This window comes from Pseudomonas soli, from assembly GCF_900110655.1.
GTDB classification, from domain to species: domain Bacteria; phylum Pseudomonadota; class Gammaproteobacteria; order Pseudomonadales; family Pseudomonadaceae; genus Aquipseudomonas; species Aquipseudomonas soli.
On the sequence record NZ_FOEQ01000009.1, the window covers coordinates 1 to 209683 of the forward strand.

At 63.0% G+C, this 209683-nt stretch carries 210 protein-coding genes, 6 pseudogenes and 2 riboswitches; of the genes and pseudogenes, 122 read left to right on the forward strand and 94 right to left on the reverse strand.

Going from position 1 to position 209683, the window contains the following annotated elements; translation table 11 throughout:
* On the forward strand, nucleotides 1–6809 hold a 6809-nt coding region (locus tag BMY03_RS18615), incomplete at its 5' end, for a non-ribosomal peptide synthetase (RefSeq protein ID WP_094011888.1).
* Between the two features lies 1 nt (nucleotide 6810).
* The gene (locus BMY03_RS18620; RefSeq protein WP_094011889.1) at nucleotides 6811–15456 is read left to right on the forward strand and encodes a non-ribosomal peptide synthetase; all 8646 of its coding nucleotides are present in this window, start codon (nucleotides 6811–6813) and stop codon (nucleotides 15454–15456) included.
* A 55-nt stretch (nucleotides 15457–15511) separates the two neighbouring features.
* Here BMY03_RS18620 and BMY03_RS18625 read toward each other — a convergent pair whose 3' ends face one another.
* The gene (locus BMY03_RS18625) at nucleotides 15512–15745 is read right to left on the reverse strand and encodes a hypothetical protein (RefSeq protein WP_028689390.1); all 234 of its coding nucleotides are present in this window, start codon (nucleotides 15743–15745) and stop codon (nucleotides 15512–15514) included.
* A 414-nt stretch (nucleotides 15746–16159) separates the two neighbouring features.
* Between BMY03_RS18625 and BMY03_RS18630 the strand changes: the two genes are divergently transcribed.
* Both BMY03_RS18630 and BMY03_RS18635 read left to right on the forward strand, forming a co-directional pair.
* Nucleotides 16160–16792 (forward strand): LysE family translocator, encoded by a 633-nt coding sequence (locus tag BMY03_RS18630; protein ID WP_046855231.1) that lies wholly within the window; start codon nucleotides 16160–16162, stop codon nucleotides 16790–16792.
* Nucleotides 16793–16879: 87 nt separating this feature from the next.
* Nucleotides 16880–19054, forward strand: coding sequence for an ATP-binding protein (locus BMY03_RS18635; RefSeq protein WP_094011890.1), 2175 nt, complete (start codon nucleotides 16880–16882; stop codon nucleotides 19052–19054).
* 30 nt (nucleotides 19055–19084) lie between these two features.
* Here the strand turns inward: BMY03_RS18635 and BMY03_RS18640 are convergent, their stop codons facing one another.
* The 10 genes from BMY03_RS18640 to BMY03_RS18685 all read right to left on the reverse strand — a co-directional run bounded on the left by BMY03_RS18640 (nucleotide 19085) and on the right by BMY03_RS18685 (nucleotide 28623).
* On the reverse strand, nucleotides 19085–21265 hold the full coding sequence (locus BMY03_RS18640) for an ATP-binding protein (protein ID WP_094011891.1): 2181 nt from the start codon (nucleotides 21263–21265) through the stop codon (nucleotides 19085–19087).
* 84 nt (nucleotides 21266–21349) lie between these two features.
* A complete protein-coding gene (locus BMY03_RS18645; protein ID WP_094011892.1) occupies nucleotides 21350–21913 on the reverse strand; it encodes an NUDIX hydrolase in 564 nt (187 codons plus the stop codon).
* Between the two features lie 2 nt (nucleotides 21914–21915).
* Nucleotides 21916–22668 carry a GntR family transcriptional regulator gene (locus BMY03_RS18650; protein ID WP_038706317.1) on the reverse strand — a complete coding sequence of 251 codons (753 nt, stop codon included), beginning with the start codon at nucleotides 22666–22668 and terminating at the stop codon, nucleotides 21916–21918.
* Nucleotides 22669–22757: 89 nt separating this feature from the next.
* Nucleotides 22758–23147, reverse strand: coding sequence for a carboxymuconolactone decarboxylase family protein (locus tag BMY03_RS18655; RefSeq protein ID WP_023632816.1), 390 nt, complete (start codon nucleotides 23145–23147; stop codon nucleotides 22758–22760).
* Nucleotides 23148–23252: 105 nt separating this feature from the next.
* Nucleotides 23253–23738 carry a flavin reductase family protein gene (locus BMY03_RS18660; protein WP_094011893.1) on the reverse strand — a complete coding sequence of 162 codons (486 nt, stop codon included), beginning with the start codon at nucleotides 23736–23738 and terminating at the stop codon, nucleotides 23253–23255.
* Nucleotides 23739–23750: 12 nt separating this feature from the next.
* A complete protein-coding gene (locus tag BMY03_RS18665) occupies nucleotides 23751–25232 on the reverse strand; it encodes an aldehyde dehydrogenase (protein ID WP_094011894.1) in 1482 nt (493 codons plus the stop codon).
* Nucleotides 25229–26062 carry an alpha/beta fold hydrolase gene (locus tag BMY03_RS18670; protein WP_094011895.1) on the reverse strand — a complete coding sequence of 278 codons (834 nt, stop codon included), beginning with the start codon at nucleotides 26060–26062 and terminating at the stop codon, nucleotides 25229–25231. The genes BMY03_RS18665 and BMY03_RS18670 overlap by 4 nt, the downstream gene beginning before the upstream one ends.
* 68 nt (nucleotides 26063–26130) lie before the next feature.
* On the reverse strand, nucleotides 26131–26727 hold the full coding sequence (locus BMY03_RS18675) for an amino acid synthesis family protein (protein WP_023632164.1): 597 nt from the start codon (nucleotides 26725–26727) through the stop codon (nucleotides 26131–26133).
* Between the two features lie 293 nt (nucleotides 26728–27020).
* The gene (locus BMY03_RS18680) at nucleotides 27021–28064 is read right to left on the reverse strand and encodes an LLM class flavin-dependent oxidoreductase (RefSeq protein ID WP_038706314.1); all 1044 of its coding nucleotides are present in this window, start codon (nucleotides 28062–28064) and stop codon (nucleotides 27021–27023) included.
* A gap of 73 nt (nucleotides 28065–28137) precedes the next feature.
* Nucleotides 28138–28623, reverse strand: a complete 486-nt coding sequence (locus BMY03_RS18685) for a flavin reductase family protein (RefSeq protein WP_023630914.1) — start codon at nucleotides 28621–28623, stop codon at nucleotides 28138–28140.
* Between the two features lie 316 nt (nucleotides 28624–28939).
* On the opposite strand from BMY03_RS18685, the gene BMY03_RS18690 reads away from it, so the two are divergent.
* Nucleotides 28940–30343, forward strand: coding sequence for a purine-cytosine permease family protein (locus BMY03_RS18690; protein WP_094011896.1), 1404 nt, complete (start codon nucleotides 28940–28942; stop codon nucleotides 30341–30343).
* Between the two features lie 85 nt (nucleotides 30344–30428).
* Here BMY03_RS18690 and BMY03_RS18695 read toward each other — a convergent pair whose 3' ends face one another.
* The 3 genes from BMY03_RS18695 to BMY03_RS18705 form a co-directional block, all read right to left on the reverse strand.
* Complete coding sequence (locus tag BMY03_RS18695) at nucleotides 30429–32051, reverse strand: methyl-accepting chemotaxis protein (RefSeq protein ID WP_094011897.1); 1623 nt, start codon at nucleotides 32049–32051, stop codon at nucleotides 30429–30431.
* A gap of 169 nt (nucleotides 32052–32220) precedes the next feature.
* On the reverse strand, nucleotides 32221–33846 hold the full coding sequence (locus tag BMY03_RS18700) for a methyl-accepting chemotaxis protein (protein ID WP_038706313.1): 1626 nt from the start codon (nucleotides 33844–33846) through the stop codon (nucleotides 32221–32223).
* 251 nt (nucleotides 33847–34097) lie between these two features.
* Nucleotides 34098–35300 (reverse strand): NAD(P)/FAD-dependent oxidoreductase, encoded by a 1203-nt coding sequence (locus BMY03_RS18705; RefSeq protein ID WP_094011898.1) that lies wholly within the window; start codon nucleotides 35298–35300, stop codon nucleotides 34098–34100.
* Nucleotides 35301–35568: 268 nt separating this feature from the next.
* Here BMY03_RS18705 and BMY03_RS18710 point away from each other — a divergent pair, with 268 nt between their 5' ends.
* The 3 genes from BMY03_RS18710 (at nucleotide 35569) to BMY03_RS18720 (ending at nucleotide 37623) form a co-directional block, all read left to right on the forward strand.
* Nucleotides 35569–36111 carry an RrF2 family transcriptional regulator gene (locus BMY03_RS18710; RefSeq protein WP_094011899.1) on the forward strand — a complete coding sequence of 181 codons (543 nt, stop codon included), beginning with the start codon at nucleotides 35569–35571 and terminating at the stop codon, nucleotides 36109–36111.
* A gap of 137 nt (nucleotides 36112–36248) precedes the next feature.
* A complete protein-coding gene (locus BMY03_RS18715; protein ID WP_031314708.1) occupies nucleotides 36249–37154 on the forward strand; it encodes a LysR family transcriptional regulator in 906 nt (301 codons plus the stop codon).
* 208 nt (nucleotides 37155–37362) lie between these two features.
* The gene (locus BMY03_RS18720) at nucleotides 37363–37623 is read left to right on the forward strand and encodes a DUF1652 domain-containing protein (protein ID WP_023629516.1); all 261 of its coding nucleotides are present in this window, start codon (nucleotides 37363–37365) and stop codon (nucleotides 37621–37623) included.
* A 2-nt stretch (nucleotides 37624–37625) separates the two neighbouring features.
* Here the strand turns inward: BMY03_RS18720 and BMY03_RS18725 are convergent, their stop codons facing one another.
* Both BMY03_RS18725 and BMY03_RS18730 read right to left on the reverse strand, forming a co-directional pair.
* The gene (locus BMY03_RS18725) at nucleotides 37626–37913 is read right to left on the reverse strand and encodes a hypothetical protein (protein ID WP_023629515.1); all 288 of its coding nucleotides are present in this window, start codon (nucleotides 37911–37913) and stop codon (nucleotides 37626–37628) included.
* A gap of 140 nt (nucleotides 37914–38053) precedes the next feature.
* Nucleotides 38054–38404: a response regulator gene (locus BMY03_RS18730; protein ID WP_023629514.1), complete on the reverse strand. Its 351-nt coding sequence runs from the start codon at nucleotides 38402–38404 to the stop codon at nucleotides 38054–38056.
* A gap of 87 nt (nucleotides 38405–38491) precedes the next feature.
* Here BMY03_RS18730 and BMY03_RS26400 point away from each other — a divergent pair, with 87 nt between their 5' ends.
* From BMY03_RS26400 to BMY03_RS18755, 6 genes are read left to right on the forward strand one after another with little or no spacing between them, the layout of a single operon-like run.
* Complete coding sequence (locus BMY03_RS26400; RefSeq protein WP_158659606.1) at nucleotides 38492–38662, forward strand: hypothetical protein; 171 nt, start codon at nucleotides 38492–38494, stop codon at nucleotides 38660–38662.
* Complete coding sequence (locus BMY03_RS18735) at nucleotides 38659–42129, forward strand: response regulator (RefSeq protein WP_038706310.1); 3471 nt, start codon at nucleotides 38659–38661, stop codon at nucleotides 42127–42129. Before BMY03_RS26400 ends, BMY03_RS18735 begins: the two co-directional genes overlap by 4 nt.
* A gap of 4 nt (nucleotides 42130–42133) precedes the next feature.
* Nucleotides 42134–42955, forward strand: a complete 822-nt coding sequence (locus BMY03_RS18740; RefSeq protein WP_094011900.1) for a CheR family methyltransferase — start codon at nucleotides 42134–42136, stop codon at nucleotides 42953–42955.
* Nucleotides 42952–43527, forward strand: a complete 576-nt coding sequence (locus BMY03_RS18745; RefSeq protein WP_023629511.1) for a chemotaxis protein CheB — start codon at nucleotides 42952–42954, stop codon at nucleotides 43525–43527. Before BMY03_RS18740 ends, BMY03_RS18745 begins: the two co-directional genes overlap by 4 nt.
* Nucleotides 43521–44747, forward strand: a complete 1227-nt coding sequence (locus BMY03_RS18750) for a hybrid sensor histidine kinase/response regulator (RefSeq protein WP_094011901.1) — start codon at nucleotides 43521–43523, stop codon at nucleotides 44745–44747. The genes BMY03_RS18745 and BMY03_RS18750 overlap by 7 nt, the downstream gene beginning before the upstream one ends.
* A 44-nt stretch (nucleotides 44748–44791) precedes the next feature.
* Nucleotides 44792–45169 (forward strand): response regulator, encoded by a 378-nt coding sequence (locus tag BMY03_RS18755; protein WP_023629509.1) that lies wholly within the window; start codon nucleotides 44792–44794, stop codon nucleotides 45167–45169.
* A 137-nt stretch (nucleotides 45170–45306) separates the two neighbouring features.
* On the opposite strand, the gene pvdN is transcribed toward BMY03_RS18755, so the two are convergent.
* Both pvdN and pvdM read right to left on the reverse strand, forming a co-directional pair.
* Nucleotides 45307–46587, reverse strand: a complete 1281-nt coding sequence (gene pvdN / locus BMY03_RS18760) for a pyoverdine-tailoring periplasmic protein PvdN (RefSeq protein WP_094011902.1) — start codon at nucleotides 46585–46587, stop codon at nucleotides 45307–45309.
* Nucleotides 46580–47953, reverse strand: a complete 1374-nt coding sequence (pvdM, locus tag BMY03_RS18765; RefSeq protein ID WP_046855255.1) for a pyoverdine-tailoring dipeptidase-like protein PvdM — start codon at nucleotides 47951–47953, stop codon at nucleotides 46580–46582. Before pvdM ends, pvdN begins: the two co-directional genes overlap by 8 nt.
* 181 nt (nucleotides 47954–48134) lie before the next feature.
* Here pvdM and BMY03_RS18770 point away from each other — a divergent pair, with 181 nt between their 5' ends.
* Nucleotides 48135–48557 carry a hypothetical protein gene (locus BMY03_RS18770; RefSeq protein WP_094011903.1) on the forward strand — a complete coding sequence of 141 codons (423 nt, stop codon included), beginning with the start codon at nucleotides 48135–48137 and terminating at the stop codon, nucleotides 48555–48557.
* 51 nt (nucleotides 48558–48608) lie between these two features.
* Here BMY03_RS18770 and pbpG read toward each other — a convergent pair whose 3' ends face one another.
* The 7 genes from pbpG to BMY03_RS18805 all read right to left on the reverse strand — a co-directional run bounded on the left by pbpG (nucleotide 48609) and on the right by BMY03_RS18805 (nucleotide 52792).
* Complete coding sequence (gene pbpG, locus BMY03_RS18775) at nucleotides 48609–49532, reverse strand: D-alanyl-D-alanine endopeptidase (RefSeq protein ID WP_046857753.1); 924 nt, start codon at nucleotides 49530–49532, stop codon at nucleotides 48609–48611.
* A 129-nt stretch (nucleotides 49533–49661) separates the two neighbouring features.
* Complete coding sequence (locus BMY03_RS18780; RefSeq protein ID WP_244891342.1) at nucleotides 49662–50813, reverse strand: tyrosine-type recombinase/integrase; 1152 nt, start codon at nucleotides 50811–50813, stop codon at nucleotides 49662–49664.
* Nucleotides 50696–51040 carry a hypothetical protein gene (locus BMY03_RS26675; RefSeq protein ID WP_244891337.1) on the reverse strand — a complete coding sequence of 115 codons (345 nt, stop codon included), beginning with the start codon at nucleotides 51038–51040 and terminating at the stop codon, nucleotides 50696–50698. Before BMY03_RS26675 ends, BMY03_RS18780 begins: the two co-directional genes overlap by 118 nt.
* Before the next feature lie 37 nt (nucleotides 51041–51077).
* Nucleotides 51078–51311: a hypothetical protein gene (locus BMY03_RS18785; RefSeq protein WP_094011906.1), complete on the reverse strand. Its 234-nt coding sequence runs from the start codon at nucleotides 51309–51311 to the stop codon at nucleotides 51078–51080.
* Between the two features lie 610 nt (nucleotides 51312–51921).
* Nucleotides 51922–52173, reverse strand: a complete 252-nt coding sequence (locus tag BMY03_RS18795; RefSeq protein ID WP_143067564.1) for a phiTE_015 family protein — start codon at nucleotides 52171–52173, stop codon at nucleotides 51922–51924.
* Nucleotides 52174–52187: 14 nt separating this feature from the next.
* Nucleotides 52188–52439 (reverse strand): hypothetical protein, encoded by a 252-nt coding sequence (locus BMY03_RS18800; RefSeq protein WP_094011909.1) that lies wholly within the window; start codon nucleotides 52437–52439, stop codon nucleotides 52188–52190.
* On the reverse strand, nucleotides 52439–52792 hold the full coding sequence (locus BMY03_RS18805; protein WP_094012031.1) for a hypothetical protein: 354 nt from the start codon (nucleotides 52790–52792) through the stop codon (nucleotides 52439–52441). The genes BMY03_RS18800 and BMY03_RS18805 overlap by 1 nt, the downstream gene beginning before the upstream one ends.
* 204 nt (nucleotides 52793–52996) lie before the next feature.
* On the opposite strand from BMY03_RS18805, the gene BMY03_RS18810 reads away from it, so the two are divergent.
* Nucleotides 52997–54007 (forward strand): ParA family protein, encoded by a 1011-nt coding sequence (locus BMY03_RS18810; protein WP_061305642.1) that lies wholly within the window; start codon nucleotides 52997–52999, stop codon nucleotides 54005–54007.
* A gap of 20 nt (nucleotides 54008–54027) precedes the next feature.
* Here BMY03_RS18810 and BMY03_RS18815 read toward each other — a convergent pair whose 3' ends face one another.
* Both BMY03_RS18815 and BMY03_RS18825 read right to left on the reverse strand, forming a co-directional pair.
* Nucleotides 54028–54873: a DNA adenine methylase gene (locus BMY03_RS18815; protein WP_094011910.1), complete on the reverse strand. Its 846-nt coding sequence runs from the start codon at nucleotides 54871–54873 to the stop codon at nucleotides 54028–54030.
* 338 nt (nucleotides 54874–55211) lie between these two features.
* Nucleotides 55212–55757 (reverse strand): phiTE_072 family protein, encoded by a 546-nt coding sequence (locus BMY03_RS18825; protein WP_094011911.1) that lies wholly within the window; start codon nucleotides 55755–55757, stop codon nucleotides 55212–55214.
* A gap of 110 nt (nucleotides 55758–55867) precedes the next feature.
* Here BMY03_RS18825 and BMY03_RS18830 point away from each other — a divergent pair, with 110 nt between their 5' ends.
* Nucleotides 55868–56188, forward strand: a complete 321-nt coding sequence (locus BMY03_RS18830; protein WP_094011912.1) for a hypothetical protein — start codon at nucleotides 55868–55870, stop codon at nucleotides 56186–56188.
* On the opposite strand, the gene BMY03_RS18835 is transcribed toward BMY03_RS18830, so the two are convergent.
* From BMY03_RS18835 to BMY03_RS18870, 9 genes are all read right to left on the reverse strand, one after another.
* Complete coding sequence (locus BMY03_RS18835) at nucleotides 56148–56684, reverse strand: hypothetical protein (protein WP_094011913.1); 537 nt, start codon at nucleotides 56682–56684, stop codon at nucleotides 56148–56150. The two genes, BMY03_RS18830 and BMY03_RS18835, sit on opposite strands and share 41 nt — an antisense overlap.
* Before the next feature lie 41 nt (nucleotides 56685–56725).
* Nucleotides 56726–56920 (reverse strand): hypothetical protein, encoded by a 195-nt coding sequence (locus BMY03_RS18840; RefSeq protein WP_094011914.1) that lies wholly within the window; start codon nucleotides 56918–56920, stop codon nucleotides 56726–56728.
* 3 nt (nucleotides 56921–56923) lie between these two features.
* Complete coding sequence (locus BMY03_RS18845) at nucleotides 56924–57436, reverse strand: hypothetical protein (RefSeq protein ID WP_094011915.1); 513 nt, start codon at nucleotides 57434–57436, stop codon at nucleotides 56924–56926.
* Nucleotides 57433–58200 carry a lambda exonuclease family protein gene (locus tag BMY03_RS18850; protein ID WP_094011916.1) on the reverse strand — a complete coding sequence of 256 codons (768 nt, stop codon included), beginning with the start codon at nucleotides 58198–58200 and terminating at the stop codon, nucleotides 57433–57435. Before BMY03_RS18850 ends, BMY03_RS18845 begins: the two co-directional genes overlap by 4 nt.
* A complete protein-coding gene (locus tag BMY03_RS18855; RefSeq protein WP_236661030.1) occupies nucleotides 58197–59012 on the reverse strand; it encodes an ERF family protein in 816 nt (271 codons plus the stop codon). Before BMY03_RS18855 ends, BMY03_RS18850 begins: the two co-directional genes overlap by 4 nt.
* Before the next feature lie 8 nt (nucleotides 59013–59020).
* Entirely contained in the window at nucleotides 59021–60145 is a 1125-nt protein-coding gene (locus tag BMY03_RS18860) for a hypothetical protein (protein ID WP_094011917.1), read from the reverse strand.
* A gap of 289 nt (nucleotides 60146–60434) precedes the next feature.
* Nucleotides 60435–60605: a hypothetical protein gene (locus tag BMY03_RS26405; protein ID WP_177182931.1), complete on the reverse strand. Its 171-nt coding sequence runs from the start codon at nucleotides 60603–60605 to the stop codon at nucleotides 60435–60437.
* Nucleotides 60602–60832 carry a hypothetical protein gene (locus tag BMY03_RS18865; RefSeq protein WP_094011918.1) on the reverse strand — a complete coding sequence of 77 codons (231 nt, stop codon included), beginning with the start codon at nucleotides 60830–60832 and terminating at the stop codon, nucleotides 60602–60604. Before BMY03_RS18865 ends, BMY03_RS26405 begins: the two co-directional genes overlap by 4 nt.
* 175 nt (nucleotides 60833–61007) lie before the next feature.
* Complete coding sequence (locus BMY03_RS18870) at nucleotides 61008–61451, reverse strand: hypothetical protein (protein ID WP_094011919.1); 444 nt, start codon at nucleotides 61449–61451, stop codon at nucleotides 61008–61010.
* Nucleotides 61452–61498: 47 nt separating this feature from the next.
* Here BMY03_RS18870 and BMY03_RS26410 point away from each other — a divergent pair, with 47 nt between their 5' ends.
* Nucleotides 61499–61645 (forward strand): hypothetical protein, encoded by a 147-nt coding sequence (locus BMY03_RS26410; protein ID WP_177182932.1) that lies wholly within the window; start codon nucleotides 61499–61501, stop codon nucleotides 61643–61645.
* Nucleotides 61646–61767: 122 nt separating this feature from the next.
* Here BMY03_RS26410 and BMY03_RS26200 read toward each other — a convergent pair whose 3' ends face one another.
* On the reverse strand, nucleotides 61768–62016 hold the full coding sequence (locus BMY03_RS26200; protein WP_143067565.1) for a hypothetical protein: 249 nt from the start codon (nucleotides 62014–62016) through the stop codon (nucleotides 61768–61770).
* Between the two features lie 856 nt (nucleotides 62017–62872).
* Between BMY03_RS26200 and BMY03_RS18875 the strand changes: the two genes are divergently transcribed.
* A complete protein-coding gene (locus tag BMY03_RS18875) occupies nucleotides 62873–63181 on the forward strand; it encodes a DUF1654 domain-containing protein (RefSeq protein ID WP_244891338.1) in 309 nt (102 codons plus the stop codon).
* A 141-nt stretch (nucleotides 63182–63322) separates the two neighbouring features.
* Here BMY03_RS18875 and BMY03_RS18880 read toward each other — a convergent pair whose 3' ends face one another.
* From BMY03_RS18880 to BMY03_RS18890, 3 genes are all read right to left on the reverse strand, one after another.
* Nucleotides 63323–64264, reverse strand: coding sequence for a hypothetical protein (locus tag BMY03_RS18880; RefSeq protein ID WP_094011920.1), 942 nt, complete (start codon nucleotides 64262–64264; stop codon nucleotides 63323–63325).
* Between the two features lie 78 nt (nucleotides 64265–64342).
* Nucleotides 64343–64579 (reverse strand): hypothetical protein, encoded by a 237-nt coding sequence (locus tag BMY03_RS26680; RefSeq protein ID WP_094011921.1) that lies wholly within the window; start codon nucleotides 64577–64579, stop codon nucleotides 64343–64345.
* A gap of 2 nt (nucleotides 64580–64581) precedes the next feature.
* On the reverse strand, nucleotides 64582–65409 hold the full coding sequence (locus tag BMY03_RS18890) for a S24 family peptidase (protein WP_094011922.1): 828 nt from the start codon (nucleotides 65407–65409) through the stop codon (nucleotides 64582–64584).
* Nucleotides 65410–65522: 113 nt separating this feature from the next.
* On the opposite strand from BMY03_RS18890, the gene BMY03_RS18895 reads away from it, so the two are divergent.
* From BMY03_RS18895 to BMY03_RS18965, 16 genes are all read left to right on the forward strand, one after another.
* On the forward strand, nucleotides 65523–65759 hold the full coding sequence (locus BMY03_RS18895; RefSeq protein WP_088851912.1) for a helix-turn-helix domain-containing protein: 237 nt from the start codon (nucleotides 65523–65525) through the stop codon (nucleotides 65757–65759).
* A 30-nt stretch (nucleotides 65760–65789) separates the two neighbouring features.
* Nucleotides 65790–65978: a hypothetical protein gene (locus tag BMY03_RS18900; RefSeq protein WP_023628611.1), complete on the forward strand. Its 189-nt coding sequence runs from the start codon at nucleotides 65790–65792 to the stop codon at nucleotides 65976–65978.
* 365 nt (nucleotides 65979–66343) lie between these two features.
* Nucleotides 66344–67072 carry a Rha family transcriptional regulator gene (locus BMY03_RS18910; protein WP_094012035.1) on the forward strand — a complete coding sequence of 243 codons (729 nt, stop codon included), beginning with the start codon at nucleotides 66344–66346 and terminating at the stop codon, nucleotides 67070–67072.
* On the forward strand, nucleotides 67072–67863 hold the full coding sequence (locus tag BMY03_RS18915; protein WP_094011923.1) for a Pyocin large subunit-like protein: 792 nt from the start codon (nucleotides 67072–67074) through the stop codon (nucleotides 67861–67863). The genes BMY03_RS18910 and BMY03_RS18915 overlap by 1 nt, the downstream gene beginning before the upstream one ends.
* Nucleotides 67853–68659 carry an ATP-binding protein gene (locus BMY03_RS18920; protein ID WP_094011924.1) on the forward strand — a complete coding sequence of 269 codons (807 nt, stop codon included), beginning with the start codon at nucleotides 67853–67855 and terminating at the stop codon, nucleotides 68657–68659. The genes BMY03_RS18915 and BMY03_RS18920 overlap by 11 nt, the downstream gene beginning before the upstream one ends.
* 169 nt (nucleotides 68660–68828) lie before the next feature.
* Entirely contained in the window at nucleotides 68829–69050 is a 222-nt protein-coding gene (locus BMY03_RS18925) for a hypothetical protein (protein WP_094011925.1), read from the forward strand.
* Complete coding sequence (locus tag BMY03_RS18930) at nucleotides 69043–69441, forward strand: recombination protein NinB (protein WP_094011926.1); 399 nt, start codon at nucleotides 69043–69045, stop codon at nucleotides 69439–69441. The genes BMY03_RS18925 and BMY03_RS18930 overlap by 8 nt, the downstream gene beginning before the upstream one ends.
* On the forward strand, nucleotides 69441–69743 hold the full coding sequence (locus BMY03_RS18935) for a nuclease domain-containing protein (protein ID WP_094011927.1): 303 nt from the start codon (nucleotides 69441–69443) through the stop codon (nucleotides 69741–69743). Before BMY03_RS18930 ends, BMY03_RS18935 begins: the two co-directional genes overlap by 1 nt.
* Nucleotides 69740–70099, forward strand: coding sequence for a RusA family crossover junction endodeoxyribonuclease (locus tag BMY03_RS18940; protein WP_094011928.1), 360 nt, complete (start codon nucleotides 69740–69742; stop codon nucleotides 70097–70099). The genes BMY03_RS18935 and BMY03_RS18940 overlap by 4 nt, the downstream gene beginning before the upstream one ends.
* Nucleotides 70096–70218, forward strand: a complete 123-nt coding sequence (locus tag BMY03_RS26780) for a hypothetical protein (RefSeq protein WP_280513814.1) — start codon at nucleotides 70096–70098, stop codon at nucleotides 70216–70218. Before BMY03_RS18940 ends, BMY03_RS26780 begins: the two co-directional genes overlap by 4 nt.
* Nucleotides 70215–70895, forward strand: a complete 681-nt coding sequence (locus BMY03_RS18945; protein WP_094011929.1) for a hypothetical protein — start codon at nucleotides 70215–70217, stop codon at nucleotides 70893–70895. Before BMY03_RS26780 ends, BMY03_RS18945 begins: the two co-directional genes overlap by 4 nt.
* Nucleotides 70896–71036: 141 nt before the next feature.
* Nucleotides 71037–71249 carry a hypothetical protein gene (locus BMY03_RS26205; protein ID WP_143067566.1) on the forward strand — a complete coding sequence of 71 codons (213 nt, stop codon included), beginning with the start codon at nucleotides 71037–71039 and terminating at the stop codon, nucleotides 71247–71249.
* A 62-nt stretch (nucleotides 71250–71311) separates the two neighbouring features.
* Nucleotides 71312–71575 (forward strand): hypothetical protein, encoded by a 264-nt coding sequence (locus tag BMY03_RS18950; protein WP_094011930.1) that lies wholly within the window; start codon nucleotides 71312–71314, stop codon nucleotides 71573–71575.
* 10 nt (nucleotides 71576–71585) lie between these two features.
* On the forward strand, nucleotides 71586–71975 hold the full coding sequence (locus BMY03_RS18955; protein ID WP_046854952.1) for a putative holin: 390 nt from the start codon (nucleotides 71586–71588) through the stop codon (nucleotides 71973–71975).
* A complete protein-coding gene (locus tag BMY03_RS18960) occupies nucleotides 71972–72274 on the forward strand; it encodes a phage holin family protein (RefSeq protein WP_094011931.1) in 303 nt (100 codons plus the stop codon). Before BMY03_RS18955 ends, BMY03_RS18960 begins: the two co-directional genes overlap by 4 nt.
* Nucleotides 72275–72321: 47 nt before the next feature.
* A complete protein-coding gene (locus BMY03_RS18965; RefSeq protein ID WP_094011932.1) occupies nucleotides 72322–72513 on the forward strand; it encodes a hypothetical protein in 192 nt (63 codons plus the stop codon).
* A 3-nt stretch (nucleotides 72514–72516) separates the two neighbouring features.
* Here BMY03_RS18965 and BMY03_RS18970 read toward each other — a convergent pair whose 3' ends face one another.
* Nucleotides 72517–73002 carry a GNAT family N-acetyltransferase gene (locus BMY03_RS18970; protein ID WP_094011933.1) on the reverse strand — a complete coding sequence of 162 codons (486 nt, stop codon included), beginning with the start codon at nucleotides 73000–73002 and terminating at the stop codon, nucleotides 72517–72519.
* An 83-nt stretch (nucleotides 73003–73085) separates the two neighbouring features.
* On the opposite strand from BMY03_RS18970, the gene BMY03_RS18975 reads away from it, so the two are divergent.
* From BMY03_RS18975 to BMY03_RS19050, 16 genes are all read left to right on the forward strand, one after another.
* Entirely contained in the window at nucleotides 73086–73682 is a 597-nt protein-coding gene (locus BMY03_RS18975) for a putative metallopeptidase (RefSeq protein WP_094011934.1), read from the forward strand.
* Between the two features lie 31 nt (nucleotides 73683–73713).
* A complete protein-coding gene (locus BMY03_RS18980; protein WP_094011935.1) occupies nucleotides 73714–74190 on the forward strand; it encodes a DUF2280 domain-containing protein in 477 nt (158 codons plus the stop codon).
* Nucleotides 74165–75484, forward strand: a complete 1320-nt coding sequence (locus BMY03_RS18985) for a phage terminase large subunit family protein (RefSeq protein WP_094011936.1) — start codon at nucleotides 74165–74167, stop codon at nucleotides 75482–75484. The genes BMY03_RS18980 and BMY03_RS18985 overlap by 26 nt, the downstream gene beginning before the upstream one ends.
* A gap of 2 nt (nucleotides 75485–75486) precedes the next feature.
* Nucleotides 75487–76893 (forward strand): DUF4055 domain-containing protein, encoded by a 1407-nt coding sequence (locus BMY03_RS18990; RefSeq protein ID WP_177182933.1) that lies wholly within the window; start codon nucleotides 75487–75489, stop codon nucleotides 76891–76893.
* Nucleotides 76893–77969: a hypothetical protein gene (locus BMY03_RS18995; protein WP_094011938.1), complete on the forward strand. Its 1077-nt coding sequence runs from the start codon at nucleotides 76893–76895 to the stop codon at nucleotides 77967–77969. Before BMY03_RS18990 ends, BMY03_RS18995 begins: the two co-directional genes overlap by 1 nt.
* A 344-nt stretch (nucleotides 77970–78313) precedes the next feature.
* A complete protein-coding gene (locus tag BMY03_RS19000; protein WP_094011939.1) occupies nucleotides 78314–79060 on the forward strand; it encodes a DUF6651 domain-containing protein in 747 nt (248 codons plus the stop codon).
* A 9-nt stretch (nucleotides 79061–79069) separates the two neighbouring features.
* Nucleotides 79070–80038, forward strand: coding sequence for a major capsid protein (locus BMY03_RS19005; RefSeq protein WP_027907120.1), 969 nt, complete (start codon nucleotides 79070–79072; stop codon nucleotides 80036–80038).
* Between the two features lie 42 nt (nucleotides 80039–80080).
* Nucleotides 80081–80377, forward strand: coding sequence for a hypothetical protein (locus tag BMY03_RS19010; protein WP_094011940.1), 297 nt, complete (start codon nucleotides 80081–80083; stop codon nucleotides 80375–80377).
* Entirely contained in the window at nucleotides 80377–80745 is a 369-nt protein-coding gene (locus BMY03_RS19015; RefSeq protein WP_094011941.1) for a hypothetical protein, read from the forward strand. Before BMY03_RS19010 ends, BMY03_RS19015 begins: the two co-directional genes overlap by 1 nt.
* A 1-nt stretch (nucleotide 80746) precedes the next feature.
* Nucleotides 80747–81133 carry a hypothetical protein gene (locus BMY03_RS19020; RefSeq protein WP_094011942.1) on the forward strand — a complete coding sequence of 129 codons (387 nt, stop codon included), beginning with the start codon at nucleotides 80747–80749 and terminating at the stop codon, nucleotides 81131–81133.
* Nucleotides 81134–81135: 2 nt separating this feature from the next.
* Nucleotides 81136–81813, forward strand: coding sequence for a hypothetical protein (locus BMY03_RS19025; protein ID WP_094011943.1), 678 nt, complete (start codon nucleotides 81136–81138; stop codon nucleotides 81811–81813).
* Nucleotides 81810–82238 (forward strand): phage tail terminator-like protein, encoded by a 429-nt coding sequence (locus tag BMY03_RS19030; RefSeq protein WP_094011944.1) that lies wholly within the window; start codon nucleotides 81810–81812, stop codon nucleotides 82236–82238. Before BMY03_RS19025 ends, BMY03_RS19030 begins: the two co-directional genes overlap by 4 nt.
* A 37-nt stretch (nucleotides 82239–82275) precedes the next feature.
* On the forward strand, nucleotides 82276–82929 hold the full coding sequence (locus BMY03_RS19035; RefSeq protein ID WP_094011945.1) for a phage tail protein: 654 nt from the start codon (nucleotides 82276–82278) through the stop codon (nucleotides 82927–82929).
* Nucleotides 82930–82938: 9 nt separating this feature from the next.
* Entirely contained in the window at nucleotides 82939–83322 is a 384-nt protein-coding gene (locus BMY03_RS19040) for a phage tail assembly chaperone (RefSeq protein ID WP_094011946.1), read from the forward strand.
* A 68-nt stretch (nucleotides 83323–83390) separates the two neighbouring features.
* Nucleotides 83391–83636: a DUF1799 domain-containing protein gene (locus BMY03_RS19045; RefSeq protein WP_425311898.1), complete on the forward strand. Its 246-nt coding sequence runs from the start codon at nucleotides 83391–83393 to the stop codon at nucleotides 83634–83636.
* 37 nt (nucleotides 83637–83673) lie between these two features.
* Nucleotides 83674–83907 carry a hypothetical protein gene (locus BMY03_RS19050; RefSeq protein ID WP_094011948.1) on the forward strand — a complete coding sequence of 78 codons (234 nt, stop codon included), beginning with the start codon at nucleotides 83674–83676 and terminating at the stop codon, nucleotides 83905–83907.
* 16 nt (nucleotides 83908–83923) lie between these two features.
* Here the strand turns inward: BMY03_RS19050 and BMY03_RS26210 are convergent, their stop codons facing one another.
* Nucleotides 83924–84499, reverse strand: coding sequence for a hypothetical protein (locus tag BMY03_RS26210; protein WP_143067568.1), 576 nt, complete (start codon nucleotides 84497–84499; stop codon nucleotides 83924–83926).
* A gap of 195 nt (nucleotides 84500–84694) precedes the next feature.
* Between BMY03_RS26210 and BMY03_RS19060 the strand changes: the two genes are divergently transcribed.
* The gene (locus BMY03_RS19060) at nucleotides 84695–85102 is read left to right on the forward strand and encodes a GNAT family N-acetyltransferase (protein WP_177182934.1); all 408 of its coding nucleotides are present in this window, start codon (nucleotides 84695–84697) and stop codon (nucleotides 85100–85102) included.
* A 45-nt stretch (nucleotides 85103–85147) separates the two neighbouring features.
* On the opposite strand, the gene BMY03_RS19065 is transcribed toward BMY03_RS19060, so the two are convergent.
* A complete protein-coding gene (locus tag BMY03_RS19065; RefSeq protein WP_023628575.1) occupies nucleotides 85148–85342 on the reverse strand; it encodes a hypothetical protein in 195 nt (64 codons plus the stop codon).
* A 134-nt stretch (nucleotides 85343–85476) separates the two neighbouring features.
* Between BMY03_RS19065 and BMY03_RS26215 the strand changes: the two genes are divergently transcribed.
* From BMY03_RS26215 to BMY03_RS19120, 11 genes are all read left to right on the forward strand, one after another.
* Nucleotides 85477–85791: a hypothetical protein gene (locus BMY03_RS26215; protein ID WP_143067569.1), complete on the forward strand. Its 315-nt coding sequence runs from the start codon at nucleotides 85477–85479 to the stop codon at nucleotides 85789–85791.
* A gap of 55 nt (nucleotides 85792–85846) precedes the next feature.
* On the forward strand, nucleotides 85847–88588 hold the full coding sequence (locus tag BMY03_RS19070; RefSeq protein ID WP_177182935.1) for a phage tail tape measure protein: 2742 nt from the start codon (nucleotides 85847–85849) through the stop codon (nucleotides 88586–88588).
* Nucleotides 88588–88926, forward strand: a complete 339-nt coding sequence (locus BMY03_RS19075; protein ID WP_046854978.1) for a phage tail protein — start codon at nucleotides 88588–88590, stop codon at nucleotides 88924–88926. The genes BMY03_RS19070 and BMY03_RS19075 overlap by 1 nt, the downstream gene beginning before the upstream one ends.
* A gap of 9 nt (nucleotides 88927–88935) precedes the next feature.
* Complete coding sequence (locus BMY03_RS19080; protein ID WP_094011952.1) at nucleotides 88936–89685, forward strand: phage minor tail protein L; 750 nt, start codon at nucleotides 88936–88938, stop codon at nucleotides 89683–89685.
* A 2-nt stretch (nucleotides 89686–89687) separates the two neighbouring features.
* The gene (locus BMY03_RS19085; protein WP_094011953.1) at nucleotides 89688–90443 is read left to right on the forward strand and encodes a C40 family peptidase; all 756 of its coding nucleotides are present in this window, start codon (nucleotides 89688–89690) and stop codon (nucleotides 90441–90443) included.
* Nucleotides 90440–91024, forward strand: coding sequence for a tail assembly protein (locus tag BMY03_RS19090; protein WP_094011954.1), 585 nt, complete (start codon nucleotides 90440–90442; stop codon nucleotides 91022–91024). Before BMY03_RS19085 ends, BMY03_RS19090 begins: the two co-directional genes overlap by 4 nt.
* Nucleotides 91025–91273: 249 nt before the next feature.
* Nucleotides 91274–94750 carry a TipJ family phage tail tip protein gene (locus BMY03_RS19095; RefSeq protein ID WP_094011955.1) on the forward strand — a complete coding sequence of 1159 codons (3477 nt, stop codon included), beginning with the start codon at nucleotides 91274–91276 and terminating at the stop codon, nucleotides 94748–94750.
* Between the two features lie 301 nt (nucleotides 94751–95051).
* Nucleotides 95052–95909, forward strand: a complete 858-nt coding sequence (locus tag BMY03_RS19105; RefSeq protein ID WP_094011957.1) for a hypothetical protein — start codon at nucleotides 95052–95054, stop codon at nucleotides 95907–95909.
* 231 nt (nucleotides 95910–96140) lie between these two features.
* Nucleotides 96141–96788: a hypothetical protein gene (locus BMY03_RS19110; protein WP_143067570.1), complete on the forward strand. Its 648-nt coding sequence runs from the start codon at nucleotides 96141–96143 to the stop codon at nucleotides 96786–96788.
* Complete coding sequence (locus tag BMY03_RS19115) at nucleotides 96788–97384, forward strand: tail fiber assembly protein (RefSeq protein ID WP_269152113.1); 597 nt, start codon at nucleotides 96788–96790, stop codon at nucleotides 97382–97384. The genes BMY03_RS19110 and BMY03_RS19115 overlap by 1 nt, the downstream gene beginning before the upstream one ends.
* Nucleotides 97385–97441: 57 nt before the next feature.
* Complete coding sequence (locus BMY03_RS19120) at nucleotides 97442–97864, forward strand: structural protein (RefSeq protein ID WP_094011959.1); 423 nt, start codon at nucleotides 97442–97444, stop codon at nucleotides 97862–97864.
* Nucleotides 97865–98150: 286 nt separating this feature from the next.
* Here the strand turns inward: BMY03_RS19120 and BMY03_RS19125 are convergent, their stop codons facing one another.
* On the reverse strand, nucleotides 98151–99224 hold the full coding sequence (locus tag BMY03_RS19125; RefSeq protein ID WP_094011960.1) for an acyltransferase family protein: 1074 nt from the start codon (nucleotides 99222–99224) through the stop codon (nucleotides 98151–98153).
* A 143-nt stretch (nucleotides 99225–99367) separates the two neighbouring features.
* On the opposite strand from BMY03_RS19125, the gene BMY03_RS19130 reads away from it, so the two are divergent.
* The 3 genes from BMY03_RS19130 to BMY03_RS19140 all read left to right on the forward strand — a co-directional run bounded on the left by BMY03_RS19130 (nucleotide 99368) and on the right by BMY03_RS19140 (nucleotide 100793).
* A complete protein-coding gene (locus BMY03_RS19130; protein WP_094011961.1) occupies nucleotides 99368–99820 on the forward strand; it encodes a structural protein P5 in 453 nt (150 codons plus the stop codon).
* Entirely contained in the window at nucleotides 99817–100341 is a 525-nt protein-coding gene (locus BMY03_RS19135) for a DUF2514 domain-containing protein (protein WP_094011962.1), read from the forward strand. Before BMY03_RS19130 ends, BMY03_RS19135 begins: the two co-directional genes overlap by 4 nt.
* A 263-nt stretch (nucleotides 100342–100604) precedes the next feature.
* Nucleotides 100605–100793, forward strand: a complete 189-nt coding sequence (locus BMY03_RS19140; protein ID WP_177182937.1) for a hypothetical protein — start codon at nucleotides 100605–100607, stop codon at nucleotides 100791–100793.
* Here BMY03_RS19140 and BMY03_RS19145 read toward each other — a convergent pair.
* Nucleotides 100787–101452, reverse strand: coding sequence for an SOS response-associated peptidase (locus tag BMY03_RS19145; RefSeq protein ID WP_094012037.1), 666 nt, complete (start codon nucleotides 101450–101452; stop codon nucleotides 100787–100789). The two genes, BMY03_RS19140 and BMY03_RS19145, sit on opposite strands and share 7 nt — an antisense overlap.
* Nucleotides 101453–101558: 106 nt before the next feature.
* On the opposite strand from BMY03_RS19145, the gene BMY03_RS19150 reads away from it, so the two are divergent.
* The 3 genes from BMY03_RS19150 (at nucleotide 101559) to BMY03_RS19160 (ending at nucleotide 102825) form a co-directional block, all read left to right on the forward strand.
* Nucleotides 101559–101852 (forward strand): hypothetical protein, encoded by a 294-nt coding sequence (locus tag BMY03_RS19150; RefSeq protein WP_094011964.1) that lies wholly within the window; start codon nucleotides 101559–101561, stop codon nucleotides 101850–101852.
* Nucleotides 101853–101904: 52 nt separating this feature from the next.
* On the forward strand, nucleotides 101905–102156 hold the full coding sequence (locus tag BMY03_RS19155; protein WP_244891343.1) for a hypothetical protein: 252 nt from the start codon (nucleotides 101905–101907) through the stop codon (nucleotides 102154–102156).
* Nucleotides 102157–102399: 243 nt separating this feature from the next.
* Nucleotides 102400–102825 carry a GNAT family N-acetyltransferase gene (locus BMY03_RS19160; RefSeq protein ID WP_023631773.1) on the forward strand — a complete coding sequence of 142 codons (426 nt, stop codon included), beginning with the start codon at nucleotides 102400–102402 and terminating at the stop codon, nucleotides 102823–102825.
* Between the two features lie 28 nt (nucleotides 102826–102853).
* Here BMY03_RS19160 and BMY03_RS19165 read toward each other — a convergent pair whose 3' ends face one another.
* From BMY03_RS19165 to BMY03_RS19175, 3 genes are all read right to left on the reverse strand, one after another.
* Complete coding sequence (locus tag BMY03_RS19165) at nucleotides 102854–103669, reverse strand: protein phosphatase 2C domain-containing protein (protein ID WP_094011966.1); 816 nt, start codon at nucleotides 103667–103669, stop codon at nucleotides 102854–102856.
* 61 nt (nucleotides 103670–103730) lie between these two features.
* Entirely contained in the window at nucleotides 103731–104339 is a 609-nt protein-coding gene (locus BMY03_RS19170) for a hypothetical protein (protein WP_094011967.1), read from the reverse strand.
* 82 nt (nucleotides 104340–104421) lie between these two features.
* On the reverse strand, nucleotides 104422–104913 hold the full coding sequence (locus BMY03_RS19175) for a GNAT family N-acetyltransferase (RefSeq protein WP_094011968.1): 492 nt from the start codon (nucleotides 104911–104913) through the stop codon (nucleotides 104422–104424).
* Nucleotides 104914–105068: 155 nt separating this feature from the next.
* On the opposite strand from BMY03_RS19175, the gene BMY03_RS19180 reads away from it, so the two are divergent.
* The gene (locus BMY03_RS19180; RefSeq protein WP_023632009.1) at nucleotides 105069–105389 is read left to right on the forward strand and encodes a DUF2388 domain-containing protein; all 321 of its coding nucleotides are present in this window, start codon (nucleotides 105069–105071) and stop codon (nucleotides 105387–105389) included.
* 87 nt (nucleotides 105390–105476) lie between these two features.
* Nucleotides 105477–105956: a VOC family protein gene (locus BMY03_RS19185; RefSeq protein ID WP_094011969.1), complete on the forward strand. Its 480-nt coding sequence runs from the start codon at nucleotides 105477–105479 to the stop codon at nucleotides 105954–105956.
* A gap of 5 nt (nucleotides 105957–105961) precedes the next feature.
* Here BMY03_RS19185 and BMY03_RS19190 read toward each other — a convergent pair whose 3' ends face one another.
* Together BMY03_RS19190 and argC are read right to left on the reverse strand one after the other, a co-directional pair.
* A complete protein-coding gene (locus tag BMY03_RS19190; protein WP_094011970.1) occupies nucleotides 105962–106648 on the reverse strand; it encodes a GNAT family N-acetyltransferase in 687 nt (228 codons plus the stop codon).
* Between the two features lie 234 nt (nucleotides 106649–106882).
* Nucleotides 106883–107812, reverse strand: a complete 930-nt coding sequence (gene argC, locus BMY03_RS19195) for an N-acetyl-gamma-glutamyl-phosphate reductase (RefSeq protein WP_094011971.1) — start codon at nucleotides 107810–107812, stop codon at nucleotides 106883–106885.
* A 122-nt stretch (nucleotides 107813–107934) separates the two neighbouring features.
* On the opposite strand from argC, the gene BMY03_RS19200 reads away from it, so the two are divergent.
* Nucleotides 107935–108816 carry a LysR family transcriptional regulator gene (locus BMY03_RS19200; protein ID WP_038706305.1) on the forward strand — a complete coding sequence of 294 codons (882 nt, stop codon included), beginning with the start codon at nucleotides 107935–107937 and terminating at the stop codon, nucleotides 108814–108816.
* Between the two features lie 5 nt (nucleotides 108817–108821).
* On the opposite strand, the gene BMY03_RS19205 is transcribed toward BMY03_RS19200, so the two are convergent.
* The gene (locus BMY03_RS19205; RefSeq protein WP_094011972.1) at nucleotides 108822–109619 is read right to left on the reverse strand and encodes a helix-turn-helix transcriptional regulator; all 798 of its coding nucleotides are present in this window, start codon (nucleotides 109617–109619) and stop codon (nucleotides 108822–108824) included.
* A gap of 181 nt (nucleotides 109620–109800) precedes the next feature.
* Here BMY03_RS19205 and BMY03_RS19210 point away from each other — a divergent pair, with 181 nt between their 5' ends.
* On the forward strand, nucleotides 109801–111165 hold the full coding sequence (locus BMY03_RS19210; RefSeq protein ID WP_094011973.1) for an APC family permease: 1365 nt from the start codon (nucleotides 109801–109803) through the stop codon (nucleotides 111163–111165).
* 17 nt (nucleotides 111166–111182) lie between these two features.
* Nucleotides 111183–112292, forward strand: coding sequence for a DmpA family aminopeptidase (locus tag BMY03_RS19215; protein ID WP_038706304.1), 1110 nt, complete (start codon nucleotides 111183–111185; stop codon nucleotides 112290–112292).
* A gap of 45 nt (nucleotides 112293–112337) precedes the next feature.
* Here BMY03_RS19215 and BMY03_RS19220 read toward each other — a convergent pair whose 3' ends face one another.
* The gene (locus BMY03_RS19220; RefSeq protein ID WP_094011974.1) at nucleotides 112338–113669 is read right to left on the reverse strand and encodes an MFS transporter; all 1332 of its coding nucleotides are present in this window, start codon (nucleotides 113667–113669) and stop codon (nucleotides 112338–112340) included.
* Between the two features lie 154 nt (nucleotides 113670–113823).
* Between BMY03_RS19220 and BMY03_RS19225 the strand changes: the two genes are divergently transcribed.
* From BMY03_RS19225 to BMY03_RS19250, 6 genes are all read left to right on the forward strand, one after another.
* Nucleotides 113824–114921: a sugar diacid recognition domain-containing protein gene (locus BMY03_RS19225; RefSeq protein WP_094011975.1), complete on the forward strand. Its 1098-nt coding sequence runs from the start codon at nucleotides 113824–113826 to the stop codon at nucleotides 114919–114921.
* 110 nt (nucleotides 114922–115031) lie between these two features.
* Complete coding sequence (locus tag BMY03_RS19230; protein WP_094011976.1) at nucleotides 115032–116171, forward strand: glycerate kinase; 1140 nt, start codon at nucleotides 115032–115034, stop codon at nucleotides 116169–116171.
* A 306-nt stretch (nucleotides 116172–116477) separates the two neighbouring features.
* Nucleotides 116478–116951, forward strand: coding sequence for a MarR family winged helix-turn-helix transcriptional regulator (locus tag BMY03_RS19235; protein ID WP_038706300.1), 474 nt, complete (start codon nucleotides 116478–116480; stop codon nucleotides 116949–116951).
* Between the two features lie 30 nt (nucleotides 116952–116981).
* Nucleotides 116982–118175 carry an HlyD/EmrA/EmrK family protein gene (locus BMY03_RS19240; protein WP_038706299.1) on the forward strand — a complete coding sequence of 398 codons (1194 nt, stop codon included), beginning with the start codon at nucleotides 116982–116984 and terminating at the stop codon, nucleotides 118173–118175.
* On the forward strand, nucleotides 118172–119707 hold the full coding sequence (locus BMY03_RS19245; protein WP_023629481.1) for a DHA2 family efflux MFS transporter permease subunit: 1536 nt from the start codon (nucleotides 118172–118174) through the stop codon (nucleotides 119705–119707). Before BMY03_RS19240 ends, BMY03_RS19245 begins: the two co-directional genes overlap by 4 nt.
* 95 nt (nucleotides 119708–119802) lie before the next feature.
* Nucleotides 119803–120549 carry an SDR family oxidoreductase gene (locus tag BMY03_RS19250; protein ID WP_023629480.1) on the forward strand — a complete coding sequence of 249 codons (747 nt, stop codon included), beginning with the start codon at nucleotides 119803–119805 and terminating at the stop codon, nucleotides 120547–120549.
* A 9-nt stretch (nucleotides 120550–120558) separates the two neighbouring features.
* Here the strand turns inward: BMY03_RS19250 and BMY03_RS19255 are convergent, their stop codons facing one another.
* The 5 genes from BMY03_RS19255 to ccoG form a co-directional block, all read right to left on the reverse strand.
* Nucleotides 120559–122655, reverse strand: a complete 2097-nt coding sequence (locus tag BMY03_RS19255; protein ID WP_094011977.1) for a hybrid sensor histidine kinase/response regulator — start codon at nucleotides 122653–122655, stop codon at nucleotides 120559–120561.
* Nucleotides 122624–124720 carry a hybrid sensor histidine kinase/response regulator gene (locus BMY03_RS19260; protein ID WP_052062212.1) on the reverse strand — a complete coding sequence of 699 codons (2097 nt, stop codon included), beginning with the start codon at nucleotides 124718–124720 and terminating at the stop codon, nucleotides 122624–122626. The genes BMY03_RS19255 and BMY03_RS19260 overlap by 32 nt, the downstream gene beginning before the upstream one ends.
* A gap of 42 nt (nucleotides 124721–124762) precedes the next feature.
* A complete protein-coding gene (locus tag BMY03_RS19265) occupies nucleotides 124763–126829 on the reverse strand; it encodes an ATP-binding protein (RefSeq protein WP_094011978.1) in 2067 nt (688 codons plus the stop codon).
* A gap of 61 nt (nucleotides 126830–126890) precedes the next feature.
* On the reverse strand, nucleotides 126891–128300 hold the full coding sequence (gene mapR / locus BMY03_RS19270; protein ID WP_038706298.1) for a GntR family transcriptional regulator MpaR: 1410 nt from the start codon (nucleotides 128298–128300) through the stop codon (nucleotides 126891–126893).
* A gap of 39 nt (nucleotides 128301–128339) precedes the next feature.
* The gene (gene ccoG / locus BMY03_RS19275) at nucleotides 128340–129746 is read right to left on the reverse strand and encodes a cytochrome c oxidase accessory protein CcoG (protein WP_023629544.1); all 1407 of its coding nucleotides are present in this window, start codon (nucleotides 129744–129746) and stop codon (nucleotides 128340–128342) included.
* A 291-nt stretch (nucleotides 129747–130037) separates the two neighbouring features.
* On the opposite strand from ccoG, the gene BMY03_RS19280 reads away from it, so the two are divergent.
* The 4 genes and pseudogenes from BMY03_RS19280 to BMY03_RS19295 all read left to right on the forward strand — a co-directional run.
* Nucleotides 130038–130928: a serine hydrolase domain-containing protein gene (locus tag BMY03_RS19280; RefSeq protein WP_094011979.1), complete on the forward strand. Its 891-nt coding sequence runs from the start codon at nucleotides 130038–130040 to the stop codon at nucleotides 130926–130928.
* A gap of 253 nt (nucleotides 130929–131181) precedes the next feature.
* Entirely contained in the window at nucleotides 131182–131451 is a 270-nt protein-coding gene (locus BMY03_RS19285) for a hypothetical protein (protein WP_236660999.1), read from the forward strand.
* Between the two features lie 217 nt (nucleotides 131452–131668).
* Nucleotides 131669–132202 carry an AAA family ATPase gene (locus BMY03_RS19290; RefSeq protein ID WP_094011981.1) on the forward strand — a complete coding sequence of 178 codons (534 nt, stop codon included), beginning with the start codon at nucleotides 131669–131671 and terminating at the stop codon, nucleotides 132200–132202.
* A gap of 31 nt (nucleotides 132203–132233) precedes the next feature.
* Nucleotides 132234–132480 (forward strand): annotated as a pseudogene (locus tag BMY03_RS19295) (efflux RND transporter permease subunit); the annotation flags it as partial.
* A gap of 111 nt (nucleotides 132481–132591) precedes the next feature.
* On the opposite strand, the gene BMY03_RS19300 reads toward BMY03_RS19295, so the two are convergent.
* The 4 genes from BMY03_RS19300 to BMY03_RS19315 form a co-directional block, all read right to left on the reverse strand.
* The gene (locus BMY03_RS19300; RefSeq protein ID WP_094011982.1) at nucleotides 132592–134988 is read right to left on the reverse strand and encodes a TonB-dependent siderophore receptor; all 2397 of its coding nucleotides are present in this window, start codon (nucleotides 134986–134988) and stop codon (nucleotides 132592–132594) included.
* 81 nt (nucleotides 134989–135069) lie between these two features.
* On the reverse strand, nucleotides 135070–136095 hold the full coding sequence (locus tag BMY03_RS19305; RefSeq protein ID WP_094011983.1) for a FecR domain-containing protein: 1026 nt from the start codon (nucleotides 136093–136095) through the stop codon (nucleotides 135070–135072).
* Nucleotides 136065–136571, reverse strand: coding sequence for a sigma-70 family RNA polymerase sigma factor (locus tag BMY03_RS19310; RefSeq protein WP_094011984.1), 507 nt, complete (start codon nucleotides 136569–136571; stop codon nucleotides 136065–136067). The genes BMY03_RS19305 and BMY03_RS19310 overlap by 31 nt, the downstream gene beginning before the upstream one ends.
* Before the next feature lie 122 nt (nucleotides 136572–136693).
* Nucleotides 136694–137611: a LysR family transcriptional regulator gene (locus tag BMY03_RS19315; protein WP_094011985.1), complete on the reverse strand. Its 918-nt coding sequence runs from the start codon at nucleotides 137609–137611 to the stop codon at nucleotides 136694–136696.
* A 125-nt stretch (nucleotides 137612–137736) separates the two neighbouring features.
* Between BMY03_RS19315 and BMY03_RS19320 the strand changes: the two genes are divergently transcribed.
* The 6 genes from BMY03_RS19320 (at nucleotide 137737) to BMY03_RS19345 (ending at nucleotide 143494) form a co-directional block, all read left to right on the forward strand.
* Complete coding sequence (locus tag BMY03_RS19320) at nucleotides 137737–138495, forward strand: 5-oxoprolinase subunit PxpA (RefSeq protein WP_046855293.1); 759 nt, start codon at nucleotides 137737–137739, stop codon at nucleotides 138493–138495.
* Between the two features lie 94 nt (nucleotides 138496–138589).
* Complete coding sequence (locus tag BMY03_RS19325; RefSeq protein ID WP_046855294.1) at nucleotides 138590–138835, forward strand: acetyl-CoA carboxylase; 246 nt, start codon at nucleotides 138590–138592, stop codon at nucleotides 138833–138835.
* A gap of 10 nt (nucleotides 138836–138845) precedes the next feature.
* On the forward strand, nucleotides 138846–140219 hold the full coding sequence (locus tag BMY03_RS19330; protein ID WP_094011986.1) for an acetyl-CoA carboxylase biotin carboxylase subunit: 1374 nt from the start codon (nucleotides 138846–138848) through the stop codon (nucleotides 140217–140219).
* Nucleotides 140216–141088, forward strand: a complete 873-nt coding sequence (locus BMY03_RS19335) for a 5-oxoprolinase subunit B family protein (protein ID WP_094011987.1) — start codon at nucleotides 140216–140218, stop codon at nucleotides 141086–141088. Before BMY03_RS19330 ends, BMY03_RS19335 begins: the two co-directional genes overlap by 4 nt.
* Entirely contained in the window at nucleotides 141085–142059 is a 975-nt protein-coding gene (locus BMY03_RS19340) for a 5-oxoprolinase subunit C family protein (RefSeq protein ID WP_094011988.1), read from the forward strand. The genes BMY03_RS19335 and BMY03_RS19340 overlap by 4 nt, the downstream gene beginning before the upstream one ends.
* A gap of 184 nt (nucleotides 142060–142243) precedes the next feature.
* On the forward strand, nucleotides 142244–143494 hold the full coding sequence (locus BMY03_RS19345; RefSeq protein WP_244891341.1) for a purine-cytosine permease family protein: 1251 nt from the start codon (nucleotides 142244–142246) through the stop codon (nucleotides 143492–143494).
* A gap of 100 nt (nucleotides 143495–143594) precedes the next feature.
* Here BMY03_RS19345 and BMY03_RS19350 read toward each other — a convergent pair whose 3' ends face one another.
* From BMY03_RS19350 to BMY03_RS19365, 4 genes are all read right to left on the reverse strand, one after another.
* Nucleotides 143595–144152, reverse strand: a complete 558-nt coding sequence (locus BMY03_RS19350) for a GNAT family N-acetyltransferase (RefSeq protein ID WP_094011990.1) — start codon at nucleotides 144150–144152, stop codon at nucleotides 143595–143597.
* Nucleotides 144153–144423: 271 nt separating this feature from the next.
* Nucleotides 144424–146331, reverse strand: coding sequence for a hypothetical protein (locus BMY03_RS19355; RefSeq protein WP_094011991.1), 1908 nt, complete (start codon nucleotides 146329–146331; stop codon nucleotides 144424–144426).
* 2 nt (nucleotides 146332–146333) lie between these two features.
* Complete coding sequence (locus BMY03_RS19360; RefSeq protein ID WP_094011992.1) at nucleotides 146334–146975, reverse strand: hypothetical protein; 642 nt, start codon at nucleotides 146973–146975, stop codon at nucleotides 146334–146336.
* A complete protein-coding gene (locus BMY03_RS19365; RefSeq protein WP_094011993.1) occupies nucleotides 146968–148812 on the reverse strand; it encodes a VPA1262 family N-terminal domain-containing protein in 1845 nt (614 codons plus the stop codon). Before BMY03_RS19365 ends, BMY03_RS19360 begins: the two co-directional genes overlap by 8 nt.
* 712 nt (nucleotides 148813–149524) lie before the next feature.
* Between BMY03_RS19365 and BMY03_RS19370 the strand changes: the two genes are divergently transcribed.
* Both BMY03_RS19370 and BMY03_RS19375 read left to right on the forward strand, forming a co-directional pair.
* On the forward strand, nucleotides 149525–149917 hold the full coding sequence (locus BMY03_RS19370) for a hypothetical protein (RefSeq protein WP_094011994.1): 393 nt from the start codon (nucleotides 149525–149527) through the stop codon (nucleotides 149915–149917).
* Between the two features lie 68 nt (nucleotides 149918–149985).
* Nucleotides 149986–151266, forward strand: coding sequence for a dTDP-4-dehydrorhamnose 3,5-epimerase family protein (locus BMY03_RS19375; protein WP_094011995.1), 1281 nt, complete (start codon nucleotides 149986–149988; stop codon nucleotides 151264–151266).
* Nucleotides 151267–151564: 298 nt separating this feature from the next.
* Here the strand turns inward: BMY03_RS19375 and BMY03_RS19380 are convergent, their stop codons facing one another.
* Nucleotides 151565–152479 carry a LysR family transcriptional regulator gene (locus BMY03_RS19380; RefSeq protein WP_094011996.1) on the reverse strand — a complete coding sequence of 305 codons (915 nt, stop codon included), beginning with the start codon at nucleotides 152477–152479 and terminating at the stop codon, nucleotides 151565–151567.
* A gap of 141 nt (nucleotides 152480–152620) precedes the next feature.
* Here BMY03_RS19380 and BMY03_RS19385 point away from each other — a divergent pair, with 141 nt between their 5' ends.
* The 3 genes and pseudogenes from BMY03_RS19385 (at nucleotide 152621) to BMY03_RS19395 (ending at nucleotide 154118) form a co-directional block, all read left to right on the forward strand.
* Entirely contained in the window at nucleotides 152621–153016 is a 396-nt protein-coding gene (locus tag BMY03_RS19385) for a RidA family protein (RefSeq protein WP_094011997.1), read from the forward strand.
* Nucleotides 153017–153388: 372 nt separating this feature from the next.
* Nucleotides 153389–153645 (forward strand): annotated as a pseudogene (locus BMY03_RS26685) (hypothetical protein).
* A gap of 185 nt (nucleotides 153646–153830) precedes the next feature.
* The gene (locus BMY03_RS19395; RefSeq protein ID WP_094011998.1) at nucleotides 153831–154118 is read left to right on the forward strand and encodes a DUF3077 domain-containing protein; all 288 of its coding nucleotides are present in this window, start codon (nucleotides 153831–153833) and stop codon (nucleotides 154116–154118) included.
* Between the two features lie 36 nt (nucleotides 154119–154154).
* On the opposite strand, the pseudogene BMY03_RS26690 reads toward BMY03_RS19395, so the two are convergent.
* The 3 genes and pseudogenes from BMY03_RS26690 to BMY03_RS19410 all read right to left on the reverse strand — a co-directional run.
* Nucleotides 154155–154253: pseudogene (locus tag BMY03_RS26690) on the reverse strand (RNA polymerase subunit sigma); the annotation flags it as partial.
* Nucleotides 154254–154380: 127 nt separating this feature from the next.
* Nucleotides 154381–154959 (reverse strand): hypothetical protein, encoded by a 579-nt coding sequence (locus tag BMY03_RS26220; RefSeq protein WP_143067571.1) that lies wholly within the window; start codon nucleotides 154957–154959, stop codon nucleotides 154381–154383.
* A gap of 61 nt (nucleotides 154960–155020) precedes the next feature.
* Entirely contained in the window at nucleotides 155021–155593 is a 573-nt protein-coding gene (locus BMY03_RS19410; RefSeq protein WP_094012000.1) for a LuxR C-terminal-related transcriptional regulator, read from the reverse strand.
* Between the two features lie 140 nt (nucleotides 155594–155733).
* Here BMY03_RS19410 and BMY03_RS19415 point away from each other — a divergent pair, with 140 nt between their 5' ends.
* The 5 genes from BMY03_RS19415 to BMY03_RS19435 all read left to right on the forward strand — a co-directional run bounded on the left by BMY03_RS19415 (nucleotide 155734) and on the right by BMY03_RS19435 (nucleotide 160897).
* Nucleotides 155734–156912 carry an acetyl-CoA acetyltransferase gene (locus BMY03_RS19415; RefSeq protein ID WP_094012001.1) on the forward strand — a complete coding sequence of 393 codons (1179 nt, stop codon included), beginning with the start codon at nucleotides 155734–155736 and terminating at the stop codon, nucleotides 156910–156912.
* 3 nt (nucleotides 156913–156915) lie between these two features.
* Nucleotides 156916–158457, forward strand: coding sequence for a class I adenylate-forming enzyme family protein (locus tag BMY03_RS19420; protein ID WP_094012002.1), 1542 nt, complete (start codon nucleotides 156916–156918; stop codon nucleotides 158455–158457).
* A 43-nt stretch (nucleotides 158458–158500) separates the two neighbouring features.
* Nucleotides 158501–159838, forward strand: a complete 1338-nt coding sequence (locus tag BMY03_RS19425; protein WP_094012003.1) for an MFS transporter — start codon at nucleotides 158501–158503, stop codon at nucleotides 159836–159838.
* A 97-nt stretch (nucleotides 159839–159935) separates the two neighbouring features.
* Nucleotides 159936–160571 carry a LysE family translocator gene (locus tag BMY03_RS19430; RefSeq protein WP_094012004.1) on the forward strand — a complete coding sequence of 212 codons (636 nt, stop codon included), beginning with the start codon at nucleotides 159936–159938 and terminating at the stop codon, nucleotides 160569–160571.
* A 29-nt stretch (nucleotides 160572–160600) separates the two neighbouring features.
* Nucleotides 160601–160897, forward strand: a complete 297-nt coding sequence (locus tag BMY03_RS19435) for a DUF3144 domain-containing protein (protein WP_023630723.1) — start codon at nucleotides 160601–160603, stop codon at nucleotides 160895–160897.
* Nucleotides 160898–160928: 31 nt separating this feature from the next.
* Here BMY03_RS19435 and BMY03_RS19440 read toward each other — a convergent pair whose 3' ends face one another.
* Nucleotides 160929–162581, reverse strand: a complete 1653-nt coding sequence (locus BMY03_RS19440; RefSeq protein ID WP_038706287.1) for an NAD(P)H dependent flavin oxidoreductase family protein — start codon at nucleotides 162579–162581, stop codon at nucleotides 160929–160931.
* 79 nt (nucleotides 162582–162660) lie between these two features.
* Here BMY03_RS19440 and pdxR point away from each other — a divergent pair, with 79 nt between their 5' ends.
* Nucleotides 162661–164151, forward strand: a complete 1491-nt coding sequence (gene pdxR / locus BMY03_RS19445) for a MocR-like pyridoxine biosynthesis transcription factor PdxR (protein ID WP_038706286.1) — start codon at nucleotides 162661–162663, stop codon at nucleotides 164149–164151.
* Nucleotides 164152–164157: 6 nt separating this feature from the next.
* Here the strand turns inward: pdxR and BMY03_RS19450 are convergent, their stop codons facing one another.
* The gene (locus tag BMY03_RS19450) at nucleotides 164158–164946 is read right to left on the reverse strand and encodes a formate/nitrite transporter family protein (protein WP_094012005.1); all 789 of its coding nucleotides are present in this window, start codon (nucleotides 164944–164946) and stop codon (nucleotides 164158–164160) included.
* A 293-nt stretch (nucleotides 164947–165239) separates the two neighbouring features.
* Between BMY03_RS19450 and BMY03_RS19455 the strand changes: the two genes are divergently transcribed.
* The 3 genes from BMY03_RS19455 to BMY03_RS19465 all read left to right on the forward strand — a co-directional run bounded on the left by BMY03_RS19455 (nucleotide 165240) and on the right by BMY03_RS19465 (nucleotide 168076).
* Entirely contained in the window at nucleotides 165240–166178 is a 939-nt protein-coding gene (locus BMY03_RS19455; RefSeq protein ID WP_094012006.1) for a Dyp-type peroxidase, read from the forward strand.
* A gap of 95 nt (nucleotides 166179–166273) precedes the next feature.
* The gene (locus BMY03_RS19460) at nucleotides 166274–167095 is read left to right on the forward strand and encodes a DNA-binding protein (RefSeq protein ID WP_094012007.1); all 822 of its coding nucleotides are present in this window, start codon (nucleotides 166274–166276) and stop codon (nucleotides 167093–167095) included.
* Nucleotides 167096–167185: 90 nt separating this feature from the next.
* Entirely contained in the window at nucleotides 167186–168076 is an 891-nt protein-coding gene (locus BMY03_RS19465; RefSeq protein WP_094012008.1) for a sterol desaturase family protein, read from the forward strand.
* Here the strand turns inward: BMY03_RS19465 and BMY03_RS19470 are convergent.
* Nucleotides 168062–168745, reverse strand: a complete 684-nt coding sequence (locus tag BMY03_RS19470; RefSeq protein WP_038706283.1) for an AraC family transcriptional regulator — start codon at nucleotides 168743–168745, stop codon at nucleotides 168062–168064. The two genes, BMY03_RS19465 and BMY03_RS19470, sit on opposite strands and share 15 nt — an antisense overlap.
* Nucleotides 168746–168950: 205 nt before the next feature.
* On the opposite strand from BMY03_RS19470, the gene BMY03_RS19475 reads away from it, so the two are divergent.
* Nucleotides 168951–170630 carry an MFS transporter gene (locus tag BMY03_RS19475; protein WP_023632052.1) on the forward strand — a complete coding sequence of 560 codons (1680 nt, stop codon included), beginning with the start codon at nucleotides 168951–168953 and terminating at the stop codon, nucleotides 170628–170630.
* A 58-nt stretch (nucleotides 170631–170688) separates the two neighbouring features.
* Here BMY03_RS19475 and BMY03_RS19480 read toward each other — a convergent pair whose 3' ends face one another.
* On the reverse strand, nucleotides 170689–171258 hold the full coding sequence (locus BMY03_RS19480) for a hypothetical protein (protein WP_094012009.1): 570 nt from the start codon (nucleotides 171256–171258) through the stop codon (nucleotides 170689–170691).
* A 144-nt stretch (nucleotides 171259–171402) separates the two neighbouring features.
* Here BMY03_RS19480 and BMY03_RS19485 point away from each other — a divergent pair, with 144 nt between their 5' ends.
* Genes BMY03_RS19485 through BMY03_RS19515 form a run of 7 tightly spaced genes read left to right on the forward strand, consistent with a single transcriptional unit; the run spans nucleotide 171403 to nucleotide 177691 of the window.
* Entirely contained in the window at nucleotides 171403–172080 is a 678-nt protein-coding gene (locus BMY03_RS19485; RefSeq protein ID WP_038706282.1) for a thermostable hemolysin, read from the forward strand.
* A complete protein-coding gene (locus BMY03_RS19490; RefSeq protein WP_094012010.1) occupies nucleotides 172070–173536 on the forward strand; it encodes an AMP-binding protein in 1467 nt (488 codons plus the stop codon). Before BMY03_RS19485 ends, BMY03_RS19490 begins: the two co-directional genes overlap by 11 nt.
* An 8-nt stretch (nucleotides 173537–173544) precedes the next feature.
* The gene (locus tag BMY03_RS19495) at nucleotides 173545–174225 is read left to right on the forward strand and encodes an iron-containing redox enzyme family protein (RefSeq protein WP_023632524.1); all 681 of its coding nucleotides are present in this window, start codon (nucleotides 173545–173547) and stop codon (nucleotides 174223–174225) included.
* Nucleotides 174212–175018, forward strand: a complete 807-nt coding sequence (locus BMY03_RS19500) for an SDR family oxidoreductase (RefSeq protein ID WP_038706280.1) — start codon at nucleotides 174212–174214, stop codon at nucleotides 175016–175018. Before BMY03_RS19495 ends, BMY03_RS19500 begins: the two co-directional genes overlap by 14 nt.
* Entirely contained in the window at nucleotides 175015–175656 is a 642-nt protein-coding gene (locus BMY03_RS19505; RefSeq protein WP_094012011.1) for a tetratricopeptide repeat protein, read from the forward strand. The genes BMY03_RS19500 and BMY03_RS19505 overlap by 4 nt, the downstream gene beginning before the upstream one ends.
* A gap of 2 nt (nucleotides 175657–175658) precedes the next feature.
* Entirely contained in the window at nucleotides 175659–176321 is a 663-nt protein-coding gene (locus BMY03_RS19510; protein WP_038706279.1) for a response regulator, read from the forward strand.
* Nucleotides 176318–177691, forward strand: a complete 1374-nt coding sequence (locus tag BMY03_RS19515; protein WP_023631651.1) for a sensor histidine kinase — start codon at nucleotides 176318–176320, stop codon at nucleotides 177689–177691. Before BMY03_RS19510 ends, BMY03_RS19515 begins: the two co-directional genes overlap by 4 nt.
* On the opposite strand, the gene BMY03_RS19520 is transcribed toward BMY03_RS19515, so the two are convergent.
* Nucleotides 177692–178078: a VOC family protein gene (locus BMY03_RS19520; protein ID WP_023631650.1), complete on the reverse strand. Its 387-nt coding sequence runs from the start codon at nucleotides 178076–178078 to the stop codon at nucleotides 177692–177694.
* Nucleotides 178079–178228: 150 nt separating this feature from the next.
* Nucleotides 178229–178948 carry an IclR family transcriptional regulator gene (locus BMY03_RS19525; RefSeq protein WP_218146026.1) on the reverse strand — a complete coding sequence of 240 codons (720 nt, stop codon included), beginning with the start codon at nucleotides 178946–178948 and terminating at the stop codon, nucleotides 178229–178231.
* Between the two features lie 180 nt (nucleotides 178949–179128).
* Between BMY03_RS19525 and BMY03_RS19530 the strand changes: the two genes are divergently transcribed.
* From BMY03_RS19530 to BMY03_RS27025, 3 genes and pseudogenes are all read left to right on the forward strand, one after another.
* Nucleotides 179129–179881, forward strand: a complete 753-nt coding sequence (locus BMY03_RS19530) for an SDR family NAD(P)-dependent oxidoreductase (RefSeq protein ID WP_094012012.1) — start codon at nucleotides 179129–179131, stop codon at nucleotides 179879–179881.
* Nucleotides 179882–180094: 213 nt separating this feature from the next.
* A pseudogene (locus tag BMY03_RS27020) lies at nucleotides 180095–180811 on the forward strand (PAS domain-containing protein); the annotation flags it as partial.
* A 117-nt stretch (nucleotides 180812–180928) separates the two neighbouring features.
* Nucleotides 180929–181348 (forward strand): annotated as a pseudogene (locus tag BMY03_RS27025) (methyl-accepting chemotaxis protein); the annotation flags it as partial.
* Here BMY03_RS27025 and BMY03_RS19540 read toward each other — a convergent pair.
* The 7 genes from BMY03_RS19540 to BMY03_RS19570 form a co-directional block, all read right to left on the reverse strand.
* A complete protein-coding gene (locus tag BMY03_RS19540; RefSeq protein ID WP_094012013.1) occupies nucleotides 181323–184580 on the reverse strand; it encodes a transporter substrate-binding domain-containing protein in 3258 nt (1085 codons plus the stop codon). The pseudogene BMY03_RS27025 and the gene BMY03_RS19540 overlap by 26 nt on opposite strands.
* A 3-nt stretch (nucleotides 184581–184583) precedes the next feature.
* Nucleotides 184584–185198: a response regulator transcription factor gene (locus BMY03_RS19545; RefSeq protein WP_023630915.1), complete on the reverse strand. Its 615-nt coding sequence runs from the start codon at nucleotides 185196–185198 to the stop codon at nucleotides 184584–184586.
* 188 nt (nucleotides 185199–185386) lie between these two features.
* Entirely contained in the window at nucleotides 185387–185629 is a 243-nt protein-coding gene (locus tag BMY03_RS19550) for a DUF1272 domain-containing protein (protein WP_094012014.1), read from the reverse strand.
* Between the two features lie 64 nt (nucleotides 185630–185693).
* A complete protein-coding gene (gene cobM, locus BMY03_RS19555) occupies nucleotides 185694–186446 on the reverse strand; it encodes a precorrin-4 C(11)-methyltransferase (protein WP_023630917.1) in 753 nt (250 codons plus the stop codon).
* A gap of 29 nt (nucleotides 186447–186475) precedes the next feature.
* Nucleotides 186476–186886 carry a cobalamin biosynthesis protein gene (locus BMY03_RS19560; RefSeq protein ID WP_038706276.1) on the reverse strand — a complete coding sequence of 137 codons (411 nt, stop codon included), beginning with the start codon at nucleotides 186884–186886 and terminating at the stop codon, nucleotides 186476–186478.
* On the reverse strand, nucleotides 186886–187575 hold the full coding sequence (locus BMY03_RS19565; protein ID WP_038706275.1) for a CbtA family protein: 690 nt from the start codon (nucleotides 187573–187575) through the stop codon (nucleotides 186886–186888). The genes BMY03_RS19560 and BMY03_RS19565 overlap by 1 nt, the downstream gene beginning before the upstream one ends.
* A gap of 10 nt (nucleotides 187576–187585) precedes the next feature.
* A complete protein-coding gene (locus BMY03_RS19570) occupies nucleotides 187586–187771 on the reverse strand; it encodes a CbtB domain-containing protein (protein ID WP_094012015.1) in 186 nt (61 codons plus the stop codon).
* Between the two features lie 99 nt (nucleotides 187772–187870).
* Nucleotides 187871–188094: riboswitch (cobalamin riboswitch) on the reverse strand.
* 61 nt (nucleotides 188095–188155) lie between these two features.
* Nucleotides 188156–188354, forward strand: a riboswitch (cobalamin riboswitch).
* 101 nt (nucleotides 188355–188455) lie between these two features.
* Between BMY03_RS19570 and cobW the strand changes: the two genes are divergently transcribed.
* From cobW to BMY03_RS19590, 4 genes are read left to right on the forward strand one after another with little or no spacing between them, the layout of a single operon-like run.
* Nucleotides 188456–189523, forward strand: coding sequence for a cobalamin biosynthesis protein CobW (gene cobW, locus BMY03_RS19575; RefSeq protein ID WP_094012016.1), 1068 nt, complete (start codon nucleotides 188456–188458; stop codon nucleotides 189521–189523).
* A gap of 3 nt (nucleotides 189524–189526) precedes the next feature.
* Complete coding sequence (gene cobN / locus BMY03_RS19580) at nucleotides 189527–193288, forward strand: cobaltochelatase subunit CobN (protein ID WP_094012017.1); 3762 nt, start codon at nucleotides 189527–189529, stop codon at nucleotides 193286–193288.
* A 2-nt stretch (nucleotides 193289–193290) separates the two neighbouring features.
* Nucleotides 193291–194289 (forward strand): magnesium chelatase ATPase subunit I, encoded by a 999-nt coding sequence (locus BMY03_RS19585; RefSeq protein WP_094012018.1) that lies wholly within the window; start codon nucleotides 193291–193293, stop codon nucleotides 194287–194289.
* Between the two features lie 53 nt (nucleotides 194290–194342).
* Entirely contained in the window at nucleotides 194343–194957 is a 615-nt protein-coding gene (locus tag BMY03_RS19590) for a vWA domain-containing protein (protein WP_081941271.1), read from the forward strand.
* 103 nt (nucleotides 194958–195060) lie between these two features.
* On the opposite strand, the gene BMY03_RS19595 is transcribed toward BMY03_RS19590, so the two are convergent.
* A complete protein-coding gene (locus BMY03_RS19595) occupies nucleotides 195061–195327 on the reverse strand; it encodes a hypothetical protein (protein WP_023631096.1) in 267 nt (88 codons plus the stop codon).
* A 332-nt stretch (nucleotides 195328–195659) separates the two neighbouring features.
* On the opposite strand from BMY03_RS19595, the gene BMY03_RS19600 reads away from it, so the two are divergent.
* Nucleotides 195660–196985, forward strand: coding sequence for a sigma-54 dependent transcriptional regulator (locus tag BMY03_RS19600; RefSeq protein WP_023631095.1), 1326 nt, complete (start codon nucleotides 195660–195662; stop codon nucleotides 196983–196985).
* A gap of 26 nt (nucleotides 196986–197011) precedes the next feature.
* Here the strand turns inward: BMY03_RS19600 and BMY03_RS19605 are convergent, their stop codons facing one another.
* From BMY03_RS19605 to BMY03_RS27035, 11 genes and pseudogenes are all read right to left on the reverse strand, one after another.
* The gene (locus tag BMY03_RS19605; protein WP_094012019.1) at nucleotides 197012–199207 is read right to left on the reverse strand and encodes an LTA synthase family protein; all 2196 of its coding nucleotides are present in this window, start codon (nucleotides 199205–199207) and stop codon (nucleotides 197012–197014) included.
* A 126-nt stretch (nucleotides 199208–199333) separates the two neighbouring features.
* A complete protein-coding gene (locus BMY03_RS19610) occupies nucleotides 199334–200614 on the reverse strand; it encodes a coiled-coil domain-containing protein (protein WP_094012020.1) in 1281 nt (426 codons plus the stop codon).
* Nucleotides 200615–200660: 46 nt separating this feature from the next.
* Complete coding sequence (locus tag BMY03_RS19615; protein ID WP_094012021.1) at nucleotides 200661–201398, reverse strand: hypothetical protein; 738 nt, start codon at nucleotides 201396–201398, stop codon at nucleotides 200661–200663.
* A 33-nt stretch (nucleotides 201399–201431) separates the two neighbouring features.
* A complete protein-coding gene (locus BMY03_RS19620) occupies nucleotides 201432–202112 on the reverse strand; it encodes a C39 family peptidase (RefSeq protein WP_094012022.1) in 681 nt (226 codons plus the stop codon).
* A gap of 62 nt (nucleotides 202113–202174) precedes the next feature.
* A complete protein-coding gene (locus BMY03_RS19625; protein ID WP_094012023.1) occupies nucleotides 202175–203503 on the reverse strand; it encodes a heme utilization protein in 1329 nt (442 codons plus the stop codon).
* A 52-nt stretch (nucleotides 203504–203555) separates the two neighbouring features.
* The gene (locus BMY03_RS19630) at nucleotides 203556–204128 is read right to left on the reverse strand and encodes an adhesin (protein WP_094012024.1); all 573 of its coding nucleotides are present in this window, start codon (nucleotides 204126–204128) and stop codon (nucleotides 203556–203558) included.
* Nucleotide 204129: 1 nt separating this feature from the next.
* Entirely contained in the window at nucleotides 204130–204570 is a 441-nt protein-coding gene (locus BMY03_RS19635; protein ID WP_094012025.1) for a hypothetical protein, read from the reverse strand.
* Nucleotides 204571–204868: 298 nt separating this feature from the next.
* A complete protein-coding gene (locus BMY03_RS19640) occupies nucleotides 204869–205420 on the reverse strand; it encodes an AAA family ATPase (RefSeq protein ID WP_094012026.1) in 552 nt (183 codons plus the stop codon).
* On the reverse strand, nucleotides 205417–205983 hold the full coding sequence (pnuC, locus tag BMY03_RS19645) for a nicotinamide riboside transporter PnuC (RefSeq protein ID WP_094012027.1): 567 nt from the start codon (nucleotides 205981–205983) through the stop codon (nucleotides 205417–205419). The genes BMY03_RS19640 and pnuC overlap by 4 nt, the downstream gene beginning before the upstream one ends.
* A gap of 98 nt (nucleotides 205984–206081) precedes the next feature.
* The gene (locus tag BMY03_RS27030) at nucleotides 206082–206816 is read right to left on the reverse strand and encodes a methyl-accepting chemotaxis protein (RefSeq protein WP_413697907.1); all 735 of its coding nucleotides are present in this window, start codon (nucleotides 206814–206816) and stop codon (nucleotides 206082–206084) included.
* A 138-nt stretch (nucleotides 206817–206954) separates the two neighbouring features.
* A pseudogene (locus BMY03_RS27035) lies at nucleotides 206955–207716 on the reverse strand (cache domain-containing protein); the annotation flags it as partial.
* A gap of 299 nt (nucleotides 207717–208015) precedes the next feature.
* Here BMY03_RS27035 and BMY03_RS19655 point away from each other — a divergent pair.
* A complete protein-coding gene (locus BMY03_RS19655) occupies nucleotides 208016–208846 on the forward strand; it encodes an undecaprenyl-diphosphate phosphatase (RefSeq protein WP_094012029.1) in 831 nt (276 codons plus the stop codon).
* Nucleotides 208839–209264 carry a DUF1294 domain-containing protein gene (locus BMY03_RS19660; RefSeq protein WP_094012030.1) on the forward strand — a complete coding sequence of 142 codons (426 nt, stop codon included), beginning with the start codon at nucleotides 208839–208841 and terminating at the stop codon, nucleotides 209262–209264. The genes BMY03_RS19655 and BMY03_RS19660 overlap by 8 nt, the downstream gene beginning before the upstream one ends.
* Nucleotides 209265–209683: the final 419 nt, after the last annotated feature.

A 209683-nucleotide genomic window follows, 5' to 3' on the forward strand; every position in this document is an offset into this window, starting at 1 on the left:
ACGCAACCCTGCGCGACACGCTGAAACAGCACCTCAAAGCCAACCTGCCGGACTACATGGTGCCGACGCACTTCCTGGTCTTGGACCAGTGGCCATTGACCGCCAACGGCAAGCTGGACCGCAAGGCCCTGCCCAAGCCGGACGCCAGCCAACTGCAACAGGGCTACGTGGCCCCGCGCACGGCGCTGGAGCAGCAACTGGCGGCGATCTGGAGCGAGGTGCTCAAGGTCGAGCAAGTGGGCCTGCACGATAACTTCTTCGAACTCGGCGGCCATTCATTGCTGGCCACCCAGGTCACCTCGCGCATCCGCCAGCGCCTGGACCTGGAAGTCCCGCTGCGCAGCCTGTTCGAGTCCGCCGACCTGCAAGCCTTCGCCCAGGCCGGCGGCCAAGGCGCGGCCAGCCAGGCGCCGGTGTTCAGCGTCGTGGATCGCAACCAGCCGCTGGCCTTGTCCTACGCCCAGCAACGCCAGTGGTTCCTCTGGCAGCTGGAGCCGGCCAGCGCCGCCTACAACATCCCATCGGCCCTGCGCCTGAAGGGCGAGCTGGATATCGAGGCGCTGCGCAGCAGCTTCGCCGCGCTGATCGCCCGCCACGAAACCCTGCGTACTACGTTCCATCAGGAAGGTGAACAGGCCTGGCAACGCATCCATGCCGCAGGTGACTTCGACTTGCCGGTCGAGACGGTGGCGAGCGAGGCGCTGCAGGCGCGAATCGCGCAGGAGACCGCGCAGCCGTTCGACCTGGAACACGGCCCGTTGCTGCGCGCCCGCCTGCTGCGCCTGGCCGCCGACGAGCATGTGCTGGTACTGACCCTGCACCATATCGTCGCCGATGGTTGGTCGATGCCGATCATGGTCGATGAAGTGGTGCGTCTGTATGCCGGGTACCGTCAGGGCGCCGAGGCGCAACTGCCGGCCCTGGCGTTCCAGTACGCCGATTATGCCGCCTGGCAGCGCCAGTGGATGGCGGCGGGCGAGCAGGCGCGCCAGCTCGACTACTGGCGCCAGCAACTGGGCGACGAGCAACCGGTGCTGGAGTTGCCTGCCGACCGCCCACGCCCATTGCAGCTGAGTCATGCCGGGGCACGCCTGGATATCCACCTGGAGCCGGAACTCGCCGAGGCGCTGAAAGCCACCGCACGGCAACAGGGCGTGACCCTGTTCATGCTGTTGCTGGCCTCGTTCCAGGTGCTGCTGCACCGCCTCAGTGGTCAATCGCAGGTGCGCGTCGGCGTCCCGGTCGCCAACCGCAACCGGGCCGAGACCGAGGGCCTGATCGGCTTCTTCGTCAACACCCAGGTGCTCAAGGCTGAGTTCGCGCCGCAAACCACCTTCGCCGGGTTGCTGCAACAGGTCCGGCACACCGCCGTGCAGGCCCAGGCGCACCAGGACCTGCCGTTCGAGCAACTGGTCGAGGCGCTGCAGCCCGAGCGCAGCCTGAGCCACAGCCCACTGTTCCAGGTGCTGTTCAACCACAAGGCGGAAAACCCCGGCATGGCCCAGGAACTGGCCGGGCTGCGGATCGAGGGGCTGGGTTGGGAAGACCGCAGCACCCAGTTCGACCTGGTCCTGAACACGGTCGAGCACGACGCGGGGTTGAGCGCCATCCTGACCTACGCCACTGCATTGTTCGATCCGGCCACTGCCGAGCGTCTGGGTGGGTACTGGCGCAATCTGTTGCAGGGCATCTGCCAGGACAGCGCCCAACGCGTGGCGCAGTTGCCGTTGCTCGATGCGCTCGAGTTGGATGAGCGGCAAGCGCATGTACAACGTTACCCAAGCTCCGAGTGCGCTCACGCGCTGATCGAGCAGCAGGCGGTGCGTACACCGGAAGCGATCGCCGTGACCTTCGCCGGGCAGATATTGAGCTATGACCAGCTCAACCGCCGCGCCAACCGCCTGGCGCACAAGCTGCGCGCGCAGGGCGTGGGGCCGGATGTGCTGGTGGGCATCGCGGTGGAGCGCGGGTTCGAGATGATCGTCGGCCTGCTGGCGATCCTCAAGGCCGGGGGCGCCTATGTGCCGCTGGACCCGGAATACCCGCAGGATCGCCTGAGCTACATGATGGAAGACAGCGGCATTCAGTTGCTGCTGACTCAAGGCCATCTGCTGGCCGGGCTGCCGGTGCCGGCGCACGTGCGCAGCCTGTCTCTCGAAGATGATCTGACCGACTATAGCGACGAAAACCCCGAGCACCTGACCCAGCCAGACAACCTGGCCTATGTGATCTACACCTCGGGCTCGACCGGCAAGCCAAAAGGCACGCTGCTGCCGCACCACAACCTGCTGCGCCTGTTCAAGGCGACGGACGCCTGGTTTGGCTTTGATGCGCAGGATGTGTGGACGCTGTTCCACTCGTACGCCTTCGACTTCTCGGTGTGGGAGATCTTCGGTGCGCTGCTGCATGGCGGTCGTCTGGTGATCGTGCCGCGTGAGGTGACCCGCTCGCCGGAGGACTTCCACCAGTTGCTGGTGGAGCAGGGCGTGACCGTGCTGAACCAGACCCCGTCGGCGTTCAAGCCGCTGATGCGCGTGGCCTGTGACAGCACTGCCGATCTGGCGCTGCGCTACGTGATCTTCGGCGGCGAAGCCCTGGATGTGGCCGCTTTGCAGCCATGGTTCGAGCGCTTCGGCGAAGAGTGCGACAACCTGATCAACATGTACGGCATCACCGAGACCACGGTGCACGTGACCTACCGGCCGATCCGTTTTGCCGACACGCAACAGGCGGGCAGCCCGATCGGCGCGGCAATTCCGGACCTGTCGATGTACGTGCTGGACGCAGATTTCAATCCGGTGGCCAAGGGCTGCACGGGCGAGCTGCATGTCGGCCACGCTGGCCTGGCACGGGGTTACCACAACCGCGCCTCGCTGACTGCCGAACGCTTCGTGCCGGACCCGTTCTCCAGCGAAGGCGGACGCCTGTACCGCACCGGCGACCTGGCGCGTTACCGCGAACAGGGCGTGATCGAGTACGTGGGCCGGATCGACCACCAGGTGAAGATCCGTGGCTTCCGTATCGAACTGGGCGAGATCGAAGCGCGCCTGCAAGAGCATGCGGCGGTGCGTGAAGTGCTGGTGCTGGATATCGACGGGGCAGGGGGCAAGCAACTGGCGGCCTACCTGATCGCTCAAGATCCAGCTGCCGATCACGCAACCCTGCGCGACACGCTGAAACAGCACCTCAAAGCCAACCTGCCGGACTACATGGTGCCGACGCACTTCCTGGTCTTGAACCAGTGGCCGCTGACCGCCAACGGCAAGCTGGACCGCAAGGCCCTGCCGAAGCCGGATGCCAGCCAGCTGCAACAGGGCTACGTGGCCCCGAGCACGGCGCTGGAGCAGCAACTGGCGGCGATCTGGAGCGAGGTGCTGAAGGTCGAGCAGGTCGGCCTGCACGACAACTTCTTCGAACTCGGCGGCCACTCGTTGCTGGCCACCCAGGTCACCTCGCGCATCCGCCAGCGCCTGAATGTGGAAGTGTCGCTGCGTAGCCTGTTCGAATCCGCCGACCTGCAGGCCTTCGCCCAGGCCGCAGGCGAGGGTGCGGCCAGCCAGGCCCCCGCCATTACCGTGGCGGACCGCAACCAGCCGCTGGTGCTGTCGTACGCCCAGCAACGCCAGTGGTTCCTCTGGCAACTGGAGCCGGATAGCGCCGCCTACCACATCCCTGCAGCCCTGCAACTGAAGGGGCGACTGAACCCCGAGGCGTTGCGTCAGGCCTTCGAGACCCTGATCGCTCGCCATGAGAGCCTGCGCACCACCTTCGATCAGCAAGGTGGCGAAGCGCAGCAGTGTATCCACGCGCCCACGACGTTCACCCTGGTCATGGAATCGCTGCAGGACACCTCCACCGAGGCGGTCCGCGAGCGCGTGGCTCGGGAGATCCAGCGCCCGTTCGACCTGACCCAGGGGCCGCTGTTGCGAGTACGCCTGCTGCGCCTGGCCGAGGACGATCACGTGCTGGTGCTGACCCTGCATCATATCGTCGCCGATGGCTGGTCGATGCCGATCATGGTCGATGAAGTGGTCGACGCCTACCTGGCCTTGAGCCAGGGCCGGCAACCCGAACAGCCGGCCTTGCCGGTGCAGTACGCCGACTATGCCGTCTGGCAGCGCCAGTGGATGGAGGCCGGCGAGCAGGCCCGCCAGCTGGACTACTGGCTGGCGCAGCTGGGCGGCGAGCACTATGTGCTGCAACTGCCCACCGATCATCCACGGCCCACTGTGCAAAGCCACGCCGGTCGCAGCCTCGCCATCGAGGTACCGGCGCCGCTGGTCCAGGCTTTGAAGGCGCAGGCGCGCCAGCAAGGGGTGACGCTGTTCATGCTGCTGCTGGCTTCGTTCCAGAGCTTGCTGCACCGGCAGACCGGGCAGGCCGACATCCGTGTCGGCGTGCCGATCGCCAACCGCACCCGGGCCGAGACCGAAGGCTTGATCGGCTTCTTCGTCAACACCCAGGTGCTCAAGGCGCAGTTCGAGCTGCACACGACCTTCAGCGCGTTGCTGCAACAGGTCAAGCACGCCGCCTTGCAGGCCCAGGCGCACCAGGACCTGCCCTTCGAGCAACTGGTCGAAGCGCTGCAGCCGGAGCGCAGCCTGAGCCACAACCCGCTGTTCCAGGTGATGTTCAACCACCAGGCCCAACGCTCGGACCAGGGGCGCGAACTGCCTGGGCTGAGCATCGAAGGCCTGAGCTGGGGCAATCCCACGGCGCACCTCGACCTGGCCCTGGATACTTTCGAAAGCGAGGACGGCCTCGGCGCGACCCTGACCTATGTCAGCGACCTGTTCGAGCACGCCACCATCGAGCGCATGGCCGCGCACTGGCTCAACCTGTTGCAGGCAGTCAGCACCCAGCCTGCCCAGCGGATCGTCGAGCTGCCGCTGCTCGATGAGGCACAGCGCCAGGTCATCCTCGGGCAGTGGAGCCGCCACGAGGCGATCTACCCTGACCAGCGCACCGTGCAGCAGCTGATCGCCGACCAGGCCGCGCGTACCCCGCACGCCACGGCGCTGATCTGCGAAGGGCAGCAGCTCACCTACCAGGCCCTGGACCTGCGCGCCAACCAGCTGGCCCATCGCCTGCGCGAGGCGGGCATCGGCCCGGACGTGCGCGTGGGCATCGCCCTGCCGCGCAGCCTGGACATGGTGGTCGGCCTGCTGGGCGTGCTCAAGGCCGGCGGCGCCTATGTGCCGCTGGATCCCGACTACCCGCACGAGCGCCTGGCCTACATGATGGAGGACAGCGGCATCGCCCTGTTGCTCGGCCACAGCGCCCAACTGCAAGACCTGGCCATGGCACCGCAGGTGCGCAGCCTGTGCCTGGACAGCGAGTCGCTCGATGCCTGGCCGAGCCATGCGCTGCCGGCGCTGGGCGACCCCGACAACCTGGCGTACATCATGTACACCTCCGGTTCCACCGGGCGCCCCAAGGGCGTCGGCATCAGCGCTGCGGCCCTGAGCCGCCATGCCCATGTCGCCCAGGGTTTCTGCGGCCTGTCGGCGGCCGACCGGGTGCTGCAGTTCTCCACCTTCAACTTCGACGCCTTCGTCGAGCAGCTCTACCCGGCGCTGATCTGCGGCGCCAGCGTGGTGCTGCGCGGCCCGACGCTGTGGGACAGCGAGACCTTCTACCGTGAAGTGGTGACCCAGGGCATCACCTTCGCCGACCTGCCAACCGCCTACTGGTACCTGTTGGCCAAGGACTTCGCGGCCAAAGGCCCGCGCGACTATGGTTCGCTGCGGCGCATCCACATGGGCGGCGAGGCCATGGCCGCCGATGGCGTGCTGGCCTGGCAACAGGCCGGGCTCGGCCATGTGCGCCTGCTCAATACCTACGGGCCGACCGAGGCCACCGTCAGCGTCATGAGCCACGACTGCAGCGCCTATGTCACCGGCGAGCAACCCCTGCCGGTGCAGATCCCGATCGGCAAGGCCCTGGGCGGTCGCTCGATCCACCTGGTGGACGCCGATGCCGACCTGGCCCTGCCGGGCGCCATCGGTGAACTGCTGGTCGGTGGCGAGCTGCTCGCCCGCGGCTATCACAATCGTCCGGGGCTGACCGCCGAACGCTTCATCCCCGACCCGTTCGCGACGACGCCGGGCGGGCGCCTGTACCGCACCGGCGACCTGGCGCGCTATCGCGAGCACGGCGTGGTCGAGTACGCCGGGCGTATCGACCATCAGGTGAAGATCCGCGGCTTCCGTATCGAGCTGGGCGAGATCGAGGCGCGCCTGCGCGAGCACCCGGCGGTGCGCGAAGTGCTGGTGGTCGATATCGATGGCCCGGGCGGCAAGCAACTGGCGGCCTACCTGGTGCCCAACGCCATGCCCGAGGCCGAGGACGGCCTGCGCGCCGAGCTGAAGGCGCACCTGGGCGCCAGCCTGCCGGACTACATGGTGCCGATGTACCTGGTGCTGCTCGAACGCATGCCGCTGCTGCCCAACGGCAAGCTCGACCGCAAGGCGCTGCCGGCCCCCGATACCCGCCAGTCGCAGCCGGCCTACGTGGCCCCGGTCAGTGAACTGGAGCAACAGCTGGCGGCGCTCTGGGCCGAGGTGCTGCAGGTCGAGCGTGTGGGCCTGGGCGATGACTTCTTCGAGCTGGGCGGGCACTCGCTGCTGGCGGCCCAGCTGATTTCCAAGATCAACTCGGGCCTGGGCATCGACATCCCCCTGCGCCTGCTATTCGAGAAACCGCAATTGAATGATTTTGCCCAGGCTTGTGCCAGCACCGGCTTGTCGTTGAGCGAGGACGGCTTGTCCGATATCGAAAGAATGATGAATGAAATGGCGGGCGTCTGAGATGGACAAGAGCACAGCAGAACGTATCGCCAAGCGCTTTGTCGGCCTTGCCCTGGAGCAGCGTCGGCAGATCCTCGACAAGATGCGCGAGACCGGGCAGAGCTTCCGCTTGCTGCCCATCGCCGTGACCCGTCACGACAGCCCGCGCATCCCGCTGTCCTATGCCCAGCAGCGCATGCTGTTCCTCTGGCAGCTGGAGCCGCACAGCAGCTTCTACAACGTGCCGATGGCGGTGCGCCTGAGCGGTTCGCTGAACCAGCAGGCCTTGGCCCAGGCCCTGGATGCGCTGGTGCGGCGCCATGAGAGCCTGCGCACGCGCTTTGTCTCCGAGCAGGGCGAGTTCCACCAGCAGGTCCTCGAGCAGCCGGGCGTTGGCCTGGAGGTGCGCGAGGTGCAGGCCGGGCCGGGCGAGGATATCGAGCAGTGCCTGCGTACTGCGGTGCGCGAGGCGCTGGATGCGCCGTTCGACCTGCTCGAAGGCCCGCTGCTGCGGGTCCGGCTGTTGCGCCTGGCACCGACCGAGCACGTGCTGACGGTGTGCATGCACCATATCGTCTCCGACGGCTGGTCGGGCGAGCTGATGGTGCAGGAGTTCGTGCACCTGTACGAGGCGCTGTCGCAAGGCCGTGACGCCAACCTGCCGCCGCTGGAGGTGCAATACGCCGACTACGCGATCTGGCAACGCGCCTGGCTGGAGGCCGGCGAGGGCGAGCGCCAGTTGCAGTATTGGAAGCAGCAGCTGGGCGATGAACACCCGGTACTGGACCTGCCACTGGACCACGAGCGTCCGGCGCACCCCAGCTACCGTGGCGCGACGCTGCGCAGCGATGTGCCGGCGGCGCTGTCGGCGCAGCTCAAGGCCCAGGCGCGCAGCCAGGGCCAGACCGTGTTCATGCTGACCCTGGCGGCGCTGGCCGTGACCCTGTCGCGCTACAGCGGCCAGGCCGACATCCGCATCGGCGCGCCCAACGCCGGGCGCAACCGCAAGGAAGTCGAAGGCCTGATCGGCTTCTTCATCAACACCCAGGTGCTGCGGGTGCAGGTGGACGAGCGCCAGAGTGGCGCGGCGCTGCTGGAACAGGTGAAGCAGGTGGTCAGTGGCGCGCAATCGCACCAGGAACTGCCGTTCGAGCACCTGGTCGACGCCCTGGCGCCGGAGCGCAACCTGGGCCACAACCCGCTGTTCCAGGTGAAGATCAACCAGAACATGGCCGATACCGAGGCCGGCGCCCAGGCCCGGCAGACGCTGGGTGAGCTGAGTGTCAGCGGTTTTTCGGTCGAGGGCAGCGATGCGCGCTTCGACCTGGCCTACGACTTCACCGAAACCCCCGACGGCCTGCAAGGCTACTTCACCTACAGCACCGATCTGTTCGAAGCCGCGACCATCGAGCGCATGGCCGCTTCGTTCCAGGCCGTGTTGCGTACGCTTGTCGAGCACCCCGACGCGGCATTGCTCGATCACCCGGACGCCCAGGCTGAGCAGGTCGAAACCGCTGCCCAAGGCTGGCCGCAGCAGGACTTCCTCGCCCTGTGGCGTCAGGGCCTGCAAGCCGGGGGTGGGCAGCCGGCATTGCGAGCTGGGGATCGCACGCTCACCTACGCCGAGCTGGAGCAGCAGGCCAACCGTTTCGCGCATTACCTCAAGGCGCAGGGTATCGCCCCGGGCATGACCGTGGCGCTGTGCCAGGAGCGCTCCATCGAGTGGGTGACCAGCCTGCTGGCGGTGCTAAAGCTGGGCGCGGTGTACCTGCCGCTGGACAGCCGCCAGCCGGCCGAGCGTCTGCAGCAGTTGCTGCAGGCCAGCGCCGCGCAGCTTCTGGTGCATGCCCAGGGCGACGCCCAGGCGGCGGGGCTGGGCGTGTGCCGCGCCGTGGCCTATGACGCTTCGTTGTATGGCGACTGCGACGACCAGCCTCCGGCGGTGCGTGTCTTGCCGCAGCAGGCGGCCTACATCATCTATACCTCGGGTTCCACCGGGCAACCCAAGGGCGTGGTGGTCAGCCACGGGGCGCTGGCCAACTACCTGCAGGGCGTGCTGCAACGCCTGGACTTGCAGCCCGGCGCCAGCCTGGCGATGGTCTCCACCGTGGCCGCCGACCTCGGCCACACCGTGCTCTTTGGCGCGCTGGCCTCGGGCCGGCTGCTGCACCTGCTGGGCCACGACCAGGGTTTCGATCCGGATGCCTTCGCCAGCTACATGGCCGAGCACCGCGTCGATGTGCTGAAGATCGTGCCGAGCCACCTGCAGGGCCTGTTGCAGGCCGCGCAGCCGGAGCGGGTGTTGCCCGAGCAACTGCTGATCCTTGGTGGCGAGGCCAGTTCCTGGGCGCTGATCGAGCAGATCCGCCGCCTGAAGCCCGGCTGCCGGATCATCAACCACTACGGCCCGACCGAGACCACCGTGGGCATCCTCACCCACGAAGTCGGCAAGCGCCTGCCCGGCTGGCGCAGCGTGCCGGTCGGCCGACCGCTGGACAACGGCCAGGCGCGGGTGCTGGACGCCTACCTCAATCCGCTGTCCGAGCGCGTGGCCGGCGAGCTGTACCTGGGCGGCCAGGGCCTGGCCCAGGGTTATGTCGGCCAGCCGGGGTTGACCGCCGAGCGTTTCGTCCCCGATCCGTTCGGTGACAACGGCCAGCGGCTGTACCGTGCCGGTGACCGCGCACGCCTGGACCAGGGTGTGCTGGAGTACCTGGGCCGTGGCGACGACCAGGTGAAGATCCGTGGTTACCGGGTCGAGCCGGGCGAGGTCGGCCAGGTACTGCAAGGCCTTCCCGGCGTGGCCGAGGCCGTGGTGCTGGCACTGCCCCTGGACAGCGACCCTACGCGCCTGCAACTGGTGGCCTGGGCCGTACCGGCGGCGGGTGTCGAGCTGCAGGCCGAGGCCCTGCGTCAGGCCTTGCTGGAGCGCCTGCCAGAGTACCTGGTGCCGGCGCAGGTGCTGCTGCTCGAACGCCTGCCGCTGACCGCCAATGGCAAGCTGGACAAGCGTGCCCTGCCCAGACCCGGGGTGGTGGCCAAGCAGCGCTTTGTCGCGCCGGTGGGTGAAATCGAAGAGAAACTCGCGGCGATCTGGTGCGAGGTGCTCAAGCGTGAGCAAGTGGGCAGCACCGACAACTTCTTCGAGATGGGCGGCGACTCGATCCTCAGCCTGCAGATCATTGCCCGCGCCAAGCGCCAGGGCATCAAGCTGAGCCCCAAGCAGTTGTTCGAGAAACAGACCATCGGCCAACTGGCGGCGGTGGCCAAGCTGATCGAGAAGAAGCCGGCGGCCGAGGTGGTCGAGCAGGTCAGCGGCAACCTGCCGCTGCTACCGATCCAGGCGCGGTTCTTCGACAGCGCGATTCCCCAGCGCCACCACTGGAACCAGGCGGTGCTGCTGACCCCGCGCCAGCCGTTGACGGTGGCCTTGCTGCAACCTGCGCTCAAGCTGCTGGTGGAACAGCACGACGCCCTGCGCCTGCGGTTCAGCGAGGACCAGGGCCAGTGGCAAGGCCAGTTCGCGCCGGTCGACGCGCAGCAGTTGCTGTGGGTACATCAGCTGGACGATGCCGCGCGCCTGCCGGAACTGGCCGACGAGGCCCAGCGTAGCCTGGACCTGAAGAATGGCCCGCTGCTGCGCGTGGTGCTGATCGACCTGCCCGAGGGGCAACAGCGCCTGCTGGTGGTGATCCACCACCTGGTGGTCGATGGCGTGTCCTGGCGCGTCCTGCTCGAAGACCTGCAGCTGGCCTGCCAGGCACTGCTGGCCGGCAAGGCGCCGGTGCTGCCGGCCAAGAGCAGTTCGCTCAAGGCCTGGGCCGAGCACCTGCGCGAGCACGCCCGCAGCCCCGCGATGGTGGCCGAGCTGGCCTACTGGCAAGCGCAGTTACAGGGTGTCAGCGACGTCCTGCCTGGGGCGAACCCGCAGGGTGGCCAGCAGCGCAAGCATGAAATCTCGGTGCGCACCCACCTGAACGCCGAACTGACCCGGCAACTGCTGCAGGAGGCGCCGGCCGCCTACCGCACCCAGGTCAACGACCTGCTGCTGACGGCGCTGGCGCGGGTCATCCGCCGCTGGACCGGCGAGGCGCACGCGCTGATCCGCCTGGAAGGCCATGGCCGCGAAGACCTGTTCGATGACCTCGACATCACCCGCACGGTCGGCTGGTTCAGCAGCCTCTACCCGTTGAAGCTGACCCCCGCCGATGACCTGGGCGCGTCGCTGATGGCGGTCAAGGAGCAACTGCGCGCCGTGCCGGCCAAGGGCATCGGTTACGATGTGCTGCGTTACCTGGGTGACGCGCAGGCCCGCGAAACCCTCGGCGCCCTGGCCCAGGGCAGCATCGTGTTCAACTACCTGGGGCAATTCGACGGCAGCTTCGATAGCGAACAAGGGTTGTTCACCCCGGCGCCGGAAGGCGCGGGGCAGGGGCAAAGCCCGGAGGCGCCGCTGGGCAGCCTGCTCAGCATCGATGGCCAGGTCTACTCCGGTGAACTGGCGCTGGACTGGAGCTTCAGCAGCGCCGTGTTCGAACGTGGGCAGATCCAGCGCCTGGCCGACGAGTACGCTGAGGAGTTGCGCCTGTTGATCGGCCACTGCACCACTCCGGGCGTGGCGGGTGTGACGCCTTCGGACTTCCCGCTGGCCAACCTCGACCAGCGTCAGCTGGCGGCGCTGCCGGTGGCGGCGGACAACATCGAAGACATCTACCCGCTGTCGCCGATGCAGCAGGGCATGCTGTTCCACAGCCTGTACCAGCAGGAGGCGGGCAACTACATCAACCAGACTCGCGTCGAGGTGCAGGGTCTGGACGTACCGCGCTTCATCGCGGCCTTGCAGGCCACCGTGGACAACCACGAAGTGCTGCGCAGCAGTTTCTTCAGTGGCTACGACCAGTCACTGCAAGTGGTGCAGCGCCAGGCGCGGCTGCCGCTGGTCGAGCTCGACTGGCGTGACCAGGCCGACCTGCCGCGGGCGTTGCAGGAATGGACCGAGGCCGACCTGCGTGCCGGTTTCGACCTGGCCAGCGGTCCGCTGCTGCGCCTGGCGGTGATCCGCAGCGCCGAACAGCAGTACCAGCTGGTGCTGACCAACCACCATATCCTGCTCGATGGCTGGAGCAGCTCGCGCCTGTTCGGCGAGGTGCTGCAGCGTTACGCCGGTGTCACCCCGGCAGGCAAGAACAGCCGTTACCGCGACTATATCCAATGGCTGCAGCGCCAGGACCAGGCCGCCAGCGAGCGCTTCTGGCGCGAGCGTACGGCGGAACTGGACGAGCCTACGCGGCTGGCCCAGGCCTTCAGGGCCGAAGCCCAGGGCCACGGGCAGGCCGAGCATCAGATCAGCCTGGATGCACAGCGTACCCAGCGCCTGGGCGAGTTTGCCCGGGACCAGCGGATCACCCTCAACACCCTGGTCCAGGCCGCGTGGCTGTTGCTGTTGCAGCGCTACACCGGGCAGGCCTGCGTGACCTTCGGCGCCACCGTGGCCGGCCGCCCGGCGGAGCTCGCGGGCGTCGAGGAGCAGCTGGGGCTGTTCATCAATACCTTGCCGGTGGTTGCCAGCCCACGTCCGGAGCAGACCGTGGGCGACTGGGTACAGCACGTGCAAGGGTTGAACCTGGCCCTGCGCGAGCACGAGCACACGCCCCTGTACGAGATCCAGCGCTGGGCCGGCTGGAGCGGTGAGGCACTGTTCGACAATATCCTGGTGTTCGAGAACTACCCGGTGTCGGAGGCGCTGCAGCAAGGCGCTCCCCAGGGGCTGGTGTTCGGCGAGGTGGCCAGCCTGGAGCAGACCAACTATCCGCTGACGCTGGTGGCCCAGGTGGGCGAAAAACTGTCGGCCAGCTTCAAGTTCGACCGCGCCAGCTATGCCGAATCGGCTGTCGGGCAGATCGCGGCACATTTCGTCGAGCTCCTGGAAGGGTTGGCGGACTCGTCGCAGCGGGCGTTGGGTGAGCTGGTGCTGAGCACCGCGCCGCTACAAGTGATCGATAGCTATCCAAGCTCGGCCTGCGCCCATGCGCTGATCGAGCAGCAGGCGGCGCGCACGCCTGAAGCGATCGCCGTGACCTTCGCCGGGCAGGCGTTGAGCTACGACCAGCTCAACCGCCGCGCCAACCGCCTGGCGCACAAGCTGCGCGCGCAGGGCGTGGGGCCGGATGTGCTGGTGGGCATCGCCGTGGAGCGTGGTTTCGAGATGATCGTCGGCCTGCTGGCGATCCTCAAGGCCGGGGGCGCCTATGTGCCGCTGGATCCGGAATACCCGCAGGATCGCCTGAGCTACATGATGGAAGACAGCGGTATTCAGTTGCTGCTTACTCAAGACCATCTGCTGGCCGGGCTGCCGGTGCCGGCGCACGTTCGCAGCCTGCAGCTGGAGGATGATCTGGCCGGTTACAGCGACGAAAACCCCGAGCACCTGACCCAGCCAGACAACCTGGCCTATGTGATCTACACGTCCGGTTCCACCGGCAAACCGAAAGGCACGCTGCTGCCGCACCACAACCTGCTGCGCCTGTTCAAGGCCACCGATGCCTGGTTCGGCTTCGGCCCGCAGGATGTGTGGACGCTGTTCCACTCCTATGCGTTCGACTTCTCCGTGTGGGAGATCTTCGGCGCGCTGCTGCACGGCGGTCGCCTGGTGATCGTGCCGCGTGAAGTGACCCGTTCGCCGGAAGACTTCCACCAGTTGCTGGTGGAGCAGGGCGTGACCGTGCTGAACCAGACCCCATCGGCGTTCAAGCCGCTGATGCGGGTGGCCTGTGACAGTGCATCCGACCTTTCGCTGCGTTACGTGATTTTCGGCGGCGAAGCCCTGGACGTGGCTGCGTTGCAACCGTGGTTCGAGCGCTTCGGCGAGGACTGCGACAACCTGATCAACATGTACGGCATCACCGAGACCACGGTCCACGTGACCTACCGGCCGATCCGTTTTGTCGACACGCAACAAGCGGGCAGCCCGATCGGTGCGGCGATCCCCGATTTGTCGATGTACGTGCTGGACGCAGACTTCAACCCGGTGGCCAAGGGCTGCACCGGCGAGCTGCATGTCGGCCATGCCGGCCTGGCGCGGGGTTACCACAACCGTGCCTCGCTGACTGCCGAACGCTTTGTGCCGGACCCGTTCTCCAGCGAAGGCGGACGCCTGTACCGCACCGGCGACCTGGCGCGTTACCGCGAGCAGGGTGTGATCGAGTACGTGGGCCGGATCGACCACCAGGTGAAGATCCGCGGCTTCCGTATCGAACTGGGCGAGATCGAAGCGCGCCTGCAAGAACATGCGGCGGTGCGCGAAGTGCTGGTGCTGGATATCGACGGGGCAGGGGGCAAGCAACTGGCGGCCTACCTGATCGCTCAAGATTCATCAGCCGACCATGCAACCCTGCGTGACGCGCTGAAACAGCACCTCAAAGCCAACCTGCCGGACTACATGGTGCCGACGCACTTCCTGGTCTTGGCGCAGTGGCCATTGACCGCCAACGGCAAGCTGGACCGCAAGGCCCTGCCCAAGCCGGACGCCAGCCAGCTGCAACAGGGCTACGTGGCCCCGCGCACGGCACTGGAGCAGCAACTGGCGGCGATCTGGGCCGAGGTGCTGAAGGTCGAGCAGGTCGGCCTGCACGACAACTTCTTCGAACTCGGCGGCCACTCGCTGCTGGTGATCACCCTGGTGAACAAGGTGCGCGAAGCCTTCGCCATCAATATCAGCCTGCATGAGTTCATGCTGATGGCCAGCTTCGAGGAACTGGCCAACTTCATCGGTGGCGGCAAGGATCGCCTGAAATCGCCGGTAATCAACCTCAACGGCTGCCAGCGCCAGCGCCCGGCGCTGTTCTGCCTGCCGCCGGGTGGCGGCGGTGCCTACGCCTACTACCCGCTGGCCAGCCGCCTGGCCGATGAGCGCCCGGTGTATGGCCTGGTCAACCGCTGCTATGCCGAGCCGGGCTGGGTGGACGAATCCTGGGCGGCGATGGTCGGCTATTACGTCGAGCAGATTCGCCGTACCCAGGCCAGCGGCCCGTACCATCTGCTGGGTTGGTCCATGGGTGGCGCCCTGGCGCTGGAGGTGGCTTACTCCCTGGAGCAGGCCGGCCAGCAGGTCGGTTTCGTCGGCCTGGTCGACACCCAGCTGCCGCAGGAAGTATCCGGTCTCGACGCCGAGTCTGTCGAGGTGGTGCAGGTGGCGCGGGCGGACGAGAGCCTGCTGCGTGGCCTGCTGGCCTTTGCGCCGGGCGTCGGCGAGGCGCGGATCGCTGGCTTCATCGACGAGGCCGAGCGTCTGCCGGCCGAGATCGACAGGACCGAGTGGGTCATCGCGCAGGTGGCCGCCGCGGGGAATGTCAGCGCCGAACGTCTGCGCAGCATTCACGAGGATGTGCACTTGCAGCGGGAGATCGTCGACGGCTTCGCCGTGCTCGACCGCAACGCCGAACTGAGCCAGGCATTCCGCCTGCGCCCGCTGGTGGTTCAGGTGGACTGCTGGTGGGCCAGTGAAAGCCGCAGCGCCGAGCGGGTACGCCTGGGCGAGGCGGGGCTGCTGGCCCAGGCTTCGGTCAACGGGCTGGCCAGTTCGACGGTGATCGCCGATGGGCATGAGGGTGTGATCAACGCCGTCGCGTTCATCGACGGGCTGGTGCAGCGGCTTGCCGACAAGGCGTAAGGGTTGCTGTCGCAGCGAGCCGGGGACCGCAATGTGGTCCCGGCATTGCTGCCCATCAAACCGTGCGCAAGCGCGCCTTCTCCACCTGTTGCATCTCCACTCCATCGAGCAATGCCTCGACCACTGCCTTGGCCGCATCCAGCCCATGATCATTGCCCAGCAACAGGTCATGGCAGGTGCCGGTCGCCAGTTCCATTGCCTTGAGGTTGGTGGCGAACGCGCCCTTGAGCAGAGTGGACAGGTGCACCAATGCATCTTCGAAGTCCACGCCTTCGCGCACGGCGAACAGGGAAGGGTGGCTGCATTCGCAGTTGCCGAAGCTGGAGTGCGCCGTGGTGGCGCGGGAAGGGGGATCGGGTAAGCCTTTTGTCATTGTGTCGCTCCTTGATTCAATGGAGCCGCCACAGATCGCTACCAAACGAAGTGGTGACGGCTGTACGCAGGTTGGTAGACCGGGAATCAAGGAAACCGGCGCGCACGAGTGCGCCCTACGCACAGCCGCCATAAAACGAAATAGCGGGCACAGAAAAAGCGCCGACTCTATCGCAATGGGGGCGCTTGTGCGCCTTGATTGATCGCGGGCTACCAAACCCGGCTGCTGGACTTACAGCAGCGCGCAAAGGTTACCGGGCTCAGGCAACCGTTTCAAGGCGCGTTCATATGCGGATACACTCGCCGATTCACCACCACAAGGATGTGCCTGATGCCCGAACCCTCCAACCTGTTGGCCTTCGCCCTGATCAGCCTGGGCATGGTGCTGACCCCCGGCCCCAACATGATCTACCTGATCTCCCGCTCCATCTGCCAGGGGCGCGGCGCTGGGCTGATCTCCCTGGCCGGAGTGGCCATGGGCTTTGTCTTCTACATGCTCTGCGCAGCGCTCGGGATCACCGCGTTGGTCATGGCCGTGCCGTTCGCCTACGACGCCCTGCGCATCGGCGGTGCGCTGTACCTGCTGTACCTGGCCTGGCAGGCGCTGCGCCCGGGCGGGCGCTCGCCGTTCCAGGTGCGCGAGCTGCCGGCGGACAGCCCCAGGCGGTTGTTCATGATGGGCTTTGTGACCAACCTGCTGAACCCCAAGATCGCGGTCATGTACCTGTCGCTGATGCCGCAGTTCATCGAGCCGGGCCATGGCAGCGTCTTGCTGCAGTCGCTGGTACTGGGCGGCACGCAGATCGCCATCAGCGTCACGGTCAACGCGTTGATCGCGGTCATGGCGGGGTCGATCGCCGTGTTCCTGGCCGGTCGGCCGGTGTGGCAGCAGGTGCAGCGCTGGCTGATGGGCACGGTGCTGGCCGCCCTGGCCGTGCGCATGCTAGCTGAAGGGCGCCGTTGATCGCCAACAGCGATCAGATGGAACGTTTTGCCACCGGCCGACTTCTTACCCTCAGAGGAAAGACAACGTGCCCGGGATTACCGCGACATGAAAGCCCGCCAGGAGAGCAAATCAGTCAACTTGCAACCATTACCGGGTTTCATGCGCGGTGGTGGCGAAGTCAGCTGCCTGTTGCAGGCCATGGATTGGGGACGTTCGCCACTGGGCCCGCCGGACGCTTGGTCGCCAGCATTGAAGGGCGTGGTCGCCACGCTCCTCAGCGCCGAGGCACAAATCGTGCTGTTCTGGGGGCCGCAGTACGCCGCGCTGTACAACGATGCTTACTGGCCGACCATTGGTGACAAGCACCCCGCGGCGCTAGGGCAACCCGCCCAGGTTCACTGGCGCGAACTGTGGGACGACCTGGAACCTTTGTTGCGCGGAGTGCGTGAAACCGGCGTGAGCTTTTCCGCCAAGGACCGGCCGTTCTACATCGAACGCCATGGCCCCGGTGAAACGGCATACTTCGACGTCTCCTACTCCGCCGTTCGCGAGGCCGATGGCGCCGTAGGCGGCGTGCTTTGCATCGTCACCGAGACATCCGAACGCGTGTATTTCCAGCACCGTCAGGCATTTCTCCAGGAACTGCGCCAGGCCTTGCCCGGCCTCGGCCAGGCCGAACGCATCGAAGCCCATGCGGTAAGGCGCCTGGCCAAGGAGCTGGGGGCCGCAAGAGTCTGCTTCGGCGAAGACCTGGGCGATGGACGCTACCGGGTAGGACAGGAATGGGCCGCACACGTGCCGCCAATCACCGGCATCAACCAGTACGCGGCCTTGGACCCGGCATTGCGCGAGGCGCTGCTGGCCGGTCAGGTCGTGCAGCGTAACTATGAAGCGAACAGTGCTACGCCCGGTTTCCAAGGGCTGTGTGCCACGTTGCACGCCCCTGTGCTGCGCGCCGAGCGGCTGGAGGCTATGCTCGCGGTGCACTTCCACACCCCCCATGCATGGACACCCAACGAGTGCGTGCTGGTCCAGGAGACCGCCAGCCAGGTGTGGGCGGCCATCACCCATGCCCGCGCCGAGCGCGCGCTGCATGCCTTGAACGAAGACCTCGAGGAAAGAGTGGTAAACATGCTCGCCCAGCGCGAGGCCTCACTGGTGCACCTGCACGAGGCGCGCAAGGCGGAGATCATCGGCCAGCTGTCCGGCGGTATCGCCCACGACCTGAACAACATGCTCACGCCGATCATTGCTTCGTTCGAGTTGCTGCGCCGCCATCCGCAACAGGAGCGTGCCGAACGCCTGATCGACGGCGGCCTGCAGGCGGCGGAGCGGGCGCGCAATCTTGTCGGGCGCCTGCTCAGTTTCGCCCGGCGCCAGACCCTCAAGCCCGTCACGGTGTCGCTGGCCGCGCTGGTGGCGGACATGCACGAACTGATGGCGCGCTCCCTGGGGCCGGCCATTGTGTTGCAGGTCGACATCGACACGGCGCTGCCAGGTGTATTGGTGGATCCGCACCAGTTGGAACTCGCACTGCTGAACCTTGTGGTAAACGCCCGGGACGCCATGAGTGAGGGTGGCCAACTGATCATACGCGCGGGAGCCAATGAGGGCAGCGTGCCTAGGCCGCAAGGGCTGGAGGGCGGTCGCCAGTTGTGGCTGCAGGTCAGTGACAACGGCTGTGGCATGAGTGACGAAGTGCTGGAGCATTGCATCGAGCCGTTCTACTCGACCAAGGGGGTGGGTCGGGGCACCGGCCTTGGTCTGCCGATGGTGCAGGGCCTGGCGTTGCAGTCTGGCGGCGGCTTCAGCATTCGCTCATGGGTCGGTCGAGGCACGGAAGCGACCTTGTGGCTGCCAGCCAGCGAGGCTGAGGTGGTCGAGCGCTTCGTCGAAACGGACGCGCCGCAGCAGGCGCAACGGCCGACTCGGGTGCTGCTGGTCGATGACGAGCCGCTGGTGCGCCAGGCCACGTTGATGCAGTTGCGCGCTCTCGGTTACGAGGTGACCGAAGCGCAAGGGCCCGCCGAGGCCCTGGGGTTGCTGGACCAGGGGCTGGTGCCCGATGCGCTGCTGACCGACCATGTCATGGCCGAGATGACCGGGGCGCGACTGGCCCAGCAGGTACGTGAACGCCTGGGCCAACTGCCGGTGTTGATCATTACCGGTTACACCAACCTCACGCCACGCGAGTTGCATGGCTTCGACGTGCTGCGCAAGCCGTTTCGCCAGGATGAGCTAGGACGCAGCCTGGCGCGTTTGCTGACGGCACGAGGGTAGGTCACGAACCGTTCCTGTGCCACACAGCGCTCACTGCCGCCGCAGCACCTCCTCCAGCATTCGGCACACCTGCTCGGCCGAATAGGGCTTGGCGAGAAAGGCGAAACCCTGGTGGCCACCTTCGGCAATCGCCTCGCTGTAGCCGGAGGTGAGGATCACCGGCAACTGCGGCTGGCTGCGCTGTAACTCCAAGGCCAGGGCCAGTCCCCCCATGCCCGGCATCATCACGTCGGAGAACACCACGTCGAACCCGCCTTGTGTCGAGGCGATCTGTATCAGCGCATCCTCGGCCGAGACCGCCCAACTGACCCGATAGCCATGATCGCGCAGGATCTGCGCGATGAAACTGCCGACATCCGGGTTGTCCTCCACCACCATGATATGTCGGGACTCGCCAGAGGGCTCTAGCGCTGGCATCGTGGCGATGTCCTCGACCGCTGCCTGAGGTACCTGGGGCAGATACAGGGTAAAGGTAGTGCCTTTGCCTTGGCCGCTGCTGACCTGGACATCGCCGCCCGACTGCTTGACGAAGCCGAACACCTGGGACAAGCCGAGCCCGGTACCCTGGCCCGCGCCCTTGGTGGTGAAGAATGGATCGAAGATCCGCTCCTGCAGGTGCGGGGCGATACCCACGCCACTGTCGATCACCGAGATCGCGGCGAATGGCCCGGCCTGGGCGGCCTGGCCGCGCAGCGCCGGCATGGGCTGGTCGGCTTCCAGGCGCAAGCGCAGGGTGCCCGCGCCCGCCATGGCATCGCGGCCGTTGATCATCAGGTTGATCACCGCGGTTTCCAGCTGGCCGAGGTCGGCGTGCACGTGGCAGGGCGTGTCGGGCAGTTCCAGGCTCACCTGGATGCGCGCGCCGGTGGCGGTATCGAGCATCTCGGCCATTGCTTCGAGCCTCGGGCCTGCGTCGAACACCTGGGGGCTGAGCGCCTGGCGCCGAGCGAAGGCGAGCAGTTGCCCGGTCAGCTTGGCGCCGCGGTCGACGGTGTCGGAGACGGTCTTGAAGTAGCGGCTGCGCCGGTTGTCGTCGAGGTCCGGCCGCTGCAGGAAATGGATGGAGGAGCGGATGATGGTCAGCAGGTTGTTGAAGTCGTGGGCCACGCCACCGGTCAGCTGACCGATGGCCTCGAGCTTTTGGGTCTGGCGCAGGACCGCTTCGGTGTGCAGCAACTGGCAGGTACGTTCTTCGACACGCTGCTCGAGGGTCGCGTTGAGCGCCTCCAATGCCGTCATCGCCTCGCGCACCTCGGCGTTGGCCTGGACCCGCTGGATATGCGCCCAGCAGCGTTCGGTCACTTCGCCAAGCAGGGTCTGTTCGTAGCGGGTCCAGGCCCTGGGCCGCTTGTCGTGGATGGCCATCAGCGCCGTCAGGCGGCCCTCCTTGATCAGCGGCATACAGATGGTCGCGGTGATGCCGATGGCCTGAAAGGTCGCCGACTCGGCGGCCGGCAACTGGCTGAGGTTGTCATCGATCACCAGCGCCTGGCCTGCGCGCAGGCGGCTGACGGCCAGTTCGCCGAAGGGGGCCAGGCGATACTGGCCGACCAGCCGTGGCGAGCCCGGTGCAACCCAGTCGCCACAGATGGTGAAACCGTCCTCGTCGGACGCCATCACGGCATAGGCGCAGCTGGACAATTTCAGGTGCTCGCCCAGCAGGCGGGTGGTGGTTGCCATGATCCGTTCGGGATCGGTGGCGTGCGCGGTGGCCCGGCCGAGGCTGTCGAGGAAGTTCAGGCGGCGGTTGGCCACCACGCTCGCGGTGGTTTCGGTGACCGTGTCGAGCATGCCCACAACGTTGCCGTCGTGGTCGCGTACGGGGCTGTAGCAGAAGGTGAAATAGGCGCGCTCCGGGCTGCCGTGGCGCTCGATCGTCAGCGGGAAGTCTTCGATGTACACCGCTTCGCCGTCGAGGGCGCGCCGGGCCATGCGGCCGATATCGCTCCAGGCTTCCTGCCACACTTGGCTGAAGGGGCGCCCGAGGGCCGTGGGCTTGTTGCCGAGGATTTCGCTGAAGGCGTCGTTGTGCAGGGTCAGCAGCGCATCGCCCCAGAGCACGGCCTGGGGGAAGCGCGAGGCCAGACACAGGGCGACGCTGGTCTTGAGCACGTCGGGCCAGCCGTCCAGAGGCCCAAGGGGCGTAGCCGCCCAGTCGTGGTTGCGGATGCGCGCGGCCATCAGCCCGCCGCCGTCTAGCCATTTCGCCATGAACGCTTGCCGGTCCTTTTGTGTGGGATCATCAGGTTGCACCGAGACGCGACGCTTGGCGAGGGATTTGTATGCGCTGTCGCCTCAGCGGATGAAATGCACCTTGCCGGTATCGTCGTTGCCCATGTAGATGCCGTACACCCCGGCCTGGCGCTCGAGGATGTAGCGTTCGAGGATCTGCCGGATCGCCGGGTAGTAGATCTCGTCCCAGGGGATCTGGTCCGGCTCGAAGAAGCGGTAGTCCAAGGTCTCGGGCCCGTACTGGCCGGTCTCCTCGGTGACCACGGCGCGGAAGATGATGTACACCTCGCTGATCTGCGGCACGCTGAAGATCGAGTAGGGCGAGACGATGTCGGCGCGCACGCCGCTCTCTTCCCACACCTCGCGCAGCGCCGCCTGCTCGGTGGTCTCGCCGGCCTCCATGAAACCGGCTGGCAGGGTCCAGGTCCCGGGGCGCGGCGGGATGGCGCGCTGGCACAGCAGGTACTTGCCGTCGCGCTCGATGATGCAGCCGGCGATGATCTTCGGATTGATGTAGTGGATGTAGCCGCAACCGGCGCAGTGAAGACGTTCGTGGGTGTCGCCGTTGGGGACGCCCCGGGCCAGTTCCGTGGTGCAGTGCGGGCAGTAGCGCGGGGCGGTGGGCATGGTCAGTGGCCTATGCGAGGGTCCTTGAGGGGCAGGGGGGCGACGATATCGCGGACCTTGGCGTTGTCGTCCTGCTTCTGGCGCAGGTAGTCGAGGGCGACCTTGGCGGCGGCGCGCACATGGTCGACCGAGGCCTGGTGGGCGGCCAGGGGGTCGCCGCCCTTGATCGCCTCGACGATCTTTTCCATCTCGCGGTTGCTCGCGCCCCGGCGGTTCTCCTGGGACACCGAGGTGGCGCGCAGGTAACTGATGCGCGCCTGCAGCTGGCGCAACTGCTGGGCGGCGACCTGGTTGCCCGAGCCTTCGAGCAGCACGTCGTAGAAGCCTTGCACCGAGTCGAGCACCTGCTGCAGCTCGCCGTCTTCCAGCGCCTCGCGGTTGACCTCCAGGGCGCGCTCCAGGGCGCGGATGTCCTTGGCCTTGGCGTTGAGGGTGAACAGTTGCACGATCAGGCCTTCGAGCACGCAACGCAGCTCGTAGATATCACGGGCGTCTTCCAGGGTGATGATCGCCACCCGAGGACCCTTGGCGTCGGCGAACTCCACCAGGCCTTCGGACTCCAGGTGCCGCAGGGCCTCGCGCACGGAGGTGCGGCTGACGCCCAGGCGCTCGCAGAGGTCGCGCTCGACCAGGCGATCGCCTGGTAGCAGGTGGAAGTTCATGATCGCGCCGCGCAGCTTGTCGAGCACGATTTCACGCAGGGTGACGGGGTTGCGGTTGACCTTGAAGCTGTCGTCGAGGGGCTGGCGTTTCATCAGGGGCGCTCTTCTATGCGGCTGTTGCGCCAACATCGCGGAATGCCTTGAACCGGGGCATTCCTTGCAGTGGTTCACACAGCCCGCTGTTAACGGGTGGATTGCGCATCGGCTTCGGCGAACGCTTCGCGGGCCAGGCGGAAACTGTCCACCGCCGCGGGCACGCCGCAGTAAATGCCGACTTGAAGCAGGATCTCGCGAATCTGTTCGCGGCTCAGGCCATTACGCAGCGCGCCGCGGATGTGCAGCTTGAGCTCGTGGGGCCGGTTGAGCGCGGAAATCATCGCCAAGTTTATCATGCTGCGCTCTTTGAGCGACAAGCCATCGCGGCCCCAGACATGGCCCCAGCAGTACTCGGTGACCAGCTCCTGGAGTGGCTGGGTGAACTCGTCGGCGTTTTCGATCGAGCGGTTGACGTAGTCTTCGCCGAGCACTTGTGTGCGGATCTGCAGGCCTTTCTCGTACTTTTCGTTACTCATCTGCCGAGGTCCTTGAACGTTGAATAAAAATGGGGGCCGCAACCGAGGGTGAAGGGGTATGCGCGGCCCCCGGAAACTGTGGGGCGCACAGCGCCCCCGCGAGTGTCAGCCCAGCGGCGGCAGCGCGCCGAGCTTGCCCTTGTGGTAGACCATCGGGGTGACCGGCTGCTCGGGCAGCACCAGGTTCTTCACCTGGCCGACGATGATCGCGTGGTCGCCGCCGTCGTACTCGCGCCAAAACTCGCACTCGATGATCGCCGTGGCCTTGGTCAGCAGCGGGTTGCCCAGCTCGCTCAACTGCCAGTCGATGCCCTTGGCCTTGTCCTTGCCCTTGCCGGCGAAGGCATAGGCCTCGGCGGTCTGGTCGGCGGACAGCAGGTGGATGGCGAACTGCTTGCTGTCACGCAGGATCGGGTAAGTGTCGGAGGCGTAGTTGGGGCAGAACAGCACCAGCGCCGGCTCGATCGACAGCGCGCTGAACGCGCTGGCGGTGATGCCGACGATGCCGCCGTCGGCGTCCAGGGTGGTAACCACGGTGACGCCGGACGGGAACGAGCCCATCACGTCTTTGTAGATGCCAGGTTCGATCATGGTGGCGTTCTCCTAGCGCATCACGAAGGGGTCGGGCATGGGCGCGGTGGACAGGTTGATCCACACCGTCTTCAACTCGGTGTAGGCCAGCACCGAGTCGATGCCGCTCTCGCGGCCGTAACCGCTGTTCTTGAAGCCGCCGATGGGGGCCATGGCCGATACGGCGCGGTAGGTATTGACCCAGATGATCCCCGAGCGCACGTCACGGGCCAGGCGGTGGGCGCGGCCCAGGTCGCGGGTCCAGATGCCGGCGGCCAGGCCGAACTGCGAGTCGTTGGCCATTGCCAGGGCCTGTTCCTCGGTCTTGAAGCGGATCACCGCGGCGACCGGGCCGAACACTTCTTCCTGCATGATGGTCATCGAGTTGCTGTCGCACTCGAACAGGGTCGGCTCGTAGAACCAGCCATCGCCTTCGACCTCGGCGCGCTTGCCACCCATGCGCAAGGTGGCGCCCTCGGCCTTGGCCGCGGCCACCAGGCCTTCGATCACCGCCAGTTGCTGGGCGGTGGCGATCGGGCCCATCTCGCTGCTGTCGTCCTGCGGGTTGCCGATGCGGATGCTTTTGGCGCGGGCGATCAGGCGTTCGACGAACTCGTCGAAGATATCGTCCTGCACCAGCAGGCGCGAACCTGCCACGCAGCTTTGCCCGGAGGCGGCATAGATGCCGGCCACGGCGCCGTTGATGGCGCTGTCCAGGTCGGCGTCGGCGAAGATGATGTTCGGCGACTTGCCGCCCAGTTCCAGCGACAGCTTGGCGAAGTTCTCGGCGCTGCTGCGCACCACGTGGCGGGCGGTGGCAGCGCCGCCGGTGAAGGCGATCTTGCGCACCAGCGGGTGGCGGGTCAGCGCCGCGCCGGTGCTTGGGCCGTAACCTGTGACCACGTTGACCACGCCAGCCGGGAAGCCGGCTTCCAGGGCCAGGCGGGCCAGCTCGAGGAGGGTGGCGGAGGCGTGCTCCGAGGGTTTGAGCACGATGGTGTTGCCGGCGGCCAGGGCCGGGGCCAGCTTGATCGCGGTGAGGTACAGCGGGCTGTTCCACGGGATGATCCCGGCCACCACGCCGATCGGCTCGTGCACCGTGTAGGCGAACAGGTCGGGCTTGTCCAGCGGCAGGGTGCCGCCTTCGAGCTTGTCGGCCAGGCCCGCGGTGTAGTGGAAGAACTCCGGCAGGTAGCCGACCTGGCCGCGGGTCTCGCGGATCAACTTGCCGTTGTCGCGGCTTTCCAACTGGGCCAGGTGTTCCTTGTTCTCGGCAATCAGGTCGCCGAGGCGGCGCAGCAGCTTGCCCCGGGCGGTGGCAGTGAGGCCGCGCCAGGCCTTGCCTTCGAAGGCGCGCTGGGCGGCCTGTACGGCGAGCTCGACATCGGCTTCGCCGGCATCTGGCAGTTGCGCCCAGGCCTTGGCGGTGGCCGGGTCAAGGCTGTCGAAGGTCTTGCCGCTCTGGGCATCGCGCCATTGGCCATCGATGCACATCTGGAAACGAACGAGGGTCATGCAACTATCCCCTTGGCGGATTCGGTGAGGGTGCGGGCCTGCCTGAGGAAGTCCAGCAGCATCTTGTTGACTTCGCGCGGTGCTTCCACCGGCATCATATGCCGTTGCTCGGCCAGGACCACACTCTGCGCGCCGGGAATTCGCGCGGCGAGTTGGCGGGTCATGGCCGGGGTGGAACCGCTGTCGAGCTCGCCGGTAGCGATCAGCGTCGGTACCTGGATGCTGCTCAGGTCGGCTTCGCGGTACATGTCCTGAGTGGCGAACAGCGAGTAAGTGGTGTGGTAGCCCTGCGGGTCGTTGCTTGCCAGGATCTGGCGGATGGCGGCGACCTGGGCCGGGTTGGCGGCCTTGTACTCGCGGCTGAACCAACGCTCGAGGGCGGCATCGACGTTGGCGTCTGGACCCTGTTCGTAGGCTTGCGCGGCGCGTGCGATCACCCCGGCGCTCTGCTCGGGAGTACGGTTGAAGACGCTGTTGAGTATTACCAGCGCGGCCAGGCGTTGCGGGTAGTCCAGGGCGAACGCGCGTGCCACCAGGCCGCCCATGGAAAAGCCGATCACGCAGGCCTGAGCGACCTGCAGGTGGTCGAGCAGTTCGGCGAGCTGCTCGGCATAGCCTTCCAGCGGCGTATCGGCGCTGGGCACGCGGCTCTGGCCATGGCCGAGCATGTCGTAGGCGATGACGCGATAGTCGTTGGCCAGGCCGACGATCTGCCCGCCCCACATTTCCTTGTTCAGGCCCACGCCGTGGATCAGTACCACGGGCTGGCCCTGGCCCAGGTCCAGGTAACTGGTCCCGGCCGGTGTACGTTCAGCGACAGGCTGAATCATGGAGGGCGCTCCTTGAAGGTCGGGCGCGGCGGGTATGCACGCCACGCCCAGGCCCGGCTTGGTTGTTGTTATTGAGCGTTGGCCTTTTCGGCAGCCAGTTCTTCCAGGTCGATGTAGCGGTTGCCAATGCGTGGGTGCAGGCGGCCACCGTCGGCGGCGCCCAGTACCACGACGATCTCGTCGGCACGTGGCGCATCTTCGATCTGCATTTCCAGGGTGATGTAGTGCGAGCGCAGGCCTTCGTCGTCCTTCTGCATCATCGGGATCTGGATCGAGGTGCCGGGGCCGCCGCGCTTGTTGGTGAAGCTCAGGTAGCTCTTGGCCTGCACGGCTTCGCGGTAGTGGTTGCCGAAGCGCAGGGTGTGGATCACCGCCGAGGCGTGCTCGATCTCGCCGTCGGCGCCGACCACGGCGGCCTTGCCGTAGGCCTCGATCTTGTCGGCTCCGCCGATGGCGGCGGTCAGGCGCTCGACCATCAGCGCGCCCAGTGCGGAGCAGTTGGCGCGGATCTCCGGCTTGAGGTCTTCGACGAAGCCGCGACCAGCCCATGGGTTCTTGATCACCACGGCCAGGCCGACCATGGTCACCGGCTTGTCGGTGGCCTTGCCGCCTTCGATGCGGGTCTCTTCGGAGTAGGTGACGATCTTGCGGATTTCGAAACTCATGGGGGGCTCCTGGTTAGGGTTATCAGCTCTTGTTGTCTGATGGTATACCATAATATTCGATGTGCAAGAGCCGGTCGAAAATTTCTCTCACCGGAGGACGAAAGGCTGTGTGCCTGGCTTGGATTCGGAGGCGATGCATCTATCGAGCGCCCCCCGCGCGGCGCTCGATCTCACAGGTGCAGAACCTGCCCCGACGAACATTTCAAGGCGACCCGCAAAAAAAGCCCGCTCGCGCCGGCCACGGGGGCCAACGCGAGCGGGCTGGTCCCCGCAATCAATCAGGCAAAGGGAATTCAGGCGAACGCCGGGACCACTTCCTTGATGAACAGCTCCAGCGACTTGCGTTTCTCGGCATGGGGCAGGCTGTTGTCGCACCAGAAGCTGAACTCGTCGACGCCTAGCTCCTGGTAGTACTTGATGCGCGCGATGATTTCTTCAGGGGTGCCGATCATGGTGTTCTTGCGGATGTTCTCCAGCGCGAAGGCTGGCACCTCGGCGAACTTCGATTCAGGGCTTGGCTCGAGGAAGCCGTTGACCGGCACGCTCTTGTTGCCGAACCAGGCATCGAAGGTGCGGTAGAAGCGTGAAATTGCCTGGGCGCCGACCTTCCAGCCGTCCGGCTCGGCAGGGCTATGCACGTGGGTGTGGCGCAGCACCATCAATTGTGGGCGCGGCACGTCCGGGTTGTTGTCCAGCGCGGCCTGGAACTTGTTCTTCAGGTCCAGCACCTCTTCGTCGCCCTTCATCAGCGGGGTGACCATGACGTTGCAACCATTGGCCACGGCGAAGTTGTGCGAGTCCGGGTCGCGGGCGGCGATCCACATCGGCGGCATGCCCTGCTGGACCGGCTTTGGCACGCTGGTGGAGGTGGGGAAGTTGTAGATCTCGCCTTCATGGGCATAGTCGCCTTGCCACAGCTGGCGCACCGCCGGGACCATTTCGCGCAGGGCCTTGCCGCCGTCGGTGGCCGGCATGCCGCCGGCCATCCGGTCGAACTCGAACTGGTAGGCGCCACGGGCCAGGCCCACTTCCATGCGGCCATTGCTGATCACGTCGAGCAGGGCGCATTCGCCGGCGACGCGGATCGGGTTCCAGAAGGGCGCGATGATGGTGCCGGCGCCCAGGCGGATTTTCTCGGTGCGCGCGGCCAGGTAGGCCAGCAGCGGCATCGGGCTCGGCGAGATGGTGTACTCCATGGCGTGGTGTTCGCCGATCCACACGGTGCTGAAACCGCCGTCTTCGGCCATCAGGGTCAGTTCGGTGAGGTCTTCGAACAGCTGGCGGTGGCTGACCTGCTCATCCCAACGTTCCATGTGCACGAACAGCGAAAATTTCATGGGGCTTTTCCTCGGAGCTTTGTTGTTGTCGCCCGCCGGGGCAGGCGCTCTAAGTGGAATCGGTCGTCAGGGTTCAGGCGAAGGCCGGCAGGCTGGCCATCTTGCCGCGGCAATAGACCATCGGGCGGGGCGCCTCCTGGGGGACGATCAGGTTGTGTACCTTGCCGACCATGATGGCGTGGTCGCCGCCTTCGTATTCACGCCACAGTTCGCATTCGATCACGGCGGTGGCGCCGGCCAGGATCGGGTTGCCCAGTTCGCTCAGGGTCCACTCGATGCCGACGGCCTTGTCCTTGCCTTTTTTCGCGAACGCATACGCCTCGGCCTGCTGTTCACCGGAGAGCAGGTGAATGGCGAAGCGCTTGTTCTTCATCAGGACAGGGTAGGAGTCGGAGCTGTAGTTGGGGCAGAACAGCACCAGCGGCGGGTCCATGGACAGGGAGGAGAAGGCGCTGGCGGTGAGGCCGACGATCGAGCCGTCGTCGTCCAGGGTGGTGATGACGGTTACGCCGGAGGGGAAGGAACCCAGGACGTGCTTGTAGACGGTTGCGTCGATCATCTCGTGTACCTCTGAAAAGGCTGCGGTGGTCCGCGGTTTTTATCGTTGATGTGTCTGATGGTATACCGTAATACCTATATTGCAAGCGGAATTTTCTGTGGCCTGGAGTTCACGATAAACGGTGCAAACCCCGTAATTACTGGCCTTGGTGTAGACATTCGTGCTGCGTGACGGTGCAAGGAGCGGATCAGTTGCGCTGAAAATGAGCAGTGCAGTGTTGTCAAACTGTTGGAATACCATAATATGGTCTGCAGCTGAGAGGCCGCCCCGAGCGGTTTCCATACAACGATAAAAACGACCTTTCGAGCTGAATCCTATGTCCCAACCGTCGTCGCAACACCATCTCGTCGAGCAACACACGGTCGATTACGTGCCACCGTCCGAGCGCCATGGGAAGGCGCGCGACCTTTTCACCCTGTGGTTCAGCACCAACATCGCGCCGCTGCCGATTGTCACTGGTGCCATGGTGGTCCAGGTGTTCCATCTGAACTTGCTGTGGGGGCTGCTGGCCATCGTGCTGGGGCATCTGCTGGGTGGGGTGGTGATCGCCCTGGCCTCGGCGCAGGGGCCGCAGCTGGGCATTCCGCAGATGGTGCAGAGCCGCGGCCAGTTCGGGCGCTATGGCGCACTGCTGATCGTGTTCTTCACCGCACTGATCTACGTCGGTTTCTTCATTTCCAACATCGTCCTGGCCGGCAAGTCGATCCACGGCATCGCCCCCGGCGTGCCGATGCCCGCCGCCATCGTCATCGGCGCCCTGAGCGCCACCGCCATCGGGGTGATCGGCTACCGCTTCATCCATACGCTGAACCGCGTCGGCACCTGGGTGATGGGCTCGGCGCTGCTGGCCGGCTTCATCATGATGTTCGCCCAGGAACTGCCGGGCGATTTCTTCAGCCGCGGCGCGTTCAACCTGTCCGGCTTCGTTGCCACGGTGTCGCTGGGCATCATCTGGCAGATCAGCTTCTCGCCCTACACCTCGGACTACTCGCGCTACCTGCCCCGTGAAGTCGGCATCGCCAAGCCGTTCTGGGCCACCTACCTCGGTGCCACCCTGGGCACCATCCTGTGCTTCAGTTTCGGTGCGGTGGCGGTGCTGTGCGTGCCGGAAGGCACCGACGCCATGGTGGCGGTCAAGCAGGCCACCGGCTGGCTGGGCCCGGTGCTGATGGTGCTGTTCCTGCTCAACATCATCAGCCACAACGCCCTCAACCTCTACGGTGCGGTGCTGTCAATCGTCACCGCGATCCAGACCTTCGCCGCCCATTGGACGCCGAGCATCAAGCTGCGGGTGGTGCTGGCGGGGGTAATCCTGGTGGGTTGCGGTCTCGTGGCGCTGAACGCCTCGGCCGACTTCATCGGCCAGTTCATCGGGCTGATCCTGGCGCTGTTGCTGGTGCTGGTGCCGTGGGCGTCGATCAACCTGGTGGACTTCTACCTGATCAAGCGCGGCGAGTACGACATCGCCTCGATCTTCCGCGCCGATGGCGGCATCTACGGGCGCTTCAACCACCACGCGATCATCGCCTATGCCTGCGGCATCCTGGTGCAGCTGCCGTTCGCCAATACGTCGCTGTATGTCGGGCCGTATTCGAACATTGTCGAAGGAGCCGACCTATCGTGGCTGTTCGGGCTGCTGGTGACAGTGCCGCTGTACTACTGCCTGGCAACGCGGGCACAGCCGGAAATGGCGCAGCGGGTGGTCGGCGTCAAATCCTGAAATTTGCGACAAACTCATCGCCGGGCACGCCTACTCCCGCACAGCCGGCAGGAGCAGGCGTGTCCCGCGATAGTCGTAAGGCCGTTCAGACCTTGAACTGCGCGACCAGCCCGTTGAGTTCCAGCGCCAGCTGTGACAAGTCCTGGGCCGATACGCTGGTTTGATTGGCCCCGGTGGTTGTCTGCATCGCCAGGTCGCGGATATTCATCAGGTTGCGGTCCACTTCCCGTGCCACCTGCGCCTGTTCCTCAGTGGCGCTGGCGATCACCAGGTTGCGCTGGTTGATCGAGGCGATGGTCCGGGCGATCAGCTCCAGAGCCCGGCCGGCCGATTGCGCCACCTCCAAGGTGCCGCTGGCGCGGCCCTGGCTGCTGTGCATGGCACTGACTGCGCGCTCGGTGCCGATCTGGATGGCGCCGATCATCTGCTCGATCTCCGCCGTGGATTGCTGCGTGCGGTGGGCCAATGCGCGCACTTCGTCGGCGACCACGGCGAAGCCACGGCCTGCCTCCCCAGCTCGGGCGGCCTCGATGGCGGCATTGAGCGCCAGCAGGTTGGTCTGGCCGGCAATCGCGCCGATCACATCCAGCACGCGGGTAATTTCGTTGGCGCTGTTGGCCAACCGTTCGATCTCTGTGGCGGTACCGGTGACGTCGTCGACCAGGTGCTGAATCGAAGCGAGTGCCTGGTTAACCTGGTCTTGACCATCACGGGTGGTCTGGTCCGCGTCTTGCGAGGCTTCGGCGGTGCTCACGGCGTTGCTGGCCACTTCCTCGACGGCACTGGTCATCTGGTTGACCGCGGTGGCGGCCTGGTCGATCTCGGTGCTCTGCAGCAGCAGGTCACGGCTGGTGTCCTCGGTGACGCCGTGCAACTGCTCCGAGGCCGAGGCCAGGCGGTTGGAGGAGGTGGCGATCTTGCCAATGGTCTCGCGCAGGCTTTGCTGCATGCGGCGCAGAGCGTGCAGCAGCAGCGCGGGTTCGTCCTGGCCAGCCACTACGATCTCGCGAGTCAGGTCGCCAATGGCAATACGTTCGGCCACCATGACGGCCTCCGCCAGCGGCGTGACGACACTGTTGGTGAACAACAAGGCGACGGCGACCAGCACCAGAATGATCAGCAACAGCGCAATGACGATTGCCCGCAAGGCATCGTCCCCAACATCGCTGCTGTGCTGCGAGGCGGTGTGCGCACCTTTGTAGTTGAAATCAACCAGTGTCGACAACGCGTCCATCATATGGTCCGCCCGCTGGATCAGCGGGCCGCTGATCTGTTGCTTGGCTTGCGTCATGCGGCCTTCGTTGATGTTCGCGAGTACCTGAAGCTGCAGGTCGGTGTATTGCTTGCGCGCCTCGAGAAAGGCACTGAACAGGTTGCGATCTTGCGGACCATCGATGGTCGACTCGTAGCTGTTCAGGCTGTTGCGCAACGTATCTTCAATGCTGCCAAGCAAGTGCAGGCTCGTTCCCTCGCCGCTGCTGTCCTCAAGGGCAGCACGCAGTGTGGCCGCACGCTCCTTGGCGAGGCTGGAGCTAATGCCGTTGAGCGCAATCATGGCCGGTAGCCAGTTAACCCGGATTTCATCCGTGGCACTGTCCATTCGTTGGGTTTCGTACACTGCGACCCCACCCATGGACAGAATGAGAACAGCCAGGGTGGTGAAAAAACAGCCAGCCCTTTTGCCGATTTTCATGTTTCTAAGCAGCATGGATATTCCTTGACGTGAGATAAATTTACACGTCAAGAGCATGGTGGCGCGGCGACTTACGGAGTAGTCGGCGAAGACCACACGCTACTGCGAGTTTTTCTGACTTTTTATCTGCGTGAATTGTGATGGGAAGGGGGCGCACGGCTGCGCCCCACACTGCTGCGAATGGTCAGACCTTGAATTGCGCCACCATCGCGTTCAGCTCCACCGCCAGGCGTGAAAGGTCCTGGGCCGCAGCGCTGGTCTGGTTGGCGCCTGCCGAAGTCTGCATCGCCAGGTCGCGGATGTTCACCAGATTGCGGTCGACCTCCCGCGCCACCTGGGCCTGCTGTTCAGAGGCCGTGGCGATCACCAGGTTGCGCTGGTTGATCGTGGCGATCGCCTCGGCGATCAGTTCCAGGGCCCGGCCGGCCGATTGCGCCACTTCCAGGGTGCCGCCGGCGCGGCCCTGGCTGCTGTGCATGGCGTTGACCGCGCGCTCGGTGCCGGTCTGGATGCCGCCGATCATCTGCTCGATCTCCGCCGTCGACTGCTGGGTGCGGTGGGCAAGGGCGCGTACCTCGTCGGCGACGACGGCAAAACCACGGCCCGCCTCGCCGGCACGGGCGGCCTCGATGGCGGCGTTGAGGGCCAGCAGGTTGGTCTGGCCGGCGATCGAACCGATCACGTCGAGCACCTGGCTGATCTGGTTGGCGTGGCTGGCAAGTTGCTCAATTTCCTCGGCGGTGCCGGTCACGTCATCGACCAGGTGCTGGATCGAGGCCAGTGCCTGGTTGACCTGGTCGCGGCCGTCGCGAGTTGTGCGGTCGGCGCCTTGGGAAGCATCGGCGGTGCTCACGGCGTTGCTGGCCACTTCTTCGACAGCGGCGGTCATCTGGTTGACCGCGGTGGCAGCCTGGTCGATCTCGGCACTCTGCTGGTGCAGGCCGCGGCTGGTGTCTTCTGTAACGCTGTGCAATTCCTCGGAGGCCGAGGCCAGCTGGTCGGAGGAGGCGGCGATCCGCCGCAAGGTATCGCGCAGGCTGTGCTGCATGCGGTTCAGGGCGCGCAGCAGCAAGGCCGGCTCGTCGCGGCCGAGCACGGTGATCTCGCGGGTCAGGTCGCCGGTGGCGACGCGCTCGGCCACGGCGACGGCGTCGGCCAGCGGCACGATGATGCTGCGGGTGAGGAGGGTGGCGATGGCGACCAGCGCGAGCAGGATCACGGTGATGGCGCCGATGATCAGGGCAAAGGCTTCGTCCGAGGCCGCACTGCTGCGCTGCGAGGCCTGCTCGGCGCCCTGGGTGTTGTAGGCGATCAGTTCGCCCAGAGCCTTCATCATGCTGTCGGCGTATTCGGCCAGCGGGCCGTTGACCAGGCGGCGGGCTTCGTCGAGCTGATCGTTGCCGGCGGCGCTGCGAATGGCCTTCTGCAGGCCGTGGTAACGCTCGCTGAGGCCGATGAAGGCATCGAACAGGGCGCGGTCGTCGGCTTTGATGATGGTGCGCTCGTAGGCCTTGAGGTCGCTTTCGAGCTGCTGGTTGACCTGGACGATCTTGTCCAGGGTAGTGTGACGTGCGCTGCTGCTGTCCTCCAGGACACTGCGCAAGGTGAGGGCGCGGGCTCGGCCCAGGTTGCTGCTGACTTCGCCCAGGGCGATTACCGCGGGCATCCAGGTGATGCGGATCTCGTCGGTGGCGCTGTCCATTCTGCGGGTTTCGTACAGGGCGACCAGGCCCATGACCAGGACCAGGACCCCGAGCAGGGTGAACATTCCTGCTGCCCGAATGCCAATCTTAACGTTCCGTAACTGCATGCGACGCTCCTTGACGGTGGCTGGCAGGCGTCAAGAGCGCGGACTGACCGGGCTCGGCTGGAAGGGCTCTCGATGCACTGCGAAAGGGGATATATCCTCACGGTTCATGTTGTTTTTTTCTGGATGATGACACAGTGCCACTATTATTGACCAGTCGTTCAATGAAAGCTCGTTCCCTCGGGTATGTCGTCACTTGCTGACCGTTAGTCTTCATTGCGTCGCAAAAAGGGCCGCAGAGCGGCCCTTTCTTATCATGCAACGATTGGAATGGCGGGGTCGGCAGCTGCTAGCGCCTGGGCGCGATCAGCTGCGGGGGGGTAGATCCATACCGTGTTGATCTGGCGCTTGAGACTCTTGCCTTCCAGGCCCTGCAGGTGCAGTTCGCGTTCCCAGCCTTCGCTGTAGGCCGCGCCCCACCCTCCAAGGTCCAGGCAGGTGACGTACTTGGGCTGGCGATAGATCACCGGCTCCACGCCCAGCAGCTCGGCCATGGCGTTGTTGCCCGAATGGCGGCCCATGGGAATGGCGTGCTGGCAGCTCATCAGCGCTAGGTTGCCCTTGTCGTCGACGGCGGCGCAGGCGACATCGCCAGTGGCGAAGATGTAGTCCTGCCCAATGACTTTCAGGTGATCATCAACTTTCAGGCGTCCCAAGCCGTCACGCTCGCCTGCGACCTGGGCGGTCAACGGGCTGGCCTTGACCCCAACGGTCCATATCACAGTCTTGCTGGCGATGTATTCGCCGTTATCCAGGGTCACGCCCCCCGCATCCACCGCCACCACCGAGGTGCCAGTCAGCCATTGCACCCCGGCCTGCTCGCTGGCGCTGACAATGGCCGGGGTGATGCCGGCGCCGAGCGCGGCACCGATGCTGGTACCTCGGTCGATCAGCACCACACGGGCCTGGCCTTCGCCGAGGATGGCGCGCAGCCGGGATGGCAGCTCGGTGGCCGTTTCGATACCGGTGAAGCCACCGCCGCACACCACCAGGGTGTTGCGCGCCGGTGAGGCGGGCAGGCTGGCCAGGCTGTGCAGGTGCTGCTCCAGGCGAGTGGCCGACTCCATCTGGTCGACATCGAAGGTGTGCTCGGTCAGGCCCGGGACGGCGGGGCGGGCCACCTGGCTGCCGGCGGCGAGGATCAGACGATCGTAGGCGAGCTGGTGCGTGTGCCCGTTGGTATCGCGGTAGCCGACCAGGCGGGCGTCGCTGTCGATGGTGTCGGCGGTGCCGTGGATGAACTCCACGCCCACCACGTCGAACAGGGCCTCCAAGGGCGCCTGCAAGCTGTGCACGTCGGCTTCATAGAAGCGTGGGCGGATCCGCAGTTGCGGCTGCGGCGCCAGCACACTGATGCGCACGTCGCCGCGCTGGGCCTGGTCGAGCAGGCGGGCGGCGCTCAGGGCGCTCCAGACACCGGCAAAGCCGGCACCGATGATCAGGATACGAGAGGTCATGAAGGTGCTCCGCAAGGTAGGAAAGGGCTTCGACGAAGCATGTGCTACTTGTCGAATAACTACGACTGTATTGATCGTAGTTTAATTCGGCAAGTGTTTTTTACGCATCGGGTTGTGCGTCAACCGCCACAAAATGCGCGGATGCCGCGTATTGAATGACGTAAAGCGGGGTCTTGACCGGCCAGCCCGACGACAGGCGGCTACGCCCGGCTTTGCTTTCCAGCACTGACGGGCGTACAATTTACGACTAAATCAGTCGGAGATTTATATGTCCCTCTACAGTGCAGGCGTCGAGTACGGCATCCACTGCCTGCTGTTCCTGGTGGACGAGCGTGGCGACAGTCGCGAGTCCAGCGTGCGTGACCTGGCCGAGCTGCAGGGGGTGCCCCAGGAATACCTGGCCAAGGTCTTCACCAAGCTCGCCCGGGCCGGGCTGGTTGCCGCGACCGAAGGCGTGCGCGGCGGGTTTCGCCTGGCGCGGCCTTCCGACGAAATCACCGTGCTGGATATCGTCACGGCCATCGATGGACCGAAGAAGCTCTTCGATTGCCGGGAGATCCGCGAGCGCTGCGCGGTGTTCGAGGGTTCGGCGCCGGGCTGGGCGACCGAGGGCACCTGTGCCATTCACGCGGTGATGCTGGGGGCACAGAAACGCATGGAAGAGGCGTTGGCCCAGCAGACCATCCTCGACCTGGTACGGCGGTTCGGGCGCAAGGCGCCGGCTGAGTTCGGGCAGAAGGTCAATGACTGGATGAGCGAGCGACGCGACGGCAAAGGCAGCGCTGGCGATATTCCGTTGCAGGTGGTCTGACTGGGCCTGGGCCACCACGGAAAATGCTGCTCAACCCCCAGGTAAATCCTTGCCTGGGTGATCCGCCCGCGCGCCTCAAGGCGCGGTAAGCTGACAGGAATATCCCGCGCGCCGCCCACGGCGCCAGAGAGGTCAGCGTGGCTTCCTACACCTTGCGTCAACTGAAGTACTTCGTCACCACCGTGGAGGCCGGCAGCGTCGCCGAAGCCTCGCGCCAGTTGTACATCGCCCAGCCGTCGATCTCCACGGCGATCAAGAGCCTGGAAGAAAGCTTCGGCGTGCAGCTGTTCATTCGCCATCACGCCCAGGGCGTGTCGCTGACGCCCAGCGGCAAGCGCTTCTACGCCAAGACCCGGTCCCTGCTGCAGATGGCCCACGAGTTCGAGCAGAACGCCCTGGCCGACAACGACACGGTGGCCGGGCAGATCGACATCGGCTGTTTCGAGACCGTGGCACCGCTGTATCTGCCGCGGCTGATCGCCGGCTTCCGCGAGCGCTACCCCGGGGTGGACATCCGCCTGCGCGACGGTGAGCAACAGGACCTGATCCAGGGGCTGACGGCCGGTACCTTCGACCTGGCGTTCCTCTATGACCATGACCTGGACGGCACCATCGAGACCGAGCCGCTGATGCCCCCACAGAAGCCCTATGTGCTGCTGCCGGAAAAGCACCGTTTCGCAGGCCAAGCCCAGGTGTCGCTGCGTGACCTGTGTCCCGAGCCGATGATCCTGCTCGACGTGGCCCCAAGCCGCACCTATTTCGTCAGCCTGTTCAACGAACTGGGGCTGACGCCGAACATCGTCTTCAGCTCCCCGTCGATCGAGATGGTCCGGGGCATGGTCGGGCAGGGCTTTGGTTTCTCGCTGCTGGTGACCCGGCCGCACTCGGAATTCACCTACGACGGGCAGCGGCTGGTGACGCTGGCGATCGCCGAGCCGGTGACGCTGTCGGGGTTGGCGGCGGCGCACCTCAGGCGTGTGCAACTGACCAAGCCGGCGCAGCTATTCGTGGAGTTCTGCCGTGAAGAGCTGGCACGGATGTAGGTGCTGACCGCCCGTCGCCTGTAGGGCGAAGACGACCGAACGTTGCCCGGTCAGTGGTTTCTTCCACTAAGGTGCATGAGACACTTCGGCGTTGTCATTACCGGGGCGAATGGACCTGCGCCCGGTGATGCTCAACTTCGACTGACAACCTTGCCGGTCGAGGGCGTAGCACATCTGACAGGCCATCCACTACAGAGAGGGTCGTACCATGTCTTTGATTGGCGTTTCTATGCTTGAGATGCGGCAGATGATCGAGCAGGCTTGCCTGCCCGACCACTGCGAGGTGAGCTGCGCCGATGGCGAGAACCTCACCATTCGCTTGGGTCAGGGCTCGAGTCCGGACGATTGCCTTACCGTGGCAGTGGTGCCAATTGCCAACCTCAACAACTGTCGAGATCTGGTGAACCTTGTGAGTCGGGTCAAGGCGCAACGTGATGCCCCGCCGGGGGCCCGTAAAGCGATTGCCTGAGGTCATTGCAACTCGAGCAACAGATTGATGCCGCCGTCGCCGCACTTGACGTGTTCACGGACAACGCCCCGATAATTGCGTCCCTCCCAGGCGAAGGCGACGCTGTGCGCCTTCTCCACCTTGGCAGGTAACGGTGGCTCGATATGCAGGCGCAGTGCGGGGCGGCCCTGCAGGCTAAGTGCCGCCAACTGGACCTGGCACATGGCACGCTGGGCCATTGGACCGAATAATGTATCGCGGACGAAATCCAGTTCCAGGCAAGCGCAGGGGGCACGACAAGGCATCTTCATGGTGGCTTTCCGACTCAAAGAGGCATAGCTCGCAGTTGGAAGCGTAAAGGCGCCAGACGTTCAAATTATTTCAGTAGGCTGAAGCAGCTCATTCGGCCTGGCATGCGCGGCACCCGCTAAGCCAGTTGCTAACAGGCGGCTCAGGGGGGGCCGAGAATCTCCAGCACCTTGTCGCGCAACTGGTCGATGCTGAACGGCTTGCCTATGAGGTGCATGCCTGGGGGCACGTTGAAGCTCTCGGCGTAGCCACTGGCGAACAGCACGGGCAGATTCGGCCGGCTTTCCCGGGCCTTGGCCGCCAATTCCTCGCCGCGCAGGTCGGGCAACCCGACGTCGGTCATCAACAGCGCCAGCGGTTGCGTGGGATCCTCGATGATCTTGAGGGCCGCGGCAGCGCTGTCGGCCTCGATGGCGGCATAGCCCAGTTCGTCGAGCACTTCGACTATCAGCATGCGAACGATGTCGTCGTCTTCGACTACCAGAAGGTGCATTTCATGGGTCCTGTTTCGATGGATTGTCTCTACTCTGTGCGCGGGGCCATGGCAGAAGTTCCCAAGCTTAACGGCATGCGCAAATAGATGGAACGTTTGCTGCAAGCAGGCTTCAAATACTGGCTAAATGCCCTGCCAGATCTGCCAAAGCTGGTTAGACTCGCGGTATTCGCGGTTGGTCTGGCGCAGGGCATCACTTACACGACGTTGACGCCGGTCTGTTCAATGGATTTTTTTCGCTCGGGCACTTTCACATGATTCAAGCAGCCTCGATGGACCAACGCAGTTTTCGCAAACTGCTGAGCCGCAACGTCGGCCTGCCCCTGGGAGTGGGGCTACTGGGCGCCGTGGCCTTTGTCGCGGTGATCTACTACCTGCTTTCGGCCATGCAGTGGGTCGAGCACACCGATCGGGTGATCGGCAATGCCAACGAGACGATCAAGCTGTCGATCGACATGGAAACCGGCATGCGCGGCTATCTGCTGACCGGCGAAGAGCGTTTCCTCGACCCCTACGAGGTGGCCAAGCCGCGCATCTTCGGCAGCCTGGACAGCCTGCGGGCAATGGTGGCCGACAACCCTCAGCAAGTTGACCGCATCGACCGCATCGCGGCGCTGCAGCGCGAGTGGAACACCTTCGGCAACGAAGTCATCAGCCAGCGGCGCACCCAACAGGGTGATGTGGCGTCGTCGATTGGCCGTGGCCGCGGCAAGCGCCTGACCGACGAGATCCGCAAGGAGTTCGACACTTTCATCAACACCGAGCAGCAACTGCGTACGGCGCGCAACGAGACGGTCAGCACGGTCACCATGACCGCGATCTCGGCGTTCGTGCTGTTCATCGTTGCCCTGAGTGCGTTGCTTGCTTACCTCGGACGGCGTGACTTGCTGGCCTTGTCTTCAAGCTATGTCGAAAACCTCGAAGCCCAGCAACGCGCCGCCGAGCGCCTGGAGCAACAGGCCTGGGTGCGTGCCGGACAGACCCAGCTGGCCGAACAGGTGCTGGGCCAGCTGACGCTGCCGATGCTTGGCGACAATATCCTGCGCTTTTTCGCCGGTTACCTGGGCAGCGTGGTCGGTGCGCTGTATGTGCGCGATGAGCATGGCCAGCTGGTGCGGGTCGCCGCCTATGGTCTGGATGCCGAACAGAAGGCCAGCGAACCGCGCGTCGGCGATCATGCCGGCCTGCTGGGCGAGGCGGTGGCCCAGGGGCGGCTGTTGCGCCTGGATGAGCTGCCGGAGGATTACTACCGCCTGAGTTCCGGGCTGGGCCGTGGCTTGCCTCGCAGCGGTGTGCTGGTGCCGGCGCAGGACGACGCGCGGGTCAACGGCGTACTGGAGCTGGGATTCCTACGCACGCTGCAAGATCGTGACTTGGAGCTGCTGCAGCGCGTCGCCGAAAACCTGGGTATCTCCATCGAAAGCGCCCGCTATCGCCAGCGCCTGCAGGAAGTGCTCGCTGAAACCCAGCAGCTCAACGAAGAACTGCAGGTGCAGCAGGAGGAACTCAAGACCGCCAACGAAGAGCTCGAGGAACAGTCGCGGGTGCTCAAGGAGTCCCAGGCCCACCTCGAGACCCAGCAGGCCGAACTCGAGCAGACCAACGAACAACTGGCCGAGCGCACCGAGGCGCTGGACCGCAAGAACGGCGAGCTGAACCAGGCCCAGGTCGAGTTGCAGGCCCGCGCCGATGACCTGCAGCGCTCGAGCAAGTACAAGTCCGAGTTCCTCGCCAACATGTCCCATGAGCTGCGCACTCCACTCAACAGCTCACTGATCCTGGCCAAGCTGCTGGCCGAGAACGCCGAAGGCAACCTCAGCAAGGAGCAGGTGAAGTTCGCCGAGTCCATCTATTCGGCCGGCAACGACCTGCTCAACCTGATCAACGATATTCTCGACATCGCCAAGGTCGAGGCCGGCAAGCTGGAGGTACGCGCCGAAAACACTCCGCTGGAGCGGCTGGTCGAAGGCTTGAAGGGTATGTTCCAACCGTTGGCGCAGGACAAGGGGCTGTCCTTCGCCGTGCAACTGGAGCAACCGTTGCCGGCTTCCCTGTTCACCGACCGTCAGCGCCTTGAGCAGATTCTCAAGAACCTGTTGTCCAACGCCATCAAGTTCACCGAGCGTGGCCAGGTCAGCCTGCGCATCAGCCATCAAGCGGGACGGGGGATCGTCTTCGCGGTGCGCGACACCGGCATCGGCATCGCCGCCGACCAGCAGCAGGCGATCTTCGGCGCCTTCCACCAGGTCGATGGCACCAGCAACCGGCGCTATGGCGGCACGGGCCTGGGCTTGTCCATCTCGCGTGACCTGGCGCACCTGCTGGGTGGGCAGATCGATGTCGATAGCACCCCGGGGCAGGGCAGCGTTTTCAGCCTGGTCCTTCCCGAGCATTTCGAGCCTGATACCCAGCAGATCGAGGTGCACAGCCTGCGCCCGGCGGTCGACGAACTGCCTCCGGCACCGCCGATGGCGACAACCGTACGCAGCGAGCGCCCGACGCCGGCCTTCGCCGACGATCGCGAGCAGGCGCCATTCGGCAACCGCTGCATCCTGGTGATCGAGGATGAGCCGAATTTCGCTCGTATCCTCTTCGACCTCGCCCACGAACTGGGCTACAGCTGCCTGGTCGCCCATTCCGCCGACGAGGGCTTCGAGCTGGCGGCCCAGTACCTGCCCGATGCCATCCTGCTGGACATGCGCCTGCCTGACCATTCCGGGCTTACCGTGCTGCAGCGCCTGAAAGAGCAGGCCGGCACCCGGCATATTCCGGTGCATATCATTTCGGTGGAGGACCGAGTCGAGGCGGCCATGCACATGGGGGCGGTGGGCTACGCAGTCAAGCCCACCAGCCGCGAGGAACTCAAGGCGGTGTTCGGTCGGCTGGAGGCGAAGCTCACGCAGAAGCTCAAGCACATCCTGCTGGTGGAAGACGATGACCTGCAGCGCGAGAGCATTGCCCGCCTGATCGGCGACGACGATATCGAAATCACTGCCGTGGCAATGGCTCAGGATGCCCTGGCGCTGCTGCGCGAGAATATCTACGACTGCATGATCATCGACCTCAAGTTGCCCGACATGCTCGGCAACGAGCTGCTCAAACGCATGACCGCCGAAGATATCCGTAGCTTCCCGCCAGTGATCGTCTACACCGGCCGTAATCTCACCCGCGAGGAGGAGGCCGACCTGCTCAAATATTCGCGCTCGATCATCATCAAGGGCGCGCGCTCGCCCGAGCGCCTGCTCGATGAAGTGACACTGTTCTTGCACAAGGTCGAGTCGCAGCTGTCCAACGAACGCCAGCGCATGCTCAAGACCGCTCGCAGCCGCGACAAGGTGTTCGAGGGGCGCAAGATCCTGCTGGTGGACGATGATGTGCGTAATATCTTCGCCCTGACCAGCGCCCTGGAACACAAGGGTGCCATCGTCGAGATCGGCCGCAACGGGCGCGAGGCCATAGAGTGCCTCGAAGCCAACGACGACATCGACCTGGTGCTGATGGACGTGATGATGCCGGAAATGGATGGCTACGAGGCGACGCGCCTGATCCGTCAGCAACCGCGCTGGCGCAAGCTGCCGATTATCGCCGTGACCGCCAAGGCGATGAAGGACGACCAGCAGCGTTGCCTGCAGGCCGGGGCCAATGACTACCTGGCCAAACCGATCGAGCTGGACCGCCTGTTCTCGCTGATCCGAGTCTGGCTGCCGCAATTGGAGCGAATCTGAAATCTTGACCAGTGAACGCAATACCGATATCGAAATCCGGCTGCTGATCGAGGCGATCTACCTCAAGTACAGCTACGATTTTCGCGATTACTCCGGCGCCTCGATCAAGCGCCGGATCCTCCATGCCATGCGCCAGTTCGACTGCCGCACGGTATCGTCGCTGCAGGAGCGAGTGCTGCATGACCCGGGCATGTTCCTCGAGTTGCTGCAGTACCTGACGATCCCGGTCAGCGAGATGTTCCGCGACCCTGGGCACTTCCTGGCACTGCGCACCGAAGTGGTGCCGCTGCTGCGCACCTGGCCCTCGCTGAAGATCTGGATCGCCGGTTGCAGCACCGGCGAGGAGGTGTACTCCATGGCCATCCTGCTGCGCGAGGAGGGCCTGCTCGAACGCACCATCATTTATGCCACCGACATCAATCCGCACTCGCTGGAGCGTGCCAAGCAGGGCATCTACTCCATGCAGGTCATGCATGAGTACGAAGATAACTATCGCAAGGCAGGTGGTCGGCGGGACTTTTCCGAGTACTACACCAGCGCCTACGGCAACGCCATCATGGATGCCAGTCTGCGCGACAACGTGACCTTCGCCGATCACAGCCTGGCCACCGACAGCGTGTTCTCCGAGACACAACTGGTGTCGTGCCGCAATGTGCTGATCTACTTCAACAAGGGGCTGCAAGACCGTGCCCTGGGGCTGTTCCACGAGTCGCTGTGCCACCGCGGCTTTCTGGTGCTGGGCAGCAAGGAGTCGGTGGACTTCTCGGCCTACGGCGAGCGTTTCGAGCCGCTGGTGCGGCCCGAGCGGATCTACCGCAAGACATGAACAGCGTGCGAGCGATTGTGATTGGCGCCTCGGCGGGGGGCGTGTCGGCGCTGTTCAGCGTGCTCGGCGCGCTGCCCGGCGATTTCGCCATCCCGGTATTATGCGTGCTGCATCTGCCCGATGATCGGCACAGCCAGCTGGCCGAGGTGCTGCAACGCCGCTTGCGTCGACCGGTTCGCGAGGCCCTCGACAAGGCGCGAATAGAGCCCGGCCTGATCTATGTAGCGGGGCCGGGCTACCACCTGTCGGTGGAGCGTGATTTCAGCCTGTCGCTGAGCCAGGAAGAACCGGTGCATTTCTCACGACCGGCAATCGATTTTCTCTTCGAGTCGGCCGCCGACGCCTACGGCTCGGAGCTGCTAGGCGTATTGCTCACCGGGGCCAATGAAGACGGCGCCCAAGGGCTTTTACGCATCAAACAAAGCGGAGGCCGGACGGTAGTCCAGGACCCTCGCGAAGCACAGGTCGCGTTGATGCCGGAGGCCGCACTGGCCCTGCACGACCCGGACCACATTCTTTCCCTGAGCGGTATCGGGCAGTTGCTCGCTACCCTGGAACCCAGCGCATGCTAAGCCACATCACCGCGAAACTGCTGATCGTCGACGACCTGCCGGAAAACCTGCTGGCCCTGGCCGCCCTGATCCAGGGCGATGACCGCGAGGTGTATCAGGCACAGTCCGCCGACGAGGCGTTGTCGCTCCTGCTCGAGCACGAGTTCGGCCTGGCCATTCTCGATGTGCAGATGCCTGGCATGAACGGATTCGAGCTGGCCGAGCTGATGCGCGGCATGGAGAAGACCCGCAATATTCCCATCGTCTTTGTCAGCGCCGCCGGGCGCGAGATGAACTATGCCTTCAAGGGGTATGAGAGCGGAGCGGTGGATTTTCTGCACAAGCCCCTGGAACCCTTGGCTGTGAAGAGCAAGGTGTCGGTATTCGTCGACCTGTTCCGCCAACGCAAGGCGCTGGACCGCCAACTGCAGGCCCTGGAACACAGCCGGCAGGAGCAGGAGCTGCTCCTCAACCAGTTGCAGCTGGCTCGTGGCGAGCTGGAGCGAGCAGTGCGCATGCGCGATGACTTCATGTCGATCGTCTCCCATGAGGTGCGCACGCCACTCAACGGGCTGATCCTGGAAACCCAGTTGCGTCGCATGCATCTTGCGCGTGGCAACCTGGCGGCGTTCAGCGAAGACAAGCTCAAGGCCATGGTCGAGCGCGACGAACGCCAGATCAACAGCCTGATCCGCCTGGTCGAAGACATGCTCGACGTGTCGCGGATTCGCACCGGCAAGCTTTCGATCCGGCCGCGCACCTTCGACCTTGGACAACTGGTGCGGGGGCTGGTGGAGAACTTCACCGCCCAGGCCAACGCGGTGGACACCTTTATCGAGCTGCAGCGCTGCGATGCCTTGCAGGGCGAGTGGGACGAGTTCCGGATTGAACAGGTGGTGGCCAACCTGTTGTCCAATGCCTTGCGCTATGGAAATCGCAAGCCTGTGCAAGTGCGGGTGTTCGAAGAGGACGCAATGGCCTGTGTACAGGTGCAGGACCAAGGTATCGGCATCGATGTACAGAACCAGCAGCGGATCTTCCAGCAGTTCGAGCGTGTCGCTGCGCAGCAGGCCAGTGGTGGCCTGGGCTTGGGCCTGTACATTTCCGAGCAGATCATCCTGGCCCATGGCGGGCGGATCCGGGTCGACAGTCAGGTTGGAACTGGGTCGACGTTCACCGTCCAGCTGCCGCTATCGGTATTGCCGCATGCCTGTGATCAGCCCCGGGCAACCTCTGCATAAAGCTGCGGTCTGATAGCCAACTTATTGAATTCGAAGGCGTTGTCATGAGTGAAGATGCACAAGACGTGGTACTGGTGGTCGAGGACGAGCCGGCGATCCGTATGATCCTGCGTGATTACCTGGCAGGCGAGGGCTACCACGTGCTGGTGGCCGAGGATGGCGAGCAGGCGTTCGCGATCCTGGCCAGCAAGCCGCACCTGGACCTGATGGTCACCGATTTCCGCCTGCCGGGCGGGATTTCCGGGGTGGAGATCGCAGAGCCTGCGGTGAAACTGCGGCCTGACCTGAAAGTGATCTTCATCAGCGGCTATCCGGCGGAGATTCTCGAGTCGGGTAGCCCGATCGCGCGCAAGGCGCCGATCTTGGCCAAGCCGTTCGACCTGGATACCCTCCACGAGCAGATCCAGGCGTTGCTGCGCTAGGCCATCGCTGGCAAGTCGTTGCGGCGAACCGTAGCTCCCACAGAGGCGGCGCTTGGCTTGAGGGCGGCGCGGTCGGGGTGGCAGCCGGCTCGCCGCCGAATGGGCTGCACCGCAGCCCCGGTATGGATGGCGTTACCTCAACCGATCTGCGTACGCAGCAATGCCATGGCCCGGTCAACCTGCTGTTCATCGTTGAGCAGGCTCGGCGCAAAGCGGATCACCGGCCCTGCGTCGCGGTCCACGGCATCGACCATGACCTTGTTGGCGTTCAGGTAGGCGGCCACGGCATCGGGATCGCGATCCTTGATGCGGAAGAAGGTGAAGCCTGCGGAGAACTCGCGGCTGACCGGCGTCACCAGCTCCACGGCGCGGTGTTCAGCCAGGCGCGCCTTGAGGTAGTCGTTGAGCTGGTGGATACGTGCCTGGACATCGGCCTTGCCCAGCTCCAGGTGCAGCTTGAAGGCCTCGCCCAGCGCCCAGCGGTGCTCGAAGGCGTGGTACCCGCCCGGGGTCATGATGGTGCCGAAGTCCTCGTTGCGTGAAAAGGTGGCGAAGGTCGGTGTCAGGTACTGCATCTGCTCGGACGCCGAGCAGATGATCCCGGTCCCGCGTGGACCGAACATCCACTTGTGGGTGCCAGCGATGAAGTAGTCGCAGTTGAAGTCGGCGAAGCGGGCGTTTTCCACGCCGAAGCCATGCACGCCATCGACCACGTAGACAATCCGTTCGGCCTCGTCGCGGTTGCGGTTGTGCTGGCGCACCAGCTCGCCGATGGCGCCCACCGGCAGCTTGACGCCGCTGCCCGAGTGTACCCAGGTCATGCCCAGCACACGGGTTTCAGGGCGAATGCTGCGGTCGATCACGCTCAGCACCCGGTCGGTGGACACGTCGCCCGGTTTGTCGAACAGGCGCAGCTTGCGCACCTGGGTGCCATGCTGGCGCAGACGGAAGGCCAGGCAGTTGTGGGTCGAGTAGTGCTCGTGCTCGGTGGTCAGGATCTCCTGGTGCGACGCCACGTGCAGGCCGCCGTAGATCATGCCCAGACCCTCGGTGGTGCTGCCGGTGAGGGCGACCTGGCGGGGGCGCACGTCCAGATAACGGCCAGCCCACTCGCGGACCTCATCCTCGCGCTGCCATTCGTACTGGCTCTCCCAGTCCATGCACACCGCGGGGTTGTGGTCGAGGGTGGCGCGGTGGCGGTCGATCGCATCCTGTACCGGCCGTGGGTGGGCGGTGATCAGGAAGTTGGCGAAGTGCGCGACATCCGGCGCCAGGGGAAACAGCTGGCGCAACTGGCGCCATTTGTCCGGGCCCTGCAATGACGGCGGGGTGGCGGTGGCGGCCAGGGCGCTTGGCAGCAACGGCAGGCTGGCCGCCAGGGCGGCGGCCTGCTTGAGGAAGGCGCGCCGATCAGTCATGGCGGGTTTCCTGGGCGGTATTGGCGAGCTGGGCCACGGGGTTGGCGGCTTTCTGCACCTGCCCCCAGACGCGCAGGAAGTTGCCTGCCCAGAGCTTGGCGATATCGGTTTCGGAATAGCCGCGGGTCAGCAGTTCGGCGGTCACGTTGCGGATCTCGCCGACGTTCATGAAACCGGTGACGCCGCCGCCATCGTTGAAGTCGGAACTGATGCCGACATGGTCGATGCCCATCTTCTTCACCGCGTAGTCAATGGCGTCGACATACTCCTTGAGGCCGGCGCGGGGCTCTTCGTCGACGATGGCATACAGGCTGCTGGCGTATTCGCCGAAGCGCGCCTCTGGCCAGATGGCGATGATCGGGTCGCCCGGCATCAGTGCGTTGGTCAGGCCTTGCAACGGTTGCAGGTCGAAGCGTGCGCGCAGGGCTTCGAGCTTCTCCAGGGTCGGCTTGCTCAGGGGCTTGAGGTAAGTGGTGAAGGCCACCACCTGAAGCACGCCGCCGCTGTCCTTGATCAGTTGCATCTCTTTGTCGGACAGGTTGCGCGGAATGTCCACCAGCGCCCGTGGCGCCGAATGCGAGGCCACGAACGGCGCGCGGCTCAGGCGGGCGACGTCTTCCAGGGCCAGGGTGGACATCTGCGAGACATCGATGATCACGCCCAGGTCGTTGAGCCGCTTGACCGCCTGCTCGCCCAGTGGCGACAGGCCGCCGAAGGCGTCGGGGGTGTCGTTGAAGAATGGCAGTGGCCGCGAGGAATCGGCCCAGGCGTTGTTGCCGGTGTAGCTGAAGCCGAACATGCGCATGCCGCGCTTGGTCCACAAATCGAGCTGCGACAGGTCGCTGCCCAGTGGGTAGGCGTTGAGCATGCTGATGAAGATGGCGAACTTGCCTTCGCCGTTCAGGCGCCGGAAGTCGTCCGGTGTGTAAGCGATGCCGACCTGGTTGGGGAAGTCGCGCACGATGCCGCTGATGATCTTGTAGCGCACTTCCTGCTGGTTGCGGGCCTCGTCGATGAAGCCAGGGGTAGGGCGGTGCGGCGCGTTCGGGCCGTTCCACAGCTCCGGCCAGCCGAAGACGGTCAGCGCCGCGCCGGACAGCCGGCCCTTGGCCGCCTTGGCCAGGTCGAACTGGCCACGGCCGTCCTTGTCTGCTTCGTAACCGGTGCTGCCGTAGCCCAACGGCACGGTGACATGGCTGTCGAAGGAGAGCATGTGCTCATGCAGGTCGTTGGCCTGCTGCACGATCGCACGGGGGTAGCCGCCGTCCTGTTTCCAGAAGTAATAGCCGGCGGCTCCACCCAGGGCGGCCACCAGGGCCAGGGGCAGGCCGATGTACAAGGCTTTGCGGGAACGGGTCTTGGTCATTGCCATCTCGTTGCAGGGCTGATCGGTTCCGGCCTGGCCGCGCGGTGGGCGCTAGGGCAGGGCTCGGGTATCAGGTGGACGAATGGCGGGCGGGTAAATTTATCGGTGGGCGAGAATCAAGTTTGCACGCGTGGTGCCGATACCCCAGTCATTGAAAGGACCCACCGTGGAGGATTAAGGAATGGTAGGCATCAACAACGTCAGCAGCAGCATCGCCACGCAACTGGTCAAAGGGCAGGCCAAAGAAGACGAGAAGTCGCCGGCTACTGTCGCGGTAGACCTCAAAGGCACCAGCGAACCAGGCAAGCCTGCCGGCGCAAAGAAGGCCGAGGATGACGAGGGTAGCGGCGAGCCGTCGTACATTCAGCAAATGCGCGAGATGATCAGGCAATTGCAGAAGCAGATGGCCGAAGAACAGCGTCAGCTGGCGAAGATCGCCGCGCAGGAAATGGACGACACCACGAAAGCGACGATGATTCTCGCCAAGCAGTCGAGCATTGCCACCTTGAGCGGGCAAATACAGGCAGCGACCGCGAAGCTGCTTGATGCACTGACCAAGACCGGCGGCAACAGTGCCGGTGGCATGGTATCCACCCAGGCCTGAAAACGCCCGGTTTCAGCCCACAACGCCCCGCTTGCGCGGGGCGTTGTCGTTTCAGTCCTGCGCCAGGCGCGCGCGCTGCCTTTCACTCTTGTACTGCATGGCGACTGCCGGCGCCGGCTTGGCGCTGCCGGTTTCCAGCCACTGGCGCATGCGGCTGGCGTCGGCGAAGTGGGTGTACTTGCCGAAGGCGTCGAGGATCACCATGGCCACTGGACGGTTGTCCATTTTGGTCAGCAGCACCAGGCAATGCCCCGCTTCGTTGGTGAAGCCGGTCTTGGTCAGCTTGATGTCCCAGTTGCTCTTGTTCACCAGGTGGTCGGTGTTACGGAAACCCAGGGTGTAGTTGGGCTTGCGGAACGCCACGGTCTTTTCGCGGGTGACCGACAACTCGCTGAGCATCGGGTACTTGCGCGAGGCCATCAGCAGCTTGGCCAGGTCCTGGGCGGTGGAGACGTTCAAGGTCGACAGGCCGGTCGGCTCGACGTAGCGGGTGTGGCTCATGCCCAGGCTGCGGGCCTTGGCGTTCATCGCCTTGATGAACGCGCCGTAGCCACCGGGGTAGTGGTTGGCCAGTGAGTTGGCCGCACGGTTTTCCGACGACATCAGGGTGATCAGCAACGTCTCGCGACGGTTAAGCTCGCTGCCCAGCCGCACCCGGGAATACACGCCTTTCATCTCCGGGTTGTTGGCGATGGTCATGGTGAGCATCTCGTCCATGGGCAGCTTGGCGTCGAGCACGACCATCGCGGTCATCAACTTGGTGACCGAGGCGATGGGGCGCACGCGATCGGCGTGGCTGGAATACAGCTCCTTGTTGGTGTTGAGGTCGATCAACAGGGCGCTGCCGGACGCCAGGTGCAGTTTGCTCGGGTCACGCTGGACCTGGGCCGGGGGTTGTGCAGCAGCGGTCGACGGTAGGGTCGCGGTTCCTGTGAGCAACAGCAGCAGGCTGAGGATGGACAGGGAAGTTTTCACGTTGAGGCTCACTAAATGTTGGTATGTCGTTGGCTGTGCAAGGGTTTCCCCCAAAAACCGTTGCATTCTGGAGTATGGCCGAACGGCTGTCGAATGCCTTATATCCAAAGGGCGTAACGTGAACGAAATTTAATCCTGTACCAATTCCGTACCAATTACTGCCAATTCCAGCTTGGCAAGTTCTGACCAGTCGTTGGCTGAATTCAACCACTTGGCGTAGGTGGTGAGCAGCACCTGAACGGAGTGGCCAAGCTGCCCGGCAATGAACGCTGGGTTCATCCCTGACATGAGGCACATCGTGGCATATGTGTGCCTGCAGTTGTACTGTGGCCTCGCTCTGATCGAGGTTGCCTCGATCGCTTCGTTGAAGTGCCCGCCAGGCGTGCTTGATCCTTTCATGTGGGGCGACCTTCCGGCCGGCTGGAAGACGAATGGAGATTCTGCTGAGACCCGTCTGCCGTTGCGCTTCCTGGCGTCGGCGATCTGCCTTGCTCGTTCGAGGGCTCCCAGGGCCCGGCTGTTGAGCATGATCGTTCTGGTGTACTTGGTCTTCGTCCGCTCCACCACTTGGTTCTCTACGACGATCCGGCATACGTGGGCCGTCTTCTTATCGAAATCGATCTCGTCCCAGCGCAGTGCCATGATCTCACCGGTGCGCATCCCGGTGTAGAAGGCGAACTCATAGAAGGCTGCGAACACCTGGTTACACCGCGAAAAGTTCTTGTACATCCACTTGATCAAGTCCTCCGCTTCTTCCACGGTGAATGGATCGACCTGCTTCTTGATCTTCTGCGGAAGCTGGATCGATGCCGCAGGGTTCCTGTCTACCACCTCGTCATACACCGCTGCGCGGAACATTGCCTTGACCCGGGCGATGGCAGCGCGTTTGACTGTCGAGCTCTTCCACTCGGTCCTTGCGACCACCTCCCTCAGCACCATTGGCGTTACCGCCTTGATCGGCAGTGTCGCCAGGTGGGGCATCCAGTAGTTGTTCATCAATCCCTTGTAGTTGACTCGAGTGTCGTGCACCACCTCCAGGCTGTTCAGCCAGCTCTGCGCATATTCGCCGAACATCAGTTCGTTGGCTGGCGCCGTGTAGCTTGAGGCTGGGAACAGCTCGGCGTACCTTTTTTCGTCCAGCACGCCATGCCTGGCCAGGCTGACTACTTGAGCGCGTAGATCGGCTGCCGCCTTGATCCCCTTGACGGTTTGGGGATATGCGAGCGTTTCGGATCGACGCTCACCGTTCCAAGTAAAACGGATCCGGATTGACTTGCCGATGAACTCGACTCCAGTGGGTAGCCCCAGCTTCCTTCCAGCCACGCTTCGTATCTCCTGATGCTGTAAAAAATCCGGCCGTCGATCTTCTTCCAAACCCCCTCAGGAATCACGCCGCGGCTGCGCTTTCCTTCCAAGGCGCGCTTGGTCGTCCCGATCAGCTCGGCCATTTTTTCCTCCGGGACCTTGTCGGATACATAGGCCACCGGCTGGCGTTCTTCGTCTTGCATGTTGGTCTCCACGCCGCCGGTGGCGGCAGGTTGGTGGTCAGGTCGTGGCCGCTGCGATGGTCTGCTCGAATCGCGAGGCCAGCTCGGCGTTGACCTCGGCCTTGGCCAGGCTGTTGGCGGTGCCCTTGGCCCGGTGCAGAGTCTCGTACTTGCGCAGTTGGGCGGCAGCGTCGACCAGGTCGTCCAGCAGGCGCGGTGCCGCGGCGATCAGCTGGGCGTTTGCCATTTGCGCCCGTGGCGAGTTGCCGAGCACCAGATTGCCTGCGCTCACTGCATTCGTTACATCTGCAATTCCGAACCGACCTGCGCAGATCGATATCGAGCCGGTGTTTTGGACGACCCCTTCAATGTGCCAGGGGCCTGGCGTGTGATTGTGTTTCGTCATGGCAATAGCTCTCCATGCCCGTTGTTGGCGGGCCTGAGTAGTTGGGGGAGGGTTAGGCGGCTTGTTTACGCTTGGGAGGTGACGGTGGATAGCCGAAATGCATCCGGACACGGCCGGTGTATCCGCATTCTCGGCAGCCGGCCGGCGGGTGGGCGTTGTAGCCATAGCTGCAGCTCGAGCAGTCGCAGCTGCAGCCTGAGCATTCCATCGAGCACACTCCAAGCACCTCGACCTCGCCCTCCCTGTTGATGGAGTAGTTTTGGCGGCGGTCCAGACGGAACCCGGTGATCTTCTCGGCCTCCTCGTAGGTTGCCGGGACTATGCGGAAGCCCCACTCGGTAGAGGGATCGGCAACTGTGCGGGTCACCTTCCTCATCGCGGCGCCTTCCAGATCAGGTAGGCCATATAGGCGAGGGCGATCATTTGCGTTCCTCCTTCGGTGGATGAACCGGGCACGGCCAGCGCAGTGAGCCGTCGCCGGATGGGCAGGTGCAGGTCATGGAGCCACCTTCAGGCCCTGGGCCTCGATGGCTTCTCGAATCGCGTGATCGCGGATGCAGTTGCCGCCTGGCACAGCCGGGGCCGGCAGCTCCACCACCACAGCCTCTCGGGAGGCTTGCCAGGCCCACCAGCACATGCTCACCAACGGCGGATTGGCAGCCAGAGTATGAGCTGCGATCTCTCGCGAACCCTTCCCCAGAACCCTGACGTACTCCTCGACAAATTGAGCCTCGAACTGCTCGCGCATCTTTTCTGCTTTCGTCACAGCTGATACCTCTCATCATTCCATGCCGCCGGCGCGGCAGCAGGTGTAGGTTCTGGTTGGGTTTCGTGCGGGGAGAGCTGGCGCTCGTTGCCGGCCTGCAGCTGGCTGTCGGGGATGCAGCTGATCGACGACTCATTGAGGATGTAGCAGGTGACGCCGCGGCGGGCGTCGTGCTGCACGTCGATGTAGCGCTCGTCTGCGCTGGCGCCGGTGGCCATCAGCAGGAGGCAGAGGGCGAGGCGGGTCATCATGGCCACTCCTTACTGGTCCGCTCGCATTGGGCAGCCAGCTTCAGCAGGTTGATGGTGGTTGGGCGGAACCCTTCAATGTTTGGGTATCCCTGAAAGCGATGTCCGTTCGGGTAGGCCTCGAACGGCCCGTGCCAGCACCAGTTCATCTGCCAATCCTCCCAGACGGTGTACGCGTCCTGGCCTTCGCCCCAGTAGTCCACGCCGCCACCAACGCTTAGAACGTGTCGCACACTGGAGCCTTGGTCGTACGCCAGTTCAGTCGGATCCTGATCGCGCCAGGCCTTGCGATAGACCGATGGAAGCAGCTCGACTAGGCGCTTGCTGAGCTTCTTTTCGATGCGGGCTTTCATGGCCACCCTTTTCTTGGGCATAGCGCTTCCTTGGCCGCCATATCGCGGCAGTGAATAGAGGGGAGAGGGGTTACAGCTGGGTGGAGTACAAATGTGCTCTTGACTTATGGGTAAGGCTCAAAGCCTGATTTGAGTTTTTCTGGGGGTGGGATATCCTTTAGCCCCTTTATGAGCCGGTGCGGCCTTACCTACGGAATGGGCGAAATGCAGATTATTAGTATCTTCAATAACAAAGGTGGTGTCGGAAAAACAACGTACATCTACCATATTGCCCATTTGCTAGAGCGTGCCGGTCAGACAGTTCTACTAGTTGATCTGGATAGTCAATGTAACCTTTCGTCATACTGCCTTTCAGATGCTGAGCTCGAAAGAAGCTGGCGCTCAGAGCGTGGTAACAGCATTTGGAATGCGATTGAGCGAGTTTCGGTTGGTTTGGGTGACATCAGAGAGCGCCGGCCTACCCGCCTTTATAAAGAGCATGCATTCGGCGCCTATGAGAATCTTTATTTGGTTCCTGGGGATGTAATGCTCAGCTCTTACGAGGATCGCTTGGGGGACACGTGGAGTGCCGCCCGCGGTGGCGATCAAATGTCTCTGCGCGTACAGTCCGCGATTTATCGATACATCCTTTGGTGCGCTGACTCGGTGGGGGCAGATGTTGTGTTGCTGGATCTCGGCCCGAACCTCGGCTCCCTTAACAGAGCGGTTCTGGCGGCCAGCAACTACTTCATTACGCCCGTTTCACCCGATCTTTTCTCCATTCGAGGGACTGAGAATTTAGGGAGTAAACTCAATACTTGGCGTGCTGGGTGGGATCAATGCAACGGCTATAAGGATTACATTGACTTTGAGCTGCCAGAGGGAAAACCATGCTTCTTGGGATATGTTAAGCAGCAACATAACGTTCGCGATAATGAGGCTGGGATGACTAGAGGCTGGAATATTTTTGGTGAGCAGATTGAGGAGGCTGTTCAACGAAATATTGTCGCGAGGTTAGACCCGCTTCGCCAAGTCTTCCGCTGGGGAGATGGTAGATTTGATTTGGGAGGCATTCCTAATCTTCACAGCTTAGTGCCCTATTCGCAAGAAGCCAAGAAACCTATTTTTGACTGTAATGGCCGAGACGGTTTGACTGGCGCTCATATCTCCCGTGCGAGAAATTCGACTCAGTACTTCGAGCCGATGGTGGAGACTCTCCTCCAAGTTCTTGATTGATGACCTGGTAATATTCAGCATCAGTTGGAAAACAAGCTGAATTGGCTGCTCGATCGTTGGCATGCGGGGTTGAGCCAGAGGCATTCGGTGCGGCAGGCTGTGCCCCGCCCCGCGGATATCCGGGCTGAGGTGGTGTGCCTGGTCCAGCCGGTCAAGGTGTCGTCATAGAGCTCGCTTGGGTAGCCAGACAGCGCGACCATTCCTTCTAGCTCGAGCAACGATCGGAGCAGTTCGGCGTGTTGGGCGTCGTCCATTTCGTGCCGGTAGTAGCGGCCGCTCTGTGCGTTCTTGTATCTGGTCTCGTGCATATACGGAGGGTCCACGTAGTGCAAGGTTGTCCTGGCGTCGTGTGCCTGCATGACCTCGACCGCGGGCCGGTTCTCGATCAGGACGCCGGTTAGGCACTGCCCGATCGTGGCGATCGATTCTGGATACTCGAGCCAGAGCGACTGGGCTGTTCCGTATTCACGCTTTGTGTCGATTCGGAATCCGGTTATGCCCTTGGTGGCACCGGCGGAACCGAAGCCCATCTGCGCCCTGATGATGGTCCGTCGAGCACGTTCGACAGGTTCTTCAGCAGGCTCCCAGGCTCTTTCGAATTCCTGCCGGGCATATGGCGTCAGTACCACCGCCTCGAACAGCGCTGCCCGTGACTGCGGGTCCTGCAGCACGCGGAACAAGTTCACAATGTCGCCGTCCAGGTCGTTGTAGACCTCGGCGTAGGAACGGGGCTTCTGCATCAGAACGCCGGCGGCGCCGCCGAAGGGTTCGACGTAGCATGTGTGCCGAGGGAAGTATTGGGTGACCCACGACGCCAGCCGGAACTTGGACCCGTGGTACCGGATTACCGGCGCTGAGATGGTCATGGAACACTCCATTGCTGGCGCCGCCCTCGCCGGGCCGGCGTTATCGTTGAACAGGGGAAGGCGCTGGCGGGCAGCGCTGGTATGCTTCGCCGCTTACCAAACAGGGAGAGTGGTGATGCGTTTGCGTGAGAGGCTTCGGGCGTTCCAGCTATGGTTCAACCCGAAGCGCAGGCGGTGGGCTGGCGTGACCCTGATCGCGCTTGGGGTTGTCGGTATGTTCCACAATCCGGAGAGCCGGTGGAGTTTGGTGCTTGGAACTGGGATCTACTGGTTCTGCACGGCCTTGCCACCCGTGCTTGGAGGAAAGCAGTGAGACGCTGGCGAGCAGCGCCGGAGGGTCATGCGGCGATCGGGTACTGCTTGGCCAGGGCCTGCTGCACTGTCGCGATGATGCGGCAGAGGTAGGCCCAGTCCGGGTTGGGCTCCATGGCGTCGGCCGGCAGGTTCCACCAGTCGTCACCGAACACGCGGTGCATGAACTCGCGGTGGGCGCCGCCGCACTCATCAAGCGAGCTGGTGTGGCGAACATCCCCGGTCTCGTCGAGCAGGCTCCGGGCGTCTTCTGCGTCCAGGTCCCGGTCACGCCGCATTTGCAAGATCACCTTCCGCGCCTTGTCGGCCAGGGCCTCACCGCTGAAACGGCGAGAACTCAGCTGCCGGTCGAAGTAGCCGATGATGTAGGCATCGTGCAGCTTGCAGAAGAACTGGGCCACATTCAGGCCATCCCACATGCCGCCCCAGTAGGCGTGCCAGGTCTTGTCGTAGCAGCTGACGGTGATCTTGCCTTTGCAGGGCGCCAGGTCTTCGAGGTACACGCTGATCCGGTCGAGGTTCGGCACCTCAGTGATCAGAAGCTTGGTGACTGTCGAGGTCTCGACTTGCATTTCGGTACTCCATGCATGCGCCGCCCTCCGTGCTGGTGGCGGCATGGTGGCAATTTGGGGTGGGATGGGGTATTACGGGTGACCGGCATGGGGTCGGGTAAGGAGATGCAATGTACGCTGGCGAAGTTTCCGTCGACTCGCTGAAGGCCTTCGGGATCCTGATCGACACCAGGCATGGGAAAGCCACAGAGCTTGCTGAAATGCTCAACTTCTGTGTTGCCATAGCAAAAAAGGGACTGCAGAACCGTGTAACCAGTCTGTTTTATGACTCCAATAGTTGCTGCTGCACGTTTGAGTTGTGCCCTTCAGTGGAAGAGTTCGATGGAGTCGCCATGGAAATCAGAAATACTGCTTTGGCGACGATTGGGCAGTTTGAATGGTTTGGCGTTATCAACCATGGAGCGCCGATCTACGCTGATCTGGAGGAATGACTTCATCCCCAGGATCCTGCTGAATCATCAGCATGCTCTTCCGGTCGAAGGCCAGGGCCAGGCGTGGCGATATGCTGATCTGATGCCGTGGCGGGGTGAGAAACTTCGCCGCGTGCAGGCTGCCCAGTGCATGAATTCCATGGATCAGTGCCTCGATCATCTGGCTGTAGGTGGCGTCAGCCCAGCCGCAAATGGCGCGCAGGTGCTGGCCGGTTCGTTTCCTGGCTGTCAGCCGCAGCGGCTCAGTCCGCGCCACATAACGGTGAGCTTCGATTTCGTGGCGCGCGATCCGAAACAGCGCGTGATGCCCGAGCGCTTCGATGTGATGAATCATCAGCGTCATCGCCTCGCCCTGTTCTTCGATCCCGGCCCACTCCATCAGCTCCAGCAGGGCCTGTTTAGTCCCTGGTCGAACCTTCAAGCGCAGGTCTTCTTCCTGCAGGCGCTCGGCCTTGGCGCGGCGTTTCTCGTCGCGCTGCTGCTGGGACATCGCCATACGGCACCTCCTTCAATCCGCTGGGCGGCAAGTTGAACTGGTCACGCCGCCTTGTTCTTTGCAGCGCGCTTCGGATTTTTCTGCTCAATCTCAAGGTCCATGTCGTTCCAGCCGGCCAGAAACCAGGATCCGTGGAACGTGTGATAGGCGAATGGGTTGGCCAGCTTGCCGCCACCGTTGCGGCGGCATTCCCGGCCAAGGTAGTAAACGCTGGGGTGATCGCCGTGCTCGCTCATGGCCTACTCCTGGCGCCGTTGAACGGGGAAGTCGATATCGAACAGGTCGAGGATCCGCACAAGCCGACAGTTGCCGATTCCCAGCTCGGCTATGGTCCGGCATCTGGACTTGCCGGCGTCACGCAGGGCAATGATCTTGTCGGCCAGGTCGCGGTCCTCCTGACTGGGCTCGGCCTTCACTTTCACTGGCCTGGCAGCCTTCGGCGGACTGAAGAACCTGAATCCTCCACGCGCCGCTACGCCCCACAGAGCGGTCTTGGTTTCGCCCAGGAGCTTGGCCACTTCACCGCAGGTCATGGTCTTGGCGAGTTCTGCAATCTGCGCGGCGCGGGCCTTGGCGCGGTGTTTGCGCTCGCCGCCGGGCTCTTGCCTGACTGGCTTGGCCCGCTTTGGCTTTGGTTCAGGGTGCTTGCGCTGCCGGAATGGCACGTACTGGAAACCCTCAAGCACAACGAGCTGACCGCCAGATGCGAAGAAGGCAGCCTTCGCTGCCTCCAGGTCGATTGATGGGGTCATGCGGCCTTACTCCTCAGCTGTTTTTCGAAGCCGTCGACCAGCAGCTTGAATTCCCAGAGGTCCTGCTCAAGCTGTTCGATGTAGTCGTCATCGCGCTTGAACTCACGCCACCAGAGCTGGCGGCCAACTGGCTTGAGCAGGGGGCAGTACATCCCGATGTGCCACCACTTCCGGCCGGTGATCCACATGCAGCCTTGCACCTGGTCGATGACATCACTGGCGTCATTGTCGATGTGGAAGGCGCGGAGCTTGTCCGGCGCCAGGAAGCACTTGTACTCGCTGCCTCCTTCTTCACCGATGAACCCGTCCGCGCTTGCGCCGAACACGCCGTCGTCTGTTTTGACCAGACCGACCTGCGTAACCAGTAGTCCGGTCTGGATCTCATGCTCCATCCGGGCTTCCGGCTCCAGTTCGTGGCCGCGGCGCATCTGCCAGGTCTCGAACCCGCCATCGAGCGGGGCGCCGCCGATGCGCTCGACTGCCAGCTCGAAGGCGTAGGTGAGGGCGGCATTGGACGGCTCGCCGACTTTCTCGCCATCCAGGGCTCGCTGCACAACCTCGGCCTTTGGTGCGGCCTTGTAGCCGGCCAGTTCGCGCGCCTTGGCCTCGCTGCGGCCGTCCAATATTGCGTCGACGTAGGTGCGCTGCTGGGCGGTGAGCCCGTTCACCTTTGAGCGGGCGGTGCTGAACATGCTGGCGGTGATCACGCCAGCGCGGGCCTGCAGCCACTCGGGTGAGCCCTGAGTGCAATTGACGATGATCATTGGCTTGCTCCTGATTGTGGGGCTGCGCTGAGCTGCGAGCCGCGAGCGCTAACCGCTACCTTCAAGGCCTCGTAGAGCTCGTCGGCCGTTTTCTTGTCAGTGGCCTTCAGGTCTTGGGCGAACTTGACGCCTGCCTGCCAGACCGCCGTGAGCGAGTCTTTGGAGTCAGCGGCATAGGCCTTAGGTATCCACTCATTCATAAGCTCCCCGATGCTTTGGGGTTGCTCACCGCCGCCGTTCCCGTCGTTGTCTTCGTTCGTCAGCACGACGTTGAAGATCATCATCGTCAGGTAGCGCCGGGCGTAGCTGTAGGTGGAGCCGTTGGCGTGCACGCCGGTCTTGTTGACGCTGCCCTTGATGCCGGTGGAGTCGATTGGCAGGTCTACGTGGTAGCGCTTGGTGTGACCGGCCTCATGCATGCAGTCGCAGACGGTGCGGATGTGCCCGGCCAGAGGGCTGTCGTCGGTGCCGAACGATAGCGAAAAGCCGTGCAGGGTGTAGGTTGGCGCGATCTTCTTGTCGATCGACTCCAGGGCCGCGTAGGAACTGTTGGTCTGGCTGTTGTACTTGTCGCGGAACACCGGCCCGATATCGGACTGGGCGCGCACCATTGCAGCATTGAATGCGGCCGCGGCAGAGCGATCGGTGTACCGCTCATACATCGCCATCATGGTCTGCATCTTCTCGGCGTCGAACGATGGATCGGTCGCAGCCCGCTGCACCATGGTCAGCATTGCGGTGGCTTCAGGGGTGGCCGCAGCCGCCGCGATTTGGCGAGACTCGCGGCGCTCGGCGATAGCTGTGGCGGTCATGTCGCACCTCAGTAGGTAATGGCGATGTTCGGGATCTTGCGCTGGGCGATCAGGGTGACCGCTTGCTTAGCGCAGGCCTCGGGCATGCCGCCGGCAATGAATGCGTCCAGCGCGGCGCGGTTGATAGTGCGGCGGTGTGCCTCGTCGCGCTCCCGAGCTACCTGCTGGCGTACGATCTCTGCGGCTGCCGCATCGGCGCGGCGCCGTTCTTCCTGGCGCGCCTGCTCGGCAGCTTCTTCCTGCCGGCGGGCTGCTGCCTGGCGCTCCTGCTCCATCCGCTGTTCGGTGGCGACGCGGTCGGCCTCGGCCTGCACACGGGCGCGCTCTGCTTGCTCGGCCTGCAACTTGAGCTGGAGGCGCTGGTTCTCGGCTTCGCGCTCTTGGGCGGCAGCCTGGTCGATCAGTTCCTGCTCGCGGCGGGCGGCGGCTTCACGCTCGGCCTGCTGCTCCTGGGCCACGCGCTGACGTTCGGCCTCGACAGCAGCTTCCTGCGCTGCACGGATTCGGTCTTGCTCGGCGCGTTCTTCTTCTGCTCGGCGCAGGCGCGCCAGTTCGGCCTGTTCGGCGTCGTACTTCTGGCGGGCGAGCAGGGCTGCCTGCACTGCATTCAGCGAAGCCTCTTTGGTCCGAGCTGCCTCAGCCTCGAATTCCTCCCACGCTTCGCCCAACTGGAAACCGGAGAGCTCGTTGATGCGTGCCTGAAGCTGTTCGGCGTCCAAGGCGCCCAGCTCGGTGGCCAGGTCCTTCATGTGGTTGATGGCGTCGTTGTGGCGGTCGATGCGCGCATCCTCGGCGGCTTCCCACTCGGTGAGCGGACGGCGCGTTTCATCCCGCAGGGTGTCCATCTTGGTCACGAAGTCGCGCAGCTCGGCCTCGACCACCTTGGGCATTTCCTTGAGCCGGCGCAGGTAGTCGCGACCGGGCTTTTCGACCGCGGTCTTCGACTTGCTGACCTTGGCGGCCAGGCTGGCGATACGCTCGCGGCCCTTGCGGGTCATCAGGTCTGGAACCTCACCCTCGACCTCGCCCTTCACCAGGTCAATGAATTGCTGCAGGCCGCCGGCCACGTAGATGGCCGGGGCGTTCGCCTCGCTGATCTCGTCGATAGCGATCAGTTTCTGTTCTGCGGACATTGGTACACCTCGCGCCAAGCCGGCGCCGTCAGTTGGAATAGGGGAAATGCCAGGTCACGCCCGCGGGTGTCTGCTGGGCGCCCTGGCTGCCGGTGATAGTTGCGCGCTCTAGCCGGCTTACGCTCCCAGATGGGTACGGTTATCCCCGTGGGGCCCGCCGGGCTCGGGTGCGTTGTTCATGAAGTGATGCTGCCGGCCAGTGCGCTGGCGAGCATGAAGAAGGTGCAGGCGAAGAGCATCGAGAAGGAGCCGCGCCAGATGACCAGGCGCCGGGCGCGCTGGTAGCGGGTCATGGCCGAGGCCTCACGGCGATCTGGCCGGCCTTGAGCGCCGCGACTACCTCTGGCGGCAGCTTCTGCACCGGTAACTCGCGCGGCAGACCCACGCCGATGATCGCCAGGCTGCGCTCGATCTGCTCGAGCTGTTCGTCGATTAGGGATTTGACCGGTGCGGTACTCATGCGACTCTCCCGTTTGCGATCTGCCATTGCTGGTGATCATCCATGACGAAGCGGTTCAGCCGCTCCTTGAAGTAGCGCTGCTCCTTCAAGTCGATCGCCCCAACGAGGCCGGCAAGGTCGATTGCAGTGTCGAGCTCGGCACGAAGCACATCCGTGAACCGCTCCCGCGCCCATTCGAAGCGCGATTCGATGAAGTCGACAACGTCTTTCCTGGTTTTCTTGTTCATGCTGCCTCCGAATCATCTTGCGCAGCCTTCACCGGGCAGCGCTTCAGGTGTTGCATCAGGGCGAATTGGTTGCATGGCTGAGCCCCGCACCAGGGGCATTCGAACGAGTCGTCGTCCGGTTCCAGCCTGTGATCGCCTAGGTACGGGTAGGCCATGGTCGCCTCCAGGTGGTGGGTCAGTCGGTGTATGCGATGTACTTGAAGCGGCCATTGCCGAATTGCTCGAAGCGGCCGCCGAACGTTCCGCGAACCTCGCGTTCAACCTCTGCGCGGGTCAAGTGTTCCGGGTAGACGCCTTCCTTGATCATTGAGGCGTTGGTGTGTGGCACGAATCGCCAGCTGACCTTTGTGTTGTCCAACGGGGCATTTCTGGCGCGCTCCCACTCTTCGGCCTGTTCCTTCCAGAAGTCCTTTTCCTTCTGGCTGATTGGCTCTGGCTCGGGCAATGGGTCTTCCGACTCCTCCCAGCCGCACGCCTCGCAGTAGCCGCGCGGTGCGGTGCAAGCGCCGCAAGGTGGTGATATGTGGCAACTGCAATTCACCACCTTGCGCGATTCGATGACGCCTGCGCAGCCGTCACGGCCGCAGGTATCGCCCTCGCAATATCCGAGTTCGCTCATGTTCGTTTGCTCGCGTGGCAACCGCATTGGCCAGGAGCCAGGCGCGGGTGACCAAACCCACCGTGAAGGGTGGCCTGGCGCCTGCCAATGCGGTCGTATGTGAAGGGAAGTGGGTGGTGGTGCTGAAGGCCGGCGCTTACCCGGCTTTGCCGCACAGCCTGTGGCTGCCGCCTTTCGGCCTCGCGGTGCGCTAAGCCTGCGCATTCATCAACACCGCAGAACGCCCTGTCTGTCTCCCCCTGAACCGTTTATGGGGCAGGACGCTCTGCGCTGGTGATGAGGCTGGCCCTGTCGCCAAGGCCAGCCAGTGAAATCGTCATGCTGCGAACAGATCGCCTTGGGCTTTCTCTGGGGCGCGATACGGCTTGCGTCTTGCGAAGGATTCTTCAAGCCAGAACCGGTGCGGCGTAGCGTGGCTGTTCTTGTAGCCAGGCTCTGAGCGGCCAACTACCGAATAACTGCTCAGGTTTTTCCATTCCGAATGGTCAGCCCATGCTGTAGGCCCGACGTTTTCAGGACCGATGGCCTGGAAAAAGTGAGCTTGTGTTACCTCGATGTAGCTCATTTCATGTTCCTCCAGTGGATTCCCAAAGCACCCGGTCGCCCAGGTGCTTCAGTGAATCGTTCTGTGTTGCTTGCGGGGCTACGCCTTAACCCGCTTCCCGATATTGCCTACGGTTTTGGTGGGTAGCGCCCCGCAGGGGCCCACCGTTGCCCAGCTATCACCTCAAGCTGGCTTGGTACTGCACCGCGACCCGCTACTGGCGTCGGTCGCGCCTTGTTGCGTCAGCAGTGTTGGCCAGTTACCCGCTACTGATTGCAGGGCTGGCCGATCGTCGTCGGTGTGGGCGTCGAGCTTCCTCCTCATGGCGGCAATCAGCATCTGTTCGCCATGGATCGCAGGCCCTTACAACATGCACGCTACAGCTCTGAATGCCCTGACTGAGTGGGGCAGGGTGCATGAGGTCCGGCGCCCGCAGCCGAAGCTCGGGGCGCTAATTCAGTTCGGTGTCTCTCCCTTCTGCCGCTGGGATTCGCGGGGCGCATTGCATGCCCGGGTCGTTCTCTCGGTTCAGGCATTTCGCCTTCGTCAGCCGTACAGGGTTCTCCCTGTCGTGGGCAGCCTTTCGGGGCTGTCTGGCGCCGGTCGCCAGTAGAGGCAATACGGTCTGTTGGTTGTTGCGCTGGCTGTTAAAGAGCGGCGGCCTGTGAGGGCCTGGCCAGTCCCTGGTTGGTGACTGCTTGGGGTGAAATTTAGCCATAAGCTAAAATATCGTCAATAGCTCAGAGCTAAATTAATTTCGCCGGGCGACAAACACCCGGCTGAACCGTTTTGCCAGCGGCTACGTCTTTACGCTTCGTTTAGCACTGAGCTATGATTCCGATACACCTGTACGGATATACAGTAGCGGAGGTAGGAAATGGCAGCAGTACTCGAAGACACCTCAATGGCCGCGCGCCCCGAACTGACCGGCCTGGAGCGCCTGGGTTTGCGGGTATCGGCGATGATCAACTCGCCGCTGGCGCAGCTGGGGAGGAGGGTACTGATCCATCGCCTGGACACGGACAGTGATCAGGATTGGGAGGCAATCATGGAGCTGCTGGCCGAGACCGAAGGCTTGGATATGACCTTCTGTGATGACGGATCGGTGATCCTGCAGTGGGAGAGGGCGGAAGCCGACAGTGTGGTCGACCTCGAAGAGAGCGATATCGACGAGGCACCTTTCTGACAGGCAAAGAAAAGCCCGCACTGCTATGCGGGCTAAAGGGAATTCGAATGTGCCTTCACTATGCAGGGTAGGGCGTGAAAAAAGCGTGAAGGCATGAAAAAGCCCGCTCAATGGCGGGCTATCAGCAATCTAACTCGGTGATCAGTCTTCAATAATTCTCTGAACCGTGATGGATACTGGTTCCATTTTTTTGGTTTTTGCCGACATCCTGAATTTAACTATTACATCGGCGCGAACCTTAAATTTCCCCGCCAAGCTTTGAGGGTCAACACCCTCATCCAGAACAAGCTTAACCCGGCGATCTACCAGTCCACGAATAATCGCAGCCCACCCCCTGTTTAAAGAGTCAAGATCGGTAGCTCTGATTTCCACATCGGCGTCGGGGTGAGGCTCGTCAATTTCGAAGGGCTCAAATTCAACTGCATCAGGCGTATTTTTGACGGTTTCAATTGGAATGGCCAGTTTGTCGTCCTGGCTCATTACAACTGTGGCGCCATCCTCTTTCTTTGCAGGCGCGATAATTTTCACTGCTGCCTGAGCTAGCTTTTTCTTGTCCGTTGAGCCAACTTTTTCGATGACATCAGCAAATTTTTCGGGAGAGATAGCATAGGATTCAGCTCCAATAATCACAAAGCTGCTATCAGTTATACTGAGGGAGACTGGGGAGGGTGCCGGAGGAGATTTATTGATTATCGCCCAGCCAGCGCCTGCGGTTACCAAAGCACCGATCACGCAAGTCACCGCCACGGCCCCTTTCAAGACAGGGCTCCCATTTCCTGGAAGATTTCTGTAAACATTCCTTCCCCCCTCTCGAACCTTGTCCAGAAACTTGTCCATCTCTTCCTTGTTCTTGAAGATTAGCTTGACAAGCGTGTCTTCAATGAATGAGCCATGCTGAAATCCCTCAATCAGCAGCTCCGCTGACATCACGCCAGCACCAGTTAGCTGCGACAGAGCTTCCGGAAGGAAGTGAACAGAAACCTTTTCCAGAGCGGATAGAGAGTCTATTACGTCCTGGACCGCCAGCGGCTGTTTGTTCGTGTATTTTACGGAATGCTCAACCAGCAGCACAAACTCAGACATCTCTATCCCTTTTCGTTGTTTTCCATTTGCGGGCTTTACTACCCATCTTCGCCAATCTGCTTACAACCCTCGGGGAAATTACTTTCCGCACCTCTCAATCCGACCAGCCTTCACCTCATCCCCATAACCCGCCAACCGATCCTCTCCAGCCTGCATCACCTGGCAGATCCTGATCACTGCCTGGGCGTCTGCCTCGTTTCCGGCCTCGCTCAGGCGAACTGCAATCCGCATCAGCTCGACGGCTGACCACTTCAGGTCGCTGGCCAGGCCTTGGAGGTCGCGGCGGAGTTCTTGGTTGGGCTTTGTCAGAGACATGGCTACACCAGGTGCGCGTTCCAGACCAGCAGCACGCGGGCCTGGATGTAAGTTTCTTCCCGCCGAATCATCCGATCCTTGTGCTTGCTGTTGTCCGAGATCATCTCAAAGTGATCCTCGTCGGCGATCTGCAGCCGCTTGATGTAGATGTGGTCGCCCCAGGAGAACAGGTAGATCCCGTCGCCGACAAACTCGCGGATACTGACATCGACGATCAGTGGGTCCCGGTGCTTGATCGTGGGTTCCATCGACTGGCCCCAGCCGGTTACCAGCTTTAGGTGGAAGTGCTCGGTGAACTCCACGCCGAGCTCGCGCAGGTGCCGCGGGCTGACGCGCACGTCCCGGAGCATTTCCGGGTAGTCCTGCACCGCCTGGCCGCCGCCCATTGCCGCGCGGATGTCGTAGTGCGCGATCCAGACCTCATCACCCACTAGGCCAGGGCGGGAGAAGTCGGCGGTGATCACGTTTGTGGCCGCTGGCTCCTCGGCTGCCGCCAGCAAGCGCTGCCGTGTCTCCTCCGGAATCCCCTTGCCGCTCTTCGCCAGCATCTGCTTGACCAGGTCGGATGCCGATTTTCCGCCGGCATCTAAGCCCGGCGCTGTCGCGCGCGGCTCTTCATCCGAAGGGATCGAGTCGAACCATCCGCGGGGCAGGCCTTCGATGCCCTCGATCCGCCGGGCCACATCGTCGCCCAGGTTCTTCGCGGTCTTGTCCGAAAGGATTTGGCTCAGGTGCGCAGGCGCCATCCCCCAGCGCTCGGCGCAGGCTCCCTTTCTTTGCCGGCCAATCAGCTTGACCAGGTTGTGCTTGCGAATCTCGTAGATATCCATGACGCGAAGAATGCCAGTGTTTAGCTGGCTGCTAAATGTGCGCAAAGCTAAATTATCCTTGCTCTGAAATTAGCCATGAGCTAAATTTCGCTCTATGTGTAAGGAGAACCCTCATGAATGATCACCTCCGTGATTGGTTGGGCAGGGCCACGAATGAACGCCGGCAGCAGGTCGCAGCCGACGCGAAGACCACTGTTGGCCACCTCTGGCAGCTCGCAGGTGGTCACCGGAAGGCCTCTACCGAACTCGCCGAACGACTGCAGGACGCCTCGGACGGCGAGATCACCATCGCCGGCCTGCGCCCGGACCTCATCCCATTCGCCAGAAAAGCGCTGAAAGGCGCCGCGTAACCACCTTCAACAGCAAGGAGCAATCCCCGCATGTACGCCAACCCCAAGCACCTGCATGACCGTGAGATTAAGGTCCGGGTCGACGAGGACACCTTCAACTTGATCCAGGCGCTGGCGACGTTTCACCGCACGCAGCGCGCTGTGCTGTGCCGTGAGCTGCTGGAGGCGCAGCTGGCTGCCCTGTCTTCGGAGACTACCGCTGAACAAGAAGTGGCCTGAAGGCCCGGAGGAGGGCCCATGCCTACTGAACAGGTCGGCCTGGACCAGGGATTGATGGAGCAGCTCGAGCGAGAGGCGGAACGACGGGGTATTACCCCTGGTGCGTTGGCGGCCGAGCTGATCCGTCGAGAACTGGCCATCCGAACAAAACCCCGAAATCCACGGGGTTCAGTGACGCCGTTCCATCGACGGCCCTGACCAGGGCCTGATAAGCCCGAATTGCGGGCACAAAAAAGCCGGGATTGCGGCCCGGCTTCTTCAACTGCATATGACTGGAGACGATTATGCACACCCACCAACACGATGTACAGGCCCTGTCCAGGCCCGCGCCACAAAATGCTGGCGGTGATTTCGTGGCGCGCACGATGTCTTCGAGAGAGCTTGCGAGCCTGACCGGCAAGAGGCATGACAACGTTAGGCGCGACATCCTCGCGATGCTCAGTGACCTTGGGGCCGATGTCCTCAAATTTGAGGACATTTACCTGGACGGCCGCAATCGCCGGCAAACCCAGTACCTCTTGGACCGCGAGCATACCGATTGCCTGCTTGCAGGCTACAGCGCGCCGCTGCGAATGAAGGTGATCCGTCGCTGGCGCGAATTGGAAGAGCGCGATCTGGCCAGGGCTGCTACCGGAGCCACTGGCACGAAAGTCATCGGCGAGATCGCCATCATGGAGTGCTTCACTCGATTGCTGAAGCCAGCTCCATCCAGCCAGTTGGCAATGCTCGCCAAGATCGCCGAGAACAACGGGCTCGATCCGCAATTCCTACCAAGCTATGCCATCGATTCCCCACCAGATGCGACCGGCGGGAGCTCAATGCCAACCATGGCTGTGACAGCTCTGCTCAAGCGCCACGGAGTGAACACGTCGGCCCCTGCCTTCAACCGTGCCCTGGCCGGGCTTGGCTTCCTCCAGGCTCGAACCCGGCAGAACAGCAAGCGCGAACCTGTGTGCTTCTGGTCCGTGACTGATAAGGGCCTGCGCTACGGCAAGAACATCACCAGCCCTCAGTGCCCGAGAGAAACGCAGCCGCACTGGTACATCGATCGTTTCGAAGAACTCGTCGACCTGGTCGGCGTGGGAGCCAAGTAATGGCCGGAGACTGGATCAAAATGCGCGTAGATCTTCAGACGCATCCGAAAGTTTTCCGCATGGTGTCCGCATTGCGTGCGGACAGATTGCGGGTGATCGGCGGACTGCATGTCGCTTGGAGCATCTTTGACACCCATTCAGCTGATGGAGTGCTGCATGGGTACACCACCGATGCCATGGATGCCGTGATCGGCTGGCCGGGCTTCACCCAGGCCATGGTTGATGTCGAATGGGCAAATATCGATGAGGAGGGAAGCCTCGTCATGCCTCGCTTTGACGAGCACAACGGGGCCAGCGCGAAGCGTCGAGCAAACGATAGCGAGCGCAAGCGGGTTTCTCGAAAGGCTGATTCTGTCCGCAATTTGTCCGCAGACGATGCGGACAAATTGCGGACCAGAGAAGAGAAGAGAAGAGAAGATAAAGAACAAGATCAAAAGACTTCGTCATCGGGCGATGACGGCGACCTGTTTGTTAGGTTCTGGAAGCTCTATCCGCGGAAGGTGGGCAAGGCCAATGCTGAGAAGGCTTGGTCGAAGCTGAAAGTCGACGCCGACCTGTTCGAACGTATGGCTGGCGCGCTGGCTGCCTGGGCGGCTTCGCCGGACTGGACCAAGGACGGCGGCCAATTCATCCCGCACCCGGCCACTTGGCTGAACGGCAAGCGCTGGGAAGACGAAATGCCGGCTGCTGGAAATGTTCACCACCTGCCGACCAGCCGTCACCACGGCTTCGCTGACCGCGATTACACCACTGGCCTGAAGCAGCGGGAGGACGGCAGCTATGCGCTCTGAAAAAGTCACCCCGATCAACCAGGCATCCCTCTGCGACCGTACCCAGCCTGCCGAGTGCGAGAAGCACGGCGCCTTCGAGCAGAAGGTCACCATGCTGATGGGCAAGGCTCTGCGCAGCCAGTGCCCGGAGTGCGCCCGAATCGCCAAGGAGGAGCGCGAGGCCCGCGCCGAGGCCGAGCAGGCCCTGAACGTGCGTCTGGCGATATCCCGCAAGCTGGGTGACTCGCTGATCCCGAAACGCTTCGCTGATCGCTCGCTGGCGAACTACAAGGCCGAGCACAAGGGCCAGGCTGAGGCGCTGCGCTTCTGCCGCCACTACGTGAAGACCTTCGACCAGATCGCCGAGAGCGGCCGCTGCATGGTGCTGCTGGGCAAGCCAGGCACCGGCAAGACCCATTTGGGCGCCGGCATGGCCAACGACCTGATGCGTAGCACTTCGCACTCGGCGGTGTACCGCACTGTCGGCTCGATCCTGCAGTCGATTCGCGCCACCTACGACCGGTCCAGCGAGGCGACCGAGGCCAGCATTCTGGCCAGCCTGATCGAGCCATCGCTGCTGGTGCTGGACGAGGTAGGCGTGAGCAAGGAGCAGCCCAGCGACTTCGAGCTGACGACCCTGTTCGCGATCATCAATGGCCGCTACGAGCAGGTGAAGCCTACGGTGGTCATTTCCAACCTGGGCCCCGAGCAGTTGCCTGTGGCCATGGGCGAGCGCTGCGTCGACCGCCTGCGCGAGGGCGGGATGATTGTGGTGCCGTTCGAGTGGGAATCGCATCGCGGCAAGGAGGGCGTGTGATGACCAGCAGATCGAAGCAAAAAAGTGGTCGGCCTCTCGCCCGCACTGACACATCTCCGCAAGGTTCATGCGTGCTTGAGGCCGGTGCCCAAGATTTTATAAATCCGAAAAGTGTTGATCAAGGGGTCTGCATGGCTGAGTTAACCATTCGCTTGCAAGGAGGCCGCGCATGACTATCGACAAGCAAAAGCTCCAGCCCCTGCTGTGGTCGGTAGTCGCCTCCTGGCGCGCCGGCAGTGATGCCCTTGAGCGTCACACGAATGCCCTGGATGAGTTCCTCGGCGAGACGACGGTGGAGGAGGTCGCGCTGGGCCTGCTGGACGAGATCAGCCAGCTCACTGCCCGGGTGCGAGCCGCGGAGAAGCAGCTGCAGGAGGTGGCCAATGCCTGAGTTCGCTATCCGCAGCAGTCAGGACCTCAACCGGCTGTACGGCGCACTGCACGCTATCGACCTGACCAGGCCCAAGGTGGTGGTCATCAAGGACGAGAAACGGCCTGACGTCTGCAACCGGAAGATGTGGGCAATGCTTCGGGACGTTTCTCAGCAGGTGGAGTGGTACGGCCGCAAGCTCACCGACGAGGACTGGAAGCACATTTTCAGCGCGGCGGTGCAGAAGCAGGACGCGGTACCGGGCATCGACGGCGGCTTCGTCGTCCTGGGCGTCTCGACCCGCAAGCAGTCGCAGGAGTGGTTCAGCGACCTGTTCGAAGTGATGCACGCCTTCGGCGCCGAGCACGGCGTGCGATGGACTGAGCCTGATCGGTGGGGAGGGCAGTACTGATGCGCGTCGTATCCAAGAAGGTGCGCGATAGCGCCCGCGGCCAGGATTGCACCGTGCGCATCCCTGGCGCCTGCAACTTCAACCCGGAGACCACCGTGCTGGCCCACCTGCCATGCGGCCAGAAGGGAATGGGCATGAAGGGCTTCGATACCGTGGCGGTATACGCCTGCAGCGCCTGTCATGACGTGCTCGACGGTCGCGGTCAGGGTGAAGTGGATTGGTCCGACATGCCCCGGGCAATCGCTGAGACTCATGAGGCCCTGATCCGGGCTGGGATTCTGACCGTGAAGGGGGCCGCATGACCGAACTCGCACTACCCTGGCCGCCGGCCGCATGCAGCCCGAACGCCAGGGTGCACTGGACCAGGAAGAGCAAGGCGGCGAAGACCTATCGCTACGCCTGCTTTCTCCTGGCCAGGCAAGCGGGTATCCAGGCACCAGAGGGCGACGCACTGCTCATGCTCGAGTTCGTGCCGCCAGATCGCCGCCGGCGCGACGACGACAACCTGCTGGCGATGTTCAAGGCGGGTCGTGACGGCCTGGCGGACGCCCTGGGCATCGACGACAACGTGTTCGCCACCCAGATCAGGGTGAGCAAGGAAACGATCAAGGGCGGCGCCGTGCGCATCCGCATCAAGCCAATGGAGGCAGCAGCATGACCTGGACCACCGAACAAATCGTCGGCCTGCTCCTGCTGGCCATGTTCATCAGCTCCACCTGGTGCGTCACGCGCGGCCAGCTCATCGCGAATCGTCGGAAGAAGGAGCAAGGGCGATGATCTATCAAAACGTGGTATCGGCGGTGGTTCGGGCTCTGGCGGCAGAGACGATCAATAGCGCTGGCGGGTGCAGTGTCGAACCGCGGGTGCAGGCGGGCAAGCTGAAGGGGGAGATCTCCGGGAAGGATGCAGCTTTGCTTGCTGACTCGATCGTTCACCGGCTGCTCCATGCCCAGCTTTCCCCGCGGCACTGGAACGCTCTGGTGGCGAAGTACAGCACGCACAAGGGGCGCAAGGTCGATTCGATTGGCCGCCTGGTTGCAATCGTGACAACCCCCGCGCCGAAGCGCTTCACGCAGCAAGCAGTGCTTGTCTGGGCGGTTCCGCAGCAAACGAAGGGGATTCAGCGCAAGGTGCCCCAGTTCAAGGCGCCTGAACCGCGCGAGAACGAACGGGAGGGGCAGTGGGACTGGCGCAACAAGGCTGCTGCTGCCGCTGCTGAGCGCGCCAACAAGCACGCCCGTGCCGTGGCCGAGGTGAAGCCGGGGGAGATGATCGTCCTGGCTGAGTCGAACTACGACATGACCAACTGGGATTCTCAAGGCCTGACCGAGCGCACTTACCAGCGCTGGAACCGGGCCATCAAGGGCGCTCTGGAGGCGATGGTGAACGAGGCGCTGGTCGAGGCTCAGCACATGCTCGAAGCGATTGGAGTGCTCTTCGGCGAGGCCGCGTGAAAAGTGCCTCAAAAGGGCTTGCAATATCATGTCGCCATGTCGTAAATTTGCTACATCCTGTCATTCCTGCGCGTGTTGAGGAGTGACGAATGGCTTCGGGGGGCGAACGGTTCGATTCCGGCAGCTCTCACAGCTACCCAGATGGCATTGCTGTTTGTTTTGGCGGTCTTCGTGACCGTGCTTTATACAACACCAGAAATGCTGACCGCGACAGTTATTTCGCTCGCGGATGAGGGTAGTAAGATGACCGAGATCCCAAGCTTCACCACGCTGTTTTTCAAGCCTGTTGCAATCGTGGTATCCGCCATCTGGTGTAGCTGCATCGCTGCTGGTGCAGTTCCCCGCTCCATTTGAGGCCTCCGGCCTCGGTAAGCCCGGCCATTGTGCCGGGCTTTTTATTGCCCGCAGGGGAGCGTATGAAGCCATCAACTGCATGGAGCCTCCTGGCATTCGCCTTGGCCCTGGCCAGCTACGCCCTTCACCGCGACATCAGCGCCAATGTCTTCCTTGGCTGCGTATTCATCATTCAGGGCCTCAAAAGGCCCGACGGCTCGGCCCAAGAGCGGCGGGCTACATTCCTGGCTGCCGCACTGAGCGCTGGCATCCTCCTTTTCGCGCTATGGGTGCTCGCCACCGGCCTCGACATCCGCGGCCCGGCGCCATTCCGCTACAAACACTAAGGGACTGAACATGGCCGATGCCGCTACCCCAGCAGCTTGCACGGTTGTAGGGTTGGGCGGCATTGCCCTCGCAAGCTGCCTCCCCACGATCGACCTCAACGCTGTTGTCTGCGCCTTTGGTGGCGCACTGCTCTTCATCCTCTGGGCGAAGGACATCAACCTGTGGCAACGCCTCGGGTACTTGCTCGTCGGATGGATCGGCGGGTACTACGGCTCTGCCGAGATCCTGGCCCAGGCCTGGACGAAGACCAGCGGCATCGCCGCCTTCGCCTGCGGGCTGGCCACGGTCCTGGTGAGCATCAGCGTTCTGGAGTCGTTCAACACCGGCAAACTGCCGAAGTGGGTAACCGAGCTGCCAGCAGCGATTGGCAGCCTGTTCCCCAAGCGAGGGGGCCAATGACCCTAGACCAAACCATCACCCTGGCCCATGCCGGGTTCTGCGGCGGTATCTGCTTCGTCATCGCGTTCATGTACCGGCGGGGCGGGTCCAGCTACAAGTTCTTGCCCAGCCTGTGCGCCTTCTGCCTGGCCTCCCTGTTCGGCCAGGAGTGGCTGAGCATCGTCGGCGCGATCCTGCTGTACGGTCAGTGGCCGGCCACCTCGGTGCCCAGCACGCTGATCTTCGGGATCATGTTCATCCTGGCGCTGCGCTCGAAGGGCAACGTGGCCAGGTTGTTCGATCAATCGCGGCGCCGGTAAGCGCGCCACAAAACAGAGGCGCGCCGTTTCGTGGCGCGGGAGTAGGCATGAGCAACGTCACGCGGATTCGCCATGAGCTGCCAGTAAGCCTGGATATCGTCAATGCGGTGGCTGAGTTCGATGCAGCCCTGGTTAAAGCGATTGATGCCGCCAAGGAAGCCGGTCTTCCGCAGGGGCTACTGGTTGGCCTGCTGCATGGGCACGCGCACGGTGAGACACATAGAATGGTCGCTAGGTGAAGATTACGAGATTTTTGCGCTAGCGCTTGCCTGGAGTCGATAGCGTGTGAAGTAGGTGCCGTCGATTTCAACTTCTCCGTCAGGGCGAAACCCTAGGCGAAGCACACCTTTGATTCGAGTTCTGGTAGGTGGGAGCAATATGGTAATTGACTCCAAGCCCAGCTCTTGGAAAGCGCGCCGCACTATCTCATCGAATATCATTCTTCCAAGCCCCCAGTAATCTGGGTGAAGCACTAAAGCAAGATCAGCGTCACCGTTTTCATGTTGCAGGCCACCCCAGCCGGCGAATTTATCTTCCACGAAAAATGCCCAGGGACCGTATCCATTAAGGTCCCATTGGGCCTCTTTTTGAGCGACCCATGCCTTGCACTTGCTTTCGTCAAAGTCTGGACGCCCCAAGGGCATTTGACGTAAGACATCAGGGTTGTTGTTGAGCGCGATGATGTCCCCGATGGAGACGTCGCTGAGGCGTCTGAAATGTATTCGCATGATTTGCCTTGCGGGATAGTTGATCTCACCAATACAGTCAACGCGCCACCATTTCAAGCTGTAGGTGACCGATGAGTAGGCCGATGCCTCCAGCTGACTTGCTCCAATCTCTGTGGCTCACACTCTGCCCTGCCACCGGAGTGTGGGATTGGGTACAGCGCGAGATCCTGGCCGAGACCGGCAGCATCCATAACCCAGACCACGCCCACCTGATTGACGCCAACATTGGTGTGCTGTGGGCATCGACTGGGTTCGCCAAGCAGGGGCGCGTGGTGCTTGGCCAGGCGGAGCAGCTGATGTTCCGCGCTGGCGGATGGCAGAAAGCCCGTCAAGAGCAGCAGATGCGGGAGTGGTTCGGCGAGGAGCCGGACTACCTCATCACCCTGGCCGCCGACTACTGCGCACAGTGCACCGACGCTGAGTTCTGCGCCTTGATTGAGCATGAGCTTTATCACATTGCGCAGGCGACCGATGAGTACGGAGCACCCAAGTTCACTCAGGACGGGCTGCCCAAGCTCTTCCTGCGCGGCCATGACGTCGAAGAGTTCGTCGGTGTGGTGAGGCGCTACGGTGCCAGTGAAGAAGTTCAGCAGCTGATCGATGCTGCAAGCCGGCCGCCAGAGGTGGCCAAGATCAACATTTCGAGGGCCTGCGGAACCTGCCTACTCAAGTCGGCCTGATTTTTGACAGGTTTTGACGGATGACAAACCCATGGCAGCACTACGAAGCGAGGTCAAAGCCTTCATTGTTCAGGCTCTGGCCTGCTTCGATTCACCCAGCCAGGTGGTGGAGGCTGTCAAGAAGGAGTTCGGGGTCGAGGTGAGTCGCCAGCAGTGCGAGTCGCATGACCCCACCAAATATGCAGGCAGAGGCCTGGCCCAAAAGTGGGCTGACCTGTTCCATGAGTGCCGCAAGCGCTTTCGTGAGGAGACCGCAGACATCCCAATCGCCAACCGGGCGTTCCGTCTGCGCGGTCTTGGGCGGATGGCTGAGAAGGCCGAGAACATGCGCAATCTGGCGCTGACAGCTCAGTTGTACGAGCAGGCAGCCAAGGAGTGCGGCGACATGTACGTCAACCGCAAGCTCGAACCCGACAAGCCCCTGGGCTCCCAGGCGGACCAGCAGCACGCCGTTGCTGAGTACAAGCTGGAGCCAGACGAGAATGTCCCCGCTACCCCGTACCTATGAGGCGCCGGTCAAGCTGACGCCCAAACAGGCGAACATCTACGTCTGGGGCTTCCAGCGCAATGCGCGCTTCCGAGATGCGGTGTGTGGCCGGCGATTCGGCAAGACCTTCCTCGGCAAGGCTGAGATGCGCCGCGCTGCCCGGCTCGCTGCGGAGTGGGGCGTGAGCGTCGAGGATGAGATCTGGTACGCGGCTCCGACGCAGAAGCAGGCCCGCCGAGTGTTCTGGCGCCGACTGAAGCAGGCCATCCCGCGAGAGTGGCGGGAATGCAAGCCGAACGAGTCGGACATGCTGATCACACTCAAGAGCGGTCACCTGATTCGCTGCGTGGGCCTGGAGAATTACGACGATCTGCGCGGCTCCGGCTTGTTCTTCGTCCTGGTGGATGAATGGGCGGATTGCAAGTGGGCGGCCTGGGAGGAAGTGCTGCGACCAATGCTGTCGACGTGTGAGTACGTCATACCCGGTGTTGGAATGCTCAAGGGTGGTCACGCGCTACGCATCGGCACCCCTAAGGGCTTCAACCACTGTTTCGACACCTACCGCGACGGCCAGGCCGATGGCGAGCCGGACCACAAGAGCTGGCTATACACCTCGTTGCAGGGCGGCAACGTCCCGGCCGAGGAGCTGGACGCGGCGCGCCGCAAGATGGACCCGCGGACGTTCCGCCAGGAGTACGAGGCCAGCTTCGAGAACTATGCCGGCGTCGTCTACTACACCTTCAGCCGCAGCGAGAGCCGCACCAGCGAGCGAATCAAACCGGGCGAGGTCCTGCACATCGGCATGGACTTCAACGTCATGAAAATGGCCGCGGTGGTCTATGTCGTCCGCGATGGCCTGCCGCTGGCCCTGGATGAGTTCCACTCAGTGCGCGACACGCCGGAGATGATCGAGAAGATCCAGGCGCGCTTCCCTGGTCACGGCATCGCGGTCTACCCCGATGCCAGCGGCCAGAACACCAGCAGCAAGAATGCCAGCGAGTCCGACCTGTCCCTGCTTCGCAAAGCTGGCTTCACGGTGATCGTGGACAGCCAGAACCCAGGCGTAAAAGATCGGGTGAACTCGGTCAACGCCATGCTCATGAACGCCTACGGCGAGCGCCGGCTGAAGGTCAACATCGACCAGTGCCCGCAACTAACCCTGTGCCTTGAGCGGCAGACCTATGACAAGCATGGCGAACCCGACAAGGACCCGAAGAAGGGTCATGACCACATGAACGACGCCGCCGGCTACTTCATCGCAAAGCGATACCCGATCAACGTGGCAACGGCCACAAGCCAATCCCTGAGAATGTGACCATGAGCGATAACCCGAGCATCACGCTGCCCGCTGTCGACGCGATGCGCGCCTACTGGGCCGTGATCTCGCCGCTCATGGGCGGAACCATGGCGATGCGAGCGGCGGGGAAGGTCCTGCTGCCGCAGTATCCCGCCGAAGACGACGAATCCTACCGGGAGCGTCTGCGCCTCTCGACGCTGCTGCCGGCTTATTCTGAGACGGTTGGCAACATGACCTCGCGGGTGTTCGCCGAGCCGCTTCAGGTGGGTGACGATGTGCCAGAGACCATTGTTGAGATGGCCAAGGACATCGATCACGCCGGCAACGACCTCAACTCCTGGGCGGTCGGTTTCTTCACCGAGGGGCTGAGCCACGGTCTGTGCCACGCCTTCGTCGATCACCCGCCCGCAGGCGAACTGAAGACCCAGGCCGACGAACAGGCCGCCGGTGTGCGTCCCTATGTTGTGCTGGTGAGGCCTGAACAGGTGTTGGGCTGGCGCTCTAAGGGCGGTGTGCTGACCATGGTCCGCTACATCGAGGTGGTCGAGGAGGAGGACGGCGAGTTCGGCGCCAAGTGCGTCGAGCAGATTCGCGTGCTGGAACCGGGCTCCTGGCGAACCTACCGCAGGTCGGCCAAGGCCGTGCGGGGCAAGCAGGCCGCAGCTGGCGGTACCTGGGAGCTGCACGAAGAGGGCACCAACAGCCTGACCGCGATCCCTTGGGTTACCTTCTACACCGGCCGCACCGGCTTCATGACGGCCAAGCCGCCGCTGATCGAGCTGGCGCACCTGAACGTGAAGCACTGGCAGAGCCAGAGCGACCAGGACAACATCCTGCATGTCATTCGCGTTCCGATCCTGGTGCGCATCGGCATCCAGACCCAATACGACAACCAAGGGAAGATCGTCCCGCCAGAGTTCAAGGTTGGCACCGGCCAGCTGACCGACCTGCCCAAGGGTGGCGACCTCAAGTACGTCGAGCACACCGGCCAGGCCGTTGAGTCTGGTAGAACTGCGTTGCAAGACCTGATCGGTGAGATGCGCATGGCTGGGGCCAAGCTGCTGACGCCGGACAAAACGGCAAACAAGACTGCCACCCAGGCGGAAGAGGAGGCGGCGCAGGAGCTGTCCCCGCTGGCGCGCATGGCGCACCACTTCGCCGACTGCCTGGCGCAGCTGCTCCAGTTCATGGCCGACTACCGTGGCCTGGGCGAGGGCGGCACGGTCGAGATGCGCGGCAACTTCGACGTCGACTACATGCCTGAGGTATCGCTGCCGACGCTGGTATCCATGGCCAATGCCGGGATGATCAGCAAGGAGACGCTGTTCACCGAGATGCAGCGGCGCGGTGTGATCAGCGACGAATACGACTGGGAAGAGGAACTGGCGAAGATTGAGGCCCAGGGCCCGGCTCTCGGTACGCTGTGATGAAGACCGCCAATGAGAAGCTGCTGGACGAGCTGATCGGGCATGAGGTCGACCTGTCTAGGCTGAGCAACAGCCAGGTTGTGACGATCATCAAGATCCTCAACAGCAAGGACGCCGACCTGCGCGCCGCGCTGATTGAGGCTATCGACAACCTTGGCACCGACTTGTCGGCAGCGGCTGTCGATATCGCGCTGTTGGCGGTGCTGCGGATCAACCAGCAGACCTTCATTGAGATCCGCCTGGCCATGGACCAGGTGACCGACGGGCTGATCAGCTATGAGCTCGCGTTCCAGCAGAGCGCGTTGCGGGCCGTTCTCCCGGCCTTGGTGCAGGAGGCATACCCGGTCGCCTCCCCGGCGTTCAGCGCAGTGAAGACGATCGCCCAGGCCCGACCATTCCAGGGGCGCCTGCTGAGGGAGTGGATGGCTGGCATCGAGTCCAGCCGCGCTGCCGAAGTGCGTGATGCCGTGCGCTCGGGAATGGTCGAGGGGCGCACCACTGCGGAGATCGTCCGTACGATCATGGGCAGTCGGGTTCAGCAATACGCCGACGGGGCCCTTCAGAAGTCCAGGCGCGACGTTGAGGCGGTGGTGCGGTCTGCGGTATCCCATACGGCCGAAACAGCCAGTGACGCAGCGTACGAGGCGAACAGCGACATCATCAGCCACGTTGAGTGGCTCAGTACGCTGGACAACCACACATCGAGCGACTGCCGGATCCGCGACCGGCTGCCCTACACCCTGGGCACATACAAGCCCATCGGCCACACGATCCCGTGGCTGGCCGGGCCTGGTCGCATCCACTTCTGCTGCCGTTCCTCCAAGGTTCCGGTGCTCAAGAGCGCCAAGGCCCTGGGCTTCAGCGACGGCGCAACGCGGGCGAGCATGGATGGCCAGGTGCCCGAGTCAACCACCTACGCCGAATGGCTCAGCAAGCAGTCTGCAACGCGCCAGGACGAGATCCTCGGGCCAGAGCGTGGCCGACTGATGCGTGAGGGTGGGCTGAAGCTCAGTGCGTTCTACAACGACAAGGGCCGCCTGCTTGGGCTTGAAGAATTGCGATCAAGACTAGATTGAAGAAGGCCGCCGGCTGTTCAGCGAGGAAAGGCGTGTATAAGCTTCGTCTTCCACTATCAGGAGGATACCCATGGTCGACCAAAACGAAATTGAGCATGAGGAGCATGAGGAGCATGACGATGATCCCCAATGTGAAAACGATCACGGTGCAACAGCCACTGTAAATCGTAATGGGATATGGCTCTGCACGGATTGTGACAGACCGGAAGTGGACGAGTAACGCGCTTTAAGCGATCACGAGCCCTGGCATTTGCCGGGGCTTTTTTATGCCTGCAGTTCGGATGGACGGGGCGTAATTGGGGCCGGATGGCTCATCAACTGGCCGGATGGCCCAGAGAGACGAAATGAAACTCAAGACTGTTGAAGTGGATGGCAAGCAGTACGCCGTGATCGAGGATGGCAAGCCGGTCTACGTCGAGGACGATGGCAAAGAGGTCGCCTTCGATGCCGTGGGCACCCGCAACACCATCACCCGGCTGAATGCCGAGGCGAAGTCGCACCGCGAGCGCGCGGACAGCTTCGAGAAAACTGCTAAGGCGTTCGAAGGCATCGAAGATGCTGCGGCAGCCAAGAAAGCCCTGGAGATCGTCGCCAACCTCGACGCCAAGAAGCTGGTGGATGCCGGCGAGATCGAGAAGGTGAAGGGCGAAATCAGCAAGGCCTTCCAAACTCAGCTGGATGAAGCCAACGGCAAGGCGCAGACCTTCGAGCAGCAGCTGTATGCCGAGAAGATCGGCGGCAGCTTCGCGCGCTCCCAGTTCATCGCCGAGAAGATGGCTGTTCCCGCTGACATGGTCCAGGCCGCCTTCGGCAGCAACTTCAAGATCGAGGAAGGCAAGGTCGTCGCCTACGACGCCCAGGGCCAGAAGGTCTTCAGTCGCTCCCGCCCGGGTGAGCTGGCCGACTTCAACGAAGCGCTCGAAACCCTCGTCTCGCAGTACCCCCACCGTGATCACATCCTGAAGAGTTCCGGCGCCAACGGCGGCGGCGCACCGAATGGCGGTGGTCAGCAAAAACCCACGAAGGGCAACTTCGGTGGCTCCAAGGCTGAGCGCCTGGAAGCGATCAAGGGCCTGACCGCAAGCGAATAAGGAGGCCCAATGGCCCTTTCGAACATGAAGGTGTTCAACGAATACCTCAAGCGCACCACCATTGAGACCCTGGCTCAGGACGTCGAGAAGTTCAACGCATCCTCGGCCGGAGCCATCCGCCTGACCACCCAGGGCATCGACGGCGACTTCCTTCAGGAATCGTTCTGGGCTGGCCTGCACGGCGCCCAGCGTCGCGTGGATCGTTACGCAGCCAACGGTGCCCAGGCATCTACCCCTCTGGCCCAGAAGCAGTACGACTCGGTGAAGATCGCCGGCGGCTTCGGCCCGATCCTGTGGGAGCCTTCTCAACTCTCCTGGATCCAGAAGAACCCGGAAGAAGCGCTGGAGGTGATCAGCCGCAACCTGTCTGAAGCCATCATGGCGGATCAGCTGAACACCGCCATCTCGGCCCTGGCTGGCGCCATCGGCAACCAGCCGAGCGCCACCAACGACGTTTCGGCCACTGCTGGCGTGACCTACGTCGCGATCAACAACGCTCACGCCCTGTTCGGTGATGCCTCCCAGCGCCTGGTGGCCCAGGTCATGACCGGCGCCATGTATCACAAGCTGGTCGGCCAGAACCTCGCCAACGCCGAGCGTCTGTTCCAGTTCTCCGGCGTGCAGGTGGTCGACATCCTCGGCAAGGCCGTGATCATTACCGACGCCCCGGCGCTGTACGAGGCCGGCACCCCGAACAAGCAGAAGGTGCTCAGCCTGGCTGACGGCGCCGCGGTGGTGATGGATGGTTCCGACCTGATCACCAACATCGAGACCTCCAACGGCAAGGAGCGTATCGAGACCACCATGCAGGCCGACTACACCTTTGGCCTTGGCCTCAAGGGCTACACCTGGGACACCGCCAACGGCGGCAAGTCGCCGACCAACGCCGAGCTGTCCACCGGCACCAACTGGGACCTGGTTGCGAACAGCATCAAGGCCTCGGCCGGCGTGCTGACCATCGGCGACGCCACCAAGTAATCGGTACCGCGCCCTCCGGGGCGCTTTCCGCAGGAGAACGCTATGAGCGAGAAAGTGGTTTACGAAAAGCACCCGGTGACCCCAGAGCGCAAGGCCGAGCTGCGGCAGAAGGGCTACAAGATCATCGATGCGCGTTTCGCGCCCGATGGCTACGAGCACCCGGAACCGCTGAAGGAAGCCAAAGGCTCGAAGGCTGGCAAGTCGGCTGCCGACAAGAAGGCTGCCGAAGAAGCCGAGCTGAAGGCAAAGCTGCAGGCCGCCCTGAACGAAAAGGGCGTGCAATTCAGCCCTGACGCCAGCCTGGAAGACCTCAAGAAGCTGCTGGGCGAGGCCGCGTAATGACCATCTACATCACCGTCGAGCAGGTAGACGCCCTGCTTGGGCCGACCTGGGCGCCCGACGACCAGAAGTCCCGGGCGGTGCTGATGGCCAACACCTGGCTCACCAATCTCGGCCTGCCTGGGTTCGACCCGGTACCGGACGACGTTATCCAGGCTGGCGCCGAGATTGCACGAGAGGCTGCGGCAGGGAACATCTACGGCAGCAAGGAGACCGGCGTGATGAGCAAGTCCGTGGATGCTGACGGTGTGTCGAGCTCCAAGACCTACTCTGTAACGTCCAAGACCATCAGCGCGGGTGAGTCCTTCGCCTTGGCCCTGCTGGCGCGGTATCTGGGCACCGGCCAGGTCAAGATCGTCAGGGGGTGACATGGGGCTTCGACGCGAGTTACAGGCCGAGCTGGCCCAGGCCTTCGATACGGATCTAGCCGACGCAGTGGCGGCGGTCGATGGCAGCCGGTCTGTGCCTGGCACCTACGACCCTGAGAAGGGCGGCAGTACGCCGGCGACAACGCTTCACTACGCCGGTCGCGGTGTCTTCGGCCAGTACAAGGTCCGGGAGATCGACGGTACGCGCATCCTGGCGTCAGACGTACGCCTCAAGGCGCTGCAGAACGAGCTGTTCGTGAAGGATGGCGACGCGGTCACGGAAGTCCCTGCCATCCCCGCCATCGGTGACCGCATCAGCGGCTACCGAGTCATGGACGTAGGGCAAGACGCGGCCAAGGCCACCTGGACCATCCAGTTGAGGAAGTGAGAATGCCACGCGGCCAGCATATGAAAGACCGCTATGGCGGACTGGATGGAAGTTTCTCTGCCCAGCTGCAGCAATTCGCAGAGGCGGCCACGGAGGCCGTAGAGCTCACATTTCGTGAAGTGGTCATTGCTATCGGGCGCAACCTGATTGTGATGTCGCCGGTTGGGAACCCTGATCTATGGAAGGTGAACATCGAATCGCAGGGCAAAGCCGGCGCCCAGGTCGCTTCCTATAACGCGAAGGCGGTCAGCATCAATGCGGTGATCGCTGCGGACTCGTCGAACTTCACCAAGAGTGGAAATCTGAAGCGTGGCATCAAGTATCGCAAGCCGCTAACGAAGCGCGAGCAACTGGAAAACTACGGCTACGGCGCAGGAGTGCGCAGGGTGGGCCATGGCTATGTAGGCGGTAGATTCCGCAGCAACTGGCAGCTTACCGCTGGCACCCCGGCCTCAGGCGAGATTGACGAGGTCGAAAGTGCCGGAGCCACCATCACCAAGCTCGTTGCCGCAGCTGGCGACCTAACGCTGGGAGAGGTCGCCTACATCGTCAACAACCTGCCGTATGCCATTCCCCTGGAGTACGGCCACAGCACTCAGGCGCCAGCAGGTATGGTCAGGGTCACCATTGCTGACTTCCAGAACATTGTGAACAGGATCATCGAGGCCAGAAAGGTATGAGCCATGCACGTGCCCGTCAGGCCATAGAGATCAAGCTGATGGCCTGGGCTTCTGCCCGACCCATAAGGGTCGCGAACTTCGAGCACGCTTTCGAGCCAGGTCCCGAAGAAACCTACCTGCGCGCGTTCCTGCTCCCGGCCAGCACCACCTGTCGCTATCTGGGCGGAGAGGCATACGAATACACGGGCGTTTACCAGGTCAGCATCGTGTCTCCGGCCGGACAGGTGCTGGCGACTGCCGAGGCCGTGATTGACGAGCTCAGTAGTGTCTTCCGTGTAGACAGCGAGCTGAGCCGCAACGGCTTCGAAGGCCTGGTCGTCGAGCCGGTAGAGCAGGGCCCCACCATCCCCGAACCGGCGACTTACACGGTCCCGGCCAGCTTCACCTACCGCGGCATCGCGGACCAACCGCCCGCTGGGGCATAACCACCGCCGCCCGGCGGGCTACCAAGAGGAAACACACATGGCCGCACGCATCCCGCTGCCCAACGGTTCTGTGCTGGAGATCGCCAGCACCCTGGGCACCGCCGTGCCTTTCACTGCTCTGACCAATGCCAAGCCGCCAGTGGCGAGCGCGGTGGGTCACAGCATCGATGCCGACGATATTCTGCTGATCAGCTCCGGCTGGGCTCTCATCAACGACCGCACCGCCAAGGCCGCCAACGTCACTACCGACGCGTTCTCGCTGGCAGGCCTGGACACCACCAACACCGACCGCTACACCGCTGGCGCCGGCGTTGGCTCGGTTGTCCCGGTGTCGGGCTGGACGCAGATCTCGAAGGTGACCGGTTTCACCGTCTCCGGCGGCGAGCAGCAGTTCCTCACGGTCGGTTATCTCGAGAACGACGACGACCTGCAGTTCCCCACCAACCGTAACCCGATCAGCGTGTCGGTGACGGTCGAGGACCAGCCGACCGCGCTGTACGTGCCAGTGGTGGAGGGCTACGACGATTCCAAGGAGCTGACGGTGATCCGCCTCAAGCTTCCGGGCGGCGGTCAGATCCTGATGCCTGGGTACGTCAGCATCACCAGCACGCCGACCATGGAGCGCAACCAGCTGATGACCCGCACCATCAGCGTCGGGCTGTCTGGCCGTCCGACCCGCTACAGCGCCTAAGGAGCCCTCATGGCGAAGATCAAGATCGCGCAGAACCCGACGTTCACTGCGGTTGTGCAGGTTCCGCGCATCGGCGGCGAGCCGGTGCCGGTTGAGTTCCAGTTCCTATACATGGACCGGGTGGCGCTGGCAAGTATGTTCGACCGCTGGAACAAAGCCCGCGACGCCTGGGCAGATGAGGCCCAGGCGGATGGCGCGAGCTGGGAGGAGGTCACCGCCGGTGAAATCGCCCTGCAGGCCGAGCAGCTGGGCGAAATCATCACCGGCTGGGATCTGGAGGACGAATTCAGCCAGGAGGCGATTGTCGAACTCGTGCGCACCTGCACTGGCGCGCCGAAAGCAGTGACCGACGCCTACCAGGCTGCCTACAACCCGGCACGCCTGGGAAACTGAGGGCGGCGGCGCGGGCACTGTACGAACGCGGCCCGTCCGCCGAGCAGCTTGCGGCCATTGGCCTGACCTTGACCGACATCCCCGAGGAAGAGGTGGAGGTTTGGCCAGATGCATGGCCGTCCGTTCGAGTTTTCGAGGCATTGGGCACACAGTGGCGCCTGGGGCAGGGCGGACCTTCGGGGTTGGATTACACAGCCATCCCCGCGGTCGCATCGATGCTTGGAATCACGCGCAGAGAACTCACCGAAATTTTCCCCGATCTCCGCATCATGGAGCACGAAGCTCTGGCCGTGATGGCTGAGGCGGCGGAGTAGGGCAACGACTGACGCGGCCAGGCCGCAGGAGAGGGATATGCAGCAGCGTTACATGCTGGCGATCTGGGATCTGTTCACGATGAGCGGAAGCGATGTGAGCGGCGGCGAGGCGGTGATCGCCATCATGGATGGCGACCAGGAGATTGACCGCGTCACGATCAGCGGCAAATGTCAGGGCCAGCACGGCTACCGTCGAAGCTACACCGGCAAGCCGGGCCTGACAGCAAGGATTTCGTCAGGACCTGGACGTATCCAGTTCTTGCACAATTAGGCCATGAGTAGATGGGTCATGCATAGTTGACCCTGACTTGCTCTAAATCAACACTGCAAAGGAAGTTGTGGGCCCATGAAATCAGTGATCGATGGTCATCAGCATTGCGAGCGCGGGGGTACATCGTTATCAAAAATTGCGGCTCGCTTCCGCGGTACGAGAATTCCCGATACTCCCATTTCAAGTTTTGATGAATTGCATCGGCAAGCCCAGGATGCTGCGCACAGTTCTCATCAGTCCAATCCTGCCAGGCGCGATGGATGCCTACAATAAGTTTCTCGTTCCTGGCGAGAGATTGATCCCTGGGAGTGAATTCAATATAGGTGTAGTAGAGTCCGTCCGCCTCTCCTGCCAGGCACCCAAGAGTTTTGAAGCTTTTCCCGGGGTCATTCATGGCGACTAAAAGCTGTCGCAGGCCATTCTGTTCAGTGGCCTCGTGAACTCGATCTATCAGATCAGGATTCTCGACGAGGTCGAGGCCGCCATTGTTGCGGTCTCCATCAGCAGAAACCTCAGCTGGTTGGAATGGCCATATTTGATAGCTTTCCTGGCTATCATTCCGGACAATGCTTGGTTTTAGTACTGTTGACACAATTCCTCCTGGATATCCGTACCCCAGTCCATGGGCTTTCCGGAAACGGACCGGGGCGGTTCGTTGGGAGGCACAACGCTACTACGCACCGGCCCAGCCCGCGTACTGGCTTTCCGTCCAGGGTGTATGGGTGGACAGTTTGTCAAAATTAATGGCGATGCTAATGTGCCATCCTTTTTGCATGGAGCACTATGTATGGTAAATGAGACCGTTCTTCGTCCTGCGTTAGATCACGAAATCGAAGTTCTAGAATCCCTGCTTTGCCGAGACGCTGAAAACGCCGTCAAGGCGGTTCGGAACGGATCTGATCTTCTAGACGAGACCGTATTCGTAATCCTGCATGGAGAGCAATATGCTGGATTCTGTACCTTCAGAGGCGCCTCGGCTGAAATATTCCCACTAGTGATTTTCAAGCCGTATCGCCGCCAAGGCGTTGGATTTTCTGCCATGCAACAGCTGATCGCGGTGCTGAAGCAGAAACAAATTCAAGAGGTCGCCATTGAGGTGCTACCAGGTGCCGAGTCATTCTGGCAGAAGGTATTCACAGGGTTCCCTGCCAACCCCAACTACGATGAAACGAAGTTCACTTACGCTCTCTGCTGATTTCGCTCTAAAGCCCAGCCCCGCGCTGGGCTTTTTGCATCTGGCTCACCCCTGGCCCCGGCGCTTCCACGCATAGTGTTCCCATAGCGGGCTGGTGTGGAAAGCTCGCATCAGATGCATGCTTCGTAGCTCTTCGATCTTGGCAATGGCCTCAGCCCGATCCCTGGCGCGGATCGCATCCACTGCTTCCGCCCAGTGCTCCAGCGCCTCGGCAAATCTCCGCTTCTCATCGTCGGGCATCTTCGCACCCTTCATGTGAGTGGTTGGGGAGGGTAAGGGTAGACCAAATGGGCGCGGGGCGGATGGCGCTTGTCGGTGAGCGCCGGCGGCGGCCGGGCTGTGGTAGATTTCCCTCATCAACAAGGAGGGCGCGCATGAAGCGTTTGGCACTGGTGGCCCTGGCCGGGATTGTCTTGGCGGGATGCGGGGATGGCGATATCGATCGGGCGCGTGAGGCCGTTGCTGAACAGCTTACTGACCCATCCTCTGCTCAGTTCAGGAATGAGCGGAGCAAGAAGGACGGCTGGGTATGCGGCGAAGTCAACTCGAAAAATGCCATGGGCGGCTATGTTGGATTTAAGCGGTACACAGTGATCTGGAAGGATGGCGGAGGTCAAACCGTCGCCATCGAAGGAGGCGGTGAAACATCGCTGGACCGCGCACTATGCGACGTCAAAGACGAGGGATAGTCCTCGGAAGAAAACCAAACCCGCTTCGGCGGGTTTTTTGTTGTCCGGAGAAAGCATGAGCCAGGGTGATATCGCCGTTCTCGGCATCAAGGTTGAATCAGGCGAGGCAGCAGCAGCTGCCGATGACCTGGATAAACTGACGAAAGCCGGCGAGCGCGCAGAAGCTGCTACAGGTAGCGTTGGCGCGCAAGCCAAAAGCTCTGGCGTGTCGATCAAGGACTTGGGGGCAAGCACTCAGTCTGCCGAAAAGGCAATAGACCGATACACCCGCCAGGCCCAGGCTGCAGGTATGTCGACCAAAGCCTACACCGCAGCGTTGCGCGGCGTGCCAGCGCAGTTCACGGACATCATTGTTTCGCTGCAAGGCGGGATGAACCCGTTAACCGTCATGCTTCAGCAAGGTGGTCAGCTCAAGGACATGTTCGGTGGGATCGGGCCGGCTGCCAGGGCGCTTAGCGGATATGTCGCGGGGTTGGTCAATCCGTTCACTATTGCCGGCGCGGCAGTTGCTGGGCTGGGTGTGGCGTACTACAAAGGGTCGGAGGAAGCGCAAGACTTTCGGAAAGCGCTCATCCTCACAGGAAACGCAGCTGGGACAAACGCCGGCGCGATGTCCGATTTGGCCCGGCAGATCAGCACTACCGTTGGCACAACTGGGGCGGCTGCTGAGGTGCTCGCCCAACTGGCAAACAACGGAAAAATCGCCGGTGACAGCATTGGCACCGTTGCGACTGCTGCCTTGCAGATGAAAGATGCGACGGGGCGCGCGGTAGAGGAGACGGTTGCCGAGTTTGTAAAGATCGGGAAGGACCCAGTTGCGGCAGCCAAGGAGCTGAACGAGCAGTACAATTTCCTCACCGCGAGCACCTATGCCCAAATCGCAGCCCTCAAGGAACAGGGCGATACCGTGGGGGCGGCCAAGCTCCTGACGGATACCTACGCGCAAACTATCGATACCAGGTCAAAAGAGATCGTTGAGAACCTCGGCTGGATCGAAAAGGCGTGGCGCGGTGTTTGGGGTATGACCAAAAGTGCTGGTGATGCCGCGCTGAACTTCGGCAGAACACAAGGAATTGCTGATCAGCTGACGGCGGCACAGGCTGACCTTGCCGATCTTGAAAAAAGAGCTGGAGAGAACAAAATTGTCGCCGCTAGTGCGCAGCTGAAATCAGAGCGAGAGCTGTTGCAGAGCAGAATCACAGCGCTGGGGGACCAGCTCAAGACCCAGCAAGCGATCGACCAGGCTCAAGAGAACTACCGGAAGCGCCAGCGTGACTCGATCATCGCCATGCACGAGGTCGACACTCTCGAAAAGTCCGCCTGGAACAACGCGGAGAAGCGAGCCGACGCTTTGCAAAAATACGACCGCGCACTGGAGAAAATCCGCAAGACTGACCCCAATGACGCACGGCTCAAGCCAGAGACCATTGCGCGCGTTCGAGCCGACATCGAAGAGCAGTACAAGGATCCTGCCACCAAGAAAACCCCTGCGTACCGCGAGGATGCCGCCACCAAAGCCCTCGACCAGGCCCGCCAGCAGTACTCGGTCCTCCAGCAGCAGAACGGCCTGATCGGTGCCCAGCGCGGCGAGATGCAGAAGCTCGGCGAGGCTGGCCAGGCGCTGGTGAAGTGGGAGCAGCAGCTGGCCGACATCAAGGACAAGAAGGTCCTGACCGCCGACCAGAAGTCGCTGCTGGCAAACCAGCAGCAGATTACCGCCCAGCTCCAGAAGAATGCCGGGCTGGAGAAGGAGATGCAGCTGCGCAAGTTGGCCACGGAGGAGGCGCAGAAGCTTGCAGCCTTCCAGGGCAACCTGAACAGCCAGCTGCAGCGCGCATCGCTCGGTCTCGACAGCAATCTGGCCAGCATGGGCCTAGGGGATGTCGCCCGGCAGCGCATGCAAGAGCGGCTGAGCATCGAGCAGCAGTACCAGCAGCAGCTGGACAACCTCGAGCAGCAGCACAACGAGGGGCGTATCAGTAAGGGCTTGTACGAGAAGGAGTCCGACGCCTTGCGTAAGGCGCTGGATGATCGCCTGGCCATGCAGACCAAATATTACGAGGACGTCGACGCTGCCCAGGCCGATTGGTCGCTGGGCGCGCGGTCGGCGTTCGCTTCGTACCTGGAGCAGGCCCGGGACGTTGCCGGACAGACCCGCACGCTTTTCAGCAACGCTTTCTCCAGCATGGAGGACGCGGTGGCGAACTTCGCCATAACCGGCAAGCTGTCGTTCTCCGACTTCACCAAGTCGGTGCTGGCGGACATGGCCAGGATTGCGACCAGGCAGGCGATCACCGGCATCGCCGGCAGCCTGTTTGGGTCGGCCATCGGCGGGTTCTTCGGCGGTGGCGCTTCGGCGGTGGGCGAGGGAACCATGACAGGGTTCAGCGAGGGCTCTTTTGTGCCTAACGCCAAGGGCGGGGTCTACGAATCGCCGAGTCTGTCCCACTTCAGCAACCAGGTGCACAGCTCGCCGCAGTTCTTCGCATTCGCGAAGGGGGCAGGCGTGTTTGGTGAGGCTGGACCGGAGGCGATCATGCCGCTGACCCGGGCGCCTGATGGAAACCTGGGGGTTCGCGCTGTAGGCGGATCTGGCGCCGGTGGCTCCACCTCCATCTCAGTCAATGCGCCCGTGAATATCAGCGTCCCCGATAGGAGTGGCGAGGGGATGGAGCTGGACCAGGGCCTGCTACAGCAGAACATGCAGAAGCAGATGGAAATCGCTGCCCAGAAGGCCGTGGCAGAGTCTTGGCGGCCAGGCGGGATCAGCCACCGAAACGCTACGCGGAGAACCTGATGGCCATTGAAACCTTCCGCTGGGCTACTGAGCGCGGCGAGACCCCCGATATCCAGTACCGGGTGCGGGAGTCTCGCTTCGGCGGTGGATACCGACAGGTCGTTGGCGACGGCCCAAACAACAAGGAGGACAGCTACCCGGTGACCATCACCGGCAGGAAGTCCCGGGTGTTGGAGGTCATGGCCTTTTTCGACAGGCACGCGGGCGCGAAGGCGTTCCTCTGGAGCACCCCGCTCGGCGAGCTGGGGTTGTTCACCTGCGTCGACCCGAAGCCTACCCCCATGGGCGGCGAACAGTTCAAGGTCACCGCCACCTTCCAGCGGGCCTTCCACCCGTAAGGAATCACCATGTCACTGATCAAAGACATCCAGTTGCTCCAGCCGGGCAGCGAGGTGCTGTTGTTGGAGCTCGACGGCTCGGACTGGGGCGCCGACATCTTGCGTTTCCACGGGCACGCGATCCCTCACTCGCCCGCAGAACTGGCGGCGGCCGGCGTAGATGCTGACCAACTGCCGGCCAAGTCCATCTGGTGGCAGGGCAACGAGTACGACGCCTGGCCGATGCAGATCGAGGGTCTCGAGGCAAACTCGGACGGTACCGCAGTGCGGCCGACGATCTCTGTCGGCAACGTCAATGGCCGGATCACTGCGCTGTGCCTGGCCTTCGACAACCTGCTCGAGTTCAAGCTGACGATCCGTCAGACCCTGAAGCGATACTTGGACCCGGTGAACTTCCCCGCCGGCAACCCGGAGGCTGATCCTACCCAGGAGAGCACGGAGGTCTGGTACATCGACCAGAAGGTGTCGGAGAACGGCGCGACGGTGTCGTGGGAGCTGGCCAGCCCGGGCGACGTCGGCGGCGAGAGTATCGGCCGCCAGATGACCCAGTTGTGCCATTGGGCCATGACAGGCGGTTATAGGGGCGGGAATTGCCAGTACATGGGGCCGTACTTCGACTTCGACGGCAACCCCACGGACGACCCCGCAAAGGACCAGTGCAACGGCTGCCTGGATACCGGGTGTGTTGCGCGCTTTGGCCAGGGCAACCAGCTGCCTTTCGGCGGCTTCCCAGCCGTCTCCCTGATCGCCAGGAGCTGATCATGCTGAAACATATCCTCGCCGCCGTGCAGCAGCACGCCGCGGCGGAGTACCCGCGCGAGTGTTGCGGGCTGATCCTGGCCGTTGGCCGCAAGCAGGTGTACCTCCCCTGCGCCAACGTGGCCACCGAACCCACCGAGGAATTCCGCATCGCGCCGGAGCAGTACGCCGAAGCCGAAGACAAGGGCCAGGTGATCGGCATCGTGCACTCGCACCCGGACGCCACCAGCAGGCCTTCGCCGCGTGATCTGGCCATGTGCGAGGCCACGGGACTGCCCTGGCACATCCTGTCCTGGCCGGAGGGCGACCTCCGCACCATCACGCCAACCGGCGAAACGCCGCTGCTTGGGCGCCCGTTCGTGCACGGCGCATGGGACTGCTGGCAGGTTTGCGCCGACTGGTACCAGCGTGAGTGGGGGCTGGAGTTCCCGTCCTACACCCGCGAGGATGGCTGGTGGGAGCAGGCCGCCGGCCCGAGCCTTTACGAACAGGCCTACGAGGCTGCCGGGTTCTACCAGGTAGACCGGCCCGAGCGCGGCGACATGATCGTCATGGCCGTCGGGCGGACGGCGCACCCGAACCACGCAGGCATCTACCTGGGCAGCGACCCCAGGCTGCCCGGCGAGCAAGCCGACCTGTACGGACCTGGTCCGTTCCTGCTGCACCACCTGTACGGCAGACCATCAGAGGTGATCATCTACGGCGGCCCCTGGCATGACCGGGCCCGCCTGATACTGCGACACATGGAGGCCCGATGAGCGCAATCGCCTACAAGCCAATGACGACCATCAAGCTGTCCGGCTCGCTGGCCCAGAAGTTCGGCCGCACCCACCGCCGGCAACTCGACAGCGGCGACACCTGGGAGGCGTTCAAGGCCTTGAAGGCAACGCTGCCAGGGTTCGAAGAGGAGATTCGGAGGCTGGACGGCATGGGCCTGCGCTTCGCGGTGTTCCGGAACCGGCAGAACGTCGGCCTTGATGACTTCGAACGCTGCGGTGTCCGCGAGCTGCGGATTGTGCCGGTGATCGGCGGAAGCAAGCGCGGCGGCCTGCTGCAGACCATTGTCGGCGTGGTCATGGTGGTTGCCGGCGCTGTCACCGGCCAGGCATGGGCGATGCAGATCGGTGCGGCCATGGCGCTTGGTGGCGTCATCCAGATGCTCAGCCCGCAAGCCAAGGGGCTGTCGCAGAGCGCAGCGCCGGAGAACAGGCCGTCCTACGCCTTCGGCAGCGCGAATAACACCACTGCCAGCGGAAACCCCGTGCCGATCTGCATCGGTGATCGCCGCTGGGGAGGAGCAATCATTTCTGCCTCGGTCTATGCAGAGGACAAAGTGTAGTGCGCCGTTTTGCCTCCCCAAAACCTTGCTCCGTGATTTTCATCACTGGAGTAGGTTCAGATGCACAAGTTTGCAGTCACAGTTGTCATTAACATTTCTGGAAAAATGTCACCCAAAGGCGCTGATTACGTTGTTGGGATTTTAGCTACAACTGTTTGCGCTATCGCCTTGTTTGTCACTTTTTCATAGTTTTTTTCGTCGATCTCAACAGGCCGCCTTCGGGCGGCTTTTTCTTGCCCGGAGGAAAGCATGGGCGCAGCACTTCAACCTGCCGTCACCGGCGCAAAGGGCGGCGAGAAGAAGCCCAAGGCGCCTTACGAGGCCCCGGATAGCCTTCGCTCCACGAACATCGCCAAGATCCTGCTGGCCGTGGGCGAGGGCGACTTCGACGGCACGCCGACCGACCGAGACATCTACCTCGACAACACCCCGATCATGGATGTTAGCGGCAACGTGAACTTCCCGGGCGTGAAGTGGGAGTGGCGCCGCGGCACCGTGGAGCAGGACTATATCCAGGGCATCCCAGCGATCGAAAGCGAAACGTCGGTCGGCGTGGAGCTGCGCAGTGATCAGCCGTGGACCCGGGCGCTGAGCAACACTCAGCTGTCGGCCGTGCGCCTGCGCTTCTCATGGCCGCGCCTGCTCCAACAGGACCCGAACACCGGGGACACCAACGGCTACACCATCGAGTACGCCATCGACATCGCCACCGACGGCGGCGCCTTCGTCGAGGCACACCGGAACGCGGTCAGCGGCAAGACCAGCAACGGCTATCAGCGGTCGGTGCGCGTCGACCTGCCGGCCGCCACCTCGGGTTGGGTCATCCGCGCCCGGCGCCTCACGCCGAACGCCAACACCGGCGCCATTGCCGACACGATGACCATCGCGGCCTACACCGAGATCATCGACCAGAAGCTGCGCTACCCCAACACCGCGCTGCTCTACATCGAGTTCGATGCCGAGCAGTTCCAGAACATCCCGTCGGTGACTGTGAAGTGCAAGGCGCGCCGCTGGCCGGTGCCGACCAACTACGACCCGATCGCCCGCACCTACACCGGCACCTGGGACGGCACCTTCAAGCAGGCCTGGACCAACAACCCGGCTTTCGTCACCTATGGCCTGTGCGTAGAGGACCGGTTCGGCCTGGGCAAGCGCATTAAGTCGTGGATGGTCGACAAGTGGGAGATGTACCGCATCGCCCAGTACTGCGACCAGCTGGTTCCGGACGGGGTAGGGGGCCAGGAGCCGCGGTTCCTGTGCGACATGAATCTGCAGGCCAAGGCGGAGGCCTGGACGCTGCTGCGCGACCTGTCGGCCATCTACCGGGGCATGGTGTACTGGGCGCAGGGCGCGCTGTTCATGCAAGCCGACATGCCTCGGGCGCAGGACTTCGACTACGTGTTCACCCGGGCGAACGTCATCGACGGCGAGTTCACGTACGGCGGCGCCGAGCGCAGCACGCACTACAGCCGTGCACTTGTCAGCTACGACAACCCGGGGAACAACTACGACACCGACGTGATCCCGGTCACCGACCTGGCGCTGCAGCGCCGGTACCAGGACCGTCCTATCGAGATCTCGGCCATCGGCTGCACCCGCGCTTCCGAGGCCCAGCGCCGCGGGAAGTGGGCGCTGCTGAGCAACAACCAGGACCGGACTGTCACGTTCAAGACTGGCATGGAGGGCCGCATTCCGCTGCCTGGTCACGTCATCCCGGTGGCGGACGAGTTGCTTTCGGGGCGGCCCAACGGTGGCCGCATCGCTGCGGCGGCCGGCAAGGTCGTGACCCTAGACCGTGACACGCAGATCAAGGCCGGCGACCGGCTGATCATAAACCTGCCCAACGGCAGCGCGCAGGGGCGCACCGTGCAGTCGGTGGCCGGTCGCGCTGTGACCGTGACCACGGCCTACTCGGTCCAGCCGGAGCCCGAACTGCAGTGGGCGATCGACGCCGACGACCTGGCGATTCAGTTGTTCCGGGTGCTGAAGACCTCACGGACCACCGATGGCGAGCACGAGATCACCGCCCTGGAGTTCAACCCGAGCAAGTTCGCGGCTATCGATACCGGCGCGAAGCTCGAGGAACGGCCGATCAGCGTCATCCCGGTAACTACCGTGCCGCCGCCGGCGAGCGTGACCCTGACGTCCGACTACGCGATTGCCCAGGGCCTGGCCGTCAGCACGATGACCATCGCCTGGCCAGCCGTGGAAGGGGCCGTGGCCTACGACGTTGAGTGGCGCAAAGACAGCGGCAACTGGATCCGCCTGCAGCGCACCGGCACCGCGTCGGTGGATGTGGTCGGGATCTACGCCGGTCAGTACCTGGCCCGCGTGCGTGCGGTCAGCGCCTTCGACATCACTTCCACCTGGCGCAGTTCGGTGCTCACCGACCTGAAAGGGAAGGAGGGAACGCCTCCGGCGGTTACGTTCCTCACGGCCACCAGCGAGATTTTCGCCATCCGGCTGAAGTGGGGACTGCCGCCCGGGGCCGAGGACACACAGCGAACGGAGATCTGGAGCAACCCGATCAACGACCTGACCAGCGCCACCAAGCTGGCGGACCTGGCCTATCCACAGTCAGAGCACGTGATGTCCGGCCTGGCCGCTGGTGCTGCGTTCTTCTTCTGGGCGCGCCTGGTCGACCGGACCGGCAACATAGGCCCGTTCTTCCCGGTTCCGCCAACGGCGGTGCAGGGCATCGCCCAGACCGACCCAGGCCCCATCCTCGACATGATCTCCGGCGAGATTGACGAGTCCATGCTCGGCGAGCAGTTGAAGAACAAGATCGACGGGCTACAGGACCAGATCAACGCCCTGGACGGCCTGAAGGCCTACGACAAGGGCGAGCCCTATGAGGAAGGCCAGATGACGGTGGTCGATGGCCGGATCTATCAGGCTATCCATGACGTACCAGCCGACCCGAGCGGAGCCAATGCGCCGCCAAACGCTTCGTTCTGGATCGACGTTGGTCAGTCCATCGAGTCGGCCAATGGCCTCGCCCAGCAAGTGCAGACCAATACCGCCAAGATCGAGGAGGTGGACGGGAAGGTCGAAGCATCAGCCAGCCAGCTGAGCGCGCTGCAAGCGGCCTGGCGCCCTGACAGCGCGGAGGGAGAGCTTGCGGATGCGCTCGCGGGCTGGAGCTCCAAGGCTCGTCTGGCTCGCGAGCAGATGGTCCGAGCGAGCGAAACCGAGGCGCTTGCGCGCAGCTCCGAAACGCTCGACGCCAAGATTGGCCAGACCAACGCAACTGTCCAGACCGTCAGCCAGGCCCAGGCCAACCTCGAGGGTAAGGCCAGCACGATGTGGTCGGTAAAGATGCAGCTGAACGCCCAGGGGCAGTACGTCGCCGCCGGTATCGGTCTCGGCATCGAGAACGGCCCGGCGGGCCTGCAGAGCCAATTCCTGGTGTCGGCTGACCGGTTCGCCGTGGTGAACAACATCAACGGCACGCTCTCGTCGCCGTTCGTTGTTCAAGGCGGTCAGGTGTTCATCAATCAGGCGCTCATCAACACGGCCTACATCCAGCAGATTGTCCTCGGCATGACGCTCAGATCGCAGGCGGTGAACTCGCAGGGGCAACCGCTGATCGAGCTGAACATGGTTACAGGTGCCGTGGCGATTCGCGGGCAGGATGCCAGCGGCTCGACCCTCATTACCAATGGCCAGGTCAACACCTACTTCACCAGCGGCAACCCGGCTACCAAGATGGGTATCGGCATATGAGCACAGGCTTTCTTGCATTCGCAGAAGACGGATCGGTCGTAACTGACATGACAGTGCTCGTCAGTCAGACGCAGGGAAGCGTAGTGACTGACAGCGCGAATGGAAGTGCAACGATGCCGCCTGTACCCGCCGGGCGGCAACGTTTCTACATGATCGTTCCGCTCGTTGACATGAACAGGGAAAAGGGGAAAAGGCCAGGCGTTAGTATTTCAGAAAACACCATAACCTGGACGTATTCCTTTAGTACCAACAACTGGGGGTACTTTTCGGCTAACTGTCGAATTTACTATGGGTATTACTGATGGCCGGTAAATTTGTTGCGTATCGTGAATCGGATCAGCAGCTGTTATTTGATACTGACTTGATTTGCTATGGGCTTCGAAAAAGCGGATATCTACAGTTTGTAGAAAATTGGCCTCAGAAGTATCTGAGGTCTGCTCAGCTTGATCCAAATAATGGCGCAAACTGGACCAACGACCCAACCCCCAAAGAGCCAATTTATGGAATCTCGCTGTCAAGTTGGCGCTCTCCTATTGTGTTTCTTGTGGGTGATGGTAGTCCGTGTGGGGAAATGCTTGACTCTGGAATTAAAACTCTACTGTTTGTCGGAGCTTCGGCTAGCACAAAAGCCTACGTCTTCGACCTGATGACTGACGATGGTCCGATAACTGGGCTTAAGTGCTACAAGGAAAACCCCTGGGAGCTGACGTTCAACTCAGGGCAACCGCCACTTAACATCATAGCCTCAGTACAGGCCCCAGGCCTTGGCAGGTTAGTCAGTCCAAACTACGACGACCGATACGAGGCCTATGACGGCGGTTACAACTCGATGATTGGAACCAACGGCGGGACAACTTACTTTCAAATGAAGTCTTACGTCGATGTGCCGGTAGTGGCTGGAGAGCTGGCTGCAGCCATTACGTTCACGCGCTCAGCAGGTTGTAACGGGTCCTTTTCCGGTGCTGGCGGTTTCGAGTTCGGGTGTCAGGAGGGGTGTGGTGGTTACAACGGCGGTGTCAGGTTCATGTTTACGGTTGCAGCGGCAACTACTCGGGACATCGTTGGTAGCTTTCCATACAACTACTGGCGGCAGATCCCTGAGATATTTCCTCATGCCCTCGTTATTAAAACGTCCGGCCTTCCATTTCCATTTAACTGAGACTTGTATATGCCATGGTATAGACAGGGTACTGTCTCGATCACCGCTGGGCAGACAACGGTGGTTGGTGTCGGAACAGATTTTCCCGCTAACAGTCGCGTGGGTGATGCGTTCATTGGCCCTGATGGGAAGGTTTATGAACTGTCCAACATTGCCAGTCCGACGGTAATCAGCATCCTTCCAGCCTATCAAGGCGCGACGGTAACAGGCGGGAGGTACGGGCTTGCCCCCATGCAGGGCTACGTAAAAGAATCCGCCGACCGCCTGCGGCAGCTTGTTGACCAGTTTGGCTCAACCATGGCCCTGTTTGGTGGAGCCGCAGATATTGCCACCCTGAGGGTGAACATCGGTGCAGCTGGGCGCGGGGTAAACAGCGATATCACATCCTTGACCGGCCTGACCACGGCGCTCAGCATCGCCCAGGGCGGGACAGGGGGGAAGACGGCGGCAGAGGCACGAGCTGGCCTTGGCCTGAAGTCCGCAGCTGCCGCAGATATCGTCGGCACCGTCAGCCAGGCGAGCGGCGTGCCCACGGGGGCAATCATCGAGCGCGGTAGCAACGCAAACGGCGAGTACACGAAGTATGCGGACGGAACCCTCGAATGCTTCATCACTGGCTCCAACTCGCAATCGGTCGCAACCAACACGGGTGTCGAGATCAGCGTGACATTCCCGGCGCCGTTCATCGGCATCCCGACGCCGACCGGAAACGCTGGCCTATCGACGAGCGTGACCACCGGCCTGGCGGCACGCATCACCGTTGGTTTCCCGTTCACCGTCTCCGGTGCGAGCTCGATGCGCGTGCACATCTTCAACACCACCGGCATCACCATCGGTGGCTTCTCGTACTTCTTGCAAATCAAAGGACGGTGGTTCTGATGATCATCAAGCTTTCACCTGTTCGCTCTGATGCTCAACTGTCGGTGTTCCGCCTGGGCGACATGTTGACGATCAACAATGTTGCGCTGGACCTCGCCCGCTTGCCTGAGGGTGCCTCGCTTCCTGCGTCAGCAGTGGGCAGCGCGTTCATGCACGATCCGATTGAGCGTCACGACGGCAAGCTGATTGTCACACTGCGCCTGCCGCACGCTGCTGATGCGACGGAGTCGGCGCGGTTCCCGGTCGATATCGTTGACCCTGCTGAAGGCCCAGTGCAACTGCCAGGGCAGGATGTGCGTGACGCAGAGCCGGCAGCTACAGGCGTCATCGACTGGAGTCAGGTCATCACAGCAGAGCAGAAGGCGGCGGACCTGCTTGAGCAGCAGCGTCTGGAAGCCGTGGCCGAGATTGCGCGCCGCCGTGTTCAGGCCGACCAAGCGATTGCCCCGCTGCAGGATGCCGTTGACCTGGACGAAGCAACGGAGGTCGAGGCCGCGCTGCTCAAAGACTGGAAGCGCTATCGCGTTGCGCTCAACCGTGTGCTCGAACAGCCAGGCTATCCCATCGAAATCGACTGGCCCGCGCCGCCGGCCTGATCCACACCAAACCCACCGACCGCCCGAGAGGCGGTATTTTTTTGCCTGGAGAAAACCATGACCAAATTGCTTCCCCGCGGCGTGCGCAATCGCAACCCGGGAAACATCGATTTCAACCCCGCCAACAACTGGGTTGGCCAGATCGGTAAAGAGCCCGGCGGCCGATTCTGCATCTTCGACACGCCGGAGAATGGCATTCGTGCGCTCGGCAAGCTGTTGCAGACCTACTACAACAAGCACGGCTTGCGCAATGTGGCAGCGATCATCAAACGCTGGGCGCCGGAAATAGAGAACGACACCGATGTCTACATCCGCACCGTGGCGCAGCGTTGCGGTCTTTCCCCGAGCGATCCGATCAAGGACATCAAGAACCAGCAGGTCCTAGGCGGTCTGGTGCTCGCGATCATCAAGCACGAAAACGCGAATTACGAGTACCCGCCGGCGGTGTTCGCTGAGGGCTTGCGAAGGGCGTTAGCTTGAATAGCTGGGGCGTGCGGGTGACTGCAATGCTAGCGGTGGCCGGGTCGTATTGGCCCGTGTACAAGCACGGTCGATCTGCAGGGCTCGCAAAGAGCAACGGCGCGTCGACGCGCAAGAGGAGGTGAGGGCGAATGCGGATTTTCAACTCCACGTTTTTGTATTCCACAAAATTTTAAACGCTCAGCATGATAAAAACATGGTGCTTCCATCCCAGGGGGCGAAGTTAAATTTAAATAAAAAGCCCGCGATAAGCGGGCTTTTCAATGATATGTAATGTGCTAGGAACCTACAAAGTCGACGACGCAGCAAGAGGTGTTTCGCGAGGTGCGATCTTCTTTTTTAGCCACTTGCGCAGGGTCAAGTGCTTATCTTCTAGCAGCCATGCACAGACTGCCGAGAACAGAACGCAGATAAGGATAGATAGCCAAGCATTGAGAGGCTTTGCAGAGTTCATTTGCGTGCTCAGCAACACCCGGATTGGCTCATGCGTCAGGTACATTGCATACGACAGGAACGCGCCTTTGGTAGCAATCCACTTAACAGGAGTAGAAACGCGAAGATTGGTGCTCGCAAGGATAATGAACATCATGGCCACACCAGTTAGAAGCAAAAGCTGCTGATCATACATATTCATGTGGCTAGCAAGGGAAAGCTTTTTGAATCTCCACAGCAGGCCGAAGATTACAGCTGCAAGTGGAACGAGTACTTGCTTCCAGTTCACCCGAGGCATGAATACGTAAATGTATGCGAAAGCGGCACCAAGGAACCACTCCCACGCTACCGACTCCCAAATCGTGAAGTACCCAACTACCAAAGTTGCAGGGATGGCGAGAACAGTAGCAAACATTCGCTCAACAGCGGACATGTCACGCCAGAAGAAAGCGATGCCGAAGAATACGTACAGCCACCACTCAACGGCAATTGTCCAGAGAACGGTATTGCCACCAAATACGGTAATTGGTGGTATGCCGTCTATCATTCGTGCAAATGGCGTGTGCTGCAACTGCAGTAGGTGGCCAATCCAGTCCCAGGCCGTTGGGGCAGTCCGGCCAATAAATAGAACAAAAACCAGGAAGGAAATTATTAGTGCAGGAACGTACAGGACATAAATTCGGCTGAATCTGTCAATCATGTACTCACTAAAACTGTATTTTTCGCGGGTCAGGCAATGATAGGTAATTAGAAATCCTGATAGCCAGAAAAATACTACTACCGCTAAGCTCTGAAAGGGCATTATTTTGCCAAACCAACTTATAGGTGTGACGCCCGATAGTGTATGGCCAACAAGTACGGCAAATGCCGCCAATGCTCGTATTGCGTTAAGTGTCGTAGATTGACCAATGGTCAGTGTGTTGCTCACGTGGCAGTCCCTTCCTTAGAAATTCTCAAGGCCGATTTTTTTGATCAAACGGCCATCATACCAAAATTTCGCTTTCAGATACTATTGGTGATTTTGGCTGCGCGCCCGACAGGTCGCGGGCTTTTCTCGCCAGGAGAAAATCCATGACCCGATCCACCGCACGCGGTGTACGCAACAACAACTCCGGCAGCATCGACTACAACCACCACAACGCTTGGCAGGGGCAGTTGGGCATCGAGGTCGGCGTGGCAAAGCCGCGCTTCGCCCGTTTCGACTCGGCCGAGAATGGCATCCGTGCCCTGGGCAAGCTGCTGATCAACTACCGCGGCAAGGACGGCATGCCCGGCGTGGGCGAGAAGGGCATCGACACGGTGCTGGAGACCATCAACCGCTGGGCACCTAGCAACGAGAACGACACCCAGGCTTATGCCGCTTCTGTGGCCAAGCGCCTGGGGGTGGGCATCACCGACCCGATCGATATCAAGGATCGCTACACGCTGTGGGTGTTCGTGGAGAGCATCATCATCCACGAGAACGGCGGCAACCCGTACAAGGGCGCCGTCATCGATGAGGGCGTACGGCGGGCGCTGGCGTGAAAGGCTGGGGCGTGCGCGTGATCGCGCTGCTGGCCGTGTTCGGGTCGTACTGGCTCGTCTACCAGCACGGTCGGTCGGTGGAGCGCGCCGAGGCAGCAACAGCATCTGCGCAACGGGACAGCGGCGATCGCCTGGCCGAGGTGCTGGGCGAGCGGGGAGAACGCCAAGAAGAACATCGCCGCGCCGCGGCACACGAGGAGGTGAGGGCGCATGCTCAGGGACAACGAACGATCGCTGAAACCGCTGCTGCTGGGGCTGATGCTGCTGGCCAGCGGCTGCACGACGAAGCCGGCAACCTCGCTGCCACCGTCGGTTGCCCCGGCCCGGATCCCGCCGTTGCCGCTCGAGGCGAGGCAGCCCGCCGCGCCGCCATGGTGCTCTCCGACCTGCTCGCACGGGCTGATGCTCGAGCGGGAGAGCTGGCGTCAGCGTATGACCGAGCCCGAATAGCTGGCCTGGCCTGCGAGGCGTCCTATGGCAGCTTGTTGGAGGAAGGTCGTCCTTTGGTACAACCAGAATGAACCTTGATCTGTGGTGTTTGGTCGCAACCAGATTGCGATGGTTTCGGCGTTAAGCGGGCAAAGGAGAGGTTATGCGAAGGAATGATCTGAAGAGTGAGGCAGAGGCGTGGGCAATGGTTGCGCTCTGGGTCTGCGTTATTGCACTGGCTACTTTGGCATGGCATCGGATGTTGACTTAAAGCGGTGTCGGTTGCGGCGGGCTTGGACCTATACTGCTTTGGTCAACGTACTGGGGCGGTGTCGTGAAACGAACGATCGAGGGAATGGTAGAGGCGGGAGAGCCGTTGTTGCTCGAGGCACTTGAGGCGCTGCGTACTTACCACAATGCTCAAGCCGCCGGGGTTCCTGCAGAGGAAGTCGAGCGCCTTCGGGTGATCGCAGAGTCCGCTTACCAGGCTGTGACCGACTACCAACTCTACGCGCTTGGGCACCAGCCTCTGACCCGTCACTGAGCCGGCTCTATCAACGCTGATCCCTGGTTCCGCACGTTGCCAACGGCAATTCCAACGCGGTACCACTCGAACGCCTCTGCCGGCTCACCCAGGTTCAGCACCAATTGTTCCGCGTGTTCGCTGGGCATGCCTGCTGCGATCCATTCAACCGCCAGATCAGGCGACAGCACGACCGGCCGGCGGTCGTGCACATCGACCAGGCCGCCCTGGGCGTCGGCAGTGATGATCACGAACCCGTCGTGCTCATTGCCGGCGAACTGACCTATTGAGGCGCACAGGGCAGGGCGCCCATCTCGCCTGCGGATGTAATAGGGCTGCTTCTTCGGCCCGCCTTCGTCCACCCACTCATACCAGCCATCCACCGGCGTGATCGCTCGATGCGGCCAGATCGCCCGAAAGAAGGGGCCGTGCGCCACCTTCTCGACGCGGGCGTTTATCGGCGCGGCGCGGTCGGTTGCCCAGTGCGGCCTCCACCCCCATCTCACCAGGTCCGCCCTCGGGCCTGCGTCATCTACCCGGAGCACGGCGACCTGTGTGGTCGGCGCGACGTTGTACCGCCCCAGGTCCTGGTCTCCGACGTTGTTCCGCCAGGCTTCTGGCATGCTCAGCGTCTCAACGAAGTCATGGATCCCGCGGTACTGGGTCAACCTTCCGCACATGTCCGGTCCTCCTGCTTGAGCCAGAAGCATAGCCCGCCGGGCGGTACTGGCCTGGTCATCCGTTTGAATGGTCAAATACTGTATAGATATACAGTATTGGTGCCGCATGTACTTCCTCCTTGTTCGCCGTCGAGAGCGCGGCGTAGCGATCCCCAACGAAAAGCTCGCGAAGGTCAAACCGCTCAGGGCCGACGTTCACCTACACGAGTGCCATAGCGCAGCTCTTGGGCGCTGCTGCATTGAGGCCTGGGTGTTCAATCCGGCCCCGGGCGAAGACATCATCCCGCGCCTGTTGGATGCCAAGGTGAATGGCATGGGCAGTCTTGGGCTGAACATCACGGGCGTTGAGGATGTAGACGGTGTGCTCTATGCGCAGTCCTGGTGGTGCCGTGTTGAGTAGCCTGGCGGGCATACCGCAGCCGTGGCTGGACGAGCTTTACGACAGTTCAGCCATGGTCACGGACCCGGATGGGCGCGCCGCGGTGCTCAATGAAATGGCCTATGCCGCCAGCCGGCGAAAGGAAGTCGATGCCAGCGTGCTGTCCGACATGCTGGAGCTTGCCGAGGCAGCCAGGACGTGGGCTCTACTGGAGCACGAAGAAGCCTGGGCCATGGGCCTGTTGAGGTATGAATCTGCAGAGGAGTGGGAGAGGGACGAGCCAGGACGGATCGTGGTCGGCAGAACGCCGGAGAAGGGGATGTAGCTCGTACCACTTTTTGTACCAATGAGCGTGTTTTGTCGTGTGGCACAGAGTTTTGCAGAGTGGCGAAACGCCCGAATTCATTGGGTTTCGCCACTTTGCCAAACTCACCAAAACGCGGAAAACATCTCTGGAGTATGGCCGAACGGCTGTCGAATGCCTTATATCCAAAGGGCGCAACGTGAAGTAAATTTAATCCGGCGCGCTTTGCGCCGCATTCCCATATGGTCAACCGGACGACCTGCCATGACACTCCGTATCGATTTCACCGACCAGGCGACTAGCCTGCATCACGATGCAATTTTGAAACCCTTGCGCGAATTCAATGATGGCGTGATCGGCTCGCCTGGAGCGGCCACCGTCGCCTGGACGCTGCGTGACCCCAACCTTGATGAAATCGTCGGTGGCCTCTACGCCAGGCTGGGTGGGGGGTGGATGTTCGTCGAACTGCTGGTGGTGCCCGAGCGGATGCGCGGGCAGGGCTGTGGGCGCGAGCTGATGGCCAGGGCTGAGGCGCTGGCGAGGAAAAAGGGCTGTGGCGGGATCTGGCTGGATACCTTCAGCTTCCAGGCGCCGGACTTCTACCGCAAGCTGGGGTTCGAGTTTTTTGGTGAGATTGCCGATTTCCCGCCTGGGCATACCCGTTATTTTCTGCAAAAGCGATTGGCCTAGTCTTGCAGGCTTCGCACAGGAAAAGGTCTCAGCCAACCCGCAACCAGATCGCCGAGGCGTCGTCGCTCATCTTGAATCGTGGGTAGCGCAGGCATGCCGCATCGTCGTGCTCGATGCCACGCAACGTCCGCGCCAGGTCATCGAGGCCGTGGGCCAGCAGGCGCTCGATGAAACCGGCTGGGTCATAGGCGCGATAAGTGTCGAACAGTGCGGCGAAACCGTCGCTCATCAACAGCACATCGTCCCCCAGGGACACTGGTGCCCGGCTGTAGAGCGTGCCCTCCCTGGACAGCTCGGCATCGATGCCAAGCACGGCCCGGGGACGCTCACGGGCAACCCGCCGGTCAGCCAGTACGGCAGGGGTCCGCACGCCGTGGGCGCCAGTACCGGGCCCAAGTGCCGCAGCCTCGGCGCGTTCGGCCTCGCGGTCGGGCTCCGGGGTGAGGAAGTGGATGCCGCTCGCGCTGCGGTGCAGTACCACGCAGTCGGCCAGGTGGGCGCAGACCAGCTCATCACCTTCCAACGCTACCGCGGCAAAGGCGGCGCGCGGCAGTTCCCAGGTGGCCAACGGCTCACGTTGACGGTCTTGCTGGTAAGCCTGGGCAATCGCCACGAAAACCGATTCGCAGACCTGCCGCAGGGGCCCCGACGCCGCGGAGAAGGCGCGCTGGGCCGTGGCCGAGAGCCAGGCCGCGCCGCCGCGCTCACCCAGCAGGCCGGGAGCGCCGAGGTCAGTAGCGCCGTCGATTACCCAGGCATGGCGGTCGGCACTGCCGACGCGGTCGTCATTGGGGACATCGGGCTTGCCAGCCAGGCTCAGGGACTGGATCAGGTCGAAATGCATATCGGGCTCCGGATCGATGGGGTGCAGCAACCTTGAACGCTGGGTCGGCGTGCGTCAAATATCAAGGTTTGGGTGCGCGGTCCCAGCAGTCGCTGTCCAGGGCGCAGACGCCGTATTGCCGGTCCATCAGCGCCATGCGCCGCAGGTGGGCGTCGATGATGTCGCGGTTCACTTCGCTGTCGATGATGTAGCGGCTGTAGCGCTCGATCAGGCGGAGTTTCCAGGCCTCTCGGGTGGCCGCGTCGAGTGTGTCGGGCGCATTGGCCAGCCGTTGCAGGGTGAGGTCGTCGACACGCTTGAGCTGGTCGGTGAGGGTGTCGATGTAGAGGGCGCGCTGCGTTTCCTTGTGGCGCGCAGTGTCGGCATCGAAGACATCAAGGTTGCGCTGCCATTGGCTCCAGTAGGCGTCCGGCAGCTGGATATCGCGTTTCTGACGCAGCTTGGCGACGATTTGCGCGTTGCTCTGGCGCGGGGGTGGTTGACGGTTCTGACTGGCCAGCGGGTCCAGGGCGAGGGCCTGGGCAATCCAGGCATTGCGTGCCTCGCTGTCCGGCAGCACCGGGCCAAGTGGCGGGGCTTGGTCGGTGGTGGAGCGGGGCAGGGCATTGCAGCCGGCAAGCGACAGGAGCAGTGACAGTACCAGCAGCGCTGGTAGGTTGTGACGCGACATGAATCTTCCTTGAGTAACTGCAAGATCGTGCATCCGTGGCGGATGCACGAGAAGTATCGGCGCTTGCGCGGCTGACTTGAGCTCAGTCCAGTTGCTTGGCCATTTCCGCGGTCTGCGCCCAGCCCAGCCCGGCATAGACCGGCCGGCCCACCTCGGTGGCGTGCAGGACGGCAAAGCCCAGGCCGCGCCGGATGAACTCGGCCTCCGCCAGGCACATCAGTTTCGAAGCCAGTCCCCGGCGGCGATGGGAAGGCTCCACGTAGACATTGAGCACGTAGCCGCGCTGCTCGTGACAGGGATGCGCCGGGTGCGGCGGCCAGTCGATCGACATCAGGCCGATGGCCGCCACCGGCTGCTCCTCATCCAGCAGCACGAAACCGTAGTAGCGACCATCGGCCAGGCGTGGTTGCAGCCAGGGCCGGAAGTGTTCGGTCATGGTTCGCAGGCTCACAGGGTCGCCACCGGCCTCCAGGAACATGGCCTCGCGATGGGCGCAAACCATGGCCTGGTCGCCCGGCAGCAAGCGGCGCAGGACCAGCCCGGGAAAATCGCTGGTGGTTGGCAGTTCGTTCATGGCAGCTCCCTTGGTTACAGGCTTCGATCCTAGGCGCAGCGGGCAATCGCCGTTAGATACAGATGGCCGGCAAACCTGGCATACAGCAACCTTGCCGCTGCCTGCGTTTATGGCGATGATCCGTGGCAACGCGACCACCCGACGAAGAGGCCCGCATGCCTGTTGCCCCGCTTTTGCGTTGCACCCTGCTCCTGCTGCTCGCAACCCCGGTGTGGGCGATGGACGGCAAGGGCAACTCGATCGATCACTTCACCGTTGGCTCCAGCCTGGGCACGGCCGCAGTGAGCGGCTCCACCAGCCACTCGCAGCGCAGCTACCAGGCCGCCCGCGATGATGCGCTGATGTTCATCGCCAGCGACGGGCGTTTGCGCGGCGCACGCCTGGAGCAGGCGCTGGGTGACTATCGCCAATTGCACCCCGCTAGCGCGCTGGGTGACCTTGAGCTGGCCCGGGCCTTCGCCTGCCAGGGGAGCTGACTGGCCAGCCGTTGATCGCGCTTGCTCGGGGCGGATGGATCCGGGGGCTAGACTCGTGGGCAGTGAGACCCGCCCAGGAGAGTGCCCATGACCGCCAAGAACACTGTTTGCCTGTGGTACGACAACGACGCCGAGGACGCGGCGAATTTCTATGCCAGCACCTTTCCCGACAGCCGCGTGACCGCAGTGCACAAGGCGCCTGCCGACTACCCCTCGGGCAAGGCGGGCGACGTGATCACCGTCGAGTTCACAGTGATGGGCGTGCCCTGCATTGGCCTGAACGGCGGCAAGGCGTTCAGCCACAGCGAGGCGTTTTCGTTCCAGGTGGCGACCGACAGCCAGGAAGAGACCGACCGCTACTGGAACGCCATCGTCGGCAATGGTGGCAGTGAAAGTGTCTGTGGCTGGTGCAAGGACAAATGGGGCCTGTCCTGGCAGATCAGTCCACGGATACTCACCGAGGCCGTTGCCAGCGCCGATCGCGGCGTGGCGAAGCGGGCGTTCGAGGCGATGCTGCAGATGAGCAGGATCGATATCGCCGCCATCGAGAAAGCCATCAAGGGCTGAACCCTTCAGTGCACGAGCTTGCGTTCGCTGACGCATGCCCTCGCTTGCTCGGCCAGCGTATCCAGCCGTACGTCGCGCAGCCGTTCGGCCTCGACCATCGCCGCTTCGCCCTGCTGCTTGAGCAGGTAGGCATGGATCTGCCGCACCTCGACGGTCTGGTAGATCGGCGCGATATCCAGCCGCCCGATCAGTGCCTCGCTGGGCTTGCCGGTACTGCTCATCAATACCTGCGGCCCGGCGCTGGCGACTACCTGCAGGCCCATGTTCTCGAACCACGGCACTTGCTGGGCGAAGGCGCTCAGCTCGACACAGGCATAGCGGCCACGCACGGCATCCAGCAGGCCACGGGCGATACCTTTGCGGCGGTGGTTGGCGTCCACGGCGAGGTAGGCGAGGGCGCAGGCTTGCGGGTTGTCCTGGGCCGGCAATACCAGGGCAAAGCCGAGCAACCGGTCCGGCGCGTCGGCATCCAGGGCGAGGGTCAGTTCGACTCGCAGGCCGCGGGTGCCGTCCAGGGCCATCAGGTACTGGTGCACCTCCAGGCCGACACCATACTGGTACAGCGGGTACAGCGGGTTGTCCGGGCTGATGGCGACGCTGCTGAGCTGACCGACGTGGTCGATCACCAGTTGGCGGATCTGGTTCTGGAAGGATTCGGGCGGCACGCCGTCAAGGCGGCGGAGGATGAACATCGCGGGTGGAACTCCGGCAAGGTGTGAAACACCCGCCCCGGACGAGGCGGGCGTCCATTCTACCCGCAGATGCTAGTGTCCTGCCTCGGAAATAAGCTGTTCACTTTTGGCGGCGTCTTGGGCGCCCGGCCCGCGTTGCCACTCCTCGCCATAGCCCTGCTATGACTCGTCGCGGCGCCTTGGCCGAACACCCAAGCCACTCGCCAAAAGAGAACGTATTTCCGAGACAGGACACTAGCGCAGCCCAGCCAGCATCAGGTCGAGGTTCTGCACGGCGGCGCCCGACGCGCCCTTGCCCAGGTTGTCGAATACCGCGGTCAGCAGCACCTGGCCGTGCTCGGGGTTGGCGTACAGGGCCAGGCGCAGGTCATTGCTATCGTTCAGCGCCTGCGGGTCGAGCGCTGCGGCCGCGCCGTGCTGGTGCAGGGGCATGACCTGCACGTGCTGGGCTCCCTGGTAGTGCTGTTCCAGGCAGGCCTGCAGTTGCTCGGCGCTGACCCCGGGCAGCAGGCGCAGTTGCAGGGGAATGCTCAGCACGATGCCCTGGCGATAGTCGCCATAGCCCGGGACGAACACCGGTCGTGCGCTGAGCCCTGCGTGTCGCTGGATCTCCGGCACATGCTTGTGGGCCAGTTCCAGGCCGTACAGCTGCAGCGCCGGCAGGTAATCATCGCTGCGCTGTTCATGGCGCTCGACCGCGGCACGGCCACCCCCGGAGTAGCCGGATATGGCATGGATGCTCAGCGGGTAGTCGGCGGGCAGCAGGCCGGCGTTGACCAGCGGATGCAGCAGGGCGATGGCGCCGGTAGGGTAGCAGCCGGGGTTGCTGACCCGGGTAGCCGTGGCGATGCGCTCGGCCTGCTCGGCGTTCAGCTCAGGCAGGCCGTAGACCCAGCCTGGAGCTGTGCGGTGCGCAGAGCTGGCGTCGATCACCCGTACCGCCGGGTTGCGCAGGATGGCCACGGCCTCGCGGGCGGCTTCGTCGGGCAGGCAGAGAAGGGCAATGTCGGCGCTGTTGATGGCCTCGCTGCGGCGGGCCGGGTCCTTGCGCTCGGCCTCGGGCAGGGTGAGCAAACGCAGGTCGTCGCGGCCTTGCAGGCGGGCGTGGATCTGCAGACCGGTGGTGCCTTGGTCGCCATCGATGAATACTAGGGGTTGATGCATGTCGATTGTCCGGTGACGGGAGTGATGGCTAATCCTCGCTGCTCACTGGACGAAAGAAAATTTGAATATCATGATGCCCACGTTCAGTAATACTGAATTGATAGCCGCCCTTGCGAGACCCCATGCGAGAAATCAGCCTCGACCGCCTGCGCACCCTGGTGGTGATCGCCGACTGCGCGTCCTTCGCGCAGGCCGCCCGCCAGCTCAACCTGGCGCCCCCGACCATCAGCCTGCATGTGGCGGAACTGGAGGCGCGCATCGGAGCCCCATTGCTCACCCGCACGCGCGGCCAGGTTCGCCCCACGACCATCGGCGCGACGTTGCTGGCCCGCGCCCGGCGCCTGCTGGCCGATGCCGACCAGGCGCTGGACGAGGTGCGCCGGCAGGTCGAGGGCCTGACCGGCCGGGTGCGCCTCGGCGCCTCGACCGGCGCCATTGCCCACCTGCTGCCCCAGGCCCTGGAAACCCTGCGGGTGGATCATCCGGGGATCGACGTGCAGGTGCAGGTGCTCACCTCCCAGGCCTCCCTGGCGCGTCTGCGTGAAGGCACCCTGGACATCGGCCTGGTGGCGCTGCCGCAGGTGGCGGGCAAGGGCTTGAGGATCACGCCGTGGCGGCGCGATCCGATCATGGCCTATGTGCCCGCCGACTGGCAGCCGCCGGCGCGGGTCACCCCGGCCTGGCTGGCCGGCAGGGCGCTGATCCTCAACGACAGCACCACCCAGCTGTCGCGGGTCACCTCGGAGTGGTTCGCCACGGCAGGTCTGTATCCCGAAGCGCGGATCGAGCTGAACTACAACGATGCGATCAAGAGCTTGGTGGCCGCCGGGTATGGCGCCACCTTGCTGCCGCAGGAAGGTGAGGTGCGCCAGCCGCAGGGGCGTATTGCCCAACGGCCATTGCGACCTGGCTTGTGGCGTCAGCTCGGCATTGCCTGCCGTGAAGGGGAGGTGGAGCGGGCGACCGCGCATGTGCTGGAGGCGCTGGGGCGGTTGCGCCAGTGACAGGCTCAAGGGTCCTGCGGATCGTGCCCCAGCGATTGCAGAAACAATGAGAACAGCTCCGGTTGCGACGAGATGTCCAGCTTGGCGTACAGATGCCGGCGATGCACCTTGATGGTCTCCGGTGAAATGGCCAGCCGCTCGGCCATGGCCTTCGATGAATAACCGCGCAGGATAAGCCGGGCGATCTCCAGCTCGCGCTCCGACAGCACCTTGGCGCCGAACAGGCTCATGGCGTCGCGCACCTGGTGGGCCATGCCCGCCACTGGCGTCGGGCGCAAGCTGTGCTGCTGCCAGTGCTGGGTCATCAGTGCGACCACCCACGGACAGACCAGCGCCAGCAGGCCGTGGCTGGCGCTGTCGAACCGTTCGCGCCGGCCCAGCGACAGGGACAGGGCGCCGCTGTCGCCGAGCTGGACGATGAACTGCACCTCGTCCTCCAGGACATGGTCGTGAAAGTACTTGAGGTAGTACTCGCTCTGGCGGAACTGGTCCGGCGCCACTTCTTCCAGGCGATGCAGGCCATCGCCTATGCGCTCCTGGCAGGCCTGGTAGAACGGGTCGAGCTGATACAGGCCACTCAGGTACAGGGCCATGGCCTCGGGGTTGCCTTCACCCCGTGCGTCGAAAATTTCCAGTGCCCGGGGCAGCCCGGTACGGGGGTAGAACATCGCCAGGGCGTTGTCGAACGCCAGCCATTGCTGCAGCAGCAGGATCAACTGGCGCCAGAAGCGCGGCTGGCCGATTTGCTCGACGGTGCGGGCAAGGCCGGCGTGGGCGCTGGCTTCGGTGAATAGATGGTGCATGGGGCCCGCCGCGGCTGGTGGTAGGCCCGCAGTGTTCAGAGCTTTGCACCGCCCCGTCAAGGGGCGTACCCCCTAAGGGTAATTGGCCAAAGGCTTGCCCAGGCCTACAGTCCAGCCCAGGTCCAGCGGCCGCGCGACCGGTTTTCCCCTCACAACCAATAACAATCAGAGGAAAAACGCCATGAGCTCCAGCGAAGAGCCCGCAAGCGCGCTCAAGCAGCGCCTGGGTGTGTTCGACGTGGTCGCCATCACCGTTTCCGCGGTGACCCCAGCCAGTTCCGTGTTCGTCATTGCCCCGTTCGCCATCCAGCAGGCCGGCAGTGGTGCGTTCCTGTCCTTCATCATGGCCGGAGCGCTGGCGTTGATGTTCGCCTGGTGCTACGCCGAACTGGGGCGCGCCCACAGCTCCGCTGGCGGCGAGTACGTGTACGCCAAGCGCGTGTTCGGCGGGCTGGCGGGTTATGCCACCTTCCTCACCGTGCTGGCCTCGATGCTGTTCATACCGCCGGTGCTCGCAGGTGGCGCCGCCACCTACCTGAACAATGCCCTGGGCACGCGTTTCGATACCCAGACCGTGGCCTTGGTGATCGTGGTGTCGAGCTATGCCCTGGGTATCCTCAATATCCGCCTGAATGCCTGGATTACCGGGGTGTTCCTGTTCTGCGAGGTCGCCGCGCTGCTGGTGATCGTGATCCTGGGCTTCGGCAATGCCAGCCAGCCGGTGGCTAGCCTGTTGCAGCCGCAGATGCTCGAGCAAGGGGCGCTGACGGTCGCGCCCTGGGCACTGGTGCTGGGCGCGGTGGGCATGGCGCTGTTCGCCTTCAATGGTTATGGTGGCGCGGTGCTGCTGGCCGAAGACATGAAAGACCGTGGCCGCACCGTGCACCGGGCGGTGCTGTGGTCGCTGGCGGTGGTGGTGGCCATCGAGGTGATCCCGCTGGCGGCGCTGTTGATTGGCGCGCCGTCGCTGCAGGCAATGCTGGCCAGCGGCGATCCGATCGGCTACCTGCTGACCGCCCATGGCAATGAGACCCTGGCGCGGCTGGTCAGCGCGGGGATCTTCCTCTCGGTGTTCAACGCCATCGTCGCCATCGTCATCCAGGTCGGCCGGGTGGTGTACAGCAGCGGGCGCGACGCGATCTGGACGCCCACGCTAAACCGTGCCTTCACCCTGATCCATCCGCGCTGGGAGTCGCCGTGGCTGGCCACGCTGTTCCTCGCCGTGCCGTCGGCCTTGCTGAGCCTGTCCGGCAGCCTGGAGGAACTGACCTCGTTCACCGTGCTGCTGTTGCTGCTGATCTACCTGGTGGTGGCCGCATGCGCCTTGTGCAGCCGGGTACTGCGCCGCGACCGCGAGCATCCGTACCGCATGCCGCTATGGCCATTGCCGGCGCTGCTGGCGGTCAGCGGTGCCGCCTGGCTGCTGGTGACCCTGCTGCGCGAGGCGTCCTTGCGTGACCTGTTGATCATTCTCGGGCTGCTGGCCGTGTCGGTGACGCTGTACAGCACCCACGGCCGGCTCAGCCCGACCTTCCAGAAATTGTGAGTATCCAAGGAGTACACATGCGTGCGCGTCAACTGGGCATCACCCTCGGCCACGGCACCCCGGGCCCGTTCAATGCCATCACCGACGTCCCTGGAGTGCGGGTCGGCCACAGTACCTTGATCGACGAACAACGCCCGGCACCGATCCGCACCGGGGTGACCTTGATCGAGCCCCGTGCGGGCGCGGCCCGCCAGCAACCCTGCTTCGCCGGCTGCCACGTGCTCAACGGCAACGGCGACGCCACGGGCCTGGAGTGGATCCGTGAGGCTGGCCTGCTGACCACGCCGATCGCCATCACCAACACCCATAGCGTCGGCGTGGTGCGCGATGCGCTGATCGCCGCCGAGCGCGAGCGCCTGCCGGACGATGCGGTGTACTGGTGCATGCCGGTGGTGATGGAAACCTACGATGGTTTGCTCAACGATATCTGGGGCCAGCACGTGACCCCGGCGCAGGTACGCCAGGCGCAGGAGGCAGCCATCCCGGGGCCGGTGCAGGAAGGGCCGGTGGGCGGTGGCACGGGGATGATCTGCCACGAGTTCAAGGGCGGCATCGGCACGGCCTCGCGGCGCCTGGAGGACGGGCAGGGCGGCTGGACTGTCGGTGCGCTGGTCCAGGCCAACCATGGCCAGCGGCGCGAGTTGCGGGTGGACGGCTACCCGGTGGGGCGCCAGCTGGGGCATTTGCCGTCGCCTTTCGCCGAACCTGTGACGGGCACCCCGGGCATGGGCTCGATCGTGGTGGTGATCGCCACCGACGCACCGCTGCTGCCGCACCAGTGCCAGCGCCTGGCCCAGCGCGCGTCGATCGGCATCGCCCGCACTGGTGGCGGCACCGAGGACTCCAGCGGCGATATCTTCCTGGCGTTCTCCACCGGTAACCAGAATCTGCCGCCGGCGGACTATGCACGCAAGGGGCTGGAACAATGCACCGAGTTGCGCATGCTCAACAACGACCATATCTCGGCGTTGTTCATGGCGGCGGCGGAAGCGGTGGAGGAGGCGATCGTCAATGCCTTGCTGGCGGGGCGCACGATGCAGGGCAAGGGAGGGGTGGTGGTGCCGGCGCTGGATGGGGATACCTTGCTGACGGCATTGCATGAAGCAGGTTGGAAACCTCGCGACTAGCGTAGTGGCCATCGCGGGGCAAGCCCGCGATGGCCTCGTCGACACTTACTGGCGAGCGCCTGCCAGGGCGCTGCTGGTGCTGCGCGAAACGCGCAAGGCCACCAGGCTACCGACCATGATCAACCCGGCCAGCGCATACAGCGCCGCATCGGTCGAGCCGGTCTGGTCCTTGATGAAGCCCACCAGGTAGGGGCTGAGGAAGCCGGCCATCTGTCCCACCGAGTTGATGATCGCCAGGCCCGCCACGGCGGTGCCGGCGGTGAGCAGCGCGGTCGGCATCGGCCAGAACATCGGCAGGCCGGTCAGCGCGCCCATGGTGGCAATGGACAGGCCGAGGATGGCGATGGTCGGGTGGGCGGCGAAGTTCACTGCGATCAACAGGCCCAGCGCGCCCATCAGCATCGGTACCACCAGGTGCCAGCGGCGTTCGTTGCGCAGGTCCGCCGAGCGGCCGACGACAATCATGAACACACCGGCCAGCAGGTACGGGATGGCGCTCAGCCAGCCGATCAGCAGGGGGCTGTCGAAGCCCATGTTCTTGATGATCGACGGCAGCCAGAAGTTGATGGCATAGACACCGCTCTGGATGCAGAAGTAGACGAAGCCAAAAGTCCAGATCAGCGGGTTGCCCAGCACCGACAGCACGCTATCGCCGCGAGTGGCCGGCTTGCCGGCGGCGTCGGCTTTCAGGTCCGCCTCGATCAGCTGGCGTTCGGCCGGGCTCAGCCAGCGGGCGCTCTGGTAGCCGTCGCTGAGCAGCACGATGGCCAGCGCGCCCAGCGCGACGGTGGGCAAGCCCTGGATCAGGAACATCCACTGCCAGCCGGCCAGGCCGTGCTGGCCCGCGGCGAAGTGGTCGAGGATCCAGCCAGAGAATGGCCCGCCCAGCAGCCCGGACACCGGGATCGCCGACATGAACAGGGCCATGATGCGGCCGCGACGGTCCGCCGGGAACCAGCGCGAGAGGTACAGCACAACGCCCGGGAAGAAGCCCGCTTCGGCGGCGCCGGTCAACAGGCGCAGGGTGTAGAACTCGGTGGGGGTGGTGACGAACAGCAGGCAGGTGGACAGGCTGCCCCAGGCGATCATCATCAGCGCGATCCAGCGCCGCGGCCCGAAGCGGTTGAGCGCCAGGTTGCTGGGCAGGCCGCAGAGCACGTAGCCGATGAAGAAGATGCCGGCGCCGAGGCCGTACACGGTTTCGCTGAATTTCAGTGCGTCGAGCATCTGCAGCTTGGCGAAGCCGACGTTGACGCGGTCGAGGTAGTTGAACAGGTAGCAGATGAAAATGAACGGGATCAGCCGCAGGGTGATGCGCCGGTAGAGCGCGTTGCGGGTGATCTCGTTGCCTTGGTCAGGGGCGGGGCTGTGTGCCATGATCGGGTTCTCTGTTGTTATGGTTGTCACCGCGTCGCCTGTGCCGGCGCTCGCCTGGAAAAGTCTCGGGCAGTGTAGCGCGGCTGTCTTTGTGCTTTTGCACAGCGTCAGGTATGGGCTGCTGTGCCGCCGACCAAAGCCGAAGGATCCTTACATGTTCGAGCTGGACCACGACCTGGCCCAGGACATCGTCGACCGGGCGATGGCCATCCTGCCGTGCAACGTCAACGTGATGGACAGCCAGGGGCTGATCCTGGGCAGTGGTGAGGCCGAGCGTATCAACACCCGCCACGAAGGCGCGCAGCTGGTGCTGGCCAATGGGCGCATCGTCGAGCTGGACGTGGAAGCGGCCAAGTGCCTCAAGGGCGTGCAGCCCGGTGTCAACCTGCCATTGATGCTCGATGGCCGGCTGATCGGCGTGCTCGGCCTCACCGGCGATCCTCAGCAACTGCGCACCTACGCCGAGCTGGTGCGCATGACCGCCGAGATGCTCCTGGCCCAGCGCCACCTGCAGGTGGAGCAGCAGTGGCGGCGCCAGCGCTGCGACGACCTGCTGGCGCTGTTGCTGGGCGGCAGCGGCGACTCGCCGCGGTTGGTCGATGAGGCCCGGCAGCTGGGGCTCAAACCGAACCTGCCACGCATTGCCTGCCTGTTCGAGTTGCGTGGCGGCCCGCCTGCCGAGGCGCTCTCGGCCTGGCTGATGAGCCGCTACCCGGACAGCTGGTGTGTCAGCCCTGCGCGGCAGTCGCTGCTATGGTGCCGGCCAGCTGGCGTGCCGCTGGACGAGCCGCGCCTGCTCGAGCGCCTGCAACGCCATGGTTGGGACGTCGAGCGCCTGGCCTTGGGCAGCCCGGCGCAGAGCCTGGAGCAACTGCGCCGCAGTTATCGGCGGGTGCGCGACCTGCTGGCCTACGGTCGTGAGGTGCTGCCCGACGAGCGCCTGCTGAGCCTGGCCCGCTACCGGCTGCCGGCGTTGCTGTGGCGGCACCGCAACGACGATGCGCTGGACGAGCTGCTCGAACCCTTGCAGCGCATTCGCGCCAAGGATGCCAGCGGGCAGTTGCTGCTCACCCTGCGCGCCTGGTGCGCCCATGACGGGCAGAGCCAGGCCTGCGCCGAGGCGCTGGGGATCCACCGCAACAGTCTGCGCTACCGGCTGGAGCGCATTGCCGAGGTTGGCGAGGTGGATCCGTTGCGCATGGAGGGGATGCTGAGCTTGTACCTGGGGTTGCAGCTGTTGCCGGCGGACTGACGGCTGGCAAAGGCATCCGCCCAAACAACCGCCGCTGGTTTTTGTGCATTCGACCGAGGCCAGTGCACCGCGCACCTGTCAGCATGCGCGGAACAGGACAGGAGAATCCCATGAAAATCGTCATCGCCCCCGATTCGTTCAAGGACAGCCTCGACGCCGCCGGTGTCGCCCGCGCCATCGCCAGCGGCCTGGCCGAAGTGTGGCCGGCCTGCGAGCGCATCGAATGCCCGATGGCCGATGGCGGTGAAGGCACCATGGAGGCGATCGTCGCCGCCAGTCAGGGCGAGTTGCGCTGCCAGGTGGTGCGCGGCCCGCTGGGCGAGCCCGTCGAGGCTGCTTGGGGCTGGCTGGCCGAGAGCCGCACGGCAGTGATCGAGATGGCCCAGGCCAGTGGTATCCAGCTGGTGCCCAACGGGCGGCGCGATGCGTGTCGTAGCAGCACCTGGGGCACCGGCGAGCTGATCGCCGCGGCGCTGGCGGCCGGCGCCTCGCGCATTGTCCTGGCCATCGGCGGCAGCGCCACCAACGACGGCGGCAGCGGCATGCTGCGCGCGTTGGGCCTGCGCCTGCTGGACGCACAGGGCGAGCCGCTGGCCGAAGGCGGGCTGGCCCTGGCGCAGTTGGCGCGCATCGACGCCAGCGGCCTGGACCCGCGCCTGGCGCAGGTGCGGGTGGACGTTGCCGCCGATGTCGATAATCCGCTGTGCGGCGCCAATGGCGCCTCGGCGATCTTCGGCCCGCAGAAGGGTGCCAACTCCGAGCAAGTGCAGGCTCTGGACCAGGCTCTGGCGAACTTCGCCGATCATTGCGCGGGTGTGCTGGGCAAGGATGTGCGTGACGAGCCTGGCAGCGGTGCGGCCGGAGGGATGGGGTTTGCGGCCAAGGCGTTCATGGGCGCGCAGTTCCGCCCGGGGGTCGAGGTGGTCGCCGAGCTGGCCGGGCTCGATGCCCTGGTGCAGGGCGCGGATCTGGTGATTACCGGTGAAGGGCGCTTCGATGCCCAGACCCTGCGCGGCAAGACACCCCTTGGTGTGGCGCGGGTAGCCAAGCGCCACGGCGTGCCGGTGGTGGTGCTGGCGGGTACGCTGGGTGCGGGTTACGAGCAACTGTATGGGCTGGGCATCGATGCGGCCTTCGCCCTGGCCAGCGGGCCGATGAGCCTGGAGCAGGCCTGTGCCGAGGCTGGGGCGTTGCTCAAGGCGCGGGCCGCGGATGTGGCGCGGTTGTGGCAGGTGGCGCGCCAACACTGACGACGTCATAAGACAACCAGGCTTCATGAAGCTGACCCGGTCCCTGTGGATGCAACTGTCTCGTGATGCTTGCAAGGGACTCATCGCTGGCAAGCCAGCTCCCACAGGGACGGTGCTTGCCCGCCAAGCGGGTGCCACCCATCTCGATGCGCCGCCTCTGGCGGCGCTCCTTGCCTGTCCTCGCGCAGCAAAGCGCTGACGCTTTCAGCCCCTCCCAATGAATATTTATTTAGCATCCTAATCAAGGCTTTGACATTCACTGCCTAAGCAGTAATATTTTCACACAATTACCCGAGCAGGCCGCCGATGTCCCATTTCACCCCGGAAAACTTCCAGACCTGCGCCATCGGCATGCTGCTCGGCCGCGCCGCGCTGCTCAAGGACCGCATCCTCGACTGGCACCTCGAAGCCGACGGCGTCACGGCCGCCCAGTTCAAGGTGCTGATCATCGTCACCCAGTACCAGGTCGACACCCCCGCCGAACTGTGCCGCTACCTGGGCCTGGACAGCGGTTCGATGACCCGCATGCTCGACCGCCTCGAGCAGAAGGGCCTGATCCTGCGCAACCGCTGCCCCGACGACCGCCGCCAGGTGCGCCTGGCCCTGACCGCCGACGGCCAGCGTCTGGCCGACCGCCTGCCCCAGGTCGGCGCGGCGGCAATGAACGAACTAGTCGGCGTACTGCAGCCCGAGGAGCTCAAGACCCTCGAGCAACTGCTTGCCAAGGTCCTGCTCAGCGCCGGCGACCCCCTGACGATTCGCCGTTTCGGCGACCGTTGATCCCAGTCACGCATTTTCCAAGGTATTGTCATGGCCACTCCCGTTGACACCTCCACCCCGGCCCCTGAGCCTGACAACTCGGGCAAGCGCAAGGCCTGGCTGCTCGCTTTGTTGTTGATCCTGATCCTCGCCGGTGCCGGCACCTGGGCCTGGTACAGCCTGGTCGGGCGCTGGCACGAAAGCACCGACGATGCCTACGTCAACGGCAACGTCGTGGAAATCACTCCGCTGGTGAGCGGCACTGTCACCAGCATCGGCGCCGACGACGGCGACCTGGTGCATGCCGGCCAGGTGCTGCTGCGCTTCGACCCGGCCGACAGCGAGGTTGCCCTGCAGGCCGCCGAAGCCAAGCTGGCGCGCACCGTGCGCCAGGTGCGCGGGCTGTACAGCAATGTCGATTCGCTCAAGGCTCAGTTGCAGACCCGCCAGGCCGAGCTGCAGAAGGCCCAGCAGGACTACAACCGACGCAAGGTGCTGGCCGACAGTGGCGCCATCGCCGCCGAGGAAGTCGCCCACTCCCGTGATGACCTGACCGTGGCCCAGGCCGCCGTCAACAGTGCCCGCCAGCAACTCAACACCAGCTCCGCGCTGGTCGACGACACGGTGGTCTCGTCGCACCCGGAAGTGATGGCCGCCGCCGCCGACCTGCGCCAGGCCTACCTGGACCATGCCCGCACCACGCTGGTGGCGCCGGTCACCGGCTATGTCGCCAAGCGCACCGTGCAACTGGGCCAGCGCCTGCAGCCGGGTACCGCGACCATGGCGGTGATCCCTCTGGACGAGGTGTGGGTCGACGCCAACTTCAAGGAAACCCAGCTGCGCGACATGCGCATCGGCCAGCCGGTGGAAATCACCGCCGACCTGTACGGCAGCGAAGTGACCTACTCCGGCACCGTCGACAGCCTCGGCGCCGGCACCGGCAGCGCCTTTGCCCTGTTGCCGGCGCAGAACGCCACCGGCAACTGGATCAAGATCGTCCAGCGGGTACCGGTACGCATCCATCTGGCCCCTGAGCAGCTGAAAAGCCACCCGCTGCGGATCGGCCTGTCCACCGTCGCCGAAGTCGACCTGCACGACCAGAGTGGTCCGGCCCTGGCCCAGCAACCGCCGCAGCAGGCCAGCTATACCACCGAGGTGTACGACCGCCAGCTGGTCGAGGCCGATGACCTGATCGCCCGGCTGATCCACGAGAATAGCGCCACCGGCAAGACGGCCCAGCGATGAGCCAGGCGGCCCCCGCGCAGTTCACCCCGCCGAGCCTGCTGCTGACCACGATCGGGCTGTCCCTGGCGACGTTCATGCAGGTGCTCGACACCACCATCGCCAACGTGGCACTGCCGACCATCTCCGGCAACCTCGGCGTGAGCTCGGAGCAGGGCACCTGGGTGATTACCTCGTTTGCGGTGAGCAATGCCATCGCCCTGCCGCTGACCGGCTGGCTGAGCCGGCGCTTCGGCGAAGTGAAGCTGTTCATCTGGGCCACGCTGCTGTTCGTGCTGGCGTCGTTCCTGTGCGGTATCGCCCAGTCGATGCCCGAGCTGGTGTTCTTCCGTGTGCTCCAAGGCGTGGTGGCCGGCCCACTGTACCCGATGACCCAGACCCTGCTGATTGCCGTATATCCACCGGCGAAACGGGGCATGGCCCTGGCGTTGCTGGCGATGGTCACGGTGGTCGCGCCGATTGCCGGGCCGATCCTCGGCGGCTGGATCACCGACAGCTACAGCTGGCCGTGGATCTTCTTCATCAACGTGCCGATCGGCCTGTTCGCCGCCGCCGTGGTGCGCCAGCAGATGCGCACGCGCCCGGTGGTCACCAGCCGCCAGCCCATGGACTACATCGGCCTGCTGACCCTGATCGTCGGCGTCGGCGCCTTGCAGGTGGTGCTGGACAAGGGCAACGACCTGGACTGGTTCGAGTCGTCGTTCATCGTCATCGGCACGCTGGTCTCGGTGGTATTCCTGGCGGTGTTCGTCATCTGGGAGCTGACCGATCGCCACCCGGTGGTCAACCTGCGCCTGTTCGTGCACCGCAACTTCCGCATCGGCACCTTGGTGCTGGTGGGTGGCTACGCAGGGTTCTTCGGGATCAACCTGATCCTGCCGCAATGGCTGCAGACCCAGATGGGCTACACCGCCACCTGGGCGGGCCTGGCAGTGGCGCCGATCGGCTTGTTGCCGGTGCTGATGTCGCCGTTCGTGGGCAAGTACGCGCACCGGTTCGACCTGCGCCTGCTGGCCGGCATCGCCTTCCTGGCGATCGGCACCAGCTGCTACATGCGCGCCGGCTTCACCAACGAGGTGGACTTCCTGCACATCGCCCTGGTGCAGCTGTTCATGGGTATCGGCGTGGCGCTGTTCTTCATGCCGACCCTGAGCATCCTGCTGTCGGACCTGCCACCGCACCAGATCGCCGACGGATCGGGGCTGGCGACGTTCCTGCGTACCCTGGGCGGCAGTTTCGCCGCGTCGCTGACCACCTGGATCTGGATCCGCCGGGCCGACCAGCACCATGCCTACCTCAGCGAGCACATCAGCACCTTCGAGCCGGCCACCCGCCAGACCCTGGAACAACTGGGCGGGGCCAGCCCGCAGAACTACGCGAAGCTTGAACAGATCCTCAACAGCCAGGCGTACATGATGTCGACGGTGGACTACTTCACCTTGCTGACCTGGGTGTTCGCCGGTTTGATCCTGCTGGTGTGGCTGGCCAAGCCACCGTTCACGGCCAAGGCCGCGCCGGCGTCGGCAGGGCACTGAGTCCAACCTGTGGAAAGGTCCGATAAGCCTGCCGTTTTCAAATGGTGGTATTTCCCCTAATCTTGTAGGTCCTTTCGGGACTACTTGGCAGGCTCATGGACAAGGTCATCGTCATCACCGGCGCCAGCCGGGGCATAGGCGCCGCCACCGCGCTGTTGGCGGCGCAACAGGGTTACCACATATGCATCAACTACCACGCCGATGACCAGGCCGCCGAGAAGATACTGGCGCAGGTCCGCGCGTTGGGGGCCGAGGCTATTGCCGTGCGCGCCGACGCCAGTGTCGAAGACGAAGTGGTGCGGCTGTTCCACTGTGTCGACCAGCAACTCGGGCCTGTCACCGCGCTGGTCAACAACGCCGGGACCATCGGCCAGCAGAGCCGGGTGGAGGACATGTCCGAGTTTCGTCTGCTCAAGGTGATGAAGACCAACGTGGTCGGGCCGATGCTGTGCGCCAAGCATGCCTTGCTGCGCATGGCCCGGCGCCATGGCGGGCAGGGTGGGGCGATCGTCAATGTGTCGTCGGTGGCCGCGCGCCTTGGCTCGCCCAATGAGTATGTCGACTACGCCGCGTCAAAGGGTGCGCTGGATACCTTCACCCTTGGCCTGGCCAAGGAAGTGGCGGGCGAGGGCGTGCGCGTCAACGGTGTGCGGCCTGGGTACATCCATACCGGCTTCCATGCACTGAGTGGCGATCCGGACCGGGTCGGCAAGCTTGAAGCCGGCCTGCCGATGGGGCGTGGCGGCAAGCCCGAGGAAGTGGCCGAGGCGATTATGTGGCTGCTGTCGGACAAGGCCTCCTATTCGACAGGGAGTTTCATCGACCTGGGCGGCGGGCGCTAGAACCGCTCCTCACTCCTGCAGCAGGCAATCGACCTGCTCTGCCAGTTGCTGCAAGGAAAACGGCTTGGTCAGCACGCTCATGCCTGTCTCGAGGCCGCCATCGCCCAGCGCAGCCGTTTCGTCGTAGCCCGTGACAAACAGTACTTTTAAGCCTGGGTAGCGCTGGCGCAGCAGGCCGGCCACCTGGCGGCCATTGAGGCCGCCGGGTAGGCCGACGTCAGTCACCAGCAAGTCTGGCGCCTTGCTTGCCTGCAGGCCTGCCACGGCTTCGGGGCCATCCTTGAACATACGCACCTCATGGCCCATCTCCTCGAGGACTTCGCCCATCACCTTGCGCATGGCCAGCTCATCTTCAACCACCGCGACGTTGCGCGCACTGCCCTGTGTCTGAGGTGCGACCACGCACCCTGTAGTCTTGCCTCGCAGGCACTGCGCCGCGCCGTGGTGGCGAGGCAGAAACATGGATATGCTGGTGCCTTGCCCAGGTATCGAGGCTATTTTTAGCTGGCCCCCGGACTGACGTACGAAACCGAAGATCATCGAAAGCCCAAGGCCGGTGCCCTGGCCAAGCGGCTTAGTGGTGAAGAAAGGATCCATGGCCCGTGCCAGCACGGGCTTCTCCATGCCGCGCCCATTGTCGTCGACGCTGATGCGCACGTACTGCCCGGCGCCCAGATCCAGGATGGCGGCATCCTGCTCGTCCAGTTCGACGTTGCTGCAGGCGATGCGCACCGCGCCATTGCCGCTGATGGCGTCGCGGGCATTGATGCACAGATTGAGCAGCGCGCTCTCCAACTGCGGCGGATCTATGCGCACTGTCCAAAGTTCGTCATCGTTCTGACAAGACAGGTCGATATGCGGCCCGACAGTGCGCGCAATCAGTTCGCGCATGCCCTCGACCAGTGCCGCCACAGCGGTAGGCTTGGGCTGCAGAATCTGTTGGCGGGAGAACGCCAGCAGTCGGTGAACCAGCGAGGCGGCTCGCAGCGCGGCGTCCTTGGCGTTGCCCAGCAGCAGCGGCAGGGCATCGTGACGTTGTTGTTGCACGCGCTGGTCAGCCAGTTCCAGTGCCCCAAGAATGCCGCCGAGCAGGTTGTTGAAGTCGTGCGCCACACCGCCGGTCAGCTGGCCCACGGCCTCCATTTTCTGCGCCTGGCGCAACGCTTGTTCGGCTTGCGCCAGGCGTTGTTGCTCCTGGACCCGCTCGGTAATGTCGTAGGCGAACAGGTAAGCGCCCACTGGTTGGCCATCGTTATCGTGCAAGGGCGCGAAACGCATTTCATAGTGACGGCGCGCGGCACCTTCACCGAACGCGTCGATTTCGATGAAGGTTTCTCCGGACAACGCCTTGCGCCATAGCGCCAGAGAGCGTTGGCAGTCGCTCGTTGCGGCTGAGAATTCGGCCATCAGTGGCGCACCGATTTCGGGCTCGAAAGCGAAAATCCGCTGGAATTCGACGCGAGTGGCGGCGTTGACGGCCAGCCAACGCATGTGCCTGTCCACCACTTGCACGCAGGCGACGCTGGCATCGATCAGGTCGGCGAAAATCTTGCGCTCGGCTACTGCCTGCTCGATGCGCCGTTCAAGTTGCGTATTGAGCTTGTGCAAGGCCGTTTCGGCGCGCTTGCGCGCCGTCACATCGCGAAAGATCACCGCGACTTGATGATGTTCGGCGGGCTCGACCCGAATCGCCGCCAACCCAAGGCAGCGGTCAGTGGCGTACAGATCGTGTTCGAAGTAGATGGGATCGCCGGTGCGTTCCACTTCACCGAAGCGTTCCAGCCAGATTTCGGCCTCGTCGGGGATGACTTCGCGCAAGGTGCGCCCCACTACATCGGACAAACCAGCATGGCGGCAATAGGCGGGATTGGCCATCAGGTGCAGGTAGTCGTTCCATTGGCCGTCGGCGCCGGGGATGAACTGGATGATGCAGAAACCTTCCTCCATGGCCTCGAACAGGAACCGGTAGCGTTCGGCCTCCTGCACCCGCGCCTGCAATCGCTCCAGCTCTTGTGCCATGCGCATGTTGCGCTGGCGCTCTTCGCTGAGGGCCTGCCGCAGCTCATGCACATCCTCAGGATTCTCGCTTCGCGGGCACACAGTCATCGACGGGGCTCCTTGTCATCGACAGCAATTGCTCTACCTGTTCGACCAGCGCTTCGAGCGTGAAGGGTTTGGTCAGTACTCGAGCCCCAGAAGGCATGGGCCGCTCATTCAATACGGCATTCGCATCGTAACCGGTGATGAAAAGCACAGGTACCTCAGGCAGGCGCAGGCGAAACGCCTCGGCTACCTGTCGTCCATCAAGGCCGCCGGGCAGGCCGATATCGGTGATCAACAACTCGGGCTGGCCGTTCGCCTCGAGGGCTGCAGGGCCGTTTGGGTAGCTGTCGATGCAATGGCCGAGGTCTTCGAGTACTTCAGTGATTATCGCGCGCAGTGGTTCATGGTCTTCTACCAAGGTTATGCGTCGCCCGGAGGCGGGAGTGCGGGCAGCAGGCTCGATTGCCGCCAAGGGCGGGCGTTCGCTCCCGGGTTTCCAAGGCAGGTAAAGGCGTATGCATGTCCCTTCACCAGGCGCCGAGCGGATCTGCAATTGGCCACCGGACTGGCGGACGAAGCCGTAGACCATGGACAGCCCAAGCCCGGTGTTGCGCTCTGACGGCTTGGTGGTGAAAAACGGTTCGACCGCACGTGCCGCCACCTCTGCAGACATGCCTTGGCCATTGTCCTCTACCGCCAGGCACAGATAACGACCCGCCGGCAAATTCAACGTCTGGGCAGTATCATCTGTAATCTGCACCCGGCGGCAATCGATATCGATGCGCCCGCCACTGGGCATGGCATCGCGGGCGTTGATGCACAGGTTGAGCAGCGCGCTCTCTAATTGTGGCGGGTCGACAAAGCTCAGCCCCTTGTCATGCTCGAAATGGCAGCTCACTTCAATGGCCGGGCCGACACTGCGACTGATCAACTCCTGCATGCCCTCGACCAGGGTACGGAGCCGGATCATCTGGGGCTGCAGGGTCTGTTGTCTGGAAAAAGCCAGCAGCCGCTGAACCAGCGTGGCGGCCCGATGAGCTGAACTGCAGGCGCTGTCCAGCAAGGCCGGGATATCATCATGGCGTGCTTGCTGCACACGTTGGCGCATCAGCTCCTGAGCGCCGAGTATCCCCGCCAGCAGGTTGTTGAAGTCATGGGCGATGCCACCGGTAAGCTGGCCAACTGCCTCCATCTTCTGGGCCTGGCGCAAGGCCTTTTCAGCCTCCAGCAGTTGTTGCTGCTCGTTGACCCGGCGGGTGATGTCGTAGACGAACAAATAAGCGCCGGTTATTACCCCGGCGCCGTCGCGCAGTGGCGTGAAACGCGACTCGAAATGGCCAAGGCGGCCATTTTTTTCGTAAGCGATCACTTCAGTGAAGCTTTCACCTGCCAGTGCTCTGCGCCACAGCGCCATGCAGCGGTCAAGCTCGGTGGGGAAGTCTGCCAGGCAGTCGATCAGGCTATCGCCTGCCTTGAGCGTATGGTTGAACAGATACTCGAAGTCCCTGACCGCGCGTTTGTTTACCGCGAGGAATGTCATCGAGGTGTCCACCACCTGTACCCGCGCAACGCTGTTCTCCACCAGCTCGGCAAACAAGCTGCGTTCAGCGAGGGCGGCAGCCACGCGTTGTTCGAGATGCTCGTTGAGTTGTTGCAGCGCCGTTTCGGCGCGGTAACGCTCGGTGACGTCCTTGAACAGTACCGCCACTTGCCGGCGTTCGGCCGGCTCGATGCGGAAGGTGGTCACCGACAGCACCCGCCCCGTTGCCACCAATTCCTGCTCGAACTGCAAGGGCTTCCCGGTGCGCAGCACGGGGCCATAACGGGCGATCCAGTCATCGGCTTCGTCGGGCACCATTTCCCGCAGTTTCTGCCCGGTTACGTCGGCAATGCCTGCGTGGCGGGTATAGGCCGCATTCGCCAGCACATGCACGTAGTCGCTGAGCGGACCGTGAGGCCCATCGAAGAACTCGATGACACAGAAACCTTCGTCCATCGTGTCGAAGAGAAAGCGGAACAGGTCTTGATCATCCTGTTGATGGCGGGCCCATTGTGTTTCCAACTCGGTGTTGCGCTGACGAAGGACTTCCATCTGTTGGCGAAGGGACTGCAGTTCGCGCGAGGGCATGAGGGCTTCCAGTGATAGGGGGGGCGCCGTGGCGGCTTTGCGTCAGAGTGTGTCAGGAGCTTGGCGGGTACCGCTGAGCAACTGGTCGACCCGTGCCATCAGCAACGCCAACTCAAAGGGTTTGCGCAGCAGGAGGGTGTGATCGGATTGCGTCCACCGGTCCTTATCCAACTCCCCGTCGTAGCCGATGATGAACAACACGGGCATGTGCGCGTTACCGGCACGATAAGCGTTGGCGACCTGGTAGCCATCGACGCTACCTGGCAATCCGAGATCGACTATCAACAATGCGGGGCTGGGGGCCTGGCCAAGGGCCTGTACGGCGCCAACGCCTTCGTCGAAGACGCGAACCCGATGCCCCCGTTCTTCCAATACCTCACGGATTACCATGAGCAGGGTCTGCTGGTCTTCGACCAGCAGAATGTCGAGGCCAGTATTACATGCAGACTCTATCGCTCGGTGAGGGTCCAAGTGTGCGAGCGGTAACGTGGAACTCTGTTCCCGTGGCAGGTACAGGCTGATGCGTGTGCCGCCTTGGGGAGTGCTGTGGATACTCAACTGTCCACCGGACTGGCGCATCAGTCCATATGCCATGGACAAGCCCAGGCCAGTACCCTGGCCAAGTGGCTTGGTGGTGAAGAACGGCTCGATGGCGCGGGAGGCAACCTCGGCGGGCATGCCGCAGCCCGTATCTTCCACCACGATCTGAAGGTAGTCGCCTGGAGCGAGCTGCAAGGCAGCGGCCTCGGGTGAGCCGAGTGGATTGTTCTGGCAACTGATACGCAAGGTGCCGCCTCTGGACATGGCATCCCGGGCGTTGATACACAGGTTCAACAAGGCGTTTTCCAGTTGCGGGGGATCCACACGCACTGCCCACTGCCCGGCCAGCGTCGCATCGACAAATGTGATGTTCGCATCGAGGGTGCTGTTGATCAGGTCGTGCATGCCCGCCATCAGAAGGTGCACGTCCACGGCCTGTGGCGTCAGCGTCTGCTGGCGGGCGAATGCCAGCAGGCGTTGGACCAGCGTGCTGGCACGCGTGGCGTTCTGCTGGACGATGCCGAGCATGTGCCGACAGTCGCGGCTATGACCGTGTCTGAGTCGTTTGTCGGCGATCTCGAGGGCGGCCAGGATGCCCCCCAGGAGATTGTTGAAATCGTGGGCGATGCCCCCGGTAAGTTGGCCAATAGCTTCCATTTTCTGCGATTGGCGCAAGGCTTCTTCTGTCAGTTGCAGGCGTTCCTGCTCCTTTACCCGCGATGAGATGTCATAGGCGAAGAGGTAGCCGCCCTGAATCCGTCCCTCGGCGTCGCGCAAGGGGTTGTAGCGCATATCGTAGTGTCGCTGCGCTTCAGCGGGGCCGACGGTGATGACATGAGTGAATGGCTCGCCCGCCCGCACTCTCGGCCACACCGGCTCGAGGCTTGGCAGGAGGTCAGGCGTTGCCGCCAGGATCTGCGAAATGGAATCGCCCACCTTGGGGATGAAGCCATGCAGACGCTCGAAGGTTTCGCATGCTGTCCGGTTGATGGCGATCAGGCGCTGGTTGCAGTCGGCAGCAAATACGTTGGCCAAGCTGTGGTCGACCAGCTCTCCCAGAAGCTTGTTGTTTACACGCGCTTCGTCAGCGCTCTTGCGGGCGCGGTCAAGCATGGCATTCGTGACCCGTTCGCTGGCCGGGGCGCCGGTAAACAGCACCGCCACCCGGCGGTCGGTGGCCGGGCCTAGGCGATGGGCAGCGATGGACAGCAGACGGTCGGTGGCGTTCAAGCGCTGCTCGAAGCAGGCCGGTTTGCCGGTACGCACGACTTCGGCGAAGCGTGCTACCCAGGCGTCGGCTTCGCTGGGGAGGAGTTCACGCACCGTCTGCCCCATCTGCTTGGCATGTGCGGTGTGCTGGAGGCAGGCATCGTTGCTGAGGATGTAGCGATAGTTACTCAGCGGCCCCTCTGGCCCGTCAAGCAGCTCCAGCACGCAGAAACCCTCGGCCATATGGCTGCGCAGCAATGCAAAGCAGTTTAATTCGAGCTCATTGCGCGCAACTTGCGCCTCGAGCTCGGCGATGCGTGCGCTCAAGCGTTCGATGGAGGGGGCTGGAGTATTGGCCATGGGCAGGTACCGGTCGGCTAGTGGCGAAACTATAACCGGGCCGACCTTTACCTGCCATGCATCAGAACGAACGCACGATTCGTCCCAAGGTTTCCATGGCCTGTTCCGCGCCATCGCCCCAGGGGCTGCCATAGTTCAGGCGGATACAGTTGCCGAAGCGCCGGGTGGGCGAGAAGATCGGCCCTGGCGCGATGCTGATGCCCTGGGCCAACGCCATGTGGAACAGCTTCAACGCGTCCATCTGCTCGGGCAGCTCCAGCCACAGGAAGTAGCCGCCAGAGGGCTGGCTGACCCGGGTCTGCGCCGGGAAGTGACGGGCGATGGCGGCGAGCATGTTGGCCTGTTGGCCCTCCAGCGCGTAGCGCAGCTTGCGCAGGTGGCGGTCGTAGCCGCCGTGTTGCAGGTAGTCGGCGATCGCCGCCTGGGCCGGCATCGAGGCGCACAGGGAGGTCATCAGCTTGAGCCGCTCGATTTTCTGCGCAAAGCGCCCGGCCGCCACCCACCCAATGCGATAGCCCGGGGCCAGGCTCTTGGCGAACGACCCGCAGTGCATCACCAGGCCTTCGGTATCGAAGGCCTTGGCCGGCTTTGGCGCCTGCTGCGAGTAGTACAGCTCGGCATAGACATCGTCCTCGATCAGCGGTACCTGGTGGCGTTTGAGCAATTCGACCAGTTCCTGCTTCTTGGCCTCCGGCATGCTCGCGCCCACCGGGTTCTGGAAGTTGGTCATGCACCACACGGCCTTGACCGGGTGTTTGTCGAGGGTCTGGGCCAGCACGCCGAGGTCCATGCCCTCGCGCGGGTGCACTGGGATTTCCACCGCCTTGAGCTTGAGGCGTTCGAGCACCTGTAGGCAGGCATAGAAGGCCGGTGCCTCGATGGCTACCAGGTCGCCAGGCTGGGTCACGGCCTGCAGGCACAGGTTCAACGCTTCCAGCGCGCCGTTGGTGATCAGCAGCTCTTCCATGGGCAGCATCAGCCCGCCAACCATGTAGCGCAGGGCGATCTGTCGGCGCAGTTGCGGGTTGCCCGGCGACAGGTCGGTCACCACCATGCGCGGGTCCATGGCCCGGCTGGCGCTGGCCAGCGAACGGGACAGGCGCTGCAACGGGAACAGGCTCGGGCTGGGGAAGGCCGAGCCGAACGGCACGGTGTGCGGGTCCTTGATCGAGTCGAGGATCGAGAACACCAGGCCGCTCACATCGACATCGGTGGACTCGCTGGCCGGCGCCTGGGGCTGCGGCTCGCAGAACGGCCGCGGCGCATGGGCGTTGACGAAGTATCCGGAACGCGGCCGGGCACGGATCAGTCCGCGGCGCTCCAGCAGGTAATAGGCCTGGAACACGGTGGACGGGCTGACCCCGTGGGTCTGGCTGGCGTAGCGCACCGAAGGCACCCGCTGGCCGGGGCCTAGCACCCCGGAGCGGATGAGTTCGGCAATGTCGTCGGCAAATCGTTCGTAGCGTTTCATTATGGCTTTGGCAGGCAAGGTGATGGTCAGTGTAAGGGATCAGCGATTCATCGGTGCGACGAAACGGCTGCGCGCGGTGCTGCGGATCCCCGGCTGGTCGCTGTCCTGGATCTCGAAGGTCAGTTCCTGGGAGCTGCTGGTCGGGCGATCAGCCAGCATCGCCACCGACACCGGCAGCTCGCTCATCTCGCCGGAGGCCAGGGTGAACTCAGTACGGCCATGCAGCTCGAAGCCGTCGGCGTCCACCAGGCGCAGGCGATAGTGCTGCGGTTCCTGGGTCTTGTTGATGATCTTGAGCAGGTAGATGTTCTCGATCTGGCCCAGGGCGTTCTCGCGGAACAGGCCACGGTCCTTGATCACGTCCATCGACACCATCGGGCGCATCTGCAGGGCCAACACCAGGGCGCCGATCATCACCGTCAGCGCGGCGGCGTAGCCGAGCAGGCGAGGGCGCAGCCAGTGGGTCTTGCCGCCTTGCAGGTTGTGTTCGGACTTGTAGCCGATCAGGCCACGGGCATAGCCCATCTTGTCCATCACCCCGTCGCAGGCGTCGATGCAGGCGGCGCAGCCGATGCAGGCCATCTGCAGGCCTTCGCGGATGTCGATGCCGGTGGGGCATACCTGCACGCACAGGGTGCAGTCGATGCAGTCGCCCAGGCCCTGGCTGCGCGCATCGCTGCCTTTCTTGCGCGGGCCACGGGCTTCGCCGCGGCTGGGGTCGTAGGCCACCGCCAGGGTGTCCTTGTCGAACATCACACTCTGGAACCGCGCATAGGGGCACATGTGCATGCATACCGCCTCGCGCAGCCAGCCGGCGTTGAGGTAGGTGGCGGCGGTGAAGAACAGCACCCAGAACAAGGCCACGCCACCCAGCTCGAAGGTGAACAGTTCGGCAGCCAGCGGGCGGATCGGCGTGAAGTAGCCGACAAAGGTCAGCCCGGTCAGCACGCCAATGGCCAGCCACAGGCCGTGCTTGAGAGCGCGGCGGGCGATCTTCTCCACCCCCCAGGGCGCGGCGGCCAGCTTGATGCGTTGGTTGCGGTCGCCCTCGGCGATTTTCTCGCACCACATGAACAGCCAGGTCCAGGTGCTTTGCGGGCAGCTGTAGCCGCACCACACGCGCCCGGCAAACACGGTGATGGCGAACAGGCCGAAGGCGCAGATGATCAGCAGCGCCGACAGCAGGATGAAGTCCTGCGGCCAGAAGGTCGCGCCGAAGATATGGAACTTGCTGTCGGCCAGGTCCCAGAGCACGGCCTGGCGGTCGCCCCATTGCAACCAGGCAGTGCCGAAGAACAGTACGAACAGCAAGCCGGCGAAGGCGATCCGCAGGTTGCGGTAGAAGCCAGTGAAACTGCGTGTATGGATGCCACCGGCCACCTGGCTTTTGCTCTTGTGGGTGGTGGGGGCAACCTCGATGACTCGGAAGGGGATTCTCTCGCTCATGGTTCGTCGCTCATCAGGCCTCGATCAGGCCAGGGCACTATGGCCCGCGATCTGTTTTCAGCACAGGCCCAGGTATCGCGATAAAAACCATATCAGATGGCAGGTTTATTGGTTGAGGCCTTGTATTTCGGGGTATGGCGTACTGGATGGCAGATGCCTGCGGCTATCCACCGCACCTGTGTTGCTACGGCTCTGGATGTGGAACGAGAGAAGCGGCCCGCATCGCCACAATGGGGTAAGGTGTTGCTTCTATGCCTGCGTACCGGTCCGTCATGACTGCATGAGTATTCGATGCTGATTTCCACGCTGTTCAAAGGTCGCTCATTAACGCCATCCCTCCAGGCCGAACCCTGTGTGCCCTGGTGGAGCTTCACAAAGACGGTATTGGCCGCGACCGCCTTGACCTTGGTGCGTGACGGTCGACTTGGCCTGGATGCCGCGCTGCCTGAAACCCCTTGCACCCTGCGCCAGCTTCTGCGTCACGAGGCGGGCCTCGCAGATTATTGCGAGCTTGCCGATTACCACGCGGCGGTTGCCAAGCATGAACCTGCGTGGCCCGTGGACGAGATGATGCAGCGCCTGGATGGCGCCCGGCTTCGCTACGCCCCCGGAGCGGACTGGCGCTACTCGAATGTGGGTTACATGCTGGTAGCCAGGCTCATCGAGCGGGCCACGGGCTTACCGCTTGAGGAAGCGCTCAGGCAGCAGGTGTTGGCGCCACTCGGTATCTCGGCGGTTCGCCTGGCGAGCAAACGCGCGGATCTGCATGGGGACTACCTGGGCGATTCGTTGAACTACGACCCTGGCTGGGTCTATCACGGGCTGCTGATCGGCCCTGTTTCGCAGGCTGCGCATTTGCTGGATCGTCTGCTTGCCGGGGCACTGCTTCCGGCGGAGCTGCTGCAGGAAATGCAGGTGACAAAGGTGTTGGGTGGGCCAATGGCTGGCCGGCCTTGGATCGCGCCAGGGTATGCTTTGGGGCTGATGCGAGGGGCGGTCGAGGGCGGCTTGACGCTGGCCGGGCATACCGGGTGCGGGCCCGGGAGCGTGGTGGCGGTTTATCGATGTGCGGTGGGCGAGGCCGTTGCGTGTTGCGCAGTGTTCTCGATGGAGCTGGATGAGGGAAGTGTCGAGGCGGTGGTAGTCCGGGAGATACGTAAATTACTTGAGGCGCGGTGCTGAGGCTTTCTGGGGCTTGTTTCGCTTTTGCGGGAGATCACTAGTTGCCTGGATATAACATCCGTTTTTTGCTCGATAGCTGAACGTCGTGGATGACCGCTATCGGCCTGAATCAGCCGCTTCAACCCAAGTACCAAGAAACGATTAAAATCCCGAGCTGTCAACTTCCTTGCCAGAGTGCTGCGTTATGAAACTTGAGCGAGTTAGGTACTTGCTCGGTCCCAACCCTGGCGACCCTTCTCCGATGGAGTTGCTGGTGTTGATTCTGGAGGCGTCTATCGAGCTGGTGTCGATTCCAGGTAACGACTTTTGCTGGTCGTATTGGGCAGACGAAAGCGAAGCAATACAAGAGCTTCAAAGCTTGCTTGACTTGGTGAAGGCCGGCACCTTACCCGAACGATTGAAGCTCACCGTAATCTTTGCACCCACTGGGCCGCTGCAAGAAACAAGCATGAGTAGCGGTTGGGCAGAAACCTATTTGAAGATTGCAGAGCGATTTGATCAGGTTGAAGCATTGTTGTGGTGATGTCAGAAGATGTCCAAACACTCGCGCGGCCCCCACAGAGACAGGCATCTTGATCTTGCCAGATAGCACTAGATTGACCGCTATGGGTCGATACCAGTCATCAACGACCACGGCTATCGACCTACAACAGACGCTCAAAGCATGCAGTTGACCGAACCCGCCATTGCCGTACAATCGCGCCCCCAAAAATCATCAGGCATGGCGAGAGGGAGCTTCAATGCAACGGGTGATGATCATTGGTCAGCCAGGGTCTGGGAAAAGTACCCTGGCGCGCAAGCTTGGCGAGCGCACGGGCTTGCCGGTCGTGCATATCGACACGATTCACTGGCAGCCAGGGTGGGTCGAGCGCAGCCGTGACGAGAAGACGCGTCTTTGCCATGAGGTCGAGGCCCGTGAGCGTTGGATCTTCGAAGGCGGGCACTCGACGACATGGCAAAACCGGCTGGCCCGCGCTGACACGGTGATATGGATCGATCGCTCGGCGCCGCTTCGATTCTGGCGTGTGTTCTTCAGAACGATGCTGAGCCGCGGTCGATCTCGGCCTGACTTGCCGGACGACTGTCCGGAACTGCTGGCCAACCTGCCGGAGTTTTTCAGGTTCATGTGGCGGACGAAGAACTCGTCCCGGGAGGCGATGAAGCGATTCGTGGCGACCGCCCCGTCGGCTTGTCGCGTGGTCTGCCTGCGGTCCAATCGAGATACCGAAGTTTTTCTCGCGAGCCTGGGCGCATTGCCTGATCAGGTGGCGTGAGGTCATTAGAGGCCCGTTCTCGATTGATTGGCGGCTGCGGTCGATCGTGATGACCTCTCTGGCATTCATCGCCGGCGCCGTACCGCTTCTGCTCGGCAGCGGCGCAGGTAGCGAGGTCGGGCGTCACGGTGTTTTGCGCAATGCTTGGCGTGACGTTGTTCGGCTTGTTGCTGTCGCCGGTGTTCTATGTCGTGCTGAGAAAACTCGGCGCAGGCATTCCTGTACATTCTTCCGGCATGGCACGGGACAGTATGCTGAACATACTGCCGCGAAACTAAGTGTCGAGCGCCAGAGCCATCGATTTCCAGTCGTGCAAATGCCCTTGGTCTTGCGGCCGTTGATACTGGGTTGAAACCGACAGCCCTGGTTCAGTACGGCGCGTGCGAACGTCAGAAGTTGTATTTGATACCCGTCATGATGTTTCTTGGCGCACCGTACATACCGTGGTCGCCGGCATAGCTGAGGTATTCGCGGTCGAACACGTTGTTCAGATTGACTGACGCACTCAGGTGTTGGTTGAAGTCGTAGCGAGCCATGAGGTTGGTGACGGCGTAGCTGCCCTGGGTGAAGGTGTGCAGGTCGGCACCGGTCTTGCTCTGCCAGTTCACACCGCCGCCGAGGGTGACCTTGTCCAGAATGCCCGGCAGGCGATAGCTGGTGAAGGTCTTCAGACTGTGGCGGGGCAGGGTGGTAACGATACGCTGGTCGTCAGCGTCGGTGCTCACCGCATAGGCATAACCGGCGGAGGCCTGCCAGCCTTCGGCCAGTTCTCCGTCCAAGGTGAACTCAGCGCCCTTGGTAGTAGTGCCCTGTTCCGACTTGTAAGTGTTGCCGCCTGGAGTGTCGATCCAGATCGCCAGGTTGTCCTGCTCGATCTTGAACAGCGCGATGCTGGAGTTCAGCTTGCCGTCGAAGTGGCTGCCCTTGACACCGACTTCATAGCCGGTGCCTTCCATCGGGTCCAGTGGCTTGTTGTTGATGTCGCGAACCCAGGACGACTGAGGGTTGAAGATTTTCGTATAGCTGGCATACAGCGACCACGTATCGTTGACGTCATACACCACGCCGGCATACGGAATGTAGACGCCGGTTTCCGATTCCTTGGTCTTGGTGTGTTCTGCGTTGTAGGGCTTGTCCTCGATGTCACGATGCCAGTCGATCACGCGGCTACCCAGCAAGATGCTCAGATCGTCGGTGGCATGCAGGCGCGTGGCGAGGTAGGCGGCGTATTGGGTCTCGTCGACAGTGGATTTGCCCGTGACGTCGAATTCCGGTTTCAGCGAGGCGCCGTTCCAGTTCAGCAGGTTGTCGATCGCGCCGGCGGGAGAGCCCGAGTAATCGTATTTCCAGCCGCCGTAGCTTGGCACGCTCTCGTAGTAGTTGGACAAGGTCACACCGGCGATCAACTCGTGCTCGCGGCCCAACAGGCCGAACGGGCCGGTCAGGTAGGCATCGATGTTGTTCTGGCGTGGGATACCGGAGAAGCGCACTGGCAACTGAGTGGTGCCACTTCCATCCGGGTTGAGGCTACCGTTGACGTAGTTGAAGACTTCGTCAAACTTGTTTTCGGAGTGGGTCAGTTCGATCTTTCCGCTCCAGCCATTGGCAAACTGCTGCTCGATCGAGGTGAAAAAGCTGGTTTGTTCATGGTCGTTGTAAGACCAGGTCTGAGCCGAATTGAGCGAGCGTTTGAGGTTTGTACGAGAGCCGTCAGTGAAGCGGGTCGGCAGGCCGGAGCGCATGGGGGAGTCAACGTCTGTGCGTTGATAACTGAAGCCCATCGTCAGCAGGGTGTCCTCGGTCAGGTCGAACTCGGTAATGCCGTAGATCAGTTGCGAGTCCTGTTTGTAGCGGTCGATCCAGGACTGCTCGGTCTTGTAGTCGGCGACCAGGCGACCGCGTACGTTGCCGGTTTCGGTCAGCGGGCCGGATACATCAAAGCCGGTACCGTAGCGGTCCCAGTTGCCGGCTTCAGCGGTGACGCTGGCCTGAGCCTCGGCGGTCGGACGCTTGCGGATCAGGTTGATCGTCGCTGAAGGGCTGCCCAGCCCGCTGATCAGGCCGGTAGCACCGCGCACTACCTCCACACGGTCATACATGGCCATGCTCTGGGTGTAATTGTCCATGCGCTTGACGGTGGGCACACCATCGATTTCAAAGTTCTGGATCTCGAAGCCGCGAGAGAAGTAACCGTCGGATTCGGCACCTTGCCCGTCGCGCAACACGATGATGCCCGGTGTGGCATCGAGGGTATCGCTGAGATTGGTCAGGCGCTGGTCATCCAGGCGCTGGCGGGTAATGACGGTCAGCGACTGCGGGGTTTCCTTGGGGGTCAGGTTCAGACGGGTCGAACTGCTGGATGAGTAGGTGGTGTAGAGCCCGGTGCCCTCTGTAGTCGACCCGGGAGCCTTGCCCGAAATGGAAATGCTCTGAAGCTCCAGGGCGGCAGAGGCCGGTGCGCGCTGGAGGGTGTATCGCCCATCCGGCTGGCGAACCGCATTGAGTTGGCTGCCCTCGAGTAGCGCCTGTAAAGCGCCGTCGACCGTGTAATCACCATTCAAGCCCTGGCTGTTTTGCCCGGCAATCAACTCATTGGGAAACGACAACAACAAGTGGGCTTGCTGGCCCAGTTGATTGAGCGCAGCGCCCAGTGGCGCCGGGGCAATTTCGTAGTGCTGCACGTGGCTATCGGCGGCTGCCCAGGCTGGCGCTGAAGTGGCGAGCAGAACCGCTGCGGTAGTGGCGAGCGAGGTTACGTAGCAGGAGGAAATACTGCGGCGATGCATGTGAAGTTTCCCGATGATTTTTGATGTATGGCCTATGAGTCTCGCCAGAAATCAAAACGGCTCATCGAGGACGAAAAAACTTCAAACGTTAGCGGGCAGGGGTCGCAAGTTGATCCACAGGCGAGTGAAACGCTGTACATCCAGTTTCAGTGTCTGGGCGACGGCATCGATGATTCGATCACTGTCTGCCAGCGGGTAGGTGCCCCATACACGCAGATTGGCCAAGGCGGCGTCGCACCCCAGATGCCCATGACGATACCGGCCAAGCTCATCGAGGAACGCCTGAAGCGGTTGGCCGTTGGCGACGATCATGCCTTCGGCCCAAGCGGGAGTGGATGCTTGCAATGCCCCCTGATCGAGCACCCCGAGCGGCCCGAAACGCGCCAGCTGCCCGGCTTGCAGGGTGGTCCAGGTGCTGGCTTGAGTCGGCAGGACGTCAAGCGAGCCACGATAGACCGCCAACTGGGTCGAGCCATTGTCAAACTGCCGCATCGTGAAACGCGCCGAGGACGTCTGCGCCCGAACCTGAGCGGTTTCGATAAACAGCGCCGGGTTCAAGGCAGTGTTGATCAGGACCTCGCCGCTGAGCAATCTCAGGTGCCAGCGATGGTCAGTCGCGCGAGCATTTATCGCGCTACGGGTATTGAGTTCAAGCGACAGATCCGAGGCCAGCGCAACACGTCGCTGCTCACCGACACCCGTGGTGTAGTCGGCACTCATGCGCGACACCAACTCGCTGTCGCGACTCAACCAGGCGCCGGTACCTGCAGCCAGAAGCAAGGCCAGGCCCTTTATTGCCCGACGCCTGCTTAGCCCTTCCTGGGAGGGGAGCAACAGCGCCTGTCGGGCGAGGCCTGGATCGCCTTGGGTGCGCAATGAGTCGAGCTGCGCCCCCAGCGTCAAGGCTTTTTCCCAGGCCAGCTCATGCAAGGGGTGTTCACCACGCCATGCCATGAAAGCGGCCTGTGCGGGTGAATCGAAATGGGCCTCCTGCATATCGAGCCACCATTCCATGGCCTCCTCGCACATTTTTGGCGATAGCGAGGGTTCTTGGCCAAAGGCGTTTGCGGTGATAGTCATTGCAGCGATTCCGTCACCAGCATGCATCGCGCCCCCGCCTTGATGATATGGCGCTTGACGGTAGCGATTGAAATACCCAGCCGCTCGGCAATTTCTGCGTGGCTGAGCCCATCGAGTTGCGACCAGAGAAAAGCCTTCTTGACGGCGATATCCAGTTCGCACAGCGCTTCGTCGAGTCGTACCAGCGTCTCGAAAAGAATCAATTGGGTCGCCAGATCCGGCAGTTCGCTTTGGTCCTCGGTCTGCAGCGCCTCCAGATAGGCTTTTTCCAGGCGTGCGCGGCGGTAGTGGTTGGACAGGACACTGCGTGCCACCTTGGCCAGAAAAGGCCGGGGCTGGCGGATTTCAAGCGCCTCGTTGCTGGCCAGCAGACGCATGAAGGTGTCCTGCATCAAGTCAGCAGCACGGTGTGAGCAGCTCAATTGCCGATACAGCCAGCTACGCAACCAGCGGTGTTGCTGTTCGTAGAGAGCAGTGAGCTGAGCGGTATCGATGGATGCCATGAGCTGCCACAGAACTGGTGCAAATGAGACTTAGTATCATATGAGATTAATGGAGTATCGACAAGAATGCACAAGGGCGCAGTGCATGACTGGCCTGATGGATCAGGGGCATTTGCTTGCTTTCAGCGCCGTGCGGAAAGTTGCTGCGGCGCCAGGAATGCGTCGTGGAAGTAATTGTTGAACGCGTGCATCGCCGGGCTGAATTCTCGCTCGCGATGCCAGGCCAGGCCGACGCTCATGGGGGTGACCTTGTCGGTGATGGTCACGGTTTCGATGCGTTTACCCTCCAGCGACCAGGGGCGGTGTACCAGGTCGGAGAGGATCGCCACGCCGCTGCCGTTGGCCACCATGCTGCGCACCGCTTCCACGGAGCTGGTGCGGATTCGCACGTTGGGCTGCTGTCGGGCATGTTCCCAGTAGCGCATGGCGCTTTGTTCGGCTTCGTCGACGGTAAGCAGGATGAAGGGCTCCTGTGTGACGTCGGCAAGGCTCACGGCCGAGTGTTCGCACAGCGGGTGATGGCTGGGCAGCCACAGCCGGCGCTCGGAATTGAGCAGGGTTTTCGAGACGATGTCCGGGTGGGTCAGGTTCGAGGTCAGCACCACCGCCATGTCGAATTCGCCTTCCAGCAGGCCTTGCTCGATGGCCTGGCGCTCCCGTTCGTGCACTTCGATGGCCACGTCCGGGTGCCAGTGTTCCAGGCGTTGCAGATGGTGCGGCAGGAAGTAGCCGATCACCGTGTAACTGGCCGCTACCCGCAACAGGCCGCTGGCGCGAACGTCCGGCAGTGGGCTGTTAAGGGCGTCGTCGACGCTGCGCAAGATCACGTAGGCCCGATTGAGAAAGTGCCGTCCGGCATCGGTCAGGCTCATGCCCTGGGCCGAGCGCTGGAACAGTAGCGTGCCGAGCATGCCCTCCAGCTCCTTGATCGCTGTGGTCACCGCCGACTGGGAAATATTCAAGTGAATCGCAGCTTGGGAGATTTGCCCGATCTCGGCAGTGGCGACGAAATAGCGAACCTGGCGCAGGGTCAGTGACATGAACACTCCGCTTGATGAGGTATCTGATTTTCAGAAGATAACCCCTCTGATAATAGATCTTCCCAAGGGGGCGGCTGGAATTTAACGTGCTCTGCATGAAGTCACAAGGGTCAGGAGCAAGTGTCATGCAGGCAGTAGATTTCAATTCGGACATGGGCGAAGGCTTCGGTCCGTGGACTATCGGCGACGGCGTCGACAACGAACTGATGGGCTTCATCAGCTCGGCCAACATCGCCACCGGTTTCCATGCCGGCGACCCCGGCACCATGCGACGCACTGTCGAGCAGGCCAAGCGCCTGGGCGTGGCCGTTGGTGCCCATCCGGGCTTTCGCGACCTGGTCGGGTTCGGCCGCCGTCACATCAATGCACCGGCCCAGGAGCTGGTGGACGACATGCTCTATCAGCTGGGCGCCCTGCGTGAACTCGCCCGGGTTCAAGGCGTGGCCCTGCAACACATCAAACCCCACGGCGCGCTGTACATGCACCTGGCCCGGGACGAGGAAGCGGCGCGTTTGCTGGTGGAAAACCTGCAGCGCCTGGAGCCCGAGCTGCTGCTGTATTGCATGCCCGACTCGGCGATCTGGCGTATCGCCACGGAGCTCGGCCAACCGGTGATCCGCGAGTTCTACGCCGACCGCGAATACGACCTCAGCGGCTCCATCGTCTTCACCCGCAATGTGCGTGCCTACGACCCCGCGCAAGTAGCTGCGCGGGTACTGCGTGCCTGTCAGGAAGGCGTGGTGCGCACGGTGGAGGGTGAAGACCTGGCGATCGAATTCGACTCCATTTGCTTGCACAGCGATACACCCGGTGCCCTGGCACTGGTCGAGGCTACCCGTAATGCGCTCGATGGCGCGGGGATCCAGGTGCGCGCACCGCGATAACGCAACCGAAGACACCTGGCACGCAGACGCCAGGGCTTACTCGACACACAGATTTTTTGCCTGCCTTTCTACAACTATTCCAAGAGGAACAGACATGGCGCAGCACACAGTCATCACCCCGTTGCCGGGGACTTTCTACCGCAAGGCTACCCCGGACTCGCCGAACTACGTCGAGGCGGGTGCCCAGGTCAGCGCCGACACGGTGATCGGCCTGATCGAGGTCATGAAGCAGTTTTCCGAACTGACCGCCGGCACGGCAGGGCGTCTGGACGCGTTTCTGGTCGAAGACGGTGATCCGGTGGAGCCGGGTCAGGTCATCGCCACACTCGAAGACGCGTGAGGGCACGACCATGACCCAAGGCATTGGTAAACTGCTGATCGCCAACCGTGGCGAGATCGCCGTGCGGATCATCCGTGCCGCGCAAGCGCTGGGGATTCCCACTGTGGCGGCGTGCAGCGAAGCAGACGTCGATTCCCAGGCCGCACGCATGGCCGACGAAGTGCACATCCTCGGCCCGGCTCGCGCCGACAAGAGCTACCTCAATGTCGAAGCGCTGCTCGGTGCCCTGAAGGCCACCGGCGCCAACGCGGTGCACCCAGGCTACGGCTTTCTCTCGGAGAACGCCGAATTTGCCGAAGCGGTGCAAGCCGCCGGGGCGATTTTCGTAGGCCCAAGCCCCGAGACCATCCGGCGCATGGGCGACAAGGCCGAAGCTCGGCGCACTGCGCAAGCCGCGGGTGTGCCGGTGGTGCCCGGCTCCCCGGATGAACTGTTCGATGTGGAGTCGGCGCTCAAAGCCGCCGAATCCGTCGGTTTCCCGCTGCTGATCAAGGCCTCGGCCGGTGGCGGAGGGCGTGGGATTCGCCTGGCGGAAAACCCGCAGCAACTGAGCGAAGAATTCCCCCGTTCCCAGCGCGAAGCCCAGGCCGCCTTCGGCAACGGCGCGGTGTATCTGGAGCGCTTCATCGGCAAGGCCCGGCACATCGAAGTGCAGGTGCTGGGCGACGGCAAGCATGCGGTGCATCTGTTCGAACGCGAGTGTTCGCTGCAACGCCGCCGGCAGAAGATCTTCGAAGAAGCGCCGTCGCCTGTGCTCAATGCGCAGCAGCGCGAGACCCTCTGCGCGAGTGCCGTGCGCCTGACCGAGGCCCTGGGCTATCAGGGCGCGGGCACCCTTGAGTATCTGTACGACGACGCCACCGGCGAGTTTTTCTTCATCGAGATGAACACGCGGATCCAGGTGGAACACCCGGTCAGCGAGCTGATCACCGGCATCGATCTGGTTCAGGCCATGTTGCGCATCGCCGGCGGCGAACCGCTGGGCCTCAAGCAAAGCGATATCCGGCTCAACGGCGCGGCCCTGCAAATGCGCCTGAACGCCGAAGACCCGGCGCGGGATTTCTTCCCAAGCCCGGGTCTTGTGCAAGCGCTGAACTGGCCGGAAGGCGAGGGCGTGCGCGTCGACAGCCATCTGTATGAAGGCTACCGGGTACCGCCATACTATGACTCGCTGCTGGCCAAGCTGATCGTCCATGGCAGCGATCGCGCCGAGGCCCTGGCCCGCGCGCGACTGGCCGTGGAGCAGACCACGCTCACGGGCATGGCCAGCACCTTGTCTCTGCACGGCGAGTTGCTGGAGCAACCCTGGCTGCACACCGCCGACTTCCACACCGGCACTTTGGAAACCTGGCTGGCCGAGCGCCGCAGCGGAGGTGCAGCATGAACAGTCCGATTCGCTACAGCTTTGGCGCCGACGAACACCTGTTTGCCGAAGTCAGCGACAGCATGTCCCTTGAAGCCTTCTTCAAGGGCATGGCCGTCACCCGTGCGGTGGAGCGCCTGGCCCTCGATGGCGTGCTCGACGTGTGCCTGGCCAACGCTTCGTTCCAGATCCGTTTCGACCCGGACCGCATCGCCCCGGCCGATCTGCTCGAAGCGGTGAAGGGCGCCGAAGCCGAGGCCGTGGCCGAGCGCACCCTGCACACCCGGATCATCGAAATCCCGGTGCTCTACAACGATCCGTGGACCCACGAAACCCTGATGCGTTTTCGCGACCGCCACCAGGACCCGAACGCCACGGACCTGGAGTACGCCGCGCGCATCAACGGCCTGGCCGACGTCGAGGCGTTCATCGCCGCCCACAGTGGCGCGCCGTGGTTCGTTTCGATGGTGGGCTTCGTCGCGGGCCTGCCGTTCATGTTCCAGATGGTCGAGCGCGAACGGCAGTTGCAGGTGCCCAAGTACCTGCGACCCCGCACCGACACACCGAAACTGACCCTGGGCCATGGCGGCTGCTTCGGTTGCATCTACTCGGTACGTGGCGCTGGTGGCTACCAGATGTTTGGCGTCACTCCGGCACCGATCTACGACCCGCAGCAGAACCTGGGGTACCTCAAGGAACACATGGTGTTCTTCCGTCCGGGCGACATCGTGCAGTTCAAGTCGATGGACCGCGATGCTTATGACCACGCCGTGGCCGAGGTCGAAGCCGGGCGCTTCGACCTGCGCATCCGTCCAGTAGAGTTCTCGCTCGATGCGTTTCTCGCCGACCCGATCGGCTATCCCAAGTCGCTGCAGGAGGTGCTGGCATGATCAAGGTACTCAAACCCGGTCTGGCCACCTCGGTGCAGGACCTCGGCCGCGAGGGCTACTACCACCTGGGTATCCCGCCTTCCGGGGCGCTGGACCAGTACGCCCTGAGCGCGGCCAACCAGTTGGTGGGCAATCCGGCCAATTCGGCGGCGCTGGAGTGCACCTTGCTGGGGCCGGAGCTGGAGTTTCAGCAGGACGCCCTGGTGGCGGTCTGTGGTGCGCAGATGACGCCGAAAGTCGATGGCGTGGACATGCACTTGGACACCGCCTTCGAAGTGAAGGCCGGACAAGTGCTGCGTTTCGATTTTCCCAAGGCTGGCGCGCGGGCTTATCTGGCGGTGGCCGGCGGTATCGATGTACCGGTGGTGCTCGGCAGTCGCTCCACCTACACATTGGGGGCGTTGGGTGGTTTTCAGGGGCGCAGGCTGGTGATGGGTGATGAACTGCCGATCGGCACCGCCAGCGGCAAGGGGTGTGTCGGGGCGAGCTTGCCCATGGCGTTGCGACAGTCGCTGGGAGGGGAGATCACCCTGCGGGTGGTGCCAGGGCTGTACTACGACCGTCTGACCCTGGCGGCGGCGGACAGCTTCTTTGCCGAAGCCTGGACCGTCGGCTCGGAGGCAGATCGCATCGGCTATCGCTTCAAGGGTGGCAGCCCGCTGAGCTTCCAGCCTCGCGAGCAGCCGTTCGGCGCCGGCTCCGATCCTTCGAACATCGTCGACAGCTGCTACCCGATCGGCTCTATCCAGGTGCCTGCAGGGCTCGAGCCCATCATTCTGCACCGCGATGCAGTGTCCGGTGGCGGCTACGCGATGATCGGCACGGTGATCAGCGCCGACCTCGATCTGGTCGGCCAGATGCAACCCAACCAGAAGGCCCGCTTCGTCGCGGTGACTCTGGAAGAGGCGCTGCAAGCCCGACGTTCCTACAAGAAAAAACTCAGCTATCTGAGCAAGCTGTTCCCTTCCTGATCTGCCCGCCGTACTGCGCGGGTAAAGCCAAAAAAGGCTAGCCAACGCCGCCCCTCGGTGCGGGGGCGGCTGCCCGCGCTTCAACCTCTGACTGGCTCTGGAGTTCACGCATATGGCTGCTTTATCGCAATCGCGTCAAACCGGAAAGGACCCGGCCAATCACCCCGTTTCGACCGACGCGCGCATGGGGCGACTGTCGTTGACCATGGCCTGGTGGGCGGTGTGCAGTGCAATGTTCTATATCGTGGTCGGCGCTTCCCTGGCGCTGTCCTACGGCGCGCGCAATGCGTTGATCGGCATGCTGTTGTCGGTGATCAGCTATGGCCTGGTCAACAGCGTGCTCAGTCGCTTCGCGATGCGCAGCGGTTTGTCGGTGGCGCTGTTTTCGCGGCTGCTGTTCGGTAGCACCGGTGCGTGCCTGGCGACGCTGATCTTCTTTTCCACGGCCATTTACTACGCGGTTTTCGAGGGTTCGGTGATCGCCGTGGCGCTCAATCACCTGTATCCACAGTTGGCGTATCCGCTGGCTGCATTGCTGGTGGTGCTGTACAGCGTGCCGATGGTGCTGGGCAGCGTTCAGCATTGGCTGGACAAGCTCAACGGTGTACTGCTGCCGGTGTACCTCGGCGGTCTGCTGGCGGCGGTGGGGTGGTCGATCAGTCGTTATGGCTACCAGCCGCAATGGCTGGACTTTGGCCCGGCGATTCCCGCTGCATTGGGCTGGTGGGACTGTTTCGTGGCATACATGGGGGTCTGGATCCTGATGCTGTTCACCTTCGATTACGCGCGTTTCGGCAAACCTGAGGACGCTGAGTACCATGGTCGCTGGAACTTCGGCATGCCGTTCTACATGGTGACTTTCCTGCTCAATGGCGCGGCGGGCATCTATCTGGTCAGCAGCATTCCCCACGAAGGCGCGCTGAACGAAGTGTCGGTGGTCATGGCGATCCTGCAGTTGATGGGGCTGTGGGGGCTGTTGTTCGTCTGGGCCACGCAAACCCGGATCAACACGGCCAATTACTACCTGGCGACCTTGAACATGCAGGCGTTCTTTTCCCGTTTCGGCCTGTGTGGTTCGTACCTGCTGTGGGCGCTGGCGGTTGGGCTGATCGTGTATGGCCTGATGCTCGCGGATGTATTCGCATACTTGCTCAAGGCGTTGGCCTACCAAGGCATCTTTGTAGTGGCTTGGGTCGGCGTGGCATTAGCGCAGATTCTTTTGGGTCGTCTTGACGTGGTTGCGCTCGGCGGGGAGCGCGCATGGAATGCTGTCGGCTTGACGGCCTGGTTTGGCGCCACCGCTTCGGGGCTGGCCTTGATGTTTGCCGGTGGCGGGCTGGGCAGCTTTTCTGCACCATCGACTGTAATGATTGCGTTCGCCTTGCAAGCAGGTTTGTCCAGACGAAGCCGGGTACTATCGCAGTCGATTCAGTAAGTTTTAGCCGTTACACCTCCGGGGGGGGGGGACGGAAAGTCGCCGAGCGGCGGTCAGGCAATTCGAAAGCAGGCGAGGAGCGGACGCAGTCGTGAAAAAACTAGCGACTGGCAGTCGAGATTTCTAACCAGGCAGCACGAGTCATCTCCCATACTTCGACCTCCATCCGTCCAGATACGAAATCTCCTGGCCGCACGTCTACCAAGCGCATACCCTCATGTTCCGAGACCCTGCGAGATGCGTCGTTGGCAACCGCTTTGGGAACCTGCATGACCGGACGCGACAGTGTCTCGAACCAATAGGCATTGATGATCCGGCATGCCTCGCGCATGTAGCCCTTTCCCCACCACTGTGGGGCGAGCCAGAAGCCTCTGTTGTTTCCAGGCTGATCATACAAACTGATGCTACCCAGGGTGCAGCTGGCATCGTCGCGCATGCGGATCATCCAGTGCCATTCACGACCTGCTGCCATGGCAGGCAGGGCGATATCTCGGACATAGACCAGCGCCCCGTCTTCTGGATACGGCCATGGGACACGACGATCGAGGTAGCGAACCACCTCCCAGCAGGGGAACAGCTCCTGGATGATGGGCGAATCCTCTAACTGGAGGGGGGTGAGAACCAGCCGATCAGTGATAAGCGTCGGAAGACAGTCCATGACATTTGTTCCTGGGCATCCCTGTGAGATTTTGATTATCTGTACCGGGCTGGTTTGTGTCGACTGCTTCTGGCCGTTAGCTGACCTTCGCCAAGGGCAGCCATGGGGCGAAAGCGGTCACTCGCGACTGGCTGCTTTCGACCCGAAGCTGCCCTTCACGAAGGGCAGAAATCGGCCAAAAGCGGACAGTTAAGCAGGGTGAGCAGCTCTTCCTTGAAGATTGAAAGCGCCTCGGAAATAGGGGCGACTCACCCCGATATCATTTGCTGATCTAAGTTAACTCTTCGATCAAGTTGACGTGATGAGGATGTATCTTGAATTTCCTCTCAGGTCCACTCTGGTATCTGGCTGCACTCGATGCGAGAAAAGCTAAGTCAATTTCGACCTGGTTGACCAAGTCCTTCAAGGCTTGCTTAGGAATTTGGTTTTGGACAAGCAGGGGCAGCAAGCTTATGAATGAACAGGGATTGCTGGAGACTAAGGCCAATGTTTCCCGTGACGTCGGGTAGGCGGCCTGATCTAGCCATTTGCTGTAATGTTCATCATTCGCGCTCTCTGCTTCGACTGTCCACCGTAGCCTGCGAATGACTAGGTGTTGCTGCATGATTGGCCAGAAGTCGTCACCATAGAAGTCAATGCTCAACATCTCAGTGGTAGCCTCCCACAGCGCTTGAAATAGCGCGGCGGATTGCTTAAGTATTTCGGGATTGAGAGTCTCCTGTGCGTTGGCAGTACAGTCCAGAATCCCCAGGCCTATGTCAACCAAGGTGCGCATCAGTCCTGAAGCATCCGAAGGTTGCCATTCTTTGGAAATTTTATAAATGGGACGGAATTCGAGAATTTCTCTCAGCGCAACGCTAGAGTTCCACATGCTCAGCCAGTGACTGGTGAAGTCATCGCTCAATGCGACGGAATACCCAAGTACCCGGCAAGCATAGTTGTTGGGCTGAGTAGCGTGATATTCACTAACATGGCTTCGAAGCGACTTACCTTTGGAGGAGTTCCACTCGGTAGGTGTCAAGCTCCATTCTTTGATGAAGGCACTGACGTCCGGTGTCGGAAACTTGTTGGGGGCGTTCGAATGTAGAAGTGCTAGCATGGATTGGTAAACCCATGGCTCCCAAGAAAAATTCAATTGGTCGGAAACGGTTGGGGAAAATGGAAGTGGGAGTTTATCGGCTAATTCCCATAATATATCTTGGCTGCTCAGAGGTCGATTTTTTTCCGAGTTGTTATCAGGGAAGTTAAGGTGCTGGCGAGTGAGCCATGTGCCCCAACGCTTGAACAGACCCTCGAAATCGGATCTTTTAGCGACAGTAGCCACGAAACAGGCGAGCAGTGACCTGACGTGCGGTTCTAGCACAGACGAATGGTATTCTCGGCCATTGGCTATGTGGATGATTTTCGCACTACCGTGCCTGAGCAAGCTGGGAAGCAATAGGGCTCCATTCCACGCGCCATCGCTTTGGAAACTTGGTGGAGACCCGAGTGTGAACTGCTCCCACAGATCGTAGTTACGGTAGAACTCCGGGCTGTCGAGTACTCGATTGATCAAGAGTAGGCTTTGTGTGGAATTCATCCATTTAAACAGTTTGTCGGGATCGAGCTTTGCTAACAATTCAATCCATGGCCAACTGGATTCATCGACCCGACTTTCCCTAGTATGTCCGTACCAAATTTCATCGAGGGTGGTTGGATGGGATGGATCAACCGCATCTTCCTGAAGCAGCTTTTTTTCAGCATCGACGAAATGGTGATCGGCTAAATTTAAGAGTGCTTCTTTGAAAACATCATTTTTCAGAGCTACAACCAGTGCCACTTCCGTCCACAAGTGCTCAACCCACCATGAGTTTCGGACGAGAGCCCTGAAGGCGGTGTACCGGTTTTCGGTTTCTGAAGAGGCCCAGGCCATTACAATTCCGATTGCCAAGGCCGCCTGAATTCTCGGATCGTCTGACGCATCGAAGTCCTCGTTGGAACCGCCCAGTTGGGTGGTAAACCTCTTAAGAGCATTCTTGGCATCGTCCTGGGCGCAGAAGTATTCTGTAACAGACGTGAACAATACGTCGGGAGGTGCGAAGCGACCTTCTGCGAAGTCTCCAATCACCGATTCGGCGATTGTGTACGATTTGTGCATGTCCGACTCATAAGCGGGCGGCAATTGCCATTCTTTGTTCATGACTATTTTCTCCCGTTGTCGTTGGCCATCTTCCAAGCTGTATCAAAAAACTGCACTGCGTCATGAGTCTGAGCATTCCAGCCCCTACTCACAGCATTTACGTCCCGGTGAAAACCGCCTACAGTTGCGCCAAAATGCCATAATTCGTTATCGATGATAGCAAAGCGATCGTGAATGCAATCGGCGTCTCTGAGGGCAAATGAGAGTGCTATTGTGATGGGTGGGGCGAGTTTGGCTCGGTCTTCTGTTACGAGCTGCTTTAAATCCTCGAAATCTTTCTCGATTTCTTTCTGTGAATCATGATGACCAGTTAATATTTTTACCGTTTGAATGTTTTCTGTGTAAAACCAGTCCACGACTTTTTTAATTCTTCGGCTATGGTCTGGTTTTGGGCCGTCCGCAGAGAATAAATGCTTGTCAATTATCCAGACTTTTTGTGCAGTACTAATCGCTTTTTCAAATTCTTCGACTAACCGTACATCCGGAGCTGCGCGACGAGCCTTGATGGCATGAATACATGGAAAATGATGGCGTGATTCGTCCCGGTAGGGCGCCTCGCAAGGTATGAGTAGCTGCGGAGTAAAATTTGTCTCTACCGCCGGCGCGGTCGTACTGACACTAATCTGGGACGAGAACTTAGCCATTATTAACGGCCTGCGCGCCCGGTGCGTCCTGCATCTCCGCGTCCTGCGTCCCTTGTCCGTTCGGCACACCCTGCTCCTGACCCCCTCCCTCCGCTTTTGGCAACTGCGCTTCTTTCGTGTCTACCATGTCACGCCCGCAGTGCACACATGGTCTTTTGGGTGCTTCCCGCGGAACTTTGAAGTCCTCCAGGGGAACGGCGTTTTTGTAGAGGCCCATAAGGTGGGCGAGGATTTTTTCACCATGCGGTATGCGCATGATAAGCGTTGGCCGTATGCCGATAGAGTTCAGCGAGCTGCCGAGCATCCACACGCGCCCATCGACGGCGAGGAATCGATCATGGAACAGACTGCTTTCTGTATTCGCGACTTTGACTTCAATACTATTTTTGTGACTGGCTTGGAATATAGTCAGGTTTTGGATCAATGCCTGGTGAGAGCCCAGGGAGCCTTCACTAGTCTCGGCCTCAGTGCCGGCTTCTGCTTCCTTGATCTTCTTGAAAGCGCTATTTGAAGTCAGGATTTGTATCTTTATCTCGTCTCGCTCTATAGCAAACAGGTATTGAGGGATTTGATTTGCGCTGAAGTAGGGATCCGCGATGAAGATAGTGGAGCGAGCGTGTTTAAGCTTTTCCCTGATGTGTTCGAGTGCTTCTTTGCGTTGGTCAGTCGTAAACCAGGTCTGATCATATAGCTGGGCGCTGTGATTGAGCAGTCGTTCTCTTTTTGCGTCCAGCAAACGCTGAAAGGCGTCTGTTGCGTTCGGTGCCTCACCAAATGTTTGAGAGGATGCCAACGCCTTCTTTTCGGCAAAGTACTCATTGACTGGGCTCTTCTTTTTATCAGTTTCAGGGGCTTGAACCTTGACGCGTCGTTCGACCACCTCTGTCGTCATGTTCATTTGCCGCATGAACTGTCGCATGGGCGTTTGCATCAACACCCCGCGCTCCTTGTGTGTCAGAACTAGCCCTGAGACGTGGATAGAGTATGGTCTTTTAATTTCAACCAACCCATCCTCCGGTACCGGAACTGTATCGAAGGAGGTGAGTACACCTTCCTGGCCTTCCATCGAGGTCAAGCTTAGACCCTGAAGTTTCCGGCCTGGGTGGGGCTTCAAATGGAAGTACAACGATTCAGAGCTGTCCTCTTTAGGATCAACGAATTGTCGGACTGAAAGGACATCGCAGTCAGGCACGGCGAGTGCCATCCCACCCAGATATTCAGGGTACTCCCTAAAATTGACATGCATGTGGTGCTCTAGGAATTGGAAAGCTTCCTGGCAATGTTTGCTTTGTCCCTCTTGGTCAAGGAAGCTCGGCCATTCTTGGCTGTCTGAAATTCGACGTGTGTACCTCATGATGCCGAGGTTACGGAAGGGGATGGAAGAACGTTCAGATTTAAGTGTGATGTCGTCACTTTCCATTGGCACGCCCAGTACAGGCCACCTTGGGAAGTCGCTTAGTCTGCCAGCGGAGAGAGGTACGTCGTCGGAGCCCTCCCGGAAACCATTTAGGGGCCTAGGTGTATGAAGCTCTTCCGATGCGCTTCGGTACCATCGGACGGCCTCTTCCGCGGTCATGACAATACGGTCGACCGCAATAGCGCCTTCTTCCTTGAATTTTTTGAAGTAGGGCTTGGGAGGTCTCGATGGGACTTGCCTTCCTGACGCCAGGAACCAGACCGATGCGAACAGTAAACGCAGAGGAGGTCGTTCAGATGTAGGCGGAGCGTCAGATGTAGAACGCTTCGAAGATGGTGGTACAACCACCGCGACATGCACGACGGCATGTTCGAAGCCATCAATCAATTTGCTGTATGGGTGACTGCTTTCACTTTCCATGTAGGGCTCGGTATCGGTAGGAGGCCTGAGTTAAGAGTTCAATGGAGTGCCACCCCGAAGGTCATTCTGTCGGGTGCATACATATCCATTATGTAGCGGCACGGAGGAATGCGGAGGCGTAGCCGGAAGGGAAGATCTGGACTTGGCTGTCTCCTGTAATGACCGACCCTATGTGTCGGTAGCGCAGGGTGCTCATTCCGGCATCAACATGAACCTTCTTGGCTGAGGAAGCTTGTTCTGAAAGCATCTGTCCAGCTGGCTGTGCTTACGACCCCGTAGACTAGCAATGTGCCATTCCCGCGTCCATAGTCGGGATGATGCGTAGCCCTCGATCAAAGGGAGGCAGGCGCTGACCGGTCAAAAAACGGTTGTGAGCGAATGGCCGCTCATGGCCGACTTCTGCCTTTGGCCACCGGCAGCTATGGGTCGTTAGCAGCCTTCGCGAATGTCCGTTAACGACCCGTAGCTGCCCTTCGCGGTAGGCAGCTAACAGCCAATAGCGGAATTTCGACAACCGGACACCGTCATCGATGAAGTCAAGCTCTATGCTTGCATTCTGCCAGCAGACAGCTACCGTGTAATTTGTCGCCAGATGATGTAAATAGACGATACTTAAAAAGCAAGTGGCTTTTAAGCGGGCAGAGTTTAGCTCTGAGTGGTCTATAGTCCCTTGCTCAACACTAATTAATTGCCGGGACCGAGGAAGCTAAATATGACTACCCTGACTATAGAGGCTGCTAAGAAATTTTTCGGAGATCTATATGATACCGCGGCCGCACCAGACCTGAATGCCTTTGACAATGCGGCAATTCGGCTCATCACAAGATATCAAGACCGTGTAATGCCAGGGGACAAGGCGCTTGGAACTTTGATGATGAATGCCGTTATGTCAGAGCCAAAACTGACTGCGGATGATCGGGTAGAGCTTACTGCCGCAGTAATGGGAAACATCAAGCAGATGGCGGTTGGTACGTTTCTTCAGAAATTCCCTAAGGCCAACCTGAAAGGACTAATTAAGGCGGCTAAAGATGCAGGCTATGAGGTTCAAGTCCTTGATGCGGCCGGCGTGCAGGCTATGCCTAGAAGTGTTATTGATAAGCGCTGACTCTTACGAGCAATAGTTGGTCGATGGTCATCGTTTGCGGTGACCATCACTTCCTTTAGGTGAAAATCATGAATTCCACGTCACGTTCAACCCCAATACTTGGCTTGGAGTTTGTAAGCCTTGCAAGCATGGATAATGGTGGATCTTCTAAAGTTTTACCGCTACCCATCACACGCCCCGTGCATATAGTTTTCCATGGGGTGGCGCCATTCAATCACGGTCATTACGGCTTGCACTTTGGACTTGCTGATAAGTTGATTTTTCTGGGTAGCCCAACCAAGCTCATCACGGGTTTTTTTGTGGATTGCCGCAGTGACTCTCCGACTTATGGCGTGCGCCATGTTGAAAAATTTCACCCAATCACCACTGAAATGCTCTGTATTCCTCCAGGGGTAGGTCATGCGTTTGAGGGGTTGGAGGAAATATTTACAATCAATGCATATGAGGCGCTGCTGCCTCCACCAGAACTGCTTATCACCGAAAAAAATCCGTGGGCGACCGGCGCGGACATATTAAACTTCGCATTCGATGTTACAGATTCAGAATTGCCTCGTGTCACACCAAACAAATTCCCCGCATCTCAACGATTCTATGATCTTCTTCGCGACTACCAAAAAGAAACGCTTAACTTAGTAAGGCACGACTACCCTATAACTGAAGATGTTATTTTGGATGATGGTTCCGCTGTCAAATTAAGCGTTCGCAAGCCCATCGATAAATCACTGTGGCCTGATGAATGGGAAAACATTGAAAATATCTCCGGGCTCGGTTGGAGGCGTCATTATATAGTCATGGGAGACGATCACACGGGATATAGCGCATTAATTGATCCATCGCCTTTACAGGTAATTGATCACGGGACCGCAGAGTATTCTCATGATGCATATGGAATTCACTTGGAGTCCGAGGATCGCCTGACCTTTGTGGGGGAGGAGTCGCGTAGCATTCGTGCGCATTTCATTGACTGCCGGTTAGATAGCCCCACCCTTCATAAGGAGTGCTCGATCACCTTTCATCCAAGTGCTCTTAAGTTTCTTGTAATTCCGCCGGGCATCGCTCACGCTTTTGAATCAATTGAAGGCGTTTATACGATAAATCGCCCTAGACGATGCGCTGGAAACTTAGAGAGAATGGAACCCGGCAATGATATTATTGACTGGCCGCTAGCCGCTAGACCTGCGCCAATCTTAGAAATAGTAGAGAATGATGCCCCACTCGAGTACTATCATAGCCTAGCACTCAGGCAGCAGCGATTTTTGAGTGAAAATGATTTATCTTCTTCTGCGCTAAGCGTTTTGCTGGAAGATGGGCATGGGGTAGCAATTAGGCTGTTGCTCAGAAAAGCATGAAACTCATAGGGCAGCAAATTTTGCCAGTGTTTCCTAAATGCTTGGTTTTGTCAAAATTCAAACTTTCGCTCCTAATGCAGAATTTCTGAACGATTGAGTGTTGGATGTCGGTGAAGCTATTCCCGGTGAATGACTGCTTCTGGCCGACTTCTGCCCTTCACAAAGGACCGCTTTGGGTCGGAAGCGGCCAGTCACGAAATGCCAGTAACGACCCATAGTCGGCCTCCACCGCACTGTCAGAAAACGGGCAAAAGCAAAAATTCGGAGTGCCTGGTCCTGGAGCGGCCTTGCACTTGTATCAGCCAATCACCGGCGCATGTTCGGCCATCAATTCGGTTATCCAGTCGATAAACACACGCACCTTGGCGCTGACATGGCGATTCGGCGGGAAGGCCAGGTACATCGGCATTGACGCCATGTGCCAGTCTTCAAACAGCGGCAGCAATTCGCCGCTGATCAGGTGCGGTTTGGCCATGTACTGCGGCAGCCAGAGCATCCCGAGGCCAGCCAGGCCGGCGGCTAGGTATGCATTGCCGTCATCGACTGTCAGTTGCGGCTGCGCCTGGACCTCCAAGCGTTCATCACCTCGGTGCATTGCATAGGGCAAGGTCTTGCCTGTACGAAACCAGAGAAAGCCGACGGTCTTGTGCGGGCCTTCCTCCAACTCAAGGGGGTGCGCCGGTGTCCCGAAGCGCTGCAGATAACCGGGCGTGGCATAGATACCGAGTTTCAGATCGCCAACATGCCTTCCCACCAGGGACTGGTCGGTGATCTCGCCGCCACGCACCACGCAGTCGACGTTTTCACCAATGATGTCGACGATGCGATCGCTCACGCCCACGGTCAGCTGGATTTCTGGATAGCGTGCAAAGAATTCCGGCAAGGCGGGTATGAGCAGCATTCGCGCCAGCGGGCTGGGTACATCCACCCGCAGCCGACCGCGCGGTGCCATCGACGCGCTGGACAAGCTGGTCTCGGCGTCGTCCATGTCTGCCAGTAACCGGACGACGCGTTCGTAGTAGGCCGCACCGTCGGCGGTGACATTGACCTTGCGTGTGGTGCGGTTGAGCAGGCGCACGCGCAGCCTTGCTTCCAACTGCTGAATGAGCTGCGTCACGGTGGTCTTGCTCATGTGCAGGGTGGCTGCCGCCTTGGTGAAACTGCCGGTTTCCACCACCCGGGCAAACGCCTGCATTGCATCGAATCGGTCCATTCCACGCCTCGTTCGCACCTGGATTGTTTGGAGTATACAAACAGTTCTGGCCAGAACTGCCCGTTTATCCAGGGTAGAGGGCCTTCTTATAGTGGCCTCACCGTAAACAACGGGCTTTGATGGCCCCGAACGAGGTAGGTAATGTCCAGCAAACGTGATGTCGTTTTCCCGCCAGATCGCCATGCTTTGTACGAGTTGCACCGCTACTCGCCGGCGATTCGCTCCAATGGTTTTTTGTTCGTATCCGGTCAGGTCGGCAGCCGCAAGGATGGTTCGGCCGAGCCGGACCTCGCGGCTCAGGTTCGTTTGGCCTTTGCCAACCTCAACGCGATCCTGGCCGAGGCGGGCGGTAGTTTCGAGGATGTGGTTGATACCACCATCTTCATGGTCGACCCCGACTCGAAATTCGAAACCATCTGGGAGGTGGCAGCCGAGTATTGGGGCGAAGCGCCTTATCCCACGGTGACCGCTATCGGCGTGACTTGGCTGTCCGGCTTCGATTTCGAGATCAAGGTGATCGCGAAACTGCCGCAATAGTAATGGGGTAGGGGAGCAAGTTCATAGCGCGTCCTACAGGCATGAATAAGATTTTCCCTATTTCGAGTAGTCCGTTTCCGAAGCATGCTTTACCCGCTTTTACGGCATCCAACCGAGGTCTAGTCTCGCTGGGTCGCTACAAAAAAAGTAGCGACCGGGTCTGCAAGCCCGAGCGGGACAACTAGATCAGCACCACCCCTTGCCATTGGTCTAAGCCATTGGCCGTGCGTCATGGTGGCTGCGTACGGGTGGCCTTCGGGTCAGCCGGGCTTACTCTAGTTGCCCCGGTCTTGCAGGCCCGTACGTAGCCGCCACCCTTTCGCCTGCAAGCGATGGGGTGCGGTCCGATCAGCGCAACTAGAGAATTTCTTCATGCTCAAGATCGTCCCGGATCCACCACCGTCCACCGAGTCCCCCATCTCCTTGAAGACACCCTGGTCCAGGCCACCGAGTACGTCATGTGCGCGCTGGCCGTCGCCCATCAATCGTTCAATCACCTGCCAAAATCACCTGCCACCCTAGTGATGCTGACGATGATGCACGAGCTTGACACCACCCGCACATTGCTGGAGTCGGCACTTGCCCAGCTCCACATGAGTACGCGACCGCCGTCATACACTTTGCACTGAAAGGGGCGCCACGGACTGGTGAGAGTGGGCGCCCGGATCGGTGAAACTGCCGACGCCATTCCCGTCATTACCTGGGCTTGCCTCATCGCGGGACAAGCCCGCTCCCAAGCATCCGATGCATAAACCGTCGGCACGCAACCCGGTCTTCGATCCCGCTACATCAAAGACACCCGAGGATTTCGCAAATGGACAACGAAACCCCTGCAGACCACGGCCACCTCGGCTGGACCGTCGGCACCTGCACCTGCCTGGAAGGCGCCATCAAAGGTACGCGGCTGTTCCGCGTAGAGCCCGGCAACTGTGCGAACTACGCCATAGAGCAGGCTTCCGTGCTGCTCGACAGCGCCCGCCGGGCTTCCTTCATCGGTGTGATGGACAACGAACCGGTGCTGGTCTGGGCATCGCACTACCTGAGCGATATGGCCAAGGCATTGATGGATGATGCGCATATGGGAATGGTGAAGAAGGTATGACGCAGACAGGGGCGGCGCGCGCAGGGCCGCCCCGTCTTGCAGGAAGGTGTCGTGGGCCAGGTCGGACGCATCGGCGGCATTGCCCAGGCGTGCGCGCAGCCAGCTTTTCAGCCAGCTGTTATTTTCGCAGTACAGCTGGTGAAGCGCCTAGCGGTCGAGCGTCGACATAGAGCAGGGCTCAAGGCGCAAATGGTAATTGATCGCATTTTCTCGGGGTGGCGGGGGGATTGCTAGGTGCAGTTCAGCCGGGATGTGCTGGCGACTAACTTATAGGCTGGTGAAGGAATGCATATTTCGAAACAGTCAGTAAGTTTTGAATGATCACCCAGGCCATGAAGACAAACGCTAAATAGGTCAAGCCAACAGCCATTTTTCTGGATTTTGGCGTTTGCCACTCGCCGAGGTTGTGGAAGGCCCAGAACTGGTCTTGCAGTAACCCGCCAGGACTGCGAGTGGGCTCCACTTGCCAAGCTTCATCTTTTGCCTGTGCCGAAACGTCTAGGTTGTCGACATAGTTTGAAAGGTGCTCCATGCCCTTTCCGTGCTCGGCAAAGCTTCTCCAAGAGCTGTGGTCTTTTACCAGTTGAGGGCACCTAAAGTTGAAAATCAGGTTTGATAGTACAAAAAAGAAGGCGCTTAGATAAAAGCAGAAAAATGAAAATGGAAGCTCCATTTTAATCGGAATCGCTTGTCCTGCGATTTGAAAATTTAGGTGTGAAGGGACTTCGCTAAGTGCCTTTACCAGTATAGGAACGATGAACAGCCATATATAAATTGACTTGACTATTTGCGTATTGTGGATGTGGCTTATTTGACTCCACTTTTTGTCTAGCAGTTTCAAGGTGACTCCGGTCCTATCTGGTTTGTATGGTTTGGTTGGCGTTTTGCTACTGGTGTAGGGATCAGCTAATGAAAATTATCCTCGATACCAGCTCCGCACTGTTCTTCGCCTGCAACTTCTTCATCAACCGCGCCCGATGCACTTCCACCGTCCGATGCGATATCCCCAGCTGCCGCGCGACTTCCTTGCAGGTCAGCCCGTTCACGATATGCGACGAAATCTCCCGCTCCCGAGGCGTCAGTTGCACCGCTGGTGCCGGCTGCCGGTCGAGCCGTTCGAAATGCCAGATCATCAGCTTGAACGGATCCTCCGCCGTCAGCGTGAAACCCTGGGCACGGGCCCAGAACACCTCGCCGCTGCGGTGCTGCATGAAACGCTCGTCCGAATAGAAGGCGCCCAGACCGTTGCGCAGCCAGTGCTCGCTGCGCTCGCCAATGCTCTGGTAGTCAGCCTGGGAAGGGTAGAGCAGCAGGGTCAGGTGCCCGCGCAGCTCCTCGCGGGTGTAGCCGAACAGCCGGGCGAAGGCCTCGTTGCAGTCGAGCATGCGCCGGTGGCCGGTGATCAGTTGCGGCGCGGGTGACACCTGGAACGCCAGGCGCTCGAGGTCCGGGGAGGCGTGGGTGGGTACGGTCATCAGGCTTCCTGCCTCGGTGCTTATGGTCATGCCCCGTAAGGCTCACTACTTACTCGTGTACGTAGTTGCCCCAACTAGCGTGGGATTCGGGTGCTGACACATTGTATGCAATACCCGCTTCAAGGACAGAAGAAAACACCATGTTCCACGATTCCGTCGCCATCGTCGCCGCCGCGCACAGCCCTTTCGGTCGTTTGGATGGCCTGAACCTCGAAGACCTGATCGTCCAGGTCACCCGCGATGCCTTGCAGGATGCAGGCATCGACGCCGCCGGGATCGACGCGCTGTTTCTCGGCCACTTCAACTCGGGCCTGGTGGCCGACGGCTTCCCCGCCTCGCTGATGCTGCAGGCCGACCCGCAACTACGCTTCAAACCCGCTACCCGCTGCGAGAACGCCTGCGCCTCGGGCTCGGCGGCTATCCAGGCCGGGATCAACGCGATCCGCAGCGGCGCCGCCGAGCTGGTGCTGGTGGTCGGCGCGGAGAAGATGACCGGCAACAGCACGGTCGAGGTCACCCGGGCGCTGGCCGGCGCCGGTTACCAGAACGCCTTGCAGGAGGCCGGCCTGAGTTTTGCCCAGCTGTTCGGCCAGGTCGCCCAGCAATACACCGAGCGCTACCACAGCCCACTGGCATCGATGGCGGCGATCGCGGTGAAGAACCACGCCAACGCCATGGCCAACCCGCTGGCGCAGATGCACCGGGTGATGGACTTCGAGCACTGCAACCAGGTGTCGCCGAGCAACCCGCTGATCGCGGCGCCCCTGCGCCTGACCGACTGCTCGCTGATCAGTGATGGTGCTGCGGCGATCATCCTGGCTTCGCCTGTCCGCGCCCGCTCGATGCGGCGCCAGGTGGCGATCCGCTCGATGGTTCAGGTCAATGATTTCCTGCCGTTGTCGCGCCGCGACATGCTGGCTTTCGAGGGGCCGCAGCGGGCCATTCACGGGGCGCTGCGCGAGGCTGGGGTGACCCTCAACGACCTGAGTTTTGCCGAGGTGCACGACTGCTTCACCATCGCCGAACTGCTGATCTACGAAGCCATGGGCCTGGCGCCCCGTGGCGAGGGGCATCGCGCCCTGGACGACGGCATCGTGCGCCAGGGTGGTCGCTTGCCGGTGAACCTGTCCGGCGGGCTCAAGGCCAAGGGGCATCCGGTGGGGGCCACCGGGGTGTCGATGCATGCCCTGGGCTTCGCCCAGCTGACCGGCAAGCCCATCGGCCTGGGCGTGCCCAATGCCGAGTTCGGCCTGCTGTTCAACATGGGCGGCATGGCGGTGGCCAACTACGCCAGCGTGCTGCAAGCCGTCAGGGTCTGAGCCATGAACATCGCCCATTGGTTGCAGGATGCGGCCCTGCGCTGGCCTGAGCGGCCGGCGTTGTTCGAGGGGCCGCGGCAGATCGCCGACTACCGGATGTTTGCCACCCAGGTGCGGGCACGGGCGCTGGAGCTGCGACACGTGCACGGCATCGAACCGGGCGAGCGGGTGGCGCTGCTGATGAAGAACAGCTGCGACTACCTGCAACTGCTCTACGCGATCTGGTGGTGCGGGGCTGTGGCGGTGCCGATCAACCACAAGCTGCACGCCCTGGAGGCCGCGTGGATCGCCGGCAATGCCGGGGCGCGGCTGATCTTCACCGACGAGGGCCAGCTGTTCGCCGACCTGGCATTGCCGAACGGTTGCCGCGAGCTGGCCACGCCTGCCCGGTGCATGCCGGGGTTGCCGGCCAGCGATGAGCTGCAGGCGCCCCACCCACGCCAGGACAGCGACCTGGCCTGGCTGTTCTACACCTCCGGCACCACCGGGCGTTCCAAGGGGGTGATGCTGTCCCATGGCAACCTGGTGGCCATGTCGCTGTGCTATCCGCTGGACGTCGACCCGGTAGCCGCCGAAGACGCCGTGGTCTATGCCGCGCCGATGTCCCACGGCGCAGGGCTGTACAACTTCATCCACGTGCGCTGCGGCGCCCGGCACGTGGTGCCCCTGTCCCGGGGCTTCCAGGCGACGGAGCTGTTCACCCTGGCGCGATCGCTGGGGCAGGTCAGCCTGTTCGCCGCGCCGACCATGGTCAAGCGCATGGTCGAGCAGGCGCGCGAGCAAGGCTATGCCGGCGAAGGCATCAAGACCATCGTCTACGGCGGCGGCCCGATGTACCTGGCGGACCTGGTGGATGCCCTGGACATCTTCGGCCCGCGCCTGGTGCAGATCTACGGCCAGGGCGAATGCCCGATGACCATCAGTGCGTTGTCCCGCGAGGCCATCGCCGACCGTGGCAACCCGGGCTGGCCGGCCATCGCCGCTTCCGTTGGCCGCGCCCAGGCCTGCGTGGAGGTGCGCGTGGTCGATGGCGCGGGCCGGGAGACGGCGGCTGGCGAGGCAGGGGAGATCGTCGTGCGCGGCCCGGTGGTGATGCAGGGTTACTGGGACAATCCCCAGGCCACCGCGGCGGCCCTGGTGGATGGCTGGCTGCACACCGGCGATATCGGCTTTCTCGACGGCCAGGGCTACCTGTCGCTGACGGACCGCAGCAAGGACGTGATCATTTCCGGGGGCAGCAACATCTATCCCCGCGAGGTCGAGGAAGTGCTGATCCAGCACCCCGAAGTGTTCGAGGCCTGCGTGGTGGGTGAAGCCGACCCCGAGTGGGGCGAGTCGGTGGTGGCCTTCGTCGTGCCGCGCACGGCAGGCAGCCTCGATGCGCGGACGCTCAATGAGTGGTTCCTGGCGCGCATGGCCTCGTTCAAGAAACCGAAGAAGTACCTGTTCTGCGCCGAGCTGCCGAAAAACAGCTATGGCAAGATTCTCAAGACCCAATTGCGCCAATGGCTGCTGGACCCGGACGGGTCGCTCGGCAGCCCTTGAGCCGCGACATTTCATGGAAAGCGACACGACAGGAGTTACCCGCATGGGCATGTCACCCGCCAACACCCAGCGCCAGCGGCGCCGGGCTTTCATCGGCGCCACCACCGGCCACCTGATCGAGTGGTACGACTATGGTGTATACGGTTTCCTGGCCTTGTATATCGGCAAGGCCTTCTTCGTTTCCGACGACCCCACCAGCAGCCTGCTGGCGAGCTTCGCGGCCTTCGCCCTGAGCTTCTTCATCCGCCCGCTGGGCGGGCTGTTCTTCGGCCCGCTGGCGGACAAGATCGGCCGCCGTCGCACGCTGATCACGGTGCTGGTGATGATGGCAGGCTCCACCTTCCTGCTCGGCCTGCTGCCGACCTACGCCAGCATCGGCATCGCAGCGCCAGTGCTGCTGGTGCTGATCCGCTGTGTGCAGGGCTTCTCCGCCGGCGGCGAGATCGGCACCATCACCAGCTTCATCTCCGAATACGCCGGCCCCGGCCGTCGGGGCTTCGCCACCTGCTGGCTGATGGTCACGGCGGTGCTCGGGTTGCTGTTGGGCGGCGCGGTGGCCAATGGTATGACCTGGGCCTTGGGCGCCGAGCTGATGCAGGACTGGGGCTGGCGGATTCCGTTCCTGATTGCCGGCCCTCTGGGCTTCATCTCGCTGTATATTCGCCTCAAGCTCGAGGACAGCCCGGAGTTCCTCGCCCTGGTGGAGGCCGGGCAGACCTCCAAGGCGCCGCTGCGCGAGGTGTGGCAGTGGAAGCGCTCGATTGCCCTGGTGTTCTTCATCATCACCTTGCACAGCTCGATCTTCTACCTGGTGCTGACTTTCGCCTCGACCTACATGTCCAACACGCTGAAATTCGACAGCGGCACCACCTTGCTCTATGTGTTCGTCGCCAGCCTGTCGGCGGCGCTGGTGATGCCGTTTGGCGGCGCCTTCACCGATCGCTACGGGCGCAAGCCGTTCCTGATGGTGATCGGCACGTTGGCGACCCTGGCCATGTACTGGTTCTTCAAGACCGCGCCGGGCGCTACGCCGGCGACCCTGTTCTGGCCGCTGATGGCGGTGGCGATCCTGTTCGGGCTGTATGCGTCGTCGACCTACGCGCTGATGAGCGAGCTGCTGCCGACGCGCATCCGCTCCACCGGCATCGCCATGGCCTACAACATTCCGGTGGCGGTCTTCGGCGGCAGCGCGCCGCTGATCTCCACCTGGCTGATCAAGGTGACCGGGGATATTACCGCGCCGTGGTACTTCTACGTGGGCACCGGCGTGGCGTCGCTGCTGGCGCTGGTGGTGCTGCGCCAGGAGGACTTCGTGGCGTGCAACCGTGCACCGACGCAAGAACGGCCGGTGGGGACGGTACTGGCGGATTCTCAGGCTTGATGTAGCACGGGGATATCAGGCGCAGCGCCAATTCCGGAGCGGGGCGGCATTCTGTTACAGTCGCCGCCTCATGTAATCGGCCCGAGGATGTACAAGGATGTCGCTGCACGATTGGTTCGGATTTGTCGTTGTCTCGATGGTGGTGACCTTGTCGCCAGGCCCGGGTGTCATCATGGCGTTGTCCAACTCGCTGTCCCACGGGCCGAAGCGGGCGATGCTCGGCTCGCTGGGCAACGCGCTCGGGCTGCTGGTGGTGTCCACCGCCACCAGTGCGGGCCTCGGGGTATTGCTGCAGACTTCGGCCACGGCTTTCCTGCTGCTCAAGGTGCTCGGCGCGAGTTACCTGATCTACCTGGGGATCAAGCAGTGGAAGAGCCGTACCAGCGCCTTTGACCTGCTGGAGCAGCCGGTCAAGGCCAGCGCCAGCAATCGGCGGCTGCTGCTCAATGGCGTGGCAGTCGCGCTGACCAACCCGAAGGCGATCCTGTTCTTCGCCGCCTTCCTGCCCCAGTTCATGCGCACCGGCCACGGCGCCGATGGCCAGCTCGGCCTCTTGGTAGTCACCTTTGCCCTGTGCTCGATACTGTCCCACGCTTTCTATGTCACCCTGGCCCAAGCCTTGAAACGCCAGCTGGCTGCGCCGAACCGTGCGCGCCTGATGAATCGCCTGTTCGGCGTGTCGTTCATGACGCTGGGGGCCAGCCTGTTCACCGTTCAGGCCAAGACCGCCTGAGCACAAAGTTTTCCGATAGGTATATTCCCATGGCACAAGCCACCGACCAGGCCTTTTACGACCGCGCCGATGCGCATGTGGAACTGGCTAACCAGCAGATCGAAAAGCTCGAGGACCTCGGCAAGGTCAGCGCTTCGATGACCTTCGCCGCCAGCCGCTTCAATGCCTGGATGGCGGCACGCAGTTTCAAGTCCGCGGCGGAGATGGCGGCAGCGCGCGAGGAATTGTTGAAGTACTTCAGCGAGCAGTACCGGATGATGCTTGAGGACAACCTCGAAGAGCATATCGAGCACTTCGACCGCTATGTGCTGGGCAAGGACGGCTGAGCCAGCACCCGCAGGCGTTGTGAAGGCGGCGCTAGCGCCTGGCCAGCAGGATGTCTTCGAAAAACGCTCCCACCGGTTCTGTGGGATGGCACAGCTGAATTTCCAGCACCCAGACCATCTCCCCCGGCACGATCGGCAGATCGGCGAGTTTCTGCTGGCCGAACAGGGCATGGGGGAAATCGGTGACACGGTGCCCGGCCAGGTTGCGCTCCAGCCGCCAACCCTTTGCCGCGGCGCTGCGCTCGGCGACGTCATACAGCTCGCGGCCGGTCAGTCCTGTGTGCCAGGCCTGGCGCGTTTCCTCGAACACCTCGTGCAAGGCCGTGACGCAGGCCAGATGCAGGGGATGCTTGCCAAACACAAAGGTGTCGCCATAGTCGCCTTCATAGCCGTCCCACACAGGGCCGAGGTCGACCACGGCGATATCACTGGCGCGCAGCCGGCGCTGCGGGTCAATCCCCTGGCGTGGTGTGCGTACGGTGTCGTCGCCAAAGCGGATGTAGGTCGGGTGCCAGGTGTGCGAGGCGCCCATGGCCTGCAAGGTCTGCTCGGCCATCGCCAGGGCCTGGGCGGTGGTCATGCCGATTTTCAATTGACTGGCAATCGCCGCCAGCGCTCTTACCGTCTGCTCGCGGGCGGCCAGCATGCCATCGAGCGAATAGCGCGGGCCTACCTGTTCCCAGTACGGATCCAGTGCGTTTGGCGCCGCCGCGGTGCCGCTGGGGACAAACGCCTCGGCGATGAACCGATGCGCCTGAACCCCCGCAGCCAGGCACTGTTCGCGGGCCTCGCGGATCATCGCCGCGTTACCGCAGGCATAGACCTGTGTGTCCCCCCAGGGATGTCCCTGGGCCAGCGCCACCTGGTGAACGCGCGCGCGCGCCGACAGTACCGGGTGCCACTGAAACCGAGGGTGCTCCAGGCCGGCCTGGTCGAGAAAGCCACGGTCATAGAAGTCGTCCGGCGTTGAACCGCCCCAGTACAGTGAAACCTCGGCCTTGCGCGCCAGAGCGGTCAGCAGCAAGGGCTTGATGCCGGCGTAACCGGTCCCGGTGGCGAACAGCACCATTGGCCGTTCATTTTCATGCTGCCAAGTGCAGGCACCTGTCGGGCCCTCGAGCTTCACCGTGTCGCCCCTGCGCAACGTGGGCAGCAGACGCTCGGAAAACAGGCCGCCACTGACCTTGCGGATATGGAACACCATGCGTCCTTGATCCTGCGCTGGCAGGTTGGCGATGGAGAAGCAGCGGCTGTCGCCGTTGTCGAGACACAACCTGACGTACTGGCCAGGCCGAACCTCCACAGGCTGTGCGGGCTGCAGCACCAGTTCACTGATGTCTTGGCTCAAGGCGCGCAGGCTCTGTACCTGCGCGGTGAACGCCAGGGTGGGGGTGTCCAGTGACCAGCCGGGAATCTCCAGGCACATGTCGCTGCAGGCATGGCTCTGACACAACAGCATCTCGTCGGGAGCCAGGGGATAGGAGGGCGCGGGTGTGTCCGCGCTGCGTGGCGTGTCGCGATAGCTACCCGAAACAACCTTGACCTTGCACGAGCCGCAGGCACCTCGGCGGCACGAGAACGGCACGGCAAGGCCGCTGGCAAGCATGGCGTCGAGCAGCAATTCTTGGTGGGCGTCGAACGTGCTGCCCGAGGGCGACAATTCAATGACATGACGATTGGGCATGGGCACCTCGGGGCAAGGAGAAGGCGTGATTGTTGCGGTAGACTTGGCCCAGGAAAACCTCCAGTTTTGGATAGTTCACATGGTCCAGCTCCGCAAATGGCGGCTGTTGCTCAACCTCGATGACGCTGCGCCACAGGCGTCCTACCGGAAAATCGTCGAAGGCCTGGTGGCCGCCATCACCGAAGGCCGTCTGCGGCCCGGCACGGCGTTGCCCGGCACGCGGGAAATGGCCCAACTGCTCGACGTTAACCGCAAGACGGTGATCCTTGCCTACGAGGAGGCAGTGACCAAGGGGTGGCTGGAAAGCGTGCCGCGTCGTGGCACCTTCGTCAGCCAGCAACTCGCGACAGCGGCAGTGCCGGTGCCCGGTGGCCCGCGCTCATTCGCCCCGGTGCTGCGCGACGCACCGGCTGGCGCCTATTTCGCGGCAAACGACCAGGCGACGGCATTGCAGCAGCGGCCCTGTGCGTTGTTCTTCGATAACGGTGCCTGTGACCATAGGCTGTTGCCCCAGGCCGTGCTGCATCGTTACTACCGCAATGCCCTGCGCTATAGCTTCGCCAGCAACACGGTGCGCCACGGCAGTGACGGCAGCGGTCATTATCTGCGTTGCGCGTTGGCGCAAATGTTGCGCCACGACCGCGGCCTGAATGTGCAGGCAGAGCATATCTGCCTTACCCAAGGCGTGCAGATGTCGCTGTACCTGGCCGCCAGTGCGCTGATCGAGCCCGGGGACGTGGTGCTGGTCGAGCGCCTGAGCTATCCGCCGGCATGGGAGATCTTCCGCCGGCTGGGCGCTCGGCTGGTGACCGTGGACCTGGACGAGCAGGGCTGCCGGGTCGAGCAGATCGACGCGTTGTGCCGGTTGCACCCGGTGCGCATGCTCTATATCACTCCCCACCACCAGTTCCCCACCACCGTCAGCCTACGTGCCGGTCGCCGGCGACGGTTGCTGGAGCTGGCGCGAGTGCATGACTTCTGCGTGATCGAGGAAGACTACGACCATGAGTTCCACTTTGCCGGCCGGCCGTACCTGCCGCTGGCCAGCGATCCGGCGCAACGCCATGTGATCTACATCGGCTCGCTTTCCAAATCGCTGGGCAGTACCTTCCGGTGCAGCTACATCGTCGCGCCAGCACCGGTCATCGAAGTATTTGCGCGGACCGCGGCGCTGACCTTGGGCCAGGGCGACGCGGTGATGCAGCGCATGCTGGCAGACTTGATCAACGCCGGTGAGCTGAGAAAGCACCTGCGTCGGGTGAGCAAGGAGTACCTGCGCCGGCGCGAGACACTGGCGCGTTGTCTGCGCGAGGCGTTCGCCGAGCGGGTGGTGGTGCGCGAGCCGGAAGGGGGCCTGGCTCTGTGGGTGGTGTTCGATCCAGCTATTGATGTGCAGCGGCTGGTGGCCGAGGCACTGCGACTGGACCTGGTGGTGCGCAGTGGCCGGCAGTTTTCACCTGCCGGCGAGGCGGAGAATGCCCTGCGCCTGGGCTTCGCATCGTTGGACCAGGGCGAGATCTCCCTGGCTGTGCGGCGCTTGGCCCAGGCAGCAGCGGCAATCGCTGGGTAGGTGCTGTCAGCGCAGCGCACCCTGTTCCTGAGCAGGTACACCGTACGACACGTAATAGGCCAGGCCGACGAAAAACGCTCCACCCACGGCATTGCCGAGGAACACTGCTGCCAGGTTCTCCAGCAGTTGCCCCCAGCTCAGGTAGCCGGCGAAGATCGCCGCCGGTATCAGGAACATGTTGGCCACCACGTGTTGGAAGCCGATGGCGACGAAGGCCATGATCGGGAACCAGATGCCGAGGATCTTGCCGCTCATCTCGCGACTGGCGTAGGACAGCCACACTGCCAGGCATACCAGCCAGTTGCAGCCGATGCCGGAAACGAAAGCGTGCAGGAAGTCGGCGCTCACCTTGCTGGTGGCGCTGGCCAGGGTCTTGCCCAGGTAAGCACCCTCGGTCAGCCCTAGCAGATGGCCGAAGCAGTAGGCGACGAACAGCGCGCCCAGCAGGTTGGCGAGGGTCACCAGGGTCCAGTTGCGCGCCACTGCCCGCAGGCGGATACGCCCGGCGAACATTGCCAGAGGCAGGCTCATCATGTTGCCGGTGAGCAGCTCGCCACCTGCCAGGATCACCAGGATCAAGCCGATGGGAAACACCGCGGCGCCCAGCAGCGTGCCGAACGAGGCCCACTGCGCGGGAATCATGGTGCTGACGTGGATCGCCAGGAGAAAACCCAGGGAAATGAACGCACCGGCCAGAAAACCGAGGATCAAGATGGCGCGGGCGGGTAAGAGGGCTTTGCGGGTACCGGCTTCGATGACCAGCTCGGTGATCCGGGAGGGGGTATTCACAGACATTTCAACAACTCGAACGCAAGGACAACGGCAAGGCCGTGGGTCGGGGGTTGGCGGCAATGGGCAGGTGATGCGCTTGGCCTTATGGAGGACGACGTGGCTTTGAAGCGGGCGGCACGGTAGCTGAGGCAATTTGACGCGGTCAAATCGATAGCCTGGATCAGGTGATAGATCCCCTCTATGAGGGTGGGAAGGCCATCGGGCTGTGCTATACCACATGCGGCCCGGCGCGTATTAACGCACCGCATGGGGTAATGCGCCGACCTTTTCCAGCGAAGCGTGGGGATGAAACCTGTATGACTATTGACCAGATCGAACCGCAGGCGGTGGACAGCCCGATCACCCGCAGCGCGCTGTTCATGGTGGCGACGCTCGGTCCAGGCGAGCACTGCGCGGTCCGTGTCCGCGAAGTGTGCGGTGACCTGGCCGGGCTGGTGCGCTCGGTGGGCAAGCGCGTGCCCTCGGGCAACCTATCTTGCGTCATCGGCTTCGGCGCGGCGGTGTGGGAGCGCCTGTTCGGCACCCCGCAGCCGATTGGCCTGCACCCCTTCCGCGAGTTCGGCAGTGGAGCGCGCAAGGCGCTTGCCACGCCGGGCGACATTCTTCTGCATATTCGCGCCGAGCACATGGACCTGTGTTTCGAGTTGGCGGCGTTGCTGGTCAAGCGCCTGGGTGATGCGGTGGCGGTGGTCGATGAGGTGCAGGGTTTCCGCTATTTCGACATGCGCAGCATCATCGGCTTCGTCGATGGCACTGAGAATCCCGGTCCGCGGGACGTGGCACGCTTCACCCTGGTAGGCGATGAGGACCCGGCGTTCGCCGGCGGCAGCTATGTGCTGGTGCAGAAGTACCTGCATGACATGGCCGGCTGGGAGGCGCTGTCGACCCAGGAGCAGGAGCGCATCATCGGGCGCACCAAGCTGGCCGACATCGAGCTGGATGCCGCGAGCAAGCCCAGTTGCTCGCACAGTTCGCTGACCACCCTGGAAGAGGGCGGGCAAGAGATCAAGATCCTGCGCGACAACATGCCCTTCGGCCGCCCCGGTGCCGGGGAGTTCGGTACCTATTTCATCGGTTACGCCCGGTCGCCCGCGCCGATCGAGCAGATGCTCGAGAACATGTTCGTCGGCAAGCCGCCGGGCAACTACGATCGTCTCCTGGACTACAGTCGCGCCGTTACCGGCGGGTTGTACTTCGTGCCGCCGGTGGATTTCCTCGAACAGGCCGCTGAATGATATTTCACCCGCAGGCTTGAATCGAGGTGCAGTGCCGTGCAGTATTGCGCCGTATTAAATGGTACATGCCATGGTACGAATAGGTGGAATGAGCAATGGCCCGCAATGGCATAGACAAGGCTGCCGTTCAGCAGGCACGCCAGGCACTGATGGCCCGGGGTGAACACCCCAGTATCGATGCGGTACGTATCGAGCTGGGTAATACCGGCTCGAAGACCACTATCCATCGGTACCTCAAGGAACTGGACCGGCAGCCGCTGGAATTGCTGGGCAGCCAGGGGGCCTTGAGCGAACCGTTGGCGCGATTGGTCGAGCAGCTGGCTGCCCAGTTGCAGGAGGAAGGGCTGGCCCGGATCGCCGCCGCCGAGCAGGCGGCGCAAGCGCGTTGTGCGGCGATGCAGGCCGAGCTGCAACTGACCCAGCGCGACCTGGCTGGCACGCTGCGCCAGGTCGAGGCCCTGACCGCTGCGCTGCACGCCGAGACTCAACGCCTCACGACCGCCCAGGCCGGCCTGCAGGCCGAGCAGTTGCGCAGCGCCAGCCTCAGCCAGTCACAGGGTGAGTTGCAGGCGCGCCTGGCCGACAAGGACGGGCAACTGCGCGCCAGCCTCGAGCAGCGCCAACAGGATCAACGCCGCAACGAGACCCAGGTGCGCCAACTGCAAGGCCAGTTGCAGACCTTGCAGCAGGGCGCCCTGGCGCGTCAGGACGAGCTGACGCGCCTGCACCGCGACAATGAACGCCTGCTCGCCGAGCATCGCCAGGCCACGGCCCGGGGCACGCTGCTGGACGAGCAATTGCAGCAGCGTGACGCGCAAGTGCAGGGGCTGCGCGCCATCCTCGCCCAGGCCCAGGGCGCCAACGATGAGATGCGTAGACAGCTGGCAGCCCGAGCCGCGGACACTCCGACCCTGTAGAGCATCGCTGCGACAGATGCGCCGTTCGTTCAATCGCCGAGGTCAGGCACCAGGCAACACTGGCGGCTCCAACCATGACTGGAGCCATCCATGCGTATCCTCTATGCCCCGTGTTTCTTCTTCGGTTTCATTGCCACCGCGGTGTGGCTGATCGATCTTGGCGCCGATATCCTCTGGCTGCTGCCCCTGCTTGGCGTGGCGATCTTGCTGTCGTTCTCCTGCGAAGTGCTGTGCCCCTACAAATCGGCCTGGCGCGAGGCAACAGGCGAGGGCGGGCGCGATGCACTGCACGCATTGGTCAACGAAACCCTCAATATCGCCAGCATCGCCGCCATCCCGTTGTTCGCCGGCTGGCTGCCAGCCACAAGCCTGTGGCCCAGCCACTGGCCCGTGCTTGGGCAACTGTTGCTGGCGTTGCCCCTGGCCGACCTGGGCATCACCCTGGTGCATTACGCCAGCCATCGCAGCGCGCTGCTCTGGCGCCTGCACGCGGTGCATCACAGCGTGACCCGGCTGTACGGTTTCAATGGCTTGATGAAGCACCCGCTGCACCAGATGGCCGAGGGGCTGGGCGGCGTGCTGCCTTTGCTGCTGCTGGGTTTGCCGCAGGACGTGGCGGCGTTGCTGGCGTTCTGCATCGCGGTCCAGCTGCTGTTGCAGCACAGCAATGTCGACATGCGCATCGGCGTTCTGCGCCATCTTTTCGCCTGGGCCCCCGTGCATCGGCTGCACCACCTGAAGTACGGCACCCTGGGCGACGTCAACTTCGCGTTGTTCTTCCCCGTCTGGGATCGCTTGCTCGGCACTGCCCTGCACCTGCCGGCCTACGGGTTGGCCGATGACGACATGGGCATCGGCGACCGTCCGGACTATCCCAAAACGTACCTTGCGCAACTGCGTGAGCCGTTCTGCCAAGTGGCCACGGCGCATCCGCCGGCAGCCGTGCCGGACAGCCTGCGTCAGGCGCTAGAGCACGTCTGAGCGCAGGTGGCGCAGGGCTTCGCTGGCGCGGATGCCGAATTGCTGGCGCAGGCTGCGGCTCAGGTGCGCCGAGTCGGCGAAGCCGGCGGCCATGGCCGCCTCGGTCAGGCTGGCACCGGCCAGCGCTTCGCCCAGGGCCACGCGCAGGCGTTGCCACAGCACCATGCGCCGCACCGACAGGCCCAGGCGGCCACTGAACAGGCGCTCGAGCTGGCTGACCGACAGCGCCGCTGCCTGTGCCAACTCCGTGGCCGGCAGGCGCTGCTCGTCCACCGCGCGAATCCGTGCGAGGGCCCGCGCCAGGCGGAGATCCAACGGGCGACGCGGTGCCTGGCGCAATGCCTGGGCGAGGCTTGAGATATCGCGGGGGGCTTGCCGGCAGACGTCGAGCAAGGTCTCCAGGGAAAACGCCAGGGGCTCGGCGAACAGGGTGATGCAGGCGGTGCCGGGCGCGAGAATGGCGTGGGGCTGCAACGAGGCGATGGCCAGCATGTCGCCGCGGTGCTCTTCGCCATTGACCTGCAGGCAGGCTTGGCCCTCGAGGGCGAGCACTACCTGGTGGGCATAGTGGGCATGGACACCGGTGTGGCCCGCCGTGCCGAGCAGCAGGCCGTGATCATCGGCCAGCCAGAGCCGACCTCGCCAGGCGCCGTGCCGTGCTTCGCTCATTGCCGGTTCCCTATCCGTTTCGGCGCTCGATCACTCAGGCGAGTGGCTATCGTACAAAGGCCGATTATGCTTGAAGTGACTTGCCGCGATTCGAGGCCGATGCCTCGTCGTGCTTCGCGCAGCCTGCAATGCCGTTGGGCCTGGGTGCGTGCTTTGGCTACCTGATGGAGCACTCCGGTCTACCACAACCAGACGGAGGCGACCCATGGCGGTCCTTGACAGCGCATCCACGGGCAGTAGCGCGCCCCAACGTGGCATTTCCCGGGAGGAGCGCAAGGTCATCTTCGCCTCTTCGCTGGGCACCGTGTTCGAATGGTACGACTTCTACCTGTACGGCTCGCTGGCGGCAATCATCGCCAAGCACTTTTTTGCCGGGGTCAATGAGACCACCTCGTTCATCTTTGCCTTGCTGGCTTTCGCCGCCGGCTTTGCCGTGCGGCCGTTCGGCGCCATCGTGTTCGGCCGCCTGGGCGACATGATCGGGCGCAAGCACACCTTCCTGATCACCATCGTGATCATGGGCGTGTCCACCGCGGTGGTCGGGTTGCTGCCCAGCTATGCGACGATCGGCGTGGCCGCGCCGGTGATCCTCATCACCCTGCGGCTGTTGCAGGGGCTGGCATTGGGCGGGGAGTACGGCGGCGCTGCCACCTATGTGGCCGAGCATGCGCCCAAGGGCAAGCGCGGTTTCTTCACCGCGTGGATCCAGACCACTGCCACCCTCGGGCTGTTCCTGTCGCTGCTGGTGATCCTGGCCTGCCGCACGGCCATGGGCACCGAGGCGTTCGAGGACTGGGGCTGGCGGATACCGTTCCTGCTGTCGATCCTGCTGCTGGCGATTTCGGTGTACATCCGCCTGCAGCTCAACGAGTCGCCGGTGTTCATGAAGATGAAGGCCGAGGGCAAGGCGTCGAAGGCGCCGCTGACCGAATCGTTTGCCCGTTGGGACAACCTCAAGGTGGTGATCATGGCACTGCTCGGCGGCACCGCCGGCCAGGCGGTGGTGTGGTACACCGGGCAGTTCTACGCGCTGTTCTTCCTGCTGCAGACACTGAAGATCGACCCGCAGACCGCCAACCTGCTGATCGCCGGTTCGTTGCTGATCGGCACACCGTTCTTCATCGTCTTCGGCAGCCTGTCCGACCGCATCGGGCGCAAGAAGATCATCATGGCCGGCTGCATCATTGCCGCGTTGACCTACTTCCCGATCTTCAAGGCGCTGACCGAGTACGGCAACCCGGATGTGTTCGTTGCCCAGGAGCAGAACCCGGTCGTGGTGGTGGCTGACCCCGGGCAGTGTGCCTTCCAGTTCGACCCGGTGGGCAAGGCCCGCTTCACCAGTTCCTGCGACATCGCAAAGAGCCTGCTGGCCAAGCGGGCGATCCCGTATGAGAACGAAAAGGCCGAGCCGGGCAGCGTGGCGCAGATCCGTATCGGTGAGCGGGTGATCCCGAGTTTCGAGGGCACTGGCCTGGCCGCGGCTGAACTGAAGACTCAGGCCGACGCTTTCACCGCCACGCTGACCGGTGCCCTGAAAGGGGCCGGATATCCCGAGAAGGCCGACCCTGCGAAGATCCATTACCCGATGGTGTTGCTGCTGCTGACCATCCTGGTGATCTACGTGACCATGGTCTACGGGCCGATCGCCGCCTGGCTGGTGGAGCTGTTCCCGGCACGGATCCGCTACACCTCGATGTCGCTGCCGTACCACATCGGCAACGGCTGGTTCGGTGGCTTCCTGCCGACGGTGGCCTTCGCCATGGTGGCGGCCACCGGGGATATCTACTACGGGCTGTGGTATCCGATCATCATTGCGGTGATGACCGCGGTGTTGGGTATCTTCTTCCTGCCCGAGACCAAGGATCGGGATATCCATCACACCTGAGCGATGACAGTCTGCTGCTGCGGCGATGGCTCGCTCCACGCCGCAGCAGCGGCCCTGGTCAGTCGAAGTACCCGCGCAAGGTATACCGGTAGCCGACATCCACCTCCAAGGCCTGTGGCCGCGCATAGGTCTTTTTCATGACGAATTCGAACGCCGGTTCGTACACCCCGTCGCGGACTACTGCGCCCGCGAGCACTTCCACCGAATACCAGCCGTTGTCCAGCTCGATGATCGGCCGCCCCGGCTCCTGGTAGCGCGCCAGCAGATCACCCAGGGTCTTGTTGGTGAAGTGCTGCAGGATGCGCCAGGTGAAGAGCATCACGGCGCCGTGTTCGACTCTCAGCATATGGCCCGGACGACGGTGCTTGAGGCGGCTGCCGGGTTCGAGCAGTGCCGGGGTGCGTTCGTCGAGGGTGAACAGGATGCGGTAGGGCAGGTTGTCGACGCCGGCCAGCGGCAGGATCACGCCTTGTTGCACCGCCAGGTCGCCGCTGTCGCTGCTGGTGAACGCGCGCGCCAGGTCATCGGGCAGGTCTTGGTCTTCCTTGAACTGTTCGAGCAACTGGATATCGCCCAGCAGGAAATAGTCGACCAGGTCGTTGAACACTTCGCTGAATTCGTAGCGCATGGGGTGTCCTTGTTCTGGCTGCGCCGGGGAAGTCAGCAATGTAGCAGCCCCAGCGAGGGGCGCCAGCACCTCGATCGCGAGACTTCAGACTGGCTTCAGATTCGCCCTCGATACTGCCTCCACTGAAATGAGCGGGGGCCCGTCATGACCGAGCTGAATTGGAACACCCTGTTTCCCGTGGCCATTGGCAGCCATGCGCAACACCAGGCCCAACTACTGCTGCATGGGCCGGAAACGCCAGGTCGACTTGAACTTGAGCAATTCATTCATGCGCGATTCGCCTGCGTGCATCACGCCGATGTGCATCATTACATGCCCGAGCTGCTGGGGCTGCGTGATCGCCATGGCCGGCTGATCGCAGCCGCCGGCGTACGCCTGGCTGGCAGTACACCGTTGTTCCTGGAGCGCTACCTCGATGTGCCGCTGGAGAACGCCGTGGCGAACGTGGCAGCGGCGCCGATCACCCGCGAGCAGCTGGTGGAGGTGGGCAACCTGGCCGCGCTCAGTGCCGGCAGCGCACGGATCATGATCGTCGCGGTGACCTGGCTGCTGGCGGCCCGCGGCCTGCAGTGGGTCGCATTCACTGGGGCGGCGACCTTGCTCAACAGTTTCCGTCGACTCGGGCTGGAGCCCACGGTCGTGGCGCAAGCGGCTGCGCACCGGCTGGGCGAGGAGTCCGGCAGTTGGGGCAGTTACTACGCGCAGCAACCCCAGGTGTACGTCGGCAATATCGGACTAGGCCACACGGCTCTGGCCCGCGCCGGCGTGTTCGAACGGCTGGGCCTGCCGGTGCTGAATCAGGAGAGCGGTCATGCCGCATGATATCGAGGCATTTTTCGAAACACTGCAGGTCCATGCCCGCCACCGTGGCGAGCAACCGGCGCTGCTGGGCAGTGATGAACGGTTCAGCTACGCGCAGTTGCTGAGTGAAGTGCGCCTGCGAGCGGACTGGTTGCGCGAACAACCTGCCGGCACCTTCGCCGTGGCATTGGATAACGGTCCGCAAGCCGTGCTTTGGGACCTTGCCGCGTTGCTGGCCGAGCGTCCGATGCTGCTGCTGCCGGGCTTTTTCAGTGCGGCCCAGCGACGCCACTGCCTGACGCAGGGGGGCGTCTCACTGGTGCTGGCCGACAGCGCGCTTGCCGATGAGCTGCAAGCCTGTGGGTTCACCCGTGGCACGCAGTTCTGGCACCGTGATCCGCTTGTGTCCCCGCAACTGCCGCTCGGCACCGCCAAGATTACCTACACCTCCGGCAGTACCGGTGCGCCCAAGGGCGTTTGCCTGGGCGCCGCGTCGATGCTGCGCGTCGCCCGCGAGCTTGAGGCGGCCAGCCGGGAGGCGGCGCCGGGCAAGTACCTTGCCGTGCTGCCGCTGGCGGTGTTGCTGGAAAACCTGGGGGTGTACGCGGCGCTGCTGGCCGGCGCCGTGGTCATGCTCTATCCGCAGGCGCAGCTGGGTATCCGCGGCGCCAGCCAGGTGGACTTCGCGCGTCTGCTGGGGGTGATCGCCCTGAGCGGCGCCGAGAGCCTGATCCTGGTCCCGCAGCTGTTGCTGGGGCTGGTCACGGCCATCGAGCGGGGGGCGATGCGTGTCGGCCCGTTGCGTTTTGTCGCCGTGGGCGGTGCCCGGGTGGCGGCCAGCCTGCTGTCGCGTGCCGCAGCGGTCGGCCTGCCTGTGTACGAAGGCTACGGCTTGTCCGAGTGCGCCTCGGTGGTATGCCTGAACCGTCCCGGGGCGCGGCGCCTGGGCAGTGTCGGCCGGCCGTTGCCCCATGTCCAGGTGCGCATCGCCGAGGATGGCGAGGTGCTGGTGGCCGGCTCTAGCATGCTTGGTTACCTCGGCGAACCCGCGTTCGATGGCCAGTGGTGGCCGACCGGGGACCTCGGCCAGCTTGACCGCGACGGCTACCTGCACCTGGCTGGGCGCAAGAAACACCAGTTCATCACCAGCTTCGGGCGCAACGTCAACCCTGAATGGGTCGAGGCCGAGCTGACTCAGGGCGGGGTCATCGCCCAGGCCTTTGTGCATGGCGAGGGCCTGCCGGGCAACCTGGCACTGCTCTGGCCGCTGGACCCGCAGGCCAGCGATGAGCAGATCGAGCGTGCGGTTCGCCAGTGCAACGAAGGCCTGCCTGACTATGCCCGGGTCCATGCCTGGCGACGCTTGTTCGAGCCGTTGAATGCCGAGGCGGGGACTCTCACCGCCAATGGCCGGCCACGCCGCGAGGCGATCCTGCTGCATTACCAGTCCCTGTTGTCCATTCTCCAACAAGCATGAGGTTCGCCATGTCCTTTTTCGAAAACCTGCAAGCACAGACCGCCAGTGAGCGCGAAGCGCTGTTCAGTGTCCCGGTGATCCGCGATGCCCTGGGTGGCGTGGTCAGCCTGGAGGGTTATGTGGCCTTCCTGACCCAGGCCTACCACCATGTGCGTCATACCGTACCGTTGATGATGGCCTGTGGCGCCCGTCTGCCATCGCGTCTCGAGTGGTTACGTGGCGCCGTGTGCGAGTACATCGAGGAGGAATATGGCCACGAACGCTGGATCCTCAACGACATCGCCGCCTGTGGCGGTGACCCGGACAAGGTCCGCGATGGGCGTCCCGCGTTGCCGATCGAGTTGATGGTCGCCTTCCTCTACGACTTGATCGCACGGGGTAACCCGGTGGGGCTGTTCGGCATGGTCAATGTGCTCGAGGGCACCAGCATCGCTCTGGCCACCCAGGCTGCCGGCAGGATACAGGGTAGCCTGGGGCTTGCGGACAAGGCTTTCAGCTACCTCAGTTCCCACGGCGCCCTGGACCAGGATCACATGGTGACTTACCGCGGCCTTATGGATCGCCTGGACGACAGTGGCGATCAGCAGGCGGTGATCCATGCGGCCAAGGTGGTATACCGCCTGTACACCGAAATGTTCCAGCACCTGCCACGGGCAGGCCAGAGTGAGGTGCGGCATGCGCTTGCCTGATTGCGTGGTGGTGTTGACCGGGGCCAGCGGCGGAATCGGCCTGGAGCTGGCCGAGCAGCTGTGTGCCGCCGGCGCCCGGGTGCTGGCCGTAAGCCGACACCTTGGCCAGCTGGCGCAGTTGATGAACCGTTATCCGCAGCAATTGCGCTGGCAAGCGGCTGACCTGCGCTGTGCCCAGAGCCGCGAGGACGTGCTGGCGGCGGCGCGGTCCATGGGTGGTGTCAACGTGCTGATCAACGCTGCGGGGATCAATCGCTTCGCCTTGCTCGACCAGCTTGACGAGGCGGCTCTCGACGAGCTGCTGGATATCAACCTCAAGGCCGCACTGCAGCTGACCCGTGCCTGCCTGCCGCTGTTACGCGATCAGCCTCGGGCCCTGGTGGTCAACGTGGGCTCTACCTACGGCTCGATCGGCTACCCCGGCTACGCCGCCTACTGCGCCAGCAAGTTCGCGCTGCGCGGCTTTTCCGAAGCGCTGCGCCGCGAGCTGGCCGACACCCCGGTGAACGTGCTATATGCCGCGCCACGAGCAACGCGCACGGCAATGAACAGCAATGCCGCCACGGCGCTCAACCAGGCACTGAAGGTCGGCGTGGACCAGCCGCGGGATGTGGCCCGCGCGGTGCTCGATGCGGTCCAGTCCGAGCGCAGCGAGGTGTACCTCGGCTGGCCGGAAAAACTCTTCGTGCGTTTGAACGGCATGCTGCCGGGGTTGGTTGATCGGGCCCTGCGCAAGCAACTGCCGCTGATTCGTCGCTTTAGCGCCCATCCGGGCAAGGAGTCAGGCAAATGAAACGTCTGCTATTGGCCGGTGTGCTGGCCTTTTCGCCCCTTGTCTGGGCCCTCGACCAAGCCGGCAACCAGCGCCTGAGCGAGGTGCAGCAGCGCTGGGCGCAGATTCAGTACCAATTGCCCGAAGCGCAGCGCGCCAAAGCGTTCGAGGCGCTGGCCGTGGAAGCGGCAGGGTTTGTCCGTCAATACCCGGGGTCGGCGGAACCCTTGATCTGGGAGGGCATCGTCAACAGCAGTTGGGCTGGCGCCACAGGCGGGCTCGGCGCGCTGGGTAAAGTCAAGGCCGCCCGTGCCAGCCTGGAAAAGGCGTTGGCGCTGGACCCCAAGGCCCTGCAAGGGTCGGCCTACACCAGCATGGGGGCTTTGTACGATCGGGTGCCGGGCTGGCCCTTGGGGTTCGGTGACCAGGACAAGGCCGAAGCGATGCTGCGCCAGGCCCTGGCGATCAACCCCGACGGTATCGACAGCAACTACTTCTGGGCCGACCACTTGTACCGGCAGAACCGCTACGGTGAAGCCCGTGCTGCCTTGGACAAGGCCCTGCACGCCGCGCCGCGGCCAGGACGCGCGCTGGCCGACCAGGGCCGGCGCGGGGAAATCGATGCTTTACTCAAGGCCATCGAGGACAAACAGGACTGAGCATGCGCCTGCTACTGGTTGAGGATGACGCCGCTTTGGGCGAGGGAATCTGCGATGGCCTGCGGCTGGAGGGCTACACCCTCGACTGGTTGCAGGATGGCCAGAGTGCGTTGCATGCGCTAGGCGTCGAGAGCTTCGACGTGCTGGTGCTGGACCTGGGGTTGCCGCGTCTGGATGGCCTGGAACTGTTGCGTCGGCTGCGCGCCGCGGAAAACGCCATGCCGGTGCTGATCCTCACCGCGCGCGACGGGCTGGAGGATCGCATCGCGGGGCTGGATGCCGGTGCCGACGATTACCTGGTAAAACCCTTCGACCTCAACGAACTCAAGGCCCGCCTGCGCGCGCTGCTGCGGCGCAGCGCAGGCCGCGCCCGGGTGCTGATCGAGCATGCCGGCGTGAGCCTGGATCCGACGACCCAGCAGGTGCGCTACAACGGCCAGCCAGTCGTACTCACGCCCAAGGAGTATCTGCTGCTGCACGAGTTGCTTGCCCAGCCGGGCAAGGTTTTCACCCGTGAGCGCCTGACCCAGTTGCTCTATGGGTGGGACGAGGAGCCTGAGAGCAATACCCTTGAAGTCAATATCTACCAGTTGCGCAAGAAGCTATTCAACGGCCTGATCCGCACGGTGCGCGGTATCGGCTACCTGGTGGAGGGGCGCGCATGAGTTCGTTGCGCCAGCGCACGCTGTGGCGGGTCATGCTGTTGCTGCTGGTCGGCAGCGGTCTGCTGGCGCTGTACAACTACCACGACAGCCGCCATGAAATCACCGAGGTCTACGATGCCCATCTGGCGCAGAACGCTCGCCTGCTGCAGGGGGTGATGAGCCTGCCCGTGCACGAGCAGAACCGGCAGGCGCTGTACCAGGCGTTCGACGAGGCGCTGAGCAAGGCGGGGCGGCACCGGGTCGGCCATCCCTACGAAAGCAAGCTGGCCTTCCAAGTGTGGGACGACCAGGCCACCTTGCTGGTGCATACACCCAGCGCGCCCGCTTTCGCGGTGCCACCGAGCACGCCGGGGTTTTCCGACATGCTGGTTCAGGGGCAGCGTTGGCGTGGTTTCGTGCTGCCGGTACCGGAGAAGCACTGGCTGATCTGGGTGGGGGAGCGCAACGATGTTCGCTACGACCTGATCGACAGGATCGTGCGCCACACGCTGATGCCGTTTCTGCTCGGCAGCCTGGCATTGGCGCTGCTGGTCTGGGCGGCCATCGGCTGGGGACTGCAGCCGTTACAGAACATGGCCCGGGTGATCCGTGGCCGGCACGCCGAGTCCCTGGAACCTCTGCAGCTGGTGCCGTTGCCCAAGGAACTCGAGCCGATGCAGGCGGCGATCAACCGGTTGCTTGCGCAGATCGAGCAATTGCTGCGCCGAGAACATCGTTTCATTGCCGATGCCGCCCACGAGATGCGCACGCCGCTGGCGATTCTGCGCCTCCACGCGCAGAACGCCCAGGCGGCCACCGGTGAGGCTGAGCGCGACAAGGCGCTGGGTTATCTGATCGGAGGCGTCGACCGCCTGACCCGGGTGGTCAACCAACTGCTGACCCTGGCCCGCCTTGAACCTCGCCTGGCGCAGCGCAACTGGGCCGCAATCGATCTCGGTGTACTGGCCACCGAAACCCTGGCAGAGCTGACCCCGTGGATCCTCGAACGCGGTCAGGAGCCCTCTCTGGAGATCGCCGAAGGCGTTGATTATCGCGTGTTCAGCGATGCCGGTGCCCTGGCCATCGCCTTGCAGAACCTGGTGACCAACGCGGTGGATCATTCGCCCCCTGGGGGGCGGGTGCGTGTCGCCTTGCGCCGAGATGCACAGGTGTTGGTGGTGGAGGTCCAGGACGAAGGCCCCGGTATCGAGTCGGCGGACCTTGAGCGGGTATTCGAGCGCTTCTACAGCAAGGACACGCCCAATGGTGCCGGCCTGGGATTGTCGATCGTGAGCACCGTCATCAAACGCCTGGACGGTAGTGTGCAACTGCGCAACGCCTCGCCGCGCGGGCTGTGCGCCACCCTGCGGTTGCCGGCGGCCCAGAGCTGATCAATGGCGTTGTGCGATCTGGATCAGGTTGCCGCAGGTGTCGTCGAACACGGCCACGGTGACCGGGCCCACGGGGGTAGGTGACTGGGTGAAGTGCACGCCCGCCTTGCACAGCCTTTCATATTCAGCCTGGATATCGCGCACGCCGAACGAAGTGGCGGGAATCCCGTCCTGCTTGAGGGCGGCCTTGTAGGTCTTCGCCGCTGGATGGGCATCGGGCTCGAGCAGCAACTCGACGCCATTGGGGTCATTGGGGGAGGTGAGGGTGAGCCAGCGGTACTTGCCCATGGGGATGTCGTGCCTGGGCTCGAAGCCCAGGACATGGTGGTAGAAGGCATGGGCCTTGGCCTGGTCGTCGACGAGGATGCTGGTGACTACGATCTTCATGGGTATCCCTCTTGCGGGGCATCGTGCACCTGATACTGGGGGAGTATAGAAGAGGGGCCTGATTCATGGGGGCTGCTGCGTGAACGTTGGTGGCGGCCTGCCCCCAGTGCAGTCGATGCGGTGCGGGCACTTGCGGCCCTTGGTGCGTCGTCAGCATTTCACCAGATCGAACAAAGAACGCATCGCCCGTGTCGCCATGCGACGCATCACCGGCGCCTGCAGGCGTTGCGCGGGACCACCGGCACCCAGCGCGGCCACCACCTGGCCGCGCAGGCGCAAGGGCAGGGCGAAGCAGTGCAGGTCCGGGCGCGAGGCGGCAAGGTCAAGGGCGAAGCCTTGGTTGGCGACCTGGTGCAGTTCCTGGGCAAGGGTTTCCGGAACCGCTCGAGTGCGGAACAACTGCCTGGCCAACTGACGATCATGGGCCAGCAGCACTTTGCCGATCGCTGAAGTGGCCAGGCCATCGCGACGGCTGTCCAGCGGCTGTTGCAGGGACAGGCCGCGGCTATCCAGCGCCGCCAGCGTTAGATAGGCTCGGGTGCCCCCGGGAACGGCGAGGAAGCAGTTTTCGCCACACAGTTCGGCGAAAGCACGCAATGCTGGCGTGAAGGCCTGGCGCAGGCGCTGCTCGGTCTCGTTCAGCGGCTGAGCCAGCTGTCGCAGGCGCAGGCCGAGGGCGTAGAAGCGCTGCTCGCGGGTGACATAGCCAAGCGAGATCAGCGTGTCGAGCAGGCCATGGATGGTGCTCTTGCCCAGGCCACTGCGCACTGCGAGGTCGTTCAGGCGTGCCCGACCGCCTTCGGCGCGAAGGAGTTCGAGCAAGCGCATGGCGCGCTCCAGGGACTGTATCTGGCGAGGGTTGGTGGTCATGGGCGATCCCGTTGTGCGATGGCTGCACATTGTGCCTGCAATCGTCGCAGCGTGCAGGCGCAGCGCAGTGCAAGGTTCGACAATGTCGAACTGCGGCGCTTTTGTGGGACCAATACAGCCTCTGGCTGATTCCGCGCCGTAGACTCGCCGGCAAATCGAACCAGCCAGAGGAATCAGTACATGGATCTGCAACTGCAAGGTGCCCGAGTCGTGGTCAGCGGCGGGACGCGCGGGATCGGCCGGGCAATCGTCGAATGCTTCCTTGGCGAAGGCGCCCAGGTGGCCTTCTGCGCCCGGGACGAGGCCGGAGTAAGCCAGGCCGAGGCGCAGTTGAACGGGCACGCCTGGGGCAGGGCGGTAGACATTACCGACGCCGACGAAGTCGAGGGGTGGATCGCCGCCGCCGCCGAACGCATGGGCGGGGTTGACATCGTCGTGCCCAACGTCAGTGCCCTGGCCCATGGCAGCGAGGCGGCCGTATGGCGGCAGGCCTTCGAGACCGACCTGCTGGGCAGCGTGCGGCTGGTCACGGCGGCGCTGCCCTGGCTCAGGGAGTCCGCGCAAGCGGCGGTGGTGCTGATTTCCAGCGTGTCCGGGCGCGAACTGAGCAATTTCGACGAACCCTACGGGGTGCTCAAGGCTGCCCTGACCCACTATGGCAAGACGCTCTCGGCGCGTCATGCGGCAGAGGGCATCCGGGTCAATTGCGTGTCCCCCGGCAATGTCTACTTCGCCGACGGTGTCTGGGGGCGTATCGAGCAGGAGCAGCCCCAGGTGTTCGCCCGCAGCCTGACGGCCAACCCACTGGGGCGCATGGCTCGACCCGACGAGGTGGCGCGAGCCACAGTGTTCCTGGCCAGTCCCGCAGCCAGCTTCATCACTGGCACCAACCTGCTGGTCGACGGTGGCCTGACCCGCGGTGTGCAGTTCTGATGACAGCCAGAGCCTGTAGCGAGGTGAACCGCGGTCCTGACCTGACAGACGGCACAAATGCCTAATGCGAAAGTGATATCAGATCGCTTGCAGGCCTTGGCCGCCGATCTATGCTCAGGACATCCGTGGAATCAGGAGGCCCGGCTCATGTTCGAATATCATCGCAAGTCCGATCTGGTCGAGATCCAGCGCTGCCGGCAGGCCCTGGCGGGCATGGAGGCGAAGCTGGCAGCGATCAGCCGCTCGATGGCGATGATCGAGTTCACGCCGGATGGCACGATCCTCGAGGCGAACGAACACTTCTGCAAGACCATGGGCTACAGCGCCGACGAGTTACGTGGCAAGCACCACCGGCTGTTTTGCGACCCGACCTATGCCAAGAGTGCCGAGTACCAGCAACTGTGGCGCGAGCTGGGTGAGGGCAAGGCTATCGGCGGTACGTTCGAGCGCCTGGACAAGGCGGGGCGCGAGGTGTGGCTGGAAGCCAGCTACATGCCGGTGATCGACGAGCGCCAGCAGGTGACCAGCGTGATCAAGGTGGCCTCCGACATTACCCGCCACGTGATCGAGGAGCACGAGAGCGAAAGCCTGCTCAAGGCTATCGGCCGTTCGATGGCGGTGATCGAGTTCACCCCGGCTGGGCGAGTGATCAAGGCCAACCAGAACTTCCTCGACACCATGGGCTATCGCCTGGAGGAAGTGGTCGGGCGCCACCATGGGCTGTTCTGCCTGCCCCATGAACGCGAATCATCCCAGTACCGCGATTTCTGGGCGTCGCTCAACCGTGGCGAGTACCATTCACATCGCTTCGAGCGGGTCAACAAACAGGGCCAGACGGTTTACCTCGAGGCTTCCTACAACCCGATCTTCGACAACAAGGGCCGGCTGTACAAGGTGGTGAAGTTCGCCAGCGACATCACCCATCAGATCAGCACCCAGCAAACCGCCGCCGACGCCGCCCATGCCAGCTCGGTGCAGACCGATGCCTGCGCGCGCAAGGGTACCCAGGTGGTGCAGCAGGCAGTCGAGGTGATCGAGCAGATCTCATGCGAGCTCAATGATGCCGCCCGTACCATCGATGCCGTGAGCAAGCAGTCCGAAGTGATCGGGCAGATCGTCCTGACCATCCGGGGCATCGCTGACCAGACCAACCTTTTGGCGCTCAATGCCGCCATCGAGGCGGCCCGGGCCGGGGAGCATGGCCGTGGCTTCGCCGTGGTCGCCGACGAGGTGCGCAACCTGGCTGCGCGCACCAGCAAGGCGACCCTGGAGATCGTCGAGGTGGTGCGACAGAATCATGACCTGTCGTTGACCGCGGTGGCCAGCATGCAGTCAAGCCTGACCCGCACCGGCCTGGGTGTGGAACTGGCCAATGAAGCCGGTACGGTGATCATGGAGATCCAAGAGGGCTCAAGGCACGTGGTGGACGCCATCAGCCAGATCAGTTCGACCCTTCAATTGCACTGAGGCTCTGACGCAGTTCGAGCTCCAGGGTATGCAGGCTTGCCCGTAACTGGGCGAGCCCCTTCTCCACCGGCTGCCCTTGGGCGATGGCCTGTTCCAAGGCCTCGCAGTCCTGCCTTACGCCCTTGACCTTGAGCATTCGGGCGCCGCCCTTGACCCGGTGGACGACCGGGGCGAGGGCGGCGCCCGACGGGTTGTCACCGAGCGCGTGCAGCGCCTGCAGATCTTCGGCACTGCTTTGCGCCAACTGCTCCAGCAGGCGCTTGACCAGCCGATCATCGTCCTGGGTGAGGTGGCGCAGTTGCGCCAGATCGAAGCCGCTGGCGCGGGGTGCCTCGGTGGCCAGCGGCAGGCAAGCCTTGAGCGCCTGCAGGCCGATCGGTTTGAACAGGCACTCATCCATGCCGTTGTCCAGGCAGCGCTGGCGCTCCTCGGCCTGGGCATTGGCCGTCACGCCAATGATTCGAACCGCGGGCAGGTTTGCCTCGCGCTCCCGAGCGCGTATCTGCCGGGTCAGCTCATGGCCGTCCATGACCGGCATGCTGCAGTCGGTGATGACCACGTCGAAACGGCCGTCCTGCCAGAGTGACAGCGCGGCCTTGCCCTGCTCGGCGAGGGTCACCTGATGCCCGAGTGAACGCAGTTGCTTGTCGAGCAATAGCAGGTTGGCGGGGTAGTCATCGACGATCAGGACCTGCAGGGGGCCTGCGCCGGGTTCGATCAAGGCGTTGCCGGTTGTTTCTGTGCCAGGAGGCGCGGCGCCGGGCAGTGTCAGGTGCACTGCAACCTGGGTCCCCAGCCCCTCGATGCTGTTCATGTTCAGTTCGCCTCCCATCAGCTCGCACAACTCGCGGCTGATCACCAGGCCGAGGCCGGCGCCCTGGCGCGCCTGCCGCCCATCGACCTGGGAAAAGGAGGTGAACAGGCGGGCCTGGTCAATGCTGCTGATACCCACGCCACTGTCCTTGATCTGCAGCGTGATCTCGAACATGCCGCCGTCGACCGGAGCGATGGTCAGCGACACTTCGATATGGCCCTGATCGGTGAACTTGATGGCGTTGCTCACCAGGTTCGACAGAACTTGCTTGAAGCGCAGCGGGTCGACGAGCAACCAGGTGGGCGAGTCGGGCAGCAGCGCGGTCATTACCAGCCCTTTCAGGTTGGCGCTGCCTTCGAACACCCGCAGGGTCGAATGGATCAGCGCGACCAGGTCGCAGGCCACGGGTTGCAGCGTCATATGGCCGGACTCGATACGCGAGATATCGAGCACATCGCCGATCAGGTCGAGCAGGCCAAGTGCCGAACCGTGAGCCGCCTCCAGCGCCTGGCGGTCGCTATGACCGTGCTGGCTGTCTTCAAGCGCCATCTCGAGCAGGCCGATCACCGCGTTCATCGGAGTGCGGATCTCGTGGCTCATGACCGCCAGGAAGGTACTTTTCGCCCGGCTCGCCTGTTCGGCATCGTCCTTGGCCTGACGCAGCTGTTCGAGCAGGCCGCGGCTGAGCGCCAGTTGTTCCTGCAAAGCGCGCTGGGCTTCGCTGCGCTGGTGGATCAGCTTGCGCAGGTAGGTATTCCAGAACACCACGCCAGCCAGCAACAGGGCGGCCAGAACCAGTACCTGCAGGGCCAGGGTGCGATAGTTGCGCCAGGGGATGTCGCTGACGGCTGCGTTGGTTCGCCATTGACTGACCAGTTGTTCCAGTTCGTCAGGTGGAATGCTCAGCAAAGCCTTGTCGAGGATCGCCTGCAACTGCGGCTGCGCAGGACCCACGGCGAAAGTTGCCAGGGCCGGCTCATCACCGTACAGGCCGGCAATGCGCAGGCGGTCCTTGAACACCTGGTTGATGAAATAGCTGGCGTTGATGTGCGAGCCAAGGGCGACGTCGGCATTACCATTGGCCACGGCCTCCATCAGTTGCAGGGGGTTTTCCACTTCTACGATCCGCAGTTCGCCGTACTCGCGTTCCAGGCCTTCGCGCAACGGTGAACCGCGCAGCAGCGCCACTCGCAGTCCTTTCAGTGGTTGCTGCGGTTCCAGGGGCGGGGCATCCCGCCGTGTGACCACTACCCGCGGGCTGATCATGTAGGGTCGGGTGTAGCGCAGGCGTTGCGCGCGGTGCTCGCCGTAGCCGATGGCACCGATCATGTTCGCCTTGCCTTGGGCGACCTGCTCGACCATCTCCTCGAAAGACTCCGATTCGACCACCTTGAAGCGCAACCCCGTGCGCAGGCCGATACGCTCCAGGAGGTTCAAGGCGATACCCCGTGGTTGCTGCTGGGCGTCGGTGAAGCTCAGGGGCGCCAGCGTGGTGTTGATCATCACGCTGACCTGCCGGTGTTGCGCGATCCAGTCTCGCTCCTCTTGGGTCAAGGCATCGAGGCGGCGGTCGAGCAGCAGGCTGGTGCTGCCTCCGGCCCAGCGGCGCAGGATGTTGAGCCGTTCGCTGTCGGCGATGCGCCCGAGGGCGAGGTCGACCAGTTGCAACAGGCGCAGGTTGTCCTGGTTCAGTGCAAAGGCAAAGCTGCTGGCCGGGGCCTTGACGAAGTGATCGACCTTGACCGTTTGTTGGAAACCCTTGGCGATTGCATAGTCGGTACTGATGGCATCACCCAGGTAAGCGTCGGCCTGTCCCAGGGCCACGGCGGCGACCCCGGCGAGGGTCGAGCGATACAGCTCCAGCCGGGCGCGGGGATAGAGGCGACGCACCGCCTGAATGGGCAGGTAGTGATCCACCATGGCAAGGCGCAGCTCGGCCAGGTCGTCACCGTCGCGCAGGGCCTGGTTCTTGCGCGTTACGATGACCGGTAGGTCGTCGGCATAGGGCAGGCTGAGGGCCAGGTGCGCATCATTGGCTTCGAAAGCATTGGAGCTGCCTAGCAGGTCGATCTCGCCAGCGCGCAGCGCCGCCAGCGCCTGCTCGCGGCTTGGATAACGGCGCACCTGGACCGGCACGCCCAACTGCTCGCCGATCAGGCCGGCATAGTCCGCGCTCAGGCCTTCGTAGTCGGACTGACTGTTGTTGATGTCGAAGGGGGGGTAGTCCGGGCGCGAGCTGCCCAGCACTAGGCGTCCACGCTCTGCAAGCCACTGACGGTCGGAGGCGGCGAGCGTCAAGGGAGGCGCCGCGCTGAGGGCGCGGGCCAGAAGATGTCGGGATTCGCTGTGCGCTTCGCTGTGCGCGGGAAGTGCCGGCAGCATGGCCAGCAGCAGGCACAGCAGGGCGCCCTTGTTCATGACTCAGGCCACGTTGTTGCGTTTGGCCAGGTCGACCATTTCCACCAGCGACTCGACCTTGAGCTTTTCCATGATCCGGCCGCGGTAGGTGCTGATGGTCTTGGCGCTGAGGTTCATCTGTTCACCGATCAGTTTGTTGCTCTGGCCGGCGCTGAGCCGACGCAACACTTCCATTTCGCGGTTGGACAGCAGTCCCAGGCGCGACGTCTCGCTTTCCAGGGTATTGCTGTTGACTGCCATCTGCGGAAAGGTCGAGTAGCCCTTGACCAAGGCCTTGAGGGCAAAGACCAGGGCATCGAGGTCTTCGTCCTTGTTGACGAAGGCCGAGATGCCGGCGTCCATGCAGCGGCGCACGTAGAGATCGGCGGGCTGGCCGGTGAGTGCCATGATCCGCGGCGGAGGGGCGATCAACTTGAGACGCTTGATCACCTCCATGCCGTCGAGGTCCGGTAGGCCGATGTCGAGGATGACCACGTCTGCCTTGGTTTGCTCGGCCAGGCGTGCGGCCTCTTTGCCTTTGCCGGTTTCGCCCACGACGGTGAAGCGTTCGCGTTCAAGCAGTATGCGTACGGCGAGCCGCACGATGTGGTGGTCATCGACCAACAGCACGGATGTCATTCAGGTAGCTCCTGTCAAAGTGCATCCCGCTTCCAGCCTTGTCTTCAAGGTTCCGGGCCGCGGACTTGCTGGGCAGCGCGCACCTTACGGATATTCAGCACCCTTGGTAATAGGCGAGTATAGGGGTGTTGAAAAACCCGCGCCAAGATGTGGAAAATTCCTACAAACAAGGTTCGAGCACAGGGGCTTCAGGCGCAGGGTGCGTGGGGCTTGAGTACACGGAGTGCGGAGGCGGGATTGTTGCCCAGTACCTTGCCCACGCGGGTTGGGCGCGTCACCAGTTGGCCGCCGCAATTTGGGCAGCGATCATGGAAGTGCTGCGCGTTGCAGGCACGGCAGAAGGTGCACTCGAACGAGCAGATCAGCGCATCCGGGCTTTCAGGTGGCAGGTCGGTGTCGCAGCATTCGCAGTTGGGGCGCAGGTCGAGCATGTTCAGGGCTTCCATCCAGTTGGAAAGCCCAGTGTGCGCCGCCGCTGCCCGCTCGGCAATCGCTTCACGGGCCGGGCCGATAGAGGTGGGCGTGGCCGGCGCGATACAGGGCGGATTCGGCGAAGGGGGCGTCGCCCAGGACATGCCCGACGAGGATCAGCGCGGTGCGTCGGAAGCCCTTGGCGGCCACGCGTTCGGTGATGTCCGCCAGGGTGCCCTTGACCCAGTCCTGATCTGGCCAGGTGGCGCGATGGACCACGGCGATGGGACAGTCGGTACCGTAATGCGGCAGCAACTGTTCGACGATCCGCTCCAGATGACGTACGCCCAGGTGAATGGCCAGGGTGCTGCCATGGCGGGCCAGATCGGCCAGCTGTTCACCGGCCGGCATCGGCGAGCTGTCGCCGTAGCGGGTGAGGATCACCGTCTGCGCTACGCCTGGCAATGTCAGCTCACAGCCCAGCAGCGCGGCGCTTGCGGCGGTGGCGGTGACGCCGGGGACGATCTGGTAGTCGATGCCCAGCTCACGCAGGTGGCGGATCTGTTCGCCGATGGCTCCATACAGGCTGGGGTCGCCGCTATGCACGCGGGCTACATCCTCCCCGTTGGCATGTGCCTGGCGCATGGCCTCGATGATCTGCTCCAGGTGTAGCTCGGCGCTGTTGAGCACGGTGTGCGCCTGGTGCCCCTCGAGCACCGCAGCAGGTACCAGGGAGCCCGCGTAGATGAGCACGGGGCATTGGCGGATCAGGCGTTGGCCCTTGACCGTGATCAGCTCGGGATCGCCGGGGCCGGCGCCGATGAAATAGACCGTCATGGGGGTTCCTTGCAGGTAAAAGGAGCGGATTATCCGCCGATGGCCAGGGCCAGGGTAGCGCCTCGTAACCCCTGCCTTGGTACGCGCAGGCGCGGCTCGGTGCCGCTGCGCCCGGCCAGGGCCAGAGCTGCGCTTTCGGCCACGCCCCAGCAGCCGGTCTGGGCGTACGCTATTGTCGAGCGCTGGCTGAGCAGCGGTTCGAAGGTTGCCAGGTGGCTGCTGTCGAAGCAGATGAACGGCAGGCCGAGCCGTTCGGCCAGCGCCAGCAGGCCGGGTTCGCGCGCCTTGGGTTCGATGCTGGCAATGGCCTTGAGGGCCGACAGAGGCAGGGCGTGGCTGGTCAGCGTCTGGCGCAGCAGCACGGCGAGTGTTTCGACCGGGCAGCCACGGCGGCAGCCAAAGCCGGCATATAACGCCGGCGGGCGAGCGAGGTCGCGCATCAGGCCTGACTGGAGCGGCGGAACAACCAGGCGCTGAGCAGGCCCAGGGCCAGCCAGAACGCGGCGTTGGTCAGCCAGGATGCGATCTTGAACTGGGTTTCCAGCGCTTCGGGGGCCAAGCTTTCATGAACCGCTGGTTGCGGCGCGCCGATCAGGTGAGGGACTACCAGCAGGGCGACACCCAGCACCTTGAACAGCCAATGGTGGGCGAAGACCAGCAGCGCCAGGCCCGCGGCGGTGGCGGCGGCGGTGCCGATCCACCAAGTCTGGCGCTGGCCGAGGTCGGCGGCGGCTGTCCCCGGAAGTTCCGGTGGCAGACCCAGGGTCGGCGCCAGGCAGAACACGGCGAAGCCCGCCAGGCCCCACAGCGCACCGGTGGCCACTCGGCCTGGGGTGCGCAGGCTGTACAGGGCGGCGAGAATCAGAGCGAAGCCGACGGCTACCACCAGGTTGCCACCGGTAGTGGACAGGACCCGCTGCCAGCCATCTTCGGGCGCCCAGGCCTCGGCGCTGTGCTCATGAGGTGCTGCCGCCTCGCCGTGCTCATGGTGTTCGACGGCGGGGGCGGCGGTTTCATAGGTTTCCGCCTGGAGAATCAGCGGGGCGACCCAGAAGCTTTGCAGCAGGGTCAGCAGCAGGGCGGCGAGCAGGCCGCTGAAACCCGCGGTACGGGCGATGCGCGTGATCATGCGGGCGTACTCAGTGGCAAGGGAAGGCAGCGCTGTGGCGGGTGTCGTGGGCGGCGTTGTGCACCGCCTCGATTTGCGAGAAACCGGCGAAGTACACCAGGCACAGGCCCAGCAGGGTGGCGCCGACCGCGACGATCAGGCGCTGGCTGAGGCTGATGGGGGTGGCGATACTGGATTTGGCGTGGGTGATGGGCATGACGCGTCCTCTGCTGCTTTTGTTGTGGCAACGGGCAGGCGCGACGCCCCCGGGCACGGTTGGCCCAGGTGATACGACAGCGCCCGCCCACCGCGGGGTGTTCTGCAAGCATGTCAGGCCGGTCTCCGGGCTGGCGAGGTGGAGTGGGGCTCCATTGGTCAAGCATCACCTTCCCATGCCATGCGGGGGCACAGTGGTCTGGATGCTTCTCTCGCTTACCGTTGCGGGGGCAGCACCGGCCTTGTCGTCCCTCTTCAAAGGGCGCGCGACGCACCGGTTTCCCGTTTCACCCCCGTTGGGGGCACCTGAACGCAATGCGTTAGCAAATCACGGGGCCGGGCCTGCGTCAATCGCTGTGGCGGTTGACCGTCAGGCAGGCACTGCGTAGCCTTGCCGGTTCGAGGTTCCCGGGCGTTGGCCCGGGCTAAGACGGGAACGCGGTACAAGCCGCGGCTGCCCCCGCAACTGTAGGCACTGATGAAGGATCGGCATAGCCACTGCGCACGCGCGGGAAGGCGCCATCCCACTGGCTGAGAAGGCCGGCGGTGCAAGCCAGGAGACCTGCCTCGCAACGTTTTCGACTTTCAACCGGGCGGGGTGATCCGGTGGCGAACCAGCCAGGGCGACTCGACCCGGGGCTGTCGTCCTGCATGCCCGCGCCACTGCTTCCAAGGGCATTGCGACATGAAAACACTGGCCAAGCTTCCCGTCACCATCGTCACCGGCTTCCTCGGCTCGGGCAAGACCACCTTGCTGCGCCATATGCTCGACAACGCCCAGGGCCGTCGGATCGCGGTGATCGTCAACGAGTTCGGCGAACTGGGTATCGATGGCGAGATCCTGAAGCAGTGCGGCATCGGTTGCTCAGAGGAAGAAGCCAACGGCCGTGTCTACGAGCTGGCCAACGGCTGCCTGTGCTGCACCGTGCAGGAAGAGTTCTTCCCGGTGATGCGCGAGCTGGTAGCGCGCCGCGGCGACCTCGACCATATCCTTATCGAAACCAGCGGCCTGGCCCTGCCCAAACCCTTGGTGCAGGCCTTCCAGTGGCCAGAGATCCGCAACGCCTGCACGGTCGATGCGGTGATCACTGTGGTCGACAGCCCGGCCGTGGCGGCCGGTACTTTCGCCGCCTATCCAGACCAGGTCGACGCCCAACGAAAGCTCGACCCTAACCTGGACCACGAATCGCCGCTGCATGAGCTGTTCGCCGATCAGCTGGCCAGCGCCGACCTGGTGGTGTTGAACAAGGCCGACCTGATCGATGCCGACGGCCTGGCCAAGGTCCGTGCCGAAGTGGCCGAGGAACTGCCGCCGGCGGTCAAGGTGATCGAGGCAAGCAGTGGTCGCCTGCCGCTGGAAGTGTTGCTGGGCGTGGGCGCCGAGTCCGAGGTACATATCGACGGCCGTCGTACCCACCACGACAGCCACCACGACGGCGATGATCACGACGACCATGACCACGACGCCTTCGACTCTATCTCCATCGACTTGCCCGAGGCTGACGAAAGCCTGTTGCTCGACGCCTTGACACAACTGGTCACCGAGTTCGGCATCTTGCGCGCCAAGGGCTTCGCCGCCATTCCCGGCAAGCCGATGCGTCTGCTGATCCAGGGCGTGGGCACCCGTTTCGACAAGCATTTCGACCGCGCCTGGCGCAGCGAGGAACCACGTATCACCCGCCTGGTGCTGATCGGCCAGGACCTGGATGCTGCACGCCTGCAAGCGCGTCTGCGCCAGGCCCTGGGCGCCTGACCCATGCACCTGCTGCGGACCCAGCCGGGCGGTTTTGTGCCGGACGACAGCATCGCCGACCTCGGCCAGACCCCTGCCGAACTGGTGATCCTCTGCAGCGGTGATTCGCACCTGGCGCTGCTCGCCGAAACCGCCGAGCAGTTGCCGGCGGATTTCCCCAGCGTGCGCCTGGCTAACCCGATGCAGGTGCAGAACCACGCCTCGGTCGACCTGTATGTCGACCAGGTGCTGCGCCATGCCAAGGTGATCCTTGTGTCGCTGCATGGCGGCGTCGGTTACTGGCGCTACGGTGTCGAACAACTGGTGGCGTTGGCGGCGCAGGGCGTGCAATTGATTCTGGTCCCCGGCGACGACCGGCCCGACCCGGAGCTTACCGGGCTGGGCACGGTACGCGGCGAACAGGCCGAGCGCCTCTGGCACTACTTGCGCCAGGGCGGCAAGGCCAATGCACTGAACCTGTTCAACTGCCTGGCCAGCCAGTGGCTGGGGCGCGCCTACCCCTGGGACGAACCGCAGCCTTTGCCGCGCACGGTGGTCTACCACCCGGCCAAGTCCAGCGCACGGCTCGAGGACTGGTACACCGAATGGCACCCGGAGTACCCGGTGGCGCCGCTGCTGTTCTACCGCTCTCACCTGCAGGCGGCCAACACCGCGTTCATCGATGTGTTCTGCCTGCGCCTGCAGGCTTGCGGCCTGAATCCGTTACCGATCGCCGTGGCCAGCCTCAAGGAACGCGCTTGCCTGGACCAGGTCGAGGCCTGGCTTGACGAAGTGCAGGCCGAGGTGGTGATCAACACCACCGGCTTCGCTCTGTCCAGCCCCGAACAGCCCAATCTGCGCCCGCTGCGTCGCGACGTGCCGGTGTTGCAGGCGATCTGCGCCCAGGACAACCAGCCCGGCTGGGAGCAGAGCGAGCAGGGCCTCGGCGCCCGCGACCTGGCGATGCACATCGCCTTGCCCGAGCTGGACGGGCGCATCATCACCCGGCCGGTGAGTTTCAAGGACCTGGCCTGGCGCAGCGAGCGCAGCCAGTCCGACGTGGTCTGCTACCGCGCCCACCCCGAACGCATGGATTTCGTCGCCGAACTGGCGCGGCGCTGGGTGACCCTGGCGCGCCTGGACAACCAGGAGAAGCGCGTGGCCCTGGTGCTGGCCAACTATCCGACCCGCGACGGGCGCATCGGCAACGGAGTCGGCCTCGACACCCCAGGCGCGGCATTGAATATCCTCAAGGCCCTGCAGGCGCAGGGTTATCCGGTAGCCGGCCTGCCCGACAGCGGCACCGAGTTGATCCACCAGTTGCTTGGCGGTGTGACCAACGACCTCGATCATCTTGACCAGCGCCCTTGCGCCCAGAGCCTGGCCCTGGCCGACTACCACAGCGCCTTCGCCGCGTTGCCCGAGGCCAACCAGCGCGCGGTGCTGGAGCGCTGGGGGCCGCCTGAGCAGGATCCGATGTTCCGCAGCGGGCGCATGATGGTCGCTGGCCTGCGCTACGGCCTGACCTTCGTCGGCATCCAGCCGGCGCGGGGCTACCAGGTGGACCACAGCGCCGTATACCACGACCCGGACCTGGTGCCGCCGCACGGCTACCTGGCGTTTCACTTCTGGTTGCGCAACGGCTACGCCGCCGATGCGTTGATCCATGTCGGCAAGCACGGCAACCTGGAATGGCTGCCGGGCAAGGGCGTGGGGCTGTCCGCCGAATGTTGGCCGGATGCGTTGCTCGGGCCGTTGCCCAACATCTATCCATTTATCGTCAATGACCCAGGCGAGGGTGCCCAGGCCAAGCGACGTACCCAGGCGGTGATCATCGACCACCTGATGCCGCCATTGACCCGCGCCGAGACCTACGGCCCGCTGCGCCACCTGGAACAGCTGGCCGACGAGTACTACGAAGCGCAGTTGCTCGATCCACGTCGCGCCAACGAGTTGCAGCGCGACATCCTCGCACTGGTCAAGGCCAACCACATCGACCGCGAACTGCAGCTTGAAGGGCAGCTGGAGGATGCTGCGGTGTGGTTGCCGCGCTTGGATACCTACCTGTGCGACCTCAAGGAGTCGCAGATCCGCGATGGCCTGCATGTATTCGGCCAGTCGCCCCAGGGGCGCCTGCGCAGCGACACGCTGCTGGCCCTGGTGCGGGTGGCTCGGGGAGATGGCAAGGGCGGCAATGCCAGCCTGATTCGCGTGCTGGCCAAGGCCTTGGCGTTGGGCTTCGATCCGTTGGACTGCGACCTGGGGCAGGCCTGGGACGGGCCGAGCCCGGGCCTGCTGCTGCAACTTGACAACAGCGCATGGCGCACCTGTGGTGATACCCGTGAGCGTCTGGAGTGCCTCGCGCTGACATTGATCGAGCAGGCATTGCAAGGGGCTGTGGCGTTGCCGGATGAAGACGGCTGGGCACCGGTGCGCGAGGTCTTGCAGGCACTGGTCGAACGGGTCGCGCCGGACCTGGACGCCTGTGGCGCCGCCGAGATGGACGGCCTGCTGGCCGCACTGGCCGGGCGTTTCGTCCCGGCAGGGCCCAGTGGCGCACCCAGCCGTGGCCGCCTGGACGTACTGCCCACCGGGCGCAACTTCTACACCGTCGATGTGCGTAACCTGCCGACCACCACGGCCTGGCGCCTGGGGTTTGCCTCGGCCAACCTGATCCTCGAGCGCCACCTGCAGGATCACGGCGACCACTTGCGTCAGCTGGGCCTGTCGGTGTGGGGCACGGCGACCATGCGCACCGGCGGCGACGACATCGCCCAGGCCCTGGCGCTGATGGGCGTGCGCCCGGTGTGGGCCACCGGCAGCCAGCGGGTCGACGACTTCGAGATCCTGCCATTGAGCCTGCTCGACCGGCCGCGGGTGGATGTGACGCTGCGAGTGTCGGGTTTCTTCCGCGACGCCTTCGGCAACCTGATCCGCCTTTTCGACGCCGCCGTGCAGGCGGTGGCCGCGCTGGACGAGCCGGACGACCTGAACCCCCTGGCCGCACGGGTGCGCGCCGAGCGTGAAGTGTTGCTCGGCGCCGGCATGGAGCTGGAGCAGGCGGCGCGGCAGGCCGGCTGGCGGGTATTCGGAGCCAAGCCGGGGGCGTATGGCGCTGGCGTGCAGAACGCCATCGACGGCCGGCTGTGGCACAGCCGCGACGACTTGGCCGAGGTCTATCTCAACCATGGTGGCTACGCCTACGGCGCCAGCGACGAGGGCACACCGGCCCGCGCCGCGTTCGCCCAGCGCCTGGCGCAGGTGCAGGCCGTGCTGCAGAACCAGGACAACCACGAGCACGACCTGCTCGACTCCAACGACTACTACCAATTCCAGGGCGGCATGCTGGCGGCGGCCGAAACCCTGGCCGGTACCGCGCGAGCCAGCTACCACGGCGATCACAGCCAGGCTGACCGGCCGCGGGTGCGGACCCTGAAGGAAGAACTCAACCGAGTGATTCGTGCCCGCGCGCTCAATCCGAAATGGATCGACGGCGCCAAGCGTCATGGCTATAAAGGTGCGTTCGAGCTGGCGGCGACGGTCGACAACCTGTTTGCCTTCGACGCCACCACCCACCTGATCGACGATCATCATTACCAGGGCCTGGCCGACGCCTATGTGCTCGACCCGGCCACCCGTGACTTCATGCGCGAGCACAACCCCGAAGCCCTGCGCGACCTTACCGAGCGTTTGCTGGAAGCCCAGCAGCGCGGGTTGTGGCAAGAACCGGGCGACTATCGCGAGAGCCTCGAGCAGCAGTTGCTCGCCGGCGAGGAAGACAGCTGAACATGAGCGAACCCGTACAATTCCCCCTGGCCGCCGTGGTCGGCGCCGACGACCTCAAGCTTGCGCTGTGCCTGACGGCGATAGACCCGAAGATCGGTGGCGTGCTGATCGAAGGCCCCCGGGGCATGGCCAAGAGCACCCTGGCAAGGGGCCTGGCCGATTTACTGGGCGACGGCCCGTTCGTGACCCTCCCACTGGGGGCGACCGAGGAGCGGCTGGTCGGCACCCTCGACCTCGATGCCGCGTTGAGCCAAGGCCAGGCGCGGTTCTCGCCGGGTGTGCTGGCCCATGCCGACGGCGGCGTACTGTACGTCGACGAAGTCAACCTGCTGCCCGACCCCTTGGTGGACCTGCTGCTGGACGTGGCGGCCAGTGGTACCAACCGTATCGAGCGCGATGGCATCTCCCATCGGCACGCCGCCCGGTTCGTGCTGATCGGCACGATGAACCCGGAGGAGGGCGAGCTGCGGCCGCAACTGCTCGACCGGTTTGGCCTGAACGTGGCCTTGGAGGGCCTGCCCGCGCCCGAAGCACGGCAGCAGATCATCCGCCGCCGCCTGGCCTTCGACAGCGACCCACAGGCATTCTGTGCCCAGTGGGCGCCTCAGCAGGCCGCACTGCGCCAGCGTTGCCAGGCCGCGCGTGAGCAATTGTCGTCGATCGCCCTGGATGACCAGGCCCTGGCCTGGATCACCGAGCGGTGTTTTGCCGCCGGGGTGGACGGCATGCGTGCGGATCTGGTGTGGCTGCGGGCTGCACGGGCTCACGCCGCCTGGCGTGGCAATGCAGTGATCGAGGAAGCGGATGTGGAAGCGGTTGCCGAATTCGCCTTGCGCCATCGTCGTCGCGCTCACGCACCGCAGGCGCAGGCCGCCACGGCGGGCGAGCCACCTCGGCCGCAGCAAGCGCAAGGCGGGCAGGGTGACTGGGGCGCCTTGCCGCCCCAGCCGATGGCGACGGGCGCACGCCGCGAGGTGCCGAACTGGGCAAAAAAGCCCTGAGCATCCGCTCGCGCCATGCCCAGGCGGCGGATGCCAAGCCCCGTGTCGGCAATTTGACAGGTAGTGCCCGGGGCCGCCCGCGTACGGCCGAGACCGGCCGCATCGCTTGGCTGACGACCTTGCTCAAGGGGCGCCCGCGCCAGCATCGCGACCTGTGCTGGCAACAGCGCCAGGCCCAAGCGCCGGAGCTTTGGCTGGTGATCGTCGATGCATCGGCTTCCACCCGCCGCAACCAGGCACTGACACAAGCCAAAGGCCTGCTGGCCGGATTGTTCGATGAAGCCTATCGGCAACGGGCGCGCCTGGCCTTGCTCACCGTCAGTGGCGACAAGCCGCAATGGCAGCTGCATGGTCTCAAGGCCTCGGCGGCACTGCAGCCGTGGTTGCAGGGGCTGGGGGCTGGCGGTGGCACGCCGTTACCAACAGCGCTCGAGGAGGCGCGCCAGTGGTTGCTGGCGCGGAGCAAGCGCCTGCCCCTGGAGACCCAGCGCTGCCTGGTACTGACCGATGGCCGCCTGCTGCAGGAAGCCCCAATGCAGCCGTTACCGTGCAGCACGTTGTTGGTGGACATGGAACGGGCGGCGGTGCGAGTAGGCCGCGCACGACAACTTGCCGAACAACTGCATGCCGAATACCGGCATATCGAGCAGTTCAGCGTGGTCGATTGAGCATGTAACTGCGACAGGATGTCGCAATTGAAAAGTTATATTCGTGGTCTCTGAAAGTTGACCAAGTGCGTGGTAGCCACGCACTTGTTACAGGCTGCCTTGTTTATTTGGGCATCGACCAGGGTTGCAGGTCGTACCCTTTGCCGGACAGTTCGGCTCGCACTTCCTCGATCAGGCTGGCCCATTGCGCAGGGTCCGAGTAGACCCGCGAGGACACTTGCTTGCTGCCGATACGGGTGCTGGTCCGGTCGACCACTGCCAGGCTCAGTTCACCAGTACCGTTGGGGGCATCCCAGGCTACGCACTGGAAGGGTTCGAAGGCGTGGTCGGCGATCAGCAGTGCTTCGTTGACACGGAGCGGGGCGTTCATGGTTCGGTCTCTCTCATGGTCCCAAACAGCGAAATATTGTTCCGCGGTGTTATTCCTCAACAGGTTACAACGCGGGGTTATTTGTACTGATGCTCCAGGTCAGGGTTCAAGTCACAAGGCCGGTGATTTTTTTTATTGACGATCATTCGTCCTTGCGTGCCGCTGCGCCTATGACGCGCAAGGATGGAGATAATTCCCGAGTGGGCAGAGTGCGCGGCAGGCGGGCTGACCAACGGTAGTGGGGAGCGTCAAGTTAATTGCTACTGTTAATTCGGGCGTCGCAACTGTCTGTTTATAGGTAAAAAACCAATAACTGGCGCCAAGGAAAGGTCATGCTTGAACCTGCATCCCATCGCCGCCTGCTGATCGTCGACCCCTGCGACGATTGCCACCGCCTGTTGCCAGGCTTGCGCAGTGTCGGCTGGGATGTCCGAAGTTGCACGCTCGAGGCGGCGCTGGAGCAACCCTGCGATGTTGGCCTGGTGCGCTTGCAAGCCTCGCACCTGCTGCACCCCGAGGCGGTCAAGGACCTGATCAAGCGCAGCAATACCGAGTGGATCGCCGTGCTCAGCGCCGAGGAACTGCGCCTGCAGAATGTCGGCGATTTCGTCTGCGAGTGGTTTTTTGACTTCCATACGCTGCCGTTCGATGTATCCCGGGTGCAGGTCACCCTGGGGCGTGCCTTTGGCATGGCACGCCTGCGCGGCAAGGGCACGGTGCGCGTCGATGAGCCCGAGCACGAGCTGCTGGGTGAAAGCCGGCCGATCCGCGAGTTGCGCAAGCTGCTCGGCAAGCTGGCGCCGACCGAGTCACCGGTGCTCATCCGTGGCGAAAGCGGAACCGGCAAGGAACTGGTGGCGCGCACCCTGCACCGGCAATCACATCGCCGCGACAAACCTTTTATTGCCATCAATTGCGGGGCGATCCCGGAACACCTGATCCAGTCCGAGCTGTTCGGCCATGAAAAGGGCGCTTTCACCGGAGCCCACCAGCGCAAGGTGGGGCGCATCGAAGCGGCCAATGGCGGCACCCTGTTTCTCGACGAAATCGGTGACCTGCCCTTGGAGTTGCAGGCCAATCTGTTGCGCTTTCTCCAGGAAAAGCACATCGAACGGGTGGGCGGTAATCAGCCCATCGCGGTCGACGTCAGGGTTCTGGCGGCCACCCATGTGGACCTGGAAAAAGCCATTGCCTTGGCGCGATTTCGCGAAGACCTTTACTACCGCCTGAATGTCCTGCAAGTGGTGACCGCGCCGCTGCGTGACCGGCATGGTGACCTGTCGATGCTGGCCAGCCATTTCTCGCAGTTTTACAGCGCGGAGACGGGCAGGCGGCCCCGCTCGTTCAGCGACGGTGCCCTGGCGGCAATGGGACGGCACGATTGGCCGGGCAATGTGCGCGAGTTGGCCAACCGGGTGCGACGTGGCCTGGTGCTGGCCGAGGGACGGCAGATCGAGGCCCAGGACCTGGGACTGCAGGACCTGCAGGAGCAGGACCAGCCGCTGGGCACGCTCGAGGACTACAAGCATCGCGCAGAGCGGCAGGCGTTGTGCGATGTGCTGAACCGGCACAGTGACAACCTGAGCATCGCGGCCAAGGTGCTGGGTGTGTCGCGGCCGACGTTCTACCGGTTGTTGCACAAGCACCAGATTCGTTGAGCAACCACGCTGTCGATCGCGGGGCCTCAGCTCGATTGGGCAAGATGGCCGTCCGCCAGTTCCTCCACCGTCTCTGGCTCATCGGGCAGCGCGGTGATCACGCTGAAGTCGCTGACCTCCACTTCGCCGCCGCCATACCCCAACAGGTGGAAGGAAAACGCCTTGCGCACGGTGGGGTTGTCGAAATCGAACTGCATTTCCAGCGGCTCATCGGCCGTTACTCGAATCTCTTCGGGCAAGCCAAGCTGCACATCCTGCTCAAGCTCCTTGGCCTTGAGCCGGATGTACGCGGCGTGGCGCGGATCCAGCGCTCGTACCTTGAGACGTACCCGGGTGCGGGTGCCTTCGGGCATCTCCAGGTATTGCGCGCCGATCAGGTTGTCGGCCCAGTCATCCCTGATGCGCTCAGCCAGGGCGATGGGGGAGGGGCCGCCGAACTGGTAGCGCAGGTTGAGCGGAGTCTGCAGCAACGACTGGTCGAGGCCGGTGGCCAGCAGGCCGATCTGCGCTCCTAGGCCGTCGTCTCCACGGCCAACGAATTTGGCCTGGTCGGCAATGAAACCGGGGCTGGCATAGCGTCGGCAGCGCTGCTGGAAATCGCACTCGCTGAGGGTGCCCTGGCCATCGTGGTAGCGCAGCATGCCGTTGGTGTAGGAAATCATCTCGCGGCCACTGTCATAGTCGCGGTACAGCGAGCGCCCGGCCAACGCCGCAGGGATCGGCAGGGCGAAATAGTCGAGCAGGGAGGTGCTCAGGTCGACGTGGCCGTAGGTGCCCTGCTTGAGCCTGGGCAGTTGGGCCTGCTCCGGCGCGAGCGTGAGGTTGAAGCCCCAGGCCGAAGCCAGGCGCACGCCATCGATGCCGTGGGATTCGTCGGAGGTGACGATCACCAAAGTGTCTTCCAGCACGCCCTGGCGCTCGAGACCGTCGAGAAAACTGCCCAAGGCATCGTCCAGGTAGGCCACCGCAGCTTGCTTGGGCGTATCGAAGCGTTGCAGATAGGACTCCGGCGCCGAATACGGCTGGTGAGTGCCGACCGTGAGCAGGGTGAGCATCCAGGGTTTTGGTTGCTTGCGCAGCTCACCAACATAGTCGAGCGCACCCTCGAAGAACGCGCGGTCGTCCTTGCCCCAGGGGAATTCCAGGTAGTTGTCGTTAGCGAACCACTCCAGCCCATGCACCGTGTCGAAGCCGATGTGCGGCATGATCCGGTCCTTGGCCATGAAACGCAGCCCGGCGCCTTGCAGGTAATGGGTGGCGAAGCCGGCTTCGCGCAGCTGGGCAGGCAGGCAGGCCTGGTTGCGTTGCTGCTGGGTCAGCAGCTCGACCCCCTTGGGCGTGCCGTTGGCCAGCTTGTCATAGTCGCCGCAGAGCATCGCGTACAGGCCGCGAATGGTCTGGTGCGTGTGCAATACATAGTCGGGGGTGTTCATGCCGCGCTCGGCCCACTGGCTCAGACGCGGCATCAGGTCCTGCTGGTAGTGGCTGCCCAGTGCCTCGCGGTTGGGGCGCAGGTAAGCGCCGGGGATGCCCTCGACGGTGATGATCAGCAGGTTGCGCGCCTTGCCCGGTGCGTCGAGCAGCTTGACGCCATTGAGGTCGGACTGGGTCAGGCCGGCGCTGGACAGCGCCGTGACTGCCGGCACCCGGCCCATACGGCTCAAGGCCTGATGCTGGACCTTGCCCACCGCCGTCGACAGCGCCTGGTGGGTGAGGCCGTATTGGCGCCATTGGTCGGCGTCCGAAGGGGCCAGCTGCTGGCCGCCCCAGTGCAGGCCGAACAGCGCCAGGGGCACGGCCCAGAGTCGCCGTGGCAATGGCGCGCCGGCTGGCGATCGCCATACGCTTGCCAGCCAGGCGCCGAGGCCGGCGACCAGCAGGACGGGGAGCCAGGCATGGGCCAGTCCGCCGCCGGTGGAGTTTTCCATGAACTGCGGGTCGATCAGGTAGGCCAGGTCGTCGACCGTGGGCAGCCTGCCGACGGCGCTGACCAGCTCGGCGGATGCCACCCACAGGCCGCCCCAGGCCAATAGCAGCGGCAGGGCCAGCCACCAGGGGCGCCGCTGCAGGAGCAGGACCAACAGGCTGCCGATGGCGAGGTCAGACAGGTAGCCGAAGGGGTTGGACCAGCCCAGCAGCGCGCGCGCGGTCAGGGGTATCACCAGCACCAGGATTGCCAGGGTGGCAAGGCGGGCGCGAGGGGGACCGAGCAGGTTGTTCACGAAACTTTCCTTAATGCCATTAAACCGTCACAAAAGTGTGCCGGATGATAACAGGCTGGTGCCGGGAAAGTCGGGCGCTACAAAACCGGTAACCAAATGCCGGGCCCGTGCGCGGGCCCGGAGTGGTCAGAAGTAGTAGGGGAATTTCAGGCTGAACGAGAAGTCTGGCGAGTCTTCGGTCAGGCCGATGGAGAGGTTGGGCACGATGGTCAGGTTGTCGGTGGCAGCGAAGGTCAGGCCGACGTTGAAGTTGGCGGCGTTGTAGTCGCTGTTGGTGATCGACTGCCAGTCGCCGCCGTCGCGTTTGATCTTGCTTTTGCTGGCGAATTGGTCGGTGACCGAGAATGACATGCTCATCCGCTCGTTCAGGGCAAAGGCGATCCCCCCGCCGATCTGCCAGGAATCTCCGAGTTTCACGTCGCCTGGGACCTTGCTGTTGACTTCCGGGCTGATGTCGCTGAACGAGTCCTGCATGTTGTAGGTGTAAGACAGGCTGGCGAAGAGAACGGCTGGGTCGAACGTCTTGACCAGCGAAATCCCTGGGGTGATCGACCAGACACCATTGCCGGTGGGCAGGCTTTCAGGCACCGCCAGGTTGTCGTTGGCCGTATCCCTGATCAGCTTGATGCCGTAAGGGTCCTTGCCGGTGGGGGCCTTGACCCGCAGTGTCGCGACCGCGTCGGGCCAGTTTTCCGACTCGTCGAGGAACTTGTAGGCTACCCCCACGTTGATATCGCCGATGGTGGGGTCTCGGGTTACCGTGGCATCCGAGGCGGTGGAGCCGACGCCGCTTACCCCGCCGGAAGAATAGGTCGACTCCCGGTACACGATTGGCACGTTTATGTCGAACTGCCAGCGCTGGTCCAGGTTGTAGCGGGCTGTCAGGTCCAGTGTCCAGTTATCGGCCTTGATGCGGTCGAGGTTGATGTTGCCAAGGAAGATCGAGTCCAGGGCGAGGAAACCGTTGAGGGTCAGGGCGCGAGTGTCGTAGTGGGTATAGGTCACGCCGGTCTCGACGCTGAACTTGCCGCCGCCGAAGAAGCCGCTGGCTTCGTCATACAGGTTGGAAACACTTTGCGCAGGCTCGGAGTCGTCCTTGAGCGATTGACCATAGGAGCTGCCTGCATTGCCCGGAGTGCCAGACGCAACCGTCTGGGCGCCTTTGGCCGGTTCCGAGGGGGACCTTGTCAGGCGCCTGGGCGGCGGCGCCGCCGGGGTCTCTTCTACTTGCCGCACGCGCTGCTCGAGCACCATCAGGGCATTCTGCTGGGCTTCGTAGCGTTGCTTCAGCTCCCGCAACTCCTGCTTCAGTGCCTCGACCTGAGGGTCCGGTGCTGCGTAGAGCAATGTCGCGGGTGCCAAGGTACTCAGACAGACTACAGCTCTGAACGTCAACGATCGGTGCATGGGTTAGCCGTCCCTTCAGACTACATACGATGAGAGTCAGCGTAGATCAGTATCCGAGAGCGCGAAGGCCTTTGAGCTGGTCAAGATTGCCGTTCAGCGCGGCGTCAGGCACGTTGTCGCGCAGCACGACGTTGAGGGACGTCAGGTTGCTGACCTGGTTGCCGTTGCCGAGCAATGTCGCGTTCTGCATCAACCCACCCTGGGCGATGCGTTGCAGGGCACTGCCCTGGTTGTTGTTGGCCACCACGTCGAGCTGCACGCCGGTGCCGCTGGCCGATACGCTCAGCGAGCCGGCGCCGTTGCTGCCAACCAGTGTGGAACCTGCGGCCAGTACCTGGCCCTGCTGTGGCGTATCGGGTGCCTGGTTGGCCTTGGTGACGTTGATATCGACGTTGTTGTAGGCGGTATTGTTGTCCCCGGCGGCGCGCACTACCTGGGTGACACCGTCGGTCGTGTTCAGGCCCGCGCCGCCCGTGACGCTGCCGGTGCCTTGCGCGTTGCCCGAGCCGGAGCCTTTCTTGTCGATCATCGACACGTAGAATTGCGGTTTGATGGTCGACTGCTGGACCTGCATCGAGGTCTTGGCGCCGATGACATCGCCACTGGCGTTTTGCCAGGTGCTGGTCATTACCACGCCAAAACTGATGATCCGCCCCGGCATTACATAGCGCCCGCGCAGGTTCGCCAGCTCCTGGTCCTTCAGTTCAATGGGCTTGAAGGTCTCTGCCTGGATGGGCAGGGCGGCTGCCAGACAGATCAGGGTGAGCCATGCTGGAGTCTTCATGGGATGCTCCCGGAGCGTCGTGCTTGATTGTCATTAGAAGAAGTCGCTGCGGATGAAGCCAAAGTCCATCAGGTCAGCGTCCTTGACCGGGGTAAAGTTGTTGATCCGGCCCTTGGCGCTCAGCGGCAGAGGAGGGTCGAGCAAAGCATTGGTCTTGTCGTAACCCTGGCCGATCACGGCGAAGATGATGCCGTTCCAGCCCTTGAGGAAGTCCTCGACCTTGTAGCGCTTGTGCCCCAGGACCGGATCGCCGATATAGACCCAGCCCTTGTCGACCCGCTGCATGACCACGAAGTGCTTGTAGCCGCGGATGTCCATCAGCACCACCACGGGGATACGCACGCTATTCAGGGTTTCGGCGGCGACCCGGTAGCCGCGGGCACGCATGCCCAGGCTTTCCACGTAGCGTTTCATGTCGAGCATGGAGAAGCCCTGCACCCGCACCAGGTCCTGGTCGGCGTGAGCCAGCATGCCTTCGATGATGTGTTGTTCGTCCACATCCAGCCAGTAGGCCTGGCGCAGGATGGTTGCCAGCGCCGCGGCGCCGCAACTGAAATCGGTCTTCTGTTGCACCAGGTCGGCGAACTTGCGCTCACGGATGCTCTGGATGGGCTTGTAGATCACCGCACCCCCCGGCAAAACCGAAAGCGGCATCTGCGCCGCTTCGCTGTAACTGGCCATGCACAGCAAAAACGCCAAGGCGATCATCCGCATGGTCTTGCCCCCTGGTCCTGTTGAAGAAAGGCCCCCCGAAGGGGGCCTTACGGTTACAGCGCTCAGAACGAGGTGTTGGAGATGGCCAGCGAGTTGCTCTGCTGGTTGCCCACACCGGCGGCGACGTTGACGCCGAGGTTGCCGCTGCCACCGTTCACCGAGCCACTGAGGGTTGCGGTGTTGGTCACAGGGTTGGCCCAACCGGTAGGGGTCAGCACCTGGAACGACACGGTGTTGCTCAGGTCGTACGAGCTGGACTCGCTGTAGCTCTTCGAGCCGGACTTCGACGATTCGTTGGAGGCGCTGCCCGACTTCTCATAGGAGGAGTCGTAGGCTTTCTCGAACGCAGAGTCGCGAGCTTTTTCGTACGAGGAGCTGGAAGACTTCTCGTGCGACTTGTCATACGACGCGTCGATCGAGGCGGTCAGCGAAGCATCGAACGAGTCGGTGCGGCTGCGCTCGTGGCGGCCGAAGTCCTGGGTCTGGGTCACGCTGCCGCTTGCCGAGGCATCCAGCGAAGCGTTCAGAGAACCGCTTGCCGAGGAGCTCGAATCATGGCTACGCGAACCACTGGCGCTGGAGCTGTTGGAGCCACTGGCGTTCCAGCTGTTGGAGCCGGCGGCGTCCCAGCTCGACGAGGCGCTGCTGTCCTTGCTGTAGCTGGAATCCTTGTCGTACGAGGCGCTGCCACTTTTCGTGGTGGTGAGGGTCAGCGTATCGACCCGGTAGGTGCGGTCGGCGCTGTTGTTCACTACCAGGCCTGGGCCATTCTGGTCGGCAGAGGCGGTGGCGGTGGCATTGCCCAGTGGCGCATTGGAGTTGGCAATGGCCATGGTGTTTTTCTGTTGGTTCAGGTCGCCACCGGCAATGTTGATGCCCATGTTGCCGCTGCCGTTGTTGCCCGAGCCGCTCATGACGCCGGAGTTGGTGACACCGTAGTTGTTGACGCGGTTATTGTTGCTGTACTGACGTACGTCGGCGGTGGCCGAGGCGGAGCCGAACACGAAGCTGTTGTCCAGGCTCGAATCGGCGCCGGCGTTGGCGATGGCGGCGGCGTTGTCCTGTTGGTTGCCGGCGCCGGCCGCGACGTTGACACCGACGTTGCCGCTGGTGCCGGAGGCCGAGCTGCTCATTTCGGCTTCGTTCACCGTGCCTTCATTGTTGATGCGGTTGTTGGTGCTGCTTTGCTTGTCCCAGGCATTGGCGGTGGCATATACCGGGATCTTGGTAGGAGGAGGGGTGTGATGACCGTTGTTGTGGCCATTGTTGTGGCCATTGTTATGGCCGTTGTTGTGGCCGCCACGTGGATCATTCTGCCCAGCTTGTACAGCCACAGCCATGATCGCAGCAATTGCGAAAACCAGAGGCTTGAGTGCCATCGAGGGTTTCATGGTGGTTCTCCGTACTTTGTTTTAGGTTAAGTGTTGTTGTTACCTGTTTGGGTCAATCTGCGACCCGGACGCTCAGGGTGTTGGCCGTTCGGTTTCCCACCCCTGCACTCTGATTCAACTGCACCACGCCACGGCTACCGGTGAATGCCTGGTCGCTGGTGCTGACCTGGCGATGGCCGGGTGTCTGGGCAGTTGAGTCCGAGCTGTTGATCAGCGCCACGTTCTGTTGCAGAAGGACGCTGTCATCGATGCTTTGCGGTTGGGCACTGACGCTGATGCGCAGTGCGTTGGCTTGCTGGTTGCTGGCGCCGGCGCTCTGGTTCACGCCCAGTACGCCGTTGCCGTGGCTGAAGGCGTCGCCCTGGATGCTGGCCCGAGCATCTATCGAGGGGTCGACAGGCGTGCGCAAGCGTTGGCGGATCTGGGTGCTGGCGTTGGCGTCATGGCCGATGGCGATAGCCCGGGCGTTGACCTGCTGTTGTTGGTCCCCGGCCGCCTGGTTGACACCCAGGTTGCCTTGGTACTGTGCGCCTGAACTGTCGATGGTGGCGTTGTTGATCACGGGGGATTGGGCAAAGGCCGGTGCACTGCATAACGTGGCCAGGATCAGCAGCGTATGCTTCATGTCACTGACCCCCGTTGAGGATCTTCAGGGCGCCCAGACCTTGCTGGACGTTCGAATTGACCATGTTGGCAATGCCATTGCCCGAGCCTGAGGCTCGCCCACCGGCAATGTTCGGCAGTTGCGTCTGGGTGCCGATATTGGCCCCGATGTTGTTGGTCTGTTGGGTGATCAGCGTGTTGATGCCTGCGCCGCTGCTGATACTGGCGAAGTCGCCGTCGCTCAGTTCGTTGGTCTGCTTGAGGATGTGCGCGGACGGGTTGGTGTTGACGGTGACAGGATTGGGATCGGGCACAAGCGGGGCGCGGGTGGCAATGCGCGGTTGCACATCACGGGTAATGATGACGAGCCCGTTATCGGCCTGGGCTGGCAGGCTGAAGCTAGAACCCAGTGCGCATCCGATCAGCAGGAGACGACAGACGTTGCCTTTATCAAGTTTCCCCACGATGGCAATTCCTTCTTCGGCGTGTTGGGCCTGGGCCGCGTTGCCAGAAGGAGAGCAGAAGCTGTGCCGGTTTTTGTTATTGCTTTTGAATCAGGTAGTTGAGGGGCTGGAGCTGGCGCGTCAAAGGATTGGTGTATCAGTGCTGAGACAGAGAGGCGACCCAGGAGCTGCCGGGCCCATTGAAGTCGGGCGCTGACAGGTTTTCGTCGAGGGTGTTTCACGGGTGTGACACTACCCCCGGATCTGGCGCAATACGCGCAAATCCGGGGGGCATGGCCCCACAGGGTGTATCAGCGGCTTAACATTCGGTGGGGCAGGTGGGGGATTTGCCGTCGAGCAGGCGCTGTACAACGCTCAACACCTTGGCGCTGCGTTGCGACCAGTCGCCATCGATCACCTGCACGTTCTGCCGGTTGCGTTGCAACCAGGCCAGGCTGTCGTCGAAGAACACCTGGCGCTCTTCCAGCCGGGGCTGGCAGCGCAGCCCGTCCCCGACCCATTCGACGCCCTCAGGGCGCAGCAGCAGGTGCAGGTCGTAATGGCGCGCCTGGATGGCCTGTTCCAGCCACTCGGGGCAATCGCCGAACAGTGCCCGGCTCCACAGGATATTGCTAAGCAGGTGGGTGTCGAGAATCAGCAGCTCCGGTGCCTGCGCCCGGCCCTGGTCTTCCCAGGCGAGTTGCCCACGGGCGATGGTGGGGATATCGGCGTAGCAGGTATCGCGCTGCTCGCGCTCCATGAAGTGGCGGACGTACTCACCCACCAGCACGCCACCGAAATGCGCCTGGATCTCTCCGCTCAGCCAGCTCTTGCCACTGGACTCCGGGCCGCACAGCACCAGGACCTTCATGCGCTGGCCAGCGCCGGGTCGCGGCGCCACTCCAGCCAGCCGCGCACGGCAATCAGGGTGAACAGGGCATACAACGCGGCGGTGAGGTAGAGGCCCTTGTAGAGGAACAGGCCGACGAAGACCACATCCACCACCACCCACAGCGCCCAGCACTGCAGGCGCTTCTGTGCCATCCACAGCTGGGCCACCAGGCTGAAGCCGGTAAGCGCGGCGTCGAGCCAGGGCTGGGCGGCGTCGGTCCAGTGGGCCATGGCGGCGCCCAGCAGCAGGCTGGCCAGCAGGCCGATCGACAGGCCCTTGAGCATCGTCACGGGTGCCAGGCTGGTCACCTGGCGGGCGTCCTCGACCCGGTCCGGGCGGGTCCACTGCCACCAGCCGTACAGCTGCAGCACGGCGTAGACCAGTTGCAGGAGCATGTCCGAGTACAGCTTCACCTCGTAGAAGATCCAGCTATACAGCACCACCATCACCAGGCCGATCGGCCAGCACCAGGGATTCTGCTTGACGGTGAGCCAGACAGCGATGACGCCGAGCGCGGCGGCGAAGAGTTCGAGGCCGGACATCGGCGATCCTTGGACGGGGAAAGGGCGCGATGCTAACCGCTTCGAGCGACCGGCTTCAAGCGGCGGGCAGCATCCGAGCTACCCGCCGCCTGGCCCTGCTAGACCCTGAACTGGCGCAGCAACTGTTCCAGTTCATCGCTCAAGCGGGCAAGCGCCACCCCAGCGTCGCTGGACTGGCGGGCGGCCTCGGCGGTCTGTTGCGACAGGTCGGCGGTTTCGGTGACGTTGCGGTTGATTTCCTCGACCACATGCGACTGCTGCAAGGTGGCGCTGGCGATGGAGGCATTCAGCGCCCCCAGGTTGCCCAGTGCCTGGTTGATGGCGTCCAGGCTGCTACCGGCCTCGCGGGCCTGTTCGACGGTCTGGCGCGAGGCTTCGCTGCTGGTATCGATGGCCCGCACCGCGGCTTCGGACTGCCCCTGCAGATGCTCGATCATGGTCTGGATCTCGGCAGTCGACTGCGCCGAGCGCTGGGCCAGCAGGCGTACTTCGTCGGCGACCACGGCGAAGCCGCGTCCCTGTTCACCGGCGCGTGCGGCCTCGATGGCGGCATTGAGCGCAAGCAGGTTGGTCTGCTCGGCGATCGAGCGGATGACTTCGAGTACGCCGCCGATTTTCGTACTGTGGCTGGCCAGGTCGCGGATCACCTGTACCGCCTGGTCGATGGTCGCCGAGAGCCGGTCGATCTGTTGCAGGCTGCCGTGGATCGCCTGTTGGCCGTGGCCAACCTGCGTCTGGGCGTTGCGCATTTCGCTGGAGGCCTGCTCGGCGTGCTTGGCCACGTCATGCACGGCGTAGGAAACTTCGTTGATGGCGGTGGCCACCTGGTCCATCTGCAGCGATTGCTGGGCGCTGCGGGCCTGGGCGGAGCCTGCGTTGTCACCGACATGGCCGGCCGACTCGGCAAGGGCATGGGCTGCGCCCTGCAACTGGCCGATCACGCCCTGCAACTTACCGTTGAAGCGGTTGAAGTGTTCACCCAGCTGGGTGATCTCGTCGCGGCCGTGGGTGTCCAGGCGCCGGGTCAGGTCGCTTTCGCCACTGGCGATGTTGCCCATGGCCTGCACGGCCTCCTGCAGTGGCCGGGCGATGCTGCGGGCGATCAGCATCACCAGCAGGGCCATCAGCAGGGCAATGCCCAGGCCCAGCAGCGAGGCATCGCGCAACTGCCTGGCGAACTCGGCCTGCACGTCGTCGATGTAGACGCCCGAACCGATGATCCAGCCCCAGGGTTTGAACAGCTGGATATAAGAGGTTTTCGCCACCGGTTCGCTGGCGCCGGGCTTGGGCCAGCGATAGTCGACGGGCCCCGCGCCCTGGCTGCGGGCCAGGGCGACCATCTCGTTGAACACGGCGAAGCCGTCGGGGTCACGGATGGCGGAGAGGTCCTGGCCATCGAGCTTGGGGTTGGCCGGGTGCATGACCATCTTCGGTTGCAGGTCGTTGATCCAGAAATAGTCGTTCTGGTCGTAGCGCAGCCCGCGCACCACTTGCAGGGCCTGCTGCTGAGCGGCCTCGCGGGTCAACGTGCCGGCGGCCTCCAGGCCTTGGTAATGGGCCAGCACGCCGGCGGCGGTCTGTACCACGTGGCGGGTCTTCTCGGCCTTGGCCTGGTACAGGCCGTCATGGATCTGGCGCAGCATCAGCAGGCCCAGCACCAGCAGCATGGCCACGGCCACCAGCAGGATCAGCCACAGGCGGCGGCTGATCGACATCGACCTCAGGGTCTTCATGATGCGTTACTCCAGTCTTGTTCTTTTTATCCAGGGCATCCAAGCGTGCTTTGTCGCGGGCCCCCACTCGACCAACGGCTAATGCGTCGTTCTTGACATCCTCAGTTGCAGGTAACGCAAGCCTTGAAACATAGGCTCTGCTAGGATTTCGGCCGCGCCAGATGAAACCTTTAGGCGGCTGGTCTTTTCAGCTGGCTTTGGTGGTCCTTGCGCTGTAAAAAGCACGCGCCGCGTGCGGTATCAATTGTGTCAATCAAAACAAGCGGCCTGCCACGCGTAGCGTCGCACTTGGGGGAAAGATGGATTTGTGGAGTGCCTTGCAGGCGGTCATTCTGGGCGTGGTCGAGGGGCTGACGGAGTTCCTGCCCATTTCGAGCACCGGGCACCAGATCATTGTCGCCGACCTGATCAATTTTGGCGGCGATCGCGCCATGGCGTTCAACATCATTATCCAATTGGGTGCCATCCTGGCGGTGGTGTGGGAATTCCGGCGCAAGATCTTCGACGTGGTACTGGGCTTGCCCACGCAGGCGCCGGCACGGCGTTTCACCACCAACCTGCTGATTGCTTTCATTCCTGCCGTGATCTTGGGCGTGCTGTTTGCCGACCTGATTCATGAATACTTGTTCAACCCTATCACGGTCGCCGCCGCGTTGGTGGTCGGCGGGGTGATCATGTTATGGGCCGAGCGTCGTCAGCATCGGGTGGAGGTCGATCATGTTGACGAAATGCGCTGGAGTCATGCGTTGAAGATCGGTCTGGTGCAGTGCCTGGCGATGATTCCAGGTACCTCGCGCTCGGGGTCGACCATTATCGGTGGCTTGCTGTTCGGCCTTTCGCGCAAGGCAGCGACCGAATTTTCGTTCTTCCTGGCAATGCCCACCATGGTCGGCGCGGCGGTGTATTCGGGGTACAAGTACCGTGATCTGTTCCAGCCAGGCGATTTGCCGGTGTTCGCGATTGGTTTCGTGGTCTCGTTCATCTTTGCCATGATTGCCGTGCGCGGGTTGCTCAAGTTCATCGCCAACCACAGCTATGCGGTGTTTGCCTGGTACCGAATCGCCTTTGGTCTGCTGATCCTGGCGACTTGGGAATTCGGTTGGGTCGATTGGTCGACGGCGCATGGTTGAGAGGGCCCGTTCGCAGCGTGCGCCCCGGCGTGAGGAGGGCGTGCGCAATGCACGCCTGAAGGGGCTGGTACTTGTGGTGCTGTGCCTGTTGCCGGTGCTCGGCGGCCTGCGGATGGGGTTGAGTGGCGGGAACTGGTTGCCGTTGGCGATGTATCCGGTGGTGAGTCTTGTCAGCCTGTTGTTGTACTGGCAGGACAAGCAGCAGGCGCGGACTCAGGCTTGGCGTACTCCGGAGAAAGTGCTGCATGCCAGCGAGCTGCTGGGGGGCTGGCCGGGGGCTTTGCTGGCGCAGCAGGTGTTTCGGCACAAGACTCGGAAGGTTTCCTATCAGGTTGTGTGTTGGGGGATTGTTCTGGTACATCAGGTGTTCTGGGTTGATTATTTGTTTTTGGCGGGGCGGTGGGGGGCTTTGATCTGACGGTTGTAGTTTTGGTTTTGGTTTTGGTTTTGGTTTTGGTTTTGGTTTTGGTTTTGGTTTTGGTTTTGAAAGTTGTATGCGCATTCATTTGTGATGTCGACGCTTATTCACCTTTCCGCCCTTACGGCGGGTCCCTTTTTGAAGGATCAAAAAGGAACCAAAAAATCCTCGCTCCATTCATCCGGCCCTCCGCTTCGCTCCGGGTTCCCTCACTCCGGCCTTGCTCCCGGGAGGACCGCGCTGAACGCCCCATCCTGGGGCGCAGCGCTTGACGGGCATCCATGCCCGTCACCTCCCTCCGCAAGACCTCCGTTCGGCCTCCTGAAGTCGCGAAGTTACGGGCGGCGCCTGCACTAACGCAGCTAGTCGCTAGTTGCCAGCGTGGGAACTCTAGATCAACATCGCGGGGCAAGCCCGCT

Excerpts from the sequence above, each read along its gene's own strand:
- BMY03_RS19465 (WP_094012008.1), top strand. The coding sequence starts at position 167,186 with ATGCGTATCCTCTATGCCCCGTGTTTCTTCTTCGGTTTCATTGCCACC.
- BMY03_RS19090 (WP_094011954.1), top strand. The coding sequence starts at position 90,440 with ATGAGCGCAATCGCCTACAAGCCAATGACGACCATCAAGCTGTCCGGC.
- BMY03_RS19640 (WP_094012026.1), bottom strand. The coding sequence starts at position 205,420 with ATGAAGGTCCTGGTGCTGTGCGGCCCGGAGTCCAGTGGCAAGAGCTGG.
- BMY03_RS19005 (WP_027907120.1), top strand. The coding sequence starts at position 79,070 with ATGGCCCTTTCGAACATGAAGGTGTTCAACGAATACCTCAAGCGCACC.
- BMY03_RS19515 (WP_023631651.1), top strand. The coding sequence starts at position 176,318 with ATGAGTTCGTTGCGCCAGCGCACGCTGTGGCGGGTCATGCTGTTGCTG.
- pdxR (WP_038706286.1), top strand. The coding sequence starts at position 162,661 with ATGGTCCAGCTCCGCAAATGGCGGCTGTTGCTCAACCTCGATGACGCT.
- BMY03_RS26680 (WP_094011921.1), bottom strand. The coding sequence starts at position 64,579 with ATGTCTCTGACAAAGCCCAACCAAGAACTCCGCCGCGACCTCCAAGGC.
- BMY03_RS19280 (WP_094011979.1), top strand. The coding sequence starts at position 130,038 with ATGCTGATTTCCACGCTGTTCAAAGGTCGCTCATTAACGCCATCCCTC.
- BMY03_RS18925 (WP_094011925.1), top strand. The coding sequence starts at position 68,829 with ATGACTATCGACAAGCAAAAGCTCCAGCCCCTGCTGTGGTCGGTAGTC.
- BMY03_RS19315 (WP_094011985.1), bottom strand. The coding sequence starts at position 137,611 with ATGTCACTGACCCTGCGCCAGGTTCGCTATTTCGTCGCCACTGCCGAG.
- BMY03_RS19505 (WP_094012011.1), top strand. The coding sequence starts at position 175,015 with ATGAAACGTCTGCTATTGGCCGGTGTGCTGGCCTTTTCGCCCCTTGTC.
- BMY03_RS19485 (WP_038706282.1), top strand. The coding sequence starts at position 171,403 with ATGACCGAGCTGAATTGGAACACCCTGTTTCCCGTGGCCATTGGCAGC.
- BMY03_RS19130 (WP_094011961.1), top strand. The coding sequence starts at position 99,368 with ATGACCCGATCCACCGCACGCGGTGTACGCAACAACAACTCCGGCAGC.
- pvdN (WP_094011902.1), bottom strand. The coding sequence starts at position 46,587 with ATGACTGATCGGCGCGCCTTCCTCAAGCAGGCCGCCGCCCTGGCGGCC.
- BMY03_RS18660 (WP_094011893.1), bottom strand. The coding sequence starts at position 23,738 with ATGATCGAACCTGGCATCTACAAAGACGTGATGGGCTCGTTCCCGTCC.
- BMY03_RS19245 (WP_023629481.1), top strand. The coding sequence starts at position 118,172 with ATGAGCCAGGCGGCCCCCGCGCAGTTCACCCCGCCGAGCCTGCTGCTG.
- BMY03_RS19570 (WP_094012015.1), bottom strand. The coding sequence starts at position 187,771 with ATGCCCATCACCCACGCCAAATCCAGTATCGCCACCCCCATCAGCCTC.
- BMY03_RS18815 (WP_094011910.1), bottom strand. The coding sequence starts at position 54,873 with ATGACCATCTCAGCGCCGGTAATCCGGTACCACGGGTCCAAGTTCCGG.
- BMY03_RS19145 (WP_094012037.1), bottom strand. The coding sequence starts at position 101,452 with ATGTGCGGAAGGTTGACCCAGTACCGCGGGATCCATGACTTCGTTGAG.
- BMY03_RS19230 (WP_094011976.1), top strand. The coding sequence starts at position 115,032 with ATGAAAATCGTCATCGCCCCCGATTCGTTCAAGGACAGCCTCGACGCC.
- BMY03_RS19340 (WP_094011988.1), top strand. The coding sequence starts at position 141,085 with ATGATCAAGGTACTCAAACCCGGTCTGGCCACCTCGGTGCAGGACCTC.
- mapR (WP_038706298.1), bottom strand. The coding sequence starts at position 128,300 with ATGAAACGCTACGAACGATTTGCCGACGACATTGCCGAACTCATCCGC.
- BMY03_RS18720 (WP_023629516.1), top strand. The coding sequence starts at position 37,363 with ATGTCTTTGATTGGCGTTTCTATGCTTGAGATGCGGCAGATGATCGAG.
- BMY03_RS19250 (WP_023629480.1), top strand. The coding sequence starts at position 119,803 with ATGGACAAGGTCATCGTCATCACCGGCGCCAGCCGGGGCATAGGCGCC.
- BMY03_RS18810 (WP_061305642.1), top strand. The coding sequence starts at position 52,997 with ATGCAGATTATTAGTATCTTCAATAACAAAGGTGGTGTCGGAAAAACA.
- BMY03_RS19510 (WP_038706279.1), top strand. The coding sequence starts at position 175,659 with ATGCGCCTGCTACTGGTTGAGGATGACGCCGCTTTGGGCGAGGGAATC.
- BMY03_RS18995 (WP_094011938.1), top strand. The coding sequence starts at position 76,893 with ATGAAGACCGCCAATGAGAAGCTGCTGGACGAGCTGATCGGGCATGAG.
- BMY03_RS18755 (WP_023629509.1), top strand. The coding sequence starts at position 44,792 with ATGAGTGAAGATGCACAAGACGTGGTACTGGTGGTCGAGGACGAGCCG.
- BMY03_RS18955 (WP_046854952.1), top strand. The coding sequence starts at position 71,586 with ATGGCCGATGCCGCTACCCCAGCAGCTTGCACGGTTGTAGGGTTGGGC.
- BMY03_RS19410 (WP_094012000.1), bottom strand. The coding sequence starts at position 155,593 with ATGACCGTACCCACCCACGCCTCCCCGGACCTCGAGCGCCTGGCGTTC.
- argC (WP_094011971.1), bottom strand. The coding sequence starts at position 107,812 with ATGCATCAACCCCTAGTATTCATCGATGGCGACCAAGGCACCACCGGT.
- BMY03_RS19155 (WP_244891343.1), top strand. The coding sequence starts at position 101,905 with ATGGTCACGGACCCGGATGGGCGCGCCGCGGTGCTCAATGAAATGGCC.
- BMY03_RS19595 (WP_023631096.1), bottom strand. The coding sequence starts at position 195,327 with ATGAACGCCCCGCTCCGTGTCAACGAAGCACTGCTGATCGCCGACCAC.
- BMY03_RS19585 (WP_094012018.1), top strand. The coding sequence starts at position 193,291 with ATGAGCGAACCCGTACAATTCCCCCTGGCCGCCGTGGTCGGCGCCGAC.
- BMY03_RS26205 (WP_143067566.1), top strand. The coding sequence starts at position 71,037 with ATGGCATTGCTGTTTGTTTTGGCGGTCTTCGTGACCGTGCTTTATACA.
- BMY03_RS19520 (WP_023631650.1), bottom strand. The coding sequence starts at position 178,078 with ATGAAGATCGTAGTCACCAGCATCCTCGTCGACGACCAGGCCAAGGCC.
- BMY03_RS19335 (WP_094011987.1), top strand. The coding sequence starts at position 140,216 with ATGAACAGTCCGATTCGCTACAGCTTTGGCGCCGACGAACACCTGTTT.
- cobN (WP_094012017.1), top strand. The coding sequence starts at position 189,527 with ATGCACCTGCTGCGGACCCAGCCGGGCGGTTTTGTGCCGGACGACAGC.
- BMY03_RS19375 (WP_094011995.1), top strand. The coding sequence starts at position 149,986 with ATGAATTCCACGTCACGTTCAACCCCAATACTTGGCTTGGAGTTTGTA.
- BMY03_RS19220 (WP_094011974.1), bottom strand. The coding sequence starts at position 113,669 with ATGGCACACAGCCCCGCCCCTGACCAAGGCAACGAGATCACCCGCAAC.
- BMY03_RS18685 (WP_023630914.1), bottom strand. The coding sequence starts at position 28,623 with ATGATCGACGCAACCGTCTACAAGCACGTCCTGGGTTCCTTCCCCTCC.
- BMY03_RS18795 (WP_143067564.1), bottom strand. The coding sequence starts at position 52,173 with ATGCGCGAGCAGTTCGAGGCTCAATTTGTCGAGGAGTACGTCAGGGTT.
- BMY03_RS19115 (WP_269152113.1), top strand. The coding sequence starts at position 96,788 with ATGATCATCAAGCTTTCACCTGTTCGCTCTGATGCTCAACTGTCGGTG.
- BMY03_RS19040 (WP_094011946.1), top strand. The coding sequence starts at position 82,939 with ATGGCGAAGATCAAGATCGCGCAGAACCCGACGTTCACTGCGGTTGTG.
- BMY03_RS18980 (WP_094011935.1), top strand. The coding sequence starts at position 73,714 with ATGGCAGCACTACGAAGCGAGGTCAAAGCCTTCATTGTTCAGGCTCTG.
- BMY03_RS18875 (WP_244891338.1), top strand. The coding sequence starts at position 62,873 with ATGGCAGCAGTACTCGAAGACACCTCAATGGCCGCGCGCCCCGAACTG.
- BMY03_RS19475 (WP_023632052.1), top strand. The coding sequence starts at position 168,951 with ATGGCGGTCCTTGACAGCGCATCCACGGGCAGTAGCGCGCCCCAACGT.
- BMY03_RS19300 (WP_094011982.1), bottom strand. The coding sequence starts at position 134,988 with ATGCATCGCCGCAGTATTTCCTCCTGCTACGTAACCTCGCTCGCCACT.
- BMY03_RS19425 (WP_094012003.1), top strand. The coding sequence starts at position 158,501 with ATGGGCATGTCACCCGCCAACACCCAGCGCCAGCGGCGCCGGGCTTTC.
- BMY03_RS18750 (WP_094011901.1), top strand. The coding sequence starts at position 43,521 with ATGCTAAGCCACATCACCGCGAAACTGCTGATCGTCGACGACCTGCCG.
- BMY03_RS18910 (WP_094012035.1), top strand. The coding sequence starts at position 66,344 with ATGTCTTCGAGAGAGCTTGCGAGCCTGACCGGCAAGAGGCATGACAAC.
- BMY03_RS19560 (WP_038706276.1), bottom strand. The coding sequence starts at position 186,886 with ATGCGCGACCTCGCTCGCCCGCCGGCGTTATATGCCGGCTTTGGCTGC.
- BMY03_RS19210 (WP_094011973.1), top strand. The coding sequence starts at position 109,801 with ATGAGCTCCAGCGAAGAGCCCGCAAGCGCGCTCAAGCAGCGCCTGGGT.
- BMY03_RS19265 (WP_094011978.1), bottom strand. The coding sequence starts at position 126,829 with ATGGCCAATACTCCAGCCCCCTCCATCGAACGCTTGAGCGCACGCATC.
- BMY03_RS18835 (WP_094011913.1), bottom strand. The coding sequence starts at position 56,684 with ATGGCGATGTCCCAGCAGCAGCGCGACGAGAAACGCCGCGCCAAGGCC.
- BMY03_RS19450 (WP_094012005.1), bottom strand. The coding sequence starts at position 164,946 with ATGTCTGTGAATACCCCCTCCCGGATCACCGAGCTGGTCATCGAAGCC.
- BMY03_RS18940 (WP_094011928.1), top strand. The coding sequence starts at position 69,740 with ATGACCGAACTCGCACTACCCTGGCCGCCGGCCGCATGCAGCCCGAAC.
- BMY03_RS19625 (WP_094012023.1), bottom strand. The coding sequence starts at position 203,503 with ATGAAACCCTCGATGGCACTCAAGCCTCTGGTTTTCGCAATTGCTGCG.
- BMY03_RS19260 (WP_052062212.1), bottom strand. The coding sequence starts at position 124,720 with ATGCCCTCGCGCGAACTGCAGTCCCTTCGCCAACAGATGGAAGTCCTT.
- BMY03_RS26400 (WP_158659606.1), top strand. The coding sequence starts at position 38,492 with ATGGAACGTTTGCTGCAAGCAGGCTTCAAATACTGGCTAAATGCCCTG.
- BMY03_RS18650 (WP_038706317.1), bottom strand. The coding sequence starts at position 22,668 with ATGAAACGCCAGCCCCTCGACGACAGCTTCAAGGTCAACCGCAACCCC.
- BMY03_RS19240 (WP_038706299.1), top strand. The coding sequence starts at position 116,982 with ATGGCCACTCCCGTTGACACCTCCACCCCGGCCCCTGAGCCTGACAAC.
- BMY03_RS19440 (WP_038706287.1), bottom strand. The coding sequence starts at position 162,581 with ATGCCCAATCGTCATGTCATTGAATTGTCGCCCTCGGGCAGCACGTTC.
- BMY03_RS19215 (WP_038706304.1), top strand. The coding sequence starts at position 111,183 with ATGCGTGCGCGTCAACTGGGCATCACCCTCGGCCACGGCACCCCGGGC.
- BMY03_RS18970 (WP_094011933.1), bottom strand. The coding sequence starts at position 73,002 with ATGCGAATACATTTCAGACGCCTCAGCGACGTCTCCATCGGGGACATC.
- BMY03_RS19060 (WP_177182934.1), top strand. The coding sequence starts at position 84,695 with ATGGTAAATGAGACCGTTCTTCGTCCTGCGTTAGATCACGAAATCGAA.
- BMY03_RS19235 (WP_038706300.1), top strand. The coding sequence starts at position 116,478 with ATGTCCCATTTCACCCCGGAAAACTTCCAGACCTGCGCCATCGGCATG.
- BMY03_RS26675 (WP_244891337.1), bottom strand. The coding sequence starts at position 51,040 with ATGCAAGACGAAGAACGCCAGCCGGTGGCCTATGTATCCGACAAGGTC.
- BMY03_RS19620 (WP_094012022.1), bottom strand. The coding sequence starts at position 202,112 with ATGCGGATGATCGCCTTGGCGTTTTTGCTGTGCATGGCCAGTTACAGC.
- BMY03_RS19305 (WP_094011983.1), bottom strand. The coding sequence starts at position 136,095 with ATGCATGCTGGTGACGGAATCGCTGCAATGACTATCACCGCAAACGCC.
- BMY03_RS19380 (WP_094011996.1), bottom strand. The coding sequence starts at position 152,479 with ATGGACCGATTCGATGCAATGCAGGCGTTTGCCCGGGTGGTGGAAACC.
- BMY03_RS18945 (WP_094011929.1), top strand. The coding sequence starts at position 70,215 with ATGATCTATCAAAACGTGGTATCGGCGGTGGTTCGGGCTCTGGCGGCA.
- BMY03_RS19075 (WP_046854978.1), top strand. The coding sequence starts at position 88,588 with ATGGCCATTGAAACCTTCCGCTGGGCTACTGAGCGCGGCGAGACCCCC.
- BMY03_RS18735 (WP_038706310.1), top strand. The coding sequence starts at position 38,659 with ATGATTCAAGCAGCCTCGATGGACCAACGCAGTTTTCGCAAACTGCTG.
- BMY03_RS18865 (WP_094011918.1), bottom strand. The coding sequence starts at position 60,832 with ATGAACAAGAAAACCAGGAAAGACGTTGTCGACTTCATCGAATCGCGC.
- BMY03_RS18880 (WP_094011920.1), bottom strand. The coding sequence starts at position 64,264 with ATGTCTGAGTTTGTGCTGCTGGTTGAGCATTCCGTAAAATACACGAAC.
- BMY03_RS19010 (WP_094011940.1), top strand. The coding sequence starts at position 80,081 with ATGAGCGAGAAAGTGGTTTACGAAAAGCACCCGGTGACCCCAGAGCGC.
- pnuC (WP_094012027.1), bottom strand. The coding sequence starts at position 205,983 with ATGTCCGGCCTCGAACTCTTCGCCGCCGCGCTCGGCGTCATCGCTGTC.
- BMY03_RS19200 (WP_038706305.1), top strand. The coding sequence starts at position 107,935 with ATGCGAGAAATCAGCCTCGACCGCCTGCGCACCCTGGTGGTGATCGCC.
- BMY03_RS19565 (WP_038706275.1), bottom strand. The coding sequence starts at position 187,575 with ATGATCACGCGCATCGCCCGTACCGCGGGTTTCAGCGGCCTGCTCGCC.
- BMY03_RS19600 (WP_023631095.1), top strand. The coding sequence starts at position 195,660 with ATGCTTGAACCTGCATCCCATCGCCGCCTGCTGATCGTCGACCCCTGC.
- BMY03_RS19080 (WP_094011952.1), top strand. The coding sequence starts at position 88,936 with ATGTCACTGATCAAAGACATCCAGTTGCTCCAGCCGGGCAGCGAGGTG.
- BMY03_RS19435 (WP_023630723.1), top strand. The coding sequence starts at position 160,601 with ATGGCACAAGCCACCGACCAGGCCTTTTACGACCGCGCCGATGCGCAT.
- BMY03_RS19165 (WP_094011966.1), bottom strand. The coding sequence starts at position 103,669 with ATGCATTTCGACCTGATCCAGTCCCTGAGCCTGGCTGGCAAGCCCGAT.
- BMY03_RS19205 (WP_094011972.1), bottom strand. The coding sequence starts at position 109,619 with ATGCACCATCTATTCACCGAAGCCAGCGCCCACGCCGGCCTTGCCCGC.
- BMY03_RS19660 (WP_094012030.1), top strand. The coding sequence starts at position 208,839 with ATGGTTGAGAGGGCCCGTTCGCAGCGTGCGCCCCGGCGTGAGGAGGGC.
- BMY03_RS19185 (WP_094011969.1), top strand. The coding sequence starts at position 105,477 with ATGACCGCCAAGAACACTGTTTGCCTGTGGTACGACAACGACGCCGAG.
- BMY03_RS19180 (WP_023632009.1), top strand. The coding sequence starts at position 105,069 with ATGCCTGTTGCCCCGCTTTTGCGTTGCACCCTGCTCCTGCTGCTCGCA.
- BMY03_RS19455 (WP_094012006.1), top strand. The coding sequence starts at position 165,240 with ATGACTATTGACCAGATCGAACCGCAGGCGGTGGACAGCCCGATCACC.
- BMY03_RS18975 (WP_094011934.1), top strand. The coding sequence starts at position 73,086 with ATGCCTCCAGCTGACTTGCTCCAATCTCTGTGGCTCACACTCTGCCCT.
- BMY03_RS18670 (WP_094011895.1), bottom strand. The coding sequence starts at position 26,062 with ATGATTCAGCCTGTCGCTGAACGTACACCGGCCGGGACCAGTTACCTG.
- BMY03_RS19025 (WP_094011943.1), top strand. The coding sequence starts at position 81,136 with ATGCCACGCGGCCAGCATATGAAAGACCGCTATGGCGGACTGGATGGA.
- BMY03_RS18920 (WP_094011924.1), top strand. The coding sequence starts at position 67,853 with ATGCGCTCTGAAAAAGTCACCCCGATCAACCAGGCATCCCTCTGCGAC.
- BMY03_RS19070 (WP_177182935.1), top strand. The coding sequence starts at position 85,847 with ATGAGCCAGGGTGATATCGCCGTTCTCGGCATCAAGGTTGAATCAGGC.
- BMY03_RS19030 (WP_094011944.1), top strand. The coding sequence starts at position 81,810 with ATGAGCCATGCACGTGCCCGTCAGGCCATAGAGATCAAGCTGATGGCC.
- BMY03_RS18695 (WP_094011897.1), bottom strand. The coding sequence starts at position 32,051 with ATGCTGCTTAGAAACATGAAAATCGGCAAAAGGGCTGGCTGTTTTTTC.
- BMY03_RS18690 (WP_094011896.1), top strand. The coding sequence starts at position 28,940 with ATGTCCCAACCGTCGTCGCAACACCATCTCGTCGAGCAACACACGGTC.
- BMY03_RS19430 (WP_094012004.1), top strand. The coding sequence starts at position 159,936 with ATGTCGCTGCACGATTGGTTCGGATTTGTCGTTGTCTCGATGGTGGTG.
- BMY03_RS18890 (WP_094011922.1), bottom strand. The coding sequence starts at position 65,409 with ATGGATATCTACGAGATTCGCAAGCACAACCTGGTCAAGCTGATTGGC.
- BMY03_RS19085 (WP_094011953.1), top strand. The coding sequence starts at position 89,688 with ATGCTGAAACATATCCTCGCCGCCGTGCAGCAGCACGCCGCGGCGGAG.
- BMY03_RS19015 (WP_094011941.1), top strand. The coding sequence starts at position 80,377 with ATGACCATCTACATCACCGTCGAGCAGGTAGACGCCCTGCTTGGGCCG.
- BMY03_RS19035 (WP_094011945.1), top strand. The coding sequence starts at position 82,276 with ATGGCCGCACGCATCCCGCTGCCCAACGGTTCTGTGCTGGAGATCGCC.
- BMY03_RS19290 (WP_094011981.1), top strand. The coding sequence starts at position 131,669 with ATGCAACGGGTGATGATCATTGGTCAGCCAGGGTCTGGGAAAAGTACC.
- BMY03_RS19615 (WP_094012021.1), bottom strand. The coding sequence starts at position 201,398 with ATGAAGACTCCAGCATGGCTCACCCTGATCTGTCTGGCAGCCGCCCTG.
- BMY03_RS19420 (WP_094012002.1), top strand. The coding sequence starts at position 156,916 with ATGAACATCGCCCATTGGTTGCAGGATGCGGCCCTGCGCTGGCCTGAG.
- BMY03_RS19050 (WP_094011948.1), top strand. The coding sequence starts at position 83,674 with ATGCAGCAGCGTTACATGCTGGCGATCTGGGATCTGTTCACGATGAGC.
- BMY03_RS18730 (WP_023629514.1), bottom strand. The coding sequence starts at position 38,404 with ATGCACCTTCTGGTAGTCGAAGACGACGACATCGTTCGCATGCTGATA.
- BMY03_RS19385 (WP_094011997.1), top strand. The coding sequence starts at position 152,621 with ATGTCCAGCAAACGTGATGTCGTTTTCCCGCCAGATCGCCATGCTTTG.
- BMY03_RS19350 (WP_094011990.1), bottom strand. The coding sequence starts at position 144,152 with ATGGACTGTCTTCCGACGCTTATCACTGATCGGCTGGTTCTCACCCCC.
- BMY03_RS19550 (WP_094012014.1), bottom strand. The coding sequence starts at position 185,629 with ATGCTCGACCTGCGCCCCAACTGCGAATGCTGCGACACCGACCTGCCA.
- BMY03_RS18630 (WP_046855231.1), top strand. The coding sequence starts at position 16,160 with ATGCCCGAACCCTCCAACCTGTTGGCCTTCGCCCTGATCAGCCTGGGC.
- BMY03_RS19370 (WP_094011994.1), top strand. The coding sequence starts at position 149,525 with ATGACTACCCTGACTATAGAGGCTGCTAAGAAATTTTTCGGAGATCTA.
- BMY03_RS19355 (WP_094011991.1), bottom strand. The coding sequence starts at position 146,331 with ATGAACAAAGAATGGCAATTGCCGCCCGCTTATGAGTCGGACATGCAC.
- BMY03_RS18850 (WP_094011916.1), bottom strand. The coding sequence starts at position 58,200 with ATGATCATCGTCAATTGCACTCAGGGCTCACCCGAGTGGCTGCAGGCC.
- BMY03_RS19120 (WP_094011959.1), top strand. The coding sequence starts at position 97,442 with ATGACCAAATTGCTTCCCCGCGGCGTGCGCAATCGCAACCCGGGAAAC.
- BMY03_RS18710 (WP_094011899.1), top strand. The coding sequence starts at position 35,569 with ATGTCCCTCTACAGTGCAGGCGTCGAGTACGGCATCCACTGCCTGCTG.
- BMY03_RS19460 (WP_094012007.1), top strand. The coding sequence starts at position 166,274 with ATGGCCCGCAATGGCATAGACAAGGCTGCCGTTCAGCAGGCACGCCAG.
- BMY03_RS18860 (WP_094011917.1), bottom strand. The coding sequence starts at position 60,145 with ATGTCCGCAGAACAGAAACTGATCGCTATCGACGAGATCAGCGAGGCG.
- BMY03_RS19095 (WP_094011955.1), top strand. The coding sequence starts at position 91,274 with ATGGGCGCAGCACTTCAACCTGCCGTCACCGGCGCAAAGGGCGGCGAG.
- BMY03_RS19395 (WP_094011998.1), top strand. The coding sequence starts at position 153,831 with ATGGACAACGAAACCCCTGCAGACCACGGCCACCTCGGCTGGACCGTC.
- BMY03_RS19500 (WP_038706280.1), top strand. The coding sequence starts at position 174,212 with ATGCGCTTGCCTGATTGCGTGGTGGTGTTGACCGGGGCCAGCGGCGGA.
- BMY03_RS19365 (WP_094011993.1), bottom strand. The coding sequence starts at position 148,812 with ATGGAAAGTGAAAGCAGTCACCCATACAGCAAATTGATTGATGGCTTC.
- BMY03_RS19530 (WP_094012012.1), top strand. The coding sequence starts at position 179,129 with ATGGATCTGCAACTGCAAGGTGCCCGAGTCGTGGTCAGCGGCGGGACG.
- cobM (WP_023630917.1), bottom strand. The coding sequence starts at position 186,446 with ATGACGGTCTATTTCATCGGCGCCGGCCCCGGCGATCCCGAGCTGATC.
- BMY03_RS19160 (WP_023631773.1), top strand. The coding sequence starts at position 102,400 with ATGACACTCCGTATCGATTTCACCGACCAGGCGACTAGCCTGCATCAC.
- BMY03_RS18640 (WP_094011891.1), bottom strand. The coding sequence starts at position 21,265 with ATGGCGAAATGGCTAGACGGCGGCGGGCTGATGGCCGCGCGCATCCGC.
- BMY03_RS19480 (WP_094012009.1), bottom strand. The coding sequence starts at position 171,258 with ATGCGCTACGAATTCAGCGAAGTGTTCAACGACCTGGTCGACTATTTC.
- BMY03_RS19310 (WP_094011984.1), bottom strand. The coding sequence starts at position 136,571 with ATGGCATCCATCGATACCGCTCAGCTCACTGCTCTCTACGAACAGCAA.
- BMY03_RS19330 (WP_094011986.1), top strand. The coding sequence starts at position 138,846 with ATGACCCAAGGCATTGGTAAACTGCTGATCGCCAACCGTGGCGAGATC.
- BMY03_RS18725 (WP_023629515.1), bottom strand. The coding sequence starts at position 37,913 with ATGAAGATGCCTTGTCGTGCCCCCTGCGCTTGCCTGGAACTGGATTTC.
- BMY03_RS27030 (WP_413697907.1), bottom strand. The coding sequence starts at position 206,816 with ATGGACCAGGTGGCCACCGCCATCAACGAAGTTTCCTACGCCGTGCAT.
- BMY03_RS19105 (WP_094011957.1), top strand. The coding sequence starts at position 95,052 with ATGGCCGGTAAATTTGTTGCGTATCGTGAATCGGATCAGCAGCTGTTA.
- BMY03_RS18620 (WP_094011889.1), top strand. The coding sequence starts at position 6,811 with ATGGACAAGAGCACAGCAGAACGTATCGCCAAGCGCTTTGTCGGCCTT.
- BMY03_RS26405 (WP_177182931.1), bottom strand. The coding sequence starts at position 60,605 with ATGAGTACCGCACCGGTCAAATCCCTAATCGACGAACAGCTCGAGCAG.
- BMY03_RS19320 (WP_046855293.1), top strand. The coding sequence starts at position 137,737 with ATGCAGGCAGTAGATTTCAATTCGGACATGGGCGAAGGCTTCGGTCCG.
- BMY03_RS18915 (WP_094011923.1), top strand. The coding sequence starts at position 67,072 with ATGGCCGGAGACTGGATCAAAATGCGCGTAGATCTTCAGACGCATCCG.
- BMY03_RS19140 (WP_177182937.1), top strand. The coding sequence starts at position 100,605 with ATGGTAGAGGCGGGAGAGCCGTTGTTGCTCGAGGCACTTGAGGCGCTG.
- BMY03_RS26780 (WP_280513814.1), top strand. The coding sequence starts at position 70,096 with ATGACCTGGACCACCGAACAAATCGTCGGCCTGCTCCTGCTGGCCATG.
- BMY03_RS19610 (WP_094012020.1), bottom strand. The coding sequence starts at position 200,614 with ATGCACCGATCGTTGACGTTCAGAGCTGTAGTCTGTCTGAGTACCTTG.
- BMY03_RS19360 (WP_094011992.1), bottom strand. The coding sequence starts at position 146,975 with ATGGCTAAGTTCTCGTCCCAGATTAGTGTCAGTACGACCGCGCCGGCG.
- pvdM (WP_046855255.1), bottom strand. The coding sequence starts at position 47,953 with ATGACCAAGACCCGTTCCCGCAAAGCCTTGTACATCGGCCTGCCCCTG.
- BMY03_RS18825 (WP_094011911.1), bottom strand. The coding sequence starts at position 55,757 with ATGCAAGTCGAGACCTCGACAGTCACCAAGCTTCTGATCACTGAGGTG.
- BMY03_RS18950 (WP_094011930.1), top strand. The coding sequence starts at position 71,312 with ATGAAGCCATCAACTGCATGGAGCCTCCTGGCATTCGCCTTGGCCCTG.
- BMY03_RS18705 (WP_094011898.1), bottom strand. The coding sequence starts at position 35,300 with ATGACCTCTCGTATCCTGATCATCGGTGCCGGCTTTGCCGGTGTCTGG.
- BMY03_RS19525 (WP_218146026.1), bottom strand. The coding sequence starts at position 178,948 with ATGACCACCAACCCTCGCCAGATACAGTCCCTGGAGCGCGCCATGCGC.
- BMY03_RS19540 (WP_094012013.1), bottom strand. The coding sequence starts at position 184,580 with ATGAACAAGGGCGCCCTGCTGTGCCTGCTGCTGGCCATGCTGCCGGCA.
- BMY03_RS19150 (WP_094011964.1), top strand. The coding sequence starts at position 101,559 with ATGTACTTCCTCCTTGTTCGCCGTCGAGAGCGCGGCGTAGCGATCCCC.
- BMY03_RS19325 (WP_046855294.1), top strand. The coding sequence starts at position 138,590 with ATGGCGCAGCACACAGTCATCACCCCGTTGCCGGGGACTTTCTACCGC.
- BMY03_RS19000 (WP_094011939.1), top strand. The coding sequence starts at position 78,314 with ATGAAACTCAAGACTGTTGAAGTGGATGGCAAGCAGTACGCCGTGATC.
- BMY03_RS18935 (WP_094011927.1), top strand. The coding sequence starts at position 69,441 with ATGCGCGTCGTATCCAAGAAGGTGCGCGATAGCGCCCGCGGCCAGGAT.
- BMY03_RS18645 (WP_094011892.1), bottom strand. The coding sequence starts at position 21,913 with ATGCCCACCGCCCCGCGCTACTGCCCGCACTGCACCACGGAACTGGCC.
- BMY03_RS19630 (WP_094012024.1), bottom strand. The coding sequence starts at position 204,128 with ATGAAGCATACGCTGCTGATCCTGGCCACGTTATGCAGTGCACCGGCC.
- BMY03_RS18965 (WP_094011932.1), top strand. The coding sequence starts at position 72,322 with ATGAGCAACGTCACGCGGATTCGCCATGAGCTGCCAGTAAGCCTGGAT.
- BMY03_RS18930 (WP_094011926.1), top strand. The coding sequence starts at position 69,043 with ATGCCTGAGTTCGCTATCCGCAGCAGTCAGGACCTCAACCGGCTGTAC.
- BMY03_RS19655 (WP_094012029.1), top strand. The coding sequence starts at position 208,016 with ATGGATTTGTGGAGTGCCTTGCAGGCGGTCATTCTGGGCGTGGTCGAG.
- BMY03_RS18990 (WP_177182933.1), top strand. The coding sequence starts at position 75,487 with ATGAGCGATAACCCGAGCATCACGCTGCCCGCTGTCGACGCGATGCGC.
- BMY03_RS18805 (WP_094012031.1), bottom strand. The coding sequence starts at position 52,792 with ATGAAAGCCCGCATCGAAAAGAAGCTCAGCAAGCGCCTAGTCGAGCTG.
- BMY03_RS18700 (WP_038706313.1), bottom strand. The coding sequence starts at position 33,846 with ATGCAGTTACGGAACGTTAAGATTGGCATTCGGGCAGCAGGAATGTTC.
- ccoG (WP_023629544.1), bottom strand. The coding sequence starts at position 129,746 with ATGAGCGAGAGAATCCCCTTCCGAGTCATCGAGGTTGCCCCCACCACC.
- BMY03_RS18745 (WP_023629511.1), top strand. The coding sequence starts at position 42,952 with ATGAACAGCGTGCGAGCGATTGTGATTGGCGCCTCGGCGGGGGGCGTG.
- cobW (WP_094012016.1), top strand. The coding sequence starts at position 188,456 with ATGAAAACACTGGCCAAGCTTCCCGTCACCATCGTCACCGGCTTCCTC.
- BMY03_RS18680 (WP_038706314.1), bottom strand. The coding sequence starts at position 28,064 with ATGAAATTTTCGCTGTTCGTGCACATGGAACGTTGGGATGAGCAGGTC.
- BMY03_RS18895 (WP_088851912.1), top strand. The coding sequence starts at position 65,523 with ATGAATGATCACCTCCGTGATTGGTTGGGCAGGGCCACGAATGAACGC.
- BMY03_RS19170 (WP_094011967.1), bottom strand. The coding sequence starts at position 104,339 with ATGTCGCGTCACAACCTACCAGCGCTGCTGGTACTGTCACTGCTCCTG.
- BMY03_RS18985 (WP_094011936.1), top strand. The coding sequence starts at position 74,165 with ATGTCCCCGCTACCCCGTACCTATGAGGCGCCGGTCAAGCTGACGCCC.
- BMY03_RS19490 (WP_094012010.1), top strand. The coding sequence starts at position 172,070 with ATGCCGCATGATATCGAGGCATTTTTCGAAACACTGCAGGTCCATGCC.
- BMY03_RS18830 (WP_094011912.1), top strand. The coding sequence starts at position 55,868 with ATGTACGCTGGCGAAGTTTCCGTCGACTCGCTGAAGGCCTTCGGGATC.
- BMY03_RS19190 (WP_094011970.1), bottom strand. The coding sequence starts at position 106,648 with ATGTTCATCCTCCGCCGCCTTGACGGCGTGCCGCCCGAATCCTTCCAG.
- BMY03_RS19225 (WP_094011975.1), top strand. The coding sequence starts at position 113,824 with ATGTTCGAGCTGGACCACGACCTGGCCCAGGACATCGTCGACCGGGCG.
- BMY03_RS18900 (WP_023628611.1), top strand. The coding sequence starts at position 65,790 with ATGTACGCCAACCCCAAGCACCTGCATGACCGTGAGATTAAGGTCCGG.
- BMY03_RS18845 (WP_094011915.1), bottom strand. The coding sequence starts at position 57,436 with ATGACCCCATCAATCGACCTGGAGGCAGCGAAGGCTGCCTTCTTCGCA.
- BMY03_RS26200 (WP_143067565.1), bottom strand. The coding sequence starts at position 62,016 with ATGAGCTACATCGAGGTAACACAAGCTCACTTTTTCCAGGCCATCGGT.
- BMY03_RS19545 (WP_023630915.1), bottom strand. The coding sequence starts at position 185,198 with ATGACATCCGTGCTGTTGGTCGATGACCACCACATCGTGCGGCTCGCC.
- BMY03_RS19495 (WP_023632524.1), top strand. The coding sequence starts at position 173,545 with ATGTCCTTTTTCGAAAACCTGCAAGCACAGACCGCCAGTGAGCGCGAA.
- BMY03_RS18855 (WP_236661030.1), bottom strand. The coding sequence starts at position 59,012 with ATGACCGCCACAGCTATCGCCGAGCGCCGCGAGTCTCGCCAAATCGCG.
- BMY03_RS18665 (WP_094011894.1), bottom strand. The coding sequence starts at position 25,232 with ATGACCCTCGTTCGTTTCCAGATGTGCATCGATGGCCAATGGCGCGAT.
- BMY03_RS18840 (WP_094011914.1), bottom strand. The coding sequence starts at position 56,920 with ATGAGCGAGCACGGCGATCACCCCAGCGTTTACTACCTTGGCCGGGAA.
- BMY03_RS19415 (WP_094012001.1), top strand. The coding sequence starts at position 155,734 with ATGTTCCACGATTCCGTCGCCATCGTCGCCGCCGCGCACAGCCCTTTC.
- BMY03_RS19110 (WP_143067570.1), top strand. The coding sequence starts at position 96,141 with ATGCAGGGCTACGTAAAAGAATCCGCCGACCGCCTGCGGCAGCTTGTT.
- BMY03_RS19345 (WP_244891341.1), top strand. The coding sequence starts at position 142,244 with ATGGGGCGACTGTCGTTGACCATGGCCTGGTGGGCGGTGTGCAGTGCA.
- BMY03_RS19470 (WP_038706283.1), bottom strand. The coding sequence starts at position 168,745 with ATGAGCGAAGCACGGCACGGCGCCTGGCGAGGTCGGCTCTGGCTGGCC.
- BMY03_RS19020 (WP_094011942.1), top strand. The coding sequence starts at position 80,747 with ATGGGGCTTCGACGCGAGTTACAGGCCGAGCTGGCCCAGGCCTTCGAT.
- BMY03_RS18800 (WP_094011909.1), bottom strand. The coding sequence starts at position 52,439 with ATGACCCGCCTCGCCCTCTGCCTCCTGCTGATGGCCACCGGCGCCAGC.
- BMY03_RS18770 (WP_094011903.1), top strand. The coding sequence starts at position 48,135 with ATGGTAGGCATCAACAACGTCAGCAGCAGCATCGCCACGCAACTGGTC.
- BMY03_RS18960 (WP_094011931.1), top strand. The coding sequence starts at position 71,972 with ATGACCCTAGACCAAACCATCACCCTGGCCCATGCCGGGTTCTGCGGC.
- BMY03_RS19255 (WP_094011977.1), bottom strand. The coding sequence starts at position 122,655 with ATGACTGTGTGCCCGCGAAGCGAGAATCCTGAGGATGTGCATGAGCTG.
- BMY03_RS18635 (WP_094011890.1), top strand. The coding sequence starts at position 16,880 with ATGAAAGCCCGCCAGGAGAGCAAATCAGTCAACTTGCAACCATTACCG.
- BMY03_RS26215 (WP_143067569.1), top strand. The coding sequence starts at position 85,477 with ATGAAGCGTTTGGCACTGGTGGCCCTGGCCGGGATTGTCTTGGCGGGA.
- BMY03_RS18675 (WP_023632164.1), bottom strand. The coding sequence starts at position 26,727 with ATGAGTTTCGAAATCCGCAAGATCGTCACCTACTCCGAAGAGACCCGC.
- BMY03_RS19175 (WP_094011968.1), bottom strand. The coding sequence starts at position 104,913 with ATGAACGAACTGCCAACCACCAGCGATTTTCCCGGGCTGGTCCTGCGC.
- BMY03_RS18655 (WP_023632816.1), bottom strand. The coding sequence starts at position 23,147 with ATGAGTAACGAAAAGTACGAGAAAGGCCTGCAGATCCGCACACAAGTG.
- BMY03_RS19065 (WP_023628575.1), bottom strand. The coding sequence starts at position 85,342 with ATGCCCGACGATGAGAAGCGGAGATTTGCCGAGGCGCTGGAGCACTGG.
- BMY03_RS18870 (WP_094011919.1), bottom strand. The coding sequence starts at position 61,451 with ATGAGCGAACTCGGATATTGCGAGGGCGATACCTGCGGCCGTGACGGC.